This window comes from Brachybacterium sp. SGAir0954 (assembly GCF_005490785.1).
Classification (GTDB): domain Bacteria; phylum Actinomycetota; class Actinomycetes; order Actinomycetales; family Dermabacteraceae; genus Brachybacterium; species Brachybacterium rhamnosum.
Genome location: NZ_CP027295.1, coordinates 620,722 through 845,347, shown reverse-complemented (window position 1 = coordinate 845,347; position 224,626 = coordinate 620,722). Strand labels below are relative to the sequence as shown.

Here is a 224,626-nt window from a genome sequence, read left to right as displayed (position 1 = left end):
GATCGCCCGGCGGTCCTCGGCCCCGGCGGCCCGGCCGTGGTCCTCGAGATCGTGGTAGCCGATGTGGTTGAGGGTCTTCACGACCTGCGCGCCGGGTAGGGAGGCGGCGAGCAGCTCGCTCGTGCCCCATTCCTCGGCGCCCTCGACGCGGGAGCGGACGGCCGCGAGGGCGGCCTCGTCCTCGGGTCCCCAGGCGTTGGTCGCGTCGACGACGACCGTCCCGGCGAGGCTCGCCGGGTCGAGCGCGAGGGCCACGTGCAGCGGCACGGCGAGCACGATGACGTCGGCCTCCGCGCCGAGCTGCTCGACGCGGGTGCGGTGGGAGCCAGGCAGGCGGCGGCGCAGCTGCTCGGGCTCCTGCCGGGAGGCGACGACGACCTCGACGCCGGCGCGCAGGGCCGTGCGGGCCAGCGCCGTGCCGAGCTTGCCGGGGCCCAGCAGGCCCAGCCGCGGCGGGCGGGAGGCGGCGCGGGCGGGCAGCGCGGAGCAGGCGGCGGCCGGTGCCTCCCCGCTCCGCTCGCCGTCCCGGGAGTCGGCGACGGCGGCGGCATCGCGCAGCATCGCGGCGGCGACCCGGTCGTTGCGGCGGAACGCGGGGGCGTTCGTGCGGGGCCGGGAGAAGGCGCCGACGGGCAGCTCGGAGGTCCAGGGGCCGACGGCCCACAGGCGCTCGTGCGGGGTGCCGTCCGGGGCGAGCACCCGGTGCTCCTCGTCCACCTCGAGGCGGCCGGGGGCGATCTCGCCGTCGCGGCCGACGGCCGGGCGGCCGGCGCCGCCGGTGACGAGGTCGCGCAGCAGCGGGTTCGCGGAGTCGACGAGGGTCTGCTCGGGCAGGAAGGCGTCCAGGAGCGCGGGCGCCTCGACCTCGACGCCGCTCGCGGAGCGGGCGCGGAAGCGTCCGCTGGCCTCGTCGGCCTCGACGCGCAGTCCCGGGCCCAGGAAGGAGACCACGCCGGCCCGTTCGAGGGCGAGCAGCTGGTGGAGGCGGTGCGGGGGCGGACCGGAGGCGACGAAGCTGAACAGGGAGTGCCACCAGCGAGGGTGGTCGCCGCGAGCACCGCCGCGCACGCGGTGCGCGGGCAGGAGGTCCACGAGCGCGCCGTGCAGACGCAGCAGCAGCTGGAACAGCACGCGGGCCTCGACGGTGCGCTCGAGCCGCGGGAGCTCCGGCTCCTCGGGGGCGCCGGGGCCGTGGCCGGTGCGGGCGCGGAGGTCCGCTGCGATGTGGTCGAGGACGGCGCGGCGGGTGCCCTCGGCGCCGGCATCGGCACCGAGCTCCCGCAGCGGGTCGTGCAGCCAGTCCAGGGGCGCCTCGCCGGGGGCGAGCGGGCGACCCTCCGCCCCGCCGGGGACGGTGGGCAGGGCGCGGACGATCTCGGCGGCGACCAGGGGCAGTACGTCGCCGTGGAGGTCCACCTGGCCGTGCTCGTCCTCCCGCTCGCGCAGGGCGGCGTCGGTGAGGTGCACGAGGTCCAGCGGCCCCACAGGCGCGGCCTCCTCGTGCACCTTCGAGTGGTAGGGGATCCCGCGGCGGGAGCCGGCCCACAGGTGCGGCTCGCGACCGGAGGCCTCGTAGCGCAGGCGGTCGGGGTCGCCGGGGACGGGATCGGCGACGAAGCGGCCGCCGCGGCCCTCGGTGACCAGGGCGAGCAGGTCGATGAAGGCGAGGCCCATGCCGCGCACGATCACGTTCTGGCCGGGAGCCAGCGCGTCGACGTCGGCGTCGCCGGCCTGAGCGGGGGCGACGTGGACGCCGCCGTGGCGGCGGGCGAAGGCGCTCAGCGCGTGGGTGGAGGTGCCGGGCCGGGAGTCGGTGTGCCCGGCGGCGAGGAGGACGAGGTCCGCGTCGAGCGCGGGGCGGTCCTCGAGCCGCACCTGCCAGGTCCCGCCGGCGTCCGTGTCCCGCGCACGCAGGGCGGTGGCGGTGCTGCGGTGCACGCGCACCTCGATGGTGCCGGGGAGGGCGGCGAGGACCTCGCCGAGGAACCATTCGAGGTAGAGCGCGGCGGTGCGGCGGCTCGCGAAGCTCGTGGGGGTGATGGCCTCGATCTCGGCGAGACGCTCGGTGCCGACGGTGGGCGCGGCGATCCGTCCCTCGCGGATTCCCTGGGCCCACTCGGCGAGGGAGGGGCCGGACTGGACGGGACCGGCCATCTGCACGGTCTCGTCCGTGAAGATCGTCACGTCCGCGGCCCGGGAGTTCATGAGCAGCAGGGGCGACTCGTCGGTGCGCCAGATGCGGCCGGAGCCCGGCATGTGGGGGTCGATGACGTCGATGCGGAGCGCGCGGCCCTCGAGGAGCGCCGCCCCCTGCGGCGTCCTGGCCTGCGCGCCGAGGCGTTCGAGCACACCGATGGCCCGCGGTCCGCCGCCCACGAGGGCGATCCGGACCGGGGTGTCCCCGCTGTGCTCTGCCGACCGCTGCGCCATCCGACGTCTCTCCTCGCTGCAGGTCATCTGCCTCTGTGTCGCACTGTGGCCGCGCCATAGTGCACTCCTTGGACACCCATTAGAGTCACTTAAGGTCGCGATCCTCGCAACCGATGACCGCGGTGCGGTTCATCTCCCGTCACGGAAGGACGGCCCCATGGCTCTCCCCTCTGCCCTCGAGACGCAGCGCCCCGCGGCGCCCGGCGCCCGGGCGGACGCCGCCTGTGCGCCGCCGTCCGCCGCCGTCGATGCGGCCGCGCCGGCCACCGACGCGACCGGCGCCGCGGCGCCCGTCGGCCCCGGCTCGATCTCCACGCTCAGCGACGAGGACCTCTCGCGGCTGCGCGTCGTCCCCGCCCGCCACCCGGGACGGGTCGTGCTCGCGGTCGTCGTCACGCTGCTCGTGGCGCTCGTCGCCTGGTCCTTCGCGACCAACCCGCGCTGGGAGTGGGGCGTCGTCGCGCAGTGGTTCTTCGCGGAGTCGATCATCCGCGGCCTGCTCGAGACCCTCCACCTCACCGCCCTCGCGGGCGCCGTGGGCTTCGGCCTGGGCCTCGTCCTCGCCCTCATGCGGCTCTCGCCGTCCTCGCTCGTCTCCGGCGTGGCCTGGACGTTCTCGTGGGTGTTCCGCTCCACGCCGATGCTCGTGCAGCTGCTGCTCTGGTACAACCTCGGCTACCTCTACGAGCGCTTCACCCTCGGCATCCCGCTCACCGACGTCACCTTCTTCGACGCCCGCACGAGCGACCTCATGACGCCGATGCTCGCCGCGGTGCTGGGTCTGGGCCTGCACCAGGCGGCCTACGCGGCGGAGCTGATCCGCGGCGGCATCCTCTCCGTGGACCAGGGTCAGCTCGAGGCGGCCTCCGCGCTGGGCCTGCCCGCCCGCGACCGCTCCCTGCGGATCGTGCTGCCGCAGGCCATGCGGGCGATCCTGCCCTCGGCGTTCAACGAGGTGATCGGCTTGGTCAAGGGCACCTCGATCGTCTATGTCCTCGCGCACGCCGAGCTGTTCTTCACCGTCCAGCTCATCTACGGCCGCACCCAGCAGGTGCTGCCCATGCTGCTCGTCGCGACGCTCTGGTACGTCGTGATCACCTCGCTGCTCTCGATCGGCCAGTACTACATCGAGCGGCACTACGCGAAGGGTGCCCTGCGCACCCTGCCGCCCACCCCGCTGCAGCGGCTCCGCGCCGGCCTGCGCGGCCGCGGCGCGCGCTCCACGACCGCCTCCGCCCGCGAAGGAGCCTCCGCATGAGCACCGCCACCCCACCTGCCACCGCTCCGGCCGCCACCTCGAGCACCACCCACGCCGCCCCGCGCGGCGGGCTCGTCGAGATCCGCGGGGTCCGCAAGTCCTTCGGCGACCTCGAGGTGCTGCGCGGCATCGACCTCACCGTGCGCCCCGGCGAGGTCACCGCGATCCTGGGCCCCTCCGGCTCCGGGAAGTCCACCCTGCTGCGCACCATCAACCACCTCGAGCCCGTGGACTCCGGTCTCATCACGCTCGACGGCGAGGTCATCGGCTACCGCCGCCAGGGCGACCTGCTCCACGAGCTGAGCGAGAAGGAGGTGCTGCGCCAGCGCACCCGCATCGGCATGGTGTTCCAGTCCTTCAACCTCTTCGCCCACCGCACCGCCCTCGCCAACATCACCGAGGCGCCGCGCCGCGCGCTCGGCGTGCCCAAGGCGCAGGCGGAGGCCCGTGCACGCGAGCTGCTCGCCCTCGTGGGCCTCGAGGACCGCGCCGGCGCCTACCCGCGCCAGCTCTCCGGCGGCCAGCAGCAGCGCGTCGCGATCGCCCGCGCGCTCGCCCTGGACCCCAGCGTGCTGCTCTTCGACGAGCCCACCTCCGCCCTGGACCCCGAGCTGGTCGAGGAGGTGCTCGCGGTGATCCGCGGCCTCGCGAGCGCGGGCACCACGCTCGTCATCGTCACGCACGAGATCTCCTTCGCCCGGGACGTGGCGGACACCGTCGTGTTCATGGACCACGGCCGGATCGTCGAGCAGGGCCCGCCGTCCCAGGTGATCGACGCCCCCGCCCACGAGCGCACCCGCAGCTTCCTGCAGCACGTGCGCAGCGGCGGCCCCGAGGCGCCCGACGCCGCCCCCGTCGGCCCCGACTCCCCCACCAGCCCCTCCGCAGCCCCAGAGGACCACCGATGACCCGCACCCTCCCCTCGATATCCCGCCGCGCGCTCGCCCTGGGCGGCCTCGCGCTGCCCGTCGTCGCCCTCGCCGCCTGCTCGGACCCGGTCGCCACCGCGACCGGCGGCGGCAGCGGCTCCGACGCGGGCGGCGCCTCCGACGGCGGCGGCGCGACCGGCGGCTCGATCGACACCTCCGGCACCCAGGAGCTCATCCGCTCCACCGCCGACGACGCGATCGCCGCGCTCGTGCCCAAGGAGATCGCCGACACCGGCAAGGTCCGCGTGGGCACCAACGGCTCCGGCAGCGCCCCGCTCGCCTTCCTCGCCGACGACAACACGACCTACATCGGCTCCGAGATCGACATCGCCCGGATCGTCGCGGACAAGCTCGGCCTCGAGATGGAGCTGCTCCAGACCACCTGGGAGAACTGGCCGCTCAAGCTCGAGGCCGGCGAGTTCGACGTCGTCCATTCGAACATCGGCATCAACGCCGAGCGCCTCGAGAAGTTCGACTTCGCCTCCTATCGCGCGGCGTTCATGGCCTTCCTCGCGAAGAAGGGCGCCGAGTTCCAGCTCTCCGACGCGGAGTCGATCAGCGGCCGCATCATCGCCGTGGGCGCCGCGACCAACCAGGAGAACATCCTCAAGGAGTGGAACGCGCAGCTCGAGAAGGACGGCAAGGAGCCGGCCGAGCTCAAGAACTACTCGACCGAGGCGGACACCCTGCTCGCCCTCGGCTCCGGCCGGATCGACGGCTACCTCGCCCCCTTCGCCTCCGTCTCCTTCGTCGCGGACCGCCGCGACGACGTCGAGGTGCAGGGGAAGATCGACGCCGGCTGGCCGGACAAGACCCTCGTCGCCGCGACCTTCCAGCGGGGCAGCGCCCTCGCCGAGGCCTACGCCGCGGCCCTCAACGCCCTCATCGAGGAGGGGACCTACGCGAAGGTGCTCGACCGCTGGCACCTCACGGAGGAGGCCCTCACCGAGTCCACCGTCCACACGAAGGAGAACCCGTGACCACACCCCAGAACAGCGCAGGCGCGGCCGCACCCGCGCCCGTGCTCGCCGTCGACCTCGTCACCGATCCCGCCGCGCTGCCGGCGCTCGGCGCCCTCGCCCGCGCCCTCGAGGCCGCCGGGATCGGTGCGCTGACCCTCAGCGACGGCGGCCTGCACCCGGTCCACGTCGCCGCGCACCTCGCGCCCGCCACCACGGCGCTCGGGCTGCTGCCGCGCACCGATGCCGTCCACGTGGAGCCCTTCCACCTGGCGACCCAGCTCATGAGCCTGGACCACGTGGCCGCCGGCCGCGCCGGCTGGCTGCTCGCCGTCGAGGACACCCCCGAGGCCGCGCACGCCGTGGGCCGCGAGGTGCTCGGCGCCGAGGCCGCCGCTCAGGAGGCGGCGGACGTCCTCACCGCCTCCCGCCTCGTGTGGGACTCCTGGGCGGAGGACGCCGAGGTGCGGGACGCCGAGCGCGGCCTCTACATCGACGCCGCCCGCCTGCAGTACGCGGACTTCGAGGGCGAGACCTTCTCCGTGCGCGGGCCCGCGATCACCCCGCGCTCCCCGCAGGGCGTGCTGCCCGTGCTGCTCGCGGACGCCGACCGCGCCGCCGCCGGGGAGAAGGTCGCCGAGCAGCTGGCCGACGGCCGCGCCCTCGACGTGGACCTCACCGGGCTCGACCTCACGAGCCCCGACCTCACCGATCCGCAGGCCGCGGGTGACCAGCTGCGCGCCGTCGTCGCGGGCGAGCTCGAGGCGGCCGTGCGCGGGGACGGCGCCTCCGCCGTGCGCCTCGTGCGGCTCGTCGGCCTCGACCTGAGCGGGGACCCGCAGGCCCTCGCCGCGCGTCTCGGCGCGCTCGCCGCGTCGCTCCGCGAGGACGACCTCGTCGCCCCCGCCCCCGCCGCCGGCACCGACCTGCGCGCCCAGCTGGGCCTGCCCGCCGCGGTGCGGGACGAGGACCCGGCCCGCCGCGCGGACCGCGCCCGTCTCGCCGCCGCCGCATCCACCACCGAGGAGAGCCGATGACCGCCGTCCCCACCCTGCCCGCCCTCTCCGAGGAGGCCCAGGGTCTCGCGACCGGGCCCGTCGAGCACCCCCTGCACCCCGAGCACACGCCCACCGGGCAGCTGTCCTTCGGCGCGTTCTTCCAGGGCGTGAACTCCTCGACCGTGTGGCGCTCCGAGCGCTCCGGCTCGCAGATCGCCTGGGAGTCCTTCGAGACGCTCATCCGCACCGCCGAGCGCGGTCGCTTCGCCGCCTTCTTCCTGGGCGAGGGGCTGCGCCTGCGCGAGCACCGCGGCGTGCCGCTCGAGCTCGACGTCGCCGGCCGGCCCGACGCGCAGACCCTTCTCGCCGGCCTCGCCGCGATCACCGAGAGCATCGGCCTGGTCGCCACGCAGAACACCACCTACAACGACCCGGTGGACCTCGCACGGCGCCTGCAGACCCTCGACCTGCTCTCCGGCGGCCGCGCCGGATGGAACATCGTCACGACGGACAACGCGTGGACCGGCGAGAACTTCCGCCGCGGCGGCTACCTCGACCACGAGGACCGCTACGTGCACGCCGAGGCGTTCGTGAAGGTCGCCCAGCAGCTGTGGCGCGGCGAGCAGATCGACCACCACGGCCAGCACTACGACGTCGCCGCCCGCGGCACCCTGCCGCGCTCCGCGCAGGGCGAGCCGGTGCTCTTCCAGGCCGGGGCCTCCCCCGCCGGTCAGGCCTTCGCCGGCCGCACGGCCGACGTCATCTTCTCCCCGCACGGCACCCTCGCCGCCGCCGCGGACTTCCGCCGCTCGGTGGTCGACGCGACGATCGCCGCGGGCCGCGACCCGCAGGCGGTGAAGATCCTGCCGGGTGCGGAGATCATCCTCGGCGCGACCGACGCCGAGGCCGAGGAGAAGCGCATCTGGGTGCGCGACCACCAGATCGGCCCGCAGCAGGCGATCGCCCTGCTCGAGCAGTACTGGGGCCGCGACCTCTCCGACTTCGACCCCGACGGCCCGCTGCCGGACGTCGAGCCGGAGATCGAGCAGTCCGACGTCACCCGCGGCGCGGGCTTCCAGTTCGCGAAGGCGAAGGAGCTCACGGCCGCCTGGCGCGCCGAGGCGGCGGAGAAGGGTCTGTCGATCCTGGAGTTCGCCCGCGAGAAGTCCGGCGCCCGCCGCGGCGAGTTCGTGGGCAGCTACGACCGGGTGGCGGACCGCCTGGGCCAGTTCGCGGCGCTCGGCGCGATCGACGGCCTGAACATCACGCCGTGGCTCATCCCCTCCGGCCTCGACGACATCGTCGACCACCTGGTGCCGCGCCTCCAGGAGCGCGGGATCTACCCCACGGAGTACGCGGGGACCACGCTGCGCGAGAACCTGGGGCTGCCTCCCGTCCAGGGCTGAGCGGCCGACGCGCGCGAGGGCGCCCGTCCCGGGGGATCCGGGGCGGGCGCCCTCCTCGCGCCGCAACGAGGACACAGTCACGTCACAATGCGGGACTTTCGCGGCGAACGGCCACTCGAATGTCGTGACAGACCACGACAATCTGACTGACGAGGCAGCGCCGCTGCCCCAGAGCCCCGGAGCCTGCGCAGTGACGAACGAGATCGAAGTGATGAGCGACGGGGACGGCCTCGCCGTCATCGGAGAGACCAATGCGGTCGATGCGTTCCTGACATCGAACGGATTGGTGGGGACGGACCTCGGGCTGAGCAGGCTGGCCGGGAGGGCCACCTTCGGAGCGGCCGCACTCGCCCAGGCAGGCTCGGTCGCCGCCGAGCAATCGGGTCGCTGGCTCAAGCTGACCGACGAGTCGGCGCGCGCGATGAAGACCCTCCCCATGGTCAAGAACGCCACCACCGGCAATCTCCACGCGACGCTGCGCGCCACGAACGGCCAGTTCACCAAGAATCTTCAGTTCGTCCCCGCCGCGGCATCGGTGGCACCCCCGGCTCTGCTCGCGATGTCCGCAGCGATGATGTCCCAGATGGCGCTGCAGCAGTCCATCGACGAGCTGGGCGAGTATCTTGCCGTCATCGACCAGAAGGTCGACGACATCCTGCGAGCCCAGAAGGACGCGGTCCTCGCCGACATGATCGGCGTCGATCTTCTCATCGAGGAGGCCATGGCCGTCCGGGAGGACGTCGGCAGGGTTTCGGAGATCACCTGGTCCAAGGTCCAGAGCGCAGGCTTCACGATCGCACGCACCGAGGCGTACGCCCTGCGACAGATCGACGCCCTCGCGGAGAAGGTCGAGACGGCAAAGGTGAGCGAGGTCGCGAACGCGGCGAAGGATGCCGAGCCGAAGGTCAAGGAGTGGCTCGCGGTGATCGCCCACTGCGTCCAGCTCCAGGATGCGCTCACCGTGCTCGAGCTCGATCGCGTCCTCGACGGCGAGCCGGAAGATCTCGACCGTCACCGACTCGGGCTCAGGTCCGCACGCGAGAAGCGGCTGTCAGCGATCCACCGCACCACCGAGCTGCTGCTCGAGAGGATGAACGCGACGATCCGACGCGCGAACTCCAAGGTCCTGCTGTCACCGCTCGCGGCACGATCAGCCGTGACCTCGAGCAACCACGTGGTCACCGACGTCCTCCAGTTCCAGACGGCACTCGAGATCGAGGACGGCCACGACTCCGCCTCGGTGAAGCGCTGGCGCACCGCCGCCGGAGAGATGCGCGACAAGGTCATCGAGACCGGTGTCGGCGGAGCGAACGCCGCGAAGCAGTTCGGCGACGACACCGTCGTGCACGTCCGATCCGGTGCAGGCAGGCTCTCCGGAGGCGTGCGGGCGTTCCGGGAGGCGATGCGCAAGGACGACCCCATCCCTGCCGGTTCACCTCAGGAAGAGCAGGAGTTTCTTCAGCCCGACAAGGAGTAGACGCCGAGGCCAAAGTCATAAGCACAGCTTGCGCCCCACGCCTACGATGGAGGCATGGACCCCCGTCGACTGCTCATCTACCGCACCGTGGTGCGCAACGGCTCGATCGGCGCCGGCGCGCGCGAGCTGGGCTGGACGCAGCCCGCCGTGTCCCAGCACCTCGCCGCCCTCGAGAAGGAGATCGGCACGACGCTGCTGCTGCGCTCCTCCTCGGGCATCACCCCCACGGAGGCCGGCCGCCGCCTCGCCGCGCACGCCGAGGCGATCGCCGCCCAGCTGCACGCCGCCGAGGAGGAGCTCGCGGACATCACCGCCCTGCGCCGCGGCTCCGTGCGCTTCGGGACCTTCCCCTCCGCCGCCGCGGTGCTGCTGCCGCCCGTGCTCGCACGTCTCCAGGAGACCGCGCCCGATCTCGATGTGCGCTTCGAGGAGCTCGAGCCGCCGGACGCGATCACCCAGTTGCGCGAGGGCGAGCTCGACCTCGCGCTCGTGTTCCGCTACCCCTGCTCGAACATCGACGACGAGGGCACTCTCGAGTGGAGCCCGCTCGTCGAGGACCGCGTGCTCGCGGTGCTCCCCTCCACCGATCCCCGAGCCGAGAACCCGGACCTCACCCTCGCGGACCTCGCGAAGGATCCCTGGATCGCCGGCTGCGAGCGCTGTCGCGCGAACCTGCTGAGCTCCGCCCGCCGCGCGGGCTTCACGCCCACCGTGCGCCACTCCACCGACGACGGCCTCGTCGTCCAGCGGCTCGTCCAGCACGGCGGCGGCGTCGCCCTGCTGCCGGAGACGGTGCTCGAGGCCTCCCACGTCGAGGGCGTCACCGTGCGCACGCTGCCCGAGCTCGAGGCCCGCACGATCGGCCTCATCAACCGCAAGGGCGCCCTGTCGATCCCCGCCGTCTCCGCCCTGCGGGACGCGATCGTCACGGAGGCGAACCAGCGCTCCGCGACCGCGGTGATGATCTGATGCCCGCCTTCGCAGGAGCACGCTGATGGAGGCCCTGGGACGTCGCGCCTGGCTGCGGCCGGCCGCGCTCGCGATCGGCGGGCTGCTGCTCGCCGTGGTGCTCGCCGTGGCCGCGGACCAGCTGCTCGCGGGTGTGCTCCTGGCACTGTTCGCCCTGTTCATGGCCTATTGGACGAGCCCTCTGCGGCAGGGTCCGCACGAGCCGCTCGCCGAGGCGATGCACCGCCGCTCCGATGCGGTGACGATCATCGTGTGGGCGCCGGGCGATCCGCTCTCCGCGCGCCTGCAGACGGCGCTGCGCACCCCGCGCGAGGACCTCGCGTGGGTCAACGCCGCGAAGGACGAGGACGCCGAGCGCCTCGTCGAGGAGCTCGGCGGACCGGGGAACCTGCCGGTCGTGATCGTCGGCTCCGAGGTCGCGACCCGCGCCACCGTGGGCCGGGCGCTGGACATGCGCGCCGCCGGCCAGGAGCGGGCGCGCCAGGCCGAGGACGGGCTCGACGGGGATCCGCGGGGCGACTGAGCGCCCCCGGCTCGGCCTGAGCCCGGCTGCTCAGCGCGCGGGGAGCTCCCCGATGACGACGGTCCACTCGCGCGCCTCGCGCTCGGCGAGAGCGCCGACCTTCCGGAACGGGTCCTCGTCGAGCAGGGCGAGCACTGCCTCGGGGCTCTCGCCCTCGAGCACGAGCAGCCCGCCGGCCGGCTCGCCGCCGAGGGGACCGGAGAGCGCGAGGTGCCCCGCCTCGTGCAGGCCGCGCAGGAACGCGCGGTGGTCCGGACGGTGCGCGTCGAGCAGCGCGGCATCGTCGACGTAGGTGTAGCGGACGGCGAAGTGGGCCACGGGAGCTCCTGGAGGTTCGGGGTGGCCGTCGCCGGCCCGGGTGCAGGTCCCATCGTGCCCCTTCCGCGGGGCCGATGGTCGCGCCATCCGCTCCCCGGCCCCGCCGACCCATCGGCGAGCACCCCTCTACGCTGACCGCATGACGCTGCCACCCCCGCCCGTCGAGCCGTCGGGCTCCGATGCGCCGCCCACCGTGCCCACCTCCTCGGTGCCCGTGCCGCCGTCCTACCGGGTGGTGCCGCCCCCGGCCCATCTGCTGACCCCGGAGCACTTCCCGACCACCGTGACCCGCGACGGACGGATCGCGTGGGCCTTCGGGCTGCTCGGATTCATCGGGTTCCCGGGCCTCGCCACCATCGTCATGTCGATCACCCTGGTGATCCTCGGGCTCGTGCAGCGGGGGAAGAATCCCGTGGCCCGTGCCGTCGGCCGGCGCGCAGCGATCTTCGGTGCGATCTCGCTGCTCGCGACCGTCGTGTTCTTCGTGCTCATCTTCGCCGTCTGGCCGGCGCTCGAGGAGGCCGGCGTCGTCTCCGGCGACTCGGTCCCGATGATGTTCCTCATGGTGCCGCTCGCGGTGTGGGTGGCGTTCGGCGCGCCGATCACCGGGGTCGTCATGGGGATCGTCGCGCTGACGCGGCCGGTGAGCCGGGAGAAGGCGGAGCGGATCTATGCCGCGGCCGGTCGCTGATCCGCCGCGCTGAGCCGCCCCGCCGCCCCGGGACCTGCGCCGTCAGCGGCGGATCGGCAGCCAGGCGAGCACGTCCTGGATGCCCTCGTCCCAGAACTCCCAGGTGTGGTCGCCGGGGCGCAGGCGCGAGGTGAGGTCCGCGCCGCGCTCCTCGGCGAGCGCGACGAAGCGCTCGTTCGCGTCCAGCAGGCCGTCCTCGGTGCCGCAGTCGAGCCACAGCGCGGGCAGGGTGGTGGGGTCCGCGGCGCGGAGCAGCGCGAAGAGGTCGTCGTCGGTGCCGGCGGGCCCCTGCTCGCCCCAGACGCGCGCGCCGAGCGTGCCCGCCCAGGAGAGGTCGAGGGTGGTGACATCGAGCGCGCCGGAGAGGGCGGCCGCGGCGGCGTAGCGGTCCGGGTGGTGCAGGGCGAGCTTCATCGCGCCGAACCCGCCCATCGACAGGCCCGCCACGAAGGTGTCCTCGCGGGCGGTGGAGATGCGGAAGGTGCGGGCCAGCAGCGCAGGCAGCTCCTCGGAGATCCAGGTCCAGTACTTCTCCCCGGTCGCCTCGTCGCTGTAGAAGGAGCGGCGCACCTCGGGCATGACCACGGCGATCCCGTGCTCGGTCGCGTAGCGCTCGATCGAGGTGCGGCGCTCCCAGATGGTGCAGTCGTCGCTCAGGCCGTGCAGGAGGTAGAGGACGGGCACCCCCGCCGATGCGCCGCCCTGCCCGTCGGCCCCGGCGGCCTCCGCCCCCGTCATGCCGATCCCGGCGGCCTCCTGCGGCATGAGCACCACCGCGGAGGTGCCCATCCCGAGGGATTCGGCGAACAGGTCCAGACGCAGGCGGATCATGGCGGCTCCTTCACAGCTGACGGGTGCTCCCCGCATCCTGCCCCGCCGGGCGCCGCGCTGCCAGCGGCGACCGTCGCGCGCCGCCGCTCAGCGCACGAGCAGCTGCGCGGGCACCGCCTCCATGCCCTCGACGTCCTCGACGAGCCGCGGGTCGATGCGGCTGCCGCGCCGGACGACCGTGAGCGCCCCGCGCCGCTCGAGGATCACGAGCGCCGCCTCCTCGAGCTCGAGCAGCCCCTGGGTGCGGAGCCGGTCCACGAGGTCGCGCCGCGGCAGGTGGTGGCGGCGCAGCGCCGCTGTCACCGGCTCCCCCGCGACCATGACGACGACGGGGCGGCGGCGCGCCCGGGCGGGCAGCGCGCGCGTCGTGCGGCCCACCGTCCCCAGCAATCGCTCGAGGAGCAGCACCGTGGTGAGCACCGCGAGGGCGCCGAGCAGGGTGGGCGACTCCCCGAGGGTGGCGCGGGCGGAGACGCCGCCCAGCACGGCGAGTGCGACGAAGCTGCCCACGGAGGCGGTCGCCATGAGCCGCGGCCCGGCGAGGTGCACGACGAGCGAGAAGAACAGGTAGAGCACGACGGTGGAGACCACCACGCCGAGCAGCCCGCTCCACCCGATGCCGATGTAGTCCCGCCAGACGAGGTCCCAGTCGATCATCGCCCCATTGTCCGGCCCTCTCACCGGGCGGGTGCACGTCAGGGGCGCACGAGCACCTTGATCGCGCGCCGTTCGTCCATCGCCGCGTAGGCCTCGCCGATCTCCGCGAGCGGCAGCTCGAGGTCGAAGACGAGCCCGGGCTCGATCTCCCGGGTGAGGACCTTCTCGAGGAGCTCGGGCAGGTAGGCGGCGCAGTTCGCGGGGCCTCCGCGCAGGCCCACGTTGCGCCAGAACAGCTCGTTCACGGGCAGGTCGCCGTGGGGCACGCCCACGAGCCCGATCGCCCCGCCGTCGCGCACCACCGCGAGGGCCTGGTGCCGGGCGTCCTCGGTGCCCACGCACTCGAGCACGCAGTCCGCACCGATCCCGTCGGTCAGCTCCTTGACCGCCGCGGCGCCGTCCTCGCCGCGCTCGGCGATCACGTGGGTGGCGCCGAAGCGGCGGGCGACCTCCTGCCGCGGGGCGTGCCGGCTCATGGCGATCACGGTGCTCGCGCCGAGCTGGACCGCCGCGAGGACGGCGCAGAGGCCGACGGCGCCGTCGCCCACGACGGCGACGGTGCTGCCCTCGGTGACGCCCGCGCTGACGGCGGCGTGCCAGCCGGTGCACATGACGTCGGAGAGCGCGAGCAGGCTCGGGACCAGGTCGTCCTCCGGCATCGACGGGGTCGCGACGAGGGTGCCGTCGGCGTGCGGGATCCGCACCTGCTCCGCCTGGGCGCCGTCGTAGCGGGCACCGTGGAGGCAGTTCGCGGTCGCTCCCTTCGCGCACAGGGCGCAGGTCCCGTCGGACGGGTTGAAGCCGCCGACGACGAAGTCGCCCACGGCGACGGTGCGCACGTCGGCGCCGATCGCGGTGACGACGCCGCAGATCTCGTGGCCGATGGGGGTGGGCTCGGGGACGTCCGCGATGCCGCGGTAGCGCCAGAGGTCGGAGCCGCACACGCAGGCGGCGACGGTGCGCACGATCGCATCGGTGGGCTCGAGCAGGGTGGGGTCGGGTCGCTCCTCGCGGCGGACGTCGCCGGGGGCGTGGATGATCGCTCCGTACATGCGTGCCAGCCTGCACCCGGCCCGCGGCGGGAGGGAGGAACTGCCGGTACCACCTTCTGCCTCGAGCGCGGCCGGGCCTACGATCGCGCCATGAGCTCCCCCGCGACCTCCCCCGCCGCGCCGCCCGTCCCGGACTGGGTGCGCACCGCGATCTGCTGGCAGGTGTACCCGTTGGGTTTCTGCGGCGCGCCCCGGCAGCGGGAGGACCTCGTGGGCGAGGGGTACGGCGGGGCGGAGGGCGAGAACGTCGTCCACCGTCTCCCCCGGCTGCTCGGCTGGCTCGACCACCTCGTCTCCCTCGGCGCGAACGTGCTCGTGCTGAACCCGGTGTTCGACGCGGTCTCCCACGGCTACGACACCCTCGACCACCGCCGGATCGATCCGCGGCTCGGGGACGAGGAGGACCTCGAGGACCTGCTCGCCGCATGCCGGGAGCGCGGGATCCGCGTGGTGCTCGACGGCGTGTTCAACCACGTCTCCGCCCAGCACCCGGTGGCGCGGCGCGCGATCGCCGCGGGTCCTGGGACCGAGGAGGGCGCGCTGATCCGCTGGTCCGGCGAGCACCCCTACGGCTTCGAGGGCAATGCGGACCTCGTCGAGCTCGACCTCGCCCACCCCGTGGTGCAGGACCGCGTGGTCGAGGTGATGGGCCTGTGGCTCGACCGCGGCGTGGACGGCTGGCGTCTCGACGCGCTGTACGCCGCGGGCCCCGAGGCGTGGGCGCCGATCCTCGCGCGGGTGCGGGCCGCGCACCCCGAGGCCTGGCTGCTCGGCGAGGTGATCCACGGCGACTACCCGGCGATCGCGGACGCCTCGGGCGCGCACTCGATCACCCAGTACGAGCTGTGGAAGGCGATCTGGTCCTCCCTGCGGGACGGGAACCTCTTCGAGCTCGCGCACGCCCTGGGCCGGCACGAGCAGTTCCTCCGCGAGGCGGGCGGCGCGCATCCGTTGACCTTCCTCGGCAACCACGACACCACCCGCATCGCGTCGCAGCTGCCCGACGGCCGCGACCTCGCCCCCGCGATCGCCCTGCTCGCCCTGCTCCCGGGCGTTCCCTGCGTCTATGCGGGGGACGAGCTGGGCGCGGTGGGCGTGAAGGAGGACCGCCCGGGCGGGGACGACGCCGTGCGCCCCGCCTTCCCCGACGACCCCGCGTCCCTGCTCGGCGGCTCCGACAGGGCTGACGGGGCCGACGGGGGCGGGGACCCCTCGCCGCACCAGCTCCACCTCCTGAAGGCCGGCGCCGCCCCGCGGATCCTCGAGGCGCACCGCCGCCTGCTGGGCCTGCGCCGCCGCGAGCCCTGGCTCGCGACCGCCCACGTCGCCGTCGTCGAGGCGTCGCTCGAGAACACCGCGGTCGAGATCGTCCTGAGCCCCTCCGGCGGCGCCGACGGGGGCGATCCCGGGGCGGGAGCCCCGGCGCCGCTGCGGCTCGTGCTGAACCTCGGCGACGAGCCGCGGCCCGCCCCCGGCGAGATCCTCGAGGCGGTCGACGGCGCCGCCATGATCGACGGGGTCCCGTCGGCCGGCCCGGGCCTGGTCCCCGCGCACGGCGCCGCCGTCCTCCGCTGACCTCCCGCCATCCCCGCCACCCGGGCCTCCCACCTGGTGACGGCGGCCACATTCGCGGGTAGTTTGGCGGGCATGAAGAAGCTCATCGATGCCGTCGACGACGTCGTCGTCGACGCCCTGCAGGGCATGGCCCTCGCCCACCCCGACGCCCTCACGCTCGACCTCGAGCACCGCGTGCTGCTGCGCGCCGAGCCCAAGGAGCAGGGCAGGGTCGCCCTGATCTCCGGCGGTGGCAGCGGCCACGAGCCCCTGCACGGCGGCTTCGTGGGACGCGGCATGCTGGATGCGGCCTGCGCGGGCGAGGTGTTCACCTCCCCCGTTCCGGACCAGATGGCCGCCGCGATCGCCGCCGTGGACCGCGGCGCGGGCGTGCTCCAGATCGTCAAGAACTACACCGGCGACGTCATGAACTTCGAGATGGCGGCGGAGCTCGCCGCCGCCGAGTCCGGCACCGAGGTGCGCAGCGTCATCACCGATGACGACGTCGCCGTCGAGGACTCCACCTTCACCGCGGGCCGCCGCGGCGTGGGCGGCACCGTCCTCGTCGAGAAGATCGCGGGCGCCGCTGCGGAGGAGGGCCGCGACCTCGACGAGGTCACCGCGATCGCGACCCGCGTCAACGAGCGCGCCCGCTCGATGGGCGTCGCGCTCACCTCCGTGACCGTCCCCGCGAACGGCAAGCCGAGCTTCGAGCTGGGCGAGGACGAGATCGAGGTGGGCATCGGCATCCACGGCGAGCCCGGCCGCCACCGCTCGACGCTCGTCCCCGCGAAGGACGTCGCCCGCCGCCTGCTCGATCCGATCCTCGCGGAGCTGCCCGGCGAGGGGCCCGTGCTGCTCTTCGTCAACGGCATGGGCGGCACCCCGCTGCTCGAGCTGTACATCCTCGCCAAGGACGCCCACGAGATCCTCGCCGAGGCCGGCGTCGGGATCAGCCGGCAGCTCGTCGGGAACTACATCACGAGCCTCGACATGGCGGGCGCCTCGATCACCCTGCTGCGCCTGGACGAGGAGCTCACCGCCCTGTGGGACGCTCCCGTCTCCACCCCGGCCCTGCGACGCGGACTCTGAGGGAGGCCCCGTGACCACGACTGCGCTGACCACCACCGAGCTCGAGGACTGGCTGCGCCGCGCCGCCGCCCTCCTCACCGATCACGCCGCGGAGCTCACCGAGCTCGACGCCGCGATCGGCGACGCGGACCACGGCTCGAACATGTCCCGCGGCTTCCGCGCCGTCGTCGAGGCGCTCGACGCGGGCGACTTCGCGGACCCGGCCGCGCTGCTGAAGAAGACGGGGATGACGCTCGTCTCTACCGTCGGCGGCGCCTCCGGCCCGCTCTACGGGACCCTCTTCCTCCGCCTGGCCGGCGCGACCGGCGGCGCGGCGTCCCTCGACGCCGCGGCCCTCGGCGAGGCGCTCGCCGCGGGCGTGCAGGGCGTCGCGGACCGCGGGAAGGCGGCCCCCGGGGAGAAGACGATGCTCGACGCCTGGACCCCGGCCCTCGAGGCCTTCCGCGGCGCGGGCGACGACCTCGCCGCGGCCGTCGCCGCCGGCGCCGCGGCAGCCGCGCAGGGTCGGGACGACACCGCCCCGATGACCGCGACGAAGGGCCGCGCCTCCTACCTCGGCGAGCGCTCCGTGGGCCACGTTGATCCCGGCGCCGCGAGCACCGTGCTGCTGTGGCAGGCGCTCGCGGACGCCGTCAGCGGGGAGGCGGGTCGATGACCGGCATCGTCGTCGTCTCCCACTCCGCGCCGCTCGCCCGCGCCGCCGTGGACCTCGCCTCGCAGATGCTGCGCGGCGACGGCCCCGAGATCGCGATCGCGGCCGGCGTCGCCGACCCGAGCGCCCCGGACGGCCTCGCGCTCGGCACCGACGCCGCCGCGATCGCCGCCGCCATCGAGAGCGCGGCGGACGACCACGGCGTGCTCGTGCTCATGGACCTCGGCAGCGCCGTCATGTCCGCCCACCTCGCCGTCGAGATGCTCGACCCGGAGCTCGCCGGCCGCGTGCGGCTGAGCGCGGCGCCGCTCGTCGAGGGCCTCGTGGGCGCCGCCGTCACCGCCTCCACGGGCGCCGATCTCGAGGACGTCGCGGGGCAGGCGGACCTCGCCGCGGAGGCCAAGCGGATGCAGCTGGAGTCCTGAGGACCCGCCCCGGGACCTGGGAGGCCCGCGGCCCCGCCCGGCGTAGGCTCGGGCGCATGAGCACCGCGCTGAAGTCCGCCGAATCCGTCCGCACCGCACCGATCGTCGCCGTCGGCCTGATCGGCGGTTATGTCACCGCACGCGAGACCGGGATCCGGCCGCTCGGCGGTGTGGTGCTCGGCGCCGCCGGCCTCTACGCGGGCCGCACCTGGCTGGCCCGCCGCGGCCCCGCGACCGCCGCCGTGCTCGGCGCCGCCTACGTGCTCGGCTTCGGCCTCTCGCACCCGCTCGCCAAGAAGATCGGCTCCTGGCCGGCCGTGCTCACCGTGACCGCCGCGGCCGCGGGCGCCTCCGCCGTGCTCTCCGACGCCGCCTACGGCGAGTGGGAGCCCACCGCCTCCTGACCGGAGCCGTGGCACCGGGCCGGGCACTGAGCCCGGGCCCGGTCGCATGAGCGCGGGGAGCGGCACGACATCTCATCCCCCGGGACATCCGCGATATGTCCTGTCCCTCGTGGGAATCGTTGACTAGGCTAAGTCTCCGGTCCCCACCCCCTCCCCTTCCCGTCCGGGACCCCCGCTCCTCCGCAAGGATGCAACGCCCCATGCTCGGCACCATGAGCCGTCTCTGGCAGACGGTCCGCCCGATCCGTTTCCGTCTCTACCTGGGGCTCCTCAGCGCCCTCACCGCCTCCCTCGTCGCCCTGGGCATCCCCCAGGTGCTCGAGGTCGTGGTGAACCGTCTCCACGTCGGCGCGGCCTCCGCGACCGTGTGGACCGGCGGCGCCGTGGTCCTCGCCCTCGGCCTCGTCGAGGCCGCCCTCATCTGGCTGCGGCGCGTGTTCGCCGTCGCTCCCTCGACGCTCGTCGAGAAGGACATCCGCGTCCGCTTCTACGCGAAGACGCAGCACATGCCCGTCTCCTTCCACGACGGATGGGGCTCGGGCCAGCTGCTCTCGCGCATGATGAGCGACATCAACACGATCCGCCGCTGGATCGCGTTCGGCATGATCATGCTGGTCACGACGTCGGTGACGATCGTCGTCGGCATGGTGCTGCTGGTGCGCTCCTCGTGGCTGCTCGCGCTGATCTTCTTCCTCGCGGCGGTGCCGGTGACGGTCATCGCCTACCGCTTCCACCGCGAGTTCTCGGTGCTCTCGCGCCTCTCGCAGGACCAGAACGGCGACCTCGCCACGACCATCGAGCAGTCGGTGCAGGGCATCCGTGTGCTGAAGGCCTTCGGCCGCGGCCCGTCGGCCCTCGAGGGGTTCACCGAGCAGGCGGAGGAGCTGCGCCGCACCGAGGTGCGCAAGGCGACCTCCATGGCGCGCTTCGACATGTTCATGTTCATGCTGCCGGAGCTCGCGCTCGGCATCGCCCTGTTCGTGGGCCTGCACCTCGTGGCGGGCGGCTCGATCAGCGTGGGCCAGCTCGCGAGCTACTTCGCCACCGCGACCCTCGTCGTGGGACCGGTGCGCATGCTCGGCATGCTGTTCGGGCAGATGGTCAACGCCTCCACCGCGCTGGACCGCCACTACGAGGTGATGGACGAGGAGAACACGATCACCTCCCCGGAGAGCCCGGTCGCCGTGGACACGTCGGCCGCGCGCGGCGCCGTCAGCTTCGAGGGCGTGCACTTCCGCTACGAGGACGCCCCCGGCCACGTGAAGGACGTGCTCGACGGCGTGGACCTCGAGATCCGCCCGGGCGAGACGATGGCGCTCGTGGGCGTCACCGGCTCGGGCAAGTCGACGCTGCTGCAGCTCGTGCCGCGCCTGTACGAGGTGACGGAGGGGCGCGTGCGGATCGACGGGGTCGACGTGCGCGACCTGGCCCTCCCGGACCTGCGCACCCTCACCGCGGTCGCCTTCGAGGACGCGACGCTGTTCTCCGACTCGGTGCGGGACAACGTCCTGCTCGGCGCGGATCCGGCGCTCTCCGACGAGGCGGCCGAGGAGCTGCTGCACCTCGCCCTGCGCACGGCGGACGCCACCTACGCGTACGAGCTGCCGGACGGCGTGGACACGCGGATCGGCGAGGAGGGCATGAGCCTCTCCGGCGGTCAGCGCCAGCGCCTCGCCCTGGCCCGCGCGATCGCGGCCCGCCCGGCGGTGCTGCTGCTGGACGACCCGCTCTCCGCGCTCGACACGCGCACCGAGGAGACGGTCACCGGCCGCCTCCGCGAGGTGCTCGAGGGCACGACCACCCTGATCGTCGCCCACCGCACCTCGACGGTCGCCCTCGCGGACAGGGTCGCCCTGCTCGACGGCGGCACCGTGGTCGCCGTCGGCACGCACACCGAGCTCATGGCCTCGAGCGCCCGCTACCGCTGGGTGATCGCGAACCAGGAGGAGGAGACGCGCCGCGACCAGGACATCGAGGCGCTCACCGGCGAGCTCGACCTCCGCGAGATCCAGCGCGCCCAGGAGGCGCAGGAGGCGCGGGACACCCGGGAGGCGGCCGACGGCCCACCCGGATCAGAGGGCACCAGCACGTCCGAGACCGAGCCGGAGGCCGCACGATGACCGCCACCGCGACCCGCGACCGCGCGGGAGACGACGAGCAGAAGGACCTCACCCCGGAGGAGGCGAAGGCCTCCCGCAAGCGCTCCCTCACCCTGCTGGGCGAGCTGGTCTCCCCCGTGAAGGGGCAGTTCGCGGTCATGGCCGTCATGGTCGTCGTCGCGCAGCTGGCCGTCGTCGCCGGCCCGGCGATCATCGCCTGGGGCATCGACCACGGCATCCCCGCGCTCGCGGCCGGGAACTCGGTGCCCGCGATCCAGGCGGCCGCCCTCCACATCGCCTGCGCGATCGTGGGCGGCGTGCTCACCTACGGCTACGTGAAGCAGTCCGTCGTCGTGGGCCAGCGGATGCTGCTCGCGCTGCGCCGGAAGGTCTTCCGCTTCACCCAGCGCCAGGACCTCGAGTTCCACGAGCGCTACACCTCCGGCCGGATCGTCTCCCGCCAGACGAGCGACATGGAGGCGCTGCGCGAGCTGCTCGACTCCGGCGTGAACATCATGGTGGGCTCGTTCCTCTCGATGGTGTTCACGATCGTGCTGATCGTCGCGATGGACTGGGTGACCGGCGTGGTCATGCTGCTCATGCTCGTCCCCTGCCTGCTCCTCACCCTGTGGTTCCAGCGCCGCTCCTCCGTCGAGTACCGCGCGATCCGCACCCACTCGGCGCGGCTGATCGTGCACTTCGTCGAGGCGATGGCCGGGATCCGCGCGGTGAAGGCCTTCCGCAAGGAGGACCGCAACCAGGAGCGCTTCGACACGCTCGCGATGGACTACCGCAACGCGTCGCTGCGCTCGATCCAGGTGTTCGGCATCTACCAGCCCTCGCTGCGCGTGCTCGCGAACGTCACCATCGCGGCGGTGCTCGTCGTGGGCGGCTTCCGGGTGCTCTCCGGCGACCTGCAGGTGGGCGTGCTCGTCGCGCTCGTGCTCTACTCGCGGCGCTTCTTCCAGCCGGTCGACGAGATCGCGAACTTCTACAACGCGTTCCAGTCCGCCGTGGCGGCGCTCGAGAAGATCGCGAACCTCCTCGCGGAGCAGCCGCACGTCAAGGAGTCCGACGCGCCGACGCCCCTGCCGCAGTCCTCCGGGAGGATCGACTTCGAGGACGTCTCCTTCCGCTACACGCCGCAGGGCCCGCTCGTGCTGCGGCCGATGGACCTGCACATCCCCGCAGGGCAGACGGTCGCGCTCGTGGGGCAGACGGGCGCCGGCAAGTCCACGGTCGCGAAGCTCATCTCGCGCTTCTACGACCCGACCGAGGGCAGCGTGAAGCTCGACGGCGTGGACCTGCGGGACATCTCCATGAAGGACCTCACCCGCAACATCGTCATGGTCACCCAGGAGGCGTACCTGTTCTCCGGCACCGTCGCGGACAACATCGCGCTCGGCAGGCCGGGGGCGAGCCGCGAGGAGATCGAGGCGGCGGCGAAGGCCATCGGCGCGGACTCCTTCATCGAGCAGCTGCCCTACGGCTACGACACCGACGTGAACAAGCGCGGCGGCCGCGTCTCCGCCGGGCAGCGGCAGCTGATCTCCTTCGCCCGCGCGTTCCTCGCGGACCCGCGCGTGCTGATCCTCGACGAGGCGACCAGCTCGCTGGACATCCCGAGCGAGCGGATGGTGCAGGAGGGGCTCACGAAGCTGCTCGGGCACCGCACCTCGCTGATCATCGCGCACCGCCTCACGACGGTGATGATCGCGGACCGGGTGCTCGTGGTGCACGGCGGCGAGGTTGTCGAGGACGGCTCCCCGCAGGAGCTCGTCGCGGCGGGCGGCCGCTTCGCCGCACTGCACCAGGCGTGGCAGGACTCGCTTTGACCGCAGCCCGCTGACCAGCACGGACGCGCCTCACCGCCCTCCCGGACGGTGAGGCGCGTCGCATCGGGCGGAAACGCGCATCCACGACGGATCCGACGTGTAGATTCCTGCTGCCCGACGGACCTCACCGTCGCTACGGCTCCAGCCGTACACCCACCCCGTCGTCGCCCGGCGCAGCCGCCGGCCGTCCTCCTGGAGTCCTCTGTGATCACCGCCCTCTCCGGCCGCGCCCGGATCCTGCTCCTCGCGCTCCTCGCCGCCGCGACCCTCGCCGCACCGATGGCCATCGCCCCCGCGGCGGACGCCGCGACCGTGAAGCCCCTCGACATCGTCTCCGTGTACTACGACCCGCCGGGCACCGACAAGTCCACGAACTCCGGGTACACCAAGGAGTACATCGTCCTGAAGAACACGGGACGCACCACGCTCACGCTCACCGGCTACACCGTGCGTGACAACGGTCCGCAGAAGTTCACCTTCCCCCAGGGCTTCACGCTCGGCGCCGGGAAGTCCGTGACGATCAGGTCCGGCAAGGGGAAGAACTCCTCCTCCACCCTGTACTGGAACACGTCCTCGTACATCTGGAACAACACCGGGGATACCGCCCGCACCTTTACCTCCACGGGCAAGCTCCTGGAGTCCTGCACGTACCGCGGCGGCAGCCACAAGGCGACGAAGACGTACGTCCGCACGTCCTCCACGACCGCCTACTGCTGACCCCCGACCTCGGTCAGCCCGACGGGCCGGCGCCCGTCCTCGAGACGGACGCCGGCCCGTCGGCCGTCGTGGACCCGGCTCCCGGACAGCTCCCGGGCATGCCGCGATATTCTGGACACGCACCCGCGTCTCCTCTCCCCCGGCGCCACGCAGCCTCGGCCGGGGATGCGCGCCGCACGCCGCCGAGCCCAGGAGACCGCCGCATGACCACCCTCGCCCTCGTCGTCGGACTGCTCGCGGTGACGGTGGTGTGCGTGGCCCTCGGTGAACGGTGGCGGCTGCCGTACCCGATCCTCATGCTCCTCGCGAGCAGCGCGATCGCCTCGATCCCGGGCCTGCCGCACCTGCAGATCGACGCCCACCTGATCCTGCCGCTGCTGCTGCCGCCGCTGCTGTTCGCGACCGCGCAGAAGACGGACTGGTCCGTGTTCATCTCCCGCTGGCGCACCCTGCTCGCCCTCGCCGTGGGCCTCACCGCGGTGACCGCCGCGCTCGTGGCCGGCACCGTGTCCCTGCTCGTCCCCGGGATCGCCCTGCCGCTCGCCGTCATGCTCGGCGCGATGGTCGCCCCGCCGGACCCGGTCGCCGTGGAGGCCGTCGCCGGGCCCGCGAAGATGCCCCGCCGCCTGCTGTCGATGCTGCAGACGGAGGGCCTGTTCAACGACGCCGTCGCGATCGTGCTGTTCACCGCCGCACTCTCCGCCCTGGACAGCGGCGCCTCGCTGGGCGTGGGCCTCGTCGTCGACTTCCTCGTGGGCGCCATCATCGCCGTGGGCATCGGCTTCGCCCTCGGCTTCGGCTACCGCTTCGCCTCCCGCATGGTCACGACCACCGCGGCCCGCACCGCCATGAGCGTCGTCGTCCCCTTCGCCGCCTACATCGCCGCGGAGGAGCTGCACGCCTCCGGCGTCATCGCGGTCGTCGTCACGGCGCTGGAGACCAAGCGCCGCGCCCGCGCGGAGGACTCCGAGGCCCGCATCTCCCGCGCGACCTTCTGGGACGTGGCGAACCTGCTCGTCACCGGCATCGCCTTCGGCCTCATGGGCATGCAGCTGCGGGACGCCGTCGCCGAGGAGGGCAGGGGGGTCCTGGACTACGTGCCGATCGCGGCGGCCGTCTGCGCCGTGGTGATCGTCGTCCGCGCGATCGGCATGCTGCTGATCCGGCCCGTGGCCCGCAAGGACGGCGGGGACGACCTCTCCTGGAAGGACTCCGTCGTCCTCACCTGGTGCGGCATGCGCGGCCTCGCGACGCTCGCCCTGGCCCTCGCGATCCCCAACACCGAGGCGGTGGGCGACCATCGCAACCTCGTCGTCATCGTCGCGAGCGCGGTGCTGCTGGTGACGCTCGTGCCGACGGGCCTCGGCGTCGGCCCGCTGCTGAAGGCGCTCAAGCTGCAGGACGACGGCACCGTGACCATGGGCGAGATCCGCGAGCTCACCGCCCGCGCCCAGGGCGCGGCGATCGAGGCGATCCGTGATCGCTTCGAGAACTCCGAGGAGATCACCCCGGAGCAGCTCGCCGCGATCAAGCAGCGTTTCCAGGGCCTGCGCAAGGAGCTCGACACCTCGACGCAGGCCGTGGTCGCGATGAACCCCGACGGCACGCCCGTGGACGCCGAGCTGCACCAGCAGATGCTCGCCAAGCGCAAGAAGCTGCGCCGCGGCCGCGAGCTCATGGTCGCCGCGCAGACGGTCGGCCTGGACGCCGCCCGCGCCGAGGTCCTCCAGGCCCGCTCCGAGCCGGGCGTGGACCCCGAGGCGGCGGACACCGTGCTGCGCCAGCTGGACCTGCAGATGCTCGCGGCCCCGCCGCAGCTGCGCGGCAAGCACTGAGCCCCACCTGCGGGACCTCCCGGCGAGGAGGTCCATGATGGGGCCATGACGACCCTCGGCGACTTCTCCGCGACCACCCTCGACGGCTCCCCCACCGACCTCTCCGCGCACCTCGGCAAGGTGGTGCTCGTGGTGAACACCGCCAGCCAGTGCGGGCTCACCCCGCAGTACGCGGGGCTGCAGGCCCTGCACGAGGCCTACGCCGAGCAGGGCCTCGCGGTGCTCGGCTTCCCCTGCGACCAGTTCGGGCACCAGGAGCCCGGCACGGCGTCGGAGATCGCGGCCTTCTGCTCCACCGGCTACGGTGTCACCTTCCCGATGCACGCGAAGATCGAGGTCAACGGCGGGGGCGCCGATCCTCTGTACCGGTGGCTGACGGGCCCGCACGAGACCCCGGCAGGCGAGCACATCGAGGGCGGGGACATCCCCTGGAACTTCACCAAGTTCCTGCTGGACCGCGAGGGCCGCGTCATCGCCCGTGTCGAGCCGACGGTGACCCCGGAGGATCTCTCCGGGCCGATCCGGGAGGCGCTCGCCGCTCAGGCCTGAGACCTGCGTCATGCCACCGCCCCGCCCGCACCGCGGCCGGGGCGGACGACGCCCTGGCCCGCCGCCCCCGCGGCGTAATGTGCTGGGGAAGGCTTCACCATCTCGACCGGAAGGACCAGCTCATGGCGACACCTCGCGTCAGCGTGCAGGAGGCGTGGGACGACCTCGCCGCAGGCAACGAGCGCTTCATGGGGGGCGAGGTGCGCCACCCCGACCAGGACGCCGCGCGCCGCAGCGAGCTCACCGAGTTCCAGGCGCCGGACGCCGCGTTCCTGGGCTGCTCCGACTCGCGCGTCGCCGCGGAGATCCTCTTCGACTGCGGCCTGGGCGAGCTGTTCGTGGTGCGGAACATCGGCCAGATCGCCAACGAGAACACCGTCGCGACGATGGAGTTCGCCGTCTCGAGCCTCGGCGTCGCCGTGATCGTCGTGCTCGCCCACGGCTCCTGCGGCGCGGTGAAGGCCGCGATCGACCTCACCACCGCGCACCCCTCCGAGACCACCCCGGCGATCCGCCGCGAGCTCGAGCTGATCCAGCCGGCGGTCCAGCAGGAGTGGCTCGCCACCCAGCGGCTCAGCCCCTACGTGGACCCGGCGCGGATCGACGCGGACGCCGTGGGCCGCCGCCACCTCGACGAGACGATCCACCAGCTCATGCGCTCCTCGCGGGTGATCAGCGACGCCGTCGCTCGCGGCGAGCTCGGCATCGTGGGCTGCCAGTACCAGCTCGAGGAGGGCCGCGTCGCCCCGATCACGGCGGTCGGCAAGCTCGACATCGGCGCCTGAGGCCCGGGCCGGGCTCGGCCCGGCCACCCCTGTCCGTTCGCGTGCCTGAGTTCCACGAACGGAACCACCGCGCGCAAACGGACATCCGGTCGACGGGCAGCGGGCGTGGCGCGGGGGGATCGACGGGCGGCCGGCGGGCACCCGGGCGGCGGGAGAGCGAGAGGTGGGCGAGCGGCGGGCGGCCGAGCGGCGAAGCCCCGCGGCCGACCGCCCGGCTCAGGAGGGCACGGTCGGGTCCGCGCCCTCAGGGGCGGGGGCGGCCCCGTGCTCGCGGAGCTCCTCGGCGCGGGTCGCCGCCCAGCTCGCGAGCAGGCTCATCCGCTCCGCGGCCTCGGTCCCCGGCTCCGCCGTGTAGGCGATGAGCATGCAGCCCGGATCCGCGGAGAGCTCCATCTGCTCGAAGCGCACCGTCAGCGCCCCCACCACGGGGTGCACGAAGCGCTTGGTGCCGGCGCTGTGGGCGTGGACGTCGTGCGCGGCCCACAGCCGTCGGAAGTCCTCGGAGCAGGTGGAGAGCTCCCCGATCAGCTCCTGCAGCACCGGATCGTGCGGGTCCTTACCCGCCTCGACGCGCAGGGCGCCCACGCCCATCCGCGCGAACGCCTCCCAGTCCGGGTAGAAGTCGCGGGAGGCGGGGTCCAGGAACTGGAAGCGCACGAGGTTCGGGGCGTGCACGCCCTCGGGCAGGGCGAGCAGCCCCGCCTCACCCACCACCGGCAGGTAGAAGGCACGGCCCAGCTGGTTCGCGGCGATCATCCGGTGGTACGGGTCGCGGACGAACACGGCCGAGCCGGTCATCCCGTCGAGCATCCACTGCAGCGCCGGTCGGGAGCCGGCCCGCGCCCCGGGGCGGGGCCGGCGGCGGCGGGACGCGGTGGCGGTGCCGTCGGCCGCGCGGGCGAGGTCCTGCAGGTGGCGACGCTCCACCTCGTCGAGCTGGAGTGCGCGGGCGAGCGCGTCGAGGACGGAGGCGGAGGCGCCGGTGATCTGCCCGCGCTCGAGCTTCGCGTAGTACTCGACGCTGAGTCCCGCGAGCACGGCGACCTCGCTGCGGCGCAGTCCGGGCACGCGCCGGGCGCCGATGCTCGGCAGCCCCGCCTGCTCCGGCGTGACCTTCGCACGGCGGGTCATGAGGAACTCGCGGACCTCGGCTCGGTTGTCCATGCACGCCAGGGTAGGTCCCCTCCTGCGTCCGGGAGGCACCCCTGCGGTGCCCTGCCGGTACACCCCTCCGACGGGGCTGCCCGTGCCGGTGCCCTTCGCGGCGCTCGTGCTGGGGGACCGCTGCCGGTCTCAGCCGCGGTCGAGGTCCAGCACGGGCACGTCGAGCGGGGTGAAGCCGAGCACCTGCCCGTAGAAGGAGAGCGCGGCCTCGGTGGCGCGGATGATCGTCGCCGACTGCCGGAAGCCGTGCTGCTCCCCCTCGAACAGCAGGTAGGCGTGCGGGATGCCCTTCGCGGCGAGCGCGTCGCGGAACATCTCGGACTGGCTGGGCGGCACGATCCTGTCCTCGTCCCCCTGGAGGAGCAGCACGGGGCACTCGAGCTCGTCGACGTGGCTGAGCGGCGCCCGCTCGACGTAGAGGTCCCTGCGCTCCGGGTAAGGGCCGACGAGCCCGTCGATGTACCGGGACTCGAAGTCGTGGGTGTCGCTGCGGAAGGACTCGAGCTCCGCGACGCCGAAGCTCGAGACGCCGGCGGCGAAGGTGTCGGTGCGGGTGAGGCAGGCGAGGGTGGTCCAGCCGCCCGCGCTGCCGCCCTCGATCGCGAGCCGCGCGCCGTCGGCGATCCCGGCGCTGACCAGGTGCTCCATGACGGCGACGGTGTCCTGCACGTCGACCACTCCCCACTGGCCCTTCAGGCGGTCCCGGTAGGCGCGGCCGTGGCCGGTGGAGCCGCCGTAGTTGACCTCGACGACACCGAGGCCGCGGGAGGTGTAGTAGGCGACGGGCAGGCTCAGCACGGGCGGCACGTGCGAGGTGGGGCCGCCGTGGACGCGGGCGATGAACGGGGGCAGCTCGCCGTCCTGCCCGGCGAAGCCCTCCTGCCGGGGCCGGTAGACGATCGCGTGGACCACGCCGCCGCCCGCGAGCGGCACCTCGATGCTCTCCCCGGCGGGGAGGGCGGCGGGGTCCGGGGCGTCCTGCCGGGAGGAGCGCAGCACGTGCAGCGGGGACAGCGCGGGGGCGGGATCGAGGGTGAGGCGCGCGGTGTGCAGCGCGGGGAACGCGGTGGGCGAGGCGCCGCCGATGACGAGCAGGCCGCCCTCCCCCACGGCGATCGAGGAGATCAGGGTGAGCGGCTGGTCGAGGTCCGTGACGACGCCCGTGCTCACGGTGAGCACGCCGAGGGCGTCGGCGTCGCGGCCGTGCTGGACGAGCACCCGGTCCGCGTCGAGCACGTGCATCCAGATGGTGCCGAGCATCCAGAGGGACCCGGCGAACTCGCGCTCGGCGTGCGGGGACCCGCCCGGCAGCACGGGGCGGGCGCCGTCCTCGGCGCTCCATCGCTGCGGGGTCCACCAGCCGGAGTCGTCGGCGAGGTAGAGCAGGGTGTCCTCGTCCAGCCACGCAGGCTGCAGCACGGAGACGTCCGTCGCGCCCGCGACGATCTCCCCGGTGCCGGCCTGCCCGTCGATCAGCGGTGCGACGTGCAGGAGCGTGCCGTCCCACGGCATCTGCGGGTGCTCCCAGCTGATCCAGGCGAGGCGCGTGCCGTCGGGGCTGAGCGCGGGGGCGGCGACGAAGCGGGAGGCGGGGGTGACGCGGCGGATCGCGGCGGGGTCCTCCGCGGCGGATCCGTCGAGCGGCACGGCGGCGATGTACCGCTCGACGTGCGGGGCGCCGTCGGCGTCGGTGCGGGGACCGTCGGCGCCGCCGGTGTGGTCCTCGCAGATCCACCACACCTCGCGGGTGCCGTCCTCGAGCGTGACGGGCGTGGGGCACGCCCAGCGCAGCGAGGGTCCGTGGGCGGAGGGGACCTCGGGGCCGACGGGGGTCAGCGGGTGCGGCTCGTGCCCCGGGACCAGGGAGTGCACGCGCTGGGAGGCGAAGTCGACGAAGAGCACGAGCGGCGGCTCGTGGGAGTCGTGGTCATCGGCGTCGCCGTGGTCGCCGAACCCGGCGGGCACCGCGGTCCAGGCGGAGCCGCCGTACTCGTGCACGCGGGAGCGGGCGTTGTACGGGGCGGGCAGCACGACCTCGGGGGCCGCGCCCTCCGCTCCGGAGCCGGTCGAGCGGACGATCGCGATGCGGCCGCCCTCGGTGGCGATCCCCTCGGTCCACCAGATCTCGTCGCCGACGAGCTGGGCGCCGCCCAGGCGGGTGCCGCCGGAGGCCATCTGCTCGGCGGTGATCGGGGAGGGCCAGGTGCCGAAGGGGAGCGTCGTCGTCATGAGGGCCAGCGTATGACGCGGCGCACACCCGTCGGGACACGGCCGGCGGCGTCGCTCGCGAGCGTCCCCGCTCACCGCCCCCGCGGGCGCACGAGCGGGAAGAGGATGATCTCGCGGATCGGCAGGCCGGTGAGGTTCATGACGAGCCGGTCGATGCCCATGCCCATCCCGCCGGTGGGCGGCATGCCGAGCTCGAGGGCACGCAGGAAGTCCTCGTCCACGGCCATCGCCTCGGGGTCCCCGGCGGCGGCGAGCAGCGACTGGGCGACGAGGCGACGCCGCTGGTCCACGGGGTCGATGAGCTCGGAGTAGGCGGTGCCCTGCTCGGTGCCCTGGATGACGAGGTCCCACTTCTCGGCGAGCCGCGGGTCGTCCCGGTGCGGGCGGGCGAGCGGGGCGTTCTCGCGGGGGAAGTCGCAGTAGAAGACGGGCGTGGTCGTCGTGTGCTCGCACAGCGCCGAGTAGAGCTCCTCGAGCACGGGGCCGGCGGCCAGGCGCGGGTCGAGCTCGAGACCGATCGCGCGGGCGTGGGCGTGGAGCGTCGCAGCCGGCATCGAGGCGTCCACCTCCTCGCCGAGGGCGCGGGAGACGGCGGTCGCGAGGGGGATCACGGGCCAGTCGCCGGAGAGGTCGAACTCCTCGAGCCGGCCGTCCCTCGTGGTGCGCAGGCCGATCTGGCGGCCGTGCACGGCCTCGGCGGCGTCCTGGATGATCCGCTGGGTGAGGCGGCGCATGCCGTGCTGGTCGCTGTACGCCTCGTACACCTCGAGCGAGGTGAACTCGGGGTTGTGGGTCGCGTCGGCCCCCTCGTTGCGGAACTGCCGGCCGATCTCGAAGACCTGCTCCATCCCGCCCACGAGCAGCCGCTTGAGGTGCAGCTCGGTCGCGATGCGGAGGTAGAGGTCGAGGTCGTAGGCGTTGATGTGGGTCTCGAAGGGACGGGCGGAGGCGCCGCCGTGGACGGTCTGCAGCACGGGCGTCTCGACCTCGGTGAAGCCGAGCGCGTGGAGGGTGTCGCGCACGCTGCGCACGACGGTCGCGCGGCGGTGTGCGGTGGTGCGGGCGTCGGGCCGCACCACGAGGTCCACGGCCCGGTCACGCACGCGCGCCTCGGGGTCGGCGAGGCCGTGGTGCTTGTCCGGCAGCGGGCGCAGCGCCTTCGAGGTGAGGGTGAGGGTGCGCGCCTCGACGGTGACCTCGCCGGTGCGGGTGGTGATGACCTCGCCGCGCACGGCGATCTGGTCGCCGAGGTCGAGGCGCCGCCACAGCGCCCATGCCTCGGGGGTGGCCGCGTCACCCAGGAGGACCTGCAGGTCGCCGCTGCCGTCGCGGAGGGTCGCGAAGACGATGCGGCCGTGCTCGCGGCGGCGCAGGATCCGCCCGGCGACGGCGACCTCGGTGCCGCTGCGTGCGTCCGGTCCGAGGCCCTCCGCGGCGGCGCGCGCCCCGGCGAGGGTCGCGGTGCGCTCGGCTCCCACGGGGTAGGGGTCGACGCCGTCGGCGCGGAGGGCCTCGAGCTTCGCGAGGCGCACCCGCACCTGCTCGGGCACGCGGCGCCCGGCGAGCGCCGCCTCGAGCGGGTCCTCCTCGGGCGGCAGCAGGGCCCGGACGGCGGCGGCGCGCTCCTCGCCGCCGCTCGTGAGCGCCTCCTCGGGGGTCCGACGGCGGCCCGCGCCGGGCAGGGCGAGGGGGCGCAGGAAGCCCTCCGCGGTGCCGGCGGCGACGCCCACCCGGGGGAGGTCGGAGGCGAACTCGAAGCACAGGTAGCGGGGCTCCCACGCGGGACGGTACTTCGCGTTCGCGCGGTAGAGGGACTCGAGCTGCCAGCTGCGGCTCGCGACGAGCAGGCCGCGCCGCCAGAGCCGGGCGAGGGGCCCCGCTCCGATCTCCGCGCCGCGCTCGAAGGCCTCGCGGAACATGGCGAAGTTCAGGGACAGCCGGCCCACGCCGTGCCCGGGCGCCTGCTCCGCCATGGCGGTGACCAGCAGCTCCATGAGGCCGTTGGGCGCGGTGGGGTCGCGGCGCATGAGGTCGAGGGAGGCGCCGGTGCGGCCCCAGGGCACGAAGGAGAGCACGCCGCGCAGGGTGCCGTCGGCGTCGCGCGCCTCGACGAGCAGGCAGTCGCCGTCGAGCGGGTCGCCGAGGCGGCCGAGCGCCATGGAGAAGCCGCGCTCCTCGCCGCCGTCGCCGCGCCAGCGGGCGGCGCCGTCCTCGATCGCGGCGACCTCCTCGGGGGTGAGGTCCGCGTGGCGGCGCACGGCCGTGGTGTAGCCGCGCTCGCGGAGACGGTGCACGGCCTGCCGCACGCCGCGCATGGCGGGACCGGAGAGGCTGAAGTCCCGCAGGTCCAGGACGGCCTCGTCGCCGATGTCGTAGACGACGAGCCCGGCCTCGGCATAGGCGCGCCCGCCCGCCTCGCCGGCACCCATGACGGCGAGGGAGAGGCCCTGGTCACGGGCGTGGGCCCGCCAGGCGTCGATCGCCTGCGGCCACCGCTCGGGGTCCCCGACGGGGTTGCCGCTCGCGAGGCTCACGCTGCCCACGGTGCGGTGGGAGATCCCGGCCCTCGCCTGCGACGGGTCCTGCGTGTCCCAGACGATCGCCTTGTCGCGGCGGGTCGCGAAGTAGCCGAGCGAGTCGTGCTCACCGTGGGCGGCGAGCAGGGTGCGCACGCGCGCCTCGTCGGCCGCGGGCAGCTCCTGCGCGGCGCGCGGGGGCCGGAACAGCAGCAGCGCGGAGGCGAGGACGACGACGGCGCCCACGAGGTTGACGAGCCCGTGCACCCACCAGGGGGCGTGCACCGCCTGCACGGCCTCGAAGCGGCCGACGTCGGCGAGCATGCGGGAGAGCACGAAGCCCAGGGCCGAGCCGAAGGAGTCGGCGCGGCCGGCGTGCTGGACGAGCCAGGCCCCGCCGCCGAGCAGGGCGGCGCCGCCCAGGAGGAACAGCGCGGCGGCGGCGCGGAGGCTGCCGGGGACGCGGCGGGCGGTGAACTGCCGGCGCGAGCGCAGCAGCAGCACGATGACGAGCAGCCCGAGCAGGAGCCCGACCTCGGGGAGAACGTGGCGGCCGCGGCCGAGCATCGGCCCCGTCGCCTCGGTGAGCTCGAGCAGGCGGCCCAGCTGCGGGATCGCGACCCACCAGATCAGGATCAGCCACCAGGCGGCGCGGAGGCGGCGGCGCAGGGCGACCGCGAGCACCACGAGCAGGGCCGTGTAGATGAGGCTGGGGACGACGGGGATCGCGAGCGCGGAGACCGGGTCGTCCGGCCGGTCGAAGAAGCGGTGCCACGGCGGGACGATCGTGACCAGCAGGTTGAAGACGGCGGCGAGCAGCATGACGCTCGCGAAGCGGTCCGGCCAGCGGTCGTCGAGCGCATGCCAGGGGCTGCGGCGGATGGCGCCGGTCCGCCCGGCGGTGGGGTCGACGCCGGTCATGCGGGGTCCTTCCGGTCGGGGCCGACGGGGGCGGGGTCGGGCTCGATCTCGCCGTGCCGGGCGAGGGACACGGCCCCGGCGCTCGCGGCGAGGCATCCGAGGATCGCCGCCCACTCCCAGCCCGGGCGGGGCCGGTCGCCCAGCGCGATCACGCCCACGAGGGCGGGCACGAGCGTCTCGCCCACGACGAGCGGGGCAGTGGCTCGTGTGACGGAGCCGCGCTGGAGGGCGGTGGAGTAGGTGAGCAGGGCGAGCGCCCCGGCGAGGACGAGCGCGTAGCTGCTCGGGTCCGTGAGCAGGGTGAGCAGGTAGCGGCCGGGCGGCTGGCCGGCGGGGCCGGGCAGCACGCGGCTCGCGATCGCGGTGACGCCGAAGGCGAGACCGGCGACGGCCCCGAGCCCGGCGGCGCCGCGATGCCAGGGCGCGCGGCCGACGACCATCGCCGCGGGGACGAGCAGCAGGGCGCCCCCGAGCACGGCCCGATCCCCGGCGGGAGGGAGGGCGACGGCGTGGTCCGGGGCGGCGGAGGCTCCGACGAGCACGAGCCCGCCGACGACCACGGCGATCCCCGCGCGGTCCCGCCCGCCGAGCGGCATGCGCAGCAGCACGGCCGCGAGCACCGCGGTCACGGCGAGGAAGCTCGCGACGACGGACTGCACGACGAACAGCGGCAGGCTGCGCACGGCGAGCAGGGAGAGCAGGAAGCCGGCGCCGTCCGCGGCGACGCCGATCAGGTAGCGGCCGGAGCGCAGGAGCCGGGTGAGCAGCCGCGGGTCGAGGCCCGTGGAGGCGGTGGTGCGGCGGGCGGCGTCGGCCTGGAGGACGGAGCCGATCCCGTAGCAGAGGGCGGCGCCGCCGGCGGAGCACAGTCCCAGGAGCACAGCTCAACGATAGGCATCCCCCTGGGAACCTCCAGGGAGGGCGGCGCACAATCGGTGGCGTCGGAGGATCGCGGTCGGATCAGGAGGTGGGCGCGTGCTGCAGGACGATGCGCTGCGCGGCGCCCGGGTGCCGGGCACCGGCGTCCTCGCCCGCTGCCGATCGGCCGCCCGCGCCGTGCTGACCTCGCGCCGCACCCTGCACCTCGCCACCGGGGCGGTCGCGGCGGTGCTCTACTCCAACTTCCTCATCGACCTGCTGGTGCCCGGCCCGCACGAGTGGGCGCAGCAGGTGAGCGTGCTCGAGACCCCCGGGCACCGCAGCGCCCTGCTGCTGCGCACCACGGACGTGCTCGCGGCGCTGCTCGAGCTCTCCCAGCTGCCCGCGGTGCGCGCGGCGCTGCCGGTCTCGCGGTGGCGGGGGCTCGTCGTGGGCGGGGCGGCGGCCTTCGCCCTGGGCGGGATCCTCGCCGCGGCCGTGACCCTGCCCGCGGATCCGCTGGCCGGGACGGACGGACTGCTCACGGCCTCGAGCGCGCTCGACCCGGAGGCGCTGCGGCGCGCGGCCCACGACGGGACGAGCATCCTCTCGGTGGGCGGCATGGTCGCGAGCGCGGGGGCCGCGTGGATGCTGCTGCGCCGCCGCCCGCGCGAACGGCCCCGCTGGCTGGGCCCGGTGGTCACGGTCGTCGCGGCGGGCTGCGCGGTCGAGCTCGGCGCGGATCTCGTGGTCGCCCTGCGACCGCAGTGGCAGCTGCTCGACGGCGTCTCGCAGCGGGCCCAGATGCTCACGCTGAGCGCGTGGGTGGTGGGGCTCGGCGCGATCGCGGCTCGCCCTCCACGGGCCGTCGAGTCCTGAAACCGGCGGGGCCGAAGGCGCCGGGCCGGGCGGCGTCCTCCGACGGCGGCGCTCAGCGGGCGCCGCTGCCCAGCGGGCGCCGCGCCCCAGCGGGCGCCGCGGATCAGATGTCGATGCTGCCGCGCAGGTCCACGCGGGCGGTGCCGCCCACCCAGAGGGTGCCGTCGGCGTCGACGTCGAGGTGCACGAGGCCGTCGCGGCGCAGGGCCGAGCCCTGGCGGGCGGTCCACGGCGGGGTCAGCGCGCCGCGCTCGAGCATCCACTGGGCGATGCCGGCGTTGAGGCTGCCCGTGACCGGGTCCTCGTAGCCGGCGGTGCCGGACTCCGGATCCGCCGCGACGAACCCGCGCACCTCGTAGGCGGGGCCGCTCGCGCCGGCCGAGCCGTCGGCGGCGCCGGTCGTATCCGTCCCGTCGGACCCGTCGGACTCGTCGGATCCGACGCCTCCGTCGGCCTCCGTCGGCCCGACCACGCCGAGCGCGGCGATCTTGCGCGCGGGGATCGCGGCGAGATCCGGGGCGAGGGCGAGCACCTCCGCGGCGGAGCCCAGCTCGAGCACGCACCAGCCGGCGCCGTTGTCCACCCAGGCGTGATCGCGCACGGCGCCCGGGTCGATGCCGAGGGCCGCGGCGGCGGCCCCCACGTGCTCCGCGTCGAGCGGGCCGCTGCGGCGCAGGGGCGGCGCGGCGAAGGCGAGGGTGCCCGCGGCCTCGTCGCGGCGCACCTCCACGAGGCCCGCCCCGCACTCCTGCACGATCCGCTCCCCCGCCGGGACGCCGCCCGCGGCGAGCCATGCGGCGGCCGTGCCGAGGGTGGGGTGGCCGGCGAAGTCGAGCTCCGTGGAGGGGGTCAGGATCCGCACGCGGTAGTCGGCGCCCTCCTGCGTGGGCGGGAGCACGAAGGTGGTCTCGGAGAGGTTCGTCCAGGAGGCGAAGGCGCGCATCGTGGCCTCGTCGAGGCCGTCGGCGTCGAGCACCACGGCGAGCGGGTTCCCGCGGAACGGGGACGCCCCGAACACGTCGACCTGGGCGAAGGGGCGGGAGGTGGAACGTGCGCGCATGGACACATCCTGTCAGGCCGCGCGGGCGCCGCAGCCTCTCCAGGGGGCAGACTAGCCCCATGCCGGATCCCCAGGACCCCCGTGTCGCCGTGTACCTCGACTTCGACAACATCGTCATGTCCTGGTACGACCGCGTCCACGGACGTCACGCCTTCAGCCGAGACCGCCAGCGCATCGCCGCCGATCCCACCGAGCCGGAGATCGCCGACCGCCTGGCGCGCGCCACCGTGGACGTCGGCGCGATCATCGACCACGCCACCTCGTTCGGCTCCCTCATGCTGACCCGCGCCTACGCGGACTGGTCCGCCCCCATCAACGCCGACTACCGCGCCCAGCTGGTCGCGCGCGCCGTGGACCTCGTGCAGCTGTTCCCCGCCGCGGCCTACGCGAAGAACGGGGCCGACATCCGCCTCGCCGTGGACGCCGTCGAGGACATGTTCCGCATCCCCGCCCTCACCCACGTCGTGATCGTGGGCGGCGACTCCGACTACGTGCCGCTCGCGCAGCGCTGCCGCCGCCTGGGCCGCTACGTGGTGGGCCTCGGCGTCGCCGGCTCGACCGCGAAGTCCCTCGCCGCCGCCTGCGACCAGTTCGACTCCTACGAGACCCTGCCCGGCGTGGAGCTGCCCGTCGGGGAGGAGCCGCGCCGCGGTCGCAAGAGCCAGGCGAGCACGGAGACCTCCTCCGACGCCGCCGGCACCGCCGCGACCACCGGCAGCGGGACCGGGTCCGCGTCGGCCGCCACGGCGGAGTCGGCCCCGGCGAGCGCCGCCGCTCCGACCCACGTCGACACCGCCGAGTCGGAGGACTCCCCGGGGCCGACGGCCGCCGAGACCGCCGCCGCGGAGTCCGCCGCCGCGAGCCGCCTTCTCGCGCGCGCCCTGCAGCAGGGCGAGCGGGACGACGCCGAGTGGATGCACCTGTCGATGGTGAAGACGTTCATGCGCCGCATGGACCCTTCATTCAGCGAGAAGGCCCTCGGCTACCGCTCGTTCTCCGAGTTCCTCCTGGACCACGAGGAGATCGCGGAGATGGAGGAGTCCGGGCACGAGCGTCTCGTGCGCCCCCGCGAGCAGGAGAAGGAGCAAGCGAGCTCGGGCCGCTCCGGCCGCCGCTCGAAGAAGAGCTGACCCGCCTCACGCACGCATGAGCTGAGCCCGCCCCCCCGATGTGGGGGCGGGCTCAGTCGTTCCGTGCGGGCCCGGAGTCAGCCGGTCCGGAGGATCAGCGACCGGCCTCGTCGAGCGCCTGGTCCTCGGCGGCGATCGCCTCCGTGCCGAAGTCCTCCGGCTCCGACTCGGGGATGTCCGTGCCGTGCAGCGAGGCACCGGCCGTCTCCTTGACGAAGAACAGCGCGACCATGCCGACGACGCAGCCGAGCATGACGTAGACGGCGGGGAACTCGAGGAACCCCGACTTCCCGACCACCCACTCGTTCAGCGGCGCCGCCGTCCCCCCGAACAGCGAGGTGAAGACGTTGTAGGTGACCGCGAAGCCCGCGAAGCGCACCTGCGCGGGGAACATCGCCGGGAAGGTCGCGGAGATCGTGGACAGCTGCGGGATGTACAGCAGGCCCAGCACCGCGAAGCCGAGGATCGCCCATCCGAACCCCTGCCCCATGAGGAAGTACATGGGCAGCGCCGCGACGAAGAGACCGATCATCGACGTCCACCAGAGCTTCTTCCGACCGATCCGGTCGGAGAGGCCGCCGCAGAACGGGATCAGCGCCATCATCGCCACCTCACCCACGAGGATCACGATGAGCGACTGGTTCGCGCTCATCTCGATCTTCGTCTCGAGGTAGCCGGGCATGTAGGTCAGCAGCGTGTAGTTCGCGATGTTCAGCGGGATCACGAGACCGGCCATGGTGAGGATCGGCTTCCAGTACTCGACGATGAGATCCCGCAGACCACGGGTCGCCGACTCCTGGCTCTCCCCGGCCTCGTCCAGCTCCTGGAACACCGGGGTCTCGTCGAGCTGGGTCCGCAGGTACAGACCGATCGCGCCCAGCGGCAGCGCGAAGAAGAACGGGACGCGCCAGCCCCAGGACTCCATCGCCGCCTCGGGCAGGATCAGCTGCAGGGCGAGCACGACGACGGTCCCGAGCGCGAAGCCGCCCAGGGTGCCGAACTCGAGGAAGCTGCCGTACTGGCCACGACGCTTGTCCGGTGCGTACTCCGCCATGAACGTCGCGGCGCCGCCGTACTCACCGCCCGTGGAGAAGCCCTGCACGACGCGCAGCAGCGCGAGCAGGATCGGCGCGAGGACACCCACCGTCTCGTAGGTGGGCAGCACGCCGATGAGGAAGGTCGCGAGCGACATCAGCACGATCGTCAGCGCGAGCACGTGCTTGCGCCCCAGGCGGTCCCCCAGCGGCCCCCAGACGAACCCGCCGAAGGGGCGGGCCAGGAAGGAGATCGCGAGGAACGCGTAGGTCCAGAAGAGCCCGGACGAGTCCTCGGGGAAGAAGTGGGAGGCGATGTAGGTGGAGACCACGGCGTAGGCGCCGTAGTCGTACCACTCCGTCGCATTGCCGAGCGCCGAGGCGGCGACGGCCTTGCGGATCGTCTTTCGGTCGGGGAGCTCCTCGAAGGGGATGGGTCCCGTGGTGGTGGGCGGCTGGTGCTCGGACCTGCCCTGATCTGCGGATGACGTGCTCACGTTTCTCCGATCATCGTGGCGCGGGGCGGTTCCTCGCACGCGACGGGGCTCCGACCCTAGGCCCCCGTCCGCGAATCTGACCAGGTGTCACAGCATGTCGAGGCTGTACGCACGTCACCTCATGCGCGACCGCGCCCCGGCGCCCGGCGCGTCGGCCCGCCTCCGCGCCTCACGATCCGGGCACCCTCCGCGGGCCGCTCCGGGCTGTGCCATGCTGGATCGCGGCGCGCCCGGGAGAGCCCGGCCCGCCTGGTGTGCCGGGAAGTCTGGTCGGCGTCGGGATTACTCTGCCCTGAAGCAGCCCGGCCCCCGCCCCGCACGCCAGGAGTCCCCATGACGTTCCCCGCCTGGTCCATCGCCCCCTTCGTGCTGATGCTCGCGGCGATCGCGATCGCCCCGCTCGTCCCCGCCCTCGCCAAGCACTGGGAGCATCCGCGCAACCAGCTGCTGTGGTCGCTGCTGCTCGGCGTCCCCGTCACGATCGGCGTGCTGCTCGCGGGCCGAGGCGACCTCGTCACCGTCGCCGGCGTGGAGTACCTGCAGTTCATCGCCCTGCTCTTCGCGCTCTTCGTGGTCTCCGGCGGCATCTTCCTGCGCGGCGACATCGCCGCCACCCCGCGCACCAACACGATCTTCCTGGCCGTGGGCGGCGTGCTCGCGAGCTTCATCGGCACCACGGGGGCGGCGATGCTGCTCATCCGGCCGCTGCTGAACACGAACGCCGAGCGCCGGCACACGGCGCACACCGTCGTCTTCACGATCCTCATCGTCGCGAACTGCGGCGGGCTGCTCACGCCGCTGGGCGACCCGCCGCTGTTCCTGGGCATGCTGCGCGGCGTGCCGTTCACGTGGACGCTGCACCTCGCCCCGATGTGGCTGTTCGTCAACGCGCTGCTGCTGCTGACCTATTGGGCGCTGGACCGTCGGATCATCGCCCACGAGCGCCCCGAGGACGTCGCGGCGGACCGCACGCACGTGACCCCGCTGCGCCTCGCCGGGGCGAGCAGCCTGATCTGGTTCGCGGTCATCATCGTCGCCGTCGCCGTCATCCCCTCCGTGGACGGCCACGAGCTCGCCGAGGGCCACGCCCACGGCGCGGGCCTCGTGCCGTGGCGGGAGATCGTCATGGTGGGCGCCGCCCTGGCCGCCCTCCGCTTCGGGAACCGGGCCGTGCGCTACGAGGACAACCAGTTCGAGCTCGGCCCCATCAAGGAGGTCGCCGCCCTGTTCATCGGCATCTTCCTCACGATGGTGCCGGCGCTCGAGGTGCTCCGGAACGCCGCACCGAAGCTCCCCTTGAACGAGATCACGCTCTTCGTCTTCACGGGCGGCCTGAGCGCGGTGCTCGACAACGCCCCCACCTACGCGACCTTCTTCGAGATGGCGACGCAGCTGCCCGGGGAGCCCCGCGTCGCGGACGTCCCCCATCTCTACCTCGTCTCGATCTCGCTGGGCGCCGTGCTGTGCGGCGCGATCACCTACATCGGCAACGGCCCGAACTTCATGGTGAAGTCCGTGGCGGAGTCCCGCGGCGTGCAGATGCCGAGCTTCGGCGGGTACGTGCAGCGCACCTTCATGTACCTCGTGCCGGTGCTCGTCGCGATGGTGCTGCTGTTCATCGCCCAGTCCACGTGGACCACCATCGCGGGCGTCTTCCTCACGGCGCTGCTGCTGGCTCGCATCACCCACCTCTTCGTCACCTTCGACGGCACGGTCGGCGTCGCGCTCCTGGACCCGGACGTGCGCGCCTCCCTGCCCGGCCGGCAGCTCCCGCGCGGCGCCGCGGAGCGCGACCGACCCGTCGGCGCCCTCGAGCCCGGCCACCGCGAGGACTGACCGACCGTCCACCCCGACCCTGCACCAGGAGCCCGGATGAACGACCACCCCTCCCCCTCGACCACCCCCGCCCGCCGCTCGGAGCGCATCCTCGAGCGCGGCACCTACCGCGAGTACCTGCGCATCGAGCAGATCCTCACCCGCGAGACGACGGGCGGCCTCGTGCTGCTCGCGGCGACCGTGCTCGCCCTGATCCTCGCCAACTCCCCCGCCTCCGGCGCCTACGAAGCCCTGCGCGACCAGCACGTCGGCGTCGACATCGGGGACTTCCACCTGCGCCTCACCCTCGGCCACTGGGCGGCCGACGGCCTGCTCGCGATCTTCTTCTTCCTCGCGGGCCTCGAGCTGAAGATGGAGTTCCTGACCGGCGACCTCCGCTCCCCCGGCAAGGCGCTCGTGCCGATGGTCGCCGCCGCGGGCGGCGTCGCCGTGCCGGCGCTGCTCTTCGTCGCGATCACCGCCGCCGGGCCTCCCGGCGCACTGCAGGGCTGGGCGATCCCCGCCGCGACGGACATCGCCTTCGCGCTCGCGGTGCTCGCCCTGCTCGGCTCGCACCTGCCCACCGCGCTGCGCACCTTCCTGCTCACCCTCGCGATCGTCGACGACCTCATCGCGATCATCATCATCGCCGTCTTCTACACGGCGGATCTGCGCCTGGGCTACCTCGCTCTCGCCCTCATCCCGATCGCCCTGTACGCGCTCGTCGCGCACCGGGCGGAGTGGCTGTTCAAGAAGCACTACGGCGCGGCCTGGCTCGTGCTGCTGCCGCTCGGGGCGATCACCTGGGCGCTGTTCCTGAACTCGGGTGTGCACGCGACCATCGCGGGCGTGGTGCTCGCCTTCATGATCCCGGTGCGCTCCCGCTCCCGGTACGGGGCGCGCTACTCCCTCGCGCAGACCTTCGAGCACCGCTTCCGCCCGCTCTCCACGGGCATCGCCGTGCCGGTCTTCGCGTTCTTCAGCGCGGGCGTCGCCGTGGGCGGGGTGAGCGGCCTGCTCGACGCATGGTCGAGCCCCGTCGCGATCGGCATCGTCGTGGGCCTCGTCGCCGGGAAGATCCTCGGGATCGTCGGCTCCACCTTCCTCGTGACGCGCCTGCGCGGCGCGCACCTGGACCCGGACATCCGCTGGGTGGATCTCGTGGGGATGGCGGGCGTCGCCGGGATCGGCTTCACCGTGTCGCTGCTGGTGACGGAGCTGAGCTTCGACCCCTCCGATCCCCTGCACGCGGCGGCGAAGGTCGGTGTGCTCACCGCCTCGGTGCTCGCGGCCGTCGTCGGTGCGGCGGTGCTGCTGCCCCGCAATCGCCGCTACCGGCGGATCGCGGAGCGGGAGGCGGTCGACGCGGACGCCGACGGCGTGCCCGACGTCTTCGCCCCCGAGCCGGCGGCAGGCCCCGGCCCCGCGGCCGACGGGACGCCCCCGGGCGGCGGCGCCCGCTGAACGCACGGGGCCCCGTGACGCAGGCTCGCGTCACGGGGCCCCGCTGCTCGGCGGCGGCCGGGTCAGCCCGCCTTGAAGGCGATCTGCTTCTCCTGGCGCATCCGGTAGAGGAACGCCGCGGTCGCGTCGCGGTTCATCGGGTTCGACGGGCGGAAGGTGCCGTCGGACCAGCCGGTGGAGATGCCCTGGTCCTTGAGCCAGGCGATCTCCTTGGCGAACTTCCGGCTCGGCTTCACGTCGGTGAACGGCGCCTTCGAGGGCGCGGCGACGTCGGGCGAGCCGGCGTAGCGGTAGACGAAGGCGGCCATCGCGTCACGGGTGATCGACTGCGTGGGACGGAAGGTCCCGTCGCCCCAGCCCTCGGCGATGCCGTTCTGGAAGGCCCAGATGATCGCGTCGTAGTGCTCCTGGCCCTTCTTCACGTCCGTGAAGGGCTCCGAGCGCGGCGGCGTGACCTTCGGGGCGCCCGCGAGGCGGTGCAGGAAGGCGGCCATCGCGTCGCGGTTCACAGGGGTCGTCGGGCGGAAGGTGCCGTCCGGGAAGCCCTTGGCGATCTGGTTGTCCCACGCCCACACGATCGCCTCGTAGTGCTCCTGGCCTGGCTTGACGTCCGTGAAGGGGCTCGTGGAGGTGGTCGGGAGGATCTGGACCACGGTGGGCTTGGGGCCGGTGCCGCCGTCGTACTCGGGGAACATCGAGGTGGGCTCGTCGAAGGTGCCGTCCTCGCCCGGGTGCTGCACGGAGACGAAGGCGGTGCGGTCCTTGTCGCGCACGATCGGGCCGCAGGTCTCCGCCTGGGCGGGCATGGAGGCGAACTGCTCGACGCGGCCGCGCTCGTCACCCTCGAGGGTCACGCGGAACAGTCCGTCGTTGTAGCCGATGCCGTCGGGGGCGCCGTCGGTGGAGATCCACAGGTTGCCGACGGAGTCGAAGGCGAGGTTGTCCGGGCAGGAGATCGGGGAGACCTTCTCCGCCGGGTAGCCGCCGAAGTAGGTGCCCTGGTCGGTCTCCGGGTCGCCGCAGACGAGCAGCAGGTTCCACGCGAAGGTCGTCGAGGTCTGGTCGCCCTTCTCGTCGATCTCGACGACGTGGCCGTCGCGGTTCTCGGTGCGGGGGTTCGCCTCGTCCGGGCCGGCCTTGCCGTCCGTGCCGCGGTTGGAGTTGTTCGTGCAGGCCACGTAGACGCGGCGCGAGCTGAGCGAGGGCTCGACGTCCTCGCAGCGGTCCATCTTGGTAGGGCCGACCTTGTCCGCGGCGAGGCGGGTGTGGACGAGCACCTCCTCGACGCTCATGCCCTCGACCTTGGAGTCGCCGGCGACGACGAGCGGCAGCCACTCGCCGGAGCCGTCGAAGGCGCCGTCGGAGGGGAGGTCGCCGGTGCCGTCGATCTCGGAGGCCGGGGAGTTGCCGGAGAACTTCGCGACGTAGAGGTCGCCGCTCTCCAGGAGGGTCATGTTGTGCTTCTTGTTCCCCTCCTCGTAGTAGCCCTCCGAGACGAACTTGTAGAGGTAGTCGAAGCGCTCGTCGTCACCGGAGTAGGCGACGACCTTGCCGTTCTCCGCGACGATGACGTTCGCGCCCTCGTGCTTGAAGCGGCCCAGCGACGTGTGCTTGCGCGGGGTGGAGCTCGGGTCCCACGGGTCGACCTCGACGATCCAGCCGAAGTGGTTCACGGAGTTCTCGAGACCCTCGGTGGTCGCGTCGAAGCGAGGGTCGATCTCCTGCCAGCCGCGGGCGAGGTCGTTCTCGCCGAGGCCGTAGCGCTTGTCCTCGGCGGAGGTGCCGGCGGTGCGGAAGTAGCCGTTGAAGTTCTCCTCGCCGGAGAGCAGTGTGCCCCAGGGGGTGAGGCCGCCCGAGCAGTTGCCGAAGGTGCCCTCGGTGTGGCGGCCCTTGGGGAACTGGGAGGTCTTCAGCAGGTCGGAGCCGACGGCGGGACCGGTGAAGTCGTACTCGGTGTCGGAGAGGAAGCGGCGGTTGTACTCGCTGTCCACGACCGGGGCGTAGGGCGCGGTGCGGGAGTCGCGCTTAAGCTCGACGACGGTGAGGCCGTGCGCGGCCATCGTGACCTCGGCGAGGGTCTTCGCGTCGGTGGAGTCCGGGAACATGATGTTCTCGTTCGTGTACTCGTGGTTCACGAACATGAGGGCGCGCTTGCCGTTGCTGCCCGGGATCTCCTGGATCTCGGTGTAGTCGTTGTTGTAGCCGAACTGGCGGGCCTGCGCCTCGCCCGACTGCGCGTTCCAGTCGAAGTCGGGGGCGTCGGACCACAGCTTCGCGCCCCAGGAGATGACCGGGTGCCAGGAGAAGCCCTCGGGCACGACGAAGCTGTCCTGCGTGTAGTCTACGGGCGCGATCGCCTCGAAGTCGAGCTTGCTGCCCTTCGGCGCGGCGGCCGCGGGGGCCATGCCGCCGAGGCCCCCGGTCGTGCCGGCGACGCCGATCGCGAGGGCGCCGGCGGCGGTGCCGCCCAGGAGCAGGCGGCGGCTCAGGACGCCGGAGACCACATCGCGGAAGTAGTCGTTGTGCGAGGAGTTGCAGGTCTCCTTGGTGCAGGCGTTGCCGCACTTCAGGGCGCAGGTCACGGCGGAGCGCTTGCCCCGCACGTGATCCTTCATGAGCAGGGGGAGGTCGATGAGGGCCACGGGGGTTCCTTCGCTGTCGGGGAGGGTTCCCGCCGGCACGGGGCGGCGGGCCGTCGTGACTCTCCGTCAGCAAAGTGAGGGGCAGAGCACGGGAAGGCGACAGCGAGGTGAACACTCGCCCCCGACTGCCCCTTCCGGGCACGGCGAGGCCCCGCCGGCACGTGCCGACGGGGCCTCGAGGCTGCGGTGACGCGGCCCGCTCAGGGGCGGCGGGGCGCGACGAAGCCCTCGGGCTTCACGAGCACCACCGGCGACGTGGACTCCATGACCACGCGCTGCGAGGTCGAGCCCAGCAGGATCTTCCCGATCGGGGTGCGGCGGCGGATGCCGAGCACCACGAGGTCCGGGCGGGTCGCCTCGATCGCATCGAGGATGTCGTCCGCCGGGTCGTCACGACGCGCGACGGTCTGGATCTCGACCTCGAGACCGGTCTCCGCGAGCCGCTCCGGGAGCGGACGGGGATCGGTCACTGCGCGGCCCTTGCGGGGATCCGCGCCGGCCTCGGAGGCCAGCACGAGCAGGCGGGCGCCGCGACGCTCCGCCTCCTCGACGGCGAAGTCGAGCGCCGCCTCGCTCGTGGCGCTGGGGACGTAGGCGAGCAGGATCGTCGGGGTCGACGAGGTGGGGGTGGAGGACATGGCAGCTCCCGGTGATGGAGGAGGGACGGGACGGGTGTCAGTCGCGACCGATGTCGTCGGGGTGGTGGAAGCGGGTGCGCCGCGCCTTGATCGCACTGTTGTAGATCCAGGTGGCGATGTAGAGCACGAGACCCACGGCCAGCAGGCCGCCCGCGATGACGTAGTTCTGCGCGGGCTGCGCGAGCGGCGTGACCAGGGCGAAGGAGGTCGCCGCGCCGATCCACGGCAGCACCGTGGGGGTGCGGAAGTGACGGTTCTCGACCTTGTCCTTGCGCAGCACGAGCACCGAGACGTTCACGAGGCCGAACACGGCCAGCAGCAGCAGCGCGGTGGTCCCGCCGAGGGCGGCGATCGTGTCCTCCGCGAGCACGTAGCGCACCGAGAGCACGAGGGCGAAGGCGAGCACCGTCGAGAAGACGATGCCGGCCCACGGGGTGCGGCGGCTCGCGAGGACCCCGCGCAGGAAGCCCGGCAGCACGCCCTGCTTGGACATGCCGTAGAGCAGGCGGGAGGCCATCATCATGTTGATGAGCACCGTGTTCGCGACCGCGAAGATCGAGATGAACGCGAAGATCGTGTCGATCGGGATGCCGGGGGCGCCCACCTTCACGACCTCGAGCAGCGGGGTCGTCGACTCGGTGAGGCGGCCGATCGGCACCACCGCGACCGCGAGGATCGAGATGAGCACGTAGATCACGCCGGTGATCGACAGGCCCGTGATGAGGGCCCGGGGGAAGTTCTTCACGGGGTCCACGGTCTCCTCGGCCATGTTGACCGAGTCCTCGAAGCCCACCATGGAGAAGAAGGCGAGGGCGGTGGCGCCGATGACCGCCATGAACATGCCCTTCTCGTCCTGCGTCTCGAAGAGGATGACGCGGGAGAAGTCGGCCTGGCCGCGGGCGACGGTGAAGAAGCCGACGACGATGACGAGCGCGAGGCCCGTCATCTCGATGGCGGTGAGCACCACGTTCGCCTTCACGGACTCGGCGACGCCGCGCAGGTTCACGAGCGCGACGATCACGAGGAACGCCAGGGCGATGCCGGTGGTGAGCGGCGCGGCCGCGTCACCGAGGCTCTCCTCGAGGCCGAAGGCCTTCAGCACGTTCTCCGCGAGGAAGATCGCGCTGTTGGAGGCCGACGTGATGCCGGAGGAGAGGACGGCGAAGGTCACCATGAAGGTGAGGAAGTGGATGCCGAAGGCCTTGTGCACGTACAGCGCGGCACCGGCGGCCTGCGGGTACTTGGTCACCATCTCCACGTAGGAGAGGGCGGAGACCATCGCGACGGCGAAGGCGATGATGATGGGCAGCCAGCCGGCGCCGCCGACCTCGCCGGCGACCTTTCCGGTCAGGGAGTAGACGCCGGTGCCGAGGATGTCACCGACGATGAACAGCAGCAGGAGCTTGGGCGTGATCGCCTTCTTCAGCTCCGGCTGGTCGCTCGCGCCCTCGGTGGGGGGCGCCGGGCGCGGGGATGCGCTCATGGGGGAAGCTCCGTCCGCTCGGGGAGAGGGTGGGGGAACTTTACCCCACGGTGTCCCCGGTCACGCGCGTGGGCAGGCGCTGGGTGCGCACCCAGAGGCGGGAGGCGTCGGAGGAGATCGCGAGCAGTCCCAGCACCGAGGCGCCGGCCGCGGCGAGCGCCGTGTGGGTGACGTCCCCGGCCGTCGTCGTGGAGACGGCGAGCCGGGTGATCGCGGTCGCCGCGAACAGTCCCATGAGCACGATGCGCGACCAGCGGCTGCGGCGCAGGATCCCCACCATCAGCACGAGCTGGACCGCGGCGAGGATCCCGACGGGCAGCAGCGTCGAGCGCTCGGGGAACATGACCTCCGCGTCCGGGAACCGCTGGGAGAGGTCGGCGCCGGCGAGCATCGACACGCCCTGCACGGCGAGGAGGACGGCCTGCAGCAGCACGAGACCTGCGGTGAACAGCACCGTCGGCGGCGGGAGGTGGTGGTCCACGGCGCCCGCGACGGCCTCGTGGATGTCGTCGACCGTGCCGTGCCACTGGGAGGCGAGCTCCCCGGGGCGCACGGCGGCGGCGCCCTTGGGGCCCACGCCGGTCCTCGCGCGGGCGGCGGCGAGCGCGCTCTGCGTCGCCGCGTAGGCGCGGGCCTTCATGACGGTCGTGCCGGTGGGGCGGTGCCGCGGCAGCATCATCGCGGTCGCGCCGTCGGAGCGGGCGGCCGCGCCGCCCACGTCGATGATCGGGAGGTCGCCGTCGGTGCGGAAGCGGTCACCCTGCCCGTTGCGCGAGTGGTACGCGGTGGAGAACCCCTCGATGACCTCGACCTCGATGTCGCGGTCCGCGAAGCGCAGGGTGTCGATGAGGTAGTCGCGCTCGACGTCGATGTTCTCGTCGATGCGGTGCGTGATCTGGAGGGTGAAGAAGGAGAAGCCGACGGCGCGGTCGTAGGTGCCGGCGGCGAGCCAGTCGCTGCGGTAGCCGCCGGGCAGCACGAAGTCCGGTGGCATCCTCCAGAACCGCACGTGGTGGCGCTTCGTGGTGGTGCCGCCCACCTCCTGCTGGTACGTGAAGTCATGGCGGCGGCCCATGAGGTAGAGGTCGGAGACGGGCGCGGCCGGGTAGGAGCGGCGCAGCACCGTCGAGCGGATCATGTCCCAGGCGGAGCCGACGGTCCGCTCCTCCGCGAGCACCCATCCCGCGCGCCGCATGGCGACGTGGAGGTCCTCCTCCGGGCCGTCGAGCGCGACATTCACGGGATCGGAGAGCACCCCCTCGGTGGTGCGCGTGCGGCCGAAGAAGTAGTCCGGCAGGTACATCCAGGTGAGCACCTGGTGCAGGCGCGGGAGGGTGATGTACGTGAGCAGCACCCAGAAGCCCACGAGGTACAGCAGCCGCGCCGGCGTGAGCGAGATGCCCTCGAGCAGGTAGAGCACGGCGAGCCACACGGAGACCACGAGGCCCGCGACGATGAAGAGGGTGTCCAGCAGCGCGTACAGCTCGAAACGGCCGCCGACCGGGGAGTGCCCGCGATCGTGGTCGTACCCCGGCTGCTCCGCGGGGACCGGGCGCTCGAGCGGCGACAGGCGCGCGCGGCGTGCCGGCGTCACCCGGGGTGTCCCGGCCTGCTCGAGGTCATGCCCCCATCGTAGGGCCGACGCACGGGACCGCCCTGGGCGCGCCCGCCGCCCCCCACCCCCCCCCGCGACCCGCTTCGCCCCCGTCGGCCTCGTCGGCCCCGTCGGCCCTGCCCCGTCGGCCCCGCCCCGCCCCGCGGGCCACGGGACCTCTTCGTACGGGTCGGCCCCTCAGAGCCGGGACCCGTACGAAGAGGTCCCGTACCCGCGAGGAGCCGGGGGGCGGAGCGGCGGACGGGGCGGTGGGCGGGAAGCGGCGACGGCTCAGGCGGGGCGGCGGGCGGCGCGGGCGACCTGGACCGCGCCGAGCAGGCCCAGCAGCAGGAAGAGCGCGGCACCGGCGAGGGCGAGGCGCGAGCCGTCGGTGAAGACGAGGTCGAGCTGGGCGATCGCGGCGCTGCTCGCGGTGCCGTCCAGGGCGGGGAGCACGGAGCCGGCGGTGTCGGTGAGCGCCTGTCCGTAGCGGGCCGCCTCGCCCGTCAGGCCGCTCGCCCCGGAGGCGAGGCCCGCGCCCAGCAGCGCGCCGGAGATCGCGGTGCCGAGCGCCGTGCCCAGCTGCCGCACGGTCGACTGCGTGGCCGAGCCCTGCCCGGACTGCGCGACCGGCACCGGGGCGAGAACGGTCGAGGTGAGCTGCGCGGAGGCGAGGCCCAGGCCCAGGCCGTAGACCACGAGCACGACGACCAGCAGGGCGATCGGGACGCCCGGCCGGAGCACCCCCGCGAGGACGCTCACGCCGAGCAGCTCCGCCGCGAGCCCCACGATCACGGTCGCGGGGGCGCCGATCCGCGCGGCGAGGTGCCGGGCGGCGGTGCCGGAGGCGAAAGCACCGAGCGCCATGGCCGCGAGCACCAGGCCGGAGGCGAGCAGGCCGAGGCCCTCGACGTCCACGAGGTAGAGGGGCAGCACGAACAGCAGGCCGAACTCCCCCACGGCGACGGCTGCGGCGGTCACGTTGCCCCAGGCGAAGCCGGGCAGGCGGAAGAGGGTGAGGTCGAGCAGCACCCCGTTGCCGGCGGCGGCGCGGCGGGCCTCGACGAGCGCGAAGGCGCCGAGCAGCGCGAGGCCGGCGAGGATCAGCCCGGGGGTGAGGGAGAGGCCGGCGGGGCCGGTGAGGCTCAGCGGCCCGATCGCGAGCGGGGCCTGCGCGGTCCACCAGCCCATCGTCGTCCCCTCGATGATGCCGATGACGAGGGCGGCGAGGCCGGCCGCGCTGAGCAGAGCGCCCGGCAGGTCGAGCCGCTGCGCCCGGAGCCGTGCCGGTGCGGCGGCGCCTGCCGCACCCGCCGCGCCGGCCGCGCCTACCGCGCCTGCCGCACCCGTGGTCCCCGCGCGGCCGTCGGCCGCTTCCTGCCGGGTCTCGGGGACCCAGGCGAGGGTGCCGGCGATGACGAGGGCGCCGATCGGCACGTTGACCGCGAAGATCCACGGCCAGGAGAAGGAGCTCGTGAGCCAGCCGCCGAGGAGCGGGCCGAGGGCCGCGGCGCCGGCCATGACCGCGCCCCAGACGCCGAAGGCGGCCGCGCGCTCCTTCCCGCGGAAGGTCGCGTTCACGGTGGAGAGGGTCGAGGGGAGGATGAGCGCGCCGCCCACGCCCTGCACGAGGCGCGCACCGATGAGCGATCCGGCGCCGCCCGCGAGCGCGGCGAGCACGGAGCCGATGACGAACATGGCGGTGCCGACGAGGAAGAGCCGGCGCCGTCCGATCCGGTCGCCGAGCCGGCCGACGACGAGCAGCAGCGCGGAGAGCACCGCGGCGTAGCTCGTGGACACCCATTGGGCGTCGGTGAGGTCCAGGCCCAGGTCGCGGACGATGTCCGGGAGGGCGACGGCGACGATCGAGCCGTCGATGACGATGAGCGCGAGGCCTGCGGCGAGCACGCCGAGCGCCTTCCAGCGGCGGGGGTCCGCGGCGGGGTCGGGCGCGACGGCGGGGTCGGGGCCGACGGGCGGAGCCGGGCGCGCGGGGTCGACGGGTGCGGCGGGCGCGGGCACCGCTCGGGCGGTGGGATCGGGGGCGGCCTGCGCGGTCGCCCCGGGGGCGGGGCGGTTCGTTCTCATGACCCCCACGTTATGACGCCGCGTCAGCTCCTGCTATCGTCCGAAGGGTTGATCCCGCCCGGCACCCCGCGCGTACGCTCGGCGACGATCCCCCTGTTCCTGAGGAAAGGCGCTCCGATGCCCACCGTGCCCTCCGTCCCGCTCAACGACGGCCGCTCCATCCCCCAGCTCGGCTACGGCGTCTTCAAGGTGGACGCCGAGGTCACCGCCGACGTCACCGGCCAGGCCCTGCGCGCCGGCTACCGCCACGTCGACACCGCGAGGATCTACGGCAACGAGGACGGCGTGGGCCAGGCCCTGCGCGACTCCGGTCTGGACCGCGACGACGTCTTCGTCACCACCAAGCTCTGGGACGACGCCCACGCCCACGACGACGCGATCGCCGCCGCCGAGGCCTCCCTCGAGCGCCTCGGCATCGAGCAGGTCGACCTCTACCTCATCCACTGGGCAGCCCCCTCGCAGGGCAAGTACCTCGAGGCGTGGCGGACGCTCATCGAGCTGCGCGAGCGCGGCCTGGTCCGCTCGATCGGCGTCTCGAACTTCCCGCTCCCCCAGCTCGAGGAGATCATCGAGGCGACCGGCGAGGTCCCCGCCGTGCACCAGATCGAGCTGCACCCCTACTTCCCGCAGGCCGAGCTGCGCGAGGCGCACGCCCGCCACGGCATCGTCACCGAGTCCTGGGGCCCGCTGGGCCAGGGCAAGTCCGACCTGCTCGAGAACCCGGTGATCACGGAGGCGGCCGCCGCCCATGGCGCCACCCCCGCGCAGGTCGTGCTCGCCTGGCACCTCGCGCACGGCATCGTCGCGCTACCCAAGTCCGTCACCCCGGAGCGCATCGTGGAGAACCTCGCCGCGGCGGAGCTCCGGCTCACCGCCGAGGAGATCGCCGCGATCGACGGCCTGGACCGCGGCGAGGCCGGCCGCGGCGGAACAGACCCCGCCACCAAGTAGTCAACCTCCGCGCGGTTCAAAGCGAACCTTTTAACTCAAAGACAAGGGTGGGACTACGCACAGTCCAGTTCATCGACCGCAACAACGTCTATCGAATGCTTCTTGTGCAGCACCTTACGGACCACACTCGTAAAGTCTGCATAATCATTCGATGCGAGTAGCCTGTCCCTTGATCCAGCCGCCGCCCCTAAGACAACTTGATCCTTGCGGTTCTTGGGAATCAGCTTCCGAATTTCCTTTCGGAGCGCATCGTCGGGACGGTTCGCAAATACCACCCTCCCATTAGCAAGGCAGAAGATCAGCAACTGGAGGCCGACGCCCCCTGGCGGGAGCGTTTCGCGATACTCCGCAAATAGAAGACTGGTATGCGGGTCGGGTTGACTCTTCCCATTATCATCAAGCACCCACTTCACCGCCGAATCCCGCATCCAGCCCAACAGTTCGCTAGCGTTAGCTTGAAGAGGAGAGGCTGGATTGTCAGCATGACTCAACACATTAGTATCAATGACAATGTCACGCTTGCAGCGCTCCGCGATTCTCATTGCATACCCCCCTTAATCGCCTGGGCGGCGGCGAGAGAGAACGCCTCCTGGAGTTGATCCTCGAAGAAGCCATTTGGCCACTCATTTCGATCGACTTCGCCATATTCCCCTACGACAATTTTTCGAAGGCTAGTCTGCCCATCCTTGGACTCCACGAAGTAGACGTTGACATCCTCCGCCGAAAGCTCACCTTCGGCAATACGCCTACGGACTCTCATCAACAAGTGTTCGCTATGGGTTTCAACGACAGTTCGTACACCCGACTTGGATCTATTGATCAGAAAATCCGCAAGAATTGACTGCTGTGCGGGGTTAAGATGAATTTCTGGCTGCTGGGAAATGATAGTTGCTCCCGCCGGAGCGACGACGCCCTGCGTAAGCAACGGAATGACCTGAGACAGTCCGACGCCCGTGTCGGCCAAGTTTACTTTCAGTCCGGACGGCGTATGCAACTTCGCCTGAAAGTATTCGCTGCCGATCGCCTCGAACTCTAGCCGACCGTATCCCAGGCGGTTAAGCCAGCTATCAACCTCGTCCTTACTTTCAAGGCCGCGCTCCCTAAAAAGAAGCTCCGGCGCACTCTCTCCCGCTACCCCTACTTCCGAGGGTGGCTCCGCACTCATTCTATATGTACGCAAAGGAAGTGACCGGAGTGGCCCAAGGTAGGAGATTCCGTGTAAGAAAACACTAAGGGCGAAGTTAGCGTCTGTTTGAGTTTCATACAGCCGGTACGCCGCGTTATACCATTCGCGAACCGCCGCCCAGCGAGCTTCATTTTCCCGGACACTCCGCGGAAGCATCAGTCCGCCGTGGCCAGAGAATAAGAAGTTCTCTGGCTGCTCTTCGCGCAACGACTTTCGAACCGCCGTAATCTCCCTATAAGGTCGCCCGGCGGCGGCTTGACTAGGCAGCAATGTGGACGTCACATTAAAAGGAGATGCGGCACCCTTTCTGCTCCTGGAGACCAAGACGTCTCCGTTTGGGGCAAAAAGTCGCTGGCGCCGCAGATATGGATTTCCGGAATCGTCTGCCGCAAAGCAATTCTCGATACTGAGTGGCTGTGATGGCCGGCGCCTCGGGTACGGGAGCGGCGCATCCATGGAAATCTTGAAATCGATAATCCCATCGGGATTGTGGTCGGTTACATAGTCGGAGAACGGCCCCAGATCGACAAGGGGACCTCGACCAAGCAGGGCCGTCTGTGGATCCTTTGCGCCAAGAGTTTGCTTGAGCAGAAGGAGCGGCGCATAAGTGGAAGACTTGCCAACATTGTTTCGCCCGATAAGTATTGTTATACCGGACAGGCTAAACTTCGTGCGCTTCTTGAACCCTCGGAATCCAGTCCACTCGAGACGAACTTCCTCCAAGATGCACCCCCGGATGTCAATATAAAGATCGATCACAGAACACAAATGAGGCGACCGTTAATGAACCGTCTCTCGGTGTTGTCAACAACTGAGATCCCAAGCATACCCAATCGAGCGGAAGTAACTCTAGACGCAGTTCGCCTGGGGCATCGACTCGGTACTAGTAGTACACGGCGAGGGGGCCGTCGGGCCCGTCGATCACCTGCACGTCCGTGTCGAAGACGCGGCTGAGTAGCGCCCCGTCCATGATCTCGGCGACCGGCCCGGACTCGACGACCCGGCCGTCCTTCATCGCGATGATGCGATCCGCGTAGCGGGCCGCGAAGTTCACGTCGTGGAGCACGACGACGATCGTGCGGCCCAGCTCGTGCGCCGCCGCGTGCAGGCGCCGCATCATCTGCACGCTGTGGCGCATGTCGAGGTTGTTCAGCGGCTCGTCCAGCAGCACGTACTCCGTGTCCTGGGCGAGGACCATGGCGACATAGGCGCGCTGGCGCTGCCCGCCGGAGAGCTGGTCGAGGTAGCGGGACTCGAGCTCCTGCAGGCCCAGGAAGTCGATGGCCTCGCTGATCTTCTGCTCGTCGGCCGCGGTGAGGCGTCCCTGCGAGTGCGGGAAGCGGCCGAAGCCCACGAGCTGGCGCACCGTGAGCCGGGTGATGAAGTGGTTCTCCTGGCGCAGCACGGAGAGGACCTTCGCGAGGTCCTTCGAGGCGGTGCGGGAGACGTCGTACCCGGCGACCTCGATCGCGCCCTCGTCGATCCCGAGCAGCCGTCCCACCATCGTGAGCAGGGTGGACTTGCCCGCGCCGTTCGGGCCCACGAGGGCGGTGACGCCGCCGGCGGGGATCTCGAGGGTCACGGGCCCGATCTCGACGGTCCCGTCGGCGGAGCGGTAGCGCTTGCGCACCGTGTCGATGGCGATCACAGACGACCCTTCCGCAGCAGCACGACCAGGAAGACCGTGCCGCCGACGAGCTCGATGATGACGGAGACCACGCCGCCGGCGTAGAAGACGTGGTCCATGACGAGGTAGGCGCCGGCGAGCACGACGAAGCCGAGCAGCACGCCGAGCGGCAGCAGCAGGCGGTGCGCGTGCGTGCCCGCGAGCTGGTAGGTGAGGGTCGCGACGAGGAAGCCGAAGAAGGTCATCGGCCCCACGAGCGCGGTCGAGGTCGCCATGAGCACGGAGACCAGCACGAGGACCAGGAGCGTCTGCCGGCGGTGGTCGACGCCCACGTTCAGGCACACGTCCCGGCCGAGCGCGAGGACGTCGAGCTTCCGCGCGCTCAGCCAGATGCTGGCGCCCGCGATGCCGGCGAGGCCGATCGCCCAGGGCAGGTACTCGACGCGTGCGTTGGAGACGGAGCCGAAGAGCCGCGCGGAGAGCACGTCGAACTCGCTCGGGGTGAGCAGGCGCTGCATGAAGGAGGAGATCGAGCCGAGCCCGCCGCCGAGGATGATGCCGATCAGCAGCATGACCTGCATGTCCGCGTAGCGTCCTCGCAGCAGCCAGCCGTAGAGCAGCATCGACAGTCCCACCATCGCGGCGACCTGGAGCAGGAACTGCCCGGTGCCCTGGATCGCGACGACGCCGGCCACACCGAGCACGTAGACGGCGGTGGTCTGGATGGCCGTGTAGAGCGACTCGAAGCCCAGCAAGGACGGCGTGATGATGCGGTTCGCGGTCACGGTCTGGAAGGCGATCGTGGCGGTGGCCTGGCAGAACGCCGCGATCAGCATCGTGGTCACGGAGGTCGCGCGCATCTGCGCGATGAGCCGGAAGCCCTCGCTGCCCGGCGGCATCGGGTTGCCGACGGCGAGCAGGGCGTAGGCGCAGCCGCCGGCGACGAGCAGGAGGGCGATGAGCACGATCAGGTAGCGGCGGCGGGAGCGGGCGTCCGCGAAGGCGCCGGAGCCGCTGCGCGCGGCGGTGGCGACGGGGACGTCGGGGGCCGGGCCGTCGGGACCAACGGCAGCGACGGCGGTCCCGGCGATCGGGGCGGTCACGCGCTCAGCCACGTCGGCGCTGCCGCAGGAGGAGGGCGATGAACACCGCGGCGCCGACGACGCCGAGGATGAGGGACACGGGCACCTCGAAGGGCATGATGACGATCCGGCCCACGAGGTCGCACAGGGTGACCACGCCGATGCCGAGCAGGCACACCCACGGCAGGTTCGAGCGCAGGTCGTCGCCGCGCAGCATCGAGACGATGTTGGGGACCACGAGCCCGAGGAATGGCAGGTTGCCGACCACCACGGTGACCACGCCGGTCGCGACGGCGACGAGGGCGGTGCCCGCGAGGACCATCCGCCGGTAGCTCACGCCGACGCTCGTCGCGACGTCCTCGCCGAGCCCCGCGACGGTGAGGCGGTCCGCGAGGACGAACACCGCGACCGCGACGAGGGCGACGACCCACAGCACCTCGTACTGGCCGCGCAGCACCGAGGTGAAGGAGCCGGCGAACCAGACGCCGAGGATCTGCAGGGCGTCGAACTGGAGCGCCACGAAGGTCGAGACGGAGCTGACGACCGCGCCGAGCATGAGCCCGATGATCGGGACGATGAGGGAGCTGCGCAGGGTGACCCGCTGCAGCACGGCGAAGAAGACCATCGTGCCGATGAAGGCGAAGACGACGGCGACGCTCATCCGCGTGAGCAGCGAGGACTGCGGGGCGAGGATCATGACGGCGATGAGGCCGAGTCCCGCCCACTCGGTGGTGCCGGTGGTCGAGGGCTCGACGAAGCGGTTCTGCGTGAGCAGCTGCATGACCAGGCCGGACATGGCCATGGCGGCGCCGGCGAGGACGAGCGCGATCGTGCGGGGCACGCGGGTGATGGCGAACATCTGTGCGCCGTCCTCGGCGCCGAGGTCGTAGACGCCGGTGAACAGTGAGGCGACGAGCAGGGCGCCGACGACGGCGAGGCCGATCAGCAGCTTCGCGTCGAGGAGGCGCTCGCGACCGCGCCGGCGGGGTGCCGGCGCGGTCGCGGGTCGCGCGGTGGTGGCGCGGGAGGTCATGCGGGTGGTTCCTGCCCGGGGGCTCAGGCCTTCTTCTCGAGGGCGTCGGCGAAGCTCTCGAAGAACTCGGTGTAGGTCTGGATGCCCTCGTTGGTGTAGGTGTCCTCCGGCATGTAGAGGATGTTGCCCTCGGTGACGGCGGTGACGCCGGCGAGCGCCTCGGAGGCCTCGAGGACCTGCGCGGCGGGCTCGTAGGAGGGGTCGTCGGCGCTCACGGCGGCGTCGCGGTCCATGACGAGGATCCAGGCGGGGTTCGCGGAGGCGATCGCCTCGACGGAGATGTCGTCGCCCTGGTGGTCGTCGCTCGCGCCCTCGACCTCGAGCGCGGGGACCAGGCCTAGGGCCTCGAAGGTCCAGCCGAGGGTGCGGCCGGCGCCGGGGGCGATGAAGCCGATCTCGCCGCCGGAGACGTTCACGGCCATGACGGTGGAGGAGCCGTCGTAGGCGGCCTTCACGCGGTCCATGGCGGCGTCGAGGCCGGTGCCGAGGTCCGCGGCCTCGGTCTCCTTGCCGAAGATCGTGCCGAGCGCGGTGACCTGGCGCTTGAGCTCGTCGGCGAAGGGCTGGTCGTCGCGGGGGTCGAGCTCGAGCACGGTCGCGTCGGGCGCGAGGCGGGCGAGGTCGTCGTGGAATTGGGTGAAGCGCTGTCCGTTGATGATGAGGGTGGGTTGCGCGGCGACCACGGCCTCGAGGTCGGGCTCGCGGTGGTTGCCGAGGTCCACGATCGACTCGTCGGTCTTGTAGCCGATGGTCGTGGGCATGAGCTCGCGGGCGGCGGCGGTGAGGGTGACACCCCAGGCCTCGAGGGTCTCGAAGGTGCGGTTGTCGGTCGCGACGACGGAGGCGGGAGGCGTGACGATCGTCTGGGTGCCGTTGTTGTCCTCGATCTCGACAGTACCGACGGAGCCAGCGGCGCCGGCGTCGGAGGCGCCCGCGGCGGTGTCGGCGTCGGCGCCGCTGCAGGCGGCGAGGAGCAGACCGAGCGCTCCGGCGACGGAGGCGGATCCGAGGGTGCGGCGGCTGAGGGCGGTGGTCATGGGGAGCCTCGGGCTTCGTGAGGAGGGGAAGGGCGGGGTCCTGCGGTGCGGACGAACCGGAACCGAACATGCTGAGGTTAGCCTCGCCTCGCACCTTTTCGCCAGTTCGAGCTTGCTTTATTCCGGTCCGTAGACCGTGATCGTCGTCTCATCGCCCGCCCGTCATCACCGACGTGCGCTGGGTGGCGCTCGCCCTCGCGGTCATGTTCACCGTCGCCGCGGCCACGAGCGCCCGGCGCCTCGGCGACCTGCGCACGCACCTCCCCCTCACCGCCCTCGCCATGGGCGGCGGGGTGCTCGTCCCCCTCGCCGTGGTCTTCACGGCGGGGGCGATCGAGCCCACCGCCCGCTACGCCCTCGCGATCGGCGGGATCGTCATCGGCAACGCCATGACCACCTCGACCCTGGCCGGGCGCCGCGTCGTGCAGGCGGTCGACGACCGCTGGGACGAGGTCGAGGGCTGGCTCGCCCTCGGCGCCACCCCTCGCCGCGCGACCATCGACATGGCGCGGCACGGGCTGCGCGAGGCGATCATCCCCACCACCGACCAGACCCGCACGACCGGGCTCGTGACCCTGCCGGGCGCCTTCGTCGGCGCGATCTTCGGCGGCGTGTCCCCGCTCGAGGCGGGCCGCTTCCAGATCGTCGTGCTCGCCGCGCTCATGGCGACCGCCGCGATCACCTCCGCCGTGGTCGCCTTCCGCCTCGCACCGCGGACCGGCAAGGGGTCGAGCCGCGCCGCCGCCTGACCCCGTTCAGGTCCCGACGGGTCGCCGGGGCAGCCGCCCCTCGAGCAGGCCCGCGCACAGCACGGCGAGCAGCGGCACCAGCACGAGCGAGGCGACCACGTCGGTGCCGTGGTGCACGCCGAGCGCGACCCGGGACCACGCGGCCACCAGGGCGAGCAGCACCGCCCCCGCGATCGCGACCCATCGGCCTCGACCCGGCCGCAGGGAGAGCACGAGCGCGCAGCCGAGCGCCGCCGCGATCGCGGTGTGCCCGCTCGGGAAGCTCGACGAGGTCGGCATCGGCACCAGCAGCTGGTGCACGGTCGAGGGGTCGACGAGGTCGGTGGGGTCGGTGATCTCCGGTCGGGGCCGGGCCACGAGCAGCTTCACGAGCTTGCTCAGCGCCCACGGCACCGCCGCGAGCAGCGCCGTGCGCAGGCCCTCCTGCCCGCTGCGGCGACCCATCCCCACGGCCACGCCGAGCACGACCACGAGCAGCGGCGCCGTCCGCGGCCCCAGCACGAGGTCGACGAGGAGCGCGAGCCGGGCCCCGGCGCCGCCCGCGCTCACGGCGAGCGCCTGCTGCACACGCCGGTCGCCCCCGTCCAGAGCGCCGGTGCTCGTGAGCAGGTCCCCCGCGAGCACGGCGAGCGCCACGAGCACCACGAGCCCGACCGCGCGGGGGAGGTCCGCACGCAGGTGGGGCGGCGCGGGAACGGCGGTCGTGGGGGCCGGGCGATCCGGGGTCGAGGGCGGGAGGGGCATGCGGACCAGCATGCACCCGGCGGCGACGGCGGCCCGTCCGTCCACGTGCCCGTGAGCGGGGCCACATGTCCGGTGGAGGACCCCCGCTGGACAATTACGTGAGGGTCGCCTTACTTTTTGATCGACGACCCGCTGGGGGCCGCCCGATCCCTTCCGGAGTGCCACCGCATGTTCCTGCCCAACCTGCTCATCGCCCTGCGCGAGGGCCTCGAGGCCTCGCTCGTGGTGGGCATCCTCGTGGCCTACCTGGTCCGCTCGGACCGCCGCGACGTGCTGCCGCGGCTCTGGGCCGGCGTCGCCCTCGCCGCGATCGTGCCGCTCGCCGTGGGCGCCATCCTCACCTGGGGACCCAAGACCCTCACCTTCCAGGCGCAGGAGATCCTCGGCGGCACGCTCAGCCTGCTCGCGGTCGCGCTGACCACCTCGATGATCTTCTGGATGTCGAAGAACGCCCGCGAGCTCAAGCAGAAGCTCGAGTCCGGGCTCGAGAAGGCGCTCCGGGACGGTCGCGGCTGGGGCGTCGTCCTCATCGCCGCCGTCGCCGTGGGCCGCGAGGGCGTGGAGACCGCACTCATCCTCTGGGCGACCGTGAAGTCCTCCGTCGCGAGCTCCACCTGGGTCACGACCGCCGGGATCCTCACCGGCTTCGCCGTCGCGATCGTGCTCGGCGTGCTCATCTACCGCGGCGCGCTGCGGCTGAACCTCGGCACCTTCTTCACCTGGACCGGCGCGCTGCTGATCCTCGTCGCCGCCGGCATCACCGCCTACGGCGTGGGCGACCTGCAGGAGGCCGCGGCGCTGCCCGGCCTGAACGACCGCGCCTGGGACCTCTCCGCCGCGCTGCCCGCCCCCAGCTCCCCCGTGTACTGGCTGTACGTCCTGCTCAGTGCCATGTTCCAGCTCAACGTGAACCCCACGGTGCTGCAGGTCGTCGCCTGGTTCCTCTACCTCGTGCCGGTGGGCACCCTGTTCGTCCTGCGCACTCGCGCACCCCGCCGCCTCACCGTCGCCGCGCCCTCCGCGGCCGCCGTCCCCGCCGCCGACGCCTGAGCGTCGGCCCTCCCCCGATCACCCCCGCGCGATCCGTCGCCCGACCCCGGAGCACCATGACCCCCTCGTCCCGCGCCCTGCCCTCCCGCCGTCTCCTGCTGGGGAGCCTGCCGCTGGTGGGCCTCGCCCTCGCCGCATGCACCGACAACCCCGGCGTCGCCTCCCCCGCCTCTGACGGCGGCGGGTCCGGCGCGGTCGCCGTGACCCTCACGGACGACGCGTGCGAGCTCTCCACCGCGAGCGTCCCCTCCGGCCAGGTCACCTTCACGATCACGAACAGCGGCACCGTGCCCAACGAGTTCGAGATCCTCGCGGAGGACAAGCTGCGGATCATCTCCGAGAAGGAGAACATCGGCCCCGGCAGCAGCGTCGAGCTCACCACCTCCCTCGCGGAGGGCTCCTACTTCACGGCGAGCAAGCCGAACATGGTGGGTGCCCTCGTGGGCACCGCCGCCTTCACCGTCACCGCGGGCGAGGCCGTCGAGGTCGACGAGGACACCGCCGCCCTCGAGGAGAAGGCCGTCGCCGACTACACCGCGTACATCAAGGACCAGGTGGGCCTGCTGGTCACGAGCGCGAAGGAGTTCACCGACGCCTACGTGAGCGGCGACCGCGAGCTCGCCCGCTCGCTCTTCGCCCAGGGCCGCCGCCCCTACGAGCGCATCGAGCCCACCGCGGAGGCCTTCGGCATCGAGGAGGCCGGGGACCTCGACATGGCGATGGACGCGCGGGTCCAGGACCTCGCCGCGGACGCCGGCACCGAGGTCACCGACCCCTCCGTGCTCGAGGGCTGGACCGGCTGGCATCGCATCGAGGCGGACCTCTTCACCGAGGACGGCTCACCCTTCTCCTTCGCCGACGACGCCGCCCGCAAGGCCGCCGCCGACGACCTCAACAAGAACATCCAGACCCTCTACGACATCGTCTACGGCAAGCGCACCGGCCTCGGCGGCGCGGCCTTCACGATCACGCTGAACGACGTGGTCCAGGGCGCGCAGGGGCTCATGGAGGAGGTCGCGACCGGCAAGATCGTGGGCGAGGAGGACACCTTCTCCCACACCGACCTCGACGACTTCCAGGCGAACCTGCAGGGCGCCCAGGTCGCCTACGGGAACGTGCAGGCCCTCGTCGTCGCGAAGGACGAGGCGCTGGACAAGGACATCTCCGAGCGCTTCGACGCGGTCCAGGCCGAGCTCGACAAGCACACCGACGGCACCACGCCCGACGGTGAGCCCGCCTTCGTGGACTACTCGACCATCGCCTCCGTCCAGGAGGACGCGGGCGAGGCCCCCGGCGACGACTCCTACACCGACGCCCAGCGGGCGATCTCCGACGCGGTCAACGCGCTCTCGGAGAGCCTCTCGCAGGTCGCCGGCACGATCCTGCACTGAGCGACGGGGCGGGAACGGTGGATCGGCAGCATCAGGAGGACGTCCCCGGGGTCGGGACGTCGGCCGACGGAACGCCCGAGGGCATGCGGCCCACGAGCGGGACGACGCCCGACGACGTGGCGCCGGCGTCGGCGTCGGCCGACGGCTCCGCGCGCTCGAGCGGCGCCCGCGCGGGCGGCGTGGGCCGCCGCGGTCTGCTCGGCGCCGCCGGCGGCGCCCTGCTCGCGGGCGGTCTGCTCGGCGCGGCGGGCATGCGCGCCGCGGACTCCCGCGGCGGCGCCGCCGGGGAGGGCTCCGCGGACCCGCTCTCCCGTTCCCACCCCCTGCGCGGGGAGCACCAGTCCGGGATCACCACCGCCGCCCAGGACTACCTGTTCACGGCCGCCTTCGACGTCACCACGTCGGACCTCGAGGACCTCCGCACCCTCATGGCGGACTGGAGCGTCGCCGCCGAGCAGATGACCGCGGGCGAGCTAGTCGGCGGCGAGCCGGACCCGAACCCCTACGCCGCCCCGCGGGACACCGGCGAGGCCTGGGGCTACCCGCCCAGCTCGCTCACGATCACCGTGGGCGTGGGCCGCGGGATCTTCCTCGACGCCGACGGGAAGGACCGGTTCGGCCTCGCGTCCCGGATCACGGAGGTGCTCGAGGCGGGCATGCCGACCTTCGCGAACGAGGCGCTCCAGGAGAAGCACTCCGGCGGCGACATCATCGTGCAGGCCTGCGCGGACGACGCCCAGGTCGCGATGCACGCGATCCGCAACCTCACCCGCATCGCCTTCGGCACCGCGGCGCTGCGCTGGACGCAGATCGGCTACGGCCGCACCTCGTCCACGTCGACCGCGCAGGAGACCCCGCGGAACCTCTTCGGATTCAAGGACGGCACCCTCAACGTCAAGGCGGAGGACGGCGCCGACGTGCTCGCCGAGCACCTCTGGGTCGCCGAGGGCGACGACGGCGGCGACTGGCTCTCCGGCGGCACCTACCTCGCGCTGCGCAAGATCCGCATGCACCTCGAGGTGTGGGACCGCCTGCAGCTCGGCGACCAGGAGGCGACGATCGGTCGGGACAAGCGCTACGGCGCCCCGCTCTCCGTCGCGGACCCCTCCGCCTCCCGCGCCGAGTTCACGGCCCCGGACTACGAGGCCGCCGAGGGCGGGTCCCCGCTCATCCCGACGGACGCCCACATCCGCCTCGTCGCGCCGGAGAACAACGACGGGGCCCGGATGCTGCGCCGCGGCTACAACTACACCGACGGCTCGGACTCCCTGGGCCGGATCGACGGCGGCCTGTTCTTCGCGGCCTTCGTGCGGGACCCGCGGGCCGGCTTCTACCCGATCCTGGACCGCATGACCAGGAGCGACGCCCTCACCGAGTACCTGCAGCACGTGGCGAGCGGCCTGTTCGCGATCCTCCCCGGGATCGGGACCGGGGACACGATGTTCGGGCAGCGCCTCTTCGGCGTGCCCGGCTCCGCGGCGCCCGGCGCCGGCGGATCGGCGTCCGACGGCGGCGGCGCCTCCGACTCCGGCGCCTGACCGCCGCCTCCCCCGCGCCCCGAACCCCCACCTCCCCTGCAACCCGCCCCCACCTCCCCGCCCTGCGCCCCGCCCGGCCCCCTCCCTGCGTCCCGCCCCCTCCTCCCCGCCCGGCCCCCTCCCTGCGTCCCGCCCCCTCCTCCCCTCCCGATGTCCGTTTGCGCGCCTGAGTTCCACGAGCGGAACACAGGCGCGCAAACGGGCAGCGAACGAGCTCTGCAGGCGGGCCCGCGAGGCGTGGACCCACCGCGGCCGCACGAGCAACGTGTCCGATTGCGCGCTGGAGAACCATTGGTGGAAGCTCAGCGCGCAATCGGACACGGGTGAGAGGCGGGCCGAGCCGGGCGGGCCTAGCCGGGCGGGCCGAGCCGAGCCGAGCCGGGGCCGGGCCGGGTCAGCGGCGATCGGGGCGGGCCCGCCATGCTGCGGGCCCGCGCCGGTCAGGGTGCTACTTCCAGGTGTCGGAGAGGCTGAGCTTCCCGTCGGCGCCGACAGTCGCCGTGCGGTTCGCGCCCGACTCCCAGACGGCGGCGCCCGAGGCGTCGACCTTCACGTACTTGTACTCGAAGCTCGTGCCGGCGGGGAGGTCCACGGAACCGGTCCAGGCGGGGTAGCCGGCCGGGTCGAGGGCCACGCCGGAGGCAGGCTTCCAGCTGCCGAGCGCCGGCACGGAGCCGACGATCCGCACGTCCTGGCCCCAGGTGGTCGTGGCCTGCACGCTCACGGAGACCTTCCCGGCGACGGGCTCGTTGCCCGGGTCCGGCGTGGTGCCCTCGGAGGTCTTCCCCACCTGCAGGGCGAGCGCCCCGTAGGCGGGGAGGGTCGCCGAGAAGGTGCCGTCGGCCGCGACCGTGATCGTCTCGGAGCAGTTGCTCGAGGCGACGACGTCGCAGTACGTGCCCGCGGGGAGCGAGCTCGTGTAGGTGCGGGTGGTCGCGGAGCCGGTGTTGTTCATCGCGACGAAGCCCTTGTCGCCACGGCCGTAGGCGATCTGGTTGGCGCCGTCGTCCCACCAGTTCGTGACCTCGGTGCCGGCGACCGCGTTGTGGAAGCCGACCATGCCCTGGATCTCGGTCCAGCGCTGGGTGCAGGTCCAGGCGTCGGAGTCGCAGTTCGCGTCCGGCACGGAGGTGGCGGTCGCGCCGGGGGCGCCGGCGTCCTTGTCGGTGAAGGTGTAGCCCGAGTACACCGACGGGGAGCCGTAGGGGTAGGACAGCATGAACGTGTTGGCCAGGACGTACTTCGCGCCCCAGGTGGAGTTCATGGTCTCGCCGTTGCGCTCGGTGTCGTGGTTGTCGACGAACACGCCGGCCTGGTCGGAGGGCAGCTTGCCATCGGCGATGTGCTGCAGGTTCGCGATCGATCCGTCGAAGTCGGACTTCAGCTGGCGCGCATAGTCGAACTCGTGCACGTCACCGGTGCCCACGTACTCGGACTCCTGGACGGGCTCGCCCGAGGCGCCGATGACCTCCTGGACCCAGTAGGCGTCCGGGTCGGTGAGCTTCGACTTGATGGCGGAGAGGTCGCTCGCGGGGATGTGCTTCGCGGCGTCGATGCGGAAGCCCGCGACGCCGAGGGAGAGCAGGTCGTTCATGTACCCGGCGAGGGTGTCCTGCACGTGGGTCGAGCCCGTGCGCAGGTCCTGCAGGGACACGAGGCGGCAGTTCTGGACCTGGTAGCGGTCCTGGTAGTTCGTGATGTTGGTGCGGCAGTCGTTGAAGTCCTCGGCGCCGTAGATGCCGGGGAAGGAGTCGATGCCGTAGGAGCTGCCGGCGGTGCCGGTGCCGGAGCCGCCGTCGGCCCCGGTGGTGTGGTTGATGACGGCGTCGGCGATGACCTCGACGCCGGCGCTGTTGCAGGACTCGACCATGGCGGCGAACTCGGCGCGGTCGCCGAGCTTGCCCTCGATCTTGTAGCTCACGGGTTGGTAGGACGTCCACCAGGCGGTGCCCTGGATCGTCTCCTGCGGCGGGGAGACCTGCACGTAGCCGAAGCCGGCGGGCCCGATGGTGCTCTCGCACTCGGCGGCCACGGAGTCCCAGGTCCACTGGAAGAGGTTGAGGATGACGTCGCCGCGGCCGTTGGGCGAGGTCGCGCCGCCGCTCGGGATCGGGGGCGCGGCCTGGGCGGGCGGCGCCGCGGCCGGGGCGCCGGCGAGGGCGAGCAGAGTGGCGAGCGCGAGGGCCGCGAGCAGGCGGGCGAGCGCGCGCGGCCCGGGGAGGGTGCGCGCCCCGGGGAGGGCTGCGGCCGACGCCGTGGCAGGCGCCGATGCGGGCGTCGAGGCCCGGGGGATGCGGGGTCTGGGGACGGGGTGCTGCATGGGTTCTCTCCTTGTCGTCGACGACGCCCACCGTCGGGCTCGTCATCCGGCGGCGTCGCCGGGATCGGTGCAAGAACTTGCAGGATCTGGCCAGATCTTGCCGTGGAGAGTACAGGCTTCGTTCAGATTCGTCGAGAGGTGGGCCACATCTCGACAAGAGGAGGGCATAAATGCAGGTCAAGTGATGACGGTTGGGTGGCGATGGCGACGTCGAGCAACTGCAAGTTCTTGCAGGGCGTCGACGTTCTCCGGCAAATCGCCCGCCGCCTCGATGCCCGATTGCGCGCCGGGGTTCCACGAACGGAACCACAGCGCGCAATCGGACATGCAACGGGGGTACGCCGGGCCGAGGCCAGGCGAGGATCAGGCGGCCGGAGCCTGCTTCTCGAGGCTGCGCTCGAGCTTCGCGGCGCGCTTCTCCGCCTGCTTGGCGGCCTTCTTCGCCTCGCGGGCGCCGGAGCCGGTGCCGAGGATCAGGGCGATCGCGATCGCCGCCATCCAGGAGTCCTTGGCGAGCGGGGTGCCGGCCTGGGTGGGGCGCACGCCGTCGGCCTCGGTCATCTCCGGGGTGCGGAAGTACATCGACAGCATCGAGCCGGAGAAGCCGGCGAGCGCGAGGCCCGCGGCCTTCGTGGGGACGAAGGGCAGCAGCAGGGAGGAGCCGACGGCGATCTCACCGATCGCGACGAGGCGGCCGAACTGCTTCGGGGAGAGCTTCTCCACCGCTGGGATGCCGTGGACGGCCATCGACTGGAGGTAGCCGGCGGTCTGCTCGTCCATGCCGAGCTTTCCGATGCCGGAGTTGAGGATGAAGGCACCGGGGACGGCGCGCAGGACGGCGGAGCTGAGGTTCATGAGGGATCCTCCCGATGGACGTCGTGGTCGCGCCCAGAATAGGACGTCCGGCTCGGCGACGGGATCACTCGCCCTCCGTGGACCCATCGGCCCCCCGCGCCCCTCAGACGGTCGCGACGATCTCGCCGTGGAGGAGCACGAACCAGGCGTCCTCCGAATCAGCCCAGTCGCGGAACGCGGCGGCCACGTCCTCGCGCGCGGCGGCGTCAGCCCGGCCCTCCCGCTCGAGCTGCGCGGCGAGGGGATCGCTCGTGATGCGACCGGACCAGGTGCGGGCCCACGCCTCGCGCGCCTCCGGGGTCGCGTGCAGCCAGGTGGAGGCACCGGGCGTGACCTGCGTGAACCCGGCCTCGTGTGCCCAGGCGAGCAGGCGGCGACCGGCGTCCGGGGTGCCGCCGTTGGCGCGCGCCACGTCGAGGTAGAGGCGCAGCCAGCGGTCCAGGCGCGGGTCCTCGGGGAACCAGCGGAAGCCCTCGTAGTCGCTGTCCCGGGCGGCGACGAGGCCACCGGGGCGGGTCACGCGCCGGGCCTCGGCGAGCGCGTCGACGGGACGCGGGAGGTGCTGGAGCACCTGGTGGGCGTGGACGACGTCGAACGCGTCGTCCGCGAAGGGCAGCGCCTGCGCGTCCCCGACGACCACCTGGACCTCGGAGAGTCCCTGCCGGTGGAGCTCCGCGCGGGTGATCGCCGCGGACTCCTCCCCCACCTCGAGGGCGGTGACGTTCGCGGGGCCGACGATCCGGGCGAGATCCGCGGTGATGGTGCCCGCGCCGGAGCCGACGTCGAGCAGCCGCTGCCCGGGGCGCAGATGCGGGAGCAGGTGACCGGCTGAGTTCGCTGCGGTGCGGGCGCGGTGGCTGTCGAGCACGGCCTCCCCGTAGCCGTGGGTGTAGGCAGGGCCTGCCGGGGTGGCGGGGGCGTCGGCGGTGGTCATGGAGCCGCACGTTACGACTCCGGGCTCGACTCGGCGAGGGCGGACCAGGGGGCGGGCGGCCTCAGCCGACGACGGCCCGCCGCGCGCGGCGCCGCTCGAGCGCGCGCCGCCCGAGGATCATCACGAGGCCCACGGCGACGCCGATCGCGGTCTCGAGCACGCGCGCCCGCAGCATGGGCCCGGCCGGCTGGGGATGGCCCAGCTGCACCATGAGCAGGGCGAGCGGGGTGATGAACAGGAGCGCCATCGCGTAATTGCGCAGCACGTACAGCTCGGCGAGGAACTGCAGCAGCACGACCCACACGACGAGCTGCCAGGGCTCCGCGGGGAAGGAGAGCAGAAAAGCGGTGGTGACGATGCCGAGGGTCGTGCCGACGACGCGCTGCAGGCCCCGCTCCACCTGGGCGGAGTAGCCGAGCGGGGCGAGCGGGGCGACGGCCGCGACCTGAGCCCAGTAGGGGAAGGGCAGCCCGGAGAGCAGGCCCAGCAGCCCCGCCCCGAGCGCGGCGATCGTGTAGCGGAGGAACTCGGCGGTGCGCTCGGCGCGCGAGGCGTGCAGGTGGTCGGTGGAGAGGACGACGCCCGGGTGCCGCTCCCCCGCCCAGTGGCCCAGCAGGCCGAGGCCCACGCACAGCGCCGCGCAGCACGCGGCGACGAGGGCCGCGACCCAGACCGGGGCGGCCGGCGGGGCGGAGGCCACCGCGGCGACCGCGAAGACGGGGAAGATCGCGCCGCCCGGCTTGAGGCCGCGGGAGCTGACGAAGACGGCGGAGCCGCCCGCCACGAGCGCGGTGACGACGATGATCGCGATCTTCCCGGTCATGCCGGGCGCCGCCGTCGTGAGCTGCGCGAGCAGCGCGCCGATCGTCACGCACACCACGAGCATCGCCCCGGCCTGCGACTGCCGGCGGAACCGGTCCCGGGTGGGCTCGTAGCGCGAGTAGATGCCGGTGAAGGCCCCGAAGCCGGCGAACATCGCCCATCCCAGGTGCCCCGTGAGCAGCAGCGTCGCCAGCGGGATCGCGAGGCCCAGGGAGATCCGGGCGGCGGGGATGTGGTCGTAGCGCGGCGGCGCGAGGCTGACGAGGCGGTGCAGGCGGGACGGGGACGAGGACACACGGCTCCTGGGAAGCAGGGGAGGGCCGACGGGGGCCCGTCGGCGGGAGGGGGGAGGGTGCGGGCCGGGGGCCACGACCTTCCGAGGGTATGCCTGAGCGGACCTGCGCCGCCATGACGCAGGGAACCCACGGCGGCGCTGTGACGTGGGAGACTTCCGCCAGTGCCCCGCACGGGCGCCCTTCCCCTTCGGATCTCCTCTTCCTCGGAGCGGACCATGACGACCCCCTCTCCCACCCCCGGCCTCATCGAGACCACCGGCATCGAGATCATCGCCGAGTCGGAGCGCACCGCCCGCCCGCGCGATCTCGTGTGGCCGTGGTTCGCCGCGAACATCTCCGTGTTCGGCATGAGCTACGGCTCCTACCTGCTGGGCTTCGGCATCAGCTTCTGGCAGGCGAGCGTCGTCGCGGTGATCGGCATCGTCATCAGCTTCGCGCTGTGCGGGCTCGTCGCGATCGCCGGGAAGCGCGGCAGCGCGCCGACGATGGTGCTGTCCCGGGCCGCGTTCGGCGTGCACGGGCAGAAGCTGCCGGGCATCATCTCGTGGCTCACGTCGATCGGATGGGAGACCTCGCTCGCGATCTCCGCGGTGCTCGCGACGGCGACCGTGTTCAGCACGCTGGGCGTCGCCTCGGGCCGCGCGGTCACGGTGATCGCCGCGGTCCTCATCGCGGCGCTGATCGTCACGGCGAGCGTGCTCGGCTATCACACGATCATGCGCCTGCAGTCGGTCCTGACCTGGGCGACCGGGATCATGACGATCCTGTTCATGGTGCTCACGGTGCCGCACATCGACTGGCAGGCCGTCGCCTCGATGCCCTCGGGGCCGCCGCAGGCGATGATCGGCGCGCTGGTGATGGTGATGACGGGCTTCGGCCTGGGCTGGATCAACATCGCGGCGGACTGGTCCCGCTACCAGCGGCGCACCGCCTCGGACGGCTCGATCGTCCTGTGGAACACGGTGGGCGGGGCGGCGGCGCCCGTCGTGCTCGTGGTGTTCGGCCTGCTGCTCGCGGGCTCGGACCAGACCCTCTCCGAGGCGATCTCCGGGGACCCGATCGGCGCGCTCGTCTCGATCCTGCCGCTGTGGGCGCTGATCCCCTTCTGGATCGTCGCCGTGCTGACCCTCGTCTCCGGTGCGGTGCTCGGCATCTACTCCTCGGGCCTGACCCTGCTGAGCCTCGGCATCCGCATCCCGCGCCCGGCGGCCGCCGCGGTGGACGGCGTGATCCTCACCGTCGGCACGATCTGGGTCGCATTCTTCGCGACGAGCTTCATCGGCCCCTTCCAGAGCTTCCTCATCACGCTCGGCGTGCCGATCGCCGGCTGGGCGGGCATCCTCATCGCGGACGTCCTCACCCGCCGCCGCGACTACGACGAGCAGGCCCTGTTCGACCCCCGCGGCCGCTACGGCGCCGTCGACTGGACGAGCATCGTCACCCTGGTCGTGGTCTCGGTGCTCGGCTGGGGCCTCGTCGTGAACTCCTATGCGGCCGACGCCCCCTGGAACAACTGGCAGGGCTACCTCCTGGAGCCTCTGGGCCTGGGCACCTACGTCGACGATCCCGCGGGTCCGTACTGGGAGGGGAACTGGGCGTACGCGAACGTGGGCGTGCTGCTCGCGCTCGTGCTCGGCTTCCTGGTGACGCTCGTGGCGCGGCGCGGCCGGATCCGCCGGCAGGAGGCGACCGCATGAGCGCCGCGGAGCCCGCGACCGACCGGGAGCCGTGGCTGCTGGTCGTGGACGCGCAGCGGATCTTCGCCGACCCCGCCTCGGACTGGGCGTCCCCCTTCTGGGAGGGGGCGTGGGAGCGGATCCGCGAGCTCGCCGCCGCGGTGGGGCCGGAGCGGACCCTGCTCACCCGCTGGCTGCCCACCGCGGACCGCTCGACCGCCTGGGGCGACTACTTCGCGGCCTGGCCTTTCGCCGACGTCCCCGCGACCGATCCGCTCTACGCGCTGGTGGACGGCGCCGCGGAGCTCTCCGCCCACCCCACGATCGACGAGCCGAGCTTCGGCAAATGGGGGCCGCAGCTCGCCGGCGTGGTCGGCCACGCCCCGCAGCTGCTGGTCACCGGGGTCTCCACGGACTGCTGCGTCATCACGACGGTGCTCGCCGCGGCCGACGCCGGGGCGCACGTCGCCGTGGTCGCCGATGCCTGTGCGGCCTCCGCCGCGGAGAACGCCACGGCCGCCCTGCACACCATGAGCCTGTTCCCGCCGCAGGTGGACCTGCGCAGCACCGCCGAGGTGCTCGCGGGTCCCTGAGCGCCGCGGACCCTTCTCCCCGACTGAGAGGAACGACGATGACGAAGCACGAACCGGTCCAGGCGGTCGCTCTGAACGGCCCGCGAGCGTGACCGCGGAGGTGCCCTCCCCCGCGCTGCTCACCGTCGGTCATGGTCGACTGGAGCCGGAGGAGCTCGCCGATCTGCTGACGGGCGCGGGCATCCGGCAGCTGGTGGACGTGCGCCGCTTCCCGGGGTCCCGGACGAACGACGCCGCCGCCCGCGGCAAGGTCGAGGAGATCTGCCGCGGCGCCGGTATCGACTACCGCTGGGACGAGCGCCTGGGCGGGCGGCGACGGCTCACGACGGAGGAGGACACCGCCACCCGGGACCCCTGGTGGCGGGTCGCCCAGTTCCGCGCCTACGCCGCCTGGACCCGCAGCGAGGAGTTCCGGGCCGGGATCACGGAGCTGCGGGTTGACGTGGCGCGCGAGCGCACCGCGGTGATGTGCTCGGAGGCGGTCTGGTGGCGCTGCCATCGTCGCCTCATCGCCGACGTGATGCTGCTCGAGCACGGGGCCGAGGTGCTGGACCTGATGCACTCGGGCCAGCAGCGGCCGCACGAGCCGAGCGCCGGCGCCCGGCTCGACGAGGACGGCCACGTGGTCTGGGACCGGACCGACGAGGGCTGACCCGGCGCGGCCTGCCCGGGAAAAGACCTGGCCACGGGCCGCTGCCGGGACCTACCGTCGGCCCATGATGTCCCCCGCCGGCTTCCCCGTCTCCCCCGCCCCGCCCCGCGCCGCCCTGCTCACCGGGGTGGGTCGACGCCGTGGCATCGGCGCCGCCCTGGCCCGCGGCCTCGCTGCCGACGGCTTCGCCCTGGCCCTGTCCTCCCTGGACGCCTACGACCGCCGGGTGAACGGCGAGCCCTCCGACGTCACCGACCTCGCCGAGGAGCTCCGCGCGGAGGGCACGGAGGTGGTGCTGCTGGACGGCGACCTCGCCGATCCCGCGGTGCCGCCGCGCCTCGTGGCCGAGGCCCATGAGCAGCTGGGGCCGCTCGGCGCGCTCGTCATGGCGCACTGCGAGTCCGTGGACTCCTCGATCCTGGACACGACCGTCGAGAGCTTCGACCGCCACTACGCGGTGAACGTGCGCGCCAGCTGGCTGCTCATGAAGGCCTTCGCCGAGCAGGTCCCGCTGCGCGAGGAGGGCGCGCCGGCGGCCGACGGCGGCGCCGTCATCGCGCTCACGAGCGACCACACCACGCACAACCTGCCCTACGGCGCCACGAAGGGGGCTCTGGACCGCCTGGTGCTCGCGGGCACCCATGAGCTCGCCGATCGCGGCATCCGCACGAACGTCGTGAACCCGGGCCCGATCGACACCGGCTGGATGACGGACGAGGTGCGGGACGCCGGCGCCGCGCAGACCCCGGGCGGGGAGCTCGGTGGGCCGGGCACGGTCGCGGACCTGGTGCGCTTCCTGCTCTCCGAGCGGGGCCGGTGGATCCGTGGGCAGCTGCTGCTGTCCAACGGGGGCTTCGCGACGCCCGCCGTCTGAGCACGGTCGACGCCGGCACCCCCCACCCGGGGACGGACGCCCGAGGGGCCGGCCGGCTGTCGCGCCGGCCGGCCCCTCGGGTCAGCAGTGGGTGGTCAGCACCCGCTGGTCAGTGCTGCGTGATCTCCGCGTCCTCGTCGGAGCCGGAGCTCCTGGGCGGGAACAGCAGCGAGGCGGCGACCGCACCGGCCATCGACACGACGATCACCGTGAGCGAGAGCCAGATCGGCACCTCGGGGATCTTCTCGAGGATCTCGAAGCCGGGGATGAAGTGCAGCGGCGCCTCGTGGATCGCGTGGATCAGCAGTTTCACGCCGATGAAGCCGAGGATGATCGCGATGCCGTAGTGCAGGTACGCGAGGCGCTCCATGAGGCCGCCCAGCAGGAAGTACAGCTGGCGCAGGCCCATGAGCGCGAAGAGGTTCGCGGTGAACACGAGGAACGGGTTCCGGGTCACGGCGAAGATCGCGGGGATCGAGTCGAGGGCGAACATGACGTCGGTCAGGCCGATCGTGATGAAGACCATCAGCATCGGGGTGAGCATCGTCTTGCCGTTCACCCGGGTGCGGAGCTTGTTGCCGTCGTACTCCTGCGCGACGGGGAACAGCTTGCGCACCCCGCGCATGATGAAGGACTCGCCGTCGTCCTCGCCCTCCTCCTGGGTCTGCTTCCACGCGGTCCACAGCAGGAACAGGCCGAAGAGGTAGAAGACGCCCACGAAGTGCTCGATGATCACCGAGCCCGCGAGGATGAACAGGGCGCGCGCGATGAGCGAGATGATGATGCCCACCATCAGCACTTCCTGCTGATACTTCTTGGGCACCGCGAACTTCGTCATGATGACGATGAAGACGAAGAGGTTGTCGACGCTCAGCGAGTACTCGAGCAGCCAGCCGGTGACGAACTCCGAGGCGGGCGCCATGCCGCCCACGAGGTACAGGACGACGGCGAAGACGAGCGCGAGACCGACGTAGAAGCCGATCCATCCCGCGCATTCCTTGAGCGACGGCACGTGCGGCCGCTTGATGACCAGCAGGAGATCTGCCAGGAGGAGGACGACGAGGACGGCGAGAGCCGCGATCTCGAAGCCGAGGTGCAGCTCACCCACGGGAGCTCCTTCGAGGTTGGGGACGTGCGACCGGTCCGGGCACCGCCACGGGGCCCGGTCGGGATCGTCCCAGGGTATCGCGAACCCCATCGGCGGCCCCCGGGTGAGGGGCGTCGGCTCGGTCACCGCGGCCGGGCGGGGCGCGGCGGTCCCCGGGACGCCGCCGACCACGGCGTAGAATGCCCTGACCAGCGATGAAGGGGTCCGTCAGACTCCGAACGAGGAGGCCGCGTGGCGGAGGAACAGCTCGACGAGGACCTGCCCGCGGCTGCCCGCCCGGAGACCGGCGAGCGGATCCTCGAGGCCTGGCGCCACGGGACCCTCGTCCTCCCGCTGCGGGACGCCACCTCGCCGGTGCGGCTCCCCGGCCTGCACAAGTCCGTTCTCCCCGCCTCGCTCTCCGGCGCGGCGCGGGTGTCGCTGCTGGGCGTCGGCGAGCACTTCGCCGCCTGGCGCGTCGCCCCGCAGGAGAACGCCCCGCTGCTGGTGCGCGTCCCCCACGTCGACCCCGCGGAGCTGCCGCAGTCCCTCGCCCACGAGATCGCGGCCCTCGCCCTCGCGCCCGTCGAGGTGGGGCCCGAGCCGATCGCCTACGCGGATGATCCCGCCGCGAGCCCGCTCGGGGTCCCCTACGTCGTGACCAGCGAGGTGCCCGGCACGGCCGCCGCACCCGGCGCCTGGACGACGACGCACCTCGCCGCGCACGCGGAGCTCCTCGCCCGCCTGCACACGGTCGCCGCCCCGGGCCGCGGCCCCGTCTCCTTCGGCGCGGCCCCCTGGGACGCGGTCCCCACGACCACTCCGTCCCTGATCGCGGAGGTCGCCGGGGCCGTCGCCGACTGGCGCGAGCACGCGGCCGCGGTGATCGCCGAGCACGAGCTCGAGCCGTTCCTCGAGGCGACCCTCGCCCGGGTCGCCGGCGTCGAGGAGCAGATCGGCTCCCTCGACGCCTTCGCCCTCACCCACGGCGACCTGTGCGCCACGAACATCATGTGGGACGAAGCTCCGGGGTCGGAGGTCCCCCGGGTCCAGTACATCGACTTCGAGTGGGCGCAGGCCGACGACCCCGCCCGGGACCTCGCGATCATCGGAGGCTCCGTGCACGCCGGCCCCTGGTACGTGCCGATGGACGAGGAGGCCGTGGCCGGGTTCGTCCACGTCTACCTCGAGTCACGGAGGCGGCTGGGACCTGTGCCCGACGCGATCGCGGACCTCCCCTCGCTGCGGGAGCGGATGCGCGCCTGGACCGCCTACGAGCGCACCGGCATGCTCGTGCACCTCGCCCGGCGCGCGAGGGGAAGGCGCTCGTACCGCCCGCTCGTGGAGCAGATGCGGCCGCTGCTGGCCGCGGAGCTGGGCCTGCCCGCCTGAGGCTCCTACGGTGGTGGGCATGGACGACGTCGACAGCTCACTGTTCACCAAGTCCCGTCCCGGGGCGCCCACCGGGTTCTTCGCGGCGGAGGCCGCGGGCCTGCGCTGGCTCGCCGCCGCCCGCCAGGTCCCCGTGGTCGAGGTGCGCGCGGTGCGCGAGGACGGCCTGGACCTCGAGCGCCTCGAGGAGACCGGGGCGAGCGCCCGCGCGGCGCGCCGGCTGGGCGCCGATCTCGCCCGCCTGCACGACGCGGGCGCCGAGGCCTTCGGGTGGATCCCCGCGGAGGGCGCCTGGTTCGGGCCGCTCGACGCGCCGTTCGCGGTCCCGGTGCGCCAGCACGACGCCTTCGCCCCGTTCTGGGCGGAGGACCGACTCGCCCCGCTCGCGCGGAGGGCGGCGCCGCGGCTGGGCGCCGAGGGGAGCGCGGAGGTGGAGGCGGCGATCGCCGTGATCCGCGACGGCGCCTTCGACGGGGTCTCCGGGCAGGGCCGGGAGCGGCCCGCGCGTCTGCACGGGGACCTGTGGTCCGGCAACGTGCTCTGGACGGCGGGCGGCGCCGTGCTCATCGATCCGGCCGCGCACGGCGGCCATCGTCTCGAGGACCTCGCGATGCTCTCCCTGTTCGGCGCCCCGCACCTCGAGGAGATCCTCGCCGGGTACGAGGAGGCCCATCCACTGCCCGGTGGCTGGCGGGAGGACGTGCCCGCCCACCAGCTGTTCGGCCTGCTCGCCCATGTGGTGCTCTTCGGCGGCTCCTACACGGCGCCCACGCGGGTCGCGGCCCGCGCCGTGACTGCCCGCGCGGAGCGGCTCGAGCGCGGCTGAGCGACGTCGGGGGACGACGGCGCGGGGGTGGCGTCGAGCTCGGGCCCCGGCGGCGAGGGCGCCGGGACGCGCCGAAGACCGGCTGGTGAGGGGCGGGACACCGTCACAACTGCCTCGGCGTCGTCTCCACCGCGGCGCGCATCGGCTGAGCCGGTGCCGTCCCGTCAGCGCCGCTCCTCCCACCGCGGCGGGGCCGTCCCGTAGCCGCTGATCGCCCCGGTCAGCGGGACACCGTCGAGCAGGAGCGGGACGGGCACGGTCGAGACGCGGCCGTGCGGCGTCCCGAGCTCGACCGCTGGAGGGAGGCCGACGGCGGCGCCATCACCGGCGCCGCCGTCGGCCTCCGCTCGTCCGTCGCCGTCGCCGGCGCCCGTGCTCGATGTCGCGCCGGTGCCGGTGGCGAGCAGGGTGCGGGCAGCGCCCAGCAGGCTCGCCCGCACCACGCCCGCGCGTCCGTCGGCGAGGAGGTCGAGCATCCCGGCGGCGAGACGGAAACCGGTCGCATGGTCGAGGGCCTGCACGGGCAGCGCCCCGGGCCGGCCGTCCTCCCGTGCGCAGCGCACGGCGATCCCGGTCGCCGCCTGGACGATCGAGTCGAAGCCGGCGCGGTCGCCCCACGGCCCGCGCTCGCCCCAGGCGGAGAGCGCGCCGATCACGAGGTGCGGATGCCGGGCGGCGAGGTCGCTTGGGTCCAGGCCCACGTCGGTCAGGGCCCCGGGCCGGTAGCCGAGCACGACGACGTCCGTCCCGGCCAGGAGCTCCTCGAGCAGGTCACGGTGGGCGCGGAGGTCCAGCAGGGCGGAGCGCTTGCCCATCCCGGCGGCGAGGAAGGCGTCGAGCTGCTCGGGGCGTGCGGGCGGGTCCAGGCGCAGCACGTCGGCCCCCAGGCAGCCGAGGAGCTGGGTCGCGACCGGGCCGGCGACGACGCGCGTCAGGTCGAGCACGCGTCGTCCCGCCAGCGGGAGGCGTTCCCCCGTCGCGGCAGGGTCGGGCGACTCGTCACGGGCCATGCCCCCGAGCTGCGTCGTCACCCACAGGTCTCCGGCCGTCGCGCGGGCGTGCGGATGCGCCCGCCACTCCTCCGGGGTGCGGACCACGGCGGCGATCCCTCCCGCGCGGATCACGCGCGCCGCCGCCTCCTCCGCGGGCCGAGGGGCGACCGCCGCGGCGAGCTCCTCCGGGGTGCGCGCGCCGAGCGCGGCGGTGATCGCGGTGGCGTGGTGCGGGTAGTTGCCGTGGAGGCGCAGCCAGCCGTCCCGGGCCGCGGCGAAGCCGGAGAGCGGCGCCCAGGGCTCCGCCGCGCGGCCGTCCACGCGCAGCCGGTCGATCGCGGAGAACGCCGCCTCGACGAGCGCCGGATGGGTGGTGACCTGCACGTCCGTGCCGTGCGCCCGCAGCAGCCGCTCGGTGGCGGCCCCGGCCTCGCGGACCGCGCCGAGCGCGAGCTCGGCGACGTCCAGAGGACCGGCCCAGGCCGGGATGCGCGCGGTGCTCATGCCCGGATCGTGCCACCACGGGGGACGGCCGCGCATCCGAGCGTGCTTGAATCGGTGGATGCGCCTGTGGAGCCTGCACCCGTCCCTGCTGGATCGCGCGGCCCTCGTCGCCGGCTGGCGGGAGGCGCTGCTCGCCCAGAAGGTGCTCGCCGGCGGCACCCGCGGCTACACCCGGCACCCGCAGCTGCGCCGCTTCCAGGCGCATCCCGCACCGATCGAGGCGATCGGCGGCTTCCTCACGGGCCTGCAGGAGGAGGCGACGGCGCGCGGCTACCGCTTCGACCTCACCCGGGTGCTGCACCCGGCCCCGCCGGCCTCGCTCCCGCCGATCGAGGTGACCGCGGGGCAGCTGGCGTACGAGCTCGAGCACCTGCGGGCGAAGTGCGAGCACCGTTCCCCCGAGCACCTCGCGCTCCTCCCCGCCCCGGGGGACCCGGTGCCCGCGCATCCGCTGCTGCGGGTCGTGCCGGGGGACGTGGAGGACTGGGAGGTCCGCTGAACGGCCTGCTCAGGAGGCGAGGCGCGCGCCGTCCGCCTCGGCGTCGACCGTCGGCCCGCTGATCTGCGTCCAGACCTCGTCGCCCGTCCGCCGTGTCGCGGCGAGTCGCCGTCAGCGCACGCCGAGCTCGGCCCAGAGCGGGTGATCGGACTCGACGGCGAGGGCGCGCGGCATGCTGCGCCTCCGCAGCGCGCCCTCCCCCACCAGGTGATCGAGCAGTGACTCGGCCGCGGGACCCGCGATGTGGTCCGTCCGCTCGGTCCAGTCGAGGCACGGGCGGATCGGGGCCCCGCGCCGCCGCGTCCCCGGATCGAGCGCGTGCTCCTCCCACCAGCGTCGACCGGCCTCGGTGAGCTCCCACCCGGCGCCCACGAGACCTCTCCGCCGAAGGCCCTCCGCGAGCTCGACGCCGCGACGGCCGGCCAGGTGGCGATAGCAGGTGCGGGCCTCGCGCAGAGCCGCATCCGCCCGCTGGGCGCGGAGAGAGGGAGCGGCCGGTCGCACGAGCCCGCGGGCGGCGGCGAGCGCGGCGAGGCCCTCCACAGCGAGCGCGACCTCGGGATCCTCGATCCTGACGTAGCGATGCCGGCCCTGGCGACGCTCCACGACGAGTCCCGCGGAGAGCAGCCGGTCCAGATGCCCGCTCGCGGTGGGGCGGGCCACCCCCGCGACCGCCGCGAGCTCCCCGGCCGTCCACGCGCGGCCGTCGAGCAGCGCGAGGAGCATCGTCGCGCGGGAGTCATCGGCCATCGCCCGGGCGAGTTCGGCGAGGGCAGGGGCCGAGGTGGAGTCCGGCGCGTCGGATGGCATGCGTCGATCCTCGCACCGGGACACGTCGGCGACCACCGAACTGTCGTGCGCCCACCATCGGGGCATGCACCTCCACATCGAACCCAGCGTCCTGTACTTCGGCACCCCCGTCGCCCTGATCACGACCCTCGATGACGACGGCGGCACCAACATCACCCCGATCTCCTCCGCGTGGGCGCTGGGTCGCACGTACGTGCTCGGCCTCGGCGACGACTCCCACGGCCTCGCGAACCTCCGGCGCGACCCGGGCATCGTCATCAACCTGCCCGAGGCGTCCCTCGCGCACCGGGTCGAGGCCATCGCGGCGACCACGGGCGCCGCGGCCCTCTCCCCGCACAAGGCCGGGGCCTATCGCACCGAGAAGGACAAGTGGGGCCTCGGGGGATTCACGCCGTCACCGGCGGAGCTGGTCGGACCGATGCGCATCGTCGAGTGCCCTGTCCAGATCGAGGCCCGGGTGGAGAGGATCGTGCCCTGCGACGACGACGCGAGCGCCGTGCATGCCCGCGTGCTGCGGATCCATGCCCGCGAGGACGTGGTCGTCCCGGGGACGCATCACGTGGACCTCCGCGCATGGCGGCCGCTGCTGTACACCTTCCGCCACTACTTCGCGCAGGGCGAGGAGGTCGCGCAGAGCTTCAGGGCCGAGTACTGACCGTGCCGACGCAACCGCGCGACTCAGGAGGCGAGGCGCGGGCCGTCCGCCGCGGCGTCGGCCGTCGGCCCGCTGATCTGCGCCCACACCTCGTCGAGCGAGAGGCCGAGCTCCGCCGCGATCGCGGCGATGGTCGGGAAGGACGGCGTGGCCACGCGGCCGGACTCGATCTTGCGGAGCGTCTCCGGGGAGACACCGGCATCGAGGGCGACGCGGAGCAGGGGCCGCTCGCCGCGGGCACGGCGCAGCACGGCGCCGAGGCGCTCGCCGCGGGCGATCTCGTCAGGGGTGAGGGGGAGGCGGACCATGCACCGATAGTAATACCGGTATAGATTGGCCGGGATACTTATCCCACACCTCGGAAGGCACCCCGTGATCGAGATCCTCTCCCCCGCCGAGCTGGTGCGCGCCCGCGCCGCCGGCGCCCTCGTCGGGGACATCCTCGCCGAGCTCCGCGAGCTCGCCGCCCCCGGCGTGACCCTGCTGGACCTCGACGCCCGCGCCGCCCAGCTCATCGACGCCGCCGGCGCGGTCTCCTGCTACGTGGACTACGCGCCGTCCTTCGGCGACGGCCCCTTCGGCCACCACCTCTGCACCGCCGTGAACGACGCGGTCCTCCACGGCATGCCGCACGACACGCCCCTCGCCGACGGCGACCTGCTCACCCTCGACCTCGCCCTCACGCTGCGCGGCATCTCCGCCGACGCCGCCGTGAGCCTCACCGTGGGCGGCGCCTCCCGCCCGCGCGACGCGGAGCTGATCGCGGTCACCGAGCGCGCCCTCGCCGCCGGCATCGACGCCGCCGTGCCGGGCGGACGCCTGGGCGACGTCTCCGCCGCGATCGGCCGTGTGCTCACCGGCGAGGGCCACCTCGTCAACACGGAGTTCGGCGGCCACGGGATCGGCAGCACGATGCACCAGGACCCGCACGTCCCCAACGACGGAAGGCCCGGGCGCGGCCTCCGCCTGCGCCCGGGCCTGCTGCTCGCCCTCGAGCCATGGGTCATGGACGGCACCGATCAGCTCGTCACCGATGCCGACGGCTGGACGCTGCGCAGCGCGAACGGCGGCCGCGCCGCGCACACCGAGCACACGATCGCGATCACCGAGGACGGCCCCGAGATCCTGACCCTGCCGAGCTCGACCAGGCGCTGAGCCCCGCGGCTCAGGCCTCGCCGCCGTCGGAGGCCTCGTCGTCATGGCCCTCGTGGTCATGGTCGTCGTGGTCGGCGTCCTCGCCCTCGTGGCCATGACCCTCGTGGCTCTCGCCGCCCACCTCGTACTCGCCCGACGCGGTGCCGGTGACGACCTGGATCTCGTTCGGGACGACGGGCAGGTCGAGCTCGCGGTAGACCTCGCCGGAGGCGACGTCGACCATCGTGAGCTTCTGCTGCTCGGGGTCCACGACGAAGGCGGTGCCGTCGGCCACGGAGAGCATCGGGCCGGGGGTCTGCCACTGCTCGGGCTCCTCCCACGGCTCGGCGACCTTCACCTCGTGGAGGATCTTCCCGCTCTCGGGATCGAGGATGTTCAGCTCGCCGTCGCCGGTGAGGACGAGCGCCTCACCGTCGGGGCCGCGGTCCAGGGAGCGGAACCAGTAGGGCGATCCGAGGTCGACGGTCGTCATCGAGGCGTCGCGGGTATCGATCAGCGCAACGGAGGTGGGGTGCTCGGTGCCGCCCTCGGGATCGGCCTCGACCTTGTTGTCGGCGAGGACGATGGGGCTCGCCTCGCTGCCCTTCTGGTTGCCGGAGCGCTGGTAGTCACCGTCGACGGCGACCTTGTGGAACTCGCCGCCGGAGTAGACGACCGGCCCGTTCTCGCAGCCGAAGGAGACGACGTCGGAGCCGTCCTCCGCCGGGGCGGCGGCGGCCTCGCCGTGCACGCCCGGGCAGTCGTCGGTCTGCGCGACGACCTTGCCGTCCGCATCGAGCGCCTGGATGGTGTGGCGCTCGTCCTCGGTGCCCTGCGTGACGAGCAGGCCGCCGTCCTCGAGCGGCACGGCGACGCCGTGGTGGGCGGCGTCGGTGGTGAGCTCGTCGACCACGCCGAGGTCGCCCTCGGCGAGGGAGGTCGGGTCGTAGACGGTGACCGCGCCGGTGCCGTCCGCGAAGAGCGCGGCCCGGTCGCCGTGGGTGACGACGTGGCCCGGGGAGGGCGCGTCGAGGGTGATGCCGGCGAGCGCCGGGTCCTGCTCGTAGTAGTGGAAGTGGTCGCCGTGGGCCTTGGCCTCGAGTCCGGTGTCGTAGGCGGTGAAGGACTCCTCCGCGCTGACCATGACGTGGCGGCCGTCCCCGGCGGGGTTCAGGCGCACGTACCCGTTCAGCTCAGTCTCGTCGAGCACCTCGCCGTCGGTGGAGTCGAGGGTGGTGACGCCGCCGTCGTGGGCGAGCACGATCCGCGGGCTGAGGGCGCCGACCTCCGCGCGGTGGCGGTCCTCGGTCGCGGCGGCCGACGTCTCGCCGCCGCCGTCCGAGCCCCCGGACGCGGCGGGATCCGCCTGGCCGCAGGCGGCGAGCGCGAGCAGGCCCACGCCCGCGAGCGCGGCGACTCGTCGTTTCATGACAATGGTTCTCATCAGCTGCATGCCAGGAAGCTATCAGCGAATGAGAATCTTTCCCACTTGAGGGCGTGTGTGCTGGGTCACGGTCACCGCGGGCGGCACCCGACGCCTGTCCGATTGCGCACTTGAGTTCCACGTACGGAACCCCAGCGCGCAATCGGACAGCCCCGGATGCACCGCGCCCCGCCGGCCGCGGGAGGCGGCGGGCGGGGCGAGGGGACCCGGAGCGACGGCGCTGGTCAGCGCGCTTTGAGGAACGGCCCGGGCGGAGTGGCGGGGCTCAGATCACGCCGAAGGCGATCATGGCGTCGGCGACCTTGCGGAAGCCGGCCACGTTCGCACCCACCGCGTAGTCGCCCGGGCGGCCGAACTCCTCGGCGGTCTCGAGGCAGGTGGCGTGGATGTCGCGCATGATCTGGGTCAGGCGCGCCTCGGTGTGCTCGAAGCTCCAGGCGTCGCGCGCGGCGTTCTGCTGCATCTCGAGCGCGGAGGTGGCGACACCGCCGGCGTTCGCGGCCTTGCCGGGGCCGAAGGCGACGCCCGCCTCGCGGAGCACCTCGACGGCGTCCGGCGTGCAGGGCATGTTCGCGCCCTCGGAGACGGCCTCGACACCGTTCTTGACGAGCGCACGCGCGGCGTCGGCGTCGAGCTCGTTCTGGGTGGCGCAGGGCAGGGCGATCGCGACGGGGACGTCCCAGACGCTGCCGCCGGCGACGAAGCGGGCCTTGCCGCCGCGACGCTCCGCGTAGTCGGCGATGCGGCCGCGCTCGACCTCCTTGATCTGCTTGAGCAGCTCGAGGTCGATGCCGTCCTCGTCCACGACGTAGCCGGAGGAGTCCGAGGCGGTGATCGCGGTGCCGCCCAGCTGGGCGATCTTCTCGATCGCGTAGATCGCGACGTTGCCGGAGCCGGAGACGGCGGCGCGGCGGCCCTCGACGGAGGTGCCGCGGGCCTTGAGCATCTCGTCCGCGAAGATCGCGGCGCCGTAGCCGGTGGCCTCCTTGCGCACGAGGGAGCCGCCCCAGTCGAGGCCCTTGCCGGTGAGCACGCCGGCCTCGTACTTGTTGGTGAGGCGCTTGTACTGGCCGAACAGGTAGCCGATCTCGCGGGCGCCCACGCCGATGTCCCCGGCGGGGACGTCGGTGTACTCGCCGATGTGGCGGTGCAGCTCGGTCATGAAGGACTGGCAGAAGCGCATGACCTCGCCGTCGCTGCGGCCGCGCGGGTCGAAGTCGGAGCCGCCCTTGCCGCCGCCGATGGGCAGGCCGGTGAGGGAGTTCTTGAAGATCTGCTCGAAGCCGAGGAACTTCACGATGCCGAGGTTGACGCTCGGGTGGAAGCGCAAGCCGCCCTTGTACGGGCCGAGCGCCGAGTTGTACTCGACGCGGAAGCCGCGGTTGATCTGCACCGAGCCCTTGTCGTCGACCCACGGGACACGGAAGATCAGCTGGCGCTCGGGCTCGCAGAGGCGCGCGAGGATGCTGTGCTCGGCGTACTCCGGGTGGCGGCCCTGGATGACCTCGAGCGACTCGAACACCTCGCGCACGGCCTGGTGGAACTCGGGCTCCCCCGGGTTGCGGCGGAGGACCTCGTCGTAGGTGTTCTTGAGCATCGAGTCGAGCATCGCGCGCCTTTCGTCGTCGTCCGTGGTGGGTGGTCGCAGGCACGCGCGGGACCGCGCGGCGGCGCCCGCCACCGCGACCACGCTACGGAGCGACGGCCGTCGAGCCACCCCGTGTCCGCTCCTCGGACGCTTCTGAGACGCCCGCGGACGGAACGCGGCCATGCGACCGACGGACCTCCGACACCCCGTGCACACTCCATTCCGCTTGTGTACGATCGTACGCATGTTCGTCTCCTCCCCCGCCTCGCCGCCCTCGCCGCCCTCGCCGCCGCGGGCGCCCGCCGCGCCGCTGCGCCGCGCCCGCGTCGCCGTCGCCGCGCTCTTCCTCACCAACGGCGCCCTGCTCGCGAACCTCCTCCCCCGCTACCCCGAGATCAAGGCCGCCCTGGGCCTCGCGAACTCGACCTACGGCCTCGCCCTCGCCGCCTTCCCCGCGGGCGCGATCCTCGCCGGGCTCGCCGCCGCCGGGCTGATCCGCCGCCTGGGCTCCGCACGGCTCGCCGTGCTCGGCACCGCGCTCACCGCACTCGGGCTGCTGCTCGCCGCGTGGGCGCCGAGCGCCGCCCTGCTGGGCCTCGCCCTGCTCGTCGCGGGCGGCTGCGACGCGATCACCGACGTCGCCCAGAACGCCCACGGCCTGCGCGTCCAGAAGCGCTACGGCCGCACGATCATCAACTCCTTCCACGCCGTGTGGTCCGTGGGCGCGGTGATCGGCGGGAGCATGGCCGCCGCCGCGATCGCCCTGGGCATCCCCCTGCGCTGGCACCTGCTGGGCTCCGGGATCCTCTTCGCGATCGTCGCCCTCGTGGCGCTGCGCTTCGCGCTGCCCGGCCACGACGAGGAGGACCACCTCCCCGACCCCGCCGCGGGCGACGTCGCCGTCGGACCGGACGCCTCCACGGGCGGCCGCACCCGCGGCCGGCTCCCCCTCATGCTCGCCGCGCTCGTGCTCATCGCGATCGGCGGCACCCTCGTCGAGGACTCCGGCAACTCCTGGGCGACGCTCTACCTCTCGCGGGACCTCGGGGCGGCCTCCTCGATCGCCGCGATCGGCTACATCGCCCTCGTGGGCGCCCAGTTCGTGGGACGGCTCCTCGCGGACGGCCTCGTGGACCGCCTGGGCCAGCGGGCCGTCGCCCGGGGCGGCGGCGCGATCATCGCCCTCGGCATGGGCACGGCCCTCGCGGTGCCCACCGTGCCCGGCACGATCGCGGGCTTCGCCCTCGCGGGGCTGGGCAGCGCGAGCCTCGTGCCCGCCGCGATGCAGCAGGCGGACGACCTCCCCGGGCTGCGCCCCGGCACGGGCCTCACGGTCGTCTCGTGGCTCATGCGGCTCGGCTTCCTCGCCTCCCCGCCGCTCGTGGGCCTCGTCGCGGACTCCGCGGGGCTGCGCACGGGCCTGCTCGTCGTGCCGCTCGCGGGCCTGCTCGTCGTGCTCCTCGCGGGCGTGCTACCCCCGCGCCGCGCCGCCCACCCGGAGCGCGAGCGGGAGCTCAGCGCCGCCGGCTGAGGCGGGCGACGCCCTCCCGGGCGAGGTGCGGGAGCGGCTCCTCGAGATGCAGGGCGCGGTGGATCGTGAGCCCCTCGTTCATCGCGTCCAGCAGCGAGGCGGTCTCGGGGTCCACGTGCGGCGCGAGGCAGGCGCGGGTGCGGGACATCCACCGGCTCGTGATCTCCCGGAACTCGGGGCGGCGCGCGGCGAGCGTGTACAGCTCGAGGGTGATGACGAGGCTGCGGTCGGTGTCGAAGACGTCCTCGTCGATGTTCGCCTCGAAGCCGGCGAGCGCCTCCTCGAGGGTCGTGGCGTCCGCGGTACGGCGCTCGACCCGCTCCGCGGCCTGGTCGGCGAAGCGGGTGAACGCCTCGCGCAGCAGCTCGTCCATCCCGGTGAAGTGGTAGGTCATCGAGCCCAGCGGCACGTCGGCCGCGGCGGCGACCCGCCGGTGAGAGGTCCCCGCGACACCGTGCTCGGCGATCGTGTCGAGGCACGCGTCGATGATGCGGTCGCGGCGCTCCGGGTCGTGGCGTCGGGTACGGGGCGCGCTCGGGGCGTCGGGGGCGTGGGCGTCGCTCATGCCCCCGACCGTAGCGGGCCGCGCCATGGACCCGCGCGACCCGCCCCCGTCGGGAGGGTCCGTCAGACCTCCCCCGCGCCGTGCTCGGCGAGCGCTCGCTCGTAGACGGCGAGGGTCGCGTCCTCGACGAGCACGATCCGCAGCTCCGCGAACCCGCCGATCCGCGCGGCCTCCTGGCGGAGCGTGCGGGCGGCGATCCGCGCGGCGCGATCCAGGGGGAAGCGGTACGCGCCCGTGGAGATCGACGGGAAGGCGAGCCGCGTGAGGCCGTGCTCGTGCGCGACCTCGAGCACGCGGCGATAGCAGGACGCGAGCTCGGCGTCCTTCCGGGCGCGCACCTCCTCGTCCCCTCCGGCCGCCCAGATCGGGCCGACGGTGTGGACGACGTGGGGCACGGGCAGGTCGTGGCCGCCGGTCAGCTTCGCGTCGCCGGTCGTGCAGCCACCCAGGGTGCGGCACTCGGCGAGCAGGCCCGGGCCGGCGGCGCGGTGGATCGCGCCATCGACCCCGCCGCCGCCCAGCAGGGTGGAGTTCGCGGCGTTGACGATCGCGTCGACGTCCGCCTGCTCCGTCAGGTCCCCGCGGCGGGCGGTGAGCAGGGGCCGTGCGGTGTCCATGCCAGCAGGCTACGCGCCGCCGAGCGCCGGGACCTCAGCCGCCGATGCTCAGCGCGATCTTCCCCGCCGTATGGCCCTCGATGCTGGCGCGGAAGGCGTCAGCCGCCTGCTCGAGGGGGAAGCGGCGGGCGACGTCGACGCGCAGGGTGCCGGCGTCGACGAGGGAGGCGAGGTGCTCGAGGTCCGCGGCGTCGGGCCGCACCCAGAAGTACTCGCCGCCCTCGTCGGTCACGGCGGGGTCGGCGACGGAGCCGTGACGGCCGCCCTCGGCGAGCACGGCGAGGGTCTCCTGGAGCACGCCGCCCACGTAGTCGATGACCACGTCGACTCCCTCGGGGGCGAGGGCCCGGACCCGCTCGGCGAGGCCGTCGCCGTAGGTCACGGGCTCGGCGCCCAGGTCGCGCACGCGGTCGTGGTTGCGCTCGGAGGCGGTGCCGATGACGCGCGCTCCGAGGCCTGCGGCGATCTGCACGGCGAAGGAGCCGACGCCGCCGTTCGCGCCGTGGATGAGCACGGTGCTGCCCTCGGACACGCCGAGGCGGGTGAGGGTCTGGTACGCGGTGAGCCCGGCGAGCGGGAGGGAGGCGGCCTGCTCGAAGTCGAGGCCGGCGGGCTTGCGGGCGAGGGTGCGCACGGGGAGGGTCATCTTCTCGGCGAAGGACCCGGCCTGCACCCAGTCGCGTCGACCGTAGGCCATGACCTCGTCGCCCACCTGGAACTCAGGGACATCCAGGCCGACCTCCTCGACCACGCCGGCCACGTCCCAGCCGGGGATCGCAGGGAAGGTGACGGTCATGAGCTGGTCGAGGTGGCCGCCCATGATCTTCCAGTCCACGGGGTTCACGCTCGCGGCCCGCACCGCGATGCGCACCTCGCCGGGGCCCACCTTCGGGTCCGGGAGCTCGGAGAGGGTCAGGACGTCGGGGTCGCCGTAGCTGCTGTAGGTGATCGCCTTCATGTGCCCGTGCAACGCCGCGCCCGGGATGGGGATTCCCGGGCGCGTGAACTGTGAGCGAGCAGACCCGCGAGGGTCGGGGCTCAGCCCTGCTCGCCCCCGGGGCCGGGGGTGAAGATCTGCTCGATCGGCGCACCGAGCACGGTGGAGATGCGGAAGGCGAGCGGGAGGGAGGGGTCGTAGCGTCCCTTCTCGATCGCGATGACCGTCTGCCGGGAGACCCCGAGGGCCTCGGCGAGCTCGGCCTGGGACCAGCGGCGGTCGGTGCGGCGGGCCTTGATGTCGTTGTCCATGACGGGCCCCTCAGCGGTGACGGATCGCGACGACGACGTTGCCGACGATCCAGCCGAGCATGAGCAGGGAGAAGGCGAGGATCCAGTTCAGGGCGGGCAGACCCAAGAACTGCAGGACGCCGACGGCGAGGATCAGCGGGGTGGCGAGGAGGAAGGCGAGCATGACCGCCTCGGCGACGCGGCGGCGCTGGTACTCGTCCCCGGAGCGGTACATGTCGATGTTCGCCCAGGCCATGAGCCCCACGCCCGGCAGGACGAGCAGCGCGGGGAGCCACAGCGGCACGCCGACGCCAGCGAGCACGTCGGGGAGGATGAGAGCGGCGAGGTACACCGCGACCCCGGCGAGGAGGCGGACGAGGAAGGTGCGGTTGGCCCGACGGCGGGCGGTGGGGGTCGAGGCGGTCATCGTGCTCACGTCCTTCGTTGATGTCTGGTGTGCTTGACACCTCGAAGGTACAGCTCCCTTGACATGGGCGCCAAGGGTTCCTGACAGGAAAAGTCAATGAGACTTGACGTCCCTCATCGGCCCCCGGCGATCAGGCGGTTCAGGCCGTCCACGAGACCTCGGCTGACGCCGCCCCGCTTCGACCTCACCCGGATCCTCCCGCCGTCCCGCAGACGGATGATCACGGAACCCCACCACAACGCTCTGCCCCAGAGCTCCGCGCCGATCACCGACTGCGCCGGCACCTCGCGCACTGTGCGCCAACCGATGAACGGCCAGTCGCGCGCGTCGACCACCCGACGATGCGTGACGAGCAGCAGAGGGTCCCACCAGGTGAAGCCCTCCCCCTCCGCCGCCAGCAGGACGACCTCGTCGGGGGTGAGCCGTCGCCGCGCGAACCTCTCCCACGCGGCGGCGGGCACCGGCTCCTCATCCCCGCCGACGCCGCGCTCGCGATCGGCGACGTCTCCCCCACCGGCCCGCAGGAGGTCATCGCCTCGCTGCTGCCACCCGAGCCCGAGTCCGCGGGCCGCGCCGTCTGATACCGCGCGGGCGGGGCGATCCTCGCTCAGCGAGCGAGCTGCGCGCGCACCCAGGCCGGGTCGTCGGTGGTGATCGTGTCGACCTCGCAGGCGCGGGCGACGGCGAGCTGCGCGGGGGTGTTGATCGTCCACGGGTTCACCCGCAGCCCCGCCTCGTGGGCCGCACGGGTCGCCGCGAGGGACAGGCCGTCCACCGCGGGGCCGATCCCGGCCGCTCCCAGCTCACCGGCCACGCGCAGCGCCTCCTCGTCGATCGCGCCGACGAGATAGGAGACGGGGACCTGGGGCACGCTGCGCCGGATCTCGGCGAGCGCCTCGGGGTGGAAGCTGATGACGGTCGAGGCGGCGGCCGGGGACCCCGCCGGAAGGGCCAGGAGCTGCTCGGCGACCGCGGCGGCGGCCGGAGCTGCTTTGACCTCGATGAACACGGGCACGGTGGTGAGGGCCAGCAGCTCCTCGAGGCTCGGCACCTTCTCCCCACCCTCGAGCAGGACCGTGTCGAGCTGTTCGCGGGTGAGGTCGGCGATCGCGCCGGTGCGCAGCGGGGAGTCCGCGGCGGCGGTGCGGTCGATGCTCTCGTCGTGCATGACGACCACGTGCCCGTCACGGCTCAGGTGCACGTCGCACTCGAGGGTCTGCGCGCCGTCCTCGAGCGCGCGACGGAACGCGGCGAGCGTGTTCTCCGGGGCGTGGGCGGCGGCGCCGCGATGGCCGACGACGAGCGGAACGGTGGCGGGGGCGGTCATGGTGCTCCTGTCGGAGTGGAATGGGGGTTCGGGGAGGGGCCGACGGTCGCCCACCATGATGGGCGACCGTCGGCCCCGGAGGGAAGGACGGGTCAGGCGGCGGGGCCGGTCAGGGCCTCGATCCGCTCGAGCGCCCAGGTGGGGTCGTCCACCGTGATCGTGTCGCAGCCCAGCTCGAGCGCCCGCTCGAGCTCGACGTCCACGCGGGCCGTCCACAGGTTCAGCTGCACGCCGTGCTCGAGGCACCAGGCGACGTCCGCCGCGCGGGCCTCCGCGATGCGCACCCCGATCTGGGCGACCTCGAGCTCCTCCGCGGCCGCGAGGAACTCCGGGGAGGTCACGGTCGTGGTGAGCAGGCGCGGGATCTCCGGGGCCTCGGCGCGCGCGGTCGCGAGCGCCTCGGCATGGAAGGAGATGATCCAGGCGGGCGCGGTCGCGGCGTCGGCGAAGGCCTCCGCACCGAACCTCTCCCGGAGGATCCGCGCGACGAGCGAGGCGGCGGCCGGGGCCTTGACCTCGACGAGCAGCGGCACCGGGGTGCCGTCCTCGCGCCGGGCGGTGTCCAGCACGGAGACGAGATCGGGGACGTGCTCCCCCGCCCCCACGAGCACCCGGTCGAGCTGGGCGCGCGTGAGCTCGGCGACCGCGCCGGTGCGCAGCGGGGAGTCCGCCTGCGCGGTGCGGTCCAGGGTCGCGTCGTGGATGATCACGTCGTGCCCGTCGGCGCTCAGGTGCACGTCGCACTCGAGAAGCGCCGAGCCCTCCGCGACACCGCGCCGGAAGGAGCGGACCGTGTTCTCCGGGTCCAGCTCCGCCGCCCCGCGATGGCCGACGACGGCCGGCCGTGCGGGCATCGCCGAGCGCGGGGTCCCGCGGCGCACGGGGGCGGGGGCGCTCACTTCCAGCCCTCGAACTTCACGGCCTCGTAGTCCTCGCGGTTGTCGTCGAGGATCTCCTGCAGCTTCGGGGCGACGGCGCCGAGGGCGTCCTTCGCGGGGGTGTTGTCGCCGTAGACCTTCGCCTGCGCGGCGGAGATCTGCGTGACCGCGCCCTGGTTCCAGTTCGTGTAGTCCGCGGTGCGGGCGTTCTCGAGCTGGGCGAGGGCGACCCCGTAGTTCGGGTTCTCCTTGACGAGGTCCTTCACGGTGGAGGTCTCCGCCGCGGCCTGCACGATCGGCACGTAGCCGGTCGCCGCGTGCCACGCGGCGGACTGCTCGGGCCCCGCGAGGAAGCGGAAGAACGCGGCGGCCGCGTCCTGGCGGTCCTTGGAGTCCGCGCGCACCACGGAGAGTCCGGAGCCGCCCGTCGGGACCGCCTTCTCCTGGCCCTCGCTCGAGAGCATGAAGGCCGTGCCCACCTCGAAGACGCCCTCGGTGGCGGCGGTGGTGCCGGTCAGGCTGGCCGTGGAGCCGCGCATGCCCGCGGAGATCCCGGAGGTGAAGTCGGTGCCCGCGGCCTGCGCGAGGTAGCCGAACTTGTCCTCGTGGATGAACTTCCGCTGCCACTCGAGCCATTCGAGGCCCGGGTCCTGGTCGATCGTGACCTGGAAGTCCTTGTCCGAGTTCGCGCCGCCGAAGCCCCAGATGTCCGCCTGGCCGTGCCAGGCGTCGTCGGCCGTGAAGGCGAGCGCGGCGAGCGGGCGGCCGTCGACCTTGATCTTCGCGAGCTCGGGGGCGAACTCGGCGAGGTCCTGCCAGGTCGAGGGGCCCTCCTCGGGGAGGCCGGCCTCGATGTAGCGGGTCTTGTTGAAGTAGAACAGCGGCGTCGAGCGGGCGAAGGGCACCACGTAGGTCTGGCCGGCGGCCTTGCCCTCGGCGACGTAGTTCTGCAGGTAGACGTCGAGGTTCCACTCGTCGTCGAAGTAGTCGTCGAGCGGGGCGAGCGCGCCCGAGGAGTGGAACTGGAGCCACTGCATCTCGGGGAAGCAGACGATGTCCGGCACGGCGCGGGCCTGGAGGGCCGCGGTGAACTTCTGGTTGAGCTCCGCGTAGCCGCCCACCGACTCGGCGACGACGACCACGTCCTCCTGGGAGTCGTTGAACTCCTTGATGAGCTTGCCGAGGGCGTCGAAGGGGCCACCGGTCCAGGGCGCCCAGAAGAGCACCGCGGTGCGGCCCTCGTACTCGGCGGGGACCTTGAGGTCGGCCTGGGCGAAGCCGTCGCGCACGGGGTTGCCGGCGTCGGCCGCGTCGGACCCGGCGGGGGCGCCGCAGGCGGCGAGACCGGCGGCGCCGGCGCCGAGCCCGAGGGCGGCGAGCATGCTGCGGCGGGACAGGCCGGGGAGGGAGAGGCCGTGGGACGAGCGGGACATGGTGGCTCCTTGCGAGGGGGTGGGGTGGTGGGGTGTCACTTGAGCGCGCCGGCGGTGAGCCCGCCGATGATGCGCTTCTGGGCCAGGAAGAAGAGGACGAGCATCGGCAGGGAGACGAAGAGGGCGCCGGCCATGATGGCGCCCCAGTTCGAGTAGCCCTCCTGGCTGCGCAGGAACAGCAGTCCGATGGGAAGGGTGCGCATGTCGGTGGTGCTCGTGACGATGAGCGGCCACACGTACTCGTTCCACTTGCCGACCATCACGATCAGCGTGCAGGTGAGGATCATCGGCGCGGAGAGCGGGATGACGATCGTGACCATGCGGCGCAGGTGGCCGGCGCCGTCGATCTCCGCGGCCTGCAGGATGTCGCGGTCGATCCCGCGCATCGACTGGTACAGCAGGAACATGGCGAAGGCGCTCGCGATGCCGGGCAGGATCATGCCCTGGTAGGTGTTCAGCCAGCCGAGGTTCGCGACGGTGATGTAGTTGACGATGAGCGTCACGTGGCCGGGCAGCATGAGCGAGGCGATGATCAGGCCGAACAGGATGTTCTTGAAGCGGAACTCGACGAACACGAAGGCGTAGGCGCACAGGATCGCGAGGGTCACCTCGAGCACGGTGCCCACGCCCGTGGTGATGATCGAGTTCATGAAGAACCGGTCGAACGGCGCGGAGGTCCACGCCTCCACGACGTTGTCGAGGGTGAGCTCGCTGGGGAACCAGCGCAGCGGCCACGAGTAGATGTCCTGGCGCGGCTTGAACGCGGAGGAGAACAGCCAGTACAGCGGCACGAGGAACACGGCGATCGTGGCGAGCACGCCCGCGGTGAGCAGGATCGTCTTCCACAGGGCGCGGCGCGGGCCGCGGGGTCGGCGGCCGCTGCGGCCGGGGGCCGACGGCTGCGGCGTGCGGTCGGCGGTGAGGGTCGCGGCGCGGCCCGGGACGGTGGCGCTCATGCGTCGGCCCCCTGCTTCTGGCTGTAGCGGACCTGGACCCAGGTGATGACCAGGAGGATCACGAGCAGCACAGTCGCGGCGGCGCTCGCCCGGCCGATGTCGAAGTTCTTGAAGGCCTCCTCGTAGACCATCCAGCTCAGCGTCGAGGAGGAGGTGCCGGGGCCGCCGCCGGTCATGATCGAGATGATGTCGAAGGTCTGCGCGGCGGAGATGATCCCCGTGATGGAGAGGAAGAACGTGATGGGCCGCAGCAGCGGCAGCGTCATGTGCCGGAACAGGGACCAGCCGGAGGCGCCGTCCAGAGCGGCGGCCTCGTAGACGTCGCCGGGCAGGTCGAGGATCGCGGTGTAGCAGATGACGGTCACGAAGCCGAGGCGCTGCCAGGTGTAGGCGATCGTGATCGCCCACAGCGACCAGTCCGAGGTGGTCGTCCAGTCCGGCGAGGTGAGCCCGAACAGGGAGAACAGCCAGCGGGAGAGGCCGTAGTTCGGGTCGAACATGAACAGCCACAGGATGCCGACGGCGGCGCCGGGGAGCATGTGCGGCGCGAAGGCCATGGTCTGCGCTAAGCCCGTGAAGGGGACCTTGGTGGCGAGCAGGCTGCCCAGCAGCAGGCCGCCGGCGATCGAGCCGATCACGCTGACCGCGCTGAACACGAGGGTGTTCAGGAGGACCTGCCCGAACTCGGGGTCCGTGAACAGGCTCGTGTAGTTCTCGGTGCCCACGAACTCCGGCACCGGCTCCACGAAGTCCCAGTCGAAGAAGCTGAGGCCGATGTTGTAGATCGCCGGGTAGTAGGAGAAGACGAGGATCGCCAGCAGGTTGGGGGCGATGAGCGCGAGGAAGAGGATCGCGCCGCGGCGGGTGCGGCGGCGCCGCTGCGGGGAGCGGCGGCGGGTCGCGGCGCGCTCACGGAGGGCGGCGAGCCGCTCGGCGTCCGTGGCGCCCTGCGGGAGCGGCTCGGGCGCGATGCGGGCGTCGCCGGGGGCGACGGGATCGACGGCGGGCGCGGCGGTCCCGCGGGGCGGCGTCGTGGTCTCGCCCGCGGGGCGGGCACCGACATCCATGGTCATGGGTCTCCCTGGTGGAGGGTGATCGCGGGGGTGGTGTCCCGCCGGGTTCGGGGTCGCGCTGCGGCGACCGGTGGCGACCCGCTCCGGAGCTTCTGGTGGTGGTGCTCCCGTGGTGGCCGCTCGGACACCGTAGGAGCGCTCCCAGGGCTCCTGCCAGCACGGACGCCCGGGGGTGAACCTCGGATGAACGGGGCCTGTCCCTGCTGGTGGGAGCGCTCCCACGTCGTTCAGGAACGCTCCCCGGGGACCGCTCCGGAGGCTCGCTCCACCCGCACGCCACCCACTGTTCACCCCGCGCTCGACGACTGTTCTTCCCCCGCCCGGGAGCCCGCGGGACCGCCGCACCGAGGCTTCACCAGGGCGTCACCCACCTCCCCCGGAGGGAGCCGGATCCTGCGCTACCCTGCACCGACGACCAGGGCTCCGGCGAGGACAGCGCAGTTCCCCGCGCCTGCCGGGATCCTGTCCCTCCCGACCGGAAGGCCGCCATGAACCGTCCGCCGACGATGCTGGACGTCGCCCGCGCCGCCGGGGTCTCCCGCTCCACCGTCTCCCGCGTGTTCCAGAACCAGGGCGAGCGGGTCTCCCCCGATGCGCTGATCAAGGTGCACGAGGCCGCGAAGCGCCTCGGCTACGTCCACAACCTCGTCGCGAGCGGCCTCGCCCAGCGCCACGGCCGGCAGCTGGGACTGCTCATCCGCGACGCCACGAACCCCGCCTACGGCCATCTCCACTCCGAGGTGAACCAGGCCGTCGAGGCCGCCGGGCGCACCCTCATCTCCGTCACGGCGTTCCGCCACGACTACGGCACCGCGGAGGTCGACGGCCTGCGGCGCCTGCTCGGGCAGCGCGTCGCCGGGGTGTTCGTGGGCACCGGCGTCACCGCCGCGGAGGACCTCGTCGAGACCCTCACCGCGGTGCCGATGATGATCGTGGGCCGCCCCAACACGCATCCGCTCATCGAGTCGGTGAGCTACGACGAGCGCACCCACGGGCGCCTCGTCGCGGAGCGCCTCGCGGCGGCCGGGCACCGCCGGATCGCCGCGCTCACCGCCCCGCTGCTCTACTCCCGCGTGTTCGACCTGCGCATGCGCAGCCTCGTCGACCGCTGCCGTGAGCTGGGCGTCCACGTCGAGGCGGTGGATCTGCTGCCCGTGGAGGCCGGCGTCACGCGGGCGCTGGACGCGGCCGCCGCCGATCGGCTCTCCGCGATCGTGTGCCCCGTGGACTACGTGGCCCTGGACCTGCTGCGGGCTGCCCGCGCGCGCGGCACCCGCGTCCCCGAGGACGTCTCCGTCGTGGGCTTCGACGGCGTGGCCGACGGGCTCGACCTCATCGGCCTGGCGACCGTGCGGCTCCCGGTCCGGGAGGTCGCCCGCCGCGCCGTCGAGCGGATGGAGGAGCTGCTGATCCGTGCGCAGGAGGATCCCGAGGGCCCGCCCGCCGCTCCCACGGAGACGTCGGGGTCCGAGCGCACGGCGCGGCATGCGCTCGTGGTCGGCGACGTCATCGAGGGGGCGAGCCTGGGGCCGGTGCCCGAGCACCTGCGCTGACCCGCCCGACGATCGGGAGCCTCGGATCACCCTCCCAGGATCGGCCTCCGGGCCGGGATCCCACCCCTACGCTGTCGCCATGGCCGCGAAGACCCAGCCCACCGACGTCGACCCCGCCGCGTACTGCGCGGGACTGCCCACGGCGCGCCGCCGCGAGGAGGGCGCCCGGCTGCTCGCGCTCTTCGGCGAGGCGACCGGGGCGGAGGCCGTGATCTGGGGGCCGAGCATCGTCGGCTACGGCGAGGACCCCTCCCCCACACCCGGCGGGGACACCTGGCCGCGGGTGGGGTTCAGCCCCCGCAAGGCGTCGATCTCCCTGTACGGCCTGCAGGGGGTGCCCGGCGCGGAGGAGGTCCTGGCGCGGCTGGGAAAGCATCGCCTCGGTGCGGGCTGCGTGTACGTCAACGGCCTCGCGGACGTCGACGAGGAGGTCCTCGCCGCGCTCGTCGCCCTCGCCTGGCGCCACGGCGAGGGCTGAGCACCTGCCGCGGGGACGAGGACGCCGGGCCGCGCCCGCGACCGATCGACCGTCCGGCCCCCGTCGCCCCAGATGAGGCGTTGTTTCGCGGGGGCTGACAGTCCCAGCGGGCGCCGCTAGTCTCAGGAGCATGAAGCTCAGCGATTCCCTTGAGAAGAAGTTCCAGGACCAGATCACCCTCGAGTTCGCGGCGTCGATCACCTACCGCCAGCTCGCCATCGAGGCGGACGAGCAGGACCTCACCGGAATCGCCGCGTGGCTGCGCCACCAGGCGGACGAGGAGATCGTCCACGCCAACAAGTTCATCCAGCACGTCTCGGACCGCGGCAACCACGCGGCGATCGGCACGATCGAGGCGCCCGGCGTGAAGGCCGGCCTCTCCGTGCTCGAGATCTTCGAGGCGGCCCTCGCCCACGAGGAGAAGGTCTCCGAGGCGATCCGCGACCTGTACCGCGCGGCGGACAAGGAGGGCGACTACGACTCCCGTCCCCTCCTGAACTGGTTCGTCGACGAGCAGATCGAGGAGGAGGCGACCGTCTCCGAGATCGTGGGCCGCGTGAAGCTCATCGGCGAGGACGGCTCCGGCCTGCTCCGCCTCGACTCCGAGCTCGGTCAGCGTCCCACCAGCTCCACCGAGGCCGACGCCGAGTGATCCGACAGGCCCGGCGCCCTCATGCGCCGGGCCGCCCGGCGGGCCCGTCGATCTGACGGGCCCGCCGCTTTGTCATCCCTGGCGATCCGGCACGTCCGACGGGTCCGACGACCGTAGGGAACCGTAGGGTTCAACGCCCGGACGGACGCCGGGGCCACCCGCCGCGGGCCTCGCGAGGCAGGGTCCCTGTGCCGAAAAAGGCACTCATCATGTACATGATGAGTGCCCTTTCTGATGCGGCATGCCGTCCCGCGCACCCTCGGCGACGCGGCGGGCATCCGGCCCGGCGCCCGGCCGATCCGGCGGCGCTGCATCGCACCACAGCCCTCGTCGGCCTCGCCGCCGCGTGCCAGACTGTGCGCGGGCGGCAGGCCCGCCGTCCATCGAGTCGAGGGAGACCGATCATGGCAGCACCGCAGTTCAGCCCCTACATCACGTTCCCCGGCAATGCTGGCGAGGCCTTCGAGCACTACCGCGAGCTGTTCGGCGGGGAGCTCGAGCTCATGCAGTACGACGACTTCCCCGATCTCTCCGGGTTCCCGTTCACCCCGCCGCCCGGCGCGGTCGCGCACGCGCAGCTGCACGGCGGGCTCGTGACCCTCGCGGGCGGTGACGGGATCGCTCCTCCCGGCGAGGAGCTGCCGCCGCTTCCCTCGGACGTCTACTCCTTCCTCATCGGGCCGAACACCGTCGAGGACGCGAAGGCGCTGATCGAGAAGATCACGACGGCCGGCGGCAAGATCGCCATGCCCTTCGAGCTCGCACCGTGGGGTGACCACTACGGCCAGGTCACGGACCGCTTCGGCGTGCTGTGGGCGCTCGTCGTGGGCGGGGACCAGCAGCAGAGCTGAGTCTCACGCCGCAGGCCGTGTGCGTCTGCGCGCCGGGGTTCCATCACGGGAACCCCAGCGCGCAATCGGACAGCCGCCAGGGCCGGCGCGGTCGCGGACCGGACGGCGTCGCAGGGCTGACTTCCCGCTCAGCCCTCGCCGGCTCCGTCGGCCCCGGCCGACTCGGCGCGCAGGCGCTCGAGGGCCCGCGTGGCCGCCCGCTCCCGGGCGGCCGCGGTCCGGGCGGAGAGCACGGGGTGCAGTGCGCTGTAGCGGGCGCTCCCCCGCAGCGCCTCGAACGCGGCGCGCGCGGCGGGGTCGCTGGCCAGGGCGGCGTTGAGCTCGGCGGGGACCTCGGCGGTCGCGGCGCCGGCGTAGGCGGCGTCCCAGCGTCCGTCGGCCCGGGCGCGCTCCACCTCGTCGCGGCCGCGCTCACGCATGCGCCCCTCCTCCTCGAGGCGGGCGATGATGCCCACGTTCCGCGCGGACCAGATCGATCGGGTCCGGCGGGGCGTGAAGCGCTGCAGGAAGGTCGCGGCGTCACGGCTGCGCTTCTGCCCGTCGATCCATCCGCTGCACAGCGCCTCCTCGAGCGCCTCCTGGTAGCCGAGCGACGTGGGCTCGGTGGTGCCCTTCTTCGCGAGCACCACCCACGTGCCGTCGTGCGTGCTCTCGTGCTGGTCGAGCCAGGCGCGGAAGGCGGCGACGTCGGCGACGACGAGCTGGTCCTGCGGATCCGGGGTGCTCATGCGCCCAGGATCCCACCGCGGTCCGACGGCGGGAAAGGTGGGGCCGACGGCGGGAGGAGCGGGGCCGCGGGGCTCTCCTCGTCGCCGTTCGGATCGTCGGCAGGGCGTGCCACGCTGTGGGCGATCAGGCGGCGACCGGCCGCCCCGACGCCAGGAGGTCCCTCATGTCCACGAACTCCCCCTACGTCAACTTCCCCGGGAACGGAGCCGAGGTCCTCGCCCAGTGGCAGGAGCTCTTCGGCGGCGAGCTGGACGTCATGAGCTACGACGACTTCCCCGATCCCGAGGCGGCGTTCGGCTTCGCCCCGCCCCAGGGCGCGCTCGCCCACGGCACGCTCACGGGCGGTCTGCTCAACGTCGCCGGCGGTGACGCGATCATGTCGGAGACCCCTCCCGCGCTCCCGTCGGAGACCTACTCCTTCCTCATCTCTCCGGACACGACGGAGGAGGCGTCGGCCCTCGCGGAGCGCATCGCCGCGGCGGGAGGCGAGGTCGTCATGCCGCTCGAGCAGGCGCCCTGGGGCGCGCACTACGGCCAGGTCAAGGACCGCAACGGGGTGCTGTTCCAGCTGAACGTCGAGGCCGCCGCGCCGCAGGCGTGATCTCGAGGCGTCTCGGCGAGGGGTCCGCGCGTGCGGTGCTCGGCCCCTCGCCGGGCGTCGGTCGGTGCAGGAGCAGCCCGACGGCGAGACCGGAGAGCACGAGGGCTGTGAGCTGCGCGGGCGCCGGGGTCGTGCCGAGCATGAGCCAGGCCCACAGCGCGGTGACGGCGGGAGTGAGATAGAGCAAGGAGCTCGTGGCGCTCGCACCGATCCGTCGCAGGCACTGGAGGAAGCCCAGGTAGCCGCCGATCCCGGAGAGCAGCACGAGCCAGGCGAGCGCCGCGAGGAGCGGAGCGCCCGGCAGGAGCCCCGGGCCGGGGGTGAGGTCGAGTCCGCCGGTGATGGCGGCGACGGGCAGCAGCACGAGCGTCGCGGCGAGCACCTGCAGGGTGAGCGCGGCGAGCGACTCGGTGCGGGGCCGCCACCGGCGCTCGAGCAGGGCGGAGCCGCTCAGACCCAGCAGGCTCGCGAGCGGCAGCAGCACGGCGACCCCACCGCTCGCCGCGACCCCGCCGACGGCGAGCAGCACGGCCGCGGTGCCGAGCCCGATCCCGGCGGCGCGCCGCCCACCGATCCGCTCCCCGTCCCGCACGCGGAGCACGACCAGGATGACGAGCGGCTGCATCGCGCAGACGAGGGCGCTCGTGCCGGGGTCCACGCCGGCGGCGGCGCCGCCGAACACACCGCCCAGGAACACCGCGTGGCCCAGGATCCCGAGCACCGCCTGCTGGGCGAGGTCGCGCGGCGCGAGCCCTGAACGGCGCAGCACGGGGAGCGCGACGGGGACCAGCAGGGCCGCCGTGATCAGGTAGCGCCAGGCGAGCACAGCGGCGACCGGGGCGCCCGCGGGGAGCAGCGCGGATCCCACGAAGCCAGAGCTCCAGCAGAGCACGAACACGACTGACCAGGCGAAACTCTTCACCCGTCGAGGTAAACACACCGATCGGTATACTCGCAGTTCCCTCTTCCCACCCCCACATCGAGCGTCCGGCGCCCACGCGCCCACCCCCTCGAGAGGAACCCGCCGATGACCGCCCTCGACCTGCCCCGCCCCGCCGCGGACTCCCGCTCCACACCGGCGGGGGAGGCGATCCTCGCGGCGGCGACGGACCTCTTCTACGAGCGCGGGATCACCGTCACCGGGGTGGACCTGCTCGCAGAGCGCGCGGGCACCACGAAGCGCACGATCTATCAGCGCTTCGGCTCGAAGGAGGGCGTGATCGTCGCGTATCTGCGGCGTCGGATCCGCTCCTGGCAGCTGCATCTACTCGCGGAGCTCGACGCCTCGCCGCCGCTGCCGCCGCCACTCGCCGCGGCGACGGTGTTCGAGGAGGCGCGGCGGTGGACCCGGGATCCTGCCCGCGGCTGCAGCTTCCAGATCGCCTGGGCGGAGGTGGGTGCGCGGCCGGGTCCGGCGGCGGAGCTGCTGCGGGAGGAGAAGGCATGGATGCGCGCGCTGTTCACCTCGATCGCCGGCGAGGCGGAACTCGGCGCGGTGCTGCATCAGCTCTACGAGGGCGCCCTGGTGACGACGGCGTCGACCGGGGATGCCGAGGAGATGGGTAGGGCCCAGGTGACGGCGCAGACCCTGCTGCGCACTCGACGCGCCGGCCTGCACGACCTACACTGATCCAATATTCAACGATCTTAGGAGGTCGGTGCGACCATGCGCGCTTTCGGATTCCTCAGCTTCGGCCACTACGGCGGCAGCCCCGCCCAGGGCGGCATCAGCGCCCGCCAGATGCTCCACGACGCGATCGACATCGGCGTGGGCGCGGAGGAGATCGGCGTCAACAACGCCTCCTTCCGCGTGCACCACTTCGCGCGGCAGGCCGCCTCCCCGATGCCGCTGCTCTCCGCGGTCGCCGCGCGCACGCAGCGCATCGAGGTGGGCACCGGCGTGATCGACATGCGCTACGAGAACCCGCTCTACCTCGCCGAGGAGGCCGCCGCCCTCGACCTCATCGCCGACGGCCGCGTCGCCCTCGGCATCTCCCGCGGCGCCCCCGAGGCCGCGGAACGCGGCTGGGAGTCCTTCGGCTACACCGGCTCCACGGACCCGCGCGGCGCGGACATCGCCCGCGCGAAGTTCGACGTGTTCCTGAAGGCCATCCAGGGCGAGCCGATGACCCGCGCCGCCGCCCAGCCCTACATGTCCGACGCCGCCCCGCACGCCCCGCTCGCGATCGAGCCGCAGTCCGCCGAGCTCATCCGCCACATCTGGTGGGGTGCCGGCTCCCGCGCGACCGCCGAGTGGACCGGCCAGCTGGGCCTGAACATGATGAGCTCGACCCTGCTCACCGAGGCGACCGGCGCCGCGTTCGGCGACCTCCAGGCGGAGCAGATCGACGCCTTTCGCACCGCCTTCCGCGAGGCCGGGCACACGCACGCCCCGCGCGTCTCCGTCTCCCGCAGCGTCTTCCCGATCGTGACCGCGCAGGACAGGATGCTCTTCGGCGCCCGCCCCGGGGACGGCGCGGACCAGATCGGCATCATCGACGGCACCCGCTCGACCTTCGGCCGCACCTACGCGGGCGAGCCCGACCAGCTGATCGAGGAGCTGAAGGCCGACGCCGCGGTGCAGGCGGCGGACACCCTCATGCTCACCATCCCCAGCCAGGCCGGCGTCGAGCTGAACCTCCACATCCTCGAGAGCTTCGCCCAGCACGTCGCCCCGGCGCTCGGCTGGAAGCCCAACACCGAGGGCCCCGTCCAGGGGGACCCCGTCGACTGACGCGCAGGGCCGCCCCGGGACCAGACGGCCCTGCGGGGCCTACAGAGGCGAGAGCCGACCGTCCACGAAACGGTAGATGTCCTCGTGCTTGTACCCGTAGCTCCCGCCGGGCCGGCGGATGTGCGGTTCGAAGGTGAAGCTCCCGACGCTGTCCAGGCGCGCTCGGTTGCCGGGCTCGATGTACACGCGATCCCCGCTCGCCCAGGCGATGGAATGGCCGAGGTTCCCCAGGAAGTCGAGGTTCTCGTAGTCGAGGGCGACGACGCGCTCGTTCATCCGACGCGCGAGCTCCTCGAACGTCATGTCGGGCACGGCGACCTCCCGCAGCTCCGCATGCAGCTGACGCTCGGCCAGGATGCCCGAGCGCCACTCCTCGTTCGAGGTCGCCGCCGGGTCCTCGAGCGGGACGCCGCCCTCGATGACCAGCGTGCGCGCGAAGTCGCCCCAGACATCTCCGCGCTGCGGGCTGAGATCCAGGGTCACGAGCTCGTCCTCGCGCAGGACGTGGTCGGGGGTCCGGTAGTCGCGCCCGGAGACGGAGGCGATCGTGCCCGTTCCGGCGAACACGAAGGCGCCGATCCCCCAGTACCAGAACGCATCCGCCCCCAGGTCGAGGAGTCGGGCCTCGCAGGAGGCGCGGACGTCGGCGAGGGTCTGACCGGGGCGCAGCGACGCGCGGGTGAGCTCCATGGCCTGCTGGGCGATCTGCTGCACCTCGGCCTCGTCCGTCATGCCGGCAGGCTACAAGTCTTCGTCTCCCCCGCTCAGACCCCTCCGGCGACCCGCAGCGTGGTCCCGGAGACGTAGCTGGCCGCGTCGGAGAGCGCGAAGGCGACGACGGCGGCGACCTCCTCCGGCGTCCCGACCCGGCCCATCGGGTGGCGTGCGGCGACGCGGGCAGGGCGGCCCGGGTCGCCGGCGTCAGCATGGACGTCGGTGTCGATGGTGCCCGGCGCGACGCCCACGACCCGCACGCCCTGCGGGGCGAGCTCGACGGCGAGCCCCTTCGTGAGCGCATCGACCCCGGCCTTCGCGGCGGCGTAGTGCACGTACTCGCCCGGGGAGCCGGTGGTCGCGGCGCCCGAGGAGAGGGTCACGAGCACCCCGCCGGCGGGCAGGACCTGGGCGGCGCGGCGCGCCACGAGGATCGCGGAGGTGAGGTTGAGGTCCACGACCTCGCGGATCACCGCGACCGGGGTGGAGGCGAGGTCGCCGATGTGCAGCGTGGCGCCGGCGTTGCTCACGACCGCGTCGATGCCGCCCCGGAAGGCGATCGCCTCCGTGAACAGGTGCTCGATGCCGTCGTCGGTGCGCAGATCCGCGCGGACGGTGCGGCACTGCCCGCCCATGCCCCGGATCTCCTCCTCGACCTGCGCGGCGGAGGCGTCGTCGCGGCCGTACCCGAGCACGAGGTGGTGGCCCGTCGCGGCGAGGGCGATCGCGCTGGCACGGCCGATCCCCCGGGTCCCGCCGGTGATGAGGACTGTCCGCTGGTGCACGCACCCATCGTAGGAGCGCCGGGCCCTGGTGGCGGGCGCGGGGCCACCCCGTAGCCTCGGGGGATGCTCCGCATCGCGACCGCCAACGTCAACGGGATCCGTGCCGCGCACCGCCGCGGGTTCGGCGATTGGCTCGCCGGCCGCGGCTGCGACGTGGTCGCCCTGCAGGAGGTGCGCGCGCAGGCGGCGGTCCTGCCCGAAGGCGCGTTCGGCGACTTCCACGTGGCGCTCGAGACGGGCACGCTGCCCGGCCGGAACGGGGTCGCGGTGCTCACGCGGGAGCCGCCGGCGGCGGTGCGCACCTGGTCCGGGAGCGCGCTCGTCGGCGGCCCGTCGGCCCCGCTGCGGGAGGTGCCGGCAACGGACCACGTGACTCTCGCACGGGGCCTCGGCCCCTTCGCCCACCAGGGCCGTTACCTCGAAGTGGACCTCGCGGACGCGCCGGTGACGATCGCCTGCCTATACCTGCCCAAGGGCGGCCTCCCCGCGCACCTGCAGCGCCCGGAGCGGATGCGGGAGGCGCCCGACGGCGGCGCGAAGTACACGCGCAAGATGGGCTTCATGGCGGCGTTCTCCCGCTATCTCACCCGCACCCGGCGGGCCGCGGCCGCGCAGGGCCGGGAGTTCCTGCTCATGGGCGACCTCAACATCGCGCACACCGAGCGGGACCTCGCCGCGTGGCGCCGCAACCAGCAGACCGACGGCTTCCTGCCGGAGGAGCGGGAGTGGCTGAGCGCGCAGCTGTCCTCCCGCACGCTCGTGGACGTGGTGCGTCGCCTGCATCCGGACACGGCGGGCCCGTACTCGTGGTGGTCGTGGCTCGGGCAGTCCTTCGCCAACGACGCCGGCTGGCGGATCGACTACCACCTCGCGACGCCGCGCCTGGCCCGTTCCGCGGTGCGCGCGGAGGTGGACCGCGACCACCTCGGCGTGCGGCTCTCCGACCACTCCCCCGTGGTCGTCGACTACGCCCTGGACTGACCCGCCCGCAGGGCGAGGAGGCGGGCCGACGGCCGCGCCCCGCCCCTGGTCAGGGGCGAGGGAGGCGACTGCGTCACGTCGGCCGTGAGACCTTCCGGAGGGCGTCGCGGGGACCGTAGAGTAGGCGGTGATCGGGCACCGGTGGGGATGCCCACCCCGTCAGGTCCCGGAGGTCCTCGATGCCCGCGCCGCACCTCGTCGCCGCACCGGCGGCCCCGGCGCCCCTCCCCTCCACCACCGCCGCGATCGGCAGCGCCGCGGCCCGCGCCCTGCTCACCGCGAGCGGCACCCGCGACCTCGCCCTGTGGGGCTCCTCCTCGATGAGCTCCGAGCGGGGCGACGAGTCCACCCCGCTGCCCATCCGGATCCACGAGCACCTCGCGCTCACGGTCGCCCCCGGCACCGTCCACGCGCACGGCGTCGGTGCGACCTGGTCCCAGCACGCCGTGCTCATGCGGGGCCTCGACACGCCGCAGGCCACCCCGCAGGGCGCCCCGGACGCCACCACCGGCGCCGTGGCCGTGGCACTCGACCCGGACCTCCCGCCCCACGGCCGGATCCGCTTCCCCGCGAGCGTGGGCGACGTGCCCGGGCAGATCGACGGCAGCACCGGGACCTGGATCTTCACCCCGAGCGACGCCTCCGCCACGGTGACCGCGGGCCGGCTCGTCTCCGCCCTCGCCGAGCAGACCGCGGGCGCCCGTCAGGTGCTGTGGATGGGCAAGAACAACATCCTCGACACGGCCCGCGTGCTCGAGGACACCCAGCGCATGTGGGACGCCGCGCCGGACCCGGAGCAGGACACCCTGGTGCTGGGCCAGTGGGCGACCGAGCACGATCCCCGCGGCTCAACCACGGCGGAGGCGCTCGCGGCGGTCAACGCGGAGCAGGCCTCCCGCTACGGGGATCATTTCGTGGACGTGCAGGCCCTGCTCACCTCGGAGAGCGGGCTGAGCTGCGCGCCGCTCGCCCCGCTGCAGGTGCTCGAGCAGGCGACCACGCACGATGCACTCGCGCAGGGGGTGGTGCCGCCGGTGCTCATCGCGCACGACCTGATCCACCTCAACGGCTGGGGCAACCTCGCCGTGGGCTGGACGCTCATCCGTCGCATGCGGGAGCTGGGATGGCTGTGAGGCGACCGGCGGCCCCGCATGTGCGCGCGGGCCGTCCCGGGGCGCCCACCCCGGCGCGACCTGCGGCGATGCCGAGTCCGACGGCCCCGACGCCGGTCCCCGAGCCGGCTCCTGCGGCGCCGCGCACGGCCCCGGCCGTCCCGGTCCCGCCGGTCGCCGACGCCGCGCCGACGCGACCGCTCACCGCCACCCCGTCGGCCCCTGCGGCCTCGCCGGCCACCCCGGCGCCGACCGCGCGCCCGCACCGCCGGCGCACCGTGCTGCTCGGCTCCGCGGCGATCGCCGCCGTCGCCCTCCCGGTCACGGCCGGGGCCCTCCTGCTGCAGCGCGGGGACGCCTCCGCGAGCACGGCCGACGGGACGTTCACCGACGTCGGCGCCGACGACGACGCGCTCGAGGCCTACCGCTGGGCGGACGCCAACGGGGTCCAGCCGGCCCTCGAGGACGGCAGCTACGCGCCGGGGAACGCCGTCACCCGCGGCGACCTGGCCCTCGCCCTGCACCGCTTCGCGGGCGCGCCGGCGGTGCCGTCGGAGGCCGTGCCGGCCATGCTCGCGGATCTCGACACCGTCCCCGAGCGGCGCGACGCGCAGCTGTGGCTGTTCGGGCACGCGGCCCTGTGGGGCGACCTGTCGCTGTGCGTGCACCCGGACGAGCCGGCGAGCCGCGAGAGCGCCTCCCAGACCCTCACCGCCCTGCTCCGGCCCAGCCTCAGCGCCCGCGGCCACAGCCAGGCCGTCACCGACCTCGCCGCCGCGGACGCGGACCCCACCACCTCGGCGCTCGCCTGGCTGCGGGACTCCGGACTGCTGCCCTCCGCCCTCACCGGCCTGAAGGCGGACGCCACCGCCGTCACCCGCGGCGAGCTCGCCCAGCTGCTCTTCCGCGCGGACCAGGTGCTGGCCGGCGCCCCCGGCTGACTCCTCCCGCCGGTGCGCCTCACCGGCGCATCGGCGACAGCGCGTCGACGCCGTCGCGCCGGAACCCGGTCCCCTCCTTCACCACATTGGAGGCCAGGGGGAGCTGATGCGAGGCGCTCTCCAGGATGTGCATGAGATAGCCCGCCGTGTTCGGCAGCGCGAGCACGTCCCCCACGGCGACGCCGCCGGGGAACGCCAGCCGACGTCGCAGGATCAGCTCGGCCTCGATGCAGTACGCGCCCACCAGGTATCCCTCCATCGGTCCCGAGGCAGCGCCCCCGGTGCGGACCAGCACCGGGTCCACCAGGAAGTCGTCGGAGGTGGACCTGCACTGCGTGCGGTTCATCTCCACTCCCACCAGCGGGATCCCGTCACTGGTCGCCGTTCGCTGGACCACCCGGGCAAGGGTCATCCCGCAGCCGTCCAGCAACGATCGGCCGGGTTCGCACCGCAGCTCGAGATCCCGTGCCCGGAGATCACGCGCCACACGTCGCAGCAGCTCCTCCATCCAGGCCCCACGGGTCAGGGCCTGGTGGTACGGGTAGACCTGGCGCAGGCGCTCGCCGCGCCAGGTGACCTCCTCCCCGGGGGCGCGGCCCTGCCCGTCGTGGGCCACCCAGAACGCGTCCCATCGCCCGGCGTCATCGAGATAGGACATGGGGATCCCGCCGCCGATGTCGAGGAACCAGGGCCGATGCCCCGCCTCCCGCAGCGCATCGATCAACACCGTCGACTCGCCGACGGCGCGCGCACGCGCCTCCACGTCATAGCCGTGGAGGTGGAAGTGGACCCCCTCGATCCGCAGGCCCTGCAGGGCCCCCGGCTCCCTCGCCCAGTCCTGCCACGTCGATGCGGACTCCCCGAACCGGGTCGGTGCGATGAGCTCGTCGGGGGTCGGTGCGAGGCGGAGGGCGATCGGGTGCGACCCCGTCTCCTGCCGGTCGGCGACCTCCGCGGCCAGCGACGACGCCTCGTCCAGGTTGTCCAGGACCAGCAGGGCGCCGGAGTCCAGCGCCAGTCGCAGCAGCGGGCGCGGCTTGACCGCGGCGGTGACCACGATGTCGGCGGCCGGGATCCCCCGGTCCAGGGCCTGCGCGAGCTCCCGGTAGCTCCCCACGTCCACCCCGTGACCGGCGGCGTGCGCGGCGTCCATCATCCCCAGCGTCTTGTTCGCCTTGCGGGCCGCGAAGATCCGCAGGCGCACGCCGGCACGCTCCGCGGGCCGCTCGAGCTCCGCGGCGTTCCGGGCCAGGGCGGAGAAGTCGTGGAGGTTCAGAGGGCTCCCGTGCTCCTCCAGCATCGCCGCGCACCCCTCCGCATCGGCGAGCACCTCCTGCATCCAGGGCTCCAGTCGAGCGGGCAGCGGCGGCAGCCCATGACAGCCCTCATTCAGGTCTTCCACGATCACACGATCCCTCCTCGGCAGCAGTGGCGGCCACACGCGCGGCCCAGTTCTCGATCTCATGGTGCAGGTGCCGGTTCAGCGTGTCGTGCCCGATCACATCGTCCTCCGTCGGCCGTCCGATCAGCGCGAGGTGCTCACGTCTCCGGCCGCTGACGTCCAGCGCGGTGCCGTCGGCGTCGACCATCGCGCCCCGGCGACCCGGCCGCACGGCGACGATCCGCTCCTCCAGCAGCTGGCGGGGCAGGGGATCGAGGAGTGTGACGAGGCCCGGCGGAGCGAGGACCGCATCGATGACGACGTCGGCCCCCGACGAGCTCGGCAGGGCTCCCGCCGGGGTCGGGGACACGCCGGCGTCCAGCCAGCTGAGGTCCACCGCTCCGGAGTCGATCATCGCGAGGAGCTTCTGCGCCGTGACGAGCGGCGGGCCGAAGGCGAAGCGCTCCAGGGTCCGCGCCGCGCGCTGCAGCACGGCCCACTGCTGGGAGGACATGTCGGAACCCCTCAGTGCCGCGGTGACCTGCGGGTACAGGCGGGACCACGCCCGACCCAGGGCCCACGCGGCCCCGGGAGCACGATGCCCCAGCGCGACGTCGACACTGCGCCGCAGCGCCTGTTCCGCGCCGCGCCGCGCATCCGGTGCCACACCGGAGCGCAGAGTGGCCTGGACCTCCGGGTGATCCTCCGGGCCGCCCAGGAGGAGCGCTGCCGCGGAGGTGATCTCCGAGAGCAGGCGCTCCGCGAGAAGGGGGTCGCGCCGGTCGAGGTCCTCCAGCCGCTGCGCCGCTGCGGCGATGACGGACGCATCGACCTCCGCCGCGGGGGTGCCCGGATCGGGCTTGGCATCCAGCAGGATCCCCTGCCGGGAGGTGGGCAGAAGGGTGGCCGGCTCTCCCGGGCCGCGCTGGTGGAGGAGGACCCCGGGCCGGCCGGGCGCCGGCACGAAGGTCGCCCCTCGCCCCTCCGTCAGCGCGAGCGCGGCATCGAGGAAGGTCAGAGCGGCCCCGCGCACCACCGCACGCGAGCCGGCGGGGACGGAGGTGGGCGAGAGCATGGTGGCGACCGGGAGGACGGCGGGCCGCAGCGGGATCTCGGAGGACCACGACCGCGCGAGCTCGCCATCGTGGTGCCGGCCGTGCCCGGTCGCGACGAGCACCTCGTCGAACTCGTCGCCGGGCAGCCGCGGCTCGCACTCCACCAGCCATCGCCGGCCGTGCGGTCGCACCGCGACCGCGCGCGCCGCCACCGGCTGCAGGTCGGAGACCTCGCCGAGGGCGGCGACCAGGGCCTGCCACCGTGCGGTGAGGTAGCCCCCGATCACCGCCCGGGGCGGGTAGACCTCTCCCGCGAGGTCGGGCCGATGCGTGCCGACCCAGTCGGGGAACCCGGGGAAGGTCCGGCTCACCGGAGCGTCCAGGATCGCGGCGGAGACGTTCAGCCGCAGGAGCTCCGGCTGCTCGAGCTGGTACGCGGCGCCGGTGCCCGGATGACTCCCGGGGTTGATCACGGTGATGGCCCAGCGGGGGGCGTCGGGTCGGGAGGTGAGCCGGGCCAGCAGCGCCTCCAGGGCGAACAGGGCCTTCGGCCCCGCCCCGATGATCGCCGCACGCCGGCGGTCCGGGTCAACCACGGAGTGACGCGGAGATCAGCGAGTCCTGGGCCGCGGCGAGCGTGGACGCATCGGCGCCGATGACGCGGCGGACCCAGTCGTCGTCGTAGACCGTGTCGAGGTACGGGGCACCGCCGTCATGCACGATGAAGGCGATCCGGGCACCCGCCTCGAGCCGCGGGAGGAGGGACGCCATGGCGCGCACGATCGCACCGGTGGACGCACCTGCGAGGATCCCCTCCCGCTGTGCGAGAAGCCGGGCGCCGGCGACGGCATCCACCGCACCGATCCGGTGCACCTCGTCGGGGACGACCGTCCGTGAGGTCTCCGTGACCACGCCCGCGCCGATGCCGGGCAGCGGCCGCGCGGCGCCGGCACCGCCGAAGAGCACGCTGCCCACCGCGTCCACCGCGATCATGCGTGTGGCCATCGCGTGCTCGCGCACGTAAGCGCTGCACCCTGCGATCGTCCCCGTCGTGCTGACCGCTGCGAGCATCACGTCCAGCCGGTGATCGGTGGCCTCGGCGATCTCCCGCATGGTGCCCTCGCGGTGCGCACCGGGATTGGCGGGGTTGCCGTACTGGTACAGGTTCACGGCGCCCGGGATGTCCTCCAGGAGCGCGGTCACGCGGGCCAGCCGCGCCGTGAGCAGATCCCCGGTGAGGGGATCGGGCTCGGCCACCAGGTCGATCTCGCCGCCCAGCGCACGGATCGCGGCCATCGTGGACCGGTTCGTCCTGGAGTCCACCACGCACACGAATCGGATGCCGCGGGTGCAGCACACGCGCGCCAGGGCGACCCCGAGGTTGCCCGAGCTCGACTCGACGACGGTCCCGCCCTCCCTCAGGCGACCGGAGGCGATCGCCTCCCGCACCATGGCGAGCGCGGGGCGGTCCTTCGTGCTGCCGCCGGGGTTCACCGACTCGAGCTTCGCGAGGATCTCGACGTCGCTGTCGGGGAAGAGTCGGGAGAGCCGCACCAGAGGGGTGCGCCCCACGGCCGCGTCGATGCCGTCGAGGATCCCCGGAGAAGTGCTCATGCGCGCCACACTACGGGCTGCGAGCGCGCACGAGCCCGGGTCGACCACGCGGTCCGGACTCGCACGCGTCAGGTGGGTGCCGCCGGCACGCAGCGCCCGACGTCTCGTAGGCTCGACGGGCGCCGGAACGGGCCCCGCCGCTGCTCGCCGTGCGCGAGAGGCGCACCGCCCGCCCGGCGGCGATCCACCCGCGACCATGATCGGAGCTCGACGTGCAGGACACCTCCCGAGGACCGGTGAGCATCCTCCTCATCTCCGACCCCGGGCTCCCCACGCGCCGCGCTCAGGCCGTGCGCGATGATCTCCAGGGACTCCTCGACGCGACCTTCCGGGAGCCCGTCCGGCTGCTGCTGCACACCTCGATGCTGCGCCTCCGCCCGGACGATTCGCTGGACCTCGGCGACGCCGTCGCCCTCGCCGAGCAGTACGAGGGACCCGATGTGGTCCTGCTGCTCACGGAGATCCCTCGCCTGATCGATGGCCGCCCCCTGATCGCGGAGATCTTCCCCGCCGAGCGCGTCGCGGTCGTCTCCTGCCCCACCCTGGGCGCCTTCCGGAACCGCTCGAGGATTATCGACGCCCTCGTGGACTGCGCCCGCCGCATGCATCCGCCGCCTGAGCCCCGTCCGAGCGTGCGGGTGGGCACCCGCTGGTCGCACTGGATCGAGGCCGAGGGAGAGGACGGGCACGCCATGCTCCGCGCGCGGGCGTGGCTCGCCGGCCCTCGGACGGTGCTCGGCATGATCGCGGGCAATGAGCCCATCCGCACCGCGCCCCGCCTGTCGAGCGCCATGGCGGCCGCGGCGGCAACGGGCGCCTTCGGGATCTTCTACAGCTCCATCTGGGCGATGTCCACGTACCTCTCGACCCCTCGCCTCCTCGGCATCGGCGCTCTCGCCATCATGGCCATGGTGACGTGGCTCATCGTCAGCAACGGTCTCTGGGACCGGCCGCGGCGCTCGAACCTCGCCCGCGTCGTCCTGCTGTACAACCTCTCGACGGTCGGGACGCTGCTGCTCTGCGTGCTCGCGCTCTACGCCGCGCTCGTCGCGCTCATCCTGGCCGGAGGGACGATCGTCATCGCCCCGGACTACATGGCGACCGTCATCGGGGACGCTCCCTCGTGGAGCACCTACCTCGACATCGCCTGGCTCAGCGCGGCGATGGGCGTGGTCGCCGGGGGGCTCGGCTCGAGCTTCGACAGCGGGACCGACCTCCGCTCGCTCACACACGGTCAGCGGGAGCGTCAGCGCCGGTACACCGAGGAGGACGGGGATAGTGCCGCGGAGAGCCGCGGCGCGGTGGCCGACGACGCGGGGAGCTGATCCGACCGCCCCCGGGGCCGCCCTGAGGGCGTCCCTCACGCCGCCGCCGTGCCGACGCCTCTCACAGCTCCGTGGTGTCGGTGCCGCCCGGCGCCCGCTCCTTCGTGACCATCGCTCGCACCATCTGGGCCGCCCCGGCGATCCGCCCTCCCGGCAGACCCCAGAACTGGGCGGAGTCGGTGGTGACGCGCAGCAGGGCCAGGTCCGGGTCGTCAGGACCCTGGGGGAAATAACCCTCCGCGGAGTCGTTCCACAGCTCACGGACCGTGGCGGCGTCCTCCACGAACTCCGCATGACCGGCGACCGACAGCCAGGACCCCGCCTCGCTGATCGAGATGTTCACCGCGCTGCCGGAGTTCAGCGCGCGGGCCTGGTCCCCGCGGCGACCGACGAAGAACCACACGTCCGCCTCGTCGGTCACTCCCTGGATCGTCATGGGGTGGGAGACGAGCTTGCCGTCACCCACCGCCGTCGTCAGCATCACCACACTGGTGTCGCGCAGCTTCGCGGCGACGTCTCCGGGGGTGAGGTCCTTCGCGTCCGGCGTCTTCTGCTCGTTCTCCATGAGGAGCTCCTTCTTCTGGGTGATGCGCCCTCCCCCGCGTGGGGAGTGCGTTCGATGGACATCGTCGGTGGCCCTGGTCGCCGCGACGGGGCCGTCCGGGCGGGCTACCGCGCGCACACGCGCGACCCCCGGCTGGGCGCCGGGGACGCCTGGGTCACAGGTCGGCGAACTTCTCGCGACCCACCCACGCGCGGCCCGCGGACCCTCCCCATGCGTCCCACGCGACACGGCCCGGGGACGGATAGCTGGCCTCCCCGCGCCGGAAGCCCTCGGCCTCCACATCGTGTCGGTGCCGGGAGAAGTAGCGCTTCATCCTGCCGATCTGGTCGTCGTCCACCGCCTCACGGCGTGCGAGCTGATGGGCACGGTGATCGCCGACATCCGTGAATCCCTTACCCGCCCTGCCCTCGGAGATCCACTCCACGGCTCGCCGGGCGGCGGCTGCCACGTCCTGGGGCGGCACATGTCCTGTCACGGGGTCTCTCCTCGGGGATCCGGATCGATGGTGATCCATGGTGGTGGATGGTGCGGTGGCGGGCAGGGCCGGCACGCCTAGGAGATGGTCAGCACCTGCGCCGGGCCCACGGTGCCGGCGCGAGCCCATCGTCTCCCCGCGAAGCAGAACTGGATGCTCCGCCGCGCGTCGACGGCTCCGATCTCCGTGCCGAGCAGGGGCACGATGCCGTCCACGACGTGGGCGACGACCGTGGCGAAGTCACCGCCGGGGGCGATGCCGATCCGCGCCTCGAGCAGAGCGCCCTCCGCGGTGTGAAGCAGGGCGAACGACGCCTCGCGAACGTCCTGCAGCCGCAGTGCGGCAGCACGAGCTCGGGCGCACGCGCGCGCGGAGGAGACTCCCTCGGGAGCGGCGACCCTTGTCTCGGGGACGCTCGTCATGGTCTCGCCGGGGACGGCGGGGGCGAGGATCATGCGCGGGTTCTCCATCGTCGCAGCAGGCTCGATTTGCTATGATCGGGCATCTAATAGTTAGACAGGCTATGTTTTGTTGTCGAGCACGTCAAGCCCCGGCGACCTGGAGGTCGGATGGATGCGAGCGAGGAGGAGGAGGCGAGGAGCGCCGGCTACTGGTACCCGACGGTCGTCGGCGGGCCCGCCGAGTCCGTGGACGTCCTCAACGAGCTGCGTCGCTATCGCGAGTCGACCACGACCCTGAGGTCCAAGGTCCGCCAGGACATGGGCATGGGCGAGAAGGATCTGCTCGCCCTGCGCATGCTCCTGGCGGCCCGTTCCCGCGGCGAGGTCATGCGCCAGCAGGAACTGGCCCGGCGCCTGGCCATCACGGCGGCATCCACGAGCGCGCTCGTGGATCGGCTGGTGCGGGACGGCTATGCGAGCCGCGAGGCGCATCCCGAGGATCGTCGCTCTATCGCCGTCGTCCCCACCGCGCACGCGGAAAGAGAGGTCCGGGACACCTTGCAGGACATGCACCGACGGATGCTCGCCGTCGCCGAGGCGCTGAGCCCCGAGGAACGTGCCGTCGTGAACCGCTTCCTCCGGGATCTGAACCATTCGATCGATGCGGAACCAGGAACACTCTGAGGCAACTCGGCGGCGGAAGCCATCAGCCCGGCCCGAGCAGTCGACGTGGACGTCGCGGGTCACGGTTCCCGGATTGCTCGAGGGCGAGCCCCGACACCGATCCCCTTGGAGTACTCCTTGCGCCGACGTCATCACGACGACTGTGCTCTTCCGGCGTGCACGGGGACAACGCGACCTCAGCGACGCCCAGCTGCCAGGTCTTTCATGGGCGAGTGGCGACGACGCGGTTCTGGTAAGCCCACACGACCGCCTGCAGCCTCGAGGTGACGCCCAGCTTCGGCAGCATCCTCGCGAGGTGGGACTTCACTGTCGACGTCTCCACGTGCAGCTGGGCGCCGATGTCGGCGTTGCTCATCCCCTCCGCCAGCAGCCGCAGGATGTCCCGCTCGCGGGCAGTGAGGAGCTCCTCCGCGCCGCGCCCACGGACGACCACCGGCTGCAGCCGACGCCGTTCGGCGACCTCGCGGAGGATCCGACGGGTCAAGGACTGGTCGATCGTGCCGCGCCCCGCCGCCACCTGCCGCAGGGCGTGCGCGATCACCTCCGGGTCGGCGTCCTTGAGGAGGAAGCCCGCGACGCCGGCCTCGAGGGCGCCGAAGACGTACTCGTCGAGGTCGAAGGTGGTCAACATGAGGACCTCCACGTCCTCGTCGCGGATGGCCTCCGCGACCTCGATGCCGTTCATCCGGGGCATGCGGATGTCGAGGCAGGCGACGTCGGGCCGCAGCTCGCGGATGAGCTCGAGCGCACGTGCGCCGTCCTCCGCGACGCCGACGACCTCGATGTCCTCCTCGGCCTCGAGCAGGGAGGCGAGGCCCTTGCGGACGAGCGCCTGGTCATCGGCCAGCACCACACGGATCATGGTCGCCCACTCCTCTCCTCCGTCGGCGGGGCCGACCTGTCGGCACGCTCGCGCGGGAGTTCCAGAGTGACGTGCCAGCCCCCGTCCTCCGTGGGGCCGTGGTCGAGGCCGGCTCCGACGAGCTCCGCGCGCTCCCGCATGCCGAGGAGTCCGAAGCCGCCGTGACCGCTGCTCGCTCCGACACGGAGCGGGGCCTCGTTGACCACGGTGATCCGTACCCGGTCCGACGCCGTGGCGTCGACGCGGACCTCGCAGCGTGCCCCCGGCGCATGGACGGCCGCATTCGCGAGGGACTCCTGCACCATGCGGTAGCCCACCAGCTGGGCGAGCGTGCCGACCCCAGCGCCGGGATTCGCCTCCGGCGGCAGGACCACCAGGGCCCCCGCCGTACCAGCGCCGCACCGCTGCTCGACGAGATCCGCGAGGGAGGCGAGCGAACGGTCGGCGAGCGGGGCGGCGTCCTCGACACGGAGCAGACCCACGAGCCGGCGCAGGTCGCCGAGCACGGCGGTGCTCTGCGCGCGGATGTCCCGGGCGGACTCCTTCGCCGCCTCCGGAGAGCGGTCCACCTGGCGCTCCAGCGCCGAGGCGAGCATCGCGATGCCCGACATATGGTGGGCGGCGATGTCGTGGAGATCGCGGGCCACGGCGGTCCGCTCGGCCGCGATCGCGGTGGCGATCCGCGCGTCCTGCTCGCGTCGCAGCGCAGCGAGCTCCCGCTCCTGCGCGCCACGTGCCTGCCGGCGGCTGACCACGATGAGAGCGACGAGCATCGGCGCGCCGATGACGATCACCGCCTGCCCCAGCCCGGCGAGGACCGCCTGACCGGTGCTCGTCCCGCCGGATCCCACGAGGTTCACGCCGGTGACGACCGCGGTGAGCACGGCCATGCTCGCGGCCACCGGCGGAGCCTGCTCCCGCCGGACCCGGACCCCGGTGAGATATGCGGCCACGAGCACCGCGAGGGTCGTCGTCCCGACGGCGCCACCCGGCGCGAGGAGCGCGAGCGGCACGGGGAGGGCCGCCACCGTGACCGGCGCGAGGCGCGGCGCAGGACGCGAGGCGGCGAGCACGGCCGCCTGGACGAGCAGGGTGGTCGCGACGCCCCACCACGGGCCCGTGCCCGGCGCGGGCGAGCTGACCGGGTCCCCGCCCGCGCGCTCGATCAGCGGGAGGACGAGGAGCGTTCCGAGGGCGAGGACCAGGCAGACCAGCGCCGCCGCGGCGTCCCTCCGCCGGTGGTGGTGACGGGTCCGCGGCGGCGCGGGGGTCCTTCTCGCCGTCATGACCCCGACGGTAGCCCCTGACGCGCCGGGACGGTCGCCCGTGCCGTCGGGGACGGGGCCGCCTCCCGCCTGCCGAGTCGGCCGCGGGTGCCGACGACGACCGCCACCGCCGCGACGACTGCGGCGAGGGCGAGCAGCGGGTACACGTGCTGGGCCGCGATCGAGGGGAACATGGCCGACCACAGCACGGAGGCGAAGGTGTTCGCGCTGACATGCATGAGCATCGACAGCGGCAGCGACTCGCCCGTCCGGTTGAACATCCAGGACATGACGATGTTGAAGCCGAGGCAGAACACGGTGAAGGCAAGCAGGCCGGTCCAGCTGCGCCCGGGCCCCTCGGCCCAGTCGGTGAGGAACAGCGGGTAGTGCCACAGCGCCCACACGGGCCCGAGGATCGCGGCCGACACGAGCGGGCTGTGGCGTCGCTGCAGGCGGCTGAGCGCGAAGTCCCGCCAGCCGGGCTCCTCCGCCAGACCGGTGGTCACCAGCTGCAGCACGAGCACCGGGGCGTAGAGCGCGAGGAGGGTCGGCGCCGGCGCGACGACGCTCCCGCCGATGACCATCGAGGCCACGATGCCGACGGCCACGAGACCCGCGGGGACGGCGAGCAGCGACACCGCGTACCAGCGCCAGTCCGCGCGCCAGCGGAACAGCCGACCCGCCCAGGCGCGCAGGCCTGCGCGCCCGTCGACGACGGCGGTGACGATGAGCGCGGAACCGATCGGTCCGAGGAACGCGCCGGGGATGACACCGAGCGGCTGGGTCGAGCCGAGCACGACCGGGTAGTCGACGCCGATGACGCCGAGACCGCTGCGGGAGAGGATGTAGTTCAGCCAGCCCAGCCAGCTGAGCCCGCAGGCCAGGACGAAGAAGCTGAGCAGCGGTCGGGAGCGGATGAGGGACACCATGGGTCCTCCGATCGAGAGGGGGATGCTGACTCCTCCACGATCCCCGGCGCCGCGACGGGTCTCGAGACCCATCGGATCGGTCCGCCGGACCTCCACCTTTGGATGCAGGCGGGCGGGACCGCGGCGTCCCGCATCCGGGAGCGGACCAATCCGCCCGCGGGACCGCTCCGAATGACCGGTGTCACCGTCCCCTGCGGCCTCCTCGCCGCACGGTGACCCAGGAACGGAGACATCATGCGCACGACGATGAAGTCCATCACCCTCATGGCCGCCTCCATGGCGATGATCGGAGCGGGCGCGGCAGCGCCGGCGATGGCCCATGGCGATGACGCCCACAGCTACCAGGCCGATCTCACCCAGCTCAACGACTCCGGCGCGTCCGGCACGGCGTGGTTCACCCTCGACGGTGACGAGCTCACCGTGAAGATGGACACCCAGGGCCTGCTCGCGGGCTCCCCGCACGCCCAGCACATCCATGTCGGCGGTGCGGGCAAGTGCCCGGATCCCGACATGAAGGGGTCGGGCGTGGACGGGGCGATCCGAGTCACCGACGCGATCGACGACTACGGCATGGTCGGGGCCTCCCTGACCACCAAGGGATCGACCGGGGCCGATCACGGGCTCGACGTCGCGAACTTCCCCACCGAGAGCGGTCATTACGAGCGCACCTTCACCGTGACGGACGAGGTCGCCTCGGCCATCGAGGACGGCACCGCCGTCGTCGTGCTGCACGGCGTGGACCACAACGGCAGCGGGGAGTACGACGGCGACCAGAAGTCGGACCTCGACGAGTCGCTGCCCAGCGAGGCCACGGATCCCGCGGCCTGCGGTGTGGTCGGTGCGAGCCAGATGGCCGACATGCCCGAGGGCGGGGTCGAGACCGGTGACGGCACGACCGCCGGCATCGAGGACGCCGGCCTCCTCGCCGCGGGTGGCGTCCTCGCCGCCGCCGGTGTGGCCGGCATGGTGGTGAGCCGTCGACGCGCGGCTCGGCGCGAGAACTGAGGACGGCAGACCGTCCATGGCACGGTCGATGATCGACACCCCGCGCGGTGGTCGCCCCTGGGCGACCACCGCGCTGGGCGTGCTCTGCATGGTGGGTCTGCTGCTGGTGGTCGTCGCGCTGCTGCGACAGGAGCCGGCTCCGCCGCAGGCGCCCACCGTCGGGGCCGGGACCGAGAGCTCGGCGTCCGCATCGGACCCCGGCTCGACGTCTCGCCCCACCACCCCCGAGTCGTCGCAGCCGACCAGCACTCCGGAGGCCACCCCGACGGCGCTTCCCGCCTCGGAGCCCACGAGGGTGCGCCTCGACGGCCGGGGCATCGACGGGAACGTCTTCCCGATCTCACTGGCCGACGACGGGACCCTGCCCGCACCCAGCGGTGCGCGCAAGGACGACGCCGCCTGGTACGACGGCTCGCCGACGCCGGGCCAGCCCGGCCCCTCGGTCATCGAGGGCCATGTGACGTACGGCGGTGAGCCGTCCGTGTTCTTCGAGCTCGGCGCCGTGCAGAAGGGTGACCGGGTCACGGTGGACCGGGAGGACGGTCGCACCGCCGCCTTCGAGGTCTACGACGTGGCGCGCTTCCCCAAGGATGCGTTCCCCACCGAGGGCGTGTACGGGAACACCGCCGGCCCCGAGCTGCGTCTGATCACCTGCGGCGGCAGCGTCGACGGCGAAGGACGGCACGCGGACAACGTCATCGTGTTCGCGAGACTCGTGGACGACGTGTGATCTGCACCCTCCCCGGTCGCCGCGGGGGGATCAGGAGTAGGTCACCGCGATGAACGGCGACGTCGTCGGCTGCTCCGAGCCGCCGGCCGGTTCGAGACTGACGGCCGTTCCTCCTGCAGCGTGCGACCCGATGCGCAGACGGGCACGGCCGTCGGCATCGGGGCGCAGCAGGCCGGCATCCTCCGGCCCCGCGGGGCTCATGCTCCAGATCTGGTAGTCACGACCACGGGGAGCCGGGGGCAGGCCCCGCACCTCGATCACCGACGCCGCTGAGGACGCCGAGTGCACGACCGTGACCTGCGCGGACTCCCAGGTCGTCGAGTAGAGCCGGGCGTCACCGGCGGTCAGCACCCTCGCGATCTCCTGATCCTCCTCGGAACGCCCGGGCCGCGACAGCACGACCCCGGTCGCCACGACGGCGCTCGCGGCGAGCGCCAGGGCGCTGCCGATCACCGCGCGGCGCGACGGTCGCATCCGTGCCTCCGTCGGCGAGGAGGCGGCGGCTTCTGCGCGCACGGCGTCCAGGACGCTCACCCGCAGGCGCGCCGGGGGCGCACTCTCCAGCCCGGCGGAGATCTCGACCGCCGTCTCCCGGAGGGAGGCCTCGAGGGTACGGCAGCGCGGGCAGGTGGCCAGGTGCGCATCGACCTCGGCCTGCTGCCGCCGGTCGAGGGCGTCGAGCACGGACGCGACGACGAGTGACTCCATCTCCTCGTGCTCGTCGGGATCGGGATGCTTCCCGGCCATCACTCCTCCTTCCTCTGCCGTGGGGCGCTGACGATGCGTCGTAGGGCCAGCAGCCCGTCGCGGAGCCTCGTCTTCGCGGTGCCCAGCGGAATCCCGAGCCTGTCGGCGACCTGTGTCTGGGTCAGACCGTCGAGATAGGCCAGCCGTATCGCCTCGGCCTGCCGCTCCGAGAGTTGCTCGAGCGCCGTCCGCACCCGCTGCGCCTCGAGCGTCGCGAGAGCGGCCTCCCCGGTGGGATCCGGCTCCTGTGTGTTTGCACGGGATTCGTAGGCGACGTCCCGATCGGATTGTGATTGTGACGAACGCACCCTGTCCACCGCCCGGCGGTGCGCCAGGGTCAGGATCCATGCCAGCGCGGACCCGCGAGCGGGGTCGAAGCCGGCCGCCCGTCGGAAGACCTCGAGGTACACCTCCTGCGTGACCTCCTCCGCCTGTGCGGGGTCACGAAGGACCCTCAGCACCAGGCCGTGCACCCGCGCGCTCGTGGCGTCGTAGAGACCCGCGAAGGAGTCCGCGTCACCGGCGGCGACCGAGAGGATGGCATCGCGCAGAGCGTCGGGCGAGGCCGGAGCGGGGATCTTCGCGTCCTCGGACGCGAGGTCCTCGGGCGGCGGCGTCATGGGGCCATTCTAGGGGCCCCGGGCTCACCTGGTCCCCCCACCCCAGATGCGGCGATGGGCATGGTCTCCTGCGCACCCACGGGGGACTGCCCGTTCCCGAGGGCGCCCCCCGGCGGGCTCTCGTGGGGGCTCAGGTTCACCAGGACGCCGGTGACCACGAGCACGCCCAGCAGCAGCACCGCCTCGCGCCGCATGATGCGCAGCAGCCGCTCCCACGGGGCATCGGCCGTCGCGATGGCCGGCAGAAGTCGAGTTCGGTTCCACGCGGCCAGGCCCACGGCCACCCCCACCACGCTCAGCTTCAGCAGCAGCGCGCGTCCCCATCCGGTAGTGACGAGAGCCGCGGGCGCGTCGAGGATCAGGACCGTCATCAGGCCTCCGCTCACCGCGAGGACGAGGACGCTCACGAGGGCGGCGGACGAGAAGCGACGGATCACGACCACCGCCTCCTCCGCCGTGCCATCGCTGCGCAGCGCGGCGATCACCGCGACCGTCCCGATCAGGCCACCGGTCCAGAAGGCGCCGGCGAGCAGATGGCCGACATCGACCACGAGCATCAGCGGGCGGGGGCCGACGGAGACCGAATGGCCGGTGAGTGCGGGGCCGAGCAGTCCCAGCAGCGCCCCTGCGAGGGTGGGCACGGGCCGCCGCGCGCCGCCCGCGACGACGACGATCAGGGAACCCGTTCCGACGAGGACCGCCGCCGCGAGCTGCTGGGGGATGATGCCCGCCGTCCATCGTGACCAGCCGGCGACATCGATCGCCGCCGCCACCATGAGCGCCACGCTCGTCAGCGCGGCGGCAGAGGCGAGGACCCTGGTCCGCCGCACCGCGGCGACGGAGCCGAGAGCCTGCGCAGCGTCCCTGCCCCGCGCCACGGTGACCCTGCACAGGAGGAGTCCGGCCGTCACCAGCAGGGAGAGGTACTGCAGGCCCGTGAGCGCCTGGACCGCGATCGCCATCATCTGCGGCCCGTCCTCGACCGCGTCGCCGTGACCCGCCGCTGGTCAGGCGGCGAGCTGCGGGCGGTGGCCGTCCGGCCTCGGTGAGTGAGCATAGGGGTCCTCCGGGGGTGTGCTGTCCCCCGGAGTTCGTCGCCGAGCCGCCAACGGATGGGATGAAGGGTCACCTCCGGCATGAGCGGCGAGGCGGTCTTCCTCGCCTCCGGTGAGTGGAGCAGCAGCGGCCATGAGCACGCCACTCGCGGGCGCTGGGTCCGATGCGTCGGCGCCCACCGGCCAGGACGCCACCGACGTCGACGCCGAGTACGCTGACTCCACCGCCTCGGCTTTGGCCCTGCTGCAGGACCCCGCCTCATCGCGTGAAGGCGCTCCTCGCATCCCCGGAGAGGACTGATCAACGATGTTGCTTCCGAGCCACGTGCGCTTCACCTGGGACTATGCGCTTCTCCTCGATTGGGCCGAGGGCTACGTCGATCCGCCTGACGCCGATCTCCCGGCCGTCCTCGACGTGCTCCCCGCACCGATCAGTGAGCGCATCGTGGCCTGGGCCGCCGAGATGGACGCGACCTACGGCGATCTGCACCTCGACCAGCCGACGCACATCAGCGCCGAGGTGGACTCCCGTCTCGAGGCGGAGCACGACGCCCTCTGTCGCGAGCTGCACCGCTTGGGCATCGAGGTCACCCCCGAGAACGGGAACTGGCCCTTCCGGCTCTACCGCTCATGACAGATGAGGGCGGAGCGCCTGCTACCGGTTGGAGCTGCCGCCGACAGGCTCGGCCCAGACCATGACGGCTCCTTTCGGGGTGGACCGATGGAGCGCGAACCCACGGGAGAGGTACAGCGCTCAGGCGATCCCGTTCGCGGAATCGACGTGGAGGCTGAGTCCCGACACGCTCTGATCGACGGCAAGGTCGAGCAGCCCGTCGAGCAGGCGCCCTCCGATGCCTGTCCCGCGAAAGCGGTCGTCGACGGCCATGACCAGCTCCGGAGTCGAGTCGTCCACGAAACCCGCCCGTGCGTTCTCCCGGGTGAAGCGGCGGAACCACGCTGCACCGCACACGCCATCGGCGCTCGCCGCCACGAGGCCCGCATCCCCAACGCGAGCGCCGAACGCATCCACGTACGAATCGGGGTCTGCTGACAGCAGGTGCGCTCGGAACGCCGACTCGTCCCAGGGCTCGCGCCACTTCCACGCCGCGTAGACCGCTCGCCTCATCACCGCCACATCAGCGGGCCCCGCATGCCGCAGCGTCACGTCCGTGGCTCGAACGTAGCAATGGGTCTCGCGCCGTCGGGGTCGACGCCGGGCGAGCGCGGCTACAGACACGGGGCGTCCGAGGCGCACCCAGATGTGGACCGTGCTCGGGCCCTGGACTCGTCCGCACCACCGTCACTCGCGCACGAGGAGGATGTCGATGCGACACATCAGGAAGGTCGCGGCCGGATTCCTGATCGCCGGCCTGCTCGTCCTCTGGCTCCGGCACCTCTTCGTCCTTCCGGACTCGATCGCCACCCCGGGCCGTGCTCACCTGCGCCGTCGGCTTCCCGGCCTGCGTGCTCCTCGGTTCCGTGGCCCACCGGCGCGAGTAGCGAGGGTCGGCGACTGCCGCGACTCGGTCCACCCGGGATCGTGTCCCACTCCTGTCTCTGCTCTCCCCGTAGGCGGGACTCGGATCTCTTCGACACGAGCCTGCGACCGCCGTCACAGGACGGTCCTAGGCTTGCCCCCATGACCTCCACCCCGGCACATGCCGCATATCTCCGCCACCCCGATGTGCACGGCGACCTGGTCGCCGTGACCGCCGCGAACGACGTCTGGCTGGCCCCGCTGGCCGGCGGCCGCGCCTGGCGCCTCACCGATGAGGGCGCGCCCGTCGGCTACCCGCGCTTCTCGCCGGACGGCGCGCACGTCGCGTACACGTCCCGCACCTCCGGAGGGCCCGAGGTGTGGGTGACCGCGACGGACGGCTCGACCGCGCCGCGGCGCCTCACCACCTGGGGCACGCCGACCACGAAGGTCGCGGGCTGGCTGGCCGACGGCCGCGCGCTCGTCGCGAGCTCGCACGCGGCGCCGCAGGCCCGCGACGGGCAGCTGTGGGCCGTGGACCTCGAGGGCCGGGCGACGCTGCTGCCGCTGGGCCGCAGCGGGGAGGCCGCGATCCATGCGGACGGCACGACGGTCGTCGCGACGCCGTGGCGCCGTGACCAGGCCTCCTGGAAGCACTACCAGGGCGGCACGGCGGTGAAGCTGTGGATCTCGCGGCAGGCGCTGCCGCTGGACGCCCCCGCGGAGCAGCACGCGCAGCGCCCGTGGGAGGCGCTGCTGGACGAGCTGCTCGCCTCGAAGCTCCGCGTCGCCTGGTACGGGGACCGGCTGATCTTCGCCTCGGACACCCCGGGCGCGGGCGCGGCCCGCACGGACCGGGCGAGCGCGAACCTGTGGTCCGTCGCGAAGGACGGCTCCGACCTGCGGGTCCACACGCACCTGCGCTCGGAGGACGGCTACCTGCGCGAGCCCGCCACGGACGGCTCCACGATCGTCTTCACCTCCCGCGGCCGCCTGTTCGCGATGGACTCGCTCGACGCGGAGCCCCGCGAGGTCGAGGTGCAGGCCACCGGCGTGGGCGCCGCCCGCCTGCCGCGCCCGGCCTCCCCGGGCGAGAACCTGCTGGCCATGCGGCCCGTGCACGACGCCCGCGCGAGCGTCGTCGAGTGGCGCGGCTCCGCGCACCTGCTCACCCATCGCCGCGGCCCGGCCCGCCTGCTCGCGGGCCGCTGCGGCCTGCGCATCCGGGAGGCGCAGCCGCTGGGCCGCTCCCCCTTCGCCCTGCTCGTCACCGACGAGGCCGCGCAGGCGGATCGCACCGCCGGCGGCGTGGGCTCGGACCAGCTGGCCCTCGCCCGGCTCGACGGCGGCGGCGAGCAGATCGCCCTGGGCCTCGGCGACGTGGGCCGCATCCTCCACGCGGTCCCCTCGCCGGACGGATCGAAGGTCGCGATCTCCACGCACGACAACGTGGTGCGCCTGGTGACCCTGCGCGGCATCGAGGACCCGGCCCGTCCCGCGACCTCCGGCACGGGCGCAGCCCCGTCGGCGGCGCCGTCGGCCGCGTCCCCGTGGGAGCAGGACGCCGAGCAGGTCCCCGGCGCCCCGCGCCTCGACGCGGTGCGGGAGGTGGGCCGCTCGAACGGCGGCGAGATCCGCCACCTGACCTGGTCGCCGGACAGCCGCTGGCTCGTGTGGACCGAGCCGGACTCGTGGATGCTGGGCCGGCTCATGGTGACGGACGCGGAGTCGCACGAGCCGACGGGCCGAGCGCTCACCTCCGGCCGCTACCAGGACACGGAGGCGGCGTTCAGCGCGGACGGCAAGCACCTGGCGCTGCTGTCCCTGCGCACCTTCGAGACGGTCTACGACGACATGGTCTTCGACCTGGGGTTCGTCAACGCCGAGCGGCCGTTCCTGCTGCCGCTGCAGGCGACGACGGCGGATCCCTTCGGCCCCCACCCGGACGGCTGGGCGGGCGGCGTGGAGGAGCCGACGCCGCAGGCGGAGGACGAGACCGTGGCGACCCCCGGGGCGTCGGCCACCGAGGGAGCGACCAACGCGGCCGCCGGGCCGTCGGCCCCGCACGCGGAGGAGACGGTCTCCGCGGCGAGCCCCGCCGGGGCCGCCGGCTCCGCGAAGGCGCCGCGCACCGAGATCGACCTCGAGGACGCGGAGGCGCGGATCGTCCCGTTCCCCGTCCTCTCCGGCTCCTACTCGCACCTGCGGGCCGTGACCGGCGGCTTCGTGTGGCTGCGCCACCCCCAGCAGGGCGTGCTCGGCACCTCGCGCGCGGGCGTGGACGGCGACGCCCCCGGCCCCGCCCTCGAGTTCTGGTCCCTCACGGACCGCAAGCTCACCGTGCTCGCGGAGGGCGTGGACGACCTCGCCGTCTCCGGTGACGGCGAGTGGCTCGTCATCAAGCAGGGCGGCGCCTGGGTGCAGGTGCCCGCGACGCGCAAGGCGGAGGACGAGGACCCGGGCCGCGTCACGATCGAGACGGACCGCCTGCGCCTCACCGTGGACCCGGTGCTGGAGCGCGCCGGCATGCTGTGGGACAACTACCGGATCATGGCGCAGCAGTACTGGCGGGCGGACATGGACGGCCAGGACTGGCACGCCATGACCTCCTGGTACGAGCCGGTGCTCGAGCGCGTGGTCACCGAGGACGACTTCCAGGACCTCATGTGGGAGGTCGTGGGCGAGCTCGGCACCTCCCACGCGTACGTCATGGGCGGCGTCTACCAGGCGGATCCGCCGATGATCCCCGCGTTCCTCGGCGCGGACCTCGCCCTGCGGGACGGCCGCTGGGTGATCACGCGGATCCTGCCCGGCGACTCCTCGGACCCGGACGCCCGCTCCCCGCTGCTGGCCCCCGGGGTCGCCGCCCGCGAGGGCGACGCGATCGTGCGGATCGACGGCCGCGAGGTGGGAGAGGCGGGCGTGGCCCCGCTGCTCATCGGCTCCGCGGGCCGCGCCACGGAGCTCGTGCTCGAGCGGGACGGCGGCGAGCGCCGCGTCGCCGTCGTGCCCCTGGCCGACGAGTCCGCCCTGCGCTACCACGCGTGGGTGGACTCGCGGCGCCGGGCCGTGGCGGAGGCCTCGGGCGACCGTCTCGGCTACCTGCACATCCCCGACATGGTCTCTTCCGGCTGGGCGCAGATGCACCGTGACCTGCGGGAGGCGTCCACGAAGGAGGGCATCGTGGTGGACGTCCGCTACAACAGCGGCGGCCACACCTCTCAGCTCGTCACCGACCGCCTCGCCCGCACGGTGCGCTCCTGGGACTTCCCGCGCCATGAGCGGCCCGGCACGTACCCGCAGTTCGCGCCGCGCGGCCCGGTCGTGCTCGTGACGAACCAGGAGGCCGGGTCCGACGGCGACATCGTCAATGCCGTCGCTCAGGCGATGGGGATCGGCCCCGTGATCGGCACCCGCACCTGGGGCGGCGTGATCGGGATCGACGGCCGCTACGACCTCGTGGACGGCACCGGCATCACCCAGCCCAAGTACGCCAGCTGGTTCGAGGGCGTGGACTGGGAGATCGAGAACTACGGCGTGGACCCCGACATCGAGGTGCCGCTCCCGCCGAACGCGTGGGTGGCCGGTGACGATCCGCAGCTCGCCCGCGGCGTCACCGAGGCGCTTGCCCTGCTCCAGCAGCACCCGGCGAAGACGCCCCCGCCGCTGCCCGCGCCGCGCTTCGCCCCGCGCGAGGGCTGAGCGGTCCGGAGGCCGCCGCGACCGTCGGTCGCGGCGCCTCCGGCTCGGCGGGCTCCCGCGCGGTGCGGGGCTGCTCGACGTCGGCCAGGCGGGCCATGGGGACCACGGCGTCGGGCATGAGGGTGCGGATCATGAGGGCGCCGCCGCGCTCGGCGGCCTGGGCGGCGGTGCGGGGTGCACGGCGCTCGGCGGGCGTGGTGCCCACCCAGCGCGGGTCGTCGTCCGGGGCGGGGGCCGGGAACAGCGCACCGAGGACGATGCGGCCCAGCGCGCCGAGGACGACGGAGGCGGTGGCGATGAGGAGGAGGGCGGGGATTCCGATGAGCAGTGCGTCCATGACTCGATCCTTCGCCCGTCGGCCGTGAAGGACAAGCGAACGTTTCTACCGCTCTGTTCACGTCGACTGAACAGTCGTAGGGTGGGGCCATGCTCGATCCCGTGAAGCTCCGCGTGCTCCGCTCCGTCGTCGAGACGGGCAGCATCCGCGCGAGCGCCGAGGCCCTCGGCTACACCCCCTCCGCCGTCAGCCAGCACCTCTCGACCCTGCGCCGTGAGACCGGCCTCGACCTGGTCGAGCGCTCCGGCCGCGGCATCGTCGTCACCCCGCAGGGCCGCCTCCTCGCGGAGCAGTCCGGCGCCGCGCTCGACGCCCTCGCCGCGCTCGACCGCACCGTGCAGGCCCTCCGTTCCGGCCGCTCGGGCGCGCTGCGCCTCGGCTACGCCTCCTCCGTCGCCTCCACCGGGATCCCCGAGCTCGCGCAGGACGTGCGCCGCCGCTTCCCCGAGCTCGACCTCGAGCTCGTGCTGCGCAGCTGCAGCATCGACGACCTCGTCGAGGACGGCATGGACGTCGCCGTCGGCGAGACCAGCACCTCCCCGCTCGTCGAGGACTGGATCGCGCAGGACATCCTCGAGGAGGGCTACGTCGCGATCGTCGGCGCCGGCCACCGCCTCGCCGGCCGCACCTCCGTCCAGCTCAAGGACCTCGCCGAGGAGCCCTGGACGACGGACGACCCGATCCCCTCCCCCTGGTTCCGTCGCATCTCCTCCGCCTGCCTCGCCGCCGGGTACACGCCGCGCGTCGAGATCAACCCCACCGACTACTCCACGGTGCTCGGCTTCGTCGCGACCGGCGACTACGTCACCGTGCAGCCCTCGATCATCGCGCAGGACCTCCGCGCGGGCCTCGTCGCGATCCCCGTGGAGGACACGACGCTGCGCCGCCGCGTGAGCGTGCAGGTGCGCCGCTCCGTGATCCGCCACCCCGCCGCGCGCTACATCGTGCGCCGCGTGCACGACATGGCCGAGGAGCGCGCCCGCGACATCGTGGGCGTCGTGCACCTCAACGCACCGGACGCCCGCGGCGTCGGCCCCGGCTGGACCGATCCGGCCGACGGCGCCGCCGACGGCGGGACCGCACCGGCCGAGGCGACCGGCGTCGGCGCGACTGCCGAGGCCGGCGCCGTCGAGGGCGCGACTCCCCAGCCCCAGCCCGCCGCGCTCTGAGAGGATCGACGGGCGGCCCCGCGTCGCTCGCCGGCACGGCCGCCGCCCGCGTTCACGCCTCACACCTCATCCCGCTCACCGAGGAGGACCCATGACCGCCGAGGACACCCCGGACATCGACACCCGCATCCGTGACCTGCTCGTGCGCGCCGAGATCGCCGACGGCAGCCTCGTCATGGAGGTGGACGTCGCCGGGAGCGCCGAGCAGCTGTGGCGGGCGATCACCGACCCCGAGCAGCTCGCCCGCTGGTCCCCCGTCGTCCCGGATCGTGCGCTCACCTCGATCGGCCCCGCGCTGTCCCGCGAGAACCCCGACGAGGACCCGGTCGCCGCGGACGTCCTCGCCCTCGCCGCCGACCACGCCGTCACCCACCGCTGGGGCGACGCGACCCTGGGCTGGGTGGTCGACGAGGGGCAGGTGGACCTGCAGGTCGCGCTCCCGGAGGTCGAGCAGGCCCAGTACTTCGCCGCCGGCTGGCACGTGTGCCTCGCGGTGCTCGACGCGCAGCTGAGCGGCGAGGACCAGGCGCGGATCGTCGGCATGGAGGCCATGGACCACGGCTGGGAGGAGCTGCGGGCCCTCTACGCCCGCGAGTTCGGCCACCCCGACGGCCCCGCCCCCGGCCAGGACGCCTGACCCCGGCCGGTCGCGGCGAAGCACGGGACCTCTTCGTACGGGTCGGCCCCGTAGGGCGGGGACCCGGCCGAAGAGGTCCTGTACGCCCCGGCCCGCGGGACCATATCGCGCAGGTCCCGCCGCATACGCCACCACCTGCGCGATGACGTCCCGTGCGGCTCCGGCGCCGCCCGCCCGAGGCCTACGGGACCACTTCGTACAGGTCGGCCCCGTAGGGCGGGGACCCGGCCGAAGAGGTCCCGTACGCCCCGGCCCGCCCGGCCCGCGGGACCATATCGCGCGGGTCCCACCCCATACGCCACCACCTGCGCGATGACGTCCCGTGTGCTCAGGCGTCGCCGCGCGGGTAGTCGACGAAGGCGAAGGCGGAGCCGTCCGGCGCCCAGCTGGGGACGTTGATCGTGCCCTGCCCGCCCTGCAGCACCACGAGCGTCGTGGGCCGGTCCCACTCGCCCACGCGCACGAGCCGCAGCTCGACCTCGCGGTCCTCGGGGTGGCCCTCGGTGCCGGGCGGGAAGCTGAGGTAGGCGACGACCTCGCCGTCGGGCGCGATGTGCGGGAACCAGTTGACCCGCTCGTCGGAGGTGAGCTGCTCGAGGCCGGTGCCGTCGGGCCGCACGCGGGCGAGCTGCGCGTGACCGGGGGCGTCGCTGAACTGCTCGGTGTTGAAAAGGATCCAGGCGCCGTCCGGGCTGTACTCGCAGCCGTCGGCGGGGCCGGGGTGGGTGGTGACGGCACGGTCGCCGGTGCCGTCCACACCGATCGTGCGGATGGTCGCGGCGGCCCACCAGTTCTCGCCGTCGGGCTGGAGGTGCACGTAGGCGAGGGTCGTGCCGTCGGGGCTCACGCCGTGGAGGAAGTGCAGGCCGCCGTCCTCCGGGGTGATGCGGCGCGGGGTCCCCGCCGTCACCGCACCGTCGGCGTCGCTGCTGGTGAGCTGCACCTCCCAGACGTGGAAGTCGTTCGCGGAGGCGTAGACCGCGGAGCCGTCGGGGGCGAGCACGTGGTCGTTGTTGACGGGCGGCAGGCCGGGCGCGGCGAGCTGCTGGGGGGCGGCGGAGCCGTCGGCCGGGAGGAGCCAGAGCAGGCCGTCGGCGTTCACGAGGAGGCGGCCGTCGGCGGTCCAGTTGGGGGCCTCGAAGAGCCGCTCGGCGGTCTCGTGCACGGTGCGCACCTCGCCGGTGGCGCGGTCCCAGATCCGGATGCGGCAGGTCTGGCCGGGGCGGAGGCGCCGCCCGGCGGGCTGGTCCTCGGCCGAGGCGGGGGCGGGGTCGGCGGGGTCTGCGCCGGGCGCGGCGGGGGCGGGGTCGACGGTCACGGGGCGGCTCCTTCGCCGGCGAGGATGCTGAGGTGGGAGCGCAGGCCGGCGACGGCGAGGTCGTGGTCCTGCTGCGAGCTGAGGCCGGAGACGGTGATCGCGGCGACGACGCCCGCGCCGCGCACCCGGATCGGGAAGGACCCGCCGGTCACGGCGTAGCGCTCATCCAACCAGCCGATCGCCTGCGGGTCCACGCCCGCGCCGGAGAGCCGGGCGTCGACGAGCGCGCTCGAGGACTCCATGCGCAGGGTGACCGCGGCCTTCCGCTCGGCCCAGGCCTGCTGGTCCGGGGTGGCGCCCGGGAGCACAGCGCGGAAGAGGATCAGCTGGGGGCGGCGCACGTCGATCACGACCCCTTGGCACGCGGCGGCGGCGATCTCGCGCGTGAGCACGCCGAGCTCCCAGGCGCCGTCGGCCTCGAAGCGGGGCAGCACGAGCTCGCGCTCCTCCGCTTCGAGCAGCGCGATGTCGACGGGGGCGGCGCTCATCGGTCGGTCCAGTTCGACGCCGGCGCCTCGCCGTGGGCGGGAGTCACGGCGGAGAGGTCCTGCGGCGGGGCGGGGACGCCCGCGGTGAGGACCTGCGCGCGGGCGGTCTCGAGCAGCTCCATGACGGCGACCGTCTCGTCGTGCGTGTGGACGGGCGACTCGGTGCGGCCCTCCCCCACGAAGCGGGCGAGCGCGGTGGCCTCGTAGGAAAGTGCGGCGAAGCCCCGCAGCATCGTCGGGTCCGTCCAGCGGAGCGTGGGCGAGCCGTGCGCGGCGCCGGTGACGGTGAAGCTCGTGGGGTTGTAGAACGAGCCTTCGACCTGCAGGAATGCCGAGGTGCCGCTGATCGTCGCGGTGGTGGGGGTGCGCTCGAGCAGGGAGGTGTAGAGCGTGGAGACGGCGCCGCCGGCGTGGGTGGAGACCACGGCGGCGGAGGCGTCGACGCCGGTCGCGGTGACGGTGCCGCGGGCCTCGATCGCGGTGGGCGCACCGAGCACCATGGTGATGAACTGCGCGGGGTACACGCCGAGGTCGAGGAGGGCGCCGCCGCCCAGCTCGGGCGCGTACATGCGGTGGTCGGCGGGGCGGATGATCTGCTGCGAGTGGTCCGCGGCGACGGCGCGCACGTCCCCGAGGTCGCCGCCGTCGACGAGGGCGCAGATGACGGAGATCTGCGGCAGGTAGCGGGACCACATGGCCTCCATGACCAGCACGCCGGCGGCGCGGGCGGCGGCGAACACCTCGCGTGCCTCGGCGGCGGTGACGGTGATCGGCTTCTCGATGAGCACGTGCTTTCCGGCCGCGATCGCGGCGAGGGCGACCTCGGCGTGGCCGCTGTGCGGGGTGGCGACGTAGACGACGTCGACCTCGGGGTGGGTCACGAGCGCCTCGACGGAGCCGACGGCCTCGTCCGCGCCGAAGCGGGCGGCGAAGGCGCGGGCGTTGTCGAAGGAGCGGGAGCCGACGGCGACGAGGCGCTGCGCGGTGCGGGCCCTCAGCGAGGTCGCGAACTCGCCGGCGATCCAGCCGGGGCCGACGATCCCCCAGCGCAGCGAGGGCTCGCCGCTGCGCGGCAGGTACAGGGTGGGATCGGGCAGGGCGATGGACATCGAGGCCTCCGGGGGGGGCGCGCCGACGGGAACGACGACACTGTTAGCACGAGACAAGATCGGGTGGCGCCGAGACTAGCACGTGCCAACGCGAGGGAGGGCGCGCCCGGCGGCGGGAGAGGGTCTGGCTGGCGGAGGACCGCCGGGACGGGCAGAACGAGCGGAGGGGGAAGGAAGCCGCCGCCGCGTGTCAGCCGCGGGAGGGCGCCGGCCCGGTCGACCCGCGGACCACCAGATGCGCCGGCGTCGCGATCACGCGCGCGCCCCCGCCCTCCGAATCGACCCCGTCGGCCCCGTCGGCCGCGACGGGCCCACCCCCGACCCTGAGCCGCTCGAGCAGCACCCCGAGCGCCGCCTCGACCGTCGCGTCGACGTCCTGGTGCACCGAGGTGAGGTCGTGGAAGGACAGCGCGGCGATGCGGCTGTCGTCGAATCCCACCACCGAGATCTCCCCCGGCACGGCGACCCCGGCGCGGGCGAGCACGGCGAGCACCCCGGCGGCCGCGTGGTCGCTCACGCACACGAGCGCCGTGGGCCGCACCGCGCGGGCGAGGACCGTGCGCGCGGCCTCCGCACCCTCCTCCTCGCCGAGGTCGGAGGGGACCACGTCGATCCGCTCCCCCAGGCCCGCCTGCCGCATCGCGTCCTCGTAGGCGCGGGCACGGGCCGGGCCGGGCTCCTCGCCGCGGCCGCCCACGAAAGCGATCGCCTCGTGCCCCAGGCCCACGAGGTGCTCGACGGCCAGGCGCAGACCCGTCGCCTCGTCCACGTGCACCGTGTCCTGCATGGCGTCCGCGGACCACTCCCCCAGCTGCAGCACGGGCACCACGCCCCGGGCGGCGGCGAGCGCCTCGGACCCGGGCTCCGGGTTGAACACGGCGAGCGCCTCCACCCGCTGCTCCATGAGCGAGCCGACGGCCTCGTCGGTCCCACGACCGGCGTTGATCGGGGCGAGCGCCATCCGGTAGCCGCGCTCCCCGGCGGCCGCGATGAGCCGCTCGACGACCTTCACCTGGAAGGCGTTGCCCAGGGAGAACGCGATGCCGAGGGTGCGGGTGCTCGACTGCCGCAGCAGCCGCGCGGAGGCGTTGGGGCGGTAGCCGAGCTCGCGGGCCGCGGCGAGGATCCGCTCGCGGGACTCCGCGCTGGGGCCGTCCGCGCCGCGCAGCACGAGGGAGACGAGCTGGCGGGAGACGCCGAGGTGATCGGCGACGTCCTTCATCGTGGGCAGGCGCCGCGCCGGGCCGTGAGGTCGGGTCGCGGGATCGGTCATGGCGAGGATTCTGCCAGGGCGCCCCTCAGGCCCCGTCGATCGTGAGCTCGACGGTGACCTCCTCGCCGGGCTCGACCCCCTCCGCGCGCTGCACCGCGACCTTGACGGGCACGAGGTAGCCGCCGTCCCGCGGGAACAGGGAGGTGGCGAACTCGGTGCCGCCGATCCGGCCGGTCACGGGGATCGCACCCCAGCCGTAGGTGACGCGGGAGGCGACGGCCGCGATCTCGGCCGCCTCGTCGGCGGCGACGGGCACGAACACGAAGGGGGCGGGGCCGCGCCACTCGATCGCGGTGCCCGTGAAGCGGAGGTCCATGCCGGGAGCGTACGCCGGGGGCGCGGGGCCGACAGGGCATACGGAGCGCGCCGCCCGAGGTCGCAGACCGCGGTGGCAACCGGCGGGCACGCGCGGGCCCCCGTCGGCCCCGCCCCTATGCTGGGCGCATCGGATCGCGCCCTGCGCAGCGGCGCCGGAGGCGGCGCGATCCCCGCCCACGCACCGCAGGAGTTCGCGCATGCCCCGATTCAATGTGCCCGAGAACGACGCCCTGGCCCCCTTCGTCATCGGCCTCGACGTGGGCTCCGGCGGCACCCGCGCCGCCGTGTACGACGCGACCGGGCGCGAGGTCGGCAAGCGCCACCACAAGGAGCCGCACACCTTCACCACCGCGGCCGACGGCACCTCCACGATCGACGCGGACCTCGTCGTCGACGAGCTGCGCACCTCGATCGCGGCCGTGCTCGCGGAGCCGCTGCCCGGGCTGGTCGCCGGCATCGGCGTGGACACCTTCGCCTCCTCCCTCGTCGCGGTCGACGCCGCCGGGAAGGCCCTCACCCCCTGCATCACCTACGCGGACACCCGCTGCCGCGACCAGGTCGCAGCACTGCGCGACAAGGTCGACGCCGAGGCTCTGCACCAGCAGGTGGGCGCGCGCCTGCACTCCTCCTACACCGCGCCGCGGATCGCCTGGCTGCGGGAGACCCAGCCGGAGGTGTTCGCGAAGGCCACGCAGTACATGGCGCTCGGCGAGTACGCCGCGTTCCGCCTGCTCGGCACGCCCGTGCTCGGCACGGCGTCGGCCGCCTGGGCGGGCCTGCTGGACCGCCGCACCGGCGAGTACGCGACCGGCCTGCTCGAGGCCGCGGGCGCCGATCCCGCGACCCTCTCCGCCCCGCGCGACCCGAGCCAGGGCCAGCCCGTCGCCGGCACCGCGCTGGCGAAGGAGTTCCCGCAGCTCGAGGGCGCCACCTGGCTGCCCGTGATCGGCGACGGCCTCGCCGCGAACATGGGCGTCGGGGCGCTCGGCACCGGCACCTGGGGCATCTCGACGGCGACCTCCGGCGCGATCCGCCAGCTCGTCGAGACGGACATCGAGACCCTGCCCAGCGGCCTGTGGGCGTACCGGGTCGACGCGCGCCGCACCCTCGTGGGCTCCGCGATGAGCGACTGTGGCCGTGTGCTCGACTGGGCCCGTTTCCAGCTGGGCCTGCCCGAGGACGTCGCCGAGATCGATACCGAGCGGATCTTCTCCGCCCCCGTCTCGGAGGGCACCCCGATCGTCGTCCCGTTCTTCTCCGGCGAGCGCGGCACCAAGTGGCGCGACTCCTCCAAGGCCCTGTTCGCGAACGTCTCCGCGTCCACCACCGCGGAGGACCTCCTGCGCGGCGCGCTCGAGGGCGTGGCCCTGTCCTACCTGCGCATCGCGGACCAGATGCGGGAGCTCGGCGGGGAGCCGGAGCGGATCGTGCTCTCCGGCGGCATGACCGAGGCGATCCCCTCCTGGCTGCACCTGCTGGCCGACGCCCTCGGTTCGCCGATCGAGCACGTCGCCGTGTCCCGCTCAACCATGCGCGGGGCGGCGCTCATGGCGATCGAGGAGACCATTCCGGGCGCGCAGGTGGCCGACGCCCCCGTGCTGCGCAAGGTCGAGCCGGTCGCCGAGCACGCCGACTACTACCGTGCGCGCCTCGAGCGCTTCGAGGCCCTCGCGGACCTCGCCTGAGCGCCGTGGCGGCCCTCGACTGGCGCTTCCGGCCGGCGACGGCGCAGGACGCGCCGTGGATGGCGGAGCTGCGCGCCGAGGTCATGCGCCCGGACCTCGAGCGGCTGGGACGCTTCGACGAGCGCCGCGTGCGGGAGCGGTTCCTCACCGCCTACGTCCCCGCGCACACCCGCGTGATCGTGGCCGACGGGGGCGACGCGGGACTCGTGGCGCTCCGTCCCGACGGCGACGCCCTGTGGGTCGAGCACTTCTACCTCTCCCCGCAGGTCCAGGGGCGCGGGATCGGCGGGCAGGTGCTCGCCGCGATCCGCGCCGAGCACCCCGCGGCGCTGCTCCGCCTCGACGTGCTCCAGGGCAGCCCCGCGCGGCGCCTCTACGAGCGCAGCGGCTTCGTCCTCGAGGACGAGGACCCGGTGGACGTCTACATGGCCGCAGCGCCTCAGCGGGGCTAGCGGGGCGCGGCCGGCCCCCCCGGACGGCCCCCTGACAGCCCTTGCCCCCGTTCCGCCGCCAGCCCGCCCCCGCCCCCGCGCATGTCCGTTCGCACGCCCCCGTTCCACGAATGGAACCCAGGCGCGCAGACGGACAGCGCGAGCGCGGGCAGGACCCAGAGGCGGGGCGCGCGGGGCTCAGGGCCGCGGCAGGCGGGGCTCCTCGGCGAGGACGGCGGCGGCGAGCTCGTCGGTCGCCCCGTCGAGCAGGCCCACCAGGACGGCGACCCGCTCGCGATCGTCCTCGAGCCCGGCGGCGGCGACGATGGCCTCGGCCTGCGGGTCCGCGACCTCGTGGCCGGCCCGCACCCGGTCGGTGACCCAGGCGGTCCAGGCGGCGACGGCGGAGACCTCACCGGGCGCCTGCGCGGGACCGCCGCGCTCGGCGATCACGGGGAGGGCGCGCACGGGCAGCTTCGAGGTGCCGTCGGCCGCGATGCGGATGAGGTTGTCGGCGAGGCGCGGGTTGCGGAACCGCTCCTCGAGGGCGGCGGTGTAGGCGTCGAGCTCGTCCGCGGGGAGGTCCAGGGTGGAGCGGGCCTCGTCCCAGAGCGCCTCGACGAGGGCGCGCACCTCGGGGTGGGAGATGGCCTCGTCGACGCGCTCGGCGCCGGCGACCTGGCCGGCGTAGGCCATGAGGGTGTGGGCGCCGTTGAGCAGGCGCAGCTTGCGCAGCTCGTGGATGGACACGTCGGGCACGATCTGCACGCCCTCGGCGCGCTCCCAGGCGGGGCGGCGGCCGCGGAAGCCGTCCTCGATGACCCATTCGGTGAAGGGCTCGGTGACGACGGGGACCTGGTCGTCGAGGCCGGTCCGCTCGCGCACGAGGTCGCCGGCGCCCGCGTCGGCGGAGGGAGTGATGCGGTCGACCATCGTGGAGACGACGTCGACGTGCTCGGCGAACCAGGCCTGTGCGTCCGCGTCGAGGCAGGCGAGAACCGCCTTCCGCAGCGCCTCGCCGTTGCCGGTGAGGTTGTCGCAGGAGACCAGTGCGATCGGCTCCTCGACACCGGCCCCGCGGCGGGCCTCGAGGGCGAGCGCGAGGCGGGCGGGGGCGGAGGTCGCGGGGTCGGTGCCGGCGACGTAGCCCTTCTCGGTGATGGTGAGGGTGACGACGGCGGTGAGCGGGTCCGCGACGAGGCGCTTCAGGGCGTCGACGTCATCGGCGGCGTAGGCCTCGTCGATGACGTCGATCAGCTCGACCTCGTCCTCCTCGGGGCCGCGCACCACGAGCCCGTACTTCCCGCCCTGGGCGTTCAGCGCGTCCGCCATGGCGGCGGTGCGTCCGGTGACGACGCTGACGCCCCAGCCGCCCGCCCGCTGGGTCGCGAGGAGGGTGTGGGAGCGGGCGAAGTTGCCGATGCCGAGGTGGACGAGGCGGCCGTCGAGGGCGCGGGGGTCGGTGCTCATGGGTGGTGCTCCTCGGAGGGTCAGGCGTCGGCGTCGAGCTTGAAGACCTGGCTCGGCTGCCGGGTGGGCAGGGTCGTGGCGAGCGCCGCGGCGTCCTCCTCGCGCAGGCGGTGCTCGGCGACGAGTCCGGCGAGGTGGTGCGCGTCGAGCCGGCGGGACATGTCGTGCCGCGCGGGGATCGAGCAGAAGGCCCGCGTGTCGTCGATGAACCCGCTGGTCCGGCTGTAGCCGATGGTCTCGGACACGGCGCGACGGTAGCGCAGGATCGCGTCCGGCGCATCGATGAACCACCAGGGGGCGCCCGCGTACACGGAGGGGTAGAAGCCGGCGAGCGGGGCGATCTCGCGGGAGAAGACGGTCTCGTCGATCGTGAACAGGACGACCCGGAAGTTCGGGTCCAGTCCCACGTCGTTGAGCATCGGGGCGATGCCGTGCACGAAGTCGACGGCGTGCGGGATGTCGGCGCCGACGTCGGCCCCGAACGTCTCGAAGGTCGCCTGCGAATGGTTGCGGTACACGGCCGGGTGCAGGGTCATGACCAGGCCGTCCTCGGACGCGAGCCGGGCCTGGTCGGCGAGCAGGTGGCGGCGCAGGGCGACCGCGTCGGCGGCGGCGATGCTGCCCTCGCGGGCGGCCGTGTAGAGGCGGCGGGCGTCGGCCGCGTCGAGCCGCTCGGTGCCGACGTCGGTGTGCGCGTGGTCCGAGGAGACGGCGCCGTGCTCGCGGAAGTACAGCCGACGGGCACGCATCGCGGCGAGGTGGCCGTCGTAGGTGCCGGCGTCGACCCCGGCGGCCTCGCCGAGGGCGTCGGTGAGGGTGTGGAAGTCCGCGCGGGCCGGCTCGAGGTACTTGTCCGGGCGGAAGGTGGGGGCGACGCGGCCGGTGAAGGAGGGGTCCGCGGCGAGCGCGTCGTGCGGGGCGAGGTCGTCGACGGGGTCGTCGGTCGTCGCGAGCACCTGGATGCGGAACTGGTCGAAGAGGGCGCGGGGGCGGAAGGCGGGCTGCGCGAGCTTCTCGGCGATCGCGTCGTACATGCCCTCCGCGGTGGCCGGGGAGAGCACGGTGTCCAGGCCGAACACCTCGTGGAACTCGTGCTCCATCCAGTACCGCGAGGGGGTGCCGGCGTAGGCGTGCCAGTGCTCGGCGAGCAGCCGCCAGGCCGCGCGGGAGTCCGTCTCCTCGAGCGGGCCGCGGCCCACGCCGAGGTCCGCGAGGTCGACGCCGCGGGCGTGCAGCAGCCGGGTGACGTAGTGGTCCGGGGTGATGAACAGGGAGGTGGGGTCCCGGAAGGGCTCGTCGTCGAGCAGCAGGCGCGGGTCCACGTGCCCGTGGGGGGAGACGATCGGCTGCTCGCGCATGGACCCGTAGAGGCTCCGGGCGATGTCGCGGATCGCCGGGTCCGCGGGCAGCAGGCGATCGGGGTGGGGCACGTAGGCGTCGTCGCTCATGGGGCCCATGATGGGTGGGCGTCCCGGCGCGGGCGCATCTGTTGTCGCAGGTTGCCGGACCCTCAGCGGGGGGCGCGGGGCCCGGTGGAGGCGCGGGGCACGAGCCGCACGGGCAGCGCCCCCTCCACGGGGGTGCGGTGCGCGGAGGGGTTCTCGATGCGGCGGATCAGCCGTTCGACGGCCGCCCGGCCCTGCGCGCGCTTGGGGGTGACGAGGGTGGTGAGGCCGCCGCCGATGAACCGGGTGAGCGGGATGTCGTCGTGCCCCATGACGGAGAGATCGCCGGGCACGGTCACGCCGGCGCGCAGGGCGGAGACGAGGAAGCCGACCGCGATGAGGTCGTTGTAGCAGATCACCGCGTCGGTGAGCTCCTTGATCTCCGCGAAGGCGAGCTCGCCGCCGGTCGCGGTGGGCGGGTAGGGGCCGTGGCGGTGCACGCTGAGCCCGTGCGCCTTGCCGACGGCGCGGGCGGCGCGCCAGCGCTCGCCGTCGGACCACGAGTTCACGGGTCCGGCGACGTAGGTGACGGAGCGCATGCCCTGCTCGACGAGGTGCGCCATCGCCTGGGTCATGCCGTGCTCGTAGTCCGGGGTAACGGAGTCCAGGCCGGCGACGCGGCGGTTGAGGACCACGGAGGGGAGGCGCTTGGTGAGGTGGTTCAACGTCGCGTCGGAGAGCCGGGAGCCGGAGAGGACGACGCCGTCCACGACGTCGACGGCGCTCTCGAGGCTCGCCTTCTCGCGCTCCTCGTCCTCGACGCTGTCCAGGAGCAGCAGCAGGTAGCCGTGCTCCTGCGCGGCCTCCTGCATGCCGGAGACGATCTCCGCGAAGTAGGGGTTGGTGAGGTCCGGGATCTCGATGCCGAGCCGCTGGTGGCGGTGGGCGCGCTCCTGCGCGGCGGGGGCGGAGGTGCGGTAGCCGAGCTCCTTCGCGGCCGCCATGACCTTCGCGTGGGTCGCGGCGCTGACGCGGCCAGGCCGGGAGAAGGCGCGGGAGACGGTCGACGGCGCCACCTCGGCCGCACGGGCCACGTCGTAGATGGTCACGCGCTCGTCGTCCACCCTGCATCTCCTCCTGGTCCTCGGTGACCGGGCCGCCGGGGGCCCGCCCCTACGGTACTGCCCAGGGCGTTCCTCAGTGCGCGGCGCCCAGCTCGATGAGCAGCACGCCGAGCACGATGAGCCCCATGCCGAGCGCCATCACGCGGTTCAGCACCTCCCCGAACAGCAGCCGCGAGGCGACGGCGGTGAGCACGATCCCGGCGGCGGTCCACACGCCGTAGGCGACGCCGAGCGGGAGGCCGTGGGCGAGCGCGGCGGAGAGCAGCGCGAAGGCGAGCAGGTAGGCGAGGCCGACGACCGCGTAGAGGGCACGGCGCCCGGTCGCGGCGACCCGCAGGGTGAGGGTGCCGGTGACCTCGGCGAGGATCGCGCCGGCGAGCAGCAGGGCGCTCATCGGAGGTCCTCCTGGTGCGGGTCGACGACGGGGATCTCCGACGTCGCCGTCGCGAGTGCGGCGGCAGGGCCGGGGGCGGTGGCCGACGGGGCCGACGCAGCTGACGAGGACGACGGAGCTCCCGCCCCCTCCTCCGCATGGGCCCGCTGCGAGCCGAGCTCGACGACCATCACCCCGGCGGCGACGAGCAGGACGCCGATTCCCATGAGCGCGGTGAGCGGCTCCGCGAACAGGAGCGTGGACAGCAGCGCGGTGAGCACCACGCCGCTCGCGCCCCACACCCCGTAGGCGACCCCGAGCGGCATCCCGCGCCGCAGCACGAGCGCGAGCAGGCTGAAGGAGGAGAGGTAGCCGGCCACGACCAGCACGTACAGCGCGGGGTGGGTGAGGGCTGCCTTGAGGGAGAGGCTCGCGGTCACCTCACTGAGGATCGCGCCGGCCAGGAGCAGCCAGGTCATGGGGCCATTCTCCCCTGCCCGGGCGCGGTGTGGGGGCGCTGTCCTCCGGCCCGCTGGGCGGCGCCAGAGGCATGGGCGTGGGCGAGTTCGCCGATGCCATCGGCATCGCTCCGGCGAACGTCGCGGTCCTGAAGAACGGACGCGCCACGGCCGTCCGCCTGTCGGCCCTCGACCCTCGACCCTCGACCCTCGACCCTCGACGCGATCTGTCGCGTCCTCGAGTGCCGATGCGACGACCTCCTCCACCACGAGAATCGAGAAGACGAACCTGAGCAGTACGGATAGGTTTGACGACATGTCCCCTGAACTCGACGTCTCGGCCTTCGCCATCCAGTTCCAGAAGTTCCTCGACACGATGAGCGACCTCGCCGAGCAGCCCGATCGGGACGTCTTCGAGTCCGAGCTCGGCAGGCATCTGGGAGCCAGTCCTCGCTCGCTCGCCCCGGTGCGCCAGGAGTTCCCTCACTGGAGATGGGTCGACGTCGACGCCGCTCTGGACGCGCTCTCGGCGACGCAGTCCCTTCGCGGAGTCGTCCCGGCCGACGATCCCGACGGCCTCTCCGAGGTGCTGTCGAACCGGTACGGCAACTACGCGTGGGGATCGGTCGAGCGCACGGCCCTGCCCTCCGGGCCGGGCCGGGTCACGCACGTGGCGACCAACGCCATCCGACAGCTGGAGATCGACGGCCTGCCGGTCATCGCGTTCGCGACCGAGTCGACCAGTCAGGACCCGGAGGGCGCCATCGCGGTCGAGGTGCTCTCGGCCGACGCCGCCGTCTCCCGCCGCGTGCTCTCCCACATCGACGCCCATGTCCGGGAGCAGTCAGCGCTCGGCGGGCAGGTGGTCAGCTTCGTCGCAGGGCAGTACGGCTCGGAGCAGGGCGAGATCAGGTTCCATCCCCGGCCTCAGGTCCCCCGCCAGGATGTCGTCCTGCCGGCGGGGAGCCTGGATCGCATCGAGGAATCAGTGCTCGGCGTGAGCGAGAACGCCGCCGCGCTCCGCGCAGCCGGGCAGCACCTCTCGCGGGGGGTCCTGCTGTTCGGCCCTCCCGGGACCGGCAAGACCCATACCGTGCGATACCTCCTCTCCCGCGCCGCGGACACGACGGCGATCGTTCTGAACGGGGACTCCCTCAGCCACATCAGGCAGGCTGCTGACGCTGCTCGAGATCTGGGCCGAGCCATCATCGTCCTCGAGGACGCCGACCTCGTCGCCGCCGATCGCGACTTCAGCGAGGGAGAGCGCTCCGTCCTCTTCGACGTCCTGGACGTCCTCGACGGGCTCGCCGACGACGCCGACATCGCCTTCGTGCTGACCACGAACCGCGTGGGAGTGCTCGAAGAAGCTCTCGCTCTGCGGCCCGGACGCATCGACCTCGCCGTGGAGATCCCGTCCCCTGATCTGGCGCTCCGCCGCCAGCTCTTCACCCGGTACGGGCACCACCTCCCCTTCACCGAGCGAGGGATCGATCAGGCGGCCGTCGCCGCCGGGGGCACCACGGGCTCCTTCGCGAAGGAAGCGGTGCGCCGTGCCGTGATGACCTCACTCGCCCTCCATGAGGACCTCGCCGACGCCCACCTCATCTCAGCCGTCGACGCACTCGTCCGCGAAGCCGGCGAGCTCCGGGACGCCATGGCACTCGACGCAGAGGACCACGAGACCAGCGATGACGACTGAGGCGACGAGAGGGGCGACACCGAGCCGAGGAGACCGTCCGCCACCACGGCGCCGGGGGACGGCTGTCGCGCCCTCACCGCGGCACTCCGCGAACCGGACGATCGTGTCACCCTCGTCGAGCTGAATGCGATCGCGGGTATGGCGCTCCCAGCCCTCCCGAGCCGGGACATGGCGACGCGCGTCTTCGCCGCGATCATCGACGGGCAGCTGGCGAAGCCGAGCGCTCCGAACTGCTCGACCAGTCGCGACACCACGGCACAGCGCCTGGTCCTGCCGCTGCGCGACGGGCTTCTGGACGCACGGTCGGCCGGCTGTCAGCAGCGGCGCGCAGCCGCTACGCCGACCTCCTGAGCCGCCTATCCCGCTGAGAACTCGCCCTCCGGCCTTCAGCCAGGCGGCGCGGGCGCCCAGCGGGCGATCTGCGCGGCGAGGTGGCCGGCGCCGTAGCCGTTGTCGATGTTGACCACGCCGATGCCGGGGGCGCAGGCGGAGAGCATCGTGGTGAGTGCGGCGCGGCCGCCCTCGGCGACGCCGTAGCCGACGGAGGTGGGCAGGGCGACGACGGGCGCGGCGATCTGACCGGCGACGACGGTGGGCAGCGCCCCGTCCATGCCGGCGGCGACGACCACGCAGGCCGCCTCCCGCAGCTCGGGCAGGCGCGCGATGAGCCGGTGCAGGCCGGCGATGCCGATGTCCGCGATGAGCCGGGTGGGGCGGCCCAGGTGGCGGGCGGTGAGCTCCGCCTCGCGGGCCACGGGCAGGTCGCTCGTGCCGGCGCAGGCGACGATCACGAGACCGCCGCTCGGCGCGGGCGGCTCGGCGGGCCAGGCGAGGAACCGGGCGACCGGGTCCTGGTGGGCACTGGGGAGGGCGGCGAGCACGGCGGCGGCGCGCGCGGCGTCGGCCCGGGTGAACAGCACGGGGCCCAGGTCCGCGCGGCCCGCGGCGGCGAGGCGCGCGTACTCCCCGGCGATCGCGGCGACCTGCTCGACGCTCTTCGCGTCGCACAGCACCGCCTCGGGGGCGCCGCGGCGGGAGGCGCGATCGAGGTCGAGCTCGAGCATCCCGTCGATGCGGCCGTCGGCCCCGTCAGCCCCGTCGCCCCCCCCGGAGCCGTCGGCCCCGCTCCCCCGGTCAGGCATCGTCCCGCCGCACGACCTGCAGCGCGAACAGGCCCGAGCGGATGCCCTCGAGGTCGATCGTGACGTGGTGGAACCCGGCGGAGCGGCCGGCGGCGACGAGGGCGGCGCGGACGGCGGGCTCGACGGCGCGGGGCAGCTCGCCGGTGGGCAGCTCGATGCGGGCCACGTCGCCGTGGTGGCGCACGCGGCAGTCGCTGAAGCCGGCGTCGAACACGGCGTCCTCGAGCTCGTCGATCTGGCGCAGCTTCTCCGGGGTGACGGCCCGGCCGAAGGGGATCCGGGAGGAGAGGCAGGGGGCGGCGGGCTTGTCCGCGACGCTCAGCGAGAGGCCGCGTGCCACGTCCCTCACCTGGGCCTTCGTCATGCCGGCGGTCGCGAGGGGGCGCAGCACGCGGTGGCGGGTGGCGGCGCCGGCGCCGGGGCGGTCGTGGCGGGTGGCGTCGTCCGCGTTCTCGCCGTAGGCGACGGCGTCGAGCGCATGAGCGGCGACGATCTCCTCGTCGATGCGGGTGAACAGCTCTTCCTTGCAATGGAAACACCGAGCAGCGTCGTTCTTCGCGTACTCGGGGTTGTCCATCTCCGCGGTCGCGATCTCGACGACCTCCGCGCCGATCTCCTGCGCGGTGCGCAGGGCGAGGCGGTGCTCGCGGCGGGCGAGGGACGCGGAGACGCCCAGCAGCGCGACCACGTTCTCGCTGCCCAGGGCGCGCACGGCGAGGGCGAGCAGGGTCGCGGAGTCCACGCCGCCGGAGTAGGCGACGCCGAGGCGGCGCACGCCGGAGAGCTGCGCGGCGACGTCGTCCGCGAGGGTGAGCGCCTCGCCGGTGAGCGCGTCCGGGGTGAGGGTCGGGGCGGTGGTCGCGGCGGCGCTCACACGCCCTCCTTCTCCGAGGCGAGACGGAACAGGACCTCACCCGCATGATCGATGACCAGGGTCTCCGGATCCGCGCGCAGGGCGTCGAGGTCCAGCGAGGCGGGGTCCGTGTAGAGCACGTTGTGCGCGGCGCACTCCTCCGCGCTGATCGAGGTCGCGAAGTAGCGGTTCACCCGCTGCTCCTCTACACCGGTCTCCGGGTCGTAGGTGCCCAGGCCCGTCACGTGCGTGGAGTGCGCGAGCTCGCCCCAGGGGTGGCCGGCGAAGCGGTCCCATTGCTTCGTGAAGTACTCGATGTTGTGGTAGCCGATCTCGCGGATCCCCGGGTGCATGGCGGCGACCTCGGTGATGTGCGGGGCGTAGATGATGACGTCGCCGCCGTCGGCGCACACGGGCTCGGACTTGTAGAAGCCCTTCGCGCCGGTCCACATGTCGTCGTACATCTCCGGCACGATCGCGACGATCCGCCGGTACGGCTTCTCGACGTAGGTGATGTGGGTCTGCGCGGAGATCTTCGCGCACGCGGCCCACGCGGCCTGCGGGTCGCCGAAGGCGATCGCGCCGAGATCCGCCCCGCCCTCCTTCACGTCCATCGTGAAGGCGAGCTTCTCCGCCTGGATGAGCTCGCTCGCGGCGTCGATCAGCTGGCGCACGGGTGTAATGCCGAGGGTGCCGATGATGCGGCTCGCGGTGATGAGCGCCCCCACCCAGTGGGAGATGTCGATGACGTCGTGCACGGAGCAGCCGGGGAAGAAGTACTTGTTGCCGCCGGAGAAGCCGACGACCTCGTGCGGGAACACGGGCCCCACGATGAGGTTGACGTCGGACTCGGCGACGAGCCGGTTGATCTGCACGCGCATGGGGACGTCGGTGAGCAGGCCGCCGGTGAGCTCGGCGATGCGCTCCGCGGGGATCTCGCCGAGGTCGGCGATCTGCTCCTCGTCGTGCCAGGCGTGGTTGACGACCTCCCAGCCGGGGTAGGTCGCCGCGGCGCCGCGCTCGGTGGAGCCGAGCAGCACGTCGATCGCCTCCGGGCTCATGGCGGCGTGGGTGCCGAGCGCGATGAGCACGGTGACGGAGGCGGCGCGGCCGGCGAGCGCCTCGTGGATCGCGGGCAGCACGAGCGGCAGCGGCACGGAACGGGTGCCGTCGGGGATGATCAGGCAGACGCTCTTGCCGTCGAGGTCCTGACCGGCGAGCTGCTCGGCGACGAAGCCGCGGATCGCCTCCGGGGCGAGCGTGCCCTCGGGGCCGCCGAGGAGCGCCGCGCGCTCGGCGAGCCCCTCGGGGATCGGCTGGATCGGCGGGATCGTCACGCTGGGCTCGCTCATCCCCCCATGATGCTCTGACGCGCCTGATCAGGACAAGGTTGACCGGGTGTTGCCATGCCCCGCCCCCTGGCGCTCCGCGAGCATCGGTGCCCAGGGTTCCCCCGGAGGCCTCGGTGCAGGAGCACCGGTCGCTGACCGGTCGGCTCAGTCGACGAGATCGGCGCAGTCGATGCAGGTCGTCGCCTCGGGGCGCACCGCGAGGCGGGCCGGGGCGATCGGCTTCCCGCAGCGGGCGCAGCGGCCGTCCTCTCCGCGGCGCAGCCGCTCCTGCGCCTCGTCGATCCCGGCGAGCGCGTCGAGGCGGGCGAGGCGCAGCCCCTCGAGGCGCGACCACTGCGCCGAGAGCGGCACCCCGTCGGGATCGTGCTCGTCGTCGTCCGCCTCGCCCTCGCGGGTGCGGCGCAGCGCGACGAGCTCCTGCTCGATCTCCTCGAGCTGCGCGCGCGCTGCAGCCCGCCGCTCCGCGAGCTGCGCGGCCCGGTCACCGGGCGGCACGAGATCCTGCTGGGAAGACTCCATCACCCCATGGTGCCCCGTTGGCCGGACAAAGGCCCGTCCTGCCGTGACCCGATGAACAACGCCACCGCCCCGACCGTCTCGCTGCGGCTGCTCGCTCCCCGCGATGGGAACCGTGAGGAGCTGATCGTCCTCCTCACCTCGAACAGCTTCCCGTACCACGTCACGGCGCGTCGGAGCCGCGAAGCGACAGCTCATCAGCGAGCTCTTCCGCCGCAGCGAGGACGGGACCGGCATCCGACCGCACAGCGTGGAGATCACCATCGTCAAGACGCCGAAGGTCAACTGGGGGATCCGTGGGATGAACGCACAGGACCTCTCACTCGGGTGCACCGTGGAGCTCTGAGCACGATCCCGGTGACGAGTCCCGCCGGTGGCGCGGCGCCGCCCATCGTGGTGTGATCGGCCGATGTCCACCTCCCGGCACGTCGGCGTCCACGGGATCTGGCGTGTCGCTGGATCGCGGAGGTCGAGGTGCAAGGACGCCTGGCCTCGACATCGCCGACGAGGACCTCGCCGGGGTGACGCTCCTCGAGGCAGGCACCTTCACCGGCGTCTCGCCCCGGGTCCTTGAGGCGCTGCGGCTCCTCCCCGGCGAGTTCCGCCGCTGAGGTCCGGGCAGGGTCACTCCGATCCACCTCTCCACCACCGAAGGTCTCGGCTCTGTCTCGGGGGCGGGATCCGCTCGTCCGCTCCGCCCGGTTCCCGCTACCTTGTCCCGAATGGACGGGCCGCAGACGCCTCCGGTCCTGTTCCGTGCGCGCCGCACGGGTCCCCGAGCAGAACTGGAGGCAGAGCCATGAGCGATCCCGACTCCGGGCTGATGCCCGTCGGCCTCTCCACACCGTGGGACCCCTCGATGCTCGTGCTGCTGCTGATCTTCGTGCTCGGCGCGCTCGTCATCGTCGCCGTCGCGGTGATGAACCGGCACGGCGGCCCGACGGGGCAGGTGATGCCGACGGACCCGACGCCGGATCCTGCCCTGATCGCGCACCAGCAGCCTCCCGCACCGAGCACCCTCCCCGAACCGAACCCGGAGCAGGCCCTCCGCGATTAGGCTCTGACGATGGAATACACCGGACTCGGCGGGTACGAGGTGCTCATCATCCTGCTCCCCCTGCTCGCCTACGCGGTGGGGCTCGCGATCTTCTTCGTCATCCTCTACTTCGTGGTCCGCGCGGCCGTGACCTCGGGGATCCGCCGGGCCCGCGAGCACGCGGTGCCCACCACCCCGGACGCCTGACCCGCGGACCCGGCAGGACCGGGCTCCCCTGCGCTGCCGCTCAGCGGCGGCCGTCGAGCTCGTCGAACCGGAGCCAGGCGTAGCGGCAGGTGCTCGTGTGGCCGGACATGGCCGGCCTGGACTCGGGACGGCTGCCCGCTTCGTGAAGCAGTTCGCGGACCTGCGGGGCGCGCTCGCCGGCGCGGCGCGGGCCTTCGACGAGGTGGCGCGGGGCGGGTCCTTCCCCGGCCCGAGCACAGCTTCTGAGCATCCAGGCCACCCGGAGGCGGTGACACGGGCGCCGACGCGGAGGAGCATGGGCCCACCCTTCGGCGAGAGGACCTCCCATGGCACAGCGCGTGCGCGTCCAGAACTTCGGCGTCTCCCGTGACGGCATCGGCGCCGGTGCGGAGCAGACCCTCGAGCGCCCCTTCGGCCATGTCGACCCGATGCAGCTGATGGCCTGGGCCTTCACGACGGCGAGCTTCCCGGGCATGGAGAACCCGGAGGGCTCCCGCGGCATCGAGGACTACCTGACGCGGGACTTCGCGCACGACATCGGTGCGGAGATCATGGGCCGACACAAGTTCGGCCCGCAGCGCGGAGCGTGGACCGACGACGGCTGGCGCGGCTGGTGGGGCGAGGAGCCGCCGTTCCACACCCCCGTCGTCGTGCTCACCCATCATGAGAGGGAGCCGCTGCAGGTGGGCGAGACGACCTTCCACTTCGTCAACGGCACACCGGAGGAGGCGCTCGCCCTCGCGAGGGAGCTCGCGGGCGGGCTCGACGTGCGGATCGGCGGCGGCGTGAGCACCGTGCGGCAGTTCCTCGATGCGGATCTGATCGACGACATGCACGTGGCGATCGCCCCGCTCGAGTACGGCGAGGGGCTGAAGCTGTGGGACTCCCCGGAGGATCTCGCAGGCCGCTTCACGATCGAGAAGGTCACCGCGCCGAGCGGGGTCGAGCACTGCTTCCTCTGGCGGTGACGCGCCGGGCCGCCGCGCGTCGCCTCGCTCGTCACTCGGTTTCTCCAGTGGCGAGTGAGGGCGTCAGCCTCTCCGTTGATGGGTCCCCTCCGGCCACTGACGGTGGTCTGAGCCCGCGCTCGGGCTGATGATCACTCGATGGCGCTCTCCGCGGCGCGCTGCCGCGGGCGCGGTCCGGGCTCAGCGCAGGGTCGCGGCGAGCTCCTGCTCGCTGAGCTCCCGATCGGCCATGACGAGCCGGATCGCCGTCGGATCCGGGTTCCCGGCGTCCGGGGCGCGGTGGCGCAGCGTGAGCCCCACCTTGCGCGCCACGGCGGCGGAGGCGGCGTTGTGCTCGAGGAGGTAGGCGACCACGGGCAGCTCGGGCCTCCGCTCCTGGGCGGCGTCCACGGCGGCGCGGGCGACCTGGGTGGCGAGGCCGCGGCCCTGCGCCTCCGGGGCGAAGCGATAGCCGAGGTTCCAGAAGGCACCGCCTCGCACCGCGCAGCCCCCGTGCCCCACGACAGTGCCGTCCTCCCGCACGACCCAGGCGCCGAGGCACTCGCGCTCCCAGTCCTCGATCCAGCGCGCGAGCGCCGCCCGGGTCGTGGCGGGGCCGGCGAAGCGGCCGCTCGGCAGGTGGGTCCAGGTGCGGGCGTCGGAGTAGATCCGGTGGAGGTCCTCGTGGTCGCCCGGCACGGGGGCGTCGAGGGTGAGTCGCGGGGAGGGCGAGGTCATGGCGCCATGGTGGCAGGGCCGTGCGACACCGGGGCAGAATGGACGCCATGACCTCGAGCCGGGAGCCCCTGCGCCTCGTGCGGGGCGCGGCCGCGACGACGGTCACGACCGCCGTGGCGCTCACGGGTCACCTCCTGGGCGGCGGCGAGCTGCCCGCGCTGCTCGGGATCGCGATCACCTGGTGGCTCGCGGTCACCGCGTGCACCGTGCTCGCCGGCTCCCGCTTCTCCCTGCTGCGCCTGAGCGCGGCGGTGCTGGGCAGCCAGGCCCTCTTCCATGCCCTGTTCGTCGTCACCACCGGTGGCAGCGGCACCGTGACGATGGTGGACCCGCCCGGATCGCAGCTCTACCACCACCAGCACACGCTCACCACGGCCGGCACGGCCGCGAGCACGCACGCCGGGCACCTCGCCCAGATCGGCGGCACGGCCTCCACGCACGCCGCGCACGGGCTCGTCATGGACCCGCGGATGCTGCTGGGCCACGTGCTCGCCGGCCTGCTCACCACGGTGCTCCTGCACCGAGGGGAGCGCTTCCTCTTCCGCGCCTTCGGGGCCGCCCGGCGCCTGATCCGCGTACTGGGCCGCCTCCCCGCGCCTGCCGCGCCGGTGCTCGTGCCGGCCGCCCGGCCGCGCCCGGTCCCGGATCTCACGCACCTCGACCACGCCCAGCGGGCCGTCCTCTCCGAGCAGGTCCTGCGGGGTCCCCCGCTGCGCCTCGCCGCCTGAGCACGGGCCCACGGGCCCTCCCCTCGCGCCCCCGACCCCGTGTCGCGGGTGCTGCTCGGCGGCACGCGGACGATCACGTGCGGAGCACACTCCTCCGCGCCCCGCACCGGGACCTCCCCCGGTCATCCCTGCCTGCCCCTGCCCTGCAGGTCGCCGCGCCGACGGTCCCCGTCGGCCCCACGGCCCTGCGGATGGGCGGCGACGCACCCCCAGGTGCGACGCCGACGGCGCAGAGCCCGGTGACCGCGCGAGCCCGGCCCTCACCGAAGGACTCCCATGTCTCGCACCACCCTGCCCCCGACCCTTCTCCGCTCGTCCCTCTCGCGGCGCGCGGCCCTGCTCGGCGCGCTCGCCCTCCCCCTCGCCGCCTGCAGCGCCGGCGGCTCCGACGACGCCGGCTCCGACGGCGGCGGCACCGGCTCCTCCGCCTCGGACGGCGCCACCGACGCCGTCGACACCGCGACCCTCTCCCTCGCCGACGCGTGGGTGAAGGCGGTGGAGTCCGGCATGTCCGGGCTGTTCGGCACCCTCTCCAACGCCTCGTCGAGCGCCGTGACGCTCGTGGGCGCGGCGTCCTCCGCGGCGGGCATGGTCCAGCTGCACGAGACCAACGCCGACGGCTCCGGCGGCATGAGCATGAAGGAGAAGGAGGGCGGCTTCGCGATCCCCGCGGGCGGCGAGCTGCGGCTCGAGCCGGGCGGGGACCACATCATGCTCATGGACCTCACCGCGCCCCTGCTCGCCGGGGACGCCGTGGACGTGACCCTGCACTTCGCGGGCGGCGCCGAGCTGCCCGTCACCGCGACCGTGAAGGACTTCGCGGGGGCGCAGGAGAACTACAGCCCCTCCGACGGCGGCGGCGAGATGGAGGGCATGGAGGGCATGGACCACGGCTCCATGGCCTCGGACGGCGGCGACGAGTGACCCGCCGCGACGCGCCTGCGCCACAGGACACCGCGGACCGCGGCCGGCGCCGGCTCCTGCTCGCCGGCACCACCGGGGCCGGGCTCGTGGGGGCCGGGCTCGTGGGGGCCGGCGCCGCGGGGGCGCTCCTGGACCGGGCCGTCGGCCCCGCCCGCGGAGCGACCACCCCCGCCGCGCCCGCCGAGCCCGCGCTCATGGGCGCAGGGACGCTCCCCTTCCACGGCGCCCACCAGGCGGGCGTGGAGACGGAGCCGCAGGCCCACGCCACGTTCCTCGCCCTGGACCTGCGCGACGGCGTGGACCGGGACGGGGTGCTGCGCCTGCTGCGGCTGCTCACCGACGACGCCGCCCGCCTCACCGCGGGGCAGGCGCCGCTCGCGGACGTCGAGCCGGAGATGGTCACCGCCCCGGCCCACCTCACGGTGACGGCCGGGTTCGGCCCGGGCCTGCTGCGGCGGGCGGAGCGGGAGGTGCCCTCGTGGCTCGCCCCGCTCCCGGCCTTCGACATCGACGAGCTCCAGGACGCGTTCTGCGACGGGGACCTGCTGCTGCAGGTGGGGTCCGATGACCCCGTCACCCTGTCCCACACGGTGCGGATGCTGCTGAAGGACGCTCGCTCGTTCACGACCGTGCGCTGGATCCAGCACGGGTTCCGCCGCGCGCACCGCGTGCAGCGGCCCGCGACCACGCAGCGGAACCTCTTCGGGCAGCTCGACGGCTCCGCGAACGCGGCGCTCGGCAGCGAGGACTTCTCCCGGATCGTGTGGATCCCGGAAGGTCCCTTCGCGGGCGGCACCTCGATGGTGATCCGCCGGATCCGGATGGACCTCGACACCTGGGACGAGGCCGATCGCACCGCACGGGAGGAGGCCGTGGGCACGCGCCTGGACACGGGCGCCCCGCTCACCGGGACCGAGGAGACGGATGACGCGGACTTCACCGCGCTCACCGAGAACGGCTTCTCCCGGATCGCGGAGTTCGCGCACATGCGGCGGGCGAACGGGGTGGACGACGGCGAGCACCAGGAGATCTTCCGCCGGCCGTTCCACTACGACGTGCCGCCGCCCGCGGGCTCGGACGCGATCTCCGAGGCGGGGCAGATCTTCTGCTCCTTCCAGGCGGATCTCGAGGGGCAGTTCGTGCCCATCCAGCGGCGCCTCGCGGAGCTGGACCTGCTGAACCAGTGGACCACCCCGATCGGCTCCGCGGTGTTCGCGATCCCGCCGGGCTGCGCCGAGGGCGAGTACCTGGGCCAGTCCGTGCTCGCCTGACGCCGCTCCCGCTCCACCTCCCGCCCGCCGGCCGGGGTCTCCGTGACCCGGCCGACGGGCGGGAGCCTGCCCTGCTCTCCCTCCTCCGACACGAGGTCCTGCCATGCCGTCACCCCGTCCCCCTGCCCGTCCCCGCTGGTTCGTGCCGCTGCTGCTGCGGCTGCACACACTCGCCGGGATCGTGGTGGGTCCGTTCCTGATCATGGTCGCCCTGAGCGGCGCCCTCTACGCCCTGTCCACCCCGCTCGAGCGTGCGGTGTACGCGCACGAGCTCACCGCCCCCTCCGCCCGTGCGCCGCTCCCCCTCGCCGATCAGGTCGCCGCCGCCACGGCCTACGCCGGGGAGAGCGACGTGGTCGCCGTGCGCCCCGCCCCGTCACCCGGGGACACGACCCGCGTCATGCTCGCCGGGGACGGTCTCGGCGAGAGCGAGTCCCGCGGGATCTTCGTCGATCCCGGCAGCGGGGAGATCCGCGGCGATCTCACCGTGTACGGGACGAGCGGCGCGCTGCCGCTGCGCACCTGGATCGACCAGCTCCACCGGAACCTGCACCTCGGGGAGGCGGGCCGGCTGTACAGCGAGTTCGCGGCCTCCTGGCTGGGGGTGGTCGCGGTCGCGGGGATCGGCCTGTGGATCGCGCGGGCGCGCCGCCCGGCGACCCGCGCCGCGGTCACCCGGCCGCGGCTGCGCGCACCGGGGCGGCGCCGCACGCTCTCCTGGCACGCCCCCGCCGGAGTGGTGCTCGCGCTCGGCATGCTGTTCCTCTCCGCCACCGGCATCACGTGGTCCGCGCATGCGGGCGCGAACGTCACGGCCCTGCGCGCGGCGCTCGACTGGACGGCGCCCGCGGTGGACACCGCCCTGGACGGGACCGGCAGCGGATCGGGTGCCGGTGAGCACGCCGCGCACGAGGGCCACGCCGGGCACGGCGCGGGCATGGGCGACATGGACATGAGCAGCATGGGCATGGGTGACATGGCCGGGATGGACAGGGGCGAGGACTCCCCTGCGACCTACGACCGGGTGCTCGCGGCCGCGCGGCAGGCGGGCATCGGCTCCACGCAGGTGGAGATCCGCCCGTCCGAGACCCCGGGCACCGCCTGGGTGGTCCAGGAGATCCACCGCAGCTACCCCACCCAGGTGGACGCCGTCGCGATCGACCCCGCGACCCTCGAGGTCGTGGACCGGGCGGACTTCGCGGACTACCCGCTCATGGCGAAGCTCGCCCGCTGGGGCGTGGACCTGCACATGGGCACCCTGTTCGGGCTCGTCAACCAGCTGGTGGTCGCGGCCGTCGCGCTCGGCATCGCGGGGGTCGTCGTCACCGGCTACGTCATGTGGTGGCAGCGGGGCCGGGGATCGCGCCCCGGCCGCATACCCGCCCGGGGTGCGCTGCGCGCGGCGCCCTGGTGGAGCGTGCTCGCCGTCGCCGCTGTCGCCGTCGCGATCGGTCTGTTCCTCCCCATGATCGGCCTGGGCCTGCTCGCCTTCCTCGTCGTGGACCAGGTGGCCGCCCGGCTCCCGCGCGGCGCTCGCTAGGCTCGACGCAGGGCCCGGCCGGGCCCGGCGAGGGCAGGGGGATCCGATGGCGGCGCTGCACGTGCGCAGGCGGGAATCGGCCGACGGTCGCTGGGTGGTGCTCCTGCACGGGGCCGGCATGGACGGCGCCATGTTCGACGCCCAGGTCGAGGCCCTGCCGCCGGGGGTGGGAGTGCTCTGCCCGGACCTGCCCGGGCACGGGCGCTCGGCCGTCGCGGGCCCGTTCCGCTACGGCGCGGCGCTCGCGGACATCGAGGCGCTGCTCGCTCCTCTCGCCGGCGCCGACGTCACCCTCGTGGGCCAGTCGCTCGGCGGGAACCTCGCCCAGACCCTGATCGCCCGGGACCCGGCCCTCGCGCGCCGCGCCGTGCTCGTGGACTGCACGGACAACCACGGCCCGCTGCGCCGCGGCGACGTGCTCGCCCTGCGCAGCACGGGCCCGGTGCTGCGGTCGCTGCCGTGGGGCTGGACGCTCGCCGCCTCCGCGCGCGCCTGCGGCGCCGAGCCCGCCACCCGCGCCTACGTGCGGCAGCGGCTCGAGGCCATCGGCCGGGAGGCCTTCGCGGAGGTCATGGACTTCTGGCGGGAGGCGCTGACCCCGGATCCCGCCTACCGGCTCCCCGTGCCCGTGCTCGCGGTCCTCGGCGAGCGCGACCGCTCGGGGAACATCGCCGCGGCCCTGCGACGCCTCGCGGAGCGGGACCCGCAGGTGCGGCTCGAGGTGGTCGCGGGCGCCGCGCACAACGCGAACCAGGACCGCCCGGCGCAGGTCTCCGCGCTCATCGAGGAGCACCTCGAGAAGGGCTGAGCGCAGCGCCGCCGGGCACGGAGGATCAGCGCACCAGCTGGGTCCTGCCGTCGGCCCCGTCGCTCAGCGCGGGATGACGGAGCGGAAGCCGCGCAGGCGCAGGCTGTTGCCCACCACGAACACGCTCGAGAACGCCATGGCGGCGCCGGCGAGCATCGGGTTCAGCAGGCCCAGCGCGGCGAGCGGGATCGCCGCGACGTTGTAGGCGAAGGCCCAGAAGAGGTTCACCTTGATGGTGCGCAGGGTGCGGCGGGAGAGGCGGATCGCGTCGACCGCGCTGCGGAGGTCGCCGCGCACGAGGGTGACGTCGGCCGCCTCGATCGCGACGTCGGTGCCGGTGCCCATCGCGAGGCCGAGGTCCGCCTGGGCGAGGGCAGGGGCGTCGTTGACGCCGTCGCCGATCATCGCGACGACCTTCCCCTCCCCCTGGAGACGGGTGATGACGTCGACCTTGTCCTCGGGGAGCACCTCGGCGACGACCTGCTCGATGCCGACCTCGGCGGCGACCTGCCGGGCGACGGCGGTGTTGTCGCCGGTGAGGAGCACGGGGGTGAGGCCCAGGTCCTTCAGGCCGCGGATCGCCTCGGCGCTCGTGGGCTTTACGGCGTCGGCGAGGACGAGCAGGCCGCGGGCCGCGCCGTCCCAGGCGACGGCGACGACGGTGCGGCCCTGCGCCTCGGCGTCGGCCTTCGCGGCGGCGAGATCAACGGGGAGGCCGGCGGCGGAGTCGTCGATCAGGCTCGCGCGGCCCACGGTGACCTCGTGGCCCTCGACGGTGCCGCGCACGCCGCGGCCCTCGAGGTTCGTGAAGCCGGTGACCTCGGGCAGGGGCCCGGCCTCCTCGGCGGCGCCGGCGGCGATCGCGCGGGCGATGGGGTGCTCGGAGGCGTGCTCGAGGGCGCCCGCGCGGCGCAGCAGCTCGGCGCGGTCGGTGCCGGGCGCGGTGACGACGTCGGTGAGGGTCATGCGGCCGGTGGTGACGGTGCCGGTCTTGTCGAGGACGACGGTGTCCACCGCGCGGGTGGACTCGAGCACCTCGGGGCCCTTGATGAGCACGCCCAGCTGGGCGCCGCGGCCGGTGCCGACGAGCAGGGCGGTGGGCGTGGCGAGGCCGAGGGCGCAGGGGCAGGCGATGACGAGCACGGCGACGGCGGCGGTGAAGGCGGCGCTCGCGGGGAACCCGGCGATCAGCCAGGCGCCGAGGGTGACCAGGGCGATCGCGATGACGATCGGCACGAACACGCCGGAGATGCGGTCCGCGAGGCGCTGCACCTCGGCCTTGCCGGTCTGGGCGTCCTCGACGAGCCGCGCCATGCGGGCGAGCTGGGTCTCGGAGCCGATCCGGGTGGCGCGGACCACGAGCCGGCCGCCCGCGTTGACGGTCGCGCCGGTGACGGCGTCCCCCTCCCCGACCTCGACGGGGACGGACTCGCCGGTGAGCATCGAGGCGTCCACGGCGGAGGTGCCGGAGACGACGACGCCGTCCGTCGCGATGGTCTCCCCGGGGCGCACGACGAACTCGTCGCCGACGGCGAGCTGCGCGATGGGCACGCGCACCTCGGTGCCGTCCCGCAGCACGGCGACGTCCTTCGCGCCGAGCTCGAGCAGGGCCCGCAGGGCGGCGCCGGCCTGCCGCTTGGAGCGCTTCTCGAAGTAGCGGCCGGCGAGGATGAACAGGGTGACGCCGGCACCCACCTCGAGGTAGATGTTCCCGGCGCCGTCCGACGGCGCGATCGTGAGGGAGAAGCCGTGGGTCATGCCGGGCATGCCGGCGGTGCCGAGGAACAGTGCGTACAGGGACCACAGGAACGCCGCGGAGGTGCCCATCGAGATGAGCGTGTCCATGGTGGCGGCGCCGTGGCGGAGGTTGGTCAGCGCGGCCTTGTGGAAGGGCCAGGCACCCCAGGTGATGACGGGGGCGGCGAGGGTGAGGGACAGCCACTGCCAGTACTCGAACTGCAGGGCGGGGATCATCGCGAGGGCGATGACGGGCACGGTGAGCACGGCCGCGCCGATGAGCCGCTGGCGCAGGGACCGCAGCTCGGGGTCCCCCGCCTCCGCGGCGTCGTCGGCCTCCGGCGCCGGGGGCGCGGGGAGGGCGGCGGTGTACCCGGCCTTCTCGATCTCGGCGACGAGCAGCTGCGGGTCGTAGCCGCTGGGCGCGGTGACCTTCGCCTTCTCGGTGGCGTAGTTGACCGTGGCGCTCACGCCGTCGAGCTTGTTGAGCTTGCGCTCGATCCGGTTCGCACAGGAGGCGCAGGTCATCCCGCCGATCTCGAGCTCGATGCCGGAGTCGGCGATGAGCGGGGCGCGGCTGTCCATGGTGCTCCTGTCCTGCTGTGCGTGTGGGCTGTGCGAGGTCGCGGCGTGCCGAGCGGGCGGCGCCGATCAGGCGGGGACGGCGGTGTAGCCGGCTTCCTCGACGGCGCCGATGACGGCCGTGTCCTCGAGGGGCGACTCGGCGGTGACGACGAGCCTGCCGGTCTGGTGGCTCACCTGGACGTCGGTGACGCCGGGGATCTCGCCGACCTCCTCGCGCACGGACATCTCGCAGTGCCCGCAGGTCATCCCGGTCACCTGGTACTCCTGTGCAGCCATCGTGGGCCTCCTTCGTCGATCATGCGGGGAACCCCTCCTGGGTACCCACCCTAGGAGCAATTTATACCCCTACGGGGTATGTGTCAACCCGTGGGGCCCCCACCACCGGACGGGCCGGCGCGCAGGTCAGGTGGGGGTGTCACCACGCTCCAGAGGTGGCGCGGAAACGAGCCGTTCGCCGTGACGCCACCACCGATCGATTCCCGACGGCCATGGCTCGTTTCGCGACCACTCCTGGAGCGTCGCCACCCCACCCACCGCGCCGGCCGCACCGGCCATCCCGACCACCCTCGAGCGACGCGCGCCCCAGCCACCGGTGAGCGACACCCCGCTCCGTGGTCACCGGCGCGCGAGGGCGGCGGCGACGCCTGCGGCGGGACGCAGGTCCAGGCGCCGCAGCAGCTGCGCGTTCAGCGCCACCACCACGGTCGAGGCGGACATCAGCAGCGCGCCCACGGACATCGGCATGACGACACCGATCGGGGCGAGCACCCCCGCGGCGAGCGGCACGGACAGCAGGTTGTAGCCCGCCGCCCACCAGAGGTTCTGACGCATCTTGCGGTACGCGGCCCGGGAGAGCGCGATGACGGAGAGCACCGAGCGTGGGTCGGAGCTCGCGAGCACCACCCCGGCGGAGGCGATCGCGACGTCGGTCCCGGCGCCGATCGCGATGCCGACGTCGGCCCGGGCGAGGGCCGGGGCGTCGTTCACGCCGTCGCCCACCATCGCGACCTTCCGCCCCTCGGCCTGGAGGGAGGCGACCGCCTGCTCCTTGTCCTCGGGCCGCACCTCGGCGAGGACCCGGTCGATCCCGAGCTCCGTGCCCACGCGCTCAGCGACGGAGCGCGCGTCGCCGGTGATCATGACGACCTCGATGTCGAGGGCGTGCAGCGCCTCGACCGCCTCACGGGACTCCTCGCGCACGGCGTCGGCGAGCCGCAGGGCCCCGGCGACCTCCCCGTCCCGCAGAACGTGCAGGACGATCGCGCCCTCCTCCCGCCAGGCGGCGGTGCCGGGCAGCGGGTCGAGCCCGGACTCCTCGAGCAGGCGCGGCCCGCCCACCCGGAGTTCGTGCCCGTCCACGCGGGCGCTCACGCCGAGCGCGGGGGTCGAGCTGCGGTCGGTGCCCGCCGGGACCGCGAGGCCGTCGCGCTCGGCGCGCTCGAGGACGGCGCGGGCGAGCGGGTGCTCGCTCTCCGCCTCCGCGGCGGCCGCGAGGGCCAGCAGCTGCGGCTCGTCGAGCCCGGCGCCCGACGCCGCGAGGACCTCGGTGAGGGCGGGCTCGCCGCGGGTGAGGGTGCCGGTCTTGTCCATGAGCACGGTGTCCACGGTGCGCATCGCCTCGAGGGCGAGGCGGTCGGTGACGAGCACGCCGCCGCGGGCCGCGCGCTCGGTCGCGATGGCGACGACCAGCGGGATCGCGAGGCCCAGGGCGTGGGGGCAGGCGATGACGAGCACGGTGACCGTGCGGATCACGGCCTCGTCGGGCATGCCGAGCAGCGACCAGACGATCGCGGTGATCACGGCCGCGCCGAGAGCGAACCAGAACAGCCAGGCGGCGGCCGTGTCCGCCACGCGCTGGGCGCGCGAGGTGGAGGCCTGGGCCTCGGCGACGAGCCGGCGGATCCCGGCGAGCGCCGTGTCCTCCCCGGTCGCGGTGACCTCGATGCGCAGGTTCGAGTCCGTCGCGACGGTGCCCGCGACGACCCTGTCCCCGGCGGAGCGCTCCACGGGGCGGGACTCGCCGGTGACCATGGACTCGTCGACCTCGGCGCGGCCGCTCGCGACGCTGCCGTCGGCAGGGATCGCGGCGCCGGGCCGCACGAGGACGAGGTCACCGGGGCGCAGATCCGCGAGGCTCACGGGGACCACCTGCTCCTCCTCGATCCGCTCGGCCTCGTCGGGCAGGAGGGCGGCGAGGGAGTCGAGCGCGGAGGAGGTCTGCGCGAGGGAGCGCATCTCGATCCAGTGGCCCAGCAGCATGATGACGATGAGCAGGGCGAGCTCCCACCAGAACTCGAGCTCGTGGTGGAGCAGGCCCAGCGTCGCGCCCCAGGAGGCGAGGAACGCGACGGTGATCGCGAGCGCGATGAGCAGCATCATCCCGGGGCGGCGGGTGCGCAGCTCCGAGGCGGCACCCGCGAGGAAGGGCCGACCGCCCCAGACGTACATGACGGTGCCGAGCACCGGCGCGACCCCGCGCAGCCCCGGGACCTGCGGCAGCGGGTAGCCGAGGAGGTCCGCGAACATGGGCGAGAGAGCCACGACGGGCACCGCGAGGGCGAGCATGATCCAGAACAGCCGACGGAACCGGCCGACATGGTCGCCGTGCCCGCCATGCCCTCCGTGCATGTCATGGCCCGCATGCATGTCGTGCCCGGCGTGCATGTCGTGACCGGCGTGCATGTCGTGACCGGCGTGCGAGTCGTGCTCCGCGTGCTCCGCGTGCTCCGCGTGCTCCGACGGCATCCTCCGCTGTGCGTCCATGCCGCGAAGCTATACCCCCTAAGGGTATTAGGGAAGGGGTGCGGGTCCGTCGACGGCGAACACGCCTCCCCTTCCCCGGAGGCTCAGCCGATCTCGCGCGCCGCGATCTCCCGCAGCTTCGCGAGGCGACCCCATTCGTCGTCGTCCGTCCCGGCGTAGACGAGGGACAGCCTCCCGCCGTACTCGACCTCCCGCAGCACCGCGAGGGAGCGCTGCAGATCCTCCTCGTCGATCACCCCGGGAGCGGACTCCCGCGCCTTGACCTGCGAGCACTCCGCCACGCCGGCGACCGCGCCGATCCGGCGGTACTTCTCCTCGTCGTCCCAGTTGCCGGTGTCGATGAGCAGGCCCACCTCGCCCTCGACCTGCTCGAGCAGGCGGCGCACGGCCTTCTCGTCCACGAGCAGGGACTTCCAGTTCTCGGTGAGCACACGGACCCCCGAATGCTCCGCGGCGAGCGCCCGCAGCCCCTCCGCGCTCGCCCTCAGCGTCTCCTCGCTCGGCGCGCGATCCCCCGCGGGCACCCGCACGCGCGGCGCACCCAGGCGCTCGGCCACGTCGATCCAGCCGGAGATCCACGCCCGCTGCTCCGTGCCCCGGTCCGGGTCGACGAGGTCGCCGTCGTCCACGAGGAAGCACTCGAGGTCCACGCCCGCCTCGTCGAAGGCCGAGCGCAGCTCACCGAGGTACGCATCCTCCGTGCTCGGGAGGTAGAAGTGGCACAGCTGCGCGCTGCGGAAGCCGTGCGCCGCGAGCTCACCGGGCAGCTCGAGCAGCGGCAGCCCGCCGCCCTCGGTGTTCTCCGTCAGCACCCCCGAGGGCGCCGATCCCGGGGCGACATAGCGGCCCATCGTGCGGAACAGCGACCAGGTGTGCACGGCGGGGGTCGGGTCGAGCTGGTGGGCCATGGGATCTCCTGTGATCGGCGGGCGGTGCTCCGATCCTTCCGGATCCCCGGCGGGCTGTCGACGCCCGCGCTCGGCCCGCAGCGCCACGCGCCGTCGCGACCACCCCTCGCCCCTCCCTGGCCACCACTGCGGGGCCGGAATAGGGTTTCCCACGGCGTGACCGGCCTCCCTCCCGCGGCCCCGCCACCCCTACGAGGAGTGATCCAGAGATGCAGTACTCCCAGCTCGGACGCACCGGCGCGACCGTCTCCCGGCTCGTGCTCGGCACCATGAACTTCGGCCCGCACACCACGGAGGAGGACGCCTTCGCGATCATGGATCGCGCCGTGGACCAGGGCGTCACCTTCGTCGACACCGCGAACGTGTACGGCGGCGCGGAGCATCGCGGCTGGACCGAGGAGATCGTGGGCCGCTGGCTCGCCTCCTCCGGGCGGCGCGACGAGATCGTGCTCGCTACGAAGGTGTACGGCGAGATGGGGCCCGGCGCGAACGACCGCGGGCTCTCCGCGCTGAACATCCGCCGCGCGGTGGACGCGTCCCTCCGGCGCCTGCAGACGGACCACATCGACCTCTACCAGATGCACCACGTGGACCGGTCGACGCCCTGGGAGGAGATCTGGCAGGCGATGGACCTGCTGGTCGCGCAGGGGAAGATCAGCTACGTGGGCTCCTCGAACTTCGCTGGCTGGCACCTCGCCCGGGCCAGCGAGACGGCCGCCCGGCGCGGCTCCCTGGGCCTGGTCTCCGAGCAGTCGCTGTACAACCTGCTCTCCCGGGACGTGGAGCTCGAGGTGCTGCCGGCCGCGGAGCACTACGGCCTGGGCGTCATCCCGTGGTCGCCGCTCTCCGGCGGGAAGCTGGGCGGCCGCAGCGAGAAGGGCGTGCGGCGCGGCGGCGCTGACCGTCGCCACGACCCGGCCGACGCCGACCTCACCGCGCAGCTGGACCGCTGGGAGGCGTTCTGCGCGGAGCGGGACCTCGCGCCCGGGCAAGCGGCGCTCGCCTGGCTCCTGCACCGACCCGGCGTGCTGGGCCCGATCATCGGCCCGCGCACCATGGAGCAGCTGGACTCGGCGCTCGGCGCCTTCGAGATCGAGCTGACCGAGGAGGACCTCGCCGCGATCGACGAGATCTTCCCCGGCCCCGGCGGCGCGGCCCCCGAGGCCTACGCGTGGTGATCAGCCAGGGGTGATCGACGCAGGGTGATCAGCAGCCGCTGAGCACCCGCAGGGTCACCAGACGAACAGCCCCACGAGCGCCGCGGAGAGCAGCGAGACGAGGATGCCGGCGAGCAGCATCCGCCCCACGTTGCGGGAGATGAGGTCGTTCTTCTCGCGGTCCACGAGCCCCTTGAAGGCGCCGATGATCATGCCCACCGTGGAGAGGTTCGCGAACGAGGTCAGGAAGACCGTGAGCACCGCCTGGTGGTGACGGTCGTAGCCGGCGACCTCCCCGGTGATCTGCCCCATGACGACGAACTCGTTGGTGACGAGCTTGAGGCCCATCATCTGCGAGACCTCGGTCGCGGTCGCGGGGTCCAGGCCCAGCAGCATCGCCGGGACGAAGAGCACGATCCCGAGGATCGCCTGCAGCGACAGCCCCGAGTGGATGAGGCCCAGGAGGTGGTTGACGAGCCCGGCGAGCGCGACGAACGCGATGACGTTCGCGAGCACGATGAGCACGATCTTCCCCGCGCCCAGGATCGAGTCGCCGAGGAAGGAGAAGAACGGCTCCCGCTCGGGCTTCGCGGGCTTCGACGGCCCCGTCGGCTCCGTCGGCCCCGCGTCGGAGGCGTCCGCAGCAGTGCCGACGGCGGCGCCGTCCGCCGCGGCGACGTCGGCCCCGGTCGTCGCGGCCTGCGGGGTGTCGCTCTCGACGGCGCCCACGCCGACGATCACGTCCTCCTCCGCGGGGACCTCGACGGGGAACAGCAGGCTCGCCACGAGCAGCGCGTTGATGCAGTTCAGCGGCACGGCGGTGAGCACGAACTCGCCCGGCACGAGCTGCGTGTAGGCGCCGATCAGGGCGGCGGTCACGCAGCTCATCGACATCATGGCGATCGTGACGGTGCGCTGGGCGGACATGTGCTTCAGCTGCGCGCGGGAGACGGCGAGCGCCTCCGTGTTGCCCAGGAACATCATCTCCACCGCGAAGAAGGTCTCGAAGCGCGGCTGGCGGGTCACGAAGCTGAGGCCGCGGCCCACCCAGCGGATCAGCCAGGGCAGGAACCCGATGTAGCTGAGGATGTCGAACAGCGGGACGATCAGCAGGATCGGCAGCAGGGCGCTGACCACGAAGTTCACGGGGGCGGGGTCCACGCCGGTGGGGCCCACCCAGTCCTGGAGGGCGAAGCTGATGCCCTCGTAGGCGATCGCGACGAGCCAGGCGAAGCCGTCCGCCGCGGCGCGCACGACGGCCCGGCCGACGGGGAAGCTCGTGAGGAACCAGGCGATGACGATGTTCAGCGCGACCATGAGGCCCACGGACTTCCAGCGGATGCCGCGGCGGTCCTTGGAGAACAGCCAGCCGAGGCCGAGGAACACGGCGACGCCGAGGACGTTCAGTGCGAGGTACACCGAGGCTCACTTCCCGCCGGGGCGGGGATCCGGCGGCGGCCACCCTACCCGTCGGTCGCGGGCCGGGGAGGGTCTCCCTGCTCAGCCCACGAGGAGGCAGAAGGGATGCCCATCGGGGTCGGCCATGACGTGCAGCGGCTCATGGGGATCGGCGCTGCGGTCCATGAGCAGGCGGGCGCCGAGCTGCTCCGCGCGGGCGCGCTGGATCTCGAGCTCGGCGGCGTCCGGCACGCGGAAGTCCATGTGGAGCTGCATGGGCACCTCCTCGCTGGGCCAGGTGGAGGGGCGCAGGTCCGGCTTGGCCTGGACGGCGAGCACGCGACGATCGTCGTCGTCGAGCAGCACGATCCAGTCGGTGTCGTCGGCCTGCGGGGGCGGGGGCGCCTCGTCGCCGGGGCGGGGGCGCCTCGTCGCCGGGGCGGTAGTGCAGGCCCAGCAGGACCCGGTAGAACTCGGCGAGCGCGCGGGGCTCGCGGGCGTCGATCGCGGTGCAGCTGAGCACGGGGTTCTGGGTCATGGGCCTCCTCGCCCGGGCTTTCCACCGTAGGCCGAGCGGTCGCCGCCCGCCATCGTCCCGCGCGCTCCCGGGCCTTACGCTCGGCGCATGCTGCTGACGGTCTGCGTGAACGGCGCCCGCAACCCCGAGGACCATCCCGCCCTGGTCGCGGATCCGGCGATCGTCGCGGCCGACGCCGCCCGCGCGATCGCCGCCGGCGCGGGCGAGGTGCACGTGCACGCGAAGCGGCCCGGCGGCCGGGACTCCCTGCGCGCGGAGGACGTCGCCCGCTGGCTCGGCGCCTTCCGCGCGGCGCTGCCGGGGGTGCGGATCGGGCTGACGACGGGCGCCTGGGCGGCGGGCTCCCCCGAGGAGCGGCTCGCGCAGGTGCGGTCGTGGGAGGCGCTGCCGGATCTGGTCTCGGTGAACTGGCACGAGGAGGGGGCCGACGAGCTGGCCGAACTGCTCCTCGAGCGCGGGGTGGAGGTCGAGGCGGGGCTGTGGTCCCCGGCGGCGGCGCGCGCCTGGGCGCGGTCCCCGCTCGCCCCGGGCTGCCACCGGGCGCTCGTGGAGCTGCCGGACCTCCCCGCGGGGGAGATCCGGCCGGCAGCGGAGGCGGTGCTCGTGGAGCTCGCGGCGGCGCCGAGGCGCCCGCCGGTGCTGCTGCACGGGGAGGAGCGGTCCACGTGGACGGCGACGCTGCTGGCCCTCGAGATGGGGCTCGGCACGCGGATCGGTCTCGAGGACACGCTCACCCTGCCCGACGGCACGCGCGCCGCCTCGAACGCGGAGCTCGTGGAGCGTTGCCTGGACTTCCTCGGCATCGACCCGTCGGCCATGCCCTCCTGACCTGCGACGGGGTGGATCAGACCCGCTCGGCGGGCTCCGCGGCGGGCTCCGCGGGCGCGGCCGACGGGCGCGCCGCGGTGGACGGCGCGAGGAACGCGGCGACGAGCGCCACGACGAGCGGGACCACGAGGGCGCCGCGCAGGCCCACGTGCTCGCCGAGCAGGCCCAGGGTGGGCGGGCCGACGAGGAAGGCGAGGTAGCCGATCGTGGAGGCGAGGGCCACGCGTGCGGCGGGGTTCGGGCCCGAGTCGCCGGCAGCGGAGAGCGCGAGCGGGAAGCCGAGCGAGGCGCCGAGGCCCCACAGCACGACGGCCAGCACCGCGACCGCCTGGCTGTCCACGAAGGAGATGAGCGTGAGGCCGAGGGCGGCGAAGAGGGCGCTGACCATGAGCACCCGGGACCGGCCGGCGCGCGCGACGAGCGGCCCGCCGGAGAAGCGGCCCACGGTCATCGCGGCCGCGAACAGGGCGAACACGGTCGAGCCCATGGTCGCGCCGAAGCCGTGGCCGTCCACCATGACGAGCGGCAGCCAGTCGTTGGCGGTGCCCTCGGCGAGCGCCATGGCGAGCACCACGCCGCCGATGAACAGCAGCCGCACGTCGCCCAGCAGCGCGACCTTCGGGGCGGCGGCCTGCGCCTCCCGCTCCTCGGGGGTGGTGCGGCCGGTGCCCGCGGGGATCGCCGGAGCGGCCCACAGCAGCAGACCGGCGCCGACGACGGCGGTGAGGCCCAGGTGGGCGATGACGGGGAAGCTCACGGCGTTGGCGAGGATGCCGAGGCCCGCGCCGATCACGGTGCCGAGGCTGAAGGAGCCGTGCAGGGCGGGGAGGAAGGAGCGCCCGCCGAGGCGCTCGACCTCCGCTCCCTCGACGTTCATGGCGACCTCGCCGCCGCCCACGCCGGCGCCGAACACGGCGAGCCCGGCGCCGGTGAGCAAGGGCAGACCGGTCACGGCGCCGAGGGCGATGATCGGCAGGGCGATCACGACGAGCGCGGAGCCCGTGAGCGCGACCGGGCGGGTGCCCAGCCGCATGACGAGCGGCCCGGAGGAGAGAATCCCGGCCATCGAGCCGAGCGAGAGCCCGAAGAGCACCAGTCCCATCTGGGCGGTCGAGGCGCCGAGCAGGTCCCGCACCTCCGGGGTGCGGGTCACCCAGGCGGCGAGGGACAGCCCGGGCAGCAGGAAGAGCGCGCAGAGCGCCCAGCTGCGACGACGCAGGGTGGGGGTGGACGAGCTCATGGGGACGATCGTACGCAGACTCAGGGCAGACGGTTCGCCCGGGCCAGGTTCGCGCGGAGCTCCTCGGCGGTCTGGCGCACCACGTAGGCGGGACGGTCCCGCTCGACCCTCCACGACTCGCTCAGCGGGCTCACGTCCACGGCGTCGAAGCCCAGCTCGTCGTAGAGGCGGGTCGCGACGGCCACCGCCTCCGGGTCATCGCTCGAGACGGCGAGCGCCCGACGGCCCGGGGTGCCCGCGGGCGCCGTGTCCGTCGTGATGTCCGCGGCGGGGATGTGGTTGAAGGCCTTCACGACCCTCGAGGTGGGCAGGTGCTCCTGCAGCAGCTGGGAGGTGGTGGTCTCGCCGGCGTCGAGGGCGGGGATGCGACCGTCCCGCTCCCAGTAGTAGTTGTTCGTGTCCAGCACGATCTTCCCCGCGAGCGGCTCGACGGGGACCTGCGAGATCGCGTGCAGCGGCACGGTGACGACGACCGCGTCACCGGCCTCGCCGGCCTCCGCGGCGCTCGCCGCGCGGGCCTTCGGGCCGAGCTCCGCGACCAGGTCCGCGAGGGTCTCGGGCCCGCGGGAGTTCGCGATCACGACGTCGTACCCGGCACCGATGGCCGCACGGGCCACCTGGCTGCCGATGTTGCCCGCGCCGATGATGCCGAGGGTGCTGATGGTCGAGGGGGTGCTGTCCTGTGTCGTCATGCCGGGCCCAACTCCGGCGCCGGGTCCCCTGTTCCCGCATGCCCTCCCGAGGGCAGCGGGCCGTGCGCCTCAGCTGCGCGGTCGGCGCACCGGCCGGGCCACCCGCGCCGGGGCGGCGAGGCGGCGGGTCGAGCCGGTCTCCCGCACGCGCTCGAGCGCCTCGCGCAGATAGGGCAGGGCGAAGGCGACCCGGCCGGTCTCCGGCACCTCGAGCAGCTCCTCGCGGATCAGCCGGCCGCGGTGCGCGTTCGCGGCGCTCACCTCGAGGCCCAGCCGCGCGGCGACGTCGGCGACGGCGCTGTCGGCGGGGTCCTCGAGCATGGCGAGCAGGTAGTCCAGGCGGCGGCCGGTCACGTCGCGCAGGGCGGGGCCGTGGACGTTGACGACCATCGCGTCGATCGCCGCCGCGCGGGCCGCCTCGACGTCCTCCACCTCGATGACCGGGGCGTCGCCGGCGCGCTGCCACGCCTCCGCGCCGATCACCTGGATGAGATACGGGTAGCCCTGGGAGATCTCGCCGGCGCGCACCGCGGCCTCGGGGGTGATCGAGCGGGCGGTGTCGGCGACGGTCTGACGGATCACCTCGGCGGCGGTGCCCACGTCCACGCCGCCCACGTCGACCTTGTGGGCGCGGCGCAGGAAGGTCGTGCCGGGGTGGGCGAGCAGCTCGTCGACCCCGGCGCGGATGCCCGCGGCGACGAAGCCCGCACCGTGCCCCTCGCCGATCAGGTCCTGCATGTGCTGGGCGACCTCGTGGAGCTGGTCGCGGTCCGCGGACTGCACCTCGTCCACGCTCACCAGCAGGCCGCCGCCCGCACTCGTGAGCAGGGCGGCGAGGCGGTCGAGCAGCCGCCCGAGCGGCACCTTCTCCCCCGCGTAGCGGTCCACGTACTCGACGTCGCCCCCGGCGCGGACGCCGAAGGCGCCGCCCTCGGCGGAGGTGGCGCGCACCTGCTCCGCGTCGGGGTCCAGCTCGCGCAGCAGGTCCGCCGCCGATCCGCGCAGCTCCTCGACCATCGAGGTGGAGGAGGTGTGCAGCACGATCGTCCGCCAGTGGGCGAGCGCGGCCGCGTCCCGCAGCTGGCTGAGCAGCACGGTCTTGCCCACGCCGCGCGCGCCCGCGATGAGCACGGAGCGCTCCCCGGCGGCGCGGCGGCCGGCGAGGGCCTCCGCGAACTCCTCGACCGGGGAGCCCTGCAGGGCGAGCACCCGCGGCGTGAGCCCGAAACCGGGGGTGAAGGGGGTGGTCGCGGGACTGGTCTCCATGGGGCCACGGTAGTGGGCGGGCCGACGGTCGCCGCGGCCCGCTGCAACGCCCGGCCACCCCGCGCCGCTCCGCCCGGGCCCGCCTACGATCGTGCCCATGACCTCCGCGCCCGCTCTGCCCCGCCGTCTCGCCTACATCGACGCCACGGCCGGCGTGGCCGGGGACATGCTGCTCGCGGCGCTCGTGGACGCGGGCGCGGAGCTCGACGGGGTGCAGCGGGTGCTCGACGCCCTGGTCCCGGGGTCGGTGCGCTTCACGCGCACGGTCGTGGACCGCGGCGGCCAGCGCGCCCTGAAGGTCGATGTGGAGGTGCTCGTCGAGGATCCGCCGCACCGCACCTGGGCCTCGATCCGGGACATGCTGGAGCAGGCGCGCGGGGACGAGGCGGTGCCGGGTCGCACGATCGACCTGGCTCTCGCGGTGTTCGGCCGGCTCGCTGACGCCGAGGGCGCGACCCACGGCGTCCCGGCGGACGAGGTGCACTTCCACGAGGTGGGCGCGCTGGACTCCCTCGCGGACGTCATCGGCGCGTGCGAGGCGTGGCGGCAGCTGGGCATCACCGAGGGCGCGGCGAGCGTCATCGCGGTGGGCAGCGGCCGGATCCGCGCCGCCCACGGGGACATCCCGGTGCCGGTCCCGGCCGTCGCGCGGCTCGCCGTCGGCTGGCCGACGGTCGCCGGGGAGATCCTCCCGCCCCGCGGCCACGCCCACCCGCACAGCCATGGGCACGGCGACGCGCACACGCACACGCACACGCACGACCACCCGCACGGCCACGAGCACACGCCGCACGAGCACCCGGCACCGGTCCCCGGCTCCGACGCCGAGCTCCCCGCGCACATGCAGGGCGGCCCGCACGAGCACGGCGGCCGGCGGGTCCCGGGCGGCGTCGCCCCCGGCATCGGCGAGCTCGCGACCCCCACCGGCGTCGCCCTCGTGCGGGGCCTCGCCGCGACCGCCGGCCCGCAGCCCGCGATGACCCTCGCCGCGCTCGGCGTGGGCGCGGGCACGAAGGACACCCCCGGGCGCCCCAACGTGGTGCGCGTGCTGCTCGGCGAGACCGCGGCGGACGCCCACGCGACCCCCACCGCGGCCGTGCAGCTCGAGGCGAACGTCGACGACCTCGACCCGCGGCTGTGGCCCGGGACGATCGACGCGCTCCTGGACGCGGGCGCGCTCGACGCCTGGACCACGCCGATCGTCATGAAGCGCGGCCGCCCCGCGACGACCCTGCACGTCCTCGCCCGCACGGAGGACCGCGAGGCGATCGCGGAGCTGGTCATGGACCGCACCGGGAGCCTCGGCGTGCGCTCGCACCACGTCGAGCGGATCATCCGCCGCCGCGCGTTCACCGAGGTCACGGTCGAGGGCCGGAGGATCGCCGTGAAGATCGCCCATGCCCCGGACGGCGCCGTCGTGCGCCGCGAGCCGGAGTTCCGGGACGTCGCCGCAGCCGCCGTGGCCCTCGGGATCAGCGAGAGGGAGATGCTGAGCCGCGCCCGGGCCGCCGCGGAGGCCCTGCGCGGCTGAGCCCGTCCGACGGGCGCGCCCGTCGGCCCCGCCGTCGGACCTCCCGGTTCCCCTGACGCACGCTGCGGCGCCGGTCATACTGGAGACCCAGTCGCCGCGCGAGGAGGAACCCCATGCCCGCCCTGTCCGATGCGATCAACCGCGCCGTCGCCGAGGCCCGCAAGGCCTCCAACGGCCGCCACGCCGAGGTCCTCGTCCACGACGGCCCGCTGCGCCAGAGCGTCATCGCGCTGCGCCAGGGCATCACGCTCGCCGAGCACAACTCCCCGCCCGCCGCCTCGATCTACGTGGTCCGCGGGCGCCTGCGGGTCACCGGGGACGAGCCGGTCGAGGTCGCCCCCGGCCAGATCGAGGCGCTCACCCACCAGCGCCACGCCGTCGAGTCCCTCGACGACACGGTGTTCCTGCTGACCACGGTCACCTCCGTGCCCGGCACGGAGTCCTACGGCGGGGCGCACCTGGAGCTCTGAGCGCCCCACCGCGAGGGGAATGACGCGGGCGCGCCTCAGCGGGCGACGGGCAGCGCCGCGATCCGCTGCCAGGTCTCCACGACCGTGTCCGGGTTCAGGGACATCGAGGCGATGCCCTGCTCCACGAGCCACTCCGCGAGGTCCGGGTGGTCGGAGGGACCCTGCCCGCAGATCCCCACGTACTTCCCCGCCGCGCGGCACGCCTCGATCGCCCGCTGCAGCATGATCTTCACGGCCGGGTCCCGCTCGTCGAAGCCGTCCGCGACGAGCGCCGAGTCCCGGTCCAGTCCCAGCACCAGCTGGGTCATGTCGTTCGAGCCGATCGAGAAGCCGTCGAAGTGCTCGAGGAAAGCCTCCGGCACGAGCGCGTTCGACGGGATCTCGCACATCATGACGACCTCGAGCCCGTTCTCCCCGCGGCGCAGGCCGTGGGAGGCGAGCAGCTCGATCACGCCCTTGCCCTCCGCGGGGGTGCGCACGAAGGGGATCATGAGCTTGAGGTTCGTCAGGCCCATCTCCTCACGCACGTAGCGCAGCGCCTCGCACTCCATCGCGAAGCACTCCGCGAAGTCCGCGGAGACGTAGCGGGAGGCGCCGCGGTAGCCGATCATCGGGTTCTCCTCGTCCGGCTCGAACACCTCCCCGCCCAGCAGGTTCGCGTACTCGTTGGACTTGAAGTCGCTCATCCGGACGATCACGGGCTCCGGCGCGAAGGCCGCCGCGATCATCGAGACGCCCTCCGCGACGCGCCGCACGAAGTACTCGCGCGGGGAATCGTAGGCGGCGGTACGCTCACGCACCTGCGCGGCGAGCTCCGGATGCTCCGCCTCGAGCGACCCGAGCTCGAGCAGCGCCCGCGGATGGATGCCGATCTGCCGGTTCACGATGAACTCGAGGCGGGCGAGGCCCACCCCCTGGTGCGGCAGGCGGGAGAAGGCGAAGGCCTGCTCGGGGTTGCCCACGTTCATCATGATCCGGGTGGGGATCTCCGGCATGGCGCCCGCGTCGGTGCTGGTCACCGTGAACTCGAGCTCCCCGGCGTAGACGTAGCCGGTGTCCCCCTCCGCGGCGGAGACGGTCACCGTCTCCCCGTCCTTCAGGGTCCGGGTGGCGCTGCCGGTGCCGACGACGGCCGGGATCCCCAGCTCGCGCGCGATGATCGCCGCGTGGCAGGTGCGCCCGCCGCGGTTGGTGACGATCGCGCTGGCCCGTTTCATGATCGGCTCCCAGTCCGGGTCCGTCATGTCCGCGACGAGCACCTCCCCGGGCACGAAGTCGTGCATCTGCTCGATCGAGGTGAGCACCCGCACCGGGCCCGCGCCGATCCGCGCGCCGATCGCCCGGCCCTCGACCCGCACCTCGCCGCGCTCGGCGAGGCGGTGCTTCTCGATCATGGTGCCGGCGCGGGACTGCACCGTCTCGGGGCGCGCCTGGAGGATGTACAGCTCCCCGTCGGCCCCGTCGAGGCCCCATTCGATGTCCATCGGCCGGCCGTAGTGCTTCTCGATGACGAGCGCCTGCCGGGCGAGCCCCTCGACCTGCTCGTCCGTCAGCGAGAGACGGCGGCGCTGCTCGGGCTCGACGTCGACGAAGGCGGTCGTCCGGCCGACGGCGGCGTCGTCGGTGTAGATCATCTTCAGGGCCTTCTCCCCCACCTGGCGGGCGAGGATCGCGGGCCGGCCCGCCTCGAGACCGGCCTTGTGGACGTAGAACTCGTCGGGGTTCACGGCGCCCTGCACGACGCCCTCGCCGAGGCCGTACGCGGAGGTCACGAACACGGCGCCGTCGAAGCCGGACTCGGTGTCCATCGTGAACATGACGCCCGCGGCGCCGATGTCGGAGCGCACCATCTTCTGCACGCCGGCGCTGAGCGCCACGGCCGCGTGCTCGAAGTCGTGGTGGACCCGGTAGGCGATCGCGCGGTCGTTGTAGAGGGAGGCGAACACCTCCCGGATCGCGAGCAGCACCGCGTCGATGCCGCGCACGTTGAGGAAGGTCTCCTGCTGGCCCGCGAAGGAGGCGTCCGGGAGGTCCTCCGCGGTGGCGGAGGAGCGCACCGCGAAGGAGGCCTCGTCCCCGCTGCCCGCGGCGAGCGTCTCGTACGCCTCCCGGATCCCCGCCTCGAGCTCGGCGGGGAAGGGCTGGGCGATGACGAGCTCGCGGATCCGGCGGCCGGTCGCGGCGAGCGCCTGCGTGTCCTCCGTGTCGAGCGCCCGCAGCTCCTCGTCGATCCGCTCCGCGAGCCCCGTCGCGCCGAGGAACTCCCGATAGGCCTCCGCGGTGGTCGCGAAGCCGTCGGGCACGCTCACCCCCAGGTCGGCCAGGTGCGAGACCATCTCGCCCAGGGAGGCGTTCTTGCCTCCCACCTGCTCGAGGTCGTCCATGCCGAGCTCGGAGTACCAGCGGATCGTGCGGCTCATGAGGGGCTCCTTCCGACGGCGGCGCCGTCTGAGGGGATGGGGTGGGGACGGGTCAGCTCGGGGGCCTGCGGCCGGTGAGGGTCTGCAGGATGTGGATGGACATCTCCTCGACGCTCGTGGAGGAGGAGTCGATCGAGGGGATGCGGTGGCGGTCGTAGAGGCGGCGGGCGGCGTCGAGCTCCCAGCGGGTCTGCTCGATCGAGGCGTAGCGGGAGGCGGCGCGGCGCTCCCCGCGCACCTCGGCGAGCCGCTCGGGGCTCGTCACGAGGCCGAAGCAGCGATCGGCGAGGTGCCGGATCGCCCCGGGCAGCGCCCCCGCCGCGAAGTCCTCGTCCACGAGCGGGTAGTTCGCGACGAACACGCCGTGCATGAGCGCGAGGTACATGCTGGTGGGGGTCTTCCCGCAGCGGGAGGGGGCGATGAGGATGACGTCCGCCCGCTCGAGGGCCCGCACGGACTGCCCGTCGTCGTGCTCGATCGCGAACTCGACGGCCTGCATGCGCCGGTTGTAGCGGCGCACGTCGCCCACGCCGTGGAGGCGGGCGGGCGCGTGGTCGCCGGTCACGCCGAGCTGCGCCTCGAGCTGCGCGAGCGGGGCGGAGACGAAGTCGACGACGGGCGCGACGGTGCCCAGCAGCACCTCGCGCACGGCGTCGTCGACCACGGTGAGGAAGACGATCGGCGGGACGGGGCCGCCGGCGGCCGCGTCGAGCTGCTCGCGCACGCGCTCGGCGTCGGCCGGGGTGCGCAGGAAGGGGAAGAGGTGCCGCTCGAAGGGCACCGAGGGGAACTGCAGGAGGAGGGCGTTGCCCATCGTCTCGGCGCTGATGCCGGTGGAGTCGGAGACGAAGTAGACCGGCACCGCGGGCAGGTGGTCCTGCTCCGCCGGCTCGGGTGCCGGGACGGGCGTCGACGGCTGCACGGGTACGGGCTCCGGGCGCGCGGCGGGGCGCGGCAGCGGCGGTGGGACGGGCAGCGGACGGGTCATCGGGCACCTCCCCTCGGCAGGAGCTCCCGCCGGGTCACGTCGTCGTGTGGCGACACCGTAGCGGGGAGCAGGCCGCGGACCAGGACATTCACCGTGTCGGTGGTCCAGGTCACGTCGATCCGCGGCGCGACTGCGCGAACCGTGACGGGTCCTGCCCGCTTCGGTCACCTCCGGGCAGGGCGCTCCGACGGCGCCGCGACGGGCACCGCCCCGCCGGCCAGGACGGCCGACGGGGCGGTGGGTGACGGGCCGGGGCCCGGGCGTCAGGCGGCGACGCGCGAGTCGTCGCGGATCTGGCCCACGAGCTCCTCGAGCATGTCCTCCAGGGTGACGATGCCGATCACGGTGCCGTCCGCGTCGGTCGCGGCGCCGAGGTGCGCGCCGGAGCCCTGCATGTTCGCGAGCGCCTGCCGCAGCGGCTGATCGGCGCCGATGCGCGGCAGGGTGCGGATCCGCTCGGCGGGGATCGGCAGGTCACGGGCCTCCTCGGAGGCCTCGAGCACGTCCTTGATGTGGATGTACCCGGCGAGCGCGCCGTCCTCCCCGAGCACGGGGAAGCGGGAGAAGCCCTCCACCGCGGCGGCCTCGGCGCCCGCGGGCGTGACGCCCACCGGGAGGGTGGAGACCTTCGCGAGCGGGATGACCAGGTTCGCGACGGAGCGCTGCTCGAAGGTGAGCGCACCCAGCAGCAGGGCCTCGTCGTTGTCCTCGAGGTAGCCGCCCTCCTTGGACTCGCTCACCATCGCGGCGACCTCGTCCCGGGTGAACACGCTGGTGACCTCGTCCTTGGGCTCGACACCCAGGATCCGCAGGGCCAGGTTGCCGATCCCGTTGAACAGCCACAGCAGCGGCCGCAGCACGGTGACGACGCCCATGAGCACGGGGCCCAGGATCATCGCCATCCGCTCCGGGCCGGCGAGCGCGATGTTCTTGGGGACCATCTCGCCGAAGACCACGTGCAGATAGGTCACGAGGGACAGCGCGATCGCGAAGGCGATCGGGTGCTGGAAGCCCTCGGGAATGCCGAGCGCACCGAAGGGCACCTCGAGCAGGTGCGCGATCGCGGGCTCGCTGATCGCGCCGAGTGCGAGCGAGCACACGGTGATGCCGAGCTGGGCGCCCGCCATCATGAGGCTGACCTGCTCCATCGCGCTGATCGTCACCTTCGCGGCCCAGTTGCCCTCGAGGGCCTTGGGCTCGATGACGGAGCGGCGCGCGGAGATCAGCGAGAACTCCGCGCCCACGAAGAAGGCGTTCGCGAGTAGCAGGACGAGGGTGAGGGCGATGCCGCCGAGGTCGCTCATCGCTCATCCCCCTTCTCGTCGTCCGCGTCGTCGGAGGCGGTCTCGCCGTCCTCGTCCTCGGCGGCGGGCTCGACGGTCACGTGCAGCGTCTCGATGCGGAGGCCGTCGACCTCGAGCACCTCGATCCGCAGGCGTGCCGGGTCCTCACCGGGGGCGGGGTCGGTGTCGACCACGACCTCGTCGCCCACCTCGGCCAGGCGGCCGAGCTCCATGGTGACCAGGCCGCCGAGGGTGTCGTAGTCCTCGTGCTCGGGGACGGTGACGCCGAGGCGGTCGGTGGCCTCGTCGGGCCGGATCCGGGCGGAGAACTCCCACGAGCCGTCGGGCTCGGGGGCGTCGTCCGGCTCCTCGTCGTGCTCGTCGCGGACCTCGCCGACGATCTCCTCGACGAGGTCCTCGAGGGTGATGAGGCCGGCGTGGTCGCCGAACTCGTCGATGACGACGGCCATCTGGAGGTGGCCGGCGCGGAGCGTGTCCATGAGGTCGTCGAGCGGGACGGTATCCGGGACGAAGGTCGCCTCGCCCATCACGGCGGTGATGGGCGTCGTGGCGCGATCGGCGAAGGGGACGGCGAGGCCGCGGCGCACGTGGGCGACCCCGGCGATCTCGTTCTCCGGGTCGAGCACGGGGAAGCGGGAGTGCCCGGACTCGCGGGCGAGCTCGAGCAGGTCCTGGACGGTCTCGTCGGTCCCGAGCACGTCCATCCGGCCGCGCGGGACCATCGCGTCGTGGGCGCGCCGGTCGCCGAAGGCGAGGGTGCGCTGCACGAGCGTCGCGGTCTCCGCGGCGAGGGCGCCCTCGTCCGCGCTGCGGCGCACGAGCACGGAGAGCTCCTCGGCGCTGCGGGCGGAGCCGAGCTCCTCCTGCGGCTCGATGCCGAGGCGGCGCACGATCGCGTTCGCGTTGCCGTTGAACAGGCGGATCGGCCAGTGCAGGATCCGCGAGAAGATCCGCTGGAAGCCGACGACGGCCTTGGCCGTGCCCAGCGGCTTCGCGATCGCGAGGTTCTTGGGCACGAGCTCGCCGAAGATCATCGTCAGACCGGTGGCGAGGATCAGCGCGATCGCGACGGAGACGCTGCGCGCGGCGACGGGGCTGAAGCCCCAGCCCTCGAGCGGCGGCGCGACGATCGCGGCGATCGCGGGCTCCGCGAGGAAGCCGATCGCGAGGTTGGTGACCGTGATCCCCAGCTGCGCCCCGGAGAGCTGCGTGGAGAGGGTCTTCATCCCTTCGAGCACGCTCGCGGCGCGGCGGTCGCCCTTGCCGGCGGCGGCCTCGACGTCATTGCGCGAGACGGTGATGAGGGAGAACTCGGCGGCGACGAAGGCGCCGCACGCGAGGATCAGCAGCAGTGTGGCTGCGAGGGACAGGAGCGGACCGATCAGTTCCATCGGTTCCCCCCGTCCGGGAGGTGAGTATCTGGGTGGCCCGAAGGCCTGGGACTGTCACCGGGGGCGTCGCTGGCGGCGCTCATGGTCTCCTTGTTCTCCTCGACTCCGGCGCCGTCTCTCGGCGCGGGATGAGGGAAGCGTACAGCGCCTCCCCTGGGCCGCGGCAGAGGATTGTGCACCCGCGCACCGATGGGATCGGGTACCTTCCTCCGATCCTCGACGGTCCGCACCGTGACCAGGGGCGGGACCGCGCCGCTGGGGCGTTCAGCCCTCGGCGGAGACGCCGGCGGTGCCCCCGTCGGCCCCCTCGAGCATGCGGCCGACGAAGCCTGCGATCGCGGCGAGCTCCTCCTGGTCGATGCCGTGCCCGAGGTACGGGCGGTGCACCTCCTCGAGGGCGGTGTGCGCGGTCATGAACGCGCGCACCTCGTCCTCCATGGCGGGGTCGAACAGCGGGTCCAGGCCGCCGTGGCCCCAGAGCGCCGGGGGCCGGCGCTCCGCGAGCGCGGCGTCCCCCGGCTGCGGGGCGCCGAAGGGCCGGCCAGAGAGCTGCACGATCCACTCGAACGCGCGGGCGTCGCGACGCAGCAGGTGGAGGGCGAGCATGCCGCCCTGGGAGAAGCCGATCGCGCCGACGACGGTCCCGGGGGTGCGGGCGATCCAGTCCTCGACGGCGGCGGAGGACTCGTCGATGAGGGACGGGTCGCTCGGGTCCACGGGTGGCGGGGCCATCCAGGCGTAGCCCGCGCCGCAGGCGAGCACGCCGCGCAGGGAGGCGTAGACGGGGCCGGGCGGCAGCATCGGGGCGAGTCCGAGCAGGTCCTCCTCGTGGCTGCCGAGGCCGTGGAGGAGCAGGACGACCCTGTCTTCGGGGCCGGGGGCGTGCGGGTGGTACCGGACGGCGGCGTCGTCGATCGCGGAGGGGGCCGGGGTCAGCCGGGTGACCGGTGGGAAGCTGGGGGTGCTCACGGCTCGAGCGTAGTGCCGCGATCCGGGCCCGGGCACGGGCGGACCCGCAGGGTGCGCGGTGCGCGTGCCGGCTGGACGATGGCCGACCCCTGCGGGTCCGGGCAGCTCGCTGGTATTCGCTGCGGTCCGTCGATCTGGGGCCCGCTGCTGCGGGTCAGAGTCGATGGTCGCCTCAGCGGCGAGCCACCTCACATGTCCGATGGGAAATCATTCCTCGGATCACCTCCTTTCCGTGTGCCACCACGGTAGGTCTGTCCACCCGAGGGCGACAAGGTATTTATCCGTGGGAGGAACACGCAGGTCAGAGGCGCCCGAGGGGGTGCACCAGCCCTGCTCGTCGGGACGGGGCGGGACGACGTTCGCGCCGGCGGGCGCGGGGCCGGCGGGCGCCGGGGAGGCCTGGGCCTTCGCGAGGATCGCGGCGATGATCAGGACGACGATGGCGGAGAGGACCGTGAGGCGCCGTCCCGCACGGTCGTGGTTCGCCAGGGTATTCGCGGTGTCCTCCGGACGTCGGTGTCGATGGACGTGCCCTGAACGTGACGAGTCACGTCGGAGATCCGAGACGCCTCGGGAAGCGCCCTTCGCGGGTCCTTCGCAGCGGACAGCACGGACCCCACCTGCAGGGTCGTCCAGAACCGGTGACGACACACCTCTTTCAGGTGCCGCAGAACGTGACCACGGGATCCGCGCCACCTGCCGGACTCTCGATGTCCGCATATTCCGGACGCTCCTCGAAGGGCTCGGCCACACCGGCGAGCACGCGCAGCGCGGCCGCCTCCTCGCCCGCCTGAGCGGCGGCGAGCGCGTCCTCGAGCAGCCGGTTGCGGGGGATCCGGCGGGGGTTCGCCCGCCCCGCCTCCGCGAGCGCGGCGCGGGCCTCCGGGCCCTCCCCGCGCAGCGCGAGCAGCCGCGCCCACCACGCCTCGATCGCGGCCGACGGCGCCCCGGGCAGGACCACGCCCGGCCGGGACTCCGCCACCGCGCGGAACGCGAGCGTGTGGTCCGCCCCGTGCTCCGCGAGCAGGGCGAGCAGCTCCTCGCCGAGCTCGCCCGCCGCGGCGAGCCGCACCGGGTCCTCCACGCCGGGCACGCCGAGCTTCCGCGCGAACCCCCGGGCGCGCGCCTCGAGGTACGCCGGCTCGAAGCCCTCGAGGACGACGGTCGCCGCCGCGACCCCGCGCTCGGGATCCTCCGGGTCGATGGCCGGGAGCAGCGCCTCCGCGAGGCGGGAGAGGTTCCACAGCGCGATCCCCGGCTGGTTGCCGTAGGCGTAGCGTCCCTGCCGGTCGATCGAGCTGAACACGGCGCCCGGCACGTGGGCGTCGAGGAAGGCGCAGGGACCGTGGTCGATGCTCTGCCCCGACAGCGCCATGTTGTCGGTGTTCATGACGCCGTGCACGAAGCCCAGCAGCATCCACTGCGCCAGGAGCTCCGCCTGCGCGTTCGTGACCGCCTCGAGCAGCGCGAGCGGCGGGTTCTCCGCCTCCGCGGCGCGCGGGTGGTGGCGGGCGATCGCGAGGTCGACGACACCCCGCACGGTCCCCTCCCCGTGGTGCCAGGCGGCGTGCTGCACGGTCCCCACACGCAGGTGGCTCGCGGCGACCCGCACCAGCAGCGCACCGGGCTCGGTCTCCTCCCCGCGACGGGGTGCGATCCGCTCCCCGGTCGCGAGCACGGCGAGCGCCCGGGTGGTGGGGACCCCGGCGGCGTGCAGGAACTCCCCGATGATCGCCTCGCGGAGCATCGGCCCGAGCGGCGCCTTCCCGTCGCCGCCGCGGGCGAAGTGCGTGCGACCGGAGCCCTTGAGGTGGAGGTCGACGCGGCGCCCGCGGTCGTCCTCGAGGTCGCCGAGCAGCACGGCGCGGCCGTCGCCCAGCTGCGGGTTCGGCTGGCCGAACTGGTGGCCCGCGTAGGCCTGCGCGGTGGTGAAGGGCGGCTCCGGCGGGACCTCACCGGGGGCGAGCGGGCGGCCGTCGGCCCCGATCCTGCCGGTGAGCAGGGCGAGGCCCTCGGGACCGCGCAGCAGGTCCGGGTCGATACCGAGCTCCGCGGCGAGCGCCTCGTTCAGCCATACGATCCGCGCGGCGGGCACGGGATCGGCCTGCCAGGGCACGGACAGCGCCGGCACCGCCGCGGCGGTGGACTGGGCGAGGGCGGGCAGCGCGTTCCGGGTGGTCGCCATCGGTCCAGCCTACGGTCGTCGCCCCCGTCCGGGCGGGGGCGGGGCGGGGAGCGCGTAGGCTCGCCCCATGAGCGATCGCCGCACGTACATGCTGGTAGACGGGGAGAACATCGACGCCACCCTGGGGGTGTCGGTGCTGAACCGCCGGCCCCAGCCCGATGAGCGGCCCCGCTGGAACAAGCTCCTCGAGCACGCCGAGTCCGCCTGGCAGCAACCGGTGACCGGCCTGTTCTTCCTCGCCGTGGGCGACACGCTGCCGCTGGGCTTCGTGCAGGCGCTCATCGCGATCGGCTACCGCACCGTCCCGCTGCGCGGCGAGGGCAAGGTCGTGGACATCGCGATCCAGCGCACCGCCGAGGCCCTCGCGGAGCGCGAGGCGGACGTCCTGCTCGTCAGCCACGACAAGGACTTCGTGCCGCAGATGCAGGCGCTCGCCGCCGATCCGGAGCGCCGCACGGGGATCGTCGGCTTCCAGGAGTTCATGGCCGCGGATCTCCGCAACGTCCCGGGGATCGAGTTCTTCGACCTCGAGCACGACGTCCACGCCTTCACCTCGAAGCTGCCGCGCGTGCGGATCATCGAGATCGACGAGTTCGACCCGCTCGAGTTCATCCTCTGACGCCGCCGGCACGGCTCAGCGGGGCCCGTCGCCGGCGGGCCGCGCGGTCGCCACGTGCCGCTCCCCCAGCCTTTATCCAGGGGTAACCCTGGGCTGCTGGGCTGGGGGTCATGGCGCATCCCCACGTCCCCGCCCCCTCCTCCCCGCTGCGCCGGCGCACGCTGCTCGCCGGCTCCGCCCTCACCCTCGCCGGCACCACCGCCGCGACCCTCCCCGCCCAGCGGGCCTTCGCCGAGGACGCCGGGCTCGACCCCACCGGCACCACCCTCGCCGAGCGCGCCGTGCCCGAGGCCGGCCCCGAGGGCTCCTACCGCCGCCTCACCGCCGGGGACCCCTCCCCCTTCCTCGTGCGGGAGGACGCGCTCGAGAACCCTCCACGGAAGGCCCGCACCGACACCCGCGTCCCGCTCGCCGCGCTCGTCCAGTTCACCGACCAGCACCTGCTCGACGCCCAGTCCCCGATGCGCTTCGAGTACCTCCACGACGTCACCGGCTCCGCCTTCCGCCCGCAGGAGTCCCTCACCACCCAGGGCTCCGTCTCACTCGTCGAGCGCGTGAACGCCCTGGGGAAGGGCCCGCACACGCGCCGCCCCCTCGACTGCGTCGTCACCACCGGGGACAACACCGACAACCACGAGACCGTCGAGCTCGACTGGTTCCTCGCCGTCATGGACGGCGGCGAGATCACCGCGAGCACCGGGGCCGACGGGACCTGGGAGGGCGTGCAGACCAGCGGCGACCGGAACTACTGGAACCCCGCCGGCGGCGTGGACGACCGCTATGAGCAGGCCGGCTTCGCCCCGATCCCCGACCTCCTGGACCGCGCCACGGCGAGCCACCGCAGCCCGGGCCTCGACGTGCCCTGGTTCAGCGTGTTCGGCAACCACGACGACTCCGTCTCCGGCACGCTGCCGTCGGACTGGGGCTTCCTCACGGAGATCTACACCGGCTCGTGGAAGTTCACGGGATTCACCTCCGACGCCGCGAATCGCCAGCTCGAGTCCCGCGTGCGCACCGCTGCGACCTCCTCGATCGAGGGCACGCGCACCCCGGAGATCACCACGAGCGCCGATCCGCGCCACGACCACGAGGTCACGCCGGACGAGCGTCGCGCCCCGTTCACGATCGAGGAGTACCTGCGCGCGCACCTCGACTCGGCGCCCCGGGCGGGCGCGCCGGGCCACGGCTACACCGAGCAGAACGTCGCCGAGCGCACCGGCTACTACACCTTCGGGATCGCCGAAGGCGTGGTCGGCATCGCGCTGGACTCCACGAACCGGGCCGGCTTCACCGAGGGGTCCCTGGGCCACGCCCAGTACCGCTGGCTCGAGCGGGTGCTCACCGAGGGCTCGAGCCGCTCCTACGACGCGCTCGGGCGGCTCGTGACCCGGCGGGCGGAGGACACCTACTTCCTCGTGTTCAGCCACCACACGCCGGGCACGATGAACAACCTCCTGCTCGCGCCGGGCGAGCCCGAGCTGCGGCACGCCGGCTGGGACGTGGCGAACCTGCTGGGCCGCTTCCCGAACGTGCTCGCCTGGGTCAACGGGCACACGCACACCAACGCCGTCGAGCTGCGCGGGCACGACGTGCCCGAGCGGCGCTACTGGACCATCAACACCGCCTCGCACGTGGACTTCCCGCAGCAGGCCCGCGTGATCGAGGTGGTCGACAACCGCGACGGCACCCTGTCCCTGCTCTCGACGATCATCGAGTCCGCGGCGCCGTACCAGGGCGACTCCCTCGCGACGCTCTACCGCGAGCTGTCCTTCAACGACATCCACGCGGACCCCTCCCAGGAGGGCGAGGCCCAGGACCGGAACGTGGAGCTCCTGCTCACCGCGCCCGGCCGCTGAGCAGGGCCGTCCCGGGTGCGTCCGGCGAGCGGGCGGACGTCCCTGCCGGCCGCGTCGAAGCTGCGGCCCCCGACGGGGCGTGTGGCGAGCGCGAGCGCACTCCGGTGCGCGGGCCTCAGCGCAGGGTCGCGGGCACCGGGTCCTCGTCCGTCCCGGAGGCCTCCTGCGCGGCGGTCCCGACGGGGGCGTCGTCGGCCGGAGTCCCGTCGGCCGGCTCCTCGAGGACGGCCTCGCCGCGGGCGACGAGCCCGGCCTCGTGGGAGAGCGGGACCTGCTTCAGGGTGATCGCGAGCAGCACGGCCGCGGCGAGGAAGGGCAGCACGTACCAGAACACCGGGGAGAGGGCCTCGGCGTAGGCGCCGACGATCGCGTCCCGCATCGTCTGCGGGAGCTCCGCGAGGGTCGAGGGGTCGATCGAGGAGGCCGCGGAGGAGGCCTGGTCGGCGCTCGCCCCGCTCCCGCTGAACACGGCGACGAGGCGCTCGGTGAGGCGGCTGGCGAAGACGGTGCCGAAGACCGCCGTGCCGAGGGTCGCGCCGACCTCGCGGAAGTAGTTCGTGGTGCTGGTCGCGGTGCCGACGACGGTCGCGCTGACGGCGTTCTGGGCGACGAGGACGATGTTCTGCATGACCAGGCCGAGGCCGGCGCCGAAGACCATGAGGTAGGCGATGATCACCCAGATCGGGGTCTGCGCGGTCATGGTGGTGAACAGCAGGACCGCGCCGATCATGACGAGCACGCCGGCGGCGCTGATGATCCGGTAGCGCCCGGTGCGGGAGACGTAGGCGCCGGAGGCGATCGAGGTCGCCATCATGCCGGCCATCATCGGGATCATGAGCAGCCCGGACTCCGCGGCGGAGGTGCCCGACGCCATCTGCAGGAAGGTGGGCATGAAGCCGAGCACGGAGAACATGCCGATGCCGAGGGCGAGGCCGATCGCGGTGGACTGCACGAACAGCCGGTTGCGGAAGAGCGAGAGCGGGATGATCGGGTCCTCGGCGCGGGACTCGATGAGCACGAAGGCCGCGGCGGCGAGGAGGAAGAGCGCGCCGAGGCCCCAGGTGAGCGGCGAGTCCCAGCCGTGGGCGTCGTCCCCGCCGAGGTCGGCGAAGAGGATGAGGCTCGCGGTCGCGGCGGAGAGCGCGACGACGCCGGGGACGTCGATGCGGCGGGTGGCGAGCTTGCTGGGCAGCTGCAGGGCGAACACGCCCACGAGGAACGCGGCGATGCCGACGGGGATGTTGATGTAGAAGGCCCAGTGCCAGGTCAGGTGGTCGACGAAGTAGCCGCCGAGGAGCGGGCCGGCGATCGCGGAGACGCCGAAGGCGGCGCCGAGCACACCCATGTACTTGCCGCGCTGGTCAGCCGGGGTGACGTCGGCGATGATCGCCTGGGAGAGGATCATGAGCCCGCCGCCGCCGAGGCCCTGCAGGCCGCGGAAGATCACGAAGGCCCAGAAGGTGCTCGAGAGCGCGGCGCCGAGCGAGGCGAGCGTGAACAGGGCGATCGCGATGAGGAAGAGGTGGCGGCGACCGAGGACGTCGCCGAACTTGCCGTAGATCGGCATGACGATCGTCGAGGCGAGCAGGTAGGCGGTGGTGATCCACATCTGGTGCTCGACGCCGCCCAGCTGGCCGACGATCGTGGGCATGGCGGTGGAGACGATGGTCTGGTCGAGGCTCGAGAGGAACATCGCCGCGAGCAGCGCGGCGAAGATCGTCCAGACCCGGCGACGGGTCAGCACCATCGGTGCGGCGGTGGTGGTCATGGGGTGCCTTTCATCGACTCACACTCAGAACTGCAGTGACTGCAACTCGAAACTGTAGCGACTGCCACTAGGAGCGTCCAGAGAGGTGTGGCGCGCCGTACTGTGGCCCCATGAGCGAGAAGTCCGCCCCCGTGGCGAGGAGTCGCGGCGAGCGCACGGCCGACGCCATCGAGAAGGCCGCCCTGGAGCTCGTCGCCGAGCACGGCTACGCCGACGTCACCGTCGCGATGATCAGCGAGGCCGCCGGCATCAGCCAGCGCACCTTCTTCAACCACTACCCCACCAAGGAGGACGCGCTCCTGGGCCGGCACATGCCCCGGATCGACCAGAGCGCCGCCCGCCGCTTCATCGTGGGCACGGGTCCGGTGCTGCTCGACGCGGTCGGCATCGTCACGCCGCCGCCCATGGACCTCCCCTTCTCCCTCGAGCAGCGGATGCGGGTGGTGACCTCGCACCCCGATCTCCTCGCCGCGCAGATGCAGCGCATCTTCGCCCTCGAGGAGGAGCTCGGCGAGATCATCCAGCTCCGCGTCCGCAACGAGCACCCCGACCTCCCCGAGGAGGAGGTCGCGCCGACGGCGGAGATGATCACGAGCCTCATCGCCGGGATGATCCGCTCGCTCGGCCACCTCGCCCACCACAGTGCGGGGTCGACCCCGGAGGGCGAGGAGCGCAGCTACGACGACGTGCTCGACCGCGCCCGCGAGCTGCTCACGACGATCCTGCACGTCGGCCCGGCCTGAGCCGCCGGGCCGAGGCCAGACCTCAGCGGGCCCCGACCTCGGCGGGCCCGTCGGAGGCGGCGAGCATCCGCACGAAGGCCGTGAGCGCCGGCCGACCCGCGTCCTCGTGCACGACCGCGCCGATCGTGCGGCGCGCCATCGGCGAGTCGATCCGCAGCTCACGGACCTCGTCGGAGACCGTCGGCATCGGCGGCATGATGCTCACCCCGAGCCGCGCCGAGACCAGGCCGCGCACCGTGTAGTAGTCCTCGGTCGTCATCCCGATCCGCGGGGTTCGGCCTGCGGAGGCGAACATGGCGTGGACGAGACCGTGCACGTCGAAGTCCGCGGAGAGCATGATGAGCTCCTCGTCGGCGAGCTCCTCGACCGCGACCGGTGCGCTCCGCTGCAGCGGGTGGCCTGCGGGCACGAGCGCGACGAGCGGCTCCGCGGCCATCTCGATGGTGGTGGTGCGCGGCATCCGCGGCGGCGAGGAGAGCAGCGCCATGTCGATCCGCCCCTCCTCGAGCAGGGTGAGGCCGCGGCGGCGGGAGCCCTGCACGAGCTCGAAGTCCACCTCCGGGTACGAGGCCCGGAAGCGTGCGATGAGCGGCGGGACCACGCGCAGGCCCAGCAGCGACTGCACCGCCACCCGCAGCGTGTCCCGGCCGATCACCTGCTGCCCCTGCACCTCGCGCAGGCCCGCGTCGAGCTGCTGCAGTCCGGCCTGCGCGTAGGGCAGGAGGTGCCGCCCCGCCTCGGTCAGCTCCATCCCGCGGCCCCGGCGCTCGAACAGGCGCACCCCGAGGGTCGCCTCGAGACGGCCCAGCGTGCGCGAGACCATCGACTGCGGCTGGCCGAGCTCCGCGGCGGCGAGCGTGACCTGGCCGGCCTCCGCGACGGCGCAGAACACGGGGAGGTCCCGCAGCACGCGGCCGCGGTCCAGGCCTTCGAGACCCTCGAGGCCCTCAGCCGCCTCATGACCGCTACGACCGGAGGCGTCGCCCTGCTGCTCCATCGGCCCTCCTCCCTTGCCCGTGACGTCTGCTCGCTCACTCCGCGGGCGCGTCGGCCGGCCCGCACGGGATCGTCGTCGCCGGTCACACGATCCTATGCCGGTATCGCTATGCCAGGCATCGCTCCATGACCTTTGTGCGGGGGCGCGGCGGCTCCTAGCGTGAGCGGCGATCTCCCGAGGAGCGCCTCCCGCACATGTCGACCACCCCCACCCTCCCCACCCCCGTCCTCCGGCCGTCGGACCTCTCCGACGCCGTCCCTGCCGCCGCACCGCCCGCCGCACCGACGCCCGCGCCGTGGGCGGGGCACGACCGCGGCTCCGCGGCCTACCGCCGGATCCTGCTCGCGCTGCTCTGCGCGGGCATCGCGACCTTCGCCCAGCTGTACTCCCCGCAGGGTGTGCTGCCGATCCTCGCCGCGGACATGGGGGTCGACGCCTCCCGCGCGAGCCTCACCGTCTCCGCGGCGACCCTGGGCCTCGCCGCCTCCGTGCTGCCGTGGTCGCTCGTCGCGGACAGGATCGGCCGGGTCGCCGCCATGCGCGTGAGCCTCGTCGCCGCGACCGCGCTGGGCCTTCTCATGCCGTGGATCCCCTGGTTCGGCACGCTCATGGTGGTGCGGGTCCTCGAGGGCGCGGCCCTCGGCGGGATCCCCGCGATCGCCGTCGTCTATCTCGGCGAGGAGATCGACCGCCGGCACGCCGCGATCGCGGCCGGCACCTATGTCTCCGGCACGACGATCGGCGGGCTGCTGGGTCGCCTCGTCGCTGGCCCCGTCGCGGACCTCACCGACTGGCGCGTGGGCACCTTCGCCGTCGCCCTCATGGCCTCCGCCGCGGCGCTCGTCTTCTTCACGATCACCCCGCCGCCGCGCGGCTTCTCCCCGCACCCGGTCTCCGTGCGGCACGTGGTCGCCGCCGTCGGCCGTCACCTGCGCACGCCCCGCCTGCTCGTGCTCTACGCGCAGGGCTTCCTGCTCATGGGGGCCTTCGTCGCGATCTACAACTACCTGGGCTTCCGCCTCGAGGGCGCCCCGTACGCGATGCCCTCGAGCCTCACGAGCCTGCTGTTCATCGCCTACCTCTCCGGCACCGCGTCCTCGCGGATCGCGGGCGGCCTCGTCGCCCGGCACGGCCGGCGGCGGGTGCTGCTCACGTCGATGGGGATCATGCTCGCCGGCGCGCTGCTCACCCTCGCGCAGCCGCTCGTGCTCGTGGTGGCGGGGCTCGTGGTCATGACCGCCGGGCTGTTCGGCGCGCACGCGATCGCCTCGGGCTGGGCCGGCGTGCAGGCCGCGCAGGATCGCGCCCAGGCGACGAGCCTCTACAACCTCTGGTACTACGTGGGCTCGAGCGTCTTCGGCTTCGTGGGCGGCATGTTCTTCGTGGCGGGCGGCTGGCCGGCGCTCATCGGCATGGTCGCCGCGCTCATCGCGATCGCGGGCGGCTTCGCCCTCCTCGCCGCCCACGAGCGGGAGTGATCGCCGGCCGGCGGGCCGGTGCCCCCCCCGGCCGCCCCGGCGTGACGCGCCCCGGACACGAAGAAACCCCTGCATCGGCTCTCACCGACCAGGGGCTCTTCCATGCGTGCGCGAGGGGGGACTCGAACCCCCACGCCCTTTCGAGCACACGGACCTGAACCGTGCGCGTCTACCAATTCCGCCACTCGCGCATGTCTCCGACACCAGGTACGTACACACCAACGCCGAAGGTTCCTTCAGGGTACCCCGCGTTCACCGGGGGACCCAATCCGTCCGAGGGAGTGTTGCGGACGACACGTTCCCGCGCGGCCACCCCGCCGGCCTGGGCGTCAGGGCATGTCAGCGCAGGCCGTCGCGCCGTGCCTCGACGACGTCCTTCGCCTCCTTGAGCCCGGCTCCCGTGGCGGTGCGGTACTCCTTGATCGCGGCGATGAGCTGGTCCTGCGCGATCAGCTCGTCCACCCGCGGCGGGAAGGCCGGGCGCAGCTGGGCCCGCAGCTCCTCGAGCTCCTCGGGTCCCACGTCGGCGCGGTCGGCCAGACGCTTCACGAGCCCGCGCAGGCCGCGCACCTCCTCCTCGAGCCGGGCGATGTGGGCCTGCTGGGCCTGGAGCTGCTTCGAGGATCCGAACATGCCCTGACCCTAGCGACCGGGACGCCGGGACCGGCCGCGACGTCCGTCGGAGCCGGTCCCGACGGACGTCGGCGACAGCGCATCGATGCCGGAGGGCGAGAGGCTGGCTGACGCTCGCCCCTCCCACTCAGCCGGGTTCCCCGCCCAGGAACAGGAGCAGGAACGCCGCGACGTAGAAGAGCCACCCCAGGATGAGCAGCAGCCAGGCGAAGGACGTCAGCGTGCGGGCGCGCTCCGGGCTGCTCTCCGCCGAGGCGATCGCGAGGGCACCGAGGATGATCGACACCGGACCGCCGAGCAGCGCGCCGAGGACCGTCACGATCAGCGAGCTCCGCTTCACGCCCCTGCTGTCGATGCTCTCCGCGCTCATCACTGCCCCCTCGGTTCTGGGCCCGCTGTCCCATGTCGGGGGAATCGTACGGTGCGCGCGAAGTACCAGCTCGCCGCCGCTCGGATCCTGCGAGCGGCGTCAGCGCATCGACTCGGCCTCGTCGAAGGCCTCCTCGATCGCGGCCGTGTCGAGACGGCGCCGCACGACGATGAAGTACAGGAGCGTCGCGAGCAGCACGGCGGGCACGCCGACGGCCGCGGCGATCTGCATGCTCTCACGCACGAACACCGTGGAGAGGACGGTGAGCAGGCCGATCATGCCCACGACCGCCGTGACGACGCCGCCGGGCACCCGGAAGGTCGCGCCCTCGACGCCGCGACGCCGGTAGGCGACGAAGGTCGCGAGGATCAGGAACCACACGAGCAGCACCGCGAACACGACGAGGCTCATCATGTAGCCGAACACGCCGCCCACCCCGGAGAACGCGAGGATCGCGGCGGCGAGCAGGCCCACGGAGCTCGCGACGATGCCCACGTAGGGCACGTGACGGCGCGTGGTGCGCGCGAAGAGGCGCGGGGCGAGGCCGTCGGAGGCGAGGGAGTGGAGCATGCGGCTGCCCGCGTAGAGGTTCGCGTTCGCCGCGGAGAGCGCCGCGACGAGCACCAGGAGGTTCGTGATGCTCGCGGCGCCGGGGATGCCGATCCTGTCGAAGACCATCACGAACGGGGAGGTCGCGACGTCCTCGCCGGTGCCGGCGGCCTCCTGCCACGGCACGAGGCTCACGACGATGCCGATGCACAGCACGTAGAAGAACGCGAGGCGCACGATGGTGGTGCGCGCGGCGGTGCGGATCGAGCGGGCCGGGTCCTTCGCCTCGGCGGCGGTGATCGAGAGCAGCTCGATCCCGCCGAAGGAGAACATGACGACCGAGAGCGCGATCCAGACGGCGCCCCAGCCGTTGGGGGCGAAGCCCCCGTCGGACGTGAGGAGGGAGAGCCCGGGGGCGCTCTCCCCCGGCATGCCGAACAGCACGAGGAACAGGCCGATGAGGATGAAGACGAGGACGGCGACGACCTTGATCGAGCTCAGCGCGAACTCGATGACGCCGAAGGAGCCGACGGTCGCGAGGTTGATCCCCACGATCACGGCGGCGAAGAGCAGGATCCCCGCCCAGATCGGCACGGCCGGGAACCAGTACGCGAGGTAGGCGGCGCAGGCGACGAGCTCCGCGCCGGTCACGGCGACCGTGACGATCCAGTACAGCCAGCGGCTGAGGTAGCCCCAGAACGGGGAGAGGTAGCGGGCGGCGAGGGTGCCGAAGCCGCCGCGCACGGGGTGGCGGGAGGCCATCTCGCCCATCGCGAGCGCGATCGTCGCGGCGATGAGGGAGCCCACGGCGAAGGAGACGATGACGGCGGGTCCGGCGTAGCCGATCGCCTCGCCGGAGCCCAGGAACAGGCCGGTGCCGAGGGCGGAGCCCATGGCGATCATCGCCATCTGGCCGTGGCCGAGGGACCGCGCGAGGGTGTGGCCGGCGGCCGGTGAGGAGCCGGCGTCCGGGTGGGAGGGGGTGGGGGAAGGGGTGCTCACCCTGCCTGACCCTAGTCGGCGAGGGCGGCCGTCGCGGGGACCGGCGCCGCCCCGCGGCGCACGGGGATCGTCACCCACAGCAGCACGAGGTGCACGATCGGGCCGATGCCCAGGGCGTACACGACGGTCCCGAGGCCGACGGGCCCGCCGAGCATCCAGCCGATCGCGAGCACGCCGACCTCGATGACCGCGCGGACGGGGCCGACGGGCAGCCCCCAGCGGTGGTGGATCCCGGTCATGAGCCCGTCGCGCGGGCCGGGGCCCAGCTGGGCGCCGATGTAGACGGCGTCGGCGACGGCGTTGAGGGCGAGCCCGGCGACGAGCAGGGCGATGCCAGGGAGCAGGCCCTCGACGGGCGGCACGAGGTGCAGGGTGAGGTCCATCGAGACGCCGACCCAGAGGGCGTTGGCGAGCGTGCCGATGCCGAGCTGCTGGCGCAGCGGGATCCAGGCGAGCAGCACGACGAAGCTCGTGAGGATCGTGATCGTCCCGATGCTGAGCCCGGTGCGGCCGGCGATCGCGACGGAGAGCACGTCCCACGGGGCGGCGCCGAGGCCGGCGCGGAGGATCAGGCCGATGCCGGCGCCGAAGCCGGTCAGGCCGAGGAACAGGGTCAGCAGTCGCAGGGGGAGGCGATCGATCCGCAGCTGCTCGCGCAGCGGGACGTTCTGGAGGGCGGAGGGCATGGCACCATGCTCGCCCATCATCGGCCCCTCACCACAGGGCCGACCACGCGCCGCCTCCGCCACCCGCCCCGGAAGCCCTCACACACGGCGGATGGTCCGATTGTGTTCCACATCGACGTCGGATCCGGAACAGAATCGGACCATCCGTGGGGCAGGAGCGCGCACCACCCCCCGCGCACGACGACGCCCCGCCCACCATGACGGTGGGCGGGGCGTCGAGCGCAGGGTGCGAGAGCCTCGGATCAGGCCTTCACGGACCCCTTGGCGGCGACGACCTGGATGACCAGGTTCGCGAAGACGTCGTCGTGCAGACGCACGGTCGCCTTGTGCTCGCCCAGCGCCTTGATGGCGGCGGGGAACTCGACCGTGCGACGGTCGATGTCCTTGTCGAACACGGCCTTGACGCCGTCGGCGATCTCCTTGGAGGAGACGGCGCCGAAGAGGCGGCCGTTCTCGCCGGCGCGCTCGGCGACGACGACCGGCTTCGACTCGAGCGTCGCCTTGAGCGCCTGGGCGTCCTCGAGGTTCGTGATCGAGCGCTTGCCGCGGGCGGCGCGGATCTGGTCGAGCTGGCGCTGACCGCCGTTGGTCCACGGGGTCGCGAGACCGCGGGGCTGCAGGTAGTTGCGGGCGTAGCCGTCCTTGACCTCGACGACGTCGCCGGCGGCACCGAGGCCGGAGACCTCGTGCGTGAGGATGAGCTTGGTGGTCATGTGAATGCCTTCCTTGCTCAGCGACCGGAGGTCGAGTAGGGCAGGAGCGCGATCTCGCGGGCGTTCTTCACGGCCTTCGCGATCTTGCGCTGCTCCTGCACGGACACGCCCGTCACCCGACGCGCGCGGATCTTGCCGCGGTCGGAGATGAACTTGCGCAGCAGCGCCGCGTCCTTGTAGTCCACGGTCTCGAGACCCGCAGCCTTCAGCGGGTTCAGCTTCTTCTTCGGCTTACGAAGAACAGGCTTGGCCATCGTGGTGCTCCTTCTTTCTGTGGAGCCCGGGCATGCACCCGGGATGGAATGGATGAGTGTCGATCCTGGTCAGCAGGCTCCGGAGAGCCCTCTGCGGATCAGAAGGGAGGGTCGTCGTACCCGCCCTGGTTGCCGCCGGCCCACGGGTCCTGGTCGGCGCCGCCCTGAGGAGCGTTGCCGTAGCCACCCTGCTGGCCGCCGTTGTAGCCGCCCTGACCGCCGCCCTGCTGGCCGTAGCCACCCTGGCCGCCGCCGTTGAAGCCGCCGCCCTGCTGACCACCGCCGCCGTTGAAGCCGCGACCGCCGCCGCCTCCGCCGCGCTGCACCTTGGTGGGCTTGGCGGTGGCGTAGCGGAGCGACGGGCCGACCTCGTCGACCTGGAGCTCCACGGACGTGCGGTTGTTGCCCTCACGGTCGGTGTAGGAGCGCTGCTGGAGACGGCCCTGCACGACGACGCGCGTGCCCTTCTCCAGCGACTCCGCCACGTTCTCGGCGGCATCGCGCCAGACCGAGCAGCGCAGGAACAGCGCCTCGCCGTCCTTCCACTCGTTCGCCTGACGGTCGAAGGTGCGGGGGGTGGACGCGACGGTGAACGACGCCACGGCCGCTCCGGAGTTGGTGAAACGCAGCTCCGGGTCGGCGGTGAGGTTGCCGATCACCGTGATGACGGTGTCATTCGCCATGGGTGCTCCTCTGCTCCGAGTTCGGTGGGGTCAGTGGTGTCACTGGGAGGCGGCCCGGGGGCCGCGGATCGCCCGTCGGCGTGAGCCGGAGGCGATCGGGAGGGACGAGCCGCCGCGGAGCGGGGGCGCGTCCCGAAGGATCACTTCGCGTCGGCCCGCATGAGCTTGGTGCGCAGCACGGACTCGTTGAGCCCCAGCTGACGATCGAGCTCCTGCGCGGTGGCGGGGGTCGAGGTGAAGGTGAGGACGATGTAGATGCCCTCGGACTTCTTGTCGATCTCGTAGGCGAACTTCCGCTTGCCCCAGACGTCGACGTTGTCGATGGTGCCGCCCTCGGTAGGGACGACCTGGACCAGCTTCTCGAAGGTCCCGCTGACGGTCCGCTCATCGACGGACGGGTCGAGGATCACGACCATTTCGTAAGCGCGCATGTTTCGGTACCCACCTCCTGTGGTCTCAACGGCCACGGTCTCTCCGTGGCAGGAGGGTTCATGCCATCCGCGCAGCCGCCGGCGGCGCATGTCACGGACCGTGCAACCCTACCGGTCCCGGGAGGTGGGGAGAAGAGCGGGGCGGGAGCTGCGCGGGGGATCACAGCCGGGGCCGACGACGACGCGGCCCGCCCGTCCCGGAGGACGAGCGGGCCGCATCGTGGACAGGGGATCGGAGGGTCAGTCCCCGGTCGTCCCCGTGTCGGTCTTGCCCTCCTCGGCGCCCGCCTCGGTGGTCGGCTTCGTGGACGACGGCTTGGTCGTCTTCTCCGCCGCCGGCTTCTCCGTCGTCGTCTTCTCCGCGGGCTTCTTCGTCGTCGTCGACTTCTCCGTGGTGGGCTCCTCCGTCGTCGGCTCCTCCGTCGTGGGCTCCTCGGTGGTGGGCTCCTCCGTCGTCGGCTCCTCCGTCGTGGGCTCCTCGGTGGTGGGCTCCTCCGTCGTCGGCTCCTCCGTCGTGGGCTCCTCCGTGGTCGGCGCCTCGGTGGTGGGGGCTTTCGTCGTCGGGGCCTGGGTCCGCGTCGACTTGCGGGTCGTCGTGGTGCTCGCGACGGCCTTCTGGTTGTCCAGCCGCACGGCCTCGGGGAAGTCCTCGAAGTCCTGGCCCTCGAGGGAGCGGGACATGATCGAGCCCCAGATCTCCGTGGGGTACGAGCCGCCGGTGATGTTCGAGTAGTCGCCCCACGGGGTGAGCGGGTCCTCGCCGCCGTCCGCGTTCGGCTGGAACATGCCCACGCCGGTCACGAGCTGCGGGGTGAAGCCCACGAACCATGCGGAGCGGAAGGACTCCGAGGTGCCGGTCTTCCCGGCCACGGGGCGGCCGTCCATGATGTCGACGAGCGCCTTCGCGGAGCCCGTGCTGGGCGGGCCCTGGAGGGCGACGGTGGCGTTGGTGGCCACGCCCTCGTCGAGCACGCGCTTGGCGGTGTCCTTGTGCTCGTACTCCTTGGAGCCGTCGGCGTTGGTCATCGTCTCCACGATGTACGCGGAGTGGTAGACGCCGCCGGAGGCGATCGTCGCGTAGGCCTCCGCCATCTCGCGGACGGTCGGCGAGGCGCTGCCGAGCACGTTCGAGGCGTAGTCGTCCAGGCCCGGTGTGGTCTCAGGGAGGCCCAGCTCGATCGCGGCCTCCTTGGTCTTCGTGGGGCCCATCTCGACGTTCAGCTCGGCGAAGGCCGTGTTGATCGAGTTCGTGGTCGCCTGCGAGAGGCTCACGGTGCCGTAGTCGACCTTGTTGAAGTTGTTCACGGTCCAGCCGGGGAAGGACTTCGGCGAGTTGCCGTCCCAGGTCGAGTACAGCGAGTAGCCCTCCTGGAGGGCCGCGACGAGCGTGAAGGTCTTGAAGATCGATCCGGCCTGCATGCGCGACTGGGTCGCGTCGTTGATGGACTGCTTCACGTAGTCCTCGCCGCCGTACATGCCGCGGATCGCGCCGCTGGACGGGTCCAGCGTCATCGTGCCCACGCGGTTGTTCTCGGGGCGGTCGCCGAGGTCCTCGATCGACTGGACGGTGTTGTCCTGGACGCTCTTGTCCACCGTGGAGACGATCTTGAAGCCGCCGGTGTTGAGCTCGTCCTGCGTGTAGCCCTGGTTGATGAGCTCGGTGCGCACCTGGTCCAGGAGGTAGCCGTTGGTGCCGCCCAGGCTGTTCTGCTTCTTGGGCTCGGCGGTCTTCGGGAACTCGAGGGCGTCCGCCTCCGCAGCGGTGAGCACCCCGGTGTCGTTGACCTCGCGCTCGATCACGCGTGCCCACAGCGACTGCGCCTTCTCCTCGTTGACCGCGGGGTCGTAGGACGAGGGTCCGGGGATCACGGCGACCAGCAGCGCGGCCTCGGACTCGTCGAGCTCGGAGGCGGGCTTGCCGAAGTAGGCCTGGGAGGCCTCCTCGATGCCGTACGCGCCGCGGCCGAAGTAGATGGTGTTGAGGTAGCGGGAGAGGATCTCGTCCTTGGGGAGCTCCTGGTCGATCTTGATCGCCATGAACATCTCCTTGACCTTGCCCACGTAGCTCGTGTTGGTGCCGGTGTAGTACCGCTCCACGTACTGCTGCGTGATGGTCGAGCCGCCCTGGCGCGCACCGCCGGAGAGGTTGTTGACCAGGGCTCGGAGGATGCCCTTGGGCGAGATGCCGCGGTTCTCGTAGAAGGTCGCGTCCTCGCTCGCGACGACCGCGTCCTTGACGGTCTGCGGGATCTCGTCGTTCGCGATCGGGGTGCGGTTGATGTCGCTGAACTTGCCCATCTCCGTCTCGCCGTCGGAGAAGTAGACGCGGGAGGACTGGGCGAGGGCGAAGTCGGAGGGCTCGGGGACCTCGGTGCTCTTGTACAGCCAGACGGTGCCGGCGAGGCCCAGCAGCACGATCAGCGCGAAGGCGCCGGCGAGCAGGCGGAAGGACGGCAGCCAGCGCCAGAAGCCCTTCTTCCCGGCCCGCGGGTAGTTCAGGAAGTTCGTCGCGGCGACCTTGCCGCTTCCCTTCCCGCGCCCGCTGCGCGCCGGTGCGGCGTGGCGGGACGCCGCCGAGCGGCTCCCTGTCCCCGCCGCGGCCGCACCGCCCGCGGCGGCGCCGGCCTTCTTCGGCGTGCGGCTCGTGCCCTTGCTCGCGGAGGCCGCGGCGCCCGGCGCCGGCTTCTTCGCGTCGGAGGCCCCGGAGGCGCGACGTACACCTGCGGCGCGACGATTGCCGGCCGACGGGTTCGTGCGGCGCGACGAGCCGCGGGAGGAGCGTCCGGAATCGCTCATGGCTGCTGCTCCTGGTCTGAAGGGGTCGAGGACGCGACTGCCGACGGGCAGGCGACCTCACAGTATGAGCATCCCACCCCCGCCGACGGGAAGCCCCGGCGGCGAAGCACACACGGTGTGCACGTCTGCCGGGCGGTCCCTCACATCCTCCTCACACGGAGGCGGGGAGGCATCCAGCGTCCGTGCGGCGCGCGTCACCCGATCCCCCGGACCGACCGCCCGCTCAGCCCTCGGCGCGGGCCGCCCACCAGGCGCGCAGCTCCGCCTCGGCGCGCTCGGCGCCCAGCGGGCCGTGCTCCATGCGCAGCTCGAGGAGGTGCTTGTAGGCCTCGCCCACCTCGCGGCCCGGGGGGAGGTCGAGGATCGACATGATCGCGTTGCCGTCGAGGTCCGGGCGGATCCGCCCGATCTCCTCCTGCTCGGCGAGGCGGTCGATCCGCTCCTCCAGTTCGTCGTAGGCGCGGGAGAGGGCGCGGGCCTTGCGCTGGTTGCGGGTGGTGACGTCCGCCCGGGTGAGCCGGTGCAGGCGCTGGAGCAGGTCCCCGGCGTCGGTGACGTAGCGGCGCACCGCGGAGTCGGTCCACGGGGAGTCCGCGTAGCCGTGGAAGCGCAGGTGCAGCTCGACGAGCCGGGAGACCTTCTTGATGGTGTCCTTGTCGAAGGCGAGGGCCCGCAGCCGCTTGGCGGCCATCTTCGCGCCCACCGTCTCGTGGAAGCGGAAGGTGACCACGCCGCCGTCCTCGTAGCGGCGGGTGGCGGGCTTGCCGATGTCGTGGAGCAGCGCGGCGAGGCGCAGCACGAGGTCCGGCGCCTCGCAGGGGCCACCCGAGCCGGCGGGGCTCTCGAGGTCCATCGCCTGGTCGAGCACGGTGAGGGAGTGCTCGTAGACGTCCTTGTGGCGGTGGTGCTCGTCGATCGCGAGCCGCATCTCCGGCAGCTCGGGCAGCACGTGGTCGGCGAGGCCCAGCTCGACCATGAGCTCGAGGCCGCGGCGCGGCGCGACGCCCATCATGAGCTTGACCAGCTCGTCCTTGACCCGCTCGGCGGAGACGATGGTGATGCGCTCGGCGAGGTCCGCGACCGCGGCGGCGGTCATCGGCTCGATCCGCAGGTCGAGCTGGGAGACGAAGCGCACCGCGCGCATCATCCGCAGCGGGTCGTCGTCGAAGGACTGCTCGGGGGCGACCGGGGTGCGCAGCACGCCCTTGGCGAGGTCCTCGAGGCCGTCGAAGGGGTCGACGAGCTCGAGCGAGGGCAGGCGCACGGCCATCGCGTTGACGGTGAAGTCGCGCCGGGAGAGGTCCCCCTCGAGCGTGTCCCCGTAGGCGACCTGGGGCTTGCGGGACGCGGCGTCGTAGGTCTCGGTGCGGTAGGTCGTGATCTCGACCTTGACCCCGTCGCGGATCCCGCCGAGGGTCCCGAACTCGCGACCCATGTCCCAGATGCCGCCGTCGTGGGTCCAGCCGCGCAGGATCTCCTCGGTCTGCTCGGGGCGGGCGGAGGTCGTGAAGTCGAGGTCGGCGCTCACCCTGCCCAGGACCGCGTCGCGCACGGGGCCGCCCACGAGGGCCAGCTCGAGACCGGCCGCCTCGAAGCGGCGGCCGAGGTCGTGGATCTCCGCGGGCAGCGCCTCGAACATGGCGGCGGCCCGGGTGCGGGCGTTCTCGAGGCGGCGGGCGGCCTCGGCGGCGGGTTCGGTCACGGGGGTCCTGTCCTGCGGTCGATGTGAAGGTGGTGCGAGGGTCTGCGGAGCACGCGCGCCCGCGCAGGGAACTACGGTAGCGGCCGCATACAGTGTCCCCATGCCGTCCACCCGTCCGCTGCTGCGCCCGGTCCTCGCGGCGCTGCTGACGGTGACGATGCTCCTCGCTCCCGCGCTGCTGGCCGGCGCCGCGAGCCCGGCGAGCGCCGCCGCGCCCGCGTCCCCCGCCGCACCCGCGGCCCCGTCGGCCCCGTCGGAGGGTGGGGATTCCGCCGTCGACCTCACGCTCACCTCCCTGGATCCCACCTCCCTCGCGCCCGGCGGCACGCTCACCGCGCGGGTGAGGGTGACCAACACCTCCGAGGAGTCGCTCGACGCGGCGTCCCTCGAGCTGCGCACCCGCAGCTCGCGCGTGACCGACCGCGCGCAGCTCTCGCAGTGGGAGGGCCTCACGGGGCCGGACACGGCGGGTGAGCCCGTCGCCTCCTCCGATCCGACGGTCATCGCGCCGGGGGACTCCGCGACGCTGCAGATCCGCGTCCCCGCGGAGGACCTCGGCTTCAGCGGGGAGTCCTATCTGTGGGGCACGCGCCGCATCTCGCTCACGCTCTCCACGTCCGACGGTCCCCAGGACGCGATCCGCACCTTCGTGGTGTGGCGCCCCGAGGGGGCGAGCGGCAGCATCACCGAGTCGGTGCTGCTGCCCATGACCGGCACGGATCCGGGGGCCGCGGCGGCCGATCCCTCCGCCTACGCGGACTCCGCCGCCTCCGGGCACCTCGCCTCCCTGCAGGCCCTCGCCGCGCGCGAGGACGTGGACTGGTGGCTGGACCCGCAGCTGCTGGACCCGCCGCGGCTCGCGATCGCCGAGGAGGGCGATCCGCAGACCACGAACGGCGACGCGGCCGCCGAGTACGCCGTCCCGGAGACCGCGCAGGCGATCGCCTCGACGCTGCAGGACGCCGTCGGCTCCCGCACCGTGCTCGCCATGCCCTATGCGCGCACGGACCTCGCGGGACTCCGGGGAGGCGGCGCCACGGACCTCGCGGACGCGGCCGACGCCCTGGGCCGGGACACCTGGCAGGAGTCGGGGATCGTCCTGCGCTCGCGGGCCGTCGGCATCCCCGGTGACGAGGTCACCGCCGACGCCCTCGACGAGGCGGCCGCGACGGGGGCGGACACCGTCATCGTGCCCTCCACGTCGGTGCGGGAGGATCCGGGATCGGCCGTCACCCCCAGCTCGATCGGCACCTACGAGGCGACGGGCGCGACGGGATCCGGGCGGGACCTGCGGGTGCTCGCGCCGGATCCGGAGCTCTCCGCCGAGTTCGCCTCGCTCGACGGCAGCACCGACCCGGAGCTCGTGACCCAGCGGATGCTCGCGGAGACCGCGACGATCGCCTCGGAGTACTCGCAGGCACCGCGGCACCTGCTGATCAGCCCGGACCCGGAGGCCGCCCTGGACGCAGAGGCCGCGGGCACCGCGCTCGACGCCCTCGACGAGGCCCCCTGGCTCACCCGCGGGACCACCGATGCCCTGCTCTCCGCCGCGGAGCAGGACGCGGTCACGACGAACCCCTCGACATCGGGGGACGACCTCTACGCCCTCGGGGCGATCGATGCGGCGACCGTGGCTCCCTCGGCGGAGTCCGAGGACGGCACCTGGACGCGCACCGACCCGGCCGACGTCGCCGCGACGGACGTCGAGCCCGCCCTCGCCCGCCGGCTGCAGGACCTCTGGGGCGAGCTCGACACGCTCGGGGCGGTCATGGAGGACGACGCCGCGCTCGACGGTCCCCGCCTCGAGGTGCTCTCCGCCGCCTCGGAGCACTGGGGCTCCGCCGCGGACTCCTCCGCGCGGGCGGATCTGGCGGAGTCCGCCGTCGCGGACCTCACCGGGGCGATCTCCGTCGTCCCGACCTCCGGCTACAACCTCATCTCCGACTCGGCGGGCGTGCCGATCACGGTGAAGAACTCCCTGGACACGCCGATCACGGTGCGGATCGCGGTGTCCTCGGACCGCCCGATCGTGCGGGTGGGCGAGCAGCCCGTCGTGACGGTCCCCGCCCGCGGCCAGATCGACAAGACGGTCCCGGTCGAGGCGATCGCGAACGGCACCGTGACCCTCTCCGTGCAGCTGACCAGCGATCCCGACGCCGAGGACGCCCCGGACGGCGGGGCGCAGGCGCTCACCTCGACCTCCGAGGTGCCGCTCACGGTGAACCCGGCGTGGGAGAACTGGACGACCCTGCTGCTCGTGATCGGCATGGGCGCGCTCGTGGTGGTGGGCGTCGCGCGCGCCCGCCGCACGGGCTCCTCGCACCGCGCCCCGGCCGTGCACGGCCCCGAGGACCCGGTGGTCCTCGCCCGCACCGGCCGCTCCGAGCCCACCACCGAGCCGCTGCCGCCCACCGCCGACGACGCCGACGACGCCGACGACGCCGAGGCCCATCCCGACCCCACGACCGAGACCGGGGACGAGGCCGCCGCCGCGGCCGAGGACCCGGAGCAGAAGGAGGAGCGCCCGTGACGACACGTCCCCGCGAGCTCCGCACCCATCACGTTCCCCGCCACCGCCGCCACGGCACCCCCGGGAGCAGCTCCCGCCTCATGAAGGCCTCCGTGGTCATGGCCTCGGGGTCGATCGTCTCGCGGCTGCTCGGCTTCGTGCGGAACTTCCTGTTCGGCTCGATCCTCGCGGGCTCCATGTCCTCCGCCGGCAGCGCCTTCAGCGCCGCGAACGCCCTGCCCAACACGGTGTGGCTGTTCGTGGGCGGCGGCACGCTCAACGCGATCCTGGTGCCCGCGATCGTGCGCGCCGTGAAGCGGCCGGACCGCGGCAGCGACTACGTCTCGCGCCTCATGACCCTCGTGTCCCTCGTGTCGCTCGTGCTCACGGGGCTGTGCATGCTGCTCGTGCCCGTGCTGCTCGTGCTCACGAGCGGCAGCCTGCCGCCGGCGACCTACGCGCTCGCGGTGCAGCTGGGCTACTGGATGATGCCGCAGGTCTTCTTCTCCGCCCTGTACGTCATGTGCGGGCAGCTGCTGAACGCGCACGACTCCTTCGGCCCGTACCAGTGGGCGCCGGTGGTCAACAACCTCATCGGCATCGTCGGCGCGGCCCTGTTCCTGGGCATGTGGGGCGCCGTCGGCGACCCGTCGCAGTGGACCCTCGCGATGATCGTGGCGATGGCGGCGATCAACGTGGGCGGCTCCGCGGGCCAGGTCGTCTTCCTCACCTGGTTCGTCAAGAAGCTCGACCTGCGACTGCGGCCGCGATGGGGCTTCCGCGGGCTGGGCCTCGGCAAGCTCAGCAGGATCGGCCTGTGGACCCTCGCGATGCTGGGCCTCGGCCAGCTCGGCGTGTGGGCGACCCGCTGGTCCACCGGCGGTGCGGTGCACGCGGCGGAGGCGGCCGGGAAGGACTCTGACCTCGCGGCCCGCTATCCGGGGCTGCTCTCGATCGACTGGGCCTACCTCGCGTTCATGATCCCGCAGGGCATCATCGCGGTCTCCCTGGTCACGGCCGCCTTCCCGGCGATCTCGCGCAGCGCCGCCGCGGGGGACCACGCCGCGGCGCTCGCCGCGTACGCCCGCACGAACCGCCTGCTCGCGGTGCCGATGGTGCTGTGCACGGTCCTCTTCATCGCCCTCGCCGGCCCGATCATGTGGGCGATCGGCGGCGGCACGGGGCCGATCGGAGCCCGGGCGAACGGCGCGGTGCTCGTGGGCTACATGCTGGGCCTCGTGCCCTTCGCGGCCCTCTACCTCGTCAAGCGCGTGTTCTACGCGTACGAGGACGCCCGCGTGCCCTTCTACACGCAGATCCCGAACACGCTCGCCTCCCTCGTGGGTGCGCCGATCATCCTCGCCGTGGTGGACCCGGCGTGGGCGACGGCGACCGCGGCGACGGTGAGCAGCGTCGGCAACCTCGCCGGATGGCTCATGGCCCTGTGGTTCCTGCGGCGCCGTGCCGCTGCCCTCGGCGAGGCCGTGCCGGGCACACGGAAGGGTCTGGTGCTCGCGGGGAAGCTCGCGCTCGCGGCGCTCGTCTCCTGGGCCGTGGGGGCGGGGCTCGTGCAGCTACTGGACGGGGCCATCTGGTCCCACCGATCGGTCGCCATCGCCCTGGGCGTCGTGATCGGCGCGGTGGTCTCCGCGGTGTTCCTGGCCGTGGCCTGGCTGCTGCGGGTCGAGGAGGTCCAGCGCATGGTGGGCACCGGAACCCGGGCCCTCGGCCGCCTGCGCGGGGCGACCTCGTAGCATGGAAGCCGCCCGAGCTCGCAGCGAGGGCGAACACCGACGACAAGGACGGTCCGTGGACACGAACTCTCATCTGGACGCGCTGCGCTCCCGGTGGACCCTGGAGGGGCGGATCCCCCTGTCCGGGGTCGCCGAGGGCGCCTCGTGGCACCGGGCCCGCACGGTCGCGAGCGGGGAGGACGTGGCGCTGCTGGTCGTGCACGGCCCGGCCGCGCTCGAGGCCGCCGATGCCGTGCGCCGCGCGTATCTGGTGGAGGACCCGCACCTCGTGCCGGTCCGCGAGATCGTCGTGCTCGAGGATCCCCGTGAGGAGAGCGCGACGGACGGGACCGCGGGCGAGCCGACGACGGTCGTCGAGTACCCGCTGCCCACGTCCCCGCCGCTCGCGGCGCTGCTCGCCGACGGCCCCCTGCACCCCGAGACCGCGCGCGCCGTGATCGGCGAGGCCGCGACCGGGCTCGAGGTCGCGCGCCGTCGTGGCCTGCGCCATCAGCTGCTCGACTCCAACCGCGTCTTCGTCGACACGGCCTCCGGGGCGGTCTCCGTGCTCGGTGTGGGCGTCGAGGCCGCCGCGCACACCGATCTGGACCGCTCGCGGGAGATCGCCTCCTTCCAGGACACGCGCGCCCTCGTCGCGCTGCTGTTCCGGGCGCTCACGGGCCGCAGCCCGCGACCGGGGGCTGACGGGACGATCCCACGGCCATCCGCGCTGCGTGCAGAGGGCGCCCCGCCGATCCCCGAGGACCTCGACCTGCTGTGCGAGCTCGTGCTGGGCGGCGCCGCGGAGGAGGGCCCGGAGACCACTCGGGACCTGATCGAGGCCCTCGAGCCGTGGCAGTCGATCCCGGTGACCCTCGAGGCCTATGCGGGTCGCGGGGCGACCCCGGCTGCCTCCGCCCACGATGCCGCTCCGGCCGCGCCCGTCGTCGTGCCCGGCCGGGAGACCTCGGTGAGCGCGGGCTCCGCGGCGCCGACCTCCGGGGAGGAGGCGCCGACGTCGGACCCGACCCGTCAGCGGCAGGCCGACGCTGCTCCGGCCACCGAGTCGTTCGAGCCGCTCCCCGCCGACGGCGACCTCCCGGAGGAGGACACCGTCTCCCGCACCCCCGGCGCGGCCGCATCCGGCGCGGCCGCCGCGGCGACGGCCGGGGTCGTCGGCGCCGGCGCGGCATCGGCCGCCGTCGATCCCGAGAACCCCGAGGCCCCCGAGTCCTCGGTGCCCGCCGAGGAGCAGGAGACGACCGCTGCGCCCTCCTCCTCCGCGGCCGAGGGCGAGGCGAAGGCACTGGTGAAGGAGCTGCATCTCGATGAGCGCCGCTCCTCGAGCGCCTTCCCGGGCCATCTCGATGTCGCCGCTCCCGCGCCTCGCCCCGCAGCGACCGACACCGGGACCGATGTCGCCGCAGCGACGGGATCCGCCGCGCATACCGACGCGGCCACAGCTCATGACGCCGCGCCCCTGGCCGCCGGCGCGGGTGCGGCCGGTGCCGCGACCGTCGGCGCTGCGGCGGCCGTCGCCGCAGCCGCACCCTCCGGCCCGTCCTCACCGGCCGACCCGTCGGACCCGTCGGCCCCGACGAGTCCGTCGACCCAGGTGAGTCCCTCGACCCCGGCCGACGCGCCGGCCACCTCAGCACCGGAATCCGCCGAGTCCGGGGTGGCCCCCGCCGCGGCGGAGCCCGGCACGGCCGCCCTCCCCGCGGCCGCCGGCACCACCGCGAGCACCGCGCTCACCCCCGCCACGCATCATCGTCATGACTCCGCGTCCTCCGCGGCGGAGGGCACCGGCCCGCTCGCCGTCTCCGGGCGCACCGAGTCGCTCGCACCGGTCGACTCCGGTCCGATCGTCGTGCGCGGCCGCGACCGCTCCGCCCTCGAGTCGGACATCCCTGAGGACACGGTCCCCGCCTCCCGCAGCTCCCTGCTGCGCGAGGTCGTCGGCGTCGCGGTCGATGCGGACGACCCGCAGACCTGGGGCCTCGGCCCCGCACAGCCCGCCGCCCGCTCGCGCCAGGCCCAATGGATCCTGCTGGGCGCCGTGCTGCTGGTCATCATCGCGATGGTCTTCGCGATCACGTCGATCACCTCGGGGCTGCGCCAGCGGGTCGAGAACCCGCTGAACACGCAGCCGGTCGCGACCGCGACCACCGCCGCACCGAGCGAGGAGGCGAGCCCTACCGCCGAGGAGGAGAGCCCGTCGCCCACCGCGACCCTGCCCGCGCCCGAGGTGACCGGGGTCGAGGAGTTCAACTCGAGCACCCTCGACCATCCGGAGCAGGCCTCGCGCATCACGGATGGCGACACCGGCACCTTCTGGTCCACGAAGCTGTACACGAGCTCCGACTTCGGCGGGCTCAAGGACGGCACGGGCATCAAGCTGACCTTCGCGGAGGAGTCCACGATCACGAAGGTCACCGTGACGACCGCCCGCAACACGGGCGGGACGATCGAGCTGCACGCGGTGAACGCCGACGGCAGCCTCCGCGACGTCGCCGCGACCGCCCAGTTCAACGGGGACGGCGAGGCCGTCCTCACCCCGAAGGAGCCCCTCGAGGCCGACGGCGCCGCGCTGTGGATCCCCGACCTCCCGCAGGACAGCGTCGAGACCGATCGCTACCGCGGCCGGATCGCCGAGGTCCGCGTCGAATGAGCCCGCGCCCGGCCCTCCGGCGGGTGCACGGGCTGTCCTCCCGGCTCCCGAACTTCCTCGGGATCCCGGTCGTGGTGATCCTCGCGGTGCTGGTCGTGGCCGCGCTGATCGGGCTGCAGCTGTCCACGGCGCTCGAGCAGTCGAGCACCACACACCCGCGGGCAGGTGTCGCGGTCGACACGGAGAACGGTGCCGGGAAGAATTCGGCGGGTCTGCCCGTTGTCACGGAGAGCTCCCTGGGCACCGAGGTCCAGAGGCTCGTCGACGCCGGCACCATCCAGCCGATGACGAGCTTCGACGCCGCGACCTGCCTGCAGACCCTCGGGAGCGCCGATGCGGTGCTGATCATGGAGGAGGTCGCGTGGGGAACCGACCAGACGTCGGCCTGGCTGCTCGTGCACGGTCCCGTGGACCGCGACACGCTCCAGGCCACGGGCGGCACGGTCTCGGTCACCGTGGTGCGCCCCACCTGCGGCGACGCCTCGACGCAGGCGGATCCGTCCCAGGTGGGCCTCTGGAGCGGCACCGTGCTCATCGAGGGCGTGTGAGCGCCGTCCCGCCTCGTCCCTCGCCCGCCCCCTCCGACCCCTTCGCGCCGTACGCTCGTCTGCGTCGCCGCGCCGTTCCCGTCCACCTCCGGAAGGACCTCCCATGACCCAGCCGATCCAGGCTCTCAACATCCTCGGCGCCTCCGCCACCTCCGCGCAGGCCTGCGGGCCCGAGGGCTGCGAGGCCCCCGAGACCGCGCAGGACGGCGCGGCGCAGGACAGCACGGTGCACGAGGTCGTCATCGTCGGCTCCGGTCCCGCGGGCTACACGGCCGCGATCTACACGGCCCGCGCCGAGATGAAGCCGATCGTCCTCGCGGGGGCGCTCGACGCCGGCGGCGCGCTGATGACCACGACGGACGTCGAGAACTTCCCCGGCTTCGCCGAGGGGATCCAGGGCCCCGAGCTCATGACGACCATGCAGGAGCAGGCCGAGCGCTTCGGCGCGCAGATCGAGTTCGAGGACGTCGTCGACGTGCAGCTCGAGGGCGACGTCAAGACGATCACGCTCGAGGACGGCACCGTGTACCGGGCGAAGTCGGTGATCATCGCGACCGGTTCCGCGTACCGCCGCCTCGACGTGAACGGCGAGGACCGCCTCTCCGGCAAGGGCGTCAGCTGGTGCGCCACGTGCGACGGCTTCTTCTTCAAGGACCAGGACATCGTCGTGGTCGGCGGCGGAGACAGCGCCGTCGAGGAGGCCACCTTCCTCACGCGCTTCGGCCGCACGGTGACCCTCGTGCACCGTCGTGACGCGCTGCGCGCCTCGAAGATCATGGCCCGCCGCGCGGAGAGCGACCCGAAGCTGTCCTTCGCGTGGAACAGCGAGCTGGTCTCGATCAACGGCGGTGAGAAGGTCGAGTCGATCACCGTGCGCGACACGCAGACCGGTGAGGAGCGCGAGATCGCGACCTCCGCCGTCTTCGAGGCGATCGGTCACCTCCCGCGCACGGAGCTGTTCCAGGACAAGCTCGAGCTCGACGAGCAGGGCTACATCGTCGTCGAGGGCCGCACCACCCGCACCTCCGTGGAGGGCGTCTTCGCGGCCGGCGACGTCGTCGACCACACGTACCGCCAGGCGATCACCGCCGCGGGCTCCGGCTGCCAGGCAGCGCTGGACGCCGAGCGCTGGCTCGCGGATCGCGACGCGGAGGCGGAGGAGACGGCCGACGTCGCCGACGCGCCGACCGACGCCACCGCCGCCTTCGTCTCCGAGGCCGCCGCCCGCGCCTGAGGCGCACCGACCGCACGAGGCACGATGAGCAGCAACCATCGATGAACAGCACCGATCCGGCCGCAGGGGCGGCTCCCGAGCAGGGAGCCGCCCCTGCGGGCTCTGAGCTGCTCGTCCTCGTCACGGCGTCATGGTGCGCTCCGGCGCGCCCTGCGGTGACGATCCTGAGGGAGCTCTCCCGCCGCTGGGGACCCGATCGCACCGCCGTGCACCTCCTGGACCCCGAACCGGCCCTCCTGGATGCCCTCGGGGTCGAGGTGCTGCCCACCTGGCTGCTGCTCGAGCACGCGGGGCCCGGCGAACCCGCCGCCGTCCCGGATACCTCCGCCGCGCCCAGCCCTTCCGCCGCGCCCGATGCTCCCGACGCTGAGCGTTGCACGACCGGGCGCTCCACCGTCCGCCGGACCGTCCGCACCTCCACGCTCCTCCCGACCCCCACAGGGGAGCGGATCGAGCTCCGTGGCTCCTGGACAGAGCTGCATCGACGCACGGGAGCTCTCCCGAAGCACGTCATCGACGAGGAGTTCGGCCCGTTGCGGAGCTGAGCAACCGCTGCACAGGAGTCCACGAAGTGCCGCTGACGGGCACGTCAAGTTGCCCCGGACTCACCGCGATGACGTGCACCGATCCCCGCATCCACATGGTTGTCCACATCGAAGTCCACAGCCTTCGCGGGCTCCGTCCACAGAGTTATCCACATTGGTGTGTGGAGAGAGCAGCGAGACTCTGATCGCCCGAGTGTCGGGCTGATCGTGCTGTGACCTGCGGTGATACTGATCTCCAGGAAGGGGTGCCCAACAATTGGTCCTGTGGTATGGGTCATAGTCCGCCGATCTGGTTGGATCTCTTGGGGACCGCGTCTATCGCTGTCCACACCGTTTCCCACAGTGTGCAAAAGTGGCGTCGGAGCACTCTCCCCGCATCGTCGCGACGTCGCGACGACTCATGTCGTGTGTGCGCGGCGTCGAGCTCTCACGGCTGCCCCGACCTCTCTACCTGATCTCCCAACGGAGTATGGACATCGCCGGAGCAGCCGGGGAGTGGTTCCACGACGAACATCTGAGCGCTGTCGCGCGCTCACGACATCTGCTGACCGCGACCGCTCCCGCCCCGGCACTCCACACTGCGCGCCGTCCGTCCAGCTGCGGTCCACCACCTCGTCATCTGCACCACGGCAGGACTTCTCCCATCAACGACAACAACTCATCATGTCGTTCTTCTCGGGGTTCACGCGAAACAGGACCCGTGCCTCCGCTTTGGCTTGGCGCGTCTAGCGGGGTTGTCTCTGTCCCTCCCGACGGGGTCCCATGTCCTCATGGTTCGCCGTGAAACCCTCGGGGGCCTGTCTCGGGCACTTAGTGCGCACGCGGGAGAGACGCTGGTGGTCGTGTCCTACTCTCTCGCGCGGATCAAGGACCGGGCGCCGACGTCCGTTCCCCGTGAAACGTCGATTCTGCGCGTCGAGCTGCTTCTCTGGCCGCAGCAGTCGATGGCCTCGGCACGCCGAGCCCATATGCATGCTCACCAGCAGAGATGACCTGGACGAGAATGACAGCGCCTCTGCCGCGCTCCGAGCCCGCGCCGGGACTGGTTTCGCGTGAAACGTCGGTCGCCGGCCTCCGGCGATGAGCCACCTGCGTGCCGAAGAACAGCATCGTGAGCTTCCCGAAAGACTCCGTCGACATGGAGTGTGGTCTGAGTCGTGTCTCCATCGACAGCCTCGGGTACCGTCGACCTCGACTCCCACAGCACGGCATTTTGGGAAAGGGCGGAAGTTTCACGTGAAACGCACGGAAGGCGAGTGTGCGCTCCCTGGACTGGACTCGCGCCTCCCCGCAAGAGAGCGACCTTGCGGCGAGTTTCCCGTGAAACAAGGCGTCCTTTGTTGATCAACGCTCGTGAACACTCTTCAGAAGAGGAGAGGCGATGTCAGGAGTCCTCATGGGTGCTGCCAACTCCTCCGTCATTGATGTCTCGGCAACAAGTACCTGGCCACTCCTCCCACTGATTGCCATGCGTGGCTGTCTCCGTCCAGGGGAGACAGAACGGCGGGCGAGTTCCACGGGAAACACCGAGGTTGGCGCCTAACGCGTTGTCGCCGTGTCGTGATGCTGCGAACTCGCAGCCCTTCACGATCTGCCCCCGCGCTGCACATCAGCGTGATCATGGCGAGCCCATGCGCAACCGACGACGATGCCCCCTCTCCGAGTCACGGCTGGTGCGTCGTGCGCGGGGCGTGTTGTGTTCCACGGGAAACGCGACAGAACCGCTCTACACCGACGCGAGTTTCACGGGAAACTCTCCGATCTGTGTATGGATGCAACTGTGTTTCACGGGAAACGACGTCGCCGAGGCGCAAGGTTCTCGCGTCGTGCGTGGGTAGCCGTCGCATCGCGGCAGAGCATCGTCTGGGGGGAGTGGGCACATCACTGTTCACGTGCTCCTCATCGGGCGGGGGCGCACTGTGCCGATCAGCGAGCACGTCGGCCGGCGCCGCGTTGCGGGCCATCGGTGGGCCCCCCGCACGCGTTTCACGTGAAGCTTCGACACCCGCAGTCCTCTCCGGCCGTTCTGGCCTGCGCGTGCACGAACGACTTCGAACCGCCGTTGAGGGGAGAGAGCTACGACATGGCCAACAGCTCTGAGAAAGGGGGCATTGCTTCCTCTGCTCCTGCTGTCGCGGTCCAACATTCCGTTCCGTTTCACGGGAAACTCACCCATCGCACCCTCCCCTCGGCAGCCGGCCCCACCCTGCGCTGTGTCAGACGTGAGCGGTTCGCGGGGGAAGGAGGGTGGGGTCGAATGGAGCAAGAGTGTGTACCCAGCTCGTTCGGACCCCATGCCGACGGGGCAAGCCGTTCATGTTTCACGGGGAACATGCCGGTGACCTGCAAGAATGTCGGGCCCACCACAGGTGCCGGGCGGAACGGCGTGCTGTCCGGCCACCGATCCCTCTCCTGGGGGGGGGTTTAACGTGTGTCCGAAGGACGTGCCCACACCCGCGGCGACCCCGAGACGCCACGGCCCCACGTGACACCGGCCGGGAGCGCCCACCCGGCGGCTGACGTTCAGGTCGCTCACTCGCGAGCACCACCGCTCCTCTCTACTGGCAGTCATGCGGTACGCGAACCGAGCTCACGGTCGGCGAGGGGAGCTCATCGCGGGGTCGGGGGCCGAATCCACAGAGTTGTGCACATCGGTGGACAACGTCGAGCGAGTGACCTCACCCGCGCCGACCCCGGCCCTCGCCGCATGCATCCCACGGGCGCTCTCGGGGACTCCACCACTTACCTCGGTGGTGAACCGTACACATCGGACTTCTAGGGTGTATCGGTACATCACACTCGTCACCCTCTCCCCTCCCGGGGATGCGCGACGGGCCCGCACCCCTGTGGGTGCGGGCCCGTGGCACGAAGAGTCGCTGCAGGTTCTCCGAGACGTGCAGAGCAGTCGGGGAGGGTCAGTCCTCCACGGAGGTCTCGAGCCCCATGGTCTCCACCAGGCGCTCGAGATCCTCGAGGTTGGTGAACTCCAGGGTGATCTTGCCCTTGCGCTTGCCCACGTCGATGCGCACCTGGGTCTCCAGGCGGTTGGAGAGCCGGCTGGTGAGGTCCACGACGTGCGGATCGTAGCTGGAGCGGCGCACGGTGCGTGCGGGGGCCTGCTGCCCACCACGGGCCACCAGACGCTCCACGGCGCGCACGGAGAGCCCCTCCGAGACGATGCGCTGCGCGAGCTCCTCCATGAGCGAGGGATCGTCCAGGGAGAGCAGGGCACGGGCGTGACCGGCGCTCAGGGCACCGCTCGCGAGCCGGCGCTGGACGAGCGCGGGGAGGCGCAGCAGCCGCAGGGTGTTGGTGATCTGGGGCCGCGAGCGACCGATCCGCTCGCCGAGCTCGTCCTGCGTGCAGCCGAAGTCGTCGAGCAGCTGCTGGTATGCGGCGGCCTCCTCGAGCGGGTTCAGCTGGGACCGATGGAGGTTCTCGAGCAGCGCGTCCCGCAGGAGGTCGTCGTCGCTCGTCTCCCGGATGATCGCCGGGATCGAGGGGAGGCCGGCACGGCGGGCGGCGCGCCAACGGCGCTCGCCCATGACGAGCTCGAAGGACTCGCCGTCCTCGGTGACCGGGATCGGCCGGACGACGACGGGCTGCAGCACGCCGACGTGGCGCACGGAGAAGGCGAGCTCATCGAGCTCATCGTCGTCGAAGAGCGTACGGGGGTTCCGAGGGTTCTCCCGGATCTCGTGGATCGGGATCTCGGCGAACTCCGCCCCGGGCACGGGGAGCAGGCTGTTGTCGTCCGTGGCGGAAGAGACGGGCTCCTCGGCCGTGGACGGCTCCTCCGGCGCGACGGGCTCCTCGATCTCCTCGGTCCCCGACGCCGCGGCGCGGGCCTGGGCGGGCGTCAGATCGACCGGCTGCACGTCGACCACGGGGCTCGACTCGGCGGGCGAGGAGAGGGCCTCCTCCGCCGCCGGGGCCTCGGTGCTCTCCGCCGTCGACACCTCCGGAGCTCTCTCCTCCTCCGGGGGAGCGGTCACCCGGGTGGTCGGCTCGACCGGGGCCGACGGGGCGCTCTCGGCGGCGGGCGCCGGGGCTGTGCTCGCCGGGGTCTCCGCAGCCGTCGTGGACGCGGAGGGCGTCGAGGACTCATCGGCTGACGTGGACCCGGCGACCTTCGAGGACGACGAGGGCTTCTCGGCGGCGGCCGTCGAGGGAGCGGCCGTCGACGCCGAGTTCTCCTTCGAGGCCGTGCTCGTCGAGGCAGCGGCCTTCGACGGCGTCGCCTTCGAGGTGGCCTGCTTCGAGGTGGCCGACGTCGATGCCGCGGCCTTCGAGGAGGAGCTCTTCGCAGCAGCCGGCTTCGAGCTGGTGGTCGTCGACGAGGACGCCTTCGAGGAGGTGGACTTCGATGCCGAGGACGCGGCGGCGCTCTTCTTCGCCGGGGTGCTCTTCTTCGCGGGGGAGCTCTTCGCCGGCGCGCTCGTGGAGGAGCTGCGGCGGCGGGTGCTCGGCGCCTTCTCCTCCTCCGCAGCGGCGCGGGAGGCGGTGCGCGTGCCCCGGCCGCGGCGCTCGGCGGCGGCCTTGGCCATGTCGCCGGCGAGGTCACGGGGGTTGCTGCGCCCACGGGATGCGGCATCGTCCTCGCCCACGCGGTCGCCGCTGAAGAACATGTCCACGGGGCGCTCCGACGCAACGCGCTCACTCGGGGAATCGGTGCGGGGCGTGCGGGTGCGCAGCTCCGGGGTCGGCGTGGTCGCCGGTGCCGATCCCGCGCCGGGGATCAGGGCGCCGAGTCCGCGTCCGAGTCCTCGTTTCTGCGTCATCTCCGTGGTCCTTCCGAGAAGCAAACGTGCATGGGCCGAAGTCGATCCCGGTCCGCAGGGGACGGCCGAACGGCGGACGGGAAGAGGGGTGTCACGGGGCGGGACGGACGGTGATCTCGTGCGCCGCGGCCCGGTAGGCCAGGGCCCCGCTCGACCCGGGATCGTACGTGAGGACCGTCTGCCCGTAGCTCGGCGCCTCCGAGATCCGCACCGAGCGCGGGATCGTCGTGACGAGGGTCTGCTCGGGGAAGTGCTCCCGCACCTCCGCGGCGACCTGCGCGGCGAGCCGCGTCCGGGCGTCGTACATCGTCATGAGGATCGAGGAGACCTGCAGATCCGGGTTCAGGTGCTGCCGGATCAGATCGATGTTGTTCAGCAGCAGCGTGAGCCCCTCGAGGGCGTAGTACTCCGCCTGGATCGGGATGAGCACCTCTCGGGCCGCGACCAGGGCGTTGACCGTCAGCAGGCCCAGCGAGGGCGGGCAGTCCACGAGCACGTAGTCCAGCCGCGGCAGACCCTCCTCCCCGCGGTGCGCGAGGAAGTCACGGATGGCGTTCCGCAGGCGGTTCTCCCGGGCCACGAGCGAGACCAGCTCGATCTCCGCACCGGAGAGGTTGATCGTCGCGGGGGCGCACTGCAGGCGCGGCATGTCCGGCACGTCCTGGACGACGTCAGCGATGGGGGCGGAGTCCACGAGCACCTCGTACATGCTCGGCACCTCGGCGTGGTGCGCGATGCCGAGGGCGGTCGAGGCGTTGCCCTGCGGGTCCGCGTCGATCACGAGCACGTGCAGGCCGCCCATCGCGAGCGCCGCCGCCAGGTTCACGGTCGTGGAGGTCTTCCCCACGCCGCCCTTCTGGTTCGCGACGGTGATGATGCGGGTCGTCTCCGGAGCGGAGAAGGCCGCCTTCTCGAGCTCCCGGCGCCGGGCATGGTCCCGCGTCAGCTCCCGCATGAGCGGGGTGTCGTCGAGGGCGCCCCCGGTCGCGGAGGCGTCGCCTGGCCGATCAGCCACGGGGGTCTCCCTTCCTGGTTGCTCGTGCGCGGCGGCGCACGTGGACCACTGTAGTGGGAAGGTCGACCTCCCCCTCCCCGCAGCGGAGCACGGTCCCCTCGTCCCCGCCGAGACGCCGCAGCACCTTCTGCGCGGCGTCGAGCTCGTCCTCCGCGGAGGAGCCCTTCATGGCGATGAGCGAGCCGCCGTCGGCCACGAGCGGCATCGTCCACTTGGCGAGCTTGTCGAGCGCCGCGACCGCCCGGGCGGTCACGACGGCGAAGTCGCGGTCCCCGTGCAGCTCCTCCGCGCGGGCGCGGACCACCTCGAGGCCCAGGTCCAGCTCGGCGTCGACCTCCTCGAGCCACGTCGCGCGCCGCTGCATCGTCTCGATGAGGGTCACGGGCAGGTCGGGGCGGGCGATCGCGATGACCACGCCGGGCAGCCCCGCCCCGGAGCCGACGTCGGCGAGGGAGGCGGCGTCCTCCGGGATCGCGTCGCTCAGCAGGGCGCAGTTGATGATGTGGCGCTCCCACAGCCGCTCCACCTCGCGCGGGCCGATGAGGCCGCGCTCCACGCCCTGCTCGGCGAGGAGGTCGGTGAAGCGCTGCGCGAGCTCCAGACGGTCGCCGAAGAGGCGCTCCGCCGGGGCGCGCAGGTGCTCGGGAAGCGCCAGCACGACGGGCCTCAGGACGCCGGATAGATCACGACGTGACGGTTCTTGCCGTCGCCGTCGGATTCGGAGCGCAGCCCCGCGCCCTTCGCGACGTCATGGACCACCTTGCGCTCGAAGGGGTTCATCGGGCGCAGCGGCACCGGCTCCCCGCCCGTGCGCGCCTGCTCCACGGCGTCCTCGGCGAGCTGCTCGAGGTCGCCCTTGTGCTCGGCGCGGAAGCCGCCGATGTCGAGCATGAGGCGCGAGCGGTTCCCGGTGCGGGTCTGCACCGCGAGGCGGGTCAGCTCCTGCAGCGCATCCAGGAGCTCGCCGCGCGGGCGGTTGAGCTTCGCGAGGCGCTCGGCGCCGGCGATCTCGACCGAGGCCCGGTCGCCGTCCACGTCGATGTCGATGTCGCCGTCGAGGTCCGCGATGTCGAGCAGCTCCTCGAGGTAGTCGGCGGCGATGTCGCCCTCCTCCTCGAGACGGCGCATGCGCTCCTCCGCGCTCTCGCGCGGCTCCTCCTCGGTGACGGCGGACTCGGGATGCTCGACCTCGGCCCCCTCAGCCGAGAGAGCCGAGGGGGTCGCGGCCGCGGGGGTCGGGGCGGCGGCGCTCTCGACGGCAGAGCTCTCGACGTCGGTGCGGTCCTCGCCCGGGGTCGGGTCGACGGTGGTGTCAGTCATGGGGATCTCCGTGATGATCGGGATGCGGGGAGGCGGTGCGGTCGACGGCGGGAGCACCGGTGCTCCCGCCGTCGGAGGTCACTTGCGGCGCTTCTTGCCGCCCTGGTTCTTCTTCGAGAGCGCGGAGCCGGAGGAGGGCTTGTCCTTCTCCTCGGCGGCCTTCGCCTCCTGCGCGGCGCGGCGGTCCGCCTGCGCCTTCTCGCGGGCGGCGCGGGCCTGCTCGAGGCGCTCCTGGTCGGAGAGCTTCTTGCCGCCGGCGGCCTTCTTGGGCTGCACGCGGATCGGCGCGGACTCCTCCTCGACGACCACGGCCGGCTTCTTCGGCGTGAAGTCGAGGGGCTCGAGGCCCTTGCGCTCGCGCTTGTCGTTGATGCGGCGGTGGCGCGAGGCCTCCGCCGGGGAGCCCGGGGTGGGGTAGGTGAGGACCACGATGAGCTGCTGGGCCAGGGTCCACAGGCTCGTGGTGAGCCAGTACATGAGCACACCGATCGGCATGCCCGGTCCCGTGATCACGTAGATGAACGGGAGCATGTACATCATCATCTTCTGCGTGCTCGCCATCGGGCCCTCGAGGGCCGACGGGGGCATGTTGCGCATGGTCAGCTCCTTCTGGGTGATGAAGGTCGTCAGACACATGAGCGCGATGATGACGCCGGCGACGATCTTCGACGTGATGCCGCCGTCACCGGTCTTGAGGAAGCTGTCCGCGATGGTCGTGCTGCCCAGCAGGGTCGCGTGGTAGGCGCTCTTCGCGAGGTCCACGGTGAGCGGGCCGAAGGCCGCGCCGCCGGCCGCCTCGGGCAGCTTGTAGAAGAGCACGCGGAACAGGGCGAAGAAGATCGGCATCTGCAGCAGCAGCGGCAGGCACGAGGAGAGCGGGGAGGCTCCGGCCTCCTTGTAGACCGCCTGCATCTCCGTCGCCATCTTCTGGCGGGACTCCGGGTCGGTCTTGCCCTTGTACCGCTTCTGCAGCGCCTGCAGCTGCGGGGAGACCGCCTGCATCGCGCGGGAGGAGCGGATCTGCCGGATGAACAGCGGCGTGATGATGACGCGGACCACGACGGTGAGGCCCACGATGGAGAGCATCCACGTCCAGCCGGAGTTCGGGTCCATGACGAGGCCCAGGAGCGCATGGAACTTCACCATGATCCATGCGACGGCCCACTCGATGGGGTACAGGGGATTCATCGGCCTGGTCTTCCTGCCGCCCGGATGCGCATGTCGTTCATGCGATGTGACGGCTGTGGTCGGGAGTCTCGGACAAGGGTAGGCCCTCGGCGGCAGGGCGCCGTAGACGGCGTGGATTGCTCCACATGCCCGGGGCGGGCACCGGATCGTGCCCCCCTCGGGTGAGGGGGTTGCACCGCAGGATCCGGTACGTGGTCAGCAGGGTCCCCTTGACGGCGCCGTGCACGTGCAGGGCCTCGATGCCGTACTGCGAGCACACCGGGGAGTACCGGCAGGCCGGAGGGGTGTAGGGCGAGATCCCCACCTGGTAGGCGCGCACCGGCAGTATGAGCAGCCGTCGCGGCGCCCGGGCGATCGCGCGCAGGGCGCTCATGACGCGCTCGACGCTGCGGCGCGACGCTTCTCGAGCTTGCGGGTCGCGGTCCCGAGCGCCCCCAGGACCTCGTCCTCGAGGTCCGTGAACGGGATCTGCTCGATCCCGGGCAGGGCTCGCAGCACGGCGGTCGACCCGGTCGGGAACTCCGCGAGGTGATGGCGGACGATCTCCCGGAAGCGGCGGGCCACCCGGTGGCGGATCACCGAGTTGCCGACCTTCTTGGACACGACGAAACCCACGCGGGGTGCATCATCGCCCTGCTCCAGCAGGGCGAGATGCACGACCACGTGGGATCGGGCGCTGCGGACGCCTCCTCGGGTGACGGCGCTGAAGTCGTCGGAGGAGCGCAGGCGGTGCCGGGACCAGGTCGAGCCGGCCACGGGAACCCGCTCGCGGTCGCCGAGCCTCAGGCGGAGAGCTCGGAGCGGCCCTTGGCGCGGCGGGCGTTGACGATGGCGCGGCCGGCGCGGGTGCGCATGCGGGCGCGGAAGCCGTGCTTCTTGGCGCGGCGGCGGTTGTTCGGCTGGAACGTGCGCTTGGACATCGGTTCTCCTCGGTCGTGGGCACTGACGTGCCCCTCACGGTGGCGTGTGGTCCGCTGCACGGACGGATCGGTTCTCCTGCCGGGGAGGCAGGACGTGAGCCGGGGGAAGGACCGACCGGCGGACGATTCACACGGTCCGACGGCGGGTCCGGAGGGGACCGGGGAACCGTCGGGCCGACGCGCAGCGCTGACTGCACGAGTTTAGGGGCGGGTGCACAGGGGGTCAACGGATCCTAGGCGCCGGGGCGCCCGGTGTGGCCCGATTCTCACGTGTCGCTCGTGGCGCACCTCTCCCTCGTGAGGGGTCCCGAGGATCCACAGTTCTCCACAGTCCCGGTCCACAATGGACGGGGAACCTGTGGAAAACTACCCCGACACCCGCCCCGCGATGGAGACCGAGATGAACGACGCGCAGCCCGATGCGATCTGGGATCGCACCCTGGCGACCCTGCGCCAGGACAGCGCCGTCTCCACGCGCGCGTTCGCGATGCTCAGCCTGTCCCGTCTGATGGCCGTCGTGGCGGACACCGCCCTGCTCGCAGCGCCGAACACCTCGGCGAAGGAGCTCTTCGAGAACCGCATCGCGGGCGCCCTGAAGGACGCGCTGCGGGAGGCGACCGGACGCGAGACCCGCTTCGCCGTCACGGTCGACGAGTCGCTCATGCTCGAGGACGACGACGAGCCGGCACGTCCCCCCGCCGCGACCTCGGGTTCCGCCCCGCGGAATGCACAGGATGTGGACAACTCTGTGGACAGCGCTGCGGCGGAGGTCCACCGCGAGGCCCCGTTCCGCGCGAACGGGTCCGTCCGGCCCGACGGGCGCGACGGCGCCCGCGCCGTGCTCCCCGTCACGCCGTCCTCCTCGAGCGCCGCCTCCACGAGCGCCGAGGCCGACGGCGCGATCGCCCCGGCGGACGTCGCCGAGGCCGGTCGCGGCTTCTCCGAGACCTCCCCCTACACGGGCTACTCGGGCGCCTCCGCCCCCTCCCCGATGCCGGCCCCGCGCCGACCCCGTCCGGTGGACCCGGGCGGCTCGACCCTCGGCGAGGACTCACGGCTCAACGCCAAGTACACCTTCGACACCTTCGTCATCGGCTCCTCGAACCGCTTCGCGCAGGCCGCGGCCTCCGCCGTCGCGGAGACCCCCGCGAAGGCCTACAACCCGCTGTTCATCTACGGCGGCTCGGGGCTGGGAAAGACGCACCTGCTGCACGCGGTGGGCCACTACGCCAAGAGCCTCTACCCGGACGTCGTCGTGCGGTACGTGAACTCCGAGGAGTTCACCAACGACTTCATCAACTCCGTGCAGTCCGGCCAGTTCGGCAAGGCGCAGGAGTTCCAGCGGCGGTACCGGGACATCGACATCCTGCTCATCGACGACATCCAGTTCCTGCAGCGGGCCCCGGAGACGATGGAGGCCTTCTTCCACACGTTCAACTCGCTGCACAACACGGACAAGCAGATCGTCATCACCTCGGACCTCCCTCCCAAGGAGCTCGGGGGCTTCGAGGACCGCATGCGCTCCCGCTTCGAGATGGGGCTCATGACCGACGTGCAGCCGCCGGACCTCGAGACCCGCATCGCGATCCTCCGCAAGAAGGTCGCGCAGGAGAACACGGGCGAGGTCCCGCACGACGTCCTGGAGTACATCGCCTCCCACATCGCGACGAACATCCGCGAGCTCGAGGGGGCCCTGATCCGCGTGCAGGCGCTGCACTCGCTCTCCCGGCAGCCGATGGACGTCACCCTCGCCGCGAGCGTCCTCAAGGACCTGCTCTCCCACGACGACGGCACCCAGATCACGGCCTCGACGATCATCGCGCAGACGGCCACGTACTTCGGGCTCTCCGTCGAGGAGATCGTGGGCACCGGCCGCAGCCGCCGGCTCGTCTCGGCACGGCAGATCGCGATGTACCTGTGCCGGGAGCTCACGGACATGCCGCTGATCCGGATCGGCGAGGAGTTCGGCGGCCGTGATCACACGACCGTGATGCACGCCAACAAGAAGATCTCGGAGCTCATGAAGGAGCGACGCGCGATCTTCAACCAGGTCACCGAGCTCACCGCGAAGATCAAGAGCTCGAACTCCGCCTCGCGCTCCTGAGGGGTCCCGCGGATCGGGCCGCAGCAGCGCTGCGACCTGCGCGAGGAGCGGGAGATGACAGGTCTCCGCGAGTCCCTGTCGTCCCCAATGTGGACAACTCTGTGGACAGTGTGGATCGACGGATGTTCCCGCAGGAGCCGATGTGCACGGATGAATGACAGGAATCCGGCGATGAGCGGAGGGTGTGCACACTCCGCCCACGTCGAGGATCGACGTCTCCACAGATCGAGGGGATGACATGTTCCGCGTACGACCTGCACGGACGGGGGTTGTCCACCGGATCCACAGCCGTGAAGAAGAGGTCTGTAGTTCTTTCGCTCGATGGGGATGTGGATGAGGGGGCGCTGCCGGGACGTGTGTTCCGGCGGCGGTGATCGCGGGGCGCGGGGAGGGCGGCAAGGACGAAGAAGGTGCGAGCGTGGGCGGTTCGCCGCATCAGCGCGAGCGCGGATGTCAAGGATCCTCGCCGGTGCGTCGTCGGGAGCGCGGAGTTACCGATACGCTGGGCCCCGTTCTGACGATCGACCACTGCGAAGGAGTGGCAACGGTGAAGTTCCACCTCGACCGCGGCGTCCTCGGGGACGCCGTCACCTGGGCCACCCGCACCCTCCCCGTCCGCCCGGCGATGCCGATCCTGCAGGGTGTGCGGATCGTGGCCGATGCCGCCGGCCAGCTGCAGCTCTCGACCTTCGACTACGAGGTCAGCGCGCAGATCTCGCTCGACGCCGAGGTGGAGCAGCCCGGTGAGGTGCTCGTCCAGGGCCGCATGCTCTCCGACATCGTCCGCGCCCTCCCGAACAAGAACGTGAGCGTCGCCCTCGAGGGGACGAAGCTCCAGGTCCGCTGCGGATCGGCGCGCTTCGCCCTCGCGACCCTCCCCGTCGAGGAGTACCCGCAGCTGCCGGCGATGCCCGACCGCGCCGGCTCCGTGCCCGCGGACGTCTTCTCCGAGGCGATCTCGCAGGTCACCGTCGCCGCCTCGAAGGACGACACCCTGCCCCTGCTGACCGGCGTGAAGGTCGAGACCAGCGGCGAGACCATGACGCTCATGGCGACCGACCGCTACCGCCTCGCGCTGCGCGAGCTGACCTGGAACCCGGACACCCCCGGCACCGAGCACACCGCCCTGGTGCGCGGCCGCACCCTCCACGAGGTCGCCCGCTCGCTCTCCACCGGCGGCAGCGTCGAGATCGCTCTCGCGCAGGAGTCCTCCGCGAACCTCATCGGCTTCGAGGCCGGCGGTCGCCGCACCACGTCGACCCTCGTGGACGGCGAGTACCCGCCCGTGCGCCGGCTGTTCCCCGAGACCACCGCGATCACCGCCGTCGTCTCCACCGCCGCCCTGATCGACGCGGTCAAGCGCGTCTCCCTCGTCGCCGAGCGCAACACCCCCGTGCGGCTGTCCTTCACCGAGGGGCAGGTCGCCCTTGAGGCCGGCGCCGGTGACGACGCCCAGGCCAGCGAGGTGCTCGAGGCGCAGCTCGAGGGCGAGGACCTCGTCGTGGGCTTCAACTCCGGCTTCCTGCTCGACGGCCTCGGCGCGCTGGGCAAGGACTTCGCCCGGCTCACCTTCACCGACTCGATCAAGCCGTCCGTCATGTGCGGCCAGGAGTCCCTCGAGGGCACCCCGGACACCTCGTACCGGTACCTGATCATGCCGATGCGGATCTGAGGGAGGGAGACTTCCCTCCGTGCAGCTGACCTCCCTCGAGCTCACCGACTTCCGCTCGTACCCCCATCTCGACCTGCCCGTTCGCCCCGGCATCACCGTGCTCGTGGGCCGGAACGGCCAGGGCAAGACCAATGTCGTCGAGGCGCTGTGGTACCTCGCGACGCTCTCGAGCCACCGCGTCCCCCACGACGCGGCCCTCGTGCACCGCGGCTCCTCCACCGCGATCGTCCGCGCCTCGTTCGTGCGCGCGGGGCGACCGCTCCAGGTGGACCTCGAGATCACGCCGGGCCGCGCGAACCGCGCCCGACTGCAGGGGCAGAACGTCTCGCGTCTGCGTGACCTCCTGGGCGAGGTGCGCGCCGTGCTCTTCGCCCCCGAGGACCTGGGCCTGGTCAAGGGCGATCCCGAGGGCCGGCGACGCTTCCTCGACGAGCTGCTCTTCGTCATCGCGCCCCGCTACGCCTCGGTCAAGGCGGATTACGACCGCGTGCTCAAGCAGCGCTCGAACCTGCTCAAGCAGATGCGCTCGATGCGCCGCGGCGGCAGCGGTCGCAGCGTGGGAGGGCTGGACCCGGCCGAGTCCGCGGCGAGCACCCTCGAGGTGTGGGACCAGCAGCTCGCCCGCCACGGTGCGGAGCTGCTGCGCGCGCGCCTGCACCTCGTGAACCGCCTCCGCCCTCACCTCGGCTACTCCTACCTGCGGGTCGCGACTGACGAGGGCGCCGACTCCGCGCTCGACCTCCCTCCCGCGCAGCGCGGCGAGGTGAGCTCCCCGGCGGACGTCGCCTATCGCTCCGCCGTGCTCGACGAGCTGGGCGCGGCCCCCGGTGAGCTGCCGCCGACCGCGCAGATCCATGACGCGCTGCTGGCCCTGATCGCCGCCCGGCACGACGAGGAGATCGACCGCGGCGTCACCCTGACCGGACCGCATCGCGACGACCTCGAGATCCGTCTCCACGACTTCCCCGCGAAGGGCTACGCGAGCCACGGCGAGTCCTGGTCCCTCGCGCTCGCCCTGCGCCTGGCCAGCTACGACCTGCTGCGCCTGGAGGAGGGGGACCTCGGGGACGGGGAGCCGATCCTCGTGCTCGACGACGTCTTCAGCGAGCTCGACGTGCACCGTCGGGAGCGTCTGGGCCGCATCGTCACGGGCGCCTCGCAGGTGCTCATCACGACTGCGAACGACAGCGACATCCCCGCCTCGCTCGAGGGGTCGATCCAGCTCGTGGACGTGACCCTCGGGCATGCGGTCCCGCGGGGTGACGGCACGGCGCGGGGCACCGCGCCATGAGCGGGCGGCCGCCCGCGCACGGACCGCGGCGACCGCGGCTCGCGAACCCCTACGACCTCTCGACCTGGTCCGGGACCCCTGCCGCGGCACCGGAGCCCGAGCCGGAGCCGGGAACCGAGCCCGTCGCGACCCCCGCACGGACCACGGGTGACCGCCGCTCCCCGTCGCGGGGCGCGCGTGGCTCCGCACCGAGCGCGCACCGCGACCCGGAGCCGTGGGCGGAGGCACGGGACGACGCCGAGCCGTCCCCCGTCGCCGAGGAGGAGGTGGACCCGCCGCCGCTGCCGCGGCCGGACGATCCCTTCGAGCTCGCGCGCCGCGCCGTGAACCGCTCCCGCGCCGCCGCGCGCGACCGCGGTCTCTTCCCGATCTCCGCCAAGACCCAGGCGCGGGACGCCCGCGACCGCTCGGGCCGCTCACCCGGCTACTCGGGAGCACGCCCCGACCCGCGCGACCCGCAGGGCATCGAGTCGGTGCTGCGCAAGGTGCTCGGGAACCTGGGCTGGAACGCGGGGATGAGCACGGGCCGTGTGCTCGAGGAGTGGGACGAGATCGTGGGCGAGCGCGTCGCGACCCACTGCCGGCCCGTCTCCTTCGAGGAGGGCGTGCTCGTGGTGAGCGCGAGCTCCTCCGCGTGGGCGGCGCAGATGCGCATGCTCACCCCGCAGCTGATCACCTCGATCGAGGAGCACGTGGGTGCGCACGTGGTCTCCGAGCTGCGCGTGACCGGCCCCGCGGCGGCGGAGCGCAGCTGGAAGAAGGGGCGCCGCACCGTCCAGTGGAGGGGCCCGCGGGACACCTACGGCTGAGCCCCGTCCGCGGGGAGGGAGCCGTCCCCGCAGGCGCCCCGCTGCCGCGTCAGCACCCCGGGAGGGGTACGGGCCCTCGTCCTCACCCCTGCGGGACGGTCCCAGCGGCCGTCATGCACCGCCTGAGGGGATCTGGGCGTTGCGTCGTCCACAGCTCCAGGGTGTTCCTGCGGCTGTGCACCGCCCCCGTCCGGTAGACTGGGCGAGGTCCGGCCGACGGTCGCCGGCGACGCCCGGGAGCCCGGTGCGCGCCTGCCGCCGCCCGAGCCTCCGGCCCTCGCGAGGGGACCGGATGCGGCCGGCATCCCGCCACCGCGGCCCGCGGTGCTCGCGCGCGTGCGCGCGCCACCATCATGGGCCGTCGCCGTGCGGAGGTGCCGATCGTCGGTCACGCCGGACCGCCCGCCCCCGGAGCTCCACCCGCCGGGGGTCCCAGATCGCGAGGAGCAGCAACAGGTGAGCGAGAGCGACCACAGCACGGCCGAGCAGGCAGCCGGCCCCGAGGGCACCGTCCCCGGAGACACCGCAGGAGGCGCACCCGCCTCCGGCACCCCGGGACCGGAGGTGACGCTCTCCGCAGGTGAGGTCGCGGCGCACGCGCCCACCCACTACGACGCCTCGGACATCACCGTCCTCGAGGGCCTCGAGGCGGTGCGCAAGCGCCCTGGCATGTACATCGGCTCCACCGGTGAGCGCGGCCTCCACCACATGGTGCAGGAGATCGTCGACAACTCCGTGGACGAGGCCATGGCCGGCCACGGCGACTCGATCGAGGTCACGCTGCTCGAGGACGGCGGCGTCCGCGTCGTCGACCACGCCCGCGGCATCCCGGTCGCGATGCACCCCACCGAGGGCAAGCCGGCCGTCGAGCTGGTGCTCACCGTCCTCCACGCGGGCGGCAAGTTCGGCGGGGGCGGCTACGCCGTCTCCGGCGGCCTGCACGGCGTGGGCTCCTCCGTCGTCAACGCGCTCTCGACCCGCATGGCGGTGGAGATCCGTCGCGACGGCCACGTCTGGCGCCAGTCCTACGCGCGCGGCGTGCCCGAGGTCCCGCTCGAGAAGGGCGAGGAGACCGAGGAGACCGGCACCACGATCACCTTCTGGGCTGACGGCGAGATCTTCGACGAGACCGTCTACGACTTCGAGACGCTCCGCAAGCGCTTCCAGCAGATGGCGTTCCTCAACAAGGGACTGCGGATCTCGCTCACCGACGAGCGCACCCCGGAGGCCGAGGAGGACCCGGACCTCGTCGACGTCGAGATCGACGGCCCCGACGCCACGGAGGCCAAGGACAAGGGCCCGCGCACCGTCTCCTACCGCTACGAGCGGGGGCTGCAGGACTACGTCGAGTTCATCAACTCCGCCAAGCGCGCCGAGGTCATCCACCCCGACGTCGTCTCCTTCGAGTCCGAGGACACCGAGGCGCAGATCAGCGTCGAGGTCGCCATGCAGTGGACAACCGCCTACTCCGAGTCGGTGCACACCTACGCCAACACGATCAACACCCATGAGGGCGGCACCCACGAGGAGGGCTTCCGCAGCGCGCTGACCTCGATCGTCAACCGCTACGGCAAGGCGCAGGGCATCCTCAAGGAGAAGGACGCCAACCTCACGGGCGAGGACATCCGCGAGGGCCTCACCGCCGTGATCTCGGTGAAGCTCGGCGAGCCGCAGTTCGAGGGCCAGACCAAGACCAAGCTCGGCAACACCGTGGCCCGCACCTTCATGGTCAAGGTCATGACGGACCAGCTGCAGGACTGGTTCGTGTCGCACCCGCAGGAGGCCAAGTCGATCGTCCTGAAGGGCCAGGCCGCCGCGGCCGCCCGCGAGGCGGCCCGCAAGGCGCGCGACGCGACGCGTCGGAAGTCCCCGCTCGAGACCGGCGGCATGCCGGGCAAGCTGCGTGACTGCTCCTCCCGCAACCCCGGGGAGTGCGAGATCTTCATCGTCGAGGGCGACTCGGCCGGAGGCTCCGCCGTCTCCGGGCGCGACCCGCGCACCCAGGCGATCCTCCCGATCCGCGGCAAGATCCTCAACGTCGAGAAGGCGCGGCTGGACCGCGCCCTGGACAACCAGGAGGTCCGTTCGCTGATCACGGCCTTCGGCACGGGGATCGGCGAGGACTTCGACGCCACCAAGCTCCGCTACCACAAGATCATCCTGATGGCGGATGCCGACGTCGACGGCCAGCACATCTGCACCCTGCTGCTGACCCTGCTGTTCCGCTACATGCGCCCGCTCATCGAGCTCGGCCACGTGTTCATCGCGATGCCGCCGCTGTACCGCCTGAAGTGGTCCAACGCCCCGCACGAGTACGTGTTCAGCGACGAGGAGCGCAACGCGAACCTCGAGACGGGCCGCGCGGCCGGCAAGCGGATCCCCAAGGACAACGGCATCCAGCGCTACAAGGGCCTCGGCGAGATGGACTGGAAGGAGCTGCAGACCACCACCATGGACCGCGACTCCCGCACCCTCAAGCAGGTCACCGTGGACGAGGCGGCCGACGCCGACACCATCTTCTCCGTGCTCATGGGTGACGACGTCGATGCGCGCCGTCGCTTCATCCAGGAGAACGCGAAGGACGTCCGCTTCCTCGACATCTGATCCCGGACCCCGGCGCAGCGCCCCGCGCGCCCGCGGTCCCTCCCCTGACCGGCCACCGCTGAAAGGCCTTCCATGAGCGACACCCCTGACACGCCTCAGGACCCCACGACCCCCGATGAGCCCGTCGTCCCCGAGGACGGCGCCGCGGGCGACGCCATGAGCGGGGTCGGCGACGCCGCCCTGCCGGGCGCCCCCGCCGGCCCCACCCCCGAGGGCGCGACGGAGGTCTCCGCCGCGGAGGCCGAGGCCCGCACCGTCACCCTCGTCGACCCGCTCGACGACGGCGAGGGCGACCGCGTCACCCAGGTCGACCTCAACCAGGAGATGCAGAGGTCCTACCTCGACTACGCGATGAGCGTGATCGTGGGGCGTGCGCTCCCGGACGTCCGCGACGGCATGAAGCCCGTGCACCGCCGCATCGTCTACGCGATGTACGACGGCGGCTACCGCCCCGACCGCTCCTTCTCGAAGTGCGCGAAGGTCGTCGGCGAGGTCATGGGCAACTACCACCCCCACGGCGACTCGGCGATCTACGACGCCATGGTGCGCCTCGTGCAGCCGTGGTCGATGCGGTACCCGCTGATCCTGGGCCAGGGCAACTTCGGCTCGGCCGGCGACGACGGCGCGGCCGCCCCCCGGTACACCGAGTGCAAGATGGCACCGCTCGCCCTCGAGCTCGTCCGCGACATCGACCAGGACACGGTCGACATGCAGGACAACTACGACGGCACCGTCGACGAGCCGATGATCCTCCCGGCCCGCTTCCCGAACCTGCTGGTCAACGGCTCCGCCGGCATCGCGGTCGGCATGGCGACGAACATCCCGCCGCACAACCTGCGCGAGGTCGCCGAGGCCGTGCAGTGGCTGCTGACGAACCCGGAGGCGACGAAGCCGGAGCTGCTCGAGGCGTGCCTGCGCTTCATCAAGGGCCCCGACTTCCCCACGGGAGCGACGATCGTGGGCACCAAGGGCATCGAGGAGGCGTACCGCACCGGGCGCGGCTCGATCACCCAGCGCGCCGTCGTCTCCACCGAGGAGATCAACGGGCGCATGTCGCTCGTCGTCACGGAGCTGCCCTACCAGGTCAACCCCGACACCCTCGCCCGCAAGATCGCGGAGCTCGTGAAGCTCGGCCGCCTGCAGGGCATCGCCGACATCACCGACGAGACCTCGGGCCGCACCGGCCAGCGCCTCGTGCTGACCCTCAAGCGGGACGCCGTGGCGAAGGTGGTGCTGAACAACCTCTACAAGCACACCCAGCTGCAGGAGAACTTCTCCGCGAACATGCTGGCGCTCGCCGGCGGCGTGCCGCGCACGCTCTCGATCGACTCCTTCGTCCGCGAGTGGACGAAGCACCAGATCGAGGTCATCGTGCGGCGCACCCGGTACCGCCTGCGCAAGGCCGAGGAGCAGATCCACATCTACCGCGGCTACCTCAAGGCGCTCGACGCGCTCGACGAGGTCATCACGCTGATCCGCCGCTCCCCGGACGCCGACGAGGCGCGCGTGGGCCTCATGGGCCTGCTCGAGATCGACGAGATCCAGGCCAACGCGATCCTCGCGATGCAGCTGCGACGCCTGGCCGCCCTCGAGCGCCAGAAGATCATCGACGAGCACGACCGCCTGCAGGCGCTCATCGAGGAGTACAAGGCGATCCTCGCCTCCCCCGAGCGGCAGCGGCAGATCGTCTCCGAGGAGCTCGGCGAGATCGTCGACAAGTACGGCGACGAGCGCCGCACGCGCATCCTGCCCTTCGACGGCGACATGTCGATGGAGGACCTCATCCCCGAGGAGGACGTGGTCGTCACGATCACGCGGGGCGGCTACGTCAAGCGCACCCGCACCGACCAGTACCGCGCCCAGAAGCGCGGCGGCAAGGGCGTGCGCGGCGCGTCCCTGCGCACGGACGACGTGGTCGAGCACTTCTTCACCACGACCACCCACCAGTGGATCCTGTTCTTCACCAACCAGGGGCGCGTCTACCGTGCCAAGGGCTACGAGCTCCCCGAGGCGCCGCGTGACGCCAAGGGTCAGCACGTCGCGAACCTCATGGCCTTCCAGCCGGACGAGCACATCGCCTCCGTGCTCGCGATCGACGGCTACGAGGACGCCGAGTACCTGGTGCTCGCCACCCGCTCGGGCCTCGTGAAGAAGACCGCGATGACGGCCTACGACTCGAACCGCACCGGCGGCATCATCGCGATCAACCTGCGCGACGTCGACGGTCCCGACGGCCCCGAGCCGGACCGCGTGATCGCCGCGCGGGCCGTGGACGAGGACGATCAGCTGCTGCTGGTCTCCCGCAACGGCCAGAGCGTGCGCATGCCCGCCGCGGACGACGTCCTGCGCCCGATGGGCCGCTCCACGAGCGGCGTGACCGGCATGAAGTTCCGTGAGGACGACGAGCTGCTCGCGATGGACGTGGTGCGGCCGGGGACCTTCGTGGTCACCGTGACCGACGGCGGCTTCGCCAAGCGCACCGATGTCGATGAGTACCGCGTGCAGGGCCGCGGCGGCCTGGGCATCCGGGTCGCGAAGCTGCCCGACGACCGCGGTCACCTCGTGGGCGCGGCCGTCGTCCAGGAGACCGACGAGCTGCTCGTCGTCATGGCCAAGGGTCGCGTGGTCCGCTCGAAGGTGGCGGAGGTCCCCGCGAAGGGCCGCACCACCATGGGCGTCACGTTCGCCAAGCCCGACAAGGCCGACACCATCCTGTTGGTCACCACGAGCGCCGAGTCCGAGATCGACGAGGAGGCGGTCGACCCCGAGGAGCGGCCCGATCTCGAGCCGGCCGCGGGTGGCGATGCTGTGGAGGCTCCGTCCGAGGGTGACGCCGGTGCGGAACCGGGGACCGCTGACGGGCTAGGCTCTGACCAGTCCGACCCGGCCGAAGCCGGGACCGACGCCGACATCACCGAGGAGTGATCCGTGACCTCGAGCACCTCCAAGGGGACCTCGCCCGACGAGACCTCGTCGCTTCCCGCCTTCCAGGAGAAGGGGAAGGCCGCCCGCACGGGCAGCGCGCCCTCGCCCTCCGAGGCCGGCCTGGGCAGCGGCAGGGGGTCCGCCGGCAAGGGCGCCTCCCGCAGCCCCGTGAAGAAGCCCGCCGGGGACGCCGAGCGCCGCGGCCCGCGCCGTGTGCGGCTGACCCTCGCCCGGATCGACCCGTTCTCGGTGATGAAGCTGTCCTTCCTCGTCGCGCTCGCGATCGGCCTGGCGACCGTGGTGGCCGTGGTGCTGCTGTGGAACCTCGTCGACGCGATCGGCCTGTGGGCGCAGATCGACCAGCTGGGCAAGGACCTCAACGGCGGTGACGCGCTGCCGTTCATGGACTTCTTCAGCTTCTCGAAGTTCGTCTCCTACGGGACCGTGGTGGCCGTGGTGAACGTCGTGATCATCACGGCGCTCGGCACGCTGCTGGCGTTCCTGTACAACCTCGTCGCCGCCCTGCTGGGCGGGCTGAAGTTCACCTTCACCGACGACTGATCCGGGCCCCGGCGCGGAGAGCAGCGGGCGCGCACCCCTCGAGGGGTGCGCGCCCGCTGTCGTCGTCCCTGGTGCCTCAGGCGCCGACGAAGGGCAGCAGCGCCGCGTTGACCTCCTCGGCGTGGGTGCGCAGCAGGCCGTGCGGCGCGCCCTCGATCTCGACGTACTCGGCGTCCGGCAGCAGCGCGTGGAAGCGGCGTCCGGTCGCGTCGATCGGGAGGATGCGGTCTCCGGTGCCGTGGAGGATGAGCACGGGCAGACCCGTCTCCTTCACGGCGGCGACGTCCCCGCGGAAGTCCTCGATCCAGCTGGGGACGACGGCGTAGGCGCCGGTGGGGGCGCTCGAGATGGCCAC

Annotated in this window: 206 protein-coding genes, 1 tRNA gene and 2 pseudogenes (2 of these 209 running past the window's edge); 94 read left to right on the top strand and 115 right to left on the bottom strand. The window is 73.1% G+C overall.

Annotation, left to right across the window (positions count from 1 at the left end; all coding sequences use genetic code 11):
- On the bottom strand, nt 1–2,430 hold the 5' portion of the coding sequence (locus C1N80_RS03770; RefSeq protein WP_137769555.1) for an FAD/NAD(P)-binding protein. Its footprint begins 243 nt before the window's first position; the window shows 2,430 of its 2,673 coding nt (coding positions 1–2,430); its start codon is at nt 2,428–2,430; the stop codon falls past the left edge of the window.
- Nucleotides 2,431–2,587: 157 nt separating this feature from the next.
- Between C1N80_RS03770 and C1N80_RS03765 the strand changes: the two genes are divergently transcribed.
- From C1N80_RS03765 to C1N80_RS03730, 8 genes are all read left to right on the top strand, one after another.
- Nucleotides 2,588–3,688: an amino acid ABC transporter permease gene (locus tag C1N80_RS03765; RefSeq protein WP_240811220.1), complete on the top strand. Its 1,101-nt coding sequence runs from the start codon at nt 2,588–2,590 to the stop codon at nt 3,686–3,688.
- Nucleotides 3,685–4,596 (top strand): amino acid ABC transporter ATP-binding protein, encoded by a 912-nt coding sequence (locus C1N80_RS03760; RefSeq protein WP_137769554.1) that lies wholly within the window; start codon nt 3,685–3,687, stop codon nt 4,594–4,596. Before C1N80_RS03765 ends, C1N80_RS03760 begins: the two co-directional genes overlap by 4 nt.
- Entirely contained in the window at nt 4,593–5,597 is a 1,005-nt protein-coding gene (locus tag C1N80_RS03755) for a transporter substrate-binding domain-containing protein (RefSeq protein WP_137769553.1), read from the top strand. Before C1N80_RS03760 ends, C1N80_RS03755 begins: the two co-directional genes overlap by 4 nt.
- On the top strand, nt 5,594–6,613 hold the full coding sequence (locus C1N80_RS03750) for an LLM class flavin-dependent oxidoreductase (protein WP_137769552.1): 1,020 nt from the start codon (nt 5,594–5,596) through the stop codon (nt 6,611–6,613). Before C1N80_RS03755 ends, C1N80_RS03750 begins: the two co-directional genes overlap by 4 nt.
- On the top strand, nt 6,610–7,980 hold the full coding sequence (locus C1N80_RS03745) for an LLM class flavin-dependent oxidoreductase (RefSeq protein ID WP_137769551.1): 1,371 nt from the start codon (nt 6,610–6,612) through the stop codon (nt 7,978–7,980). The genes C1N80_RS03750 and C1N80_RS03745 overlap by 4 nt, the downstream gene beginning before the upstream one ends.
- A gap of 190 nt (nt 7,981–8,170) precedes the next feature.
- Entirely contained in the window at nt 8,171–9,457 is a 1,287-nt protein-coding gene (locus C1N80_RS03740) for a hypothetical protein (RefSeq protein WP_137769550.1), read from the top strand.
- A 54-nt stretch (nt 9,458–9,511) separates the two neighbouring features.
- Entirely contained in the window at nt 9,512–10,426 is a 915-nt protein-coding gene (locus C1N80_RS03735; protein ID WP_137769549.1) for a LysR family transcriptional regulator, read from the top strand.
- Between the two features lie 25 nt (nt 10,427–10,451).
- On the top strand, nt 10,452–10,949 hold the full coding sequence (locus C1N80_RS03730; RefSeq protein WP_205750671.1) for a hypothetical protein: 498 nt from the start codon (nt 10,452–10,454) through the stop codon (nt 10,947–10,949).
- 30 nt (nt 10,950–10,979) lie between these two features.
- Here the strand turns inward: C1N80_RS03730 and C1N80_RS03725 are convergent, their stop codons facing one another.
- Nucleotides 10,980–11,267, bottom strand: a complete 288-nt coding sequence (locus C1N80_RS03725; RefSeq protein WP_137769548.1) for a YciI family protein — start codon at nt 11,265–11,267, stop codon at nt 10,980–10,982.
- Nucleotides 11,268–11,406: 139 nt separating this feature from the next.
- On the opposite strand from C1N80_RS03725, the gene C1N80_RS03720 reads away from it, so the two are divergent.
- Complete coding sequence (locus C1N80_RS03720; RefSeq protein ID WP_137769547.1) at nt 11,407–11,958, top strand: hypothetical protein; 552 nt, start codon at nt 11,407–11,409, stop codon at nt 11,956–11,958.
- Between the two features lie 42 nt (nt 11,959–12,000).
- Here C1N80_RS03720 and C1N80_RS03715 read toward each other — a convergent pair whose 3' ends face one another.
- From C1N80_RS03715 to C1N80_RS03705, 3 genes are all read right to left on the bottom strand, one after another.
- Nucleotides 12,001–12,789 carry an alpha/beta hydrolase family protein gene (locus C1N80_RS03715; protein ID WP_137769546.1) on the bottom strand — a complete coding sequence of 263 codons (789 nt, stop codon included), beginning with the start codon at nt 12,787–12,789 and terminating at the stop codon, nt 12,001–12,003.
- An 87-nt stretch (nt 12,790–12,876) separates the two neighbouring features.
- Nucleotides 12,877–13,446 (bottom strand): YetF domain-containing protein, encoded by a 570-nt coding sequence (locus C1N80_RS03710; protein WP_137769545.1) that lies wholly within the window; start codon nt 13,444–13,446, stop codon nt 12,877–12,879.
- A gap of 38 nt (nt 13,447–13,484) precedes the next feature.
- Nucleotides 13,485–14,498: a zinc-dependent alcohol dehydrogenase family protein gene (locus tag C1N80_RS03705; protein ID WP_137769544.1), complete on the bottom strand. Its 1,014-nt coding sequence runs from the start codon at nt 14,496–14,498 to the stop codon at nt 13,485–13,487.
- A 90-nt stretch (nt 14,499–14,588) separates the two neighbouring features.
- On the opposite strand from C1N80_RS03705, the gene C1N80_RS03700 reads away from it, so the two are divergent.
- From C1N80_RS03700 to C1N80_RS03650, 11 genes are all read left to right on the top strand, one after another.
- A complete protein-coding gene (locus tag C1N80_RS03700; protein ID WP_137769543.1) occupies nt 14,589–16,073 on the top strand; it encodes an alpha-amylase family glycosyl hydrolase in 1,485 nt (494 codons plus the stop codon).
- Between the two features lie 72 nt (nt 16,074–16,145).
- On the top strand, nt 16,146–17,144 hold the full coding sequence (gene dhaK / locus C1N80_RS03695; RefSeq protein ID WP_137769542.1) for a dihydroxyacetone kinase subunit DhaK: 999 nt from the start codon (nt 16,146–16,148) through the stop codon (nt 17,142–17,144).
- Nucleotides 17,145–17,154: 10 nt separating this feature from the next.
- Nucleotides 17,155–17,799 carry a dihydroxyacetone kinase subunit DhaL gene (gene dhaL, locus C1N80_RS03690; protein ID WP_137769541.1) on the top strand — a complete coding sequence of 215 codons (645 nt, stop codon included), beginning with the start codon at nt 17,155–17,157 and terminating at the stop codon, nt 17,797–17,799.
- Nucleotides 17,796–18,221 carry a dihydroxyacetone kinase phosphoryl donor subunit DhaM gene (dhaM, locus tag C1N80_RS03685; protein ID WP_137769540.1) on the top strand — a complete coding sequence of 142 codons (426 nt, stop codon included), beginning with the start codon at nt 17,796–17,798 and terminating at the stop codon, nt 18,219–18,221. The genes dhaL and dhaM overlap by 4 nt, the downstream gene beginning before the upstream one ends.
- 56 nt (nt 18,222–18,277) lie before the next feature.
- On the top strand, nt 18,278–18,625 hold the full coding sequence (locus C1N80_RS03680; protein WP_137769539.1) for a hypothetical protein: 348 nt from the start codon (nt 18,278–18,280) through the stop codon (nt 18,623–18,625).
- Nucleotides 18,626–18,825: 200 nt separating this feature from the next.
- Nucleotides 18,826–20,745 (top strand): ABC transporter ATP-binding protein, encoded by a 1,920-nt coding sequence (locus C1N80_RS03675; RefSeq protein WP_137769538.1) that lies wholly within the window; start codon nt 18,826–18,828, stop codon nt 20,743–20,745.
- Nucleotides 20,742–22,559 carry an ABC transporter ATP-binding protein gene (locus C1N80_RS03670; RefSeq protein WP_137769537.1) on the top strand — a complete coding sequence of 606 codons (1,818 nt, stop codon included), beginning with the start codon at nt 20,742–20,744 and terminating at the stop codon, nt 22,557–22,559. The genes C1N80_RS03675 and C1N80_RS03670 overlap by 4 nt, the downstream gene beginning before the upstream one ends.
- A gap of 204 nt (nt 22,560–22,763) precedes the next feature.
- Nucleotides 22,764–23,276, top strand: coding sequence for a lamin tail domain-containing protein (locus tag C1N80_RS03665; protein WP_240811219.1), 513 nt, complete (start codon nt 22,764–22,766; stop codon nt 23,274–23,276).
- Nucleotides 23,277–23,479: 203 nt separating this feature from the next.
- A complete protein-coding gene (locus C1N80_RS03660) occupies nt 23,480–25,111 on the top strand; it encodes a sodium:proton antiporter (RefSeq protein WP_137769536.1) in 1,632 nt (543 codons plus the stop codon).
- A 45-nt stretch (nt 25,112–25,156) separates the two neighbouring features.
- A complete protein-coding gene (locus tag C1N80_RS03655) occupies nt 25,157–25,660 on the top strand; it encodes a glutathione peroxidase (protein ID WP_137769535.1) in 504 nt (167 codons plus the stop codon).
- Between the two features lie 122 nt (nt 25,661–25,782).
- On the top strand, nt 25,783–26,445 hold the full coding sequence (locus C1N80_RS03650; protein ID WP_137769534.1) for a carbonic anhydrase: 663 nt from the start codon (nt 25,783–25,785) through the stop codon (nt 26,443–26,445).
- 216 nt (nt 26,446–26,661) lie between these two features.
- On the opposite strand, the gene C1N80_RS03645 is transcribed toward C1N80_RS03650, so the two are convergent.
- The 4 genes from C1N80_RS03645 to C1N80_RS03630 form a co-directional block, all read right to left on the bottom strand.
- The gene (locus C1N80_RS03645; protein ID WP_137769533.1) at nt 26,662–27,609 is read right to left on the bottom strand and encodes a helix-turn-helix transcriptional regulator; all 948 of its coding nucleotides are present in this window, start codon (nt 27,607–27,609) and stop codon (nt 26,662–26,664) included.
- Nucleotides 27,610–27,738: 129 nt separating this feature from the next.
- Nucleotides 27,739–29,838: a prolyl oligopeptidase family serine peptidase gene (locus C1N80_RS03640; RefSeq protein WP_137769532.1), complete on the bottom strand. Its 2,100-nt coding sequence runs from the start codon at nt 29,836–29,838 to the stop codon at nt 27,739–27,741.
- Nucleotides 29,839–29,909: 71 nt separating this feature from the next.
- Nucleotides 29,910–33,275: a bifunctional lysylphosphatidylglycerol synthetase/lysine--tRNA ligase LysX gene (gene lysX, locus C1N80_RS03635; RefSeq protein ID WP_137769531.1), complete on the bottom strand. Its 3,366-nt coding sequence runs from the start codon at nt 33,273–33,275 to the stop codon at nt 29,910–29,912.
- Nucleotides 33,272–34,156: a hypothetical protein gene (locus C1N80_RS03630; RefSeq protein ID WP_137769530.1), complete on the bottom strand. Its 885-nt coding sequence runs from the start codon at nt 34,154–34,156 to the stop codon at nt 33,272–33,274. Before C1N80_RS03630 ends, lysX begins: the two co-directional genes overlap by 4 nt.
- A 94-nt stretch (nt 34,157–34,250) precedes the next feature.
- Here C1N80_RS03630 and C1N80_RS03625 point away from each other — a divergent pair, with 94 nt between their 5' ends.
- Nucleotides 34,251–35,012 (top strand): DUF998 domain-containing protein, encoded by a 762-nt coding sequence (locus tag C1N80_RS03625; protein WP_168198006.1) that lies wholly within the window; start codon nt 34,251–34,253, stop codon nt 35,010–35,012.
- Between the two features lie 103 nt (nt 35,013–35,115).
- Here the strand turns inward: C1N80_RS03625 and C1N80_RS03620 are convergent, their stop codons facing one another.
- The gene (locus C1N80_RS03620; protein ID WP_137769528.1) at nt 35,116–36,072 is read right to left on the bottom strand and encodes a PhzF family phenazine biosynthesis protein; all 957 of its coding nucleotides are present in this window, start codon (nt 36,070–36,072) and stop codon (nt 35,116–35,118) included.
- Nucleotides 36,073–36,131: 59 nt separating this feature from the next.
- On the opposite strand from C1N80_RS03620, the gene C1N80_RS03615 reads away from it, so the two are divergent.
- Nucleotides 36,132–37,202, top strand: coding sequence for an NYN domain-containing protein (locus C1N80_RS03615; RefSeq protein ID WP_137769527.1), 1,071 nt, complete (start codon nt 36,132–36,134; stop codon nt 37,200–37,202).
- Between the two features lie 94 nt (nt 37,203–37,296).
- Here the strand turns inward: C1N80_RS03615 and C1N80_RS03610 are convergent, their stop codons facing one another.
- Nucleotides 37,297–38,733, bottom strand: coding sequence for an MFS transporter (locus C1N80_RS03610; protein WP_205750670.1), 1,437 nt, complete (start codon nt 38,731–38,733; stop codon nt 37,297–37,299).
- A gap of 333 nt (nt 38,734–39,066) precedes the next feature.
- On the opposite strand from C1N80_RS03610, the gene C1N80_RS03605 reads away from it, so the two are divergent.
- Both C1N80_RS03605 and nhaA read left to right on the top strand, forming a co-directional pair.
- On the top strand, nt 39,067–40,569 hold the full coding sequence (locus C1N80_RS03605) for a sodium:proton antiporter (RefSeq protein ID WP_137769526.1): 1,503 nt from the start codon (nt 39,067–39,069) through the stop codon (nt 40,567–40,569).
- Nucleotides 40,570–40,605: 36 nt separating this feature from the next.
- The gene (gene nhaA, locus C1N80_RS03600) at nt 40,606–42,012 is read left to right on the top strand and encodes a Na+/H+ antiporter NhaA (protein ID WP_137769525.1); all 1,407 of its coding nucleotides are present in this window, start codon (nt 40,606–40,608) and stop codon (nt 42,010–42,012) included.
- Between the two features lie 62 nt (nt 42,013–42,074).
- On the opposite strand, the gene C1N80_RS03595 is transcribed toward nhaA, so the two are convergent.
- The 5 genes from C1N80_RS03595 to C1N80_RS03575 form a co-directional block, all read right to left on the bottom strand.
- The gene (locus C1N80_RS03595) at nt 42,075–44,654 is read right to left on the bottom strand and encodes an alkaline phosphatase PhoX (RefSeq protein ID WP_137769524.1); all 2,580 of its coding nucleotides are present in this window, start codon (nt 44,652–44,654) and stop codon (nt 42,075–42,077) included.
- A 200-nt stretch (nt 44,655–44,854) separates the two neighbouring features.
- Nucleotides 44,855–45,292, bottom strand: coding sequence for a universal stress protein (locus C1N80_RS03590; RefSeq protein ID WP_137769523.1), 438 nt, complete (start codon nt 45,290–45,292; stop codon nt 44,855–44,857).
- Nucleotides 45,293–45,329: 37 nt separating this feature from the next.
- The gene (locus C1N80_RS03585) at nt 45,330–46,775 is read right to left on the bottom strand and encodes an APC family permease (RefSeq protein ID WP_137769522.1); all 1,446 of its coding nucleotides are present in this window, start codon (nt 46,773–46,775) and stop codon (nt 45,330–45,332) included.
- 40 nt (nt 46,776–46,815) lie between these two features.
- Nucleotides 46,816–48,369, bottom strand: a complete 1,554-nt coding sequence (locus C1N80_RS03580) for an LssY C-terminal domain-containing protein (RefSeq protein WP_137769521.1) — start codon at nt 48,367–48,369, stop codon at nt 46,816–46,818.
- 291 nt (nt 48,370–48,660) lie between these two features.
- On the bottom strand, nt 48,661–50,457 hold the full coding sequence (locus C1N80_RS03575; protein ID WP_137769520.1) for an MFS transporter: 1,797 nt from the start codon (nt 50,455–50,457) through the stop codon (nt 48,661–48,663).
- Between the two features lie 117 nt (nt 50,458–50,574).
- Here C1N80_RS03575 and C1N80_RS03570 point away from each other — a divergent pair, with 117 nt between their 5' ends.
- Entirely contained in the window at nt 50,575–51,408 is an 834-nt protein-coding gene (locus C1N80_RS03570; protein WP_137769519.1) for an aldo/keto reductase, read from the top strand.
- Between the two features lie 53 nt (nt 51,409–51,461).
- Here the strand turns inward: C1N80_RS03570 and C1N80_RS03565 are convergent, their stop codons facing one another.
- From C1N80_RS03565 to C1N80_RS03540, 6 genes are all read right to left on the bottom strand, one after another.
- Nucleotides 51,462–51,950 carry a hypothetical protein gene (locus C1N80_RS03565; protein WP_137769518.1) on the bottom strand — a complete coding sequence of 163 codons (489 nt, stop codon included), beginning with the start codon at nt 51,948–51,950 and terminating at the stop codon, nt 51,462–51,464.
- The gene (locus C1N80_RS03560; RefSeq protein WP_137769517.1) at nt 51,947–53,353 is read right to left on the bottom strand and encodes a DUF3696 domain-containing protein; all 1,407 of its coding nucleotides are present in this window, start codon (nt 53,351–53,353) and stop codon (nt 51,947–51,949) included. The genes C1N80_RS03565 and C1N80_RS03560 overlap by 4 nt, the downstream gene beginning before the upstream one ends.
- 124 nt (nt 53,354–53,477) lie before the next feature.
- On the bottom strand, nt 53,478–54,242 hold the full coding sequence (locus C1N80_RS03555; RefSeq protein ID WP_137769516.1) for an ABC transporter ATP-binding protein: 765 nt from the start codon (nt 54,240–54,242) through the stop codon (nt 53,478–53,480).
- Nucleotides 54,239–55,324 (bottom strand): iron chelate uptake ABC transporter family permease subunit, encoded by a 1,086-nt coding sequence (locus C1N80_RS03550; protein WP_205750669.1) that lies wholly within the window; start codon nt 55,322–55,324, stop codon nt 54,239–54,241. The genes C1N80_RS03555 and C1N80_RS03550 overlap by 4 nt, the downstream gene beginning before the upstream one ends.
- A 4-nt stretch (nt 55,325–55,328) precedes the next feature.
- Nucleotides 55,329–56,336 (bottom strand): ABC transporter permease, encoded by a 1,008-nt coding sequence (locus C1N80_RS03545; RefSeq protein ID WP_137769514.1) that lies wholly within the window; start codon nt 56,334–56,336, stop codon nt 55,329–55,331.
- Between the two features lie 23 nt (nt 56,337–56,359).
- On the bottom strand, nt 56,360–57,373 hold the full coding sequence (locus tag C1N80_RS03540; protein WP_137769513.1) for a siderophore ABC transporter substrate-binding protein: 1,014 nt from the start codon (nt 57,371–57,373) through the stop codon (nt 56,360–56,362).
- A gap of 182 nt (nt 57,374–57,555) precedes the next feature.
- On the opposite strand from C1N80_RS03540, the gene C1N80_RS03535 reads away from it, so the two are divergent.
- Nucleotides 57,556–58,122, top strand: coding sequence for an ABC transporter permease (locus C1N80_RS03535; RefSeq protein WP_370297195.1), 567 nt, complete (start codon nt 57,556–57,558; stop codon nt 58,120–58,122).
- A 6-nt stretch (nt 58,123–58,128) separates the two neighbouring features.
- Here C1N80_RS03535 and C1N80_RS03530 read toward each other — a convergent pair whose 3' ends face one another.
- Nucleotides 58,129–58,866: a phosphatase PAP2 family protein gene (locus C1N80_RS03530; RefSeq protein WP_168198005.1), complete on the bottom strand. Its 738-nt coding sequence runs from the start codon at nt 58,864–58,866 to the stop codon at nt 58,129–58,131.
- Between the two features lie 168 nt (nt 58,867–59,034).
- Between C1N80_RS03530 and efeU the strand changes: the two genes are divergently transcribed.
- The 3 genes from efeU to C1N80_RS03515 are packed head-to-tail and all read left to right on the top strand — an operon-like array spanning nt 59,035 to nt 62,845.
- A complete protein-coding gene (gene efeU / locus C1N80_RS03525) occupies nt 59,035–59,916 on the top strand; it encodes an iron uptake transporter permease EfeU (protein ID WP_137769511.1) in 882 nt (293 codons plus the stop codon).
- Nucleotides 59,917–59,972: 56 nt separating this feature from the next.
- On the top strand, nt 59,973–61,307 hold the full coding sequence (efeO, locus tag C1N80_RS03520; protein WP_137769510.1) for an iron uptake system protein EfeO: 1,335 nt from the start codon (nt 59,973–59,975) through the stop codon (nt 61,305–61,307).
- Nucleotides 61,308–61,324: 17 nt separating this feature from the next.
- A complete protein-coding gene (locus C1N80_RS03515) occupies nt 61,325–62,845 on the top strand; it encodes a Dyp-type peroxidase (protein WP_370297194.1) in 1,521 nt (506 codons plus the stop codon).
- 448 nt (nt 62,846–63,293) lie between these two features.
- Here C1N80_RS03515 and C1N80_RS03505 read toward each other — a convergent pair whose 3' ends face one another.
- The 5 genes from C1N80_RS03505 to C1N80_RS03490 all read right to left on the bottom strand — a co-directional run bounded on the left by C1N80_RS03505 (nt 63,294) and on the right by C1N80_RS03490 (nt 68,071).
- Nucleotides 63,294–65,165 carry a carbohydrate-binding module family 20 domain-containing protein gene (locus C1N80_RS03505; RefSeq protein ID WP_137769509.1) on the bottom strand — a complete coding sequence of 624 codons (1,872 nt, stop codon included), beginning with the start codon at nt 65,163–65,165 and terminating at the stop codon, nt 63,294–63,296.
- A 177-nt stretch (nt 65,166–65,342) separates the two neighbouring features.
- Nucleotides 65,343–65,492 carry a hypothetical protein gene (locus C1N80_RS15395; RefSeq protein ID WP_168198004.1) on the bottom strand — a complete coding sequence of 50 codons (150 nt, stop codon included), beginning with the start codon at nt 65,490–65,492 and terminating at the stop codon, nt 65,343–65,345.
- Nucleotides 65,493–65,528: 36 nt separating this feature from the next.
- A complete protein-coding gene (locus tag C1N80_RS03500) occupies nt 65,529–66,020 on the bottom strand; it encodes a DoxX family membrane protein (protein ID WP_137769508.1) in 492 nt (163 codons plus the stop codon).
- Between the two features lie 103 nt (nt 66,021–66,123).
- The gene (locus C1N80_RS03495; RefSeq protein ID WP_137769507.1) at nt 66,124–66,954 is read right to left on the bottom strand and encodes a methyltransferase domain-containing protein; all 831 of its coding nucleotides are present in this window, start codon (nt 66,952–66,954) and stop codon (nt 66,124–66,126) included.
- 61 nt (nt 66,955–67,015) lie between these two features.
- Nucleotides 67,016–68,071: an FUSC family protein gene (locus C1N80_RS03490; RefSeq protein ID WP_137769506.1), complete on the bottom strand. Its 1,056-nt coding sequence runs from the start codon at nt 68,069–68,071 to the stop codon at nt 67,016–67,018.
- 216 nt (nt 68,072–68,287) lie between these two features.
- Between C1N80_RS03490 and C1N80_RS03485 the strand changes: the two genes are divergently transcribed.
- The 4 genes from C1N80_RS03485 (at nt 68,288) to C1N80_RS03470 (ending at nt 71,867) form a co-directional block, all read left to right on the top strand.
- Nucleotides 68,288–69,769, top strand: coding sequence for a cytosine permease (locus C1N80_RS03485; protein ID WP_137769505.1), 1,482 nt, complete (start codon nt 68,288–68,290; stop codon nt 69,767–69,769).
- Complete coding sequence (locus tag C1N80_RS03480; protein ID WP_137769504.1) at nt 69,766–70,341, top strand: cysteine hydrolase family protein; 576 nt, start codon at nt 69,766–69,768, stop codon at nt 70,339–70,341. The genes C1N80_RS03485 and C1N80_RS03480 overlap by 4 nt, the downstream gene beginning before the upstream one ends.
- Before the next feature lie 88 nt (nt 70,342–70,429).
- Complete coding sequence (locus C1N80_RS03475; protein WP_137769503.1) at nt 70,430–70,993, top strand: DUF488 family protein; 564 nt, start codon at nt 70,430–70,432, stop codon at nt 70,991–70,993.
- Between the two features lie 64 nt (nt 70,994–71,057).
- Nucleotides 71,058–71,867: an SDR family oxidoreductase gene (locus C1N80_RS03470; protein WP_240811218.1), complete on the top strand. Its 810-nt coding sequence runs from the start codon at nt 71,058–71,060 to the stop codon at nt 71,865–71,867.
- A 109-nt stretch (nt 71,868–71,976) separates the two neighbouring features.
- On the opposite strand, the gene C1N80_RS03465 is transcribed toward C1N80_RS03470, so the two are convergent.
- Nucleotides 71,977–72,975: a TerC family protein gene (locus tag C1N80_RS03465; protein WP_137769502.1), complete on the bottom strand. Its 999-nt coding sequence runs from the start codon at nt 72,973–72,975 to the stop codon at nt 71,977–71,979.
- 231 nt (nt 72,976–73,206) lie between these two features.
- On the opposite strand from C1N80_RS03465, the gene C1N80_RS03460 reads away from it, so the two are divergent.
- Both C1N80_RS03460 and C1N80_RS03455 read left to right on the top strand, forming a co-directional pair.
- Nucleotides 73,207–74,346, top strand: coding sequence for a phosphotransferase family protein (locus C1N80_RS03460; protein WP_137769501.1), 1,140 nt, complete (start codon nt 73,207–73,209; stop codon nt 74,344–74,346).
- Between the two features lie 19 nt (nt 74,347–74,365).
- Complete coding sequence (locus tag C1N80_RS03455; RefSeq protein ID WP_137769500.1) at nt 74,366–75,172, top strand: fructosamine kinase family protein; 807 nt, start codon at nt 74,366–74,368, stop codon at nt 75,170–75,172.
- A 164-nt stretch (nt 75,173–75,336) separates the two neighbouring features.
- Here the strand turns inward: C1N80_RS03455 and C1N80_RS03450 are convergent, their stop codons facing one another.
- Nucleotides 75,337–76,668, bottom strand: coding sequence for a CoA transferase (locus C1N80_RS03450; RefSeq protein ID WP_137769499.1), 1,332 nt, complete (start codon nt 76,666–76,668; stop codon nt 75,337–75,339).
- Between the two features lie 58 nt (nt 76,669–76,726).
- On the opposite strand from C1N80_RS03450, the gene C1N80_RS03445 reads away from it, so the two are divergent.
- On the top strand, nt 76,727–77,167 hold the full coding sequence (locus C1N80_RS03445; protein WP_137769498.1) for a pyrimidine dimer DNA glycosylase/endonuclease V: 441 nt from the start codon (nt 76,727–76,729) through the stop codon (nt 77,165–77,167).
- Between the two features lie 111 nt (nt 77,168–77,278).
- On the opposite strand, the gene C1N80_RS03440 is transcribed toward C1N80_RS03445, so the two are convergent.
- Entirely contained in the window at nt 77,279–77,977 is a 699-nt protein-coding gene (locus C1N80_RS03440) for a helix-turn-helix transcriptional regulator (RefSeq protein ID WP_137769497.1), read from the bottom strand.
- A 64-nt stretch (nt 77,978–78,041) separates the two neighbouring features.
- Here C1N80_RS03440 and C1N80_RS03435 point away from each other — a divergent pair, with 64 nt between their 5' ends.
- Nucleotides 78,042–78,632, top strand: a complete 591-nt coding sequence (locus C1N80_RS03435) for a flavin reductase family protein (RefSeq protein ID WP_137769496.1) — start codon at nt 78,042–78,044, stop codon at nt 78,630–78,632.
- 23 nt (nt 78,633–78,655) lie between these two features.
- Here the strand turns inward: C1N80_RS03435 and C1N80_RS03430 are convergent, their stop codons facing one another.
- Nucleotides 78,656–78,940 carry a helix-turn-helix transcriptional regulator gene (locus C1N80_RS03430; RefSeq protein WP_137769495.1) on the bottom strand — a complete coding sequence of 95 codons (285 nt, stop codon included), beginning with the start codon at nt 78,938–78,940 and terminating at the stop codon, nt 78,656–78,658.
- Between the two features lie 64 nt (nt 78,941–79,004).
- Between C1N80_RS03430 and map the strand changes: the two genes are divergently transcribed.
- A complete protein-coding gene (gene map, locus C1N80_RS03425) occupies nt 79,005–79,787 on the top strand; it encodes a type I methionyl aminopeptidase (RefSeq protein WP_137769494.1) in 783 nt (260 codons plus the stop codon).
- Nucleotides 79,788–79,797: 10 nt separating this feature from the next.
- Here the strand turns inward: map and C1N80_RS03420 are convergent, their stop codons facing one another.
- Together C1N80_RS03420 and gdhA are read right to left on the bottom strand one after the other, a co-directional pair.
- The gene (locus C1N80_RS03420) at nt 79,798–81,195 is read right to left on the bottom strand and encodes a hypothetical protein (protein ID WP_137769493.1); all 1,398 of its coding nucleotides are present in this window, start codon (nt 81,193–81,195) and stop codon (nt 79,798–79,800) included.
- 280 nt (nt 81,196–81,475) lie between these two features.
- Nucleotides 81,476–82,819, bottom strand: coding sequence for an NADP-specific glutamate dehydrogenase (gene gdhA, locus C1N80_RS03415; RefSeq protein WP_137769492.1), 1,344 nt, complete (start codon nt 82,817–82,819; stop codon nt 81,476–81,478).
- 223 nt (nt 82,820–83,042) lie between these two features.
- On the opposite strand from gdhA, the gene C1N80_RS03410 reads away from it, so the two are divergent.
- Nucleotides 83,043–84,329: an MFS transporter gene (locus C1N80_RS03410; RefSeq protein WP_137769491.1), complete on the top strand. Its 1,287-nt coding sequence runs from the start codon at nt 83,043–83,045 to the stop codon at nt 84,327–84,329.
- Here C1N80_RS03410 and C1N80_RS03405 read toward each other — a convergent pair.
- From C1N80_RS03405 to C1N80_RS03355, 11 genes are all read right to left on the bottom strand, one after another.
- A complete protein-coding gene (locus C1N80_RS03405; protein WP_137769490.1) occupies nt 84,313–84,894 on the bottom strand; it encodes a TetR/AcrR family transcriptional regulator in 582 nt (193 codons plus the stop codon). The genes C1N80_RS03410 and C1N80_RS03405 overlap by 17 nt on opposite strands.
- Nucleotides 84,895–84,956: 62 nt before the next feature.
- Complete coding sequence (locus C1N80_RS03400) at nt 84,957–85,511, bottom strand: macro domain-containing protein (protein WP_137769489.1); 555 nt, start codon at nt 85,509–85,511, stop codon at nt 84,957–84,959.
- 34 nt (nt 85,512–85,545) lie between these two features.
- Complete coding sequence (locus tag C1N80_RS03395; RefSeq protein ID WP_137769488.1) at nt 85,546–86,469, bottom strand: NADP-dependent oxidoreductase; 924 nt, start codon at nt 86,467–86,469, stop codon at nt 85,546–85,548.
- Nucleotides 86,470–86,549: 80 nt separating this feature from the next.
- Nucleotides 86,550–86,759: a helix-turn-helix transcriptional regulator gene (locus C1N80_RS03390; RefSeq protein ID WP_137769487.1), complete on the bottom strand. Its 210-nt coding sequence runs from the start codon at nt 86,757–86,759 to the stop codon at nt 86,550–86,552.
- A gap of 10 nt (nt 86,760–86,769) precedes the next feature.
- Entirely contained in the window at nt 86,770–87,165 is a 396-nt protein-coding gene (locus tag C1N80_RS03385; RefSeq protein ID WP_137769486.1) for a hypothetical protein, read from the bottom strand.
- A gap of 113 nt (nt 87,166–87,278) precedes the next feature.
- Entirely contained in the window at nt 87,279–87,626 is a 348-nt protein-coding gene (locus C1N80_RS03380; RefSeq protein WP_137769485.1) for a hypothetical protein, read from the bottom strand.
- Between the two features lie 146 nt (nt 87,627–87,772).
- On the bottom strand, nt 87,773–88,492 hold the full coding sequence (locus C1N80_RS03375) for a glycerophosphodiester phosphodiesterase family protein (RefSeq protein ID WP_137769484.1): 720 nt from the start codon (nt 88,490–88,492) through the stop codon (nt 87,773–87,775).
- Between the two features lie 92 nt (nt 88,493–88,584).
- Nucleotides 88,585–89,391 carry a glycerophosphodiester phosphodiesterase family protein gene (locus C1N80_RS03370; protein ID WP_240811217.1) on the bottom strand — a complete coding sequence of 269 codons (807 nt, stop codon included), beginning with the start codon at nt 89,389–89,391 and terminating at the stop codon, nt 88,585–88,587.
- Nucleotides 89,388–90,803, bottom strand: a complete 1,416-nt coding sequence (locus C1N80_RS03365; protein WP_137769483.1) for an extracellular solute-binding protein — start codon at nt 90,801–90,803, stop codon at nt 89,388–89,390. Before C1N80_RS03365 ends, C1N80_RS03370 begins: the two co-directional genes overlap by 4 nt.
- 35 nt (nt 90,804–90,838) lie before the next feature.
- The gene (locus tag C1N80_RS03360; protein WP_137769482.1) at nt 90,839–91,759 is read right to left on the bottom strand and encodes a carbohydrate ABC transporter permease; all 921 of its coding nucleotides are present in this window, start codon (nt 91,757–91,759) and stop codon (nt 90,839–90,841) included.
- A complete protein-coding gene (locus C1N80_RS03355) occupies nt 91,756–92,832 on the bottom strand; it encodes a carbohydrate ABC transporter permease (RefSeq protein WP_240811216.1) in 1,077 nt (358 codons plus the stop codon). Before C1N80_RS03355 ends, C1N80_RS03360 begins: the two co-directional genes overlap by 4 nt.
- A 488-nt stretch (nt 92,833–93,320) precedes the next feature.
- On the opposite strand from C1N80_RS03355, the gene C1N80_RS03350 reads away from it, so the two are divergent.
- From C1N80_RS03350 to C1N80_RS03335, 4 genes are all read left to right on the top strand, one after another.
- Nucleotides 93,321–94,385, top strand: a complete 1,065-nt coding sequence (locus C1N80_RS03350; RefSeq protein ID WP_137769481.1) for a LacI family DNA-binding transcriptional regulator — start codon at nt 93,321–93,323, stop codon at nt 94,383–94,385.
- A gap of 79 nt (nt 94,386–94,464) precedes the next feature.
- A complete protein-coding gene (locus tag C1N80_RS03345) occupies nt 94,465–94,863 on the top strand; it encodes a DUF1801 domain-containing protein (protein ID WP_137769480.1) in 399 nt (132 codons plus the stop codon).
- 130 nt (nt 94,864–94,993) lie between these two features.
- The gene (locus tag C1N80_RS03340) at nt 94,994–95,515 is read left to right on the top strand and encodes a ferritin (protein ID WP_137769479.1); all 522 of its coding nucleotides are present in this window, start codon (nt 94,994–94,996) and stop codon (nt 95,513–95,515) included.
- Between the two features lie 404 nt (nt 95,516–95,919).
- A complete protein-coding gene (locus C1N80_RS03335; protein WP_137769478.1) occupies nt 95,920–96,366 on the top strand; it encodes a VOC family protein in 447 nt (148 codons plus the stop codon).
- Between the two features lie 128 nt (nt 96,367–96,494).
- Here C1N80_RS03335 and C1N80_RS03330 read toward each other — a convergent pair whose 3' ends face one another.
- Entirely contained in the window at nt 96,495–97,094 is a 600-nt protein-coding gene (locus C1N80_RS03330; protein WP_137769477.1) for a YdeI family protein, read from the bottom strand.
- 164 nt (nt 97,095–97,258) lie between these two features.
- Between C1N80_RS03330 and C1N80_RS03325 the strand changes: the two genes are divergently transcribed.
- Nucleotides 97,259–97,696 (top strand): VOC family protein, encoded by a 438-nt coding sequence (locus C1N80_RS03325; RefSeq protein ID WP_137769476.1) that lies wholly within the window; start codon nt 97,259–97,261, stop codon nt 97,694–97,696.
- Here the strand turns inward: C1N80_RS03325 and C1N80_RS03320 are convergent.
- Nucleotides 97,635–98,618, bottom strand: a complete 984-nt coding sequence (locus tag C1N80_RS03320) for a DMT family transporter (RefSeq protein ID WP_168198003.1) — start codon at nt 98,616–98,618, stop codon at nt 97,635–97,637. The genes C1N80_RS03325 and C1N80_RS03320 overlap by 62 nt on opposite strands.
- A 105-nt stretch (nt 98,619–98,723) precedes the next feature.
- Between C1N80_RS03320 and C1N80_RS03315 the strand changes: the two genes are divergently transcribed.
- Together C1N80_RS03315 and C1N80_RS03310 are read left to right on the top strand one after the other, a co-directional pair.
- Entirely contained in the window at nt 98,724–99,326 is a 603-nt protein-coding gene (locus C1N80_RS03315; RefSeq protein ID WP_137769474.1) for a TetR/AcrR family transcriptional regulator, read from the top strand.
- A 36-nt stretch (nt 99,327–99,362) separates the two neighbouring features.
- Nucleotides 99,363–100,430, top strand: coding sequence for an LLM class flavin-dependent oxidoreductase (locus C1N80_RS03310; RefSeq protein ID WP_137769473.1), 1,068 nt, complete (start codon nt 99,363–99,365; stop codon nt 100,428–100,430).
- A gap of 39 nt (nt 100,431–100,469) precedes the next feature.
- Here C1N80_RS03310 and C1N80_RS03305 read toward each other — a convergent pair whose 3' ends face one another.
- Both C1N80_RS03305 and C1N80_RS03300 read right to left on the bottom strand, forming a co-directional pair.
- Nucleotides 100,470–101,162: a M24 family metallopeptidase gene (locus tag C1N80_RS03305; RefSeq protein ID WP_137769472.1), complete on the bottom strand. Its 693-nt coding sequence runs from the start codon at nt 101,160–101,162 to the stop codon at nt 100,470–100,472.
- 32 nt (nt 101,163–101,194) lie between these two features.
- Nucleotides 101,195–101,929, bottom strand: coding sequence for an SDR family NAD(P)-dependent oxidoreductase (locus C1N80_RS03300; protein ID WP_137769471.1), 735 nt, complete (start codon nt 101,927–101,929; stop codon nt 101,195–101,197).
- 63 nt (nt 101,930–101,992) lie between these two features.
- Here C1N80_RS03300 and C1N80_RS03295 point away from each other — a divergent pair, with 63 nt between their 5' ends.
- The 3 genes from C1N80_RS03295 to C1N80_RS03285 all read left to right on the top strand — a co-directional run bounded on the left by C1N80_RS03295 (nt 101,993) and on the right by C1N80_RS03285 (nt 104,963).
- Nucleotides 101,993–102,910 (top strand): exodeoxyribonuclease III, encoded by a 918-nt coding sequence (locus C1N80_RS03295; protein ID WP_137769470.1) that lies wholly within the window; start codon nt 101,993–101,995, stop codon nt 102,908–102,910.
- Between the two features lie 179 nt (nt 102,911–103,089).
- Nucleotides 103,090–104,043 carry a hypothetical protein gene (locus tag C1N80_RS03290; protein ID WP_137769469.1) on the top strand — a complete coding sequence of 318 codons (954 nt, stop codon included), beginning with the start codon at nt 103,090–103,092 and terminating at the stop codon, nt 104,041–104,043.
- 68 nt (nt 104,044–104,111) lie between these two features.
- A complete protein-coding gene (locus C1N80_RS03285; protein WP_137769468.1) occupies nt 104,112–104,963 on the top strand; it encodes a hypothetical protein in 852 nt (283 codons plus the stop codon).
- Between the two features lie 19 nt (nt 104,964–104,982).
- On the opposite strand, the gene C1N80_RS03280 is transcribed toward C1N80_RS03285, so the two are convergent.
- From C1N80_RS03280 to sbnA, 3 genes are read right to left on the bottom strand one after another with little or no spacing between them, the layout of a single operon-like run.
- The gene (locus C1N80_RS03280; protein ID WP_240811215.1) at nt 104,983–106,365 is read right to left on the bottom strand and encodes an alanine racemase; all 1,383 of its coding nucleotides are present in this window, start codon (nt 106,363–106,365) and stop codon (nt 104,983–104,985) included.
- Nucleotides 106,349–107,995 carry an FAD/NAD(P)-binding protein gene (locus C1N80_RS03275; RefSeq protein WP_137769467.1) on the bottom strand — a complete coding sequence of 549 codons (1,647 nt, stop codon included), beginning with the start codon at nt 107,993–107,995 and terminating at the stop codon, nt 106,349–106,351. Before C1N80_RS03275 ends, C1N80_RS03280 begins: the two co-directional genes overlap by 17 nt.
- Nucleotides 107,988–109,013: a 2,3-diaminopropionate biosynthesis protein SbnA gene (sbnA, locus tag C1N80_RS03270; protein ID WP_137769466.1), complete on the bottom strand. Its 1,026-nt coding sequence runs from the start codon at nt 109,011–109,013 to the stop codon at nt 107,988–107,990. The genes C1N80_RS03275 and sbnA overlap by 8 nt, the downstream gene beginning before the upstream one ends.
- A 236-nt stretch (nt 109,014–109,249) precedes the next feature.
- Here sbnA and C1N80_RS03265 point away from each other — a divergent pair, with 236 nt between their 5' ends.
- On the top strand, nt 109,250–110,338 hold the full coding sequence (locus tag C1N80_RS03265; protein WP_240811214.1) for a hypothetical protein: 1,089 nt from the start codon (nt 109,250–109,252) through the stop codon (nt 110,336–110,338).
- 61 nt (nt 110,339–110,399) lie between these two features.
- Here C1N80_RS03265 and C1N80_RS03260 read toward each other — a convergent pair whose 3' ends face one another.
- The 3 genes from C1N80_RS03260 to C1N80_RS03250 all read right to left on the bottom strand — a co-directional run bounded on the left by C1N80_RS03260 (nt 110,400) and on the right by C1N80_RS03250 (nt 111,833).
- A complete protein-coding gene (locus tag C1N80_RS03260) occupies nt 110,400–110,903 on the bottom strand; it encodes a pyridoxamine 5'-phosphate oxidase family protein (protein WP_137769465.1) in 504 nt (167 codons plus the stop codon).
- A gap of 154 nt (nt 110,904–111,057) precedes the next feature.
- The gene (locus C1N80_RS03255) at nt 111,058–111,351 is read right to left on the bottom strand and encodes a hypothetical protein (RefSeq protein ID WP_205750668.1); all 294 of its coding nucleotides are present in this window, start codon (nt 111,349–111,351) and stop codon (nt 111,058–111,060) included.
- A 104-nt stretch (nt 111,352–111,455) separates the two neighbouring features.
- Nucleotides 111,456–111,833, bottom strand: coding sequence for a hypothetical protein (locus C1N80_RS03250; protein ID WP_137769463.1), 378 nt, complete (start codon nt 111,831–111,833; stop codon nt 111,456–111,458).
- Nucleotides 111,834–111,947: 114 nt separating this feature from the next.
- Here C1N80_RS03250 and C1N80_RS03245 point away from each other — a divergent pair, with 114 nt between their 5' ends.
- Entirely contained in the window at nt 111,948–112,463 is a 516-nt protein-coding gene (locus C1N80_RS03245; RefSeq protein ID WP_137769462.1) for a MarR family winged helix-turn-helix transcriptional regulator, read from the top strand.
- 202 nt (nt 112,464–112,665) lie between these two features.
- Here the strand turns inward: C1N80_RS03245 and C1N80_RS03240 are convergent, their stop codons facing one another.
- From C1N80_RS03240 to C1N80_RS03230, 3 genes are read right to left on the bottom strand one after another with little or no spacing between them, the layout of a single operon-like run.
- Nucleotides 112,666–113,325, bottom strand: coding sequence for a response regulator transcription factor (locus C1N80_RS03240; protein WP_137769461.1), 660 nt, complete (start codon nt 113,323–113,325; stop codon nt 112,666–112,668).
- Nucleotides 113,322–114,611: a sensor histidine kinase gene (locus C1N80_RS03235; protein ID WP_137769460.1), complete on the bottom strand. Its 1,290-nt coding sequence runs from the start codon at nt 114,609–114,611 to the stop codon at nt 113,322–113,324. The genes C1N80_RS03240 and C1N80_RS03235 overlap by 4 nt, the downstream gene beginning before the upstream one ends.
- Nucleotides 114,608–115,519: a type II CAAX endopeptidase family protein gene (locus C1N80_RS03230; protein ID WP_137769459.1), complete on the bottom strand. Its 912-nt coding sequence runs from the start codon at nt 115,517–115,519 to the stop codon at nt 114,608–114,610. The genes C1N80_RS03235 and C1N80_RS03230 overlap by 4 nt, the downstream gene beginning before the upstream one ends.
- 234 nt (nt 115,520–115,753) lie before the next feature.
- Here C1N80_RS03230 and C1N80_RS03225 point away from each other — a divergent pair, with 234 nt between their 5' ends.
- Nucleotides 115,754–116,524, top strand: a complete 771-nt coding sequence (locus C1N80_RS03225; protein WP_137769458.1) for a CHRD domain-containing protein — start codon at nt 115,754–115,756, stop codon at nt 116,522–116,524.
- A 16-nt stretch (nt 116,525–116,540) separates the two neighbouring features.
- A complete protein-coding gene (locus tag C1N80_RS03220) occupies nt 116,541–117,254 on the top strand; it encodes a class F sortase (RefSeq protein ID WP_205750667.1) in 714 nt (237 codons plus the stop codon).
- Nucleotides 117,255–117,284: 30 nt separating this feature from the next.
- On the opposite strand, the gene C1N80_RS03215 is transcribed toward C1N80_RS03220, so the two are convergent.
- Genes C1N80_RS03215 through C1N80_RS03205 form a run of 3 tightly spaced genes read right to left on the bottom strand, consistent with a single transcriptional unit; the run spans nt 117,285 to nt 119,586 of the window.
- Nucleotides 117,285–118,001: an anti-sigma factor gene (locus C1N80_RS03215; RefSeq protein ID WP_137769457.1), complete on the bottom strand. Its 717-nt coding sequence runs from the start codon at nt 117,999–118,001 to the stop codon at nt 117,285–117,287.
- A complete protein-coding gene (gene sigK / locus C1N80_RS03210; protein WP_137769456.1) occupies nt 118,001–118,621 on the bottom strand; it encodes an ECF RNA polymerase sigma factor SigK in 621 nt (206 codons plus the stop codon). Before sigK ends, C1N80_RS03215 begins: the two co-directional genes overlap by 1 nt.
- Nucleotides 118,618–119,586: a copper resistance D family protein gene (locus C1N80_RS03205; protein WP_137769455.1), complete on the bottom strand. Its 969-nt coding sequence runs from the start codon at nt 119,584–119,586 to the stop codon at nt 118,618–118,620. Before C1N80_RS03205 ends, sigK begins: the two co-directional genes overlap by 4 nt.
- A gap of 397 nt (nt 119,587–119,983) precedes the next feature.
- On the opposite strand from C1N80_RS03205, the gene C1N80_RS03200 reads away from it, so the two are divergent.
- A complete protein-coding gene (locus C1N80_RS03200; RefSeq protein ID WP_137769454.1) occupies nt 119,984–120,310 on the top strand; it encodes a hypothetical protein in 327 nt (108 codons plus the stop codon).
- 120 nt (nt 120,311–120,430) lie between these two features.
- On the opposite strand, the gene C1N80_RS03195 is transcribed toward C1N80_RS03200, so the two are convergent.
- Nucleotides 120,431–120,841, bottom strand: coding sequence for a GNAT family N-acetyltransferase (locus C1N80_RS03195; RefSeq protein ID WP_137769453.1), 411 nt, complete (start codon nt 120,839–120,841; stop codon nt 120,431–120,433).
- Between the two features lie 474 nt (nt 120,842–121,315).
- Here C1N80_RS03195 and C1N80_RS03190 point away from each other — a divergent pair, with 474 nt between their 5' ends.
- Nucleotides 121,316–124,855 carry a S41 family peptidase gene (locus tag C1N80_RS03190; protein WP_137769452.1) on the top strand — a complete coding sequence of 1,180 codons (3,540 nt, stop codon included), beginning with the start codon at nt 121,316–121,318 and terminating at the stop codon, nt 124,853–124,855.
- Here the strand turns inward: C1N80_RS03190 and C1N80_RS03185 are convergent.
- A complete protein-coding gene (locus C1N80_RS03185; RefSeq protein ID WP_137769451.1) occupies nt 124,767–125,192 on the bottom strand; it encodes a hypothetical protein in 426 nt (141 codons plus the stop codon). The genes C1N80_RS03190 and C1N80_RS03185 overlap by 89 nt on opposite strands.
- A gap of 89 nt (nt 125,193–125,281) precedes the next feature.
- Here C1N80_RS03185 and C1N80_RS03180 point away from each other — a divergent pair, with 89 nt between their 5' ends.
- Together C1N80_RS03180 and C1N80_RS03175 are read left to right on the top strand one after the other, a co-directional pair.
- Nucleotides 125,282–126,361 carry a LysR family transcriptional regulator gene (locus C1N80_RS03180; protein ID WP_137769450.1) on the top strand — a complete coding sequence of 360 codons (1,080 nt, stop codon included), beginning with the start codon at nt 125,282–125,284 and terminating at the stop codon, nt 126,359–126,361.
- 91 nt (nt 126,362–126,452) lie between these two features.
- Nucleotides 126,453–126,998 carry a hypothetical protein gene (locus C1N80_RS03175; RefSeq protein ID WP_137769449.1) on the top strand — a complete coding sequence of 182 codons (546 nt, stop codon included), beginning with the start codon at nt 126,453–126,455 and terminating at the stop codon, nt 126,996–126,998.
- Between the two features lie 328 nt (nt 126,999–127,326).
- On the opposite strand, the gene C1N80_RS03170 is transcribed toward C1N80_RS03175, so the two are convergent.
- The 5 genes from C1N80_RS03170 to C1N80_RS03150 form a co-directional block, all read right to left on the bottom strand.
- Entirely contained in the window at nt 127,327–128,316 is a 990-nt protein-coding gene (locus C1N80_RS03170) for a hypothetical protein (protein ID WP_240811213.1), read from the bottom strand.
- Nucleotides 128,313–128,804 carry a heme-degrading domain-containing protein gene (locus C1N80_RS03165; protein WP_137769448.1) on the bottom strand — a complete coding sequence of 164 codons (492 nt, stop codon included), beginning with the start codon at nt 128,802–128,804 and terminating at the stop codon, nt 128,313–128,315. The genes C1N80_RS03170 and C1N80_RS03165 overlap by 4 nt, the downstream gene beginning before the upstream one ends.
- The gene (locus C1N80_RS03160) at nt 128,801–129,913 is read right to left on the bottom strand and encodes a Gfo/Idh/MocA family protein (RefSeq protein ID WP_137769447.1); all 1,113 of its coding nucleotides are present in this window, start codon (nt 129,911–129,913) and stop codon (nt 128,801–128,803) included. Before C1N80_RS03160 ends, C1N80_RS03165 begins: the two co-directional genes overlap by 4 nt.
- A gap of 190 nt (nt 129,914–130,103) precedes the next feature.
- A complete protein-coding gene (locus tag C1N80_RS03155) occupies nt 130,104–131,186 on the bottom strand; it encodes a LacI family DNA-binding transcriptional regulator (protein ID WP_205750666.1) in 1,083 nt (360 codons plus the stop codon).
- Nucleotides 131,187–131,211: 25 nt separating this feature from the next.
- Nucleotides 131,212–131,502, bottom strand: a complete 291-nt coding sequence (locus tag C1N80_RS03150; RefSeq protein ID WP_137769446.1) for a DUF1905 domain-containing protein — start codon at nt 131,500–131,502, stop codon at nt 131,212–131,214.
- Nucleotides 131,503–131,701: 199 nt separating this feature from the next.
- On the opposite strand from C1N80_RS03150, the gene C1N80_RS03145 reads away from it, so the two are divergent.
- Together C1N80_RS03145 and C1N80_RS03140 are read left to right on the top strand one after the other, a co-directional pair.
- The gene (locus tag C1N80_RS03145; protein ID WP_137769445.1) at nt 131,702–133,189 is read left to right on the top strand and encodes a gluconokinase; all 1,488 of its coding nucleotides are present in this window, start codon (nt 131,702–131,704) and stop codon (nt 133,187–133,189) included.
- Between the two features lie 5 nt (nt 133,190–133,194).
- Nucleotides 133,195–133,641, top strand: a complete 447-nt coding sequence (locus C1N80_RS03140; RefSeq protein WP_343903875.1) for a GNAT family N-acetyltransferase — start codon at nt 133,195–133,197, stop codon at nt 133,639–133,641.
- A gap of 177 nt (nt 133,642–133,818) precedes the next feature.
- Here C1N80_RS03140 and C1N80_RS03135 read toward each other — a convergent pair whose 3' ends face one another.
- The 5 genes from C1N80_RS03135 to C1N80_RS03115 form a co-directional block, all read right to left on the bottom strand.
- Complete coding sequence (locus C1N80_RS03135) at nt 133,819–135,090, bottom strand: mannitol dehydrogenase family protein (RefSeq protein WP_137769444.1); 1,272 nt, start codon at nt 135,088–135,090, stop codon at nt 133,819–133,821.
- A 20-nt stretch (nt 135,091–135,110) separates the two neighbouring features.
- The gene (gene uxaC, locus C1N80_RS03130; protein WP_137769443.1) at nt 135,111–136,538 is read right to left on the bottom strand and encodes a glucuronate isomerase; all 1,428 of its coding nucleotides are present in this window, start codon (nt 136,536–136,538) and stop codon (nt 135,111–135,113) included.
- A 62-nt stretch (nt 136,539–136,600) separates the two neighbouring features.
- Entirely contained in the window at nt 136,601–137,599 is a 999-nt protein-coding gene (locus C1N80_RS03125; protein ID WP_137769442.1) for a LacI family DNA-binding transcriptional regulator, read from the bottom strand.
- A 73-nt stretch (nt 137,600–137,672) separates the two neighbouring features.
- Entirely contained in the window at nt 137,673–137,993 is a 321-nt protein-coding gene (locus C1N80_RS03120) for a multidrug efflux SMR transporter (RefSeq protein WP_137769441.1), read from the bottom strand.
- A complete protein-coding gene (locus tag C1N80_RS03115; RefSeq protein WP_137769440.1) occupies nt 137,990–138,451 on the bottom strand; it encodes a multidrug efflux SMR transporter in 462 nt (153 codons plus the stop codon). The genes C1N80_RS03120 and C1N80_RS03115 overlap by 4 nt, the downstream gene beginning before the upstream one ends.
- Nucleotides 138,452–138,522: 71 nt before the next feature.
- Here C1N80_RS03115 and C1N80_RS03110 point away from each other — a divergent pair.
- The 3 genes and pseudogenes from C1N80_RS03110 (at nt 138,523) to C1N80_RS03100 (ending at nt 140,480) form a co-directional block, all read left to right on the top strand.
- Nucleotides 138,523–138,736, top strand: a pseudogene (locus C1N80_RS03110) (helix-turn-helix domain-containing protein).
- Between the two features lie 10 nt (nt 138,737–138,746).
- Nucleotides 138,747–140,129 carry an ATP-binding protein gene (locus C1N80_RS03105; protein ID WP_137769439.1) on the top strand — a complete coding sequence of 461 codons (1,383 nt, stop codon included), beginning with the start codon at nt 138,747–138,749 and terminating at the stop codon, nt 140,127–140,129.
- 168 nt (nt 140,130–140,297) lie between these two features.
- On the top strand, nt 140,298–140,480 hold the full coding sequence (locus C1N80_RS03100) for a hypothetical protein (protein WP_137769438.1): 183 nt from the start codon (nt 140,298–140,300) through the stop codon (nt 140,478–140,480).
- Nucleotides 140,481–140,515: 35 nt separating this feature from the next.
- Here the strand turns inward: C1N80_RS03100 and larB are convergent, their stop codons facing one another.
- The 4 genes from larB to C1N80_RS03080 form a co-directional block, all read right to left on the bottom strand.
- Entirely contained in the window at nt 140,516–141,193 is a 678-nt protein-coding gene (gene larB / locus C1N80_RS03095) for a nickel pincer cofactor biosynthesis protein LarB (RefSeq protein WP_240811212.1), read from the bottom strand.
- Between the two features lie 70 nt (nt 141,194–141,263).
- Nucleotides 141,264–142,145 carry an ATP-dependent sacrificial sulfur transferase LarE gene (gene larE, locus C1N80_RS03090; RefSeq protein WP_137769436.1) on the bottom strand — a complete coding sequence of 294 codons (882 nt, stop codon included), beginning with the start codon at nt 142,143–142,145 and terminating at the stop codon, nt 141,264–141,266.
- Complete coding sequence (locus tag C1N80_RS03085) at nt 142,142–143,476, bottom strand: lactate racemase domain-containing protein (RefSeq protein ID WP_137769435.1); 1,335 nt, start codon at nt 143,474–143,476, stop codon at nt 142,142–142,144. The genes larE and C1N80_RS03085 overlap by 4 nt, the downstream gene beginning before the upstream one ends.
- 144 nt (nt 143,477–143,620) lie before the next feature.
- The gene (locus tag C1N80_RS03080; RefSeq protein WP_137769434.1) at nt 143,621–143,995 is read right to left on the bottom strand and encodes a TraR/DksA C4-type zinc finger protein; all 375 of its coding nucleotides are present in this window, start codon (nt 143,993–143,995) and stop codon (nt 143,621–143,623) included.
- 193 nt (nt 143,996–144,188) lie between these two features.
- Here C1N80_RS03080 and C1N80_RS15980 point away from each other — a divergent pair, with 193 nt between their 5' ends.
- The 6 genes and pseudogenes from C1N80_RS15980 to C1N80_RS03065 all read left to right on the top strand — a co-directional run bounded on the left by C1N80_RS15980 (nt 144,189) and on the right by C1N80_RS03065 (nt 146,203).
- The gene (locus C1N80_RS15980; RefSeq protein ID WP_137771623.1) at nt 144,189–144,338 is read left to right on the top strand and encodes a tautomerase family protein; all 150 of its coding nucleotides are present in this window, start codon (nt 144,189–144,191) and stop codon (nt 144,336–144,338) included.
- 103 nt (nt 144,339–144,441) lie between these two features.
- Nucleotides 144,442–144,603, top strand: coding sequence for a hypothetical protein (locus C1N80_RS15390; RefSeq protein WP_168198001.1), 162 nt, complete (start codon nt 144,442–144,444; stop codon nt 144,601–144,603).
- 188 nt (nt 144,604–144,791) lie between these two features.
- Complete coding sequence (locus tag C1N80_RS03070; protein ID WP_137769433.1) at nt 144,792–145,049, top strand: hypothetical protein; 258 nt, start codon at nt 144,792–144,794, stop codon at nt 145,047–145,049.
- Between the two features lie 9 nt (nt 145,050–145,058).
- On the top strand, nt 145,059–145,235 hold the full coding sequence (locus tag C1N80_RS15385) for a hypothetical protein (RefSeq protein WP_168197974.1): 177 nt from the start codon (nt 145,059–145,061) through the stop codon (nt 145,233–145,235).
- Nucleotides 145,236–145,321: 86 nt separating this feature from the next.
- A pseudogene (locus tag C1N80_RS15730) lies at nt 145,322–145,467 on the top strand (3-methyl-2-oxobutanoate hydroxymethyltransferase); the annotation flags it as partial.
- 94 nt (nt 145,468–145,561) lie between these two features.
- Nucleotides 145,562–146,203 carry a dihydrofolate reductase family protein gene (locus tag C1N80_RS03065; protein WP_137769432.1) on the top strand — a complete coding sequence of 214 codons (642 nt, stop codon included), beginning with the start codon at nt 145,562–145,564 and terminating at the stop codon, nt 146,201–146,203.
- 180 nt (nt 146,204–146,383) lie between these two features.
- On the opposite strand, the gene C1N80_RS03060 is transcribed toward C1N80_RS03065, so the two are convergent.
- Nucleotides 146,384–146,920, bottom strand: a complete 537-nt coding sequence (locus C1N80_RS03060; protein ID WP_137769431.1) for a GNAT family N-acetyltransferase — start codon at nt 146,918–146,920, stop codon at nt 146,384–146,386.
- Nucleotides 146,921–146,967: 47 nt separating this feature from the next.
- On the opposite strand from C1N80_RS03060, the gene C1N80_RS03055 reads away from it, so the two are divergent.
- The 5 genes from C1N80_RS03055 to C1N80_RS03035 all read left to right on the top strand — a co-directional run bounded on the left by C1N80_RS03055 (nt 146,968) and on the right by C1N80_RS03035 (nt 152,191).
- On the top strand, nt 146,968–147,648 hold the full coding sequence (locus C1N80_RS03055) for a hypothetical protein (protein ID WP_137769430.1): 681 nt from the start codon (nt 146,968–146,970) through the stop codon (nt 147,646–147,648).
- A 276-nt stretch (nt 147,649–147,924) separates the two neighbouring features.
- A complete protein-coding gene (locus C1N80_RS03050) occupies nt 147,925–148,572 on the top strand; it encodes a copper chaperone PCu(A)C (protein WP_137769429.1) in 648 nt (215 codons plus the stop codon).
- Nucleotides 148,569–149,843, top strand: coding sequence for a Dyp-type peroxidase (locus C1N80_RS03045; protein WP_137769428.1), 1,275 nt, complete (start codon nt 148,569–148,571; stop codon nt 149,841–149,843). The genes C1N80_RS03050 and C1N80_RS03045 overlap by 4 nt, the downstream gene beginning before the upstream one ends.
- A 103-nt stretch (nt 149,844–149,946) precedes the next feature.
- The gene (locus tag C1N80_RS03040) at nt 149,947–151,383 is read left to right on the top strand and encodes a PepSY domain-containing protein (RefSeq protein WP_137769427.1); all 1,437 of its coding nucleotides are present in this window, start codon (nt 149,947–149,949) and stop codon (nt 151,381–151,383) included.
- 46 nt (nt 151,384–151,429) lie between these two features.
- Entirely contained in the window at nt 151,430–152,191 is a 762-nt protein-coding gene (locus C1N80_RS03035) for an alpha/beta fold hydrolase (protein WP_137769426.1), read from the top strand.
- Between the two features lie 63 nt (nt 152,192–152,254).
- On the opposite strand, the gene C1N80_RS03030 is transcribed toward C1N80_RS03035, so the two are convergent.
- The 4 genes from C1N80_RS03030 to C1N80_RS03015 form a co-directional block, all read right to left on the bottom strand.
- Entirely contained in the window at nt 152,255–154,513 is a 2,259-nt protein-coding gene (locus C1N80_RS03030) for a cation-translocating P-type ATPase (protein ID WP_137769425.1), read from the bottom strand.
- Between the two features lie 66 nt (nt 154,514–154,579).
- Nucleotides 154,580–154,789, bottom strand: a complete 210-nt coding sequence (locus C1N80_RS03025; protein WP_137769424.1) for a heavy-metal-associated domain-containing protein — start codon at nt 154,787–154,789, stop codon at nt 154,580–154,582.
- 339 nt (nt 154,790–155,128) lie between these two features.
- A complete protein-coding gene (locus tag C1N80_RS03020) occupies nt 155,129–157,276 on the bottom strand; it encodes a heavy metal translocating P-type ATPase (RefSeq protein ID WP_370297185.1) in 2,148 nt (715 codons plus the stop codon).
- 83 nt (nt 157,277–157,359) lie between these two features.
- Nucleotides 157,360–158,184, bottom strand: a complete 825-nt coding sequence (locus C1N80_RS03015) for a sugar phosphate isomerase/epimerase (protein WP_137769423.1) — start codon at nt 158,182–158,184, stop codon at nt 157,360–157,362.
- A gap of 209 nt (nt 158,185–158,393) precedes the next feature.
- On the opposite strand from C1N80_RS03015, the gene C1N80_RS03010 reads away from it, so the two are divergent.
- A complete protein-coding gene (locus tag C1N80_RS03010; protein WP_137769422.1) occupies nt 158,394–159,362 on the top strand; it encodes an aldo/keto reductase in 969 nt (322 codons plus the stop codon).
- 54 nt (nt 159,363–159,416) lie between these two features.
- Here the strand turns inward: C1N80_RS03010 and C1N80_RS03005 are convergent, their stop codons facing one another.
- Both C1N80_RS03005 and C1N80_RS15725 read right to left on the bottom strand, forming a co-directional pair.
- Entirely contained in the window at nt 159,417–160,760 is a 1,344-nt protein-coding gene (locus C1N80_RS03005; protein WP_137769421.1) for a NupC/NupG family nucleoside CNT transporter, read from the bottom strand.
- An 81-nt stretch (nt 160,761–160,841) separates the two neighbouring features.
- Nucleotides 160,842–161,105 carry a VOC family protein gene (locus tag C1N80_RS15725; RefSeq protein ID WP_240811211.1) on the bottom strand — a complete coding sequence of 88 codons (264 nt, stop codon included), beginning with the start codon at nt 161,103–161,105 and terminating at the stop codon, nt 160,842–160,844.
- Nucleotides 161,106–161,364: 259 nt separating this feature from the next.
- Here C1N80_RS15725 and C1N80_RS02995 point away from each other — a divergent pair, with 259 nt between their 5' ends.
- Nucleotides 161,365–162,105, top strand: a complete 741-nt coding sequence (locus C1N80_RS02995; RefSeq protein WP_137769420.1) for a 3-keto-5-aminohexanoate cleavage protein — start codon at nt 161,365–161,367, stop codon at nt 162,103–162,105.
- Nucleotides 162,106–162,121: 16 nt separating this feature from the next.
- Here the strand turns inward: C1N80_RS02995 and C1N80_RS02990 are convergent, their stop codons facing one another.
- The 3 genes from C1N80_RS02990 to C1N80_RS02980 form a co-directional block, all read right to left on the bottom strand.
- Nucleotides 162,122–163,345, bottom strand: a complete 1,224-nt coding sequence (locus tag C1N80_RS02990) for an MFS transporter (protein ID WP_137769419.1) — start codon at nt 163,343–163,345, stop codon at nt 162,122–162,124.
- Between the two features lie 20 nt (nt 163,346–163,365).
- Nucleotides 163,366–164,007, bottom strand: a complete 642-nt coding sequence (locus C1N80_RS02985; RefSeq protein WP_137771621.1) for an NADPH-dependent F420 reductase — start codon at nt 164,005–164,007, stop codon at nt 163,366–163,368.
- Between the two features lie 99 nt (nt 164,008–164,106).
- Nucleotides 164,107–165,303, bottom strand: coding sequence for an ATP-binding protein (locus C1N80_RS02980; RefSeq protein ID WP_137769418.1), 1,197 nt, complete (start codon nt 165,301–165,303; stop codon nt 164,107–164,109).
- Between the two features lie 97 nt (nt 165,304–165,400).
- Between C1N80_RS02980 and C1N80_RS02975 the strand changes: the two genes are divergently transcribed.
- Nucleotides 165,401–166,834 (top strand): LarC family nickel insertion protein, encoded by a 1,434-nt coding sequence (locus tag C1N80_RS02975; protein WP_137769417.1) that lies wholly within the window; start codon nt 165,401–165,403, stop codon nt 166,832–166,834.
- A gap of 113 nt (nt 166,835–166,947) precedes the next feature.
- A complete protein-coding gene (locus tag C1N80_RS02970) occupies nt 166,948–167,304 on the top strand; it encodes a hypothetical protein (RefSeq protein WP_137769416.1) in 357 nt (118 codons plus the stop codon).
- Nucleotides 167,305–167,339: 35 nt separating this feature from the next.
- On the opposite strand, the gene ppsA is transcribed toward C1N80_RS02970, so the two are convergent.
- The 6 genes from ppsA to C1N80_RS02940 all read right to left on the bottom strand — a co-directional run bounded on the left by ppsA (nt 167,340) and on the right by C1N80_RS02940 (nt 176,561).
- Nucleotides 167,340–169,724 carry a phosphoenolpyruvate synthase gene (ppsA, locus tag C1N80_RS02965; protein ID WP_137769415.1) on the bottom strand — a complete coding sequence of 795 codons (2,385 nt, stop codon included), beginning with the start codon at nt 169,722–169,724 and terminating at the stop codon, nt 167,340–167,342.
- 52 nt (nt 169,725–169,776) lie between these two features.
- Nucleotides 169,777–170,712, bottom strand: a complete 936-nt coding sequence (locus tag C1N80_RS02960; protein ID WP_137769414.1) for a pyruvate, water dikinase regulatory protein — start codon at nt 170,710–170,712, stop codon at nt 169,777–169,779.
- Between the two features lie 263 nt (nt 170,713–170,975).
- Nucleotides 170,976–172,016 (bottom strand): hemolysin family protein, encoded by a 1,041-nt coding sequence (locus tag C1N80_RS02955; protein ID WP_137769413.1) that lies wholly within the window; start codon nt 172,014–172,016, stop codon nt 170,976–170,978.
- Nucleotides 172,013–173,407 carry a hemolysin family protein gene (locus C1N80_RS02950; RefSeq protein ID WP_137769412.1) on the bottom strand — a complete coding sequence of 465 codons (1,395 nt, stop codon included), beginning with the start codon at nt 173,405–173,407 and terminating at the stop codon, nt 172,013–172,015. Before C1N80_RS02950 ends, C1N80_RS02955 begins: the two co-directional genes overlap by 4 nt.
- A gap of 264 nt (nt 173,408–173,671) precedes the next feature.
- Nucleotides 173,672–174,376, bottom strand: coding sequence for an esterase (locus tag C1N80_RS02945; RefSeq protein WP_240811210.1), 705 nt, complete (start codon nt 174,374–174,376; stop codon nt 173,672–173,674).
- A 658-nt stretch (nt 174,377–175,034) separates the two neighbouring features.
- A complete protein-coding gene (locus C1N80_RS02940; RefSeq protein ID WP_137769411.1) occupies nt 175,035–176,561 on the bottom strand; it encodes a protein adenylyltransferase SelO family protein in 1,527 nt (508 codons plus the stop codon).
- Between the two features lie 67 nt (nt 176,562–176,628).
- On the opposite strand from C1N80_RS02940, the gene C1N80_RS02935 reads away from it, so the two are divergent.
- Nucleotides 176,629–177,180, top strand: a complete 552-nt coding sequence (locus C1N80_RS02935; RefSeq protein WP_137769410.1) for an NYN domain-containing protein — start codon at nt 176,629–176,631, stop codon at nt 177,178–177,180.
- 110 nt (nt 177,181–177,290) lie between these two features.
- Nucleotides 177,291–179,036 carry a TIGR03767 family metallophosphoesterase gene (locus C1N80_RS02930; RefSeq protein WP_137769409.1) on the top strand — a complete coding sequence of 582 codons (1,746 nt, stop codon included), beginning with the start codon at nt 177,291–177,293 and terminating at the stop codon, nt 179,034–179,036.
- Nucleotides 179,037–179,151: 115 nt separating this feature from the next.
- Here the strand turns inward: C1N80_RS02930 and C1N80_RS02925 are convergent, their stop codons facing one another.
- On the bottom strand, nt 179,152–180,804 hold the full coding sequence (locus C1N80_RS02925) for an MDR family MFS transporter (protein WP_137769408.1): 1,653 nt from the start codon (nt 180,802–180,804) through the stop codon (nt 179,152–179,154).
- Between the two features lie 110 nt (nt 180,805–180,914).
- Between C1N80_RS02925 and C1N80_RS02920 the strand changes: the two genes are divergently transcribed.
- Complete coding sequence (locus tag C1N80_RS02920) at nt 180,915–181,547, top strand: TetR/AcrR family transcriptional regulator (RefSeq protein WP_137769407.1); 633 nt, start codon at nt 180,915–180,917, stop codon at nt 181,545–181,547.
- 22 nt (nt 181,548–181,569) lie between these two features.
- Here the strand turns inward: C1N80_RS02920 and C1N80_RS02915 are convergent, their stop codons facing one another.
- The gene (locus C1N80_RS02915; RefSeq protein WP_137769406.1) at nt 181,570–182,544 is read right to left on the bottom strand and encodes a LysR family transcriptional regulator; all 975 of its coding nucleotides are present in this window, start codon (nt 182,542–182,544) and stop codon (nt 181,570–181,572) included.
- Nucleotides 182,545–182,738: 194 nt separating this feature from the next.
- Here C1N80_RS02915 and C1N80_RS02910 point away from each other — a divergent pair, with 194 nt between their 5' ends.
- Entirely contained in the window at nt 182,739–184,022 is a 1,284-nt protein-coding gene (locus C1N80_RS02910) for an MFS transporter (protein ID WP_137769405.1), read from the top strand.
- Nucleotides 184,023–184,129: 107 nt separating this feature from the next.
- On the opposite strand, the gene C1N80_RS02905 is transcribed toward C1N80_RS02910, so the two are convergent.
- From C1N80_RS02905 to C1N80_RS02855, 11 genes are all read right to left on the bottom strand, one after another.
- Nucleotides 184,130–184,213 (bottom strand) — tRNA-Leu (locus tag C1N80_RS02905).
- A gap of 148 nt (nt 184,214–184,361) precedes the next feature.
- Nucleotides 184,362–184,655, bottom strand: coding sequence for a ribosomal protein L7/L12 (locus C1N80_RS02900; protein WP_137769404.1), 294 nt, complete (start codon nt 184,653–184,655; stop codon nt 184,362–184,364).
- Between the two features lie 127 nt (nt 184,656–184,782).
- Nucleotides 184,783–185,025 (bottom strand): hypothetical protein, encoded by a 243-nt coding sequence (locus C1N80_RS02895; RefSeq protein ID WP_137769403.1) that lies wholly within the window; start codon nt 185,023–185,025, stop codon nt 184,783–184,785.
- A gap of 99 nt (nt 185,026–185,124) precedes the next feature.
- Nucleotides 185,125–186,576 (bottom strand): amino acid permease, encoded by a 1,452-nt coding sequence (locus C1N80_RS02890; RefSeq protein WP_240811209.1) that lies wholly within the window; start codon nt 186,574–186,576, stop codon nt 185,125–185,127.
- Nucleotides 186,577–186,587: 11 nt separating this feature from the next.
- On the bottom strand, nt 186,588–187,262 hold the full coding sequence (locus C1N80_RS02885) for a YitT family protein (RefSeq protein ID WP_137769402.1): 675 nt from the start codon (nt 187,260–187,262) through the stop codon (nt 186,588–186,590).
- 242 nt (nt 187,263–187,504) lie between these two features.
- Nucleotides 187,505–187,975: a 50S ribosomal protein L9 gene (gene rplI, locus C1N80_RS02880; RefSeq protein ID WP_137769401.1), complete on the bottom strand. Its 471-nt coding sequence runs from the start codon at nt 187,973–187,975 to the stop codon at nt 187,505–187,507.
- A gap of 17 nt (nt 187,976–187,992) precedes the next feature.
- Nucleotides 187,993–188,229: a 30S ribosomal protein S18 gene (rpsR, locus tag C1N80_RS02875; RefSeq protein WP_137769400.1), complete on the bottom strand. Its 237-nt coding sequence runs from the start codon at nt 188,227–188,229 to the stop codon at nt 187,993–187,995.
- 98 nt (nt 188,230–188,327) lie between these two features.
- Entirely contained in the window at nt 188,328–188,912 is a 585-nt protein-coding gene (locus C1N80_RS02870; RefSeq protein ID WP_137769399.1) for a single-stranded DNA-binding protein, read from the bottom strand.
- 140 nt (nt 188,913–189,052) lie between these two features.
- Entirely contained in the window at nt 189,053–189,343 is a 291-nt protein-coding gene (gene rpsF / locus C1N80_RS02865; protein WP_137769398.1) for a 30S ribosomal protein S6, read from the bottom strand.
- A gap of 240 nt (nt 189,344–189,583) precedes the next feature.
- Nucleotides 189,584–192,139: a transglycosylase domain-containing protein gene (locus C1N80_RS02860; RefSeq protein ID WP_205750665.1), complete on the bottom strand. Its 2,556-nt coding sequence runs from the start codon at nt 192,137–192,139 to the stop codon at nt 189,584–189,586.
- A 223-nt stretch (nt 192,140–192,362) separates the two neighbouring features.
- Nucleotides 192,363–193,841, bottom strand: coding sequence for a CCA tRNA nucleotidyltransferase (locus C1N80_RS02855; protein ID WP_370297180.1), 1,479 nt, complete (start codon nt 193,839–193,841; stop codon nt 192,363–192,365).
- Nucleotides 193,842–193,941: 100 nt separating this feature from the next.
- On the opposite strand from C1N80_RS02855, the gene C1N80_RS02850 reads away from it, so the two are divergent.
- From C1N80_RS02850 to C1N80_RS02825, 6 genes are all read left to right on the top strand, one after another.
- Entirely contained in the window at nt 193,942–196,371 is a 2,430-nt protein-coding gene (locus tag C1N80_RS02850; protein ID WP_240811208.1) for a DUF6049 family protein, read from the top strand.
- A complete protein-coding gene (gene murJ, locus C1N80_RS02845) occupies nt 196,368–198,104 on the top strand; it encodes a murein biosynthesis integral membrane protein MurJ (protein WP_240811207.1) in 1,737 nt (578 codons plus the stop codon). Before C1N80_RS02850 ends, murJ begins: the two co-directional genes overlap by 4 nt.
- Nucleotides 198,105–198,159: 55 nt before the next feature.
- Nucleotides 198,160–200,754: a hypothetical protein gene (locus C1N80_RS02840; RefSeq protein ID WP_137769397.1), complete on the top strand. Its 2,595-nt coding sequence runs from the start codon at nt 198,160–198,162 to the stop codon at nt 200,752–200,754.
- On the top strand, nt 200,751–201,302 hold the full coding sequence (locus tag C1N80_RS02835) for a hypothetical protein (protein WP_137769396.1): 552 nt from the start codon (nt 200,751–200,753) through the stop codon (nt 201,300–201,302). The genes C1N80_RS02840 and C1N80_RS02835 overlap by 4 nt, the downstream gene beginning before the upstream one ends.
- A gap of 103 nt (nt 201,303–201,405) precedes the next feature.
- Nucleotides 201,406–202,536 carry a thioredoxin-disulfide reductase gene (trxB, locus tag C1N80_RS02830; RefSeq protein ID WP_137769395.1) on the top strand — a complete coding sequence of 377 codons (1,131 nt, stop codon included), beginning with the start codon at nt 201,406–201,408 and terminating at the stop codon, nt 202,534–202,536.
- Nucleotides 202,537–202,691: 155 nt separating this feature from the next.
- On the top strand, nt 202,692–203,081 hold the full coding sequence (locus C1N80_RS02825) for a hypothetical protein (RefSeq protein WP_137769394.1): 390 nt from the start codon (nt 202,692–202,694) through the stop codon (nt 203,079–203,081).
- Nucleotides 203,082–205,996: 2,915 nt separating this feature from the next.
- On the opposite strand, the gene C1N80_RS02820 is transcribed toward C1N80_RS02825, so the two are convergent.
- The 8 genes from C1N80_RS02820 to rpmH all read right to left on the bottom strand — a co-directional run bounded on the left by C1N80_RS02820 (nt 205,997) and on the right by rpmH (nt 212,305).
- On the bottom strand, nt 205,997–207,862 hold the full coding sequence (locus C1N80_RS02820) for a ParB/RepB/Spo0J family partition protein (RefSeq protein ID WP_137769393.1): 1,866 nt from the start codon (nt 207,860–207,862) through the stop codon (nt 205,997–205,999).
- Between the two features lie 91 nt (nt 207,863–207,953).
- Nucleotides 207,954–208,817 carry a ParA family protein gene (locus tag C1N80_RS02815; protein ID WP_137771615.1) on the bottom strand — a complete coding sequence of 288 codons (864 nt, stop codon included), beginning with the start codon at nt 208,815–208,817 and terminating at the stop codon, nt 207,954–207,956.
- Nucleotides 208,818–208,869: 52 nt separating this feature from the next.
- Nucleotides 208,870–209,535, bottom strand: a complete 666-nt coding sequence (rsmG, locus tag C1N80_RS02810; protein WP_137769392.1) for a 16S rRNA (guanine(527)-N(7))-methyltransferase RsmG — start codon at nt 209,533–209,535, stop codon at nt 208,870–208,872.
- 8 nt (nt 209,536–209,543) lie between these two features.
- Nucleotides 209,544–210,197 carry a R3H domain-containing nucleic acid-binding protein gene (locus C1N80_RS02805; protein ID WP_137769391.1) on the bottom strand — a complete coding sequence of 218 codons (654 nt, stop codon included), beginning with the start codon at nt 210,195–210,197 and terminating at the stop codon, nt 209,544–209,546.
- A 78-nt stretch (nt 210,198–210,275) separates the two neighbouring features.
- A complete protein-coding gene (gene yidC, locus C1N80_RS02800; protein ID WP_137769390.1) occupies nt 210,276–211,385 on the bottom strand; it encodes a membrane protein insertase YidC in 1,110 nt (369 codons plus the stop codon).
- Nucleotides 211,386–211,422: 37 nt separating this feature from the next.
- The gene (yidD, locus tag C1N80_RS02795; RefSeq protein ID WP_137769389.1) at nt 211,423–211,758 is read right to left on the bottom strand and encodes a membrane protein insertion efficiency factor YidD; all 336 of its coding nucleotides are present in this window, start codon (nt 211,756–211,758) and stop codon (nt 211,423–211,425) included.
- Nucleotides 211,755–212,141 (bottom strand): ribonuclease P protein component, encoded by a 387-nt coding sequence (gene rnpA / locus C1N80_RS02790; RefSeq protein ID WP_137769388.1) that lies wholly within the window; start codon nt 212,139–212,141, stop codon nt 211,755–211,757. The genes yidD and rnpA overlap by 4 nt, the downstream gene beginning before the upstream one ends.
- A gap of 26 nt (nt 212,142–212,167) precedes the next feature.
- On the bottom strand, nt 212,168–212,305 hold the full coding sequence (gene rpmH, locus C1N80_RS02785) for a 50S ribosomal protein L34 (RefSeq protein WP_137769387.1): 138 nt from the start codon (nt 212,303–212,305) through the stop codon (nt 212,168–212,170).
- A 400-nt stretch (nt 212,306–212,705) separates the two neighbouring features.
- On the opposite strand from rpmH, the gene dnaA reads away from it, so the two are divergent.
- The 7 genes from dnaA (at nt 212,706) to C1N80_RS02750 (ending at nt 224,271) form a co-directional block, all read left to right on the top strand.
- Nucleotides 212,706–214,409, top strand: a complete 1,704-nt coding sequence (gene dnaA / locus C1N80_RS02780) for a chromosomal replication initiator protein DnaA (RefSeq protein WP_137769386.1) — start codon at nt 212,706–212,708, stop codon at nt 214,407–214,409.
- 547 nt (nt 214,410–214,956) lie between these two features.
- A complete protein-coding gene (gene dnaN, locus C1N80_RS02775; RefSeq protein ID WP_137769385.1) occupies nt 214,957–216,081 on the top strand; it encodes a DNA polymerase III subunit beta in 1,125 nt (374 codons plus the stop codon).
- Nucleotides 216,082–216,100: 19 nt separating this feature from the next.
- A complete protein-coding gene (gene recF, locus C1N80_RS02770) occupies nt 216,101–217,372 on the top strand; it encodes a DNA replication/repair protein RecF (RefSeq protein ID WP_137769384.1) in 1,272 nt (423 codons plus the stop codon).
- Entirely contained in the window at nt 217,369–218,181 is an 813-nt protein-coding gene (locus C1N80_RS02765; RefSeq protein WP_137769383.1) for a DUF721 domain-containing protein, read from the top strand. Before recF ends, C1N80_RS02765 begins: the two co-directional genes overlap by 4 nt.
- Before the next feature lie 564 nt (nt 218,182–218,745).
- Complete coding sequence (gyrB, locus tag C1N80_RS02760) at nt 218,746–220,785, top strand: DNA topoisomerase (ATP-hydrolyzing) subunit B (RefSeq protein ID WP_137771614.1); 2,040 nt, start codon at nt 218,746–218,748, stop codon at nt 220,783–220,785.
- A gap of 72 nt (nt 220,786–220,857) precedes the next feature.
- Nucleotides 220,858–223,710, top strand: a complete 2,853-nt coding sequence (gene gyrA, locus C1N80_RS02755; RefSeq protein ID WP_240811206.1) for a DNA gyrase subunit A — start codon at nt 220,858–220,860, stop codon at nt 223,708–223,710.
- A 3-nt stretch (nt 223,711–223,713) separates the two neighbouring features.
- Nucleotides 223,714–224,271, top strand: coding sequence for a DUF3566 domain-containing protein (locus tag C1N80_RS02750; protein ID WP_103385031.1), 558 nt, complete (start codon nt 223,714–223,716; stop codon nt 224,269–224,271).
- A 76-nt stretch (nt 224,272–224,347) separates the two neighbouring features.
- Here the strand turns inward: C1N80_RS02750 and C1N80_RS02745 are convergent, their stop codons facing one another.
- Nucleotides 224,348–224,626, bottom strand: partial view of an alpha/beta fold hydrolase gene (locus tag C1N80_RS02745; protein WP_137769382.1) — the 3' end only. 564 nt of this gene lie beyond the right edge of the window; only the last 279 of its 843 coding nucleotides appear in the window; the start codon falls outside the window, past its right edge — the gene reads right to left on this strand; it ends in the stop codon at nt 224,348–224,350.

What these genes read in the sequence shown, in the direction of transcription:
- C1N80_RS03765 (WP_240811220.1), top strand. Translation starts at nt 2,588, where the DNA reads ATGGCTCTCCCCTCTGCCCTCGAGACGCAGCGCCCCGCGGCGCCCGGC.
- C1N80_RS03760 (WP_137769554.1), top strand. Translation starts at nt 3,685, where the DNA reads ATGAGCACCGCCACCCCACCTGCCACCGCTCCGGCCGCCACCTCGAGC.
- C1N80_RS03755 (WP_137769553.1), top strand. Translation starts at nt 4,593, where the DNA reads ATGACCCGCACCCTCCCCTCGATATCCCGCCGCGCGCTCGCCCTGGGC.
- C1N80_RS03745 (WP_137769551.1), top strand. Translation starts at nt 6,610, where the DNA reads ATGACCGCCGTCCCCACCCTGCCCGCCCTCTCCGAGGAGGCCCAGGGT.
- C1N80_RS03735 (WP_137769549.1), top strand. Translation starts at nt 9,512, where the DNA reads ATGGACCCCCGTCGACTGCTCATCTACCGCACCGTGGTGCGCAACGGC.
- C1N80_RS03730 (WP_205750671.1), top strand. Translation starts at nt 10,452, where the DNA reads ATGGAGGCCCTGGGACGTCGCGCCTGGCTGCGGCCGGCCGCGCTCGCG.
- C1N80_RS03720 (WP_137769547.1), top strand. Translation starts at nt 11,407, where the DNA reads ATGACGCTGCCACCCCCGCCCGTCGAGCCGTCGGGCTCCGATGCGCCG.
- C1N80_RS03715 (WP_137769546.1), bottom strand. Translation starts at nt 12,789, where the DNA reads ATGATCCGCCTGCGTCTGGACCTGTTCGCCGAATCCCTCGGGATGGGC.
- C1N80_RS03710 (WP_137769545.1), bottom strand. Translation starts at nt 13,446, where the DNA reads ATGATCGACTGGGACCTCGTCTGGCGGGACTACATCGGCATCGGGTGG.
- C1N80_RS03705 (WP_137769544.1), bottom strand. Translation starts at nt 14,498, where the DNA reads ATGTACGGAGCGATCATCCACGCCCCCGGCGACGTCCGCCGCGAGGAG.
- C1N80_RS03700 (WP_137769543.1), top strand. Translation starts at nt 14,589, where the DNA reads ATGAGCTCCCCCGCGACCTCCCCCGCCGCGCCGCCCGTCCCGGACTGG.
- dhaK (WP_137769542.1), top strand. Translation starts at nt 16,146, where the DNA reads ATGAAGAAGCTCATCGATGCCGTCGACGACGTCGTCGTCGACGCCCTG.
- dhaM (WP_137769540.1), top strand. Translation starts at nt 17,796, where the DNA reads ATGACCGGCATCGTCGTCGTCTCCCACTCCGCGCCGCTCGCCCGCGCC.
- C1N80_RS03680 (WP_137769539.1), top strand. Translation starts at nt 18,278, where the DNA reads ATGAGCACCGCGCTGAAGTCCGCCGAATCCGTCCGCACCGCACCGATC.
- C1N80_RS03675 (WP_137769538.1), top strand. Translation starts at nt 18,826, where the DNA reads ATGCTCGGCACCATGAGCCGTCTCTGGCAGACGGTCCGCCCGATCCGT.
- C1N80_RS03670 (WP_137769537.1), top strand. Translation starts at nt 20,742, where the DNA reads ATGACCGCCACCGCGACCCGCGACCGCGCGGGAGACGACGAGCAGAAG.
- C1N80_RS03660 (WP_137769536.1), top strand. Translation starts at nt 23,480, where the DNA reads ATGACCACCCTCGCCCTCGTCGTCGGACTGCTCGCGGTGACGGTGGTG.
- C1N80_RS03655 (WP_137769535.1), top strand. Translation starts at nt 25,157, where the DNA reads ATGACGACCCTCGGCGACTTCTCCGCGACCACCCTCGACGGCTCCCCC.
- C1N80_RS03650 (WP_137769534.1), top strand. Translation starts at nt 25,783, where the DNA reads ATGGCGACACCTCGCGTCAGCGTGCAGGAGGCGTGGGACGACCTCGCC.
- C1N80_RS03645 (WP_137769533.1), bottom strand. Translation starts at nt 27,609, where the DNA reads ATGGACAACCGAGCCGAGGTCCGCGAGTTCCTCATGACCCGCCGTGCG.
- C1N80_RS03640 (WP_137769532.1), bottom strand. Translation starts at nt 29,838, where the DNA reads ATGACGACGACGCTCCCCTTCGGCACCTGGCCCTCCCCGATCACCGCC.
- lysX (WP_137769531.1), bottom strand. Translation starts at nt 33,275, where the DNA reads ATGACCGGCGTCGACCCCACCGCCGGGCGGACCGGCGCCATCCGCCGC.
- C1N80_RS03620 (WP_137769528.1), bottom strand. Translation starts at nt 36,072, where the DNA reads ATGCGCGCACGTTCCACCTCCCGCCCCTTCGCCCAGGTCGACGTGTTC.
- C1N80_RS03615 (WP_137769527.1), top strand. Translation starts at nt 36,132, where the DNA reads ATGCCGGATCCCCAGGACCCCCGTGTCGCCGTGTACCTCGACTTCGAC.
- C1N80_RS03605 (WP_137769526.1), top strand. Translation starts at nt 39,067, where the DNA reads ATGACGTTCCCCGCCTGGTCCATCGCCCCCTTCGTGCTGATGCTCGCG.
- nhaA (WP_137769525.1), top strand. Translation starts at nt 40,606, where the DNA reads ATGAACGACCACCCCTCCCCCTCGACCACCCCCGCCCGCCGCTCGGAG.
- C1N80_RS03590 (WP_137769523.1), bottom strand. Translation starts at nt 45,292, where the DNA reads ATGTCCTCCACCCCCACCTCGTCGACCCCGACGATCCTGCTCGCCTAC.
- C1N80_RS03585 (WP_137769522.1), bottom strand. Translation starts at nt 46,775, where the DNA reads ATGAGCGCATCCCCGCGCCCGGCGCCCCCCACCGAGGGCGCGAGCGAC.
- C1N80_RS03575 (WP_137769520.1), bottom strand. Translation starts at nt 50,457, where the DNA reads ATGAGAACGAACCGCCCCGCCCCCGGGGCGACCGCGCAGGCCGCCCCC.
- C1N80_RS03570 (WP_137769519.1), top strand. Translation starts at nt 50,575, where the DNA reads ATGCCCACCGTGCCCTCCGTCCCGCTCAACGACGGCCGCTCCATCCCC.
- C1N80_RS03565 (WP_137769518.1), bottom strand. Translation starts at nt 51,950, where the DNA reads ATGAGAATCGCGGAGCGCTGCAAGCGTGACATTGTCATTGATACTAAT.
- C1N80_RS03545 (WP_137769514.1), bottom strand. Translation starts at nt 56,336, where the DNA reads ATGACCTCCCGCGCCACCACCGCGCGACCCGCGACCGCGCCGGCACCC.
- C1N80_RS03540 (WP_137769513.1), bottom strand. Translation starts at nt 57,373, where the DNA reads ATGACCACCGCCCTCAGCCGCCGCACCCTCGGATCCGCCTCCGTCGCC.
- C1N80_RS03530 (WP_168198005.1), bottom strand. Translation starts at nt 58,866, where the DNA reads ATGCCCCTCCCGCCCTCGACCCCGGATCGCCCGGCCCCCACGACCGCC.
- efeU (WP_137769511.1), top strand. Translation starts at nt 59,035, where the DNA reads ATGTTCCTGCCCAACCTGCTCATCGCCCTGCGCGAGGGCCTCGAGGCC.
- efeO (WP_137769510.1), top strand. Translation starts at nt 59,973, where the DNA reads ATGACCCCCTCGTCCCGCGCCCTGCCCTCCCGCCGTCTCCTGCTGGGG.
- C1N80_RS03505 (WP_137769509.1), bottom strand. Translation starts at nt 65,165, where the DNA reads ATGCAGCACCCCGTCCCCAGACCCCGCATCCCCCGGGCCTCGACGCCC.
- C1N80_RS15395 (WP_168198004.1), bottom strand. Translation starts at nt 65,492, where the DNA reads ATGTCCGATTGCGCGCTGTGGTTCCGTTCGTGGAACCCCGGCGCGCAA.
- C1N80_RS03500 (WP_137769508.1), bottom strand. Translation starts at nt 66,020, where the DNA reads ATGAACCTCAGCTCCGCCGTCCTGCGCGCCGTCCCCGGTGCCTTCATC.
- C1N80_RS03495 (WP_137769507.1), bottom strand. Translation starts at nt 66,954, where the DNA reads ATGACCACCGCCGACGCCCCCGCCACCCCGGCAGGCCCTGCCTACACC.
- C1N80_RS03485 (WP_137769505.1), top strand. Translation starts at nt 68,288, where the DNA reads ATGACGACCCCCTCTCCCACCCCCGGCCTCATCGAGACCACCGGCATC.
- C1N80_RS03480 (WP_137769504.1), top strand. Translation starts at nt 69,766, where the DNA reads ATGAGCGCCGCGGAGCCCGCGACCGACCGGGAGCCGTGGCTGCTGGTC.
- C1N80_RS03470 (WP_240811218.1), top strand. Translation starts at nt 71,058, where the DNA reads ATGATGTCCCCCGCCGGCTTCCCCGTCTCCCCCGCCCCGCCCCGCGCC.
- C1N80_RS03455 (WP_137769500.1), top strand. Translation starts at nt 74,366, where the DNA reads ATGGACGACGTCGACAGCTCACTGTTCACCAAGTCCCGTCCCGGGGCG.
- C1N80_RS03450 (WP_137769499.1), bottom strand. Translation starts at nt 76,668, where the DNA reads ATGAGCACCGCGCGCATCCCGGCCTGGGCCGGTCCTCTGGACGTCGCC.
- C1N80_RS03445 (WP_137769498.1), top strand. Translation starts at nt 76,727, where the DNA reads ATGCGCCTGTGGAGCCTGCACCCGTCCCTGCTGGATCGCGCGGCCCTC.
- C1N80_RS03440 (WP_137769497.1), bottom strand. Translation starts at nt 77,977, where the DNA reads ATGCCATCCGACGCGCCGGACTCCACCTCGGCCCCTGCCCTCGCCGAA.
- C1N80_RS03435 (WP_137769496.1), top strand. Translation starts at nt 78,042, where the DNA reads ATGCACCTCCACATCGAACCCAGCGTCCTGTACTTCGGCACCCCCGTC.
- C1N80_RS03430 (WP_137769495.1), bottom strand. Translation starts at nt 78,940, where the DNA reads ATGGTCCGCCTCCCCCTCACCCCTGACGAGATCGCCCGCGGCGAGCGC.
- C1N80_RS03420 (WP_137769493.1), bottom strand. Translation starts at nt 81,195, where the DNA reads ATGAAACGACGAGTCGCCGCGCTCGCGGGCGTGGGCCTGCTCGCGCTC.
- gdhA (WP_137769492.1), bottom strand. Translation starts at nt 82,819, where the DNA reads ATGCTCGACTCGATGCTCAAGAACACCTACGACGAGGTCCTCCGCCGC.
- C1N80_RS03410 (WP_137769491.1), top strand. Translation starts at nt 83,043, where the DNA reads ATGTTCGTCTCCTCCCCCGCCTCGCCGCCCTCGCCGCCCTCGCCGCCG.
- C1N80_RS03405 (WP_137769490.1), bottom strand. Translation starts at nt 84,894, where the DNA reads ATGAGCGACGCCCACGCCCCCGACGCCCCGAGCGCGCCCCGTACCCGA.
- C1N80_RS03400 (WP_137769489.1), bottom strand. Translation starts at nt 85,511, where the DNA reads ATGGACACCGCACGGCCCCTGCTCACCGCCCGCCGCGGGGACCTGACG.
- C1N80_RS03395 (WP_137769488.1), bottom strand. Translation starts at nt 86,469, where the DNA reads ATGAAGGCGATCACCTACAGCAGCTACGGCGACCCCGACGTCCTGACC.
- C1N80_RS03390 (WP_137769487.1), bottom strand. Translation starts at nt 86,759, where the DNA reads ATGGACAACGACATCAAGGCCCGCCGCACCGACCGCCGCTGGTCCCAG.
- C1N80_RS03385 (WP_137769486.1), bottom strand. Translation starts at nt 87,165, where the DNA reads ATGACCGCCTCGACCCCCACCGCCCGCCGTCGGGCCAACCGCACCTTC.
- C1N80_RS03375 (WP_137769484.1), bottom strand. Translation starts at nt 88,492, where the DNA reads ATGACCGCCCCCGCCACCGTTCCGCTCGTCGTCGGCCATCGCGGCGCC.
- C1N80_RS03365 (WP_137769483.1), bottom strand. Translation starts at nt 90,803, where the DNA reads ATGTCCCGCTCGTCCCACGGCCTCTCCCTCCCCGGCCTGTCCCGCCGC.
- C1N80_RS03360 (WP_137769482.1), bottom strand. Translation starts at nt 91,759, where the DNA reads ATGAGCGCCACCGTCCCGGGCCGCGCCGCGACCCTCACCGCCGACCGC.
- C1N80_RS03355 (WP_240811216.1), bottom strand. Translation starts at nt 92,832, where the DNA reads ATGACCATGGATGTCGGTGCCCGCCCCGCGGGCGAGACCACGACGCCG.
- C1N80_RS03350 (WP_137769481.1), top strand. Translation starts at nt 93,321, where the DNA reads ATGAACCGTCCGCCGACGATGCTGGACGTCGCCCGCGCCGCCGGGGTC.
- C1N80_RS03345 (WP_137769480.1), top strand. Translation starts at nt 94,465, where the DNA reads ATGGCCGCGAAGACCCAGCCCACCGACGTCGACCCCGCCGCGTACTGC.
- C1N80_RS03340 (WP_137769479.1), top strand. Translation starts at nt 94,994, where the DNA reads ATGAAGCTCAGCGATTCCCTTGAGAAGAAGTTCCAGGACCAGATCACC.
- C1N80_RS03335 (WP_137769478.1), top strand. Translation starts at nt 95,920, where the DNA reads ATGGCAGCACCGCAGTTCAGCCCCTACATCACGTTCCCCGGCAATGCT.
- C1N80_RS03330 (WP_137769477.1), bottom strand. Translation starts at nt 97,094, where the DNA reads ATGAGCACCCCGGATCCGCAGGACCAGCTCGTCGTCGCCGACGTCGCC.
- C1N80_RS03325 (WP_137769476.1), top strand. Translation starts at nt 97,259, where the DNA reads ATGTCCACGAACTCCCCCTACGTCAACTTCCCCGGGAACGGAGCCGAG.
- C1N80_RS03315 (WP_137769474.1), top strand. Translation starts at nt 98,724, where the DNA reads ATGACCGCCCTCGACCTGCCCCGCCCCGCCGCGGACTCCCGCTCCACA.
- C1N80_RS03310 (WP_137769473.1), top strand. Translation starts at nt 99,363, where the DNA reads ATGCGCGCTTTCGGATTCCTCAGCTTCGGCCACTACGGCGGCAGCCCC.
- C1N80_RS03305 (WP_137769472.1), bottom strand. Translation starts at nt 101,162, where the DNA reads ATGACGGACGAGGCCGAGGTGCAGCAGATCGCCCAGCAGGCCATGGAG.
- C1N80_RS03295 (WP_137769470.1), top strand. Translation starts at nt 101,993, where the DNA reads ATGCTCCGCATCGCGACCGCCAACGTCAACGGGATCCGTGCCGCGCAC.
- C1N80_RS03290 (WP_137769469.1), top strand. Translation starts at nt 103,090, where the DNA reads ATGCCCGCGCCGCACCTCGTCGCCGCACCGGCGGCCCCGGCGCCCCTC.
- C1N80_RS03285 (WP_137769468.1), top strand. Translation starts at nt 104,112, where the DNA reads ATGCCGAGTCCGACGGCCCCGACGCCGGTCCCCGAGCCGGCTCCTGCG.
- sbnA (WP_137769466.1), bottom strand. Translation starts at nt 109,013, where the DNA reads ATGAGCACTTCTCCGGGGATCCTCGACGGCATCGACGCGGCCGTGGGG.
- C1N80_RS03260 (WP_137769465.1), bottom strand. Translation starts at nt 110,903, where the DNA reads ATGGAGAACGAGCAGAAGACGCCGGACGCGAAGGACCTCACCCCCGGA.
- C1N80_RS03250 (WP_137769463.1), bottom strand. Translation starts at nt 111,833, where the DNA reads ATGATCCTCGCCCCCGCCGTCCCCGGCGAGACCATGACGAGCGTCCCC.
- C1N80_RS03245 (WP_137769462.1), top strand. Translation starts at nt 111,948, where the DNA reads ATGGATGCGAGCGAGGAGGAGGAGGCGAGGAGCGCCGGCTACTGGTAC.
- C1N80_RS03240 (WP_137769461.1), bottom strand. Translation starts at nt 113,325, where the DNA reads ATGATCCGTGTGGTGCTGGCCGATGACCAGGCGCTCGTCCGCAAGGGC.
- C1N80_RS03235 (WP_137769460.1), bottom strand. Translation starts at nt 114,611, where the DNA reads ATGACGGCGAGAAGGACCCCCGCGCCGCCGCGGACCCGTCACCACCAC.
- C1N80_RS03230 (WP_137769459.1), bottom strand. Translation starts at nt 115,519, where the DNA reads ATGGTGTCCCTCATCCGCTCCCGACCGCTGCTCAGCTTCTTCGTCCTG.
- C1N80_RS03225 (WP_137769458.1), top strand. Translation starts at nt 115,754, where the DNA reads ATGCGCACGACGATGAAGTCCATCACCCTCATGGCCGCCTCCATGGCG.
- C1N80_RS03220 (WP_205750667.1), top strand. Translation starts at nt 116,541, where the DNA reads ATGGCACGGTCGATGATCGACACCCCGCGCGGTGGTCGCCCCTGGGCG.
- C1N80_RS03215 (WP_137769457.1), bottom strand. Translation starts at nt 118,001, where the DNA reads ATGGCCGGGAAGCATCCCGATCCCGACGAGCACGAGGAGATGGAGTCA.
- sigK (WP_137769456.1), bottom strand. Translation starts at nt 118,621, where the DNA reads ATGACGCCGCCGCCCGAGGACCTCGCGTCCGAGGACGCGAAGATCCCC.
- C1N80_RS03205 (WP_137769455.1), bottom strand. Translation starts at nt 119,586, where the DNA reads ATGATGGCGATCGCGGTCCAGGCGCTCACGGGCCTGCAGTACCTCTCC.
- C1N80_RS03200 (WP_137769454.1), top strand. Translation starts at nt 119,984, where the DNA reads ATGTTGCTTCCGAGCCACGTGCGCTTCACCTGGGACTATGCGCTTCTC.
- C1N80_RS03190 (WP_137769452.1), top strand. Translation starts at nt 121,316, where the DNA reads ATGACCTCCACCCCGGCACATGCCGCATATCTCCGCCACCCCGATGTG.
- C1N80_RS03185 (WP_137769451.1), bottom strand. Translation starts at nt 125,192, where the DNA reads ATGGACGCACTGCTCATCGGAATCCCCGCCCTCCTCCTCATCGCCACC.
- C1N80_RS03180 (WP_137769450.1), top strand. Translation starts at nt 125,282, where the DNA reads ATGCTCGATCCCGTGAAGCTCCGCGTGCTCCGCTCCGTCGTCGAGACG.
- C1N80_RS03175 (WP_137769449.1), top strand. Translation starts at nt 126,453, where the DNA reads ATGACCGCCGAGGACACCCCGGACATCGACACCCGCATCCGTGACCTG.
- C1N80_RS03165 (WP_137769448.1), bottom strand. Translation starts at nt 128,804, where the DNA reads ATGAGCGCCGCCCCCGTCGACATCGCGCTGCTCGAAGCGGAGGAGCGC.
- C1N80_RS03160 (WP_137769447.1), bottom strand. Translation starts at nt 129,913, where the DNA reads ATGTCCATCGCCCTGCCCGATCCCACCCTGTACCTGCCGCGCAGCGGC.
- C1N80_RS03155 (WP_205750666.1), bottom strand. Translation starts at nt 131,186, where the DNA reads ATGACCGATCCCGCGACCCGACCTCACGGCCCGGCGCGGCGCCTGCCC.
- C1N80_RS03150 (WP_137769446.1), bottom strand. Translation starts at nt 131,502, where the DNA reads ATGGACCTCCGCTTCACGGGCACCGCGATCGAGTGGCGCGGCCCCGCC.
- C1N80_RS03145 (WP_137769445.1), top strand. Translation starts at nt 131,702, where the DNA reads ATGCCCCGATTCAATGTGCCCGAGAACGACGCCCTGGCCCCCTTCGTC.
- C1N80_RS03135 (WP_137769444.1), bottom strand. Translation starts at nt 135,090, where the DNA reads ATGAGCACCGACCCCCGCGCCCTCGACGGCCGCCTCGTCCACCTCGGC.
- uxaC (WP_137769443.1), bottom strand. Translation starts at nt 136,538, where the DNA reads ATGAGCGACGACGCCTACGTGCCCCACCCCGATCGCCTGCTGCCCGCG.
- C1N80_RS03120 (WP_137769441.1), bottom strand. Translation starts at nt 137,993, where the DNA reads ATGAGCGCCCTGCTGCTCGCCGGCGCGATCCTCGCCGAGGTCACCGGC.
- C1N80_RS03115 (WP_137769440.1), bottom strand. Translation starts at nt 138,451, where the DNA reads ATGACCTGGCTGCTCCTGGCCGGCGCGATCCTCAGTGAGGTGACCGCG.
- C1N80_RS03105 (WP_137769439.1), top strand. Translation starts at nt 138,747, where the DNA reads ATGTCCCCTGAACTCGACGTCTCGGCCTTCGCCATCCAGTTCCAGAAG.
- C1N80_RS03100 (WP_137769438.1), top strand. Translation starts at nt 140,298, where the DNA reads ATGGCGACGCGCGTCTTCGCCGCGATCATCGACGGGCAGCTGGCGAAG.
- larB (WP_240811212.1), bottom strand. Translation starts at nt 141,193, where the DNA reads ATGCTCGAGCTCGACCTCGATCGCGCCTCCCGCCGCGGCGCCCCCGAG.
- C1N80_RS03085 (WP_137769435.1), bottom strand. Translation starts at nt 143,476, where the DNA reads ATGAGCGAGCCCAGCGTGACGATCCCGCCGATCCAGCCGATCCCCGAG.
- C1N80_RS03080 (WP_137769434.1), bottom strand. Translation starts at nt 143,995, where the DNA reads ATGGAGTCTTCCCAGCAGGATCTCGTGCCGCCCGGTGACCGGGCCGCG.
- C1N80_RS03070 (WP_137769433.1), top strand. Translation starts at nt 144,792, where the DNA reads ATGAGCGATCCCGACTCCGGGCTGATGCCCGTCGGCCTCTCCACACCG.
- C1N80_RS15385 (WP_168197974.1), top strand. Translation starts at nt 145,059, where the DNA reads ATGGAATACACCGGACTCGGCGGGTACGAGGTGCTCATCATCCTGCTC.
- C1N80_RS03065 (WP_137769432.1), top strand. Translation starts at nt 145,562, where the DNA reads ATGGCACAGCGCGTGCGCGTCCAGAACTTCGGCGTCTCCCGTGACGGC.
- C1N80_RS03060 (WP_137769431.1), bottom strand. Translation starts at nt 146,920, where the DNA reads ATGACCTCGCCCTCCCCGCGACTCACCCTCGACGCCCCCGTGCCGGGC.
- C1N80_RS03055 (WP_137769430.1), top strand. Translation starts at nt 146,968, where the DNA reads ATGACCTCGAGCCGGGAGCCCCTGCGCCTCGTGCGGGGCGCGGCCGCG.
- C1N80_RS03050 (WP_137769429.1), top strand. Translation starts at nt 147,925, where the DNA reads ATGTCTCGCACCACCCTGCCCCCGACCCTTCTCCGCTCGTCCCTCTCG.
- C1N80_RS03040 (WP_137769427.1), top strand. Translation starts at nt 149,947, where the DNA reads ATGCCGTCACCCCGTCCCCCTGCCCGTCCCCGCTGGTTCGTGCCGCTG.
- C1N80_RS03035 (WP_137769426.1), top strand. Translation starts at nt 151,430, where the DNA reads ATGGCGGCGCTGCACGTGCGCAGGCGGGAATCGGCCGACGGTCGCTGG.
- C1N80_RS03030 (WP_137769425.1), bottom strand. Translation starts at nt 154,513, where the DNA reads ATGGACAGCCGCGCCCCGCTCATCGCCGACTCCGGCATCGAGCTCGAG.
- C1N80_RS03025 (WP_137769424.1), bottom strand. Translation starts at nt 154,789, where the DNA reads ATGGCTGCACAGGAGTACCAGGTGACCGGGATGACCTGCGGGCACTGC.
- C1N80_RS03020 (WP_370297185.1), bottom strand. Translation starts at nt 157,276, where the DNA reads ATGGACGCACAGCGGAGGATGCCGTCGGAGCACGCGGAGCACGCGGAG.
- C1N80_RS03015 (WP_137769423.1), bottom strand. Translation starts at nt 158,184, where the DNA reads ATGGCCCACCAGCTCGACCCGACCCCCGCCGTGCACACCTGGTCGCTG.
- C1N80_RS03010 (WP_137769422.1), top strand. Translation starts at nt 158,394, where the DNA reads ATGCAGTACTCCCAGCTCGGACGCACCGGCGCGACCGTCTCCCGGCTC.
- C1N80_RS02995 (WP_137769420.1), top strand. Translation starts at nt 161,365, where the DNA reads ATGCTGCTGACGGTCTGCGTGAACGGCGCCCGCAACCCCGAGGACCAT.
- C1N80_RS02990 (WP_137769419.1), bottom strand. Translation starts at nt 163,345, where the DNA reads ATGAGCTCGTCCACCCCCACCCTGCGTCGTCGCAGCTGGGCGCTCTGC.
- C1N80_RS02980 (WP_137769418.1), bottom strand. Translation starts at nt 165,303, where the DNA reads ATGGAGACCAGTCCCGCGACCACCCCCTTCACCCCCGGTTTCGGGCTC.
- C1N80_RS02975 (WP_137769417.1), top strand. Translation starts at nt 165,401, where the DNA reads ATGACCTCCGCGCCCGCTCTGCCCCGCCGTCTCGCCTACATCGACGCC.
- C1N80_RS02970 (WP_137769416.1), top strand. Translation starts at nt 166,948, where the DNA reads ATGCCCGCCCTGTCCGATGCGATCAACCGCGCCGTCGCCGAGGCCCGC.
- ppsA (WP_137769415.1), bottom strand. Translation starts at nt 169,724, where the DNA reads ATGAGCCGCACGATCCGCTGGTACTCCGAGCTCGGCATGGACGACCTC.
- C1N80_RS02960 (WP_137769414.1), bottom strand. Translation starts at nt 170,712, where the DNA reads ATGACCCGTCCGCTGCCCGTCCCACCGCCGCTGCCGCGCCCCGCCGCG.
- C1N80_RS02955 (WP_137769413.1), bottom strand. Translation starts at nt 172,016, where the DNA reads ATGAGCGACCTCGGCGGCATCGCCCTCACCCTCGTCCTGCTACTCGCG.
- C1N80_RS02950 (WP_137769412.1), bottom strand. Translation starts at nt 173,407, where the DNA reads ATGGAACTGATCGGTCCGCTCCTGTCCCTCGCAGCCACACTGCTGCTG.
- C1N80_RS02940 (WP_137769411.1), bottom strand. Translation starts at nt 176,561, where the DNA reads ATGGCGACCACCCGGAACGCGCTGCCCGCCCTCGCCCAGTCCACCGCC.
- C1N80_RS02935 (WP_137769410.1), top strand. Translation starts at nt 176,629, where the DNA reads ATGAGCGATCGCCGCACGTACATGCTGGTAGACGGGGAGAACATCGAC.
- C1N80_RS02930 (WP_137769409.1), top strand. Translation starts at nt 177,291, where the DNA reads ATGGCGCATCCCCACGTCCCCGCCCCCTCCTCCCCGCTGCGCCGGCGC.
- C1N80_RS02925 (WP_137769408.1), bottom strand. Translation starts at nt 180,804, where the DNA reads ATGACCACCACCGCCGCACCGATGGTGCTGACCCGTCGCCGGGTCTGG.
- C1N80_RS02920 (WP_137769407.1), top strand. Translation starts at nt 180,915, where the DNA reads ATGAGCGAGAAGTCCGCCCCCGTGGCGAGGAGTCGCGGCGAGCGCACG.
- C1N80_RS02915 (WP_137769406.1), bottom strand. Translation starts at nt 182,544, where the DNA reads ATGGAGCAGCAGGGCGACGCCTCCGGTCGTAGCGGTCATGAGGCGGCT.
- C1N80_RS02910 (WP_137769405.1), top strand. Translation starts at nt 182,739, where the DNA reads ATGTCGACCACCCCCACCCTCCCCACCCCCGTCCTCCGGCCGTCGGAC.
- C1N80_RS02900 (WP_137769404.1), bottom strand. Translation starts at nt 184,655, where the DNA reads ATGTTCGGATCCTCGAAGCAGCTCCAGGCCCAGCAGGCCCACATCGCC.
- C1N80_RS02895 (WP_137769403.1), bottom strand. Translation starts at nt 185,025, where the DNA reads ATGAGCGCGGAGAGCATCGACAGCAGGGGCGTGAAGCGGAGCTCGCTG.
- C1N80_RS02885 (WP_137769402.1), bottom strand. Translation starts at nt 187,262, where the DNA reads ATGCCCTCCGCCCTCCAGAACGTCCCGCTGCGCGAGCAGCTGCGGATC.
- rplI (WP_137769401.1), bottom strand. Translation starts at nt 187,975, where the DNA reads ATGACCACCAAGCTCATCCTCACGCACGAGGTCTCCGGCCTCGGTGCC.
- rpsR (WP_137769400.1), bottom strand. Translation starts at nt 188,229, where the DNA reads ATGGCCAAGCCTGTTCTTCGTAAGCCGAAGAAGAAGCTGAACCCGCTG.
- C1N80_RS02870 (WP_137769399.1), bottom strand. Translation starts at nt 188,912, where the DNA reads ATGGCGAATGACACCGTCATCACGGTGATCGGCAACCTCACCGCCGAC.
- rpsF (WP_137769398.1), bottom strand. Translation starts at nt 189,343, where the DNA reads ATGCGCGCTTACGAAATGGTCGTGATCCTCGACCCGTCCGTCGATGAG.
- C1N80_RS02860 (WP_205750665.1), bottom strand. Translation starts at nt 192,139, where the DNA reads ATGAGCGATTCCGGACGCTCCTCCCGCGGCTCGTCGCGCCGCACGAAC.
- C1N80_RS02850 (WP_240811208.1), top strand. Translation starts at nt 193,942, where the DNA reads ATGCCGTCCACCCGTCCGCTGCTGCGCCCGGTCCTCGCGGCGCTGCTG.
- C1N80_RS02835 (WP_137769396.1), top strand. Translation starts at nt 200,751, where the DNA reads ATGAGCCCGCGCCCGGCCCTCCGGCGGGTGCACGGGCTGTCCTCCCGG.
- trxB (WP_137769395.1), top strand. Translation starts at nt 201,406, where the DNA reads ATGACCCAGCCGATCCAGGCTCTCAACATCCTCGGCGCCTCCGCCACC.
- C1N80_RS02820 (WP_137769393.1), bottom strand. Translation starts at nt 207,862, where the DNA reads ATGACGCAGAAACGAGGACTCGGACGCGGACTCGGCGCCCTGATCCCC.
- C1N80_RS02815 (WP_137771615.1), bottom strand. Translation starts at nt 208,817, where the DNA reads ATGCGGGAGCTGACGCGGGACCATGCCCGGCGCCGGGAGCTCGAGAAG.
- C1N80_RS02805 (WP_137769391.1), bottom strand. Translation starts at nt 210,197, where the DNA reads ATGACTGACACCACCGTCGACCCGACCCCGGGCGAGGACCGCACCGAC.
- yidC (WP_137769390.1), bottom strand. Translation starts at nt 211,385, where the DNA reads ATGAATCCCCTGTACCCCATCGAGTGGGCCGTCGCATGGATCATGGTG.
- yidD (WP_137769389.1), bottom strand. Translation starts at nt 211,758, where the DNA reads ATGAGCGCCCTGCGCGCGATCGCCCGGGCGCCGCGACGGCTGCTCATA.
- rpmH (WP_137769387.1), bottom strand. Translation starts at nt 212,305, where the DNA reads ATGTCCAAGCGCACGTTCCAGCCGAACAACCGCCGCCGCGCCAAGAAG.
- dnaA (WP_137769386.1), top strand. Translation starts at nt 212,706, where the DNA reads ATGAACGACGCGCAGCCCGATGCGATCTGGGATCGCACCCTGGCGACC.
- C1N80_RS02765 (WP_137769383.1), top strand. Translation starts at nt 217,369, where the DNA reads ATGAGCGGGCGGCCGCCCGCGCACGGACCGCGGCGACCGCGGCTCGCG.
- gyrA (WP_240811206.1), top strand. Translation starts at nt 220,858, where the DNA reads ATGAGCGACACCCCTGACACGCCTCAGGACCCCACGACCCCCGATGAG.